223 protein-coding genes and 2 pseudogenes (1 of these 225 cut by a window edge) are annotated in these 222,076 nt (G+C 72.9%); 101 read left to right on the top strand and 124 right to left on the bottom strand.

All coding sequences use genetic code 11. The features are described from left to right. The 3 genes in view from ACFFR3_RS08495 to ACFFR3_RS08485 are tightly spaced (at most 26 nt apart) and all read right to left on the bottom strand, a layout consistent with a single transcriptional unit that may run on beyond the window. Positions 1-919: the 5' portion of an aldo/keto reductase gene (locus ACFFR3_RS08495; RefSeq protein WP_345407562.1), read on the bottom strand. It extends 68 nt beyond the left edge of the window; the window shows 919 of its 987 coding nt (coding positions 1-919); it begins with the start codon at positions 917-919; the stop codon falls past the left edge of the window. A 14-nt stretch (positions 920-933) separates the two neighbouring features. Then, entirely contained in the window at positions 934-1,845 is a 912-nt protein-coding gene (locus ACFFR3_RS08490) for an aminoglycoside phosphotransferase family protein (protein WP_364373204.1), read from the bottom strand. 26 nt (positions 1,846-1,871) lie between these two features. Further along, a complete protein-coding gene (locus ACFFR3_RS08485; RefSeq protein WP_345407556.1) occupies positions 1,872-3,095 on the bottom strand; it encodes a GNAT family N-acetyltransferase in 1,224 nt (407 codons plus the stop codon). A gap of 67 nt (positions 3,096-3,162) precedes the next feature. On the opposite strand from ACFFR3_RS08485, the gene ACFFR3_RS08480 reads away from it, so the two are divergent. Continuing rightward, the gene (locus tag ACFFR3_RS08480) at positions 3,163-5,856 is read left to right on the top strand and encodes an ATP-binding protein (RefSeq protein WP_379482886.1); all 2,694 of its coding nucleotides are present in this window, start codon (positions 3,163-3,165) and stop codon (positions 5,854-5,856) included. 125 nt (positions 5,857-5,981) lie between these two features. On the opposite strand, the gene ACFFR3_RS08475 is transcribed toward ACFFR3_RS08480, so the two are convergent. The 10 genes from ACFFR3_RS08475 to ACFFR3_RS08430 all read right to left on the bottom strand — a co-directional run bounded on the left by ACFFR3_RS08475 (position 5,982) and on the right by ACFFR3_RS08430 (position 18,415). Then, positions 5,982-6,839, bottom strand: a complete 858-nt coding sequence (locus ACFFR3_RS08475) for an ABC transporter permease (protein ID WP_379482885.1) — start codon at positions 6,837-6,839, stop codon at positions 5,982-5,984. Then, positions 6,836-7,762, bottom strand: coding sequence for an ABC transporter permease (locus tag ACFFR3_RS08470; protein WP_379482884.1), 927 nt, complete (start codon positions 7,760-7,762; stop codon positions 6,836-6,838). Before ACFFR3_RS08470 ends, ACFFR3_RS08475 begins: the two co-directional genes overlap by 4 nt. Then, positions 7,759-9,291 carry an ABC transporter substrate-binding protein gene (locus ACFFR3_RS08465; protein ID WP_345407545.1) on the bottom strand — a complete coding sequence of 511 codons (1,533 nt, stop codon included), beginning with the start codon at positions 9,289-9,291 and terminating at the stop codon, positions 7,759-7,761. Before ACFFR3_RS08465 ends, ACFFR3_RS08470 begins: the two co-directional genes overlap by 4 nt. Positions 9,292-9,347: 56 nt before the next feature. After that, entirely contained in the window at positions 9,348-10,496 is a 1,149-nt protein-coding gene (locus ACFFR3_RS08460; protein ID WP_364373187.1) for an MFS transporter, read from the bottom strand. 23 nt (positions 10,497-10,519) lie between these two features. Beyond that, the gene (gene fxsT, locus ACFFR3_RS08455) at positions 10,520-13,537 is read right to left on the bottom strand and encodes an FxSxx-COOH system tetratricopeptide repeat protein (RefSeq protein ID WP_364373184.1); all 3,018 of its coding nucleotides are present in this window, start codon (positions 13,535-13,537) and stop codon (positions 10,520-10,522) included. Beyond that, positions 13,534-13,947, bottom strand: a complete 414-nt coding sequence (locus ACFFR3_RS08450; RefSeq protein ID WP_345407530.1) for a hypothetical protein — start codon at positions 13,945-13,947, stop codon at positions 13,534-13,536. The genes fxsT and ACFFR3_RS08450 overlap by 4 nt, the downstream gene beginning before the upstream one ends. Positions 13,948-14,406: 459 nt before the next feature. After that, on the bottom strand, positions 14,407-15,423 hold the full coding sequence (locus ACFFR3_RS08445) for an LLM class flavin-dependent oxidoreductase (protein ID WP_345407527.1): 1,017 nt from the start codon (positions 15,421-15,423) through the stop codon (positions 14,407-14,409). A gap of 27 nt (positions 15,424-15,450) precedes the next feature. Then, positions 15,451-17,028: a rhodanese-like domain-containing protein gene (locus ACFFR3_RS08440; protein ID WP_379482883.1), complete on the bottom strand. Its 1,578-nt coding sequence runs from the start codon at positions 17,026-17,028 to the stop codon at positions 15,451-15,453. A gap of 8 nt (positions 17,029-17,036) precedes the next feature. Further along, positions 17,037-17,528 carry a cupin domain-containing protein gene (locus ACFFR3_RS08435; RefSeq protein WP_379482882.1) on the bottom strand — a complete coding sequence of 164 codons (492 nt, stop codon included), beginning with the start codon at positions 17,526-17,528 and terminating at the stop codon, positions 17,037-17,039. Continuing rightward, on the bottom strand, positions 17,528-18,415 hold the full coding sequence (locus ACFFR3_RS08430) for a LysR family transcriptional regulator (protein WP_379482881.1): 888 nt from the start codon (positions 18,413-18,415) through the stop codon (positions 17,528-17,530). Before ACFFR3_RS08430 ends, ACFFR3_RS08435 begins: the two co-directional genes overlap by 1 nt. Before the next feature lie 235 nt (positions 18,416-18,650). Between ACFFR3_RS08430 and ACFFR3_RS08425 the strand changes: the two genes are divergently transcribed. The 8 genes and pseudogenes from ACFFR3_RS08425 to ACFFR3_RS08390 form a co-directional block, all read left to right on the top strand. Then, a complete protein-coding gene (locus ACFFR3_RS08425) occupies positions 18,651-19,757 on the top strand; it encodes an LLM class flavin-dependent oxidoreductase (RefSeq protein ID WP_345407518.1) in 1,107 nt (368 codons plus the stop codon). Positions 19,758-19,768: 11 nt separating this feature from the next. Further along, a complete protein-coding gene (locus ACFFR3_RS08420) occupies positions 19,769-21,301 on the top strand; it encodes an ABC transporter substrate-binding protein (protein ID WP_379482880.1) in 1,533 nt (510 codons plus the stop codon). After that, positions 21,298-22,299, top strand: coding sequence for an ABC transporter permease (locus ACFFR3_RS08415; protein WP_364373157.1), 1,002 nt, complete (start codon positions 21,298-21,300; stop codon positions 22,297-22,299). The genes ACFFR3_RS08420 and ACFFR3_RS08415 overlap by 4 nt, the downstream gene beginning before the upstream one ends. Then, positions 22,296-23,159: an ABC transporter permease gene (locus ACFFR3_RS08410; RefSeq protein WP_345407506.1), complete on the top strand. Its 864-nt coding sequence runs from the start codon at positions 22,296-22,298 to the stop codon at positions 23,157-23,159. The genes ACFFR3_RS08415 and ACFFR3_RS08410 overlap by 4 nt, the downstream gene beginning before the upstream one ends. Next, entirely contained in the window at positions 23,143-24,012 is an 870-nt protein-coding gene (locus tag ACFFR3_RS08405; protein ID WP_345407503.1) for an ABC transporter ATP-binding protein, read from the top strand. The genes ACFFR3_RS08410 and ACFFR3_RS08405 overlap by 17 nt, the downstream gene beginning before the upstream one ends. Next, complete coding sequence (locus tag ACFFR3_RS08400) at positions 24,009-24,857, top strand: ABC transporter ATP-binding protein (protein WP_345407500.1); 849 nt, start codon at positions 24,009-24,011, stop codon at positions 24,855-24,857. Before ACFFR3_RS08405 ends, ACFFR3_RS08400 begins: the two co-directional genes overlap by 4 nt. 17 nt (positions 24,858-24,874) lie before the next feature. Further along, the gene (locus tag ACFFR3_RS08395; RefSeq protein WP_345407497.1) at positions 24,875-25,642 is read left to right on the top strand and encodes an alpha/beta hydrolase; all 768 of its coding nucleotides are present in this window, start codon (positions 24,875-24,877) and stop codon (positions 25,640-25,642) included. Between the two features lie 44 nt (positions 25,643-25,686). Continuing rightward, positions 25,687-26,829, top strand: a pseudogene (locus ACFFR3_RS08390) (BTAD domain-containing putative transcriptional regulator); the annotation flags it as partial. A gap of 2,013 nt (positions 26,830-28,842) precedes the next feature. Here the strand turns inward: ACFFR3_RS08390 and ACFFR3_RS08385 are convergent. The 3 genes from ACFFR3_RS08385 to ACFFR3_RS08375 all read right to left on the bottom strand — a co-directional run bounded on the left by ACFFR3_RS08385 (position 28,843) and on the right by ACFFR3_RS08375 (position 31,202). Beyond that, a complete protein-coding gene (locus ACFFR3_RS08385) occupies positions 28,843-29,679 on the bottom strand; it encodes an ABC transporter permease (protein ID WP_345407491.1) in 837 nt (278 codons plus the stop codon). Further along, complete coding sequence (locus ACFFR3_RS08380; RefSeq protein ID WP_379482879.1) at positions 29,676-30,653, bottom strand: ATP-binding cassette domain-containing protein; 978 nt, start codon at positions 30,651-30,653, stop codon at positions 29,676-29,678. Before ACFFR3_RS08380 ends, ACFFR3_RS08385 begins: the two co-directional genes overlap by 4 nt. A gap of 84 nt (positions 30,654-30,737) precedes the next feature. Beyond that, positions 30,738-31,202, bottom strand: a complete 465-nt coding sequence (locus ACFFR3_RS08375; protein WP_379482878.1) for a nuclear transport factor 2 family protein — start codon at positions 31,200-31,202, stop codon at positions 30,738-30,740. A gap of 184 nt (positions 31,203-31,386) precedes the next feature. Between ACFFR3_RS08375 and ACFFR3_RS08370 the strand changes: the two genes are divergently transcribed. Both ACFFR3_RS08370 and ACFFR3_RS08365 read left to right on the top strand, forming a co-directional pair. Continuing rightward, entirely contained in the window at positions 31,387-32,385 is a 999-nt protein-coding gene (locus ACFFR3_RS08370) for a hypothetical protein (RefSeq protein ID WP_379482877.1), read from the top strand. A gap of 72 nt (positions 32,386-32,457) precedes the next feature. Beyond that, on the top strand, positions 32,458-33,495 hold the full coding sequence (locus tag ACFFR3_RS08365; RefSeq protein ID WP_379482876.1) for a P1 family peptidase: 1,038 nt from the start codon (positions 32,458-32,460) through the stop codon (positions 33,493-33,495). Positions 33,496-33,583: 88 nt separating this feature from the next. On the opposite strand, the gene ACFFR3_RS08360 is transcribed toward ACFFR3_RS08365, so the two are convergent. Further along, positions 33,584-34,213, bottom strand: coding sequence for a TetR/AcrR family transcriptional regulator (locus ACFFR3_RS08360; RefSeq protein ID WP_345407470.1), 630 nt, complete (start codon positions 34,211-34,213; stop codon positions 33,584-33,586). Between the two features lie 70 nt (positions 34,214-34,283). On the opposite strand from ACFFR3_RS08360, the gene ACFFR3_RS08355 reads away from it, so the two are divergent. Further along, positions 34,284-35,165 carry an NADP-dependent oxidoreductase gene (locus tag ACFFR3_RS08355; protein ID WP_379482875.1) on the top strand — a complete coding sequence of 294 codons (882 nt, stop codon included), beginning with the start codon at positions 34,284-34,286 and terminating at the stop codon, positions 35,163-35,165. Here the strand turns inward: ACFFR3_RS08355 and ACFFR3_RS08350 are convergent. Next, positions 35,132-36,328: an MFS transporter gene (locus ACFFR3_RS08350; RefSeq protein WP_379482874.1), complete on the bottom strand. Its 1,197-nt coding sequence runs from the start codon at positions 36,326-36,328 to the stop codon at positions 35,132-35,134. The two genes, ACFFR3_RS08355 and ACFFR3_RS08350, sit on opposite strands and share 34 nt — an antisense overlap. An 81-nt stretch (positions 36,329-36,409) precedes the next feature. On the opposite strand from ACFFR3_RS08350, the gene ACFFR3_RS08345 reads away from it, so the two are divergent. Then, positions 36,410-37,282, top strand: coding sequence for a LysR family transcriptional regulator (locus ACFFR3_RS08345; protein WP_345407461.1), 873 nt, complete (start codon positions 36,410-36,412; stop codon positions 37,280-37,282). 20 nt (positions 37,283-37,302) lie between these two features. Further along, positions 37,303-37,791: a hypothetical protein gene (locus ACFFR3_RS08340; protein WP_345407458.1), complete on the top strand. Its 489-nt coding sequence runs from the start codon at positions 37,303-37,305 to the stop codon at positions 37,789-37,791. Position 37,792: 1 nt separating this feature from the next. Here the strand turns inward: ACFFR3_RS08340 and ACFFR3_RS08335 are convergent, their stop codons facing one another. Next, entirely contained in the window at positions 37,793-38,821 is a 1,029-nt protein-coding gene (locus ACFFR3_RS08335; RefSeq protein WP_345407455.1) for an alpha/beta fold hydrolase, read from the bottom strand. Between the two features lie 95 nt (positions 38,822-38,916). On the opposite strand from ACFFR3_RS08335, the gene ACFFR3_RS08330 reads away from it, so the two are divergent. Beyond that, positions 38,917-39,507 (top strand): helix-turn-helix domain-containing protein, encoded by a 591-nt coding sequence (locus ACFFR3_RS08330; protein WP_364373118.1) that lies wholly within the window; start codon positions 38,917-38,919, stop codon positions 39,505-39,507. Further along, a complete protein-coding gene (locus ACFFR3_RS08325; RefSeq protein WP_364373115.1) occupies positions 39,504-40,556 on the top strand; it encodes an ABC transporter substrate-binding protein in 1,053 nt (350 codons plus the stop codon). Before ACFFR3_RS08330 ends, ACFFR3_RS08325 begins: the two co-directional genes overlap by 4 nt. A 23-nt stretch (positions 40,557-40,579) precedes the next feature. On the opposite strand, the gene hemC is transcribed toward ACFFR3_RS08325, so the two are convergent. Further along, positions 40,580-41,515: a hydroxymethylbilane synthase gene (gene hemC / locus ACFFR3_RS08320; protein ID WP_345407452.1), complete on the bottom strand. Its 936-nt coding sequence runs from the start codon at positions 41,513-41,515 to the stop codon at positions 40,580-40,582. A 72-nt stretch (positions 41,516-41,587) separates the two neighbouring features. On the opposite strand from hemC, the gene ACFFR3_RS08315 reads away from it, so the two are divergent. Then, positions 41,588-42,526, top strand: coding sequence for a phosphotransferase family protein (locus ACFFR3_RS08315; protein WP_379482873.1), 939 nt, complete (start codon positions 41,588-41,590; stop codon positions 42,524-42,526). 7 nt (positions 42,527-42,533) lie between these two features. On the opposite strand, the gene ACFFR3_RS08310 is transcribed toward ACFFR3_RS08315, so the two are convergent. Next, on the bottom strand, positions 42,534-43,106 hold the full coding sequence (locus ACFFR3_RS08310) for a hypothetical protein (RefSeq protein ID WP_345407446.1): 573 nt from the start codon (positions 43,104-43,106) through the stop codon (positions 42,534-42,536). Beyond that, on the bottom strand, positions 43,103-44,035 hold the full coding sequence (locus ACFFR3_RS08305) for a helix-turn-helix domain-containing protein (protein ID WP_379482872.1): 933 nt from the start codon (positions 44,033-44,035) through the stop codon (positions 43,103-43,105). Before ACFFR3_RS08305 ends, ACFFR3_RS08310 begins: the two co-directional genes overlap by 4 nt. A gap of 6 nt (positions 44,036-44,041) precedes the next feature. Here ACFFR3_RS08305 and ACFFR3_RS08300 point away from each other — a divergent pair, with 6 nt between their 5' ends. Further along, on the top strand, positions 44,042-44,407 hold the full coding sequence (locus ACFFR3_RS08300; protein ID WP_379482871.1) for a DoxX-related protein: 366 nt from the start codon (positions 44,042-44,044) through the stop codon (positions 44,405-44,407). Between the two features lie 2 nt (positions 44,408-44,409). On the opposite strand, the gene ACFFR3_RS08295 is transcribed toward ACFFR3_RS08300, so the two are convergent. Both ACFFR3_RS08295 and ACFFR3_RS08290 read right to left on the bottom strand, forming a co-directional pair. After that, on the bottom strand, positions 44,410-45,651 hold the full coding sequence (locus ACFFR3_RS08295) for a PP2C family protein-serine/threonine phosphatase (protein ID WP_364373103.1): 1,242 nt from the start codon (positions 45,649-45,651) through the stop codon (positions 44,410-44,412). Positions 45,652-45,709: 58 nt separating this feature from the next. Further along, positions 45,710-46,660, bottom strand: coding sequence for an NAD(P)H-dependent flavin oxidoreductase (locus tag ACFFR3_RS08290; RefSeq protein ID WP_364373100.1), 951 nt, complete (start codon positions 46,658-46,660; stop codon positions 45,710-45,712). A gap of 158 nt (positions 46,661-46,818) precedes the next feature. Between ACFFR3_RS08290 and ACFFR3_RS08285 the strand changes: the two genes are divergently transcribed. Then, positions 46,819-47,283: a pyridoxamine 5'-phosphate oxidase family protein gene (locus tag ACFFR3_RS08285; RefSeq protein ID WP_345407428.1), complete on the top strand. Its 465-nt coding sequence runs from the start codon at positions 46,819-46,821 to the stop codon at positions 47,281-47,283. Position 47,284: 1 nt separating this feature from the next. On the opposite strand, the gene ACFFR3_RS08280 is transcribed toward ACFFR3_RS08285, so the two are convergent. Next, a complete protein-coding gene (locus tag ACFFR3_RS08280) occupies positions 47,285-49,141 on the bottom strand; it encodes an alpha/beta fold hydrolase (RefSeq protein ID WP_379482870.1) in 1,857 nt (618 codons plus the stop codon). A gap of 186 nt (positions 49,142-49,327) precedes the next feature. On the opposite strand from ACFFR3_RS08280, the gene ACFFR3_RS08275 reads away from it, so the two are divergent. The 3 genes from ACFFR3_RS08275 to ACFFR3_RS08265 all read left to right on the top strand — a co-directional run bounded on the left by ACFFR3_RS08275 (position 49,328) and on the right by ACFFR3_RS08265 (position 51,764). Next, positions 49,328-49,732: a GntR family transcriptional regulator gene (locus ACFFR3_RS08275; RefSeq protein WP_345407422.1), complete on the top strand. Its 405-nt coding sequence runs from the start codon at positions 49,328-49,330 to the stop codon at positions 49,730-49,732. Then, a complete protein-coding gene (locus ACFFR3_RS08270) occupies positions 49,729-50,850 on the top strand; it encodes a DUF1648 domain-containing protein (protein WP_379482869.1) in 1,122 nt (373 codons plus the stop codon). Before ACFFR3_RS08275 ends, ACFFR3_RS08270 begins: the two co-directional genes overlap by 4 nt. 167 nt (positions 50,851-51,017) lie before the next feature. Continuing rightward, complete coding sequence (locus ACFFR3_RS08265) at positions 51,018-51,764, top strand: dienelactone hydrolase family protein (RefSeq protein ID WP_345407413.1); 747 nt, start codon at positions 51,018-51,020, stop codon at positions 51,762-51,764. 172 nt (positions 51,765-51,936) lie between these two features. Here ACFFR3_RS08265 and ACFFR3_RS08260 read toward each other — a convergent pair whose 3' ends face one another. Then, positions 51,937-52,698: an SDR family NAD(P)-dependent oxidoreductase gene (locus tag ACFFR3_RS08260; RefSeq protein ID WP_345407410.1), complete on the bottom strand. Its 762-nt coding sequence runs from the start codon at positions 52,696-52,698 to the stop codon at positions 51,937-51,939. A gap of 140 nt (positions 52,699-52,838) precedes the next feature. Here ACFFR3_RS08260 and ACFFR3_RS08255 point away from each other — a divergent pair, with 140 nt between their 5' ends. The 3 genes from ACFFR3_RS08255 to ACFFR3_RS08245 all read left to right on the top strand — a co-directional run bounded on the left by ACFFR3_RS08255 (position 52,839) and on the right by ACFFR3_RS08245 (position 56,590). Then, a complete protein-coding gene (locus ACFFR3_RS08255; protein ID WP_345407407.1) occupies positions 52,839-55,115 on the top strand; it encodes a HelD family protein in 2,277 nt (758 codons plus the stop codon). 141 nt (positions 55,116-55,256) lie between these two features. Continuing rightward, complete coding sequence (locus ACFFR3_RS08250) at positions 55,257-56,234, top strand: hypothetical protein (protein ID WP_379482868.1); 978 nt, start codon at positions 55,257-55,259, stop codon at positions 56,232-56,234. Continuing rightward, positions 56,228-56,590 (top strand): GntR family transcriptional regulator, encoded by a 363-nt coding sequence (locus tag ACFFR3_RS08245; protein ID WP_364373076.1) that lies wholly within the window; start codon positions 56,228-56,230, stop codon positions 56,588-56,590. The genes ACFFR3_RS08250 and ACFFR3_RS08245 overlap by 7 nt, the downstream gene beginning before the upstream one ends. Here ACFFR3_RS08245 and ACFFR3_RS08240 read toward each other — a convergent pair. After that, on the bottom strand, positions 56,587-57,048 hold the full coding sequence (locus ACFFR3_RS08240) for a MarR family winged helix-turn-helix transcriptional regulator (RefSeq protein WP_345407395.1): 462 nt from the start codon (positions 57,046-57,048) through the stop codon (positions 56,587-56,589). The genes ACFFR3_RS08245 and ACFFR3_RS08240 overlap by 4 nt on opposite strands. Positions 57,049-57,147: 99 nt before the next feature. On the opposite strand from ACFFR3_RS08240, the gene ACFFR3_RS08235 reads away from it, so the two are divergent. From ACFFR3_RS08235 to ACFFR3_RS08220, 4 genes are all read left to right on the top strand, one after another. Continuing rightward, positions 57,148-60,381 (top strand): efflux RND transporter permease subunit, encoded by a 3,234-nt coding sequence (locus ACFFR3_RS08235; RefSeq protein ID WP_379482867.1) that lies wholly within the window; start codon positions 57,148-57,150, stop codon positions 60,379-60,381. A gap of 69 nt (positions 60,382-60,450) precedes the next feature. Further along, the gene (locus ACFFR3_RS08230) at positions 60,451-60,936 is read left to right on the top strand and encodes a GNAT family N-acetyltransferase (RefSeq protein WP_364373069.1); all 486 of its coding nucleotides are present in this window, start codon (positions 60,451-60,453) and stop codon (positions 60,934-60,936) included. A 91-nt stretch (positions 60,937-61,027) separates the two neighbouring features. Next, positions 61,028-61,591, top strand: a complete 564-nt coding sequence (locus ACFFR3_RS08225) for a helix-turn-helix domain-containing protein (protein WP_379482866.1) — start codon at positions 61,028-61,030, stop codon at positions 61,589-61,591. Beyond that, complete coding sequence (locus tag ACFFR3_RS08220; protein ID WP_379482865.1) at positions 61,584-62,849, top strand: MFS transporter; 1,266 nt, start codon at positions 61,584-61,586, stop codon at positions 62,847-62,849. Before ACFFR3_RS08225 ends, ACFFR3_RS08220 begins: the two co-directional genes overlap by 8 nt. Positions 62,850-62,864: 15 nt before the next feature. Here ACFFR3_RS08220 and ACFFR3_RS08215 read toward each other — a convergent pair whose 3' ends face one another. Then, entirely contained in the window at positions 62,865-63,338 is a 474-nt protein-coding gene (locus ACFFR3_RS08215; RefSeq protein WP_345407367.1) for a cupin domain-containing protein, read from the bottom strand. A 163-nt stretch (positions 63,339-63,501) separates the two neighbouring features. Here ACFFR3_RS08215 and purB point away from each other — a divergent pair, with 163 nt between their 5' ends. The 3 genes from purB to ACFFR3_RS08200 all read left to right on the top strand — a co-directional run bounded on the left by purB (position 63,502) and on the right by ACFFR3_RS08200 (position 67,016). After that, positions 63,502-64,932 carry an adenylosuccinate lyase gene (gene purB / locus ACFFR3_RS08210; RefSeq protein ID WP_345407364.1) on the top strand — a complete coding sequence of 477 codons (1,431 nt, stop codon included), beginning with the start codon at positions 63,502-63,504 and terminating at the stop codon, positions 64,930-64,932. Beyond that, positions 64,929-65,810: a GNAT family N-acetyltransferase gene (locus tag ACFFR3_RS08205; RefSeq protein WP_379482864.1), complete on the top strand. Its 882-nt coding sequence runs from the start codon at positions 64,929-64,931 to the stop codon at positions 65,808-65,810. The genes purB and ACFFR3_RS08205 overlap by 4 nt, the downstream gene beginning before the upstream one ends. A 219-nt stretch (positions 65,811-66,029) precedes the next feature. After that, the gene (locus ACFFR3_RS08200; RefSeq protein WP_364373056.1) at positions 66,030-67,016 is read left to right on the top strand and encodes a DUF4037 domain-containing protein; all 987 of its coding nucleotides are present in this window, start codon (positions 66,030-66,032) and stop codon (positions 67,014-67,016) included. Between the two features lie 79 nt (positions 67,017-67,095). On the opposite strand, the gene ACFFR3_RS08195 is transcribed toward ACFFR3_RS08200, so the two are convergent. Then, positions 67,096-67,662, bottom strand: a complete 567-nt coding sequence (locus ACFFR3_RS08195) for a DoxX family protein (protein ID WP_379482863.1) — start codon at positions 67,660-67,662, stop codon at positions 67,096-67,098. Positions 67,663-67,799: 137 nt separating this feature from the next. On the opposite strand from ACFFR3_RS08195, the gene ACFFR3_RS08190 reads away from it, so the two are divergent. Further along, a complete protein-coding gene (locus ACFFR3_RS08190) occupies positions 67,800-68,675 on the top strand; it encodes a LysR family transcriptional regulator (protein ID WP_364373050.1) in 876 nt (291 codons plus the stop codon). Between the two features lie 21 nt (positions 68,676-68,696). Here ACFFR3_RS08190 and ACFFR3_RS08185 read toward each other — a convergent pair whose 3' ends face one another. Continuing rightward, positions 68,697-69,275 carry a TetR/AcrR family transcriptional regulator gene (locus ACFFR3_RS08185; RefSeq protein WP_379482862.1) on the bottom strand — a complete coding sequence of 193 codons (579 nt, stop codon included), beginning with the start codon at positions 69,273-69,275 and terminating at the stop codon, positions 68,697-68,699. Between the two features lie 135 nt (positions 69,276-69,410). Here ACFFR3_RS08185 and ACFFR3_RS08180 point away from each other — a divergent pair, with 135 nt between their 5' ends. Next, entirely contained in the window at positions 69,411-70,148 is a 738-nt protein-coding gene (locus ACFFR3_RS08180; RefSeq protein ID WP_345407337.1) for an SDR family oxidoreductase, read from the top strand. A gap of 7 nt (positions 70,149-70,155) precedes the next feature. Here ACFFR3_RS08180 and ACFFR3_RS08175 read toward each other — a convergent pair whose 3' ends face one another. After that, positions 70,156-70,296, bottom strand: a complete 141-nt coding sequence (locus tag ACFFR3_RS08175) for a hypothetical protein (RefSeq protein ID WP_345407334.1) — start codon at positions 70,294-70,296, stop codon at positions 70,156-70,158. A 194-nt stretch (positions 70,297-70,490) separates the two neighbouring features. Between ACFFR3_RS08175 and ACFFR3_RS08170 the strand changes: the two genes are divergently transcribed. The 4 genes from ACFFR3_RS08170 to ACFFR3_RS08155 all read left to right on the top strand — a co-directional run bounded on the left by ACFFR3_RS08170 (position 70,491) and on the right by ACFFR3_RS08155 (position 73,878). After that, positions 70,491-70,709, top strand: coding sequence for a hypothetical protein (locus ACFFR3_RS08170; RefSeq protein WP_345407332.1), 219 nt, complete (start codon positions 70,491-70,493; stop codon positions 70,707-70,709). A 135-nt stretch (positions 70,710-70,844) separates the two neighbouring features. Continuing rightward, positions 70,845-72,485, top strand: a complete 1,641-nt coding sequence (locus ACFFR3_RS08165) for an FAD-dependent monooxygenase (RefSeq protein ID WP_379482861.1) — start codon at positions 70,845-70,847, stop codon at positions 72,483-72,485. Further along, positions 72,482-72,619 carry a hypothetical protein gene (locus tag ACFFR3_RS08160; protein WP_345407329.1) on the top strand — a complete coding sequence of 46 codons (138 nt, stop codon included), beginning with the start codon at positions 72,482-72,484 and terminating at the stop codon, positions 72,617-72,619. The genes ACFFR3_RS08165 and ACFFR3_RS08160 overlap by 4 nt, the downstream gene beginning before the upstream one ends. Beyond that, positions 72,616-73,878: a serine hydrolase domain-containing protein gene (locus ACFFR3_RS08155; protein ID WP_379482860.1), complete on the top strand. Its 1,263-nt coding sequence runs from the start codon at positions 72,616-72,618 to the stop codon at positions 73,876-73,878. Before ACFFR3_RS08160 ends, ACFFR3_RS08155 begins: the two co-directional genes overlap by 4 nt. A gap of 11 nt (positions 73,879-73,889) precedes the next feature. On the opposite strand, the gene ACFFR3_RS08150 is transcribed toward ACFFR3_RS08155, so the two are convergent. Further along, positions 73,890-74,762 (bottom strand): AraC family transcriptional regulator, encoded by an 873-nt coding sequence (locus ACFFR3_RS08150; RefSeq protein ID WP_379482859.1) that lies wholly within the window; start codon positions 74,760-74,762, stop codon positions 73,890-73,892. A 108-nt stretch (positions 74,763-74,870) separates the two neighbouring features. Here ACFFR3_RS08150 and ACFFR3_RS08145 point away from each other — a divergent pair, with 108 nt between their 5' ends. Next, positions 74,871-75,914, top strand: a complete 1,044-nt coding sequence (locus ACFFR3_RS08145; RefSeq protein WP_379482858.1) for a saccharopine dehydrogenase NADP-binding domain-containing protein — start codon at positions 74,871-74,873, stop codon at positions 75,912-75,914. Between the two features lie 57 nt (positions 75,915-75,971). Here ACFFR3_RS08145 and ACFFR3_RS08140 read toward each other — a convergent pair whose 3' ends face one another. Genes ACFFR3_RS08140 through ACFFR3_RS08130 form a run of 3 tightly spaced genes read right to left on the bottom strand, consistent with a single transcriptional unit; the run spans position 75,972 to position 77,961 of the window. Then, positions 75,972-76,754, bottom strand: a complete 783-nt coding sequence (locus ACFFR3_RS08140) for an SRPBCC domain-containing protein (protein WP_345407317.1) — start codon at positions 76,752-76,754, stop codon at positions 75,972-75,974. Next, positions 76,751-77,110 carry an ArsR/SmtB family transcription factor gene (locus tag ACFFR3_RS08135; protein WP_364373028.1) on the bottom strand — a complete coding sequence of 120 codons (360 nt, stop codon included), beginning with the start codon at positions 77,108-77,110 and terminating at the stop codon, positions 76,751-76,753. The genes ACFFR3_RS08140 and ACFFR3_RS08135 overlap by 4 nt, the downstream gene beginning before the upstream one ends. Before the next feature lie 44 nt (positions 77,111-77,154). Continuing rightward, the gene (locus ACFFR3_RS08130; RefSeq protein WP_345407314.1) at positions 77,155-77,961 is read right to left on the bottom strand and encodes a MerR family transcriptional regulator; all 807 of its coding nucleotides are present in this window, start codon (positions 77,959-77,961) and stop codon (positions 77,155-77,157) included. A gap of 10 nt (positions 77,962-77,971) precedes the next feature. Here ACFFR3_RS08130 and ACFFR3_RS08125 point away from each other — a divergent pair, with 10 nt between their 5' ends. From ACFFR3_RS08125 to ACFFR3_RS08110, 4 genes are all read left to right on the top strand, one after another. Further along, the gene (locus ACFFR3_RS08125) at positions 77,972-78,751 is read left to right on the top strand and encodes a MerR family transcriptional regulator (protein ID WP_364373022.1); all 780 of its coding nucleotides are present in this window, start codon (positions 77,972-77,974) and stop codon (positions 78,749-78,751) included. Positions 78,752-78,849: 98 nt separating this feature from the next. Next, positions 78,850-79,362 carry an ATP-binding protein gene (locus tag ACFFR3_RS08120; RefSeq protein ID WP_364373019.1) on the top strand — a complete coding sequence of 171 codons (513 nt, stop codon included), beginning with the start codon at positions 78,850-78,852 and terminating at the stop codon, positions 79,360-79,362. 990 nt (positions 79,363-80,352) lie between these two features. After that, entirely contained in the window at positions 80,353-80,607 is a 255-nt protein-coding gene (locus ACFFR3_RS08115) for a helix-turn-helix domain-containing protein (protein ID WP_364373016.1), read from the top strand. Between the two features lie 103 nt (positions 80,608-80,710). Continuing rightward, entirely contained in the window at positions 80,711-81,037 is a 327-nt protein-coding gene (locus ACFFR3_RS08110) for a PadR family transcriptional regulator (RefSeq protein ID WP_345407299.1), read from the top strand. Between the two features lie 97 nt (positions 81,038-81,134). Here the strand turns inward: ACFFR3_RS08110 and ACFFR3_RS08105 are convergent, their stop codons facing one another. The 4 genes from ACFFR3_RS08105 to ACFFR3_RS08090 form a co-directional block, all read right to left on the bottom strand. Next, positions 81,135-82,385, bottom strand: a complete 1,251-nt coding sequence (locus tag ACFFR3_RS08105; RefSeq protein ID WP_345407296.1) for an FAD-dependent monooxygenase — start codon at positions 82,383-82,385, stop codon at positions 81,135-81,137. A gap of 178 nt (positions 82,386-82,563) precedes the next feature. Next, positions 82,564-83,460, bottom strand: a complete 897-nt coding sequence (locus ACFFR3_RS08100) for an RNA polymerase sigma-70 factor (RefSeq protein WP_379482986.1) — start codon at positions 83,458-83,460, stop codon at positions 82,564-82,566. 175 nt (positions 83,461-83,635) lie between these two features. Then, on the bottom strand, positions 83,636-84,865 hold the full coding sequence (locus tag ACFFR3_RS08095) for an NAD(P)/FAD-dependent oxidoreductase (protein ID WP_379482857.1): 1,230 nt from the start codon (positions 84,863-84,865) through the stop codon (positions 83,636-83,638). A gap of 219 nt (positions 84,866-85,084) precedes the next feature. After that, on the bottom strand, positions 85,085-85,777 hold the full coding sequence (locus ACFFR3_RS08090; RefSeq protein WP_345407281.1) for a TetR/AcrR family transcriptional regulator: 693 nt from the start codon (positions 85,775-85,777) through the stop codon (positions 85,085-85,087). Positions 85,778-85,831: 54 nt separating this feature from the next. On the opposite strand from ACFFR3_RS08090, the gene ACFFR3_RS08085 reads away from it, so the two are divergent. Next, a complete protein-coding gene (locus ACFFR3_RS08085; protein ID WP_379482856.1) occupies positions 85,832-86,989 on the top strand; it encodes an FAD-dependent oxidoreductase in 1,158 nt (385 codons plus the stop codon). A 155-nt stretch (positions 86,990-87,144) separates the two neighbouring features. Here ACFFR3_RS08085 and ACFFR3_RS08080 read toward each other — a convergent pair whose 3' ends face one another. The 3 genes from ACFFR3_RS08080 to ACFFR3_RS08070 form a co-directional block, all read right to left on the bottom strand. After that, on the bottom strand, positions 87,145-88,167 hold the full coding sequence (locus ACFFR3_RS08080; RefSeq protein WP_364372995.1) for a tyrosine-type recombinase/integrase: 1,023 nt from the start codon (positions 88,165-88,167) through the stop codon (positions 87,145-87,147). A 393-nt stretch (positions 88,168-88,560) separates the two neighbouring features. Then, a complete protein-coding gene (locus tag ACFFR3_RS08075; protein ID WP_364373308.1) occupies positions 88,561-90,072 on the bottom strand; it encodes a helix-turn-helix domain-containing protein in 1,512 nt (503 codons plus the stop codon). A 34-nt stretch (positions 90,073-90,106) separates the two neighbouring features. Then, a complete protein-coding gene (locus ACFFR3_RS08070; protein WP_364372987.1) occupies positions 90,107-91,810 on the bottom strand; it encodes an enoyl-CoA hydratase-related protein in 1,704 nt (567 codons plus the stop codon). 537 nt (positions 91,811-92,347) lie between these two features. On the opposite strand from ACFFR3_RS08070, the gene ACFFR3_RS08065 reads away from it, so the two are divergent. Then, positions 92,348-92,719, top strand: coding sequence for a hypothetical protein (locus tag ACFFR3_RS08065; RefSeq protein WP_364372984.1), 372 nt, complete (start codon positions 92,348-92,350; stop codon positions 92,717-92,719). Between the two features lie 106 nt (positions 92,720-92,825). On the opposite strand, the gene ACFFR3_RS08060 is transcribed toward ACFFR3_RS08065, so the two are convergent. Next, positions 92,826-93,020, bottom strand: a complete 195-nt coding sequence (locus tag ACFFR3_RS08060; protein WP_345407263.1) for a hypothetical protein — start codon at positions 93,018-93,020, stop codon at positions 92,826-92,828. Positions 93,021-93,156: 136 nt separating this feature from the next. On the opposite strand from ACFFR3_RS08060, the gene ACFFR3_RS08055 reads away from it, so the two are divergent. Then, positions 93,157-94,005, top strand: a complete 849-nt coding sequence (locus ACFFR3_RS08055; RefSeq protein ID WP_379482855.1) for a glycoside hydrolase family 16 protein — start codon at positions 93,157-93,159, stop codon at positions 94,003-94,005. Between the two features lie 321 nt (positions 94,006-94,326). Here the strand turns inward: ACFFR3_RS08055 and ACFFR3_RS08050 are convergent, their stop codons facing one another. The 6 genes from ACFFR3_RS08050 to sigJ all read right to left on the bottom strand — a co-directional run bounded on the left by ACFFR3_RS08050 (position 94,327) and on the right by sigJ (position 98,276). Next, on the bottom strand, positions 94,327-94,581 hold the full coding sequence (locus tag ACFFR3_RS08050; protein WP_345407257.1) for a hypothetical protein: 255 nt from the start codon (positions 94,579-94,581) through the stop codon (positions 94,327-94,329). 110 nt (positions 94,582-94,691) lie between these two features. Continuing rightward, the gene (locus ACFFR3_RS08045) at positions 94,692-94,910 is read right to left on the bottom strand and encodes a hypothetical protein (protein WP_379482854.1); all 219 of its coding nucleotides are present in this window, start codon (positions 94,908-94,910) and stop codon (positions 94,692-94,694) included. A 533-nt stretch (positions 94,911-95,443) separates the two neighbouring features. Further along, entirely contained in the window at positions 95,444-95,878 is a 435-nt protein-coding gene (locus tag ACFFR3_RS08040) for a hypothetical protein (RefSeq protein ID WP_364372976.1), read from the bottom strand. Positions 95,879-96,666: 788 nt separating this feature from the next. Continuing rightward, positions 96,667-97,041 (bottom strand): nuclear transport factor 2 family protein, encoded by a 375-nt coding sequence (locus tag ACFFR3_RS08035; protein ID WP_364372973.1) that lies wholly within the window; start codon positions 97,039-97,041, stop codon positions 96,667-96,669. Between the two features lie 9 nt (positions 97,042-97,050). Further along, positions 97,051-97,344: a DUF952 domain-containing protein gene (locus tag ACFFR3_RS08030; RefSeq protein WP_345407249.1), complete on the bottom strand. Its 294-nt coding sequence runs from the start codon at positions 97,342-97,344 to the stop codon at positions 97,051-97,053. A 56-nt stretch (positions 97,345-97,400) separates the two neighbouring features. Beyond that, positions 97,401-98,276 carry an RNA polymerase sigma factor SigJ gene (gene sigJ / locus ACFFR3_RS08025; RefSeq protein WP_379482853.1) on the bottom strand — a complete coding sequence of 292 codons (876 nt, stop codon included), beginning with the start codon at positions 98,274-98,276 and terminating at the stop codon, positions 97,401-97,403. Positions 98,277-98,422: 146 nt separating this feature from the next. On the opposite strand from sigJ, the gene ACFFR3_RS08020 reads away from it, so the two are divergent. Together ACFFR3_RS08020 and ACFFR3_RS08015 are read left to right on the top strand one after the other, a co-directional pair. Beyond that, positions 98,423-98,812 carry a hypothetical protein gene (locus tag ACFFR3_RS08020; RefSeq protein WP_345407243.1) on the top strand — a complete coding sequence of 130 codons (390 nt, stop codon included), beginning with the start codon at positions 98,423-98,425 and terminating at the stop codon, positions 98,810-98,812. Beyond that, positions 98,809-99,753 carry an NAD-dependent epimerase/dehydratase family protein gene (locus tag ACFFR3_RS08015; protein ID WP_345407240.1) on the top strand — a complete coding sequence of 315 codons (945 nt, stop codon included), beginning with the start codon at positions 98,809-98,811 and terminating at the stop codon, positions 99,751-99,753. Before ACFFR3_RS08020 ends, ACFFR3_RS08015 begins: the two co-directional genes overlap by 4 nt. 339 nt (positions 99,754-100,092) lie before the next feature. On the opposite strand, the gene ACFFR3_RS08010 is transcribed toward ACFFR3_RS08015, so the two are convergent. Further along, the gene (locus tag ACFFR3_RS08010; protein WP_364372962.1) at positions 100,093-100,650 is read right to left on the bottom strand and encodes a TetR/AcrR family transcriptional regulator; all 558 of its coding nucleotides are present in this window, start codon (positions 100,648-100,650) and stop codon (positions 100,093-100,095) included. Next, on the bottom strand, positions 100,647-100,970 hold the full coding sequence (locus ACFFR3_RS08005) for a DMT family transporter (protein ID WP_345407234.1): 324 nt from the start codon (positions 100,968-100,970) through the stop codon (positions 100,647-100,649). The genes ACFFR3_RS08010 and ACFFR3_RS08005 overlap by 4 nt, the downstream gene beginning before the upstream one ends. A 118-nt stretch (positions 100,971-101,088) precedes the next feature. On the opposite strand from ACFFR3_RS08005, the gene ACFFR3_RS08000 reads away from it, so the two are divergent. The 6 genes from ACFFR3_RS08000 (at position 101,089) to ACFFR3_RS07975 (ending at position 107,496) form a co-directional block, all read left to right on the top strand. Then, positions 101,089-102,048: a radical SAM protein gene (locus ACFFR3_RS08000; RefSeq protein ID WP_364372959.1), complete on the top strand. Its 960-nt coding sequence runs from the start codon at positions 101,089-101,091 to the stop codon at positions 102,046-102,048. 366 nt (positions 102,049-102,414) lie between these two features. Continuing rightward, positions 102,415-102,663, top strand: coding sequence for a hypothetical protein (locus tag ACFFR3_RS07995; protein ID WP_345407225.1), 249 nt, complete (start codon positions 102,415-102,417; stop codon positions 102,661-102,663). Positions 102,664-102,899: 236 nt separating this feature from the next. After that, complete coding sequence (locus ACFFR3_RS07990; protein ID WP_364372955.1) at positions 102,900-103,562, top strand: response regulator transcription factor; 663 nt, start codon at positions 102,900-102,902, stop codon at positions 103,560-103,562. Between the two features lie 8 nt (positions 103,563-103,570). Further along, positions 103,571-104,701 (top strand): sensor histidine kinase, encoded by a 1,131-nt coding sequence (locus tag ACFFR3_RS07985; protein ID WP_379482852.1) that lies wholly within the window; start codon positions 103,571-103,573, stop codon positions 104,699-104,701. Positions 104,702-104,864: 163 nt separating this feature from the next. After that, the gene (locus tag ACFFR3_RS07980; protein ID WP_379482851.1) at positions 104,865-106,391 is read left to right on the top strand and encodes a DUF1349 domain-containing protein; all 1,527 of its coding nucleotides are present in this window, start codon (positions 104,865-104,867) and stop codon (positions 106,389-106,391) included. Positions 106,392-106,509: 118 nt separating this feature from the next. Further along, entirely contained in the window at positions 106,510-107,496 is a 987-nt protein-coding gene (locus ACFFR3_RS07975; RefSeq protein ID WP_379482850.1) for a helix-turn-helix transcriptional regulator, read from the top strand. A 156-nt stretch (positions 107,497-107,652) separates the two neighbouring features. Here ACFFR3_RS07975 and ACFFR3_RS07970 read toward each other — a convergent pair whose 3' ends face one another. The 4 genes from ACFFR3_RS07970 to ACFFR3_RS07955 form a co-directional block, all read right to left on the bottom strand. Next, positions 107,653-109,047 (bottom strand): ABC transporter substrate-binding protein, encoded by a 1,395-nt coding sequence (locus ACFFR3_RS07970; protein WP_364372943.1) that lies wholly within the window; start codon positions 109,045-109,047, stop codon positions 107,653-107,655. Positions 109,048-109,077: 30 nt separating this feature from the next. Continuing rightward, positions 109,078-109,923, bottom strand: a complete 846-nt coding sequence (locus ACFFR3_RS07965) for a carbohydrate ABC transporter permease (protein ID WP_345407201.1) — start codon at positions 109,921-109,923, stop codon at positions 109,078-109,080. Continuing rightward, positions 109,920-110,825 carry a carbohydrate ABC transporter permease gene (locus ACFFR3_RS07960; protein ID WP_364372940.1) on the bottom strand — a complete coding sequence of 302 codons (906 nt, stop codon included), beginning with the start codon at positions 110,823-110,825 and terminating at the stop codon, positions 109,920-109,922. The genes ACFFR3_RS07965 and ACFFR3_RS07960 overlap by 4 nt, the downstream gene beginning before the upstream one ends. A gap of 190 nt (positions 110,826-111,015) precedes the next feature. Next, positions 111,016-112,812: an MOSC domain-containing protein gene (locus ACFFR3_RS07955; protein WP_379482849.1), complete on the bottom strand. Its 1,797-nt coding sequence runs from the start codon at positions 112,810-112,812 to the stop codon at positions 111,016-111,018. A 183-nt stretch (positions 112,813-112,995) separates the two neighbouring features. On the opposite strand from ACFFR3_RS07955, the gene ACFFR3_RS07950 reads away from it, so the two are divergent. The 3 genes from ACFFR3_RS07950 (at position 112,996) to ACFFR3_RS07940 (ending at position 118,640) form a co-directional block, all read left to right on the top strand. After that, positions 112,996-113,877: a C40 family peptidase gene (locus ACFFR3_RS07950; protein WP_364372934.1), complete on the top strand. Its 882-nt coding sequence runs from the start codon at positions 112,996-112,998 to the stop codon at positions 113,875-113,877. Between the two features lie 99 nt (positions 113,878-113,976). Beyond that, entirely contained in the window at positions 113,977-117,585 is a 3,609-nt protein-coding gene (locus ACFFR3_RS07945) for a BTAD domain-containing putative transcriptional regulator (protein WP_379482848.1), read from the top strand. 35 nt (positions 117,586-117,620) lie between these two features. Beyond that, positions 117,621-118,640, top strand: coding sequence for an NADPH:quinone reductase (locus ACFFR3_RS07940; RefSeq protein ID WP_379482847.1), 1,020 nt, complete (start codon positions 117,621-117,623; stop codon positions 118,638-118,640). Here ACFFR3_RS07940 and ACFFR3_RS07935 read toward each other — a convergent pair. The 5 genes from ACFFR3_RS07935 to ACFFR3_RS07915 all read right to left on the bottom strand — a co-directional run bounded on the left by ACFFR3_RS07935 (position 118,630) and on the right by ACFFR3_RS07915 (position 124,107). Next, positions 118,630-119,136 (bottom strand): GNAT family N-acetyltransferase, encoded by a 507-nt coding sequence (locus ACFFR3_RS07935; protein ID WP_364372925.1) that lies wholly within the window; start codon positions 119,134-119,136, stop codon positions 118,630-118,632. The genes ACFFR3_RS07940 and ACFFR3_RS07935 overlap by 11 nt on opposite strands. Further along, positions 119,133-120,329 carry a L,D-transpeptidase gene (locus tag ACFFR3_RS07930; protein ID WP_364372922.1) on the bottom strand — a complete coding sequence of 399 codons (1,197 nt, stop codon included), beginning with the start codon at positions 120,327-120,329 and terminating at the stop codon, positions 119,133-119,135. The genes ACFFR3_RS07935 and ACFFR3_RS07930 overlap by 4 nt, the downstream gene beginning before the upstream one ends. A 98-nt stretch (positions 120,330-120,427) precedes the next feature. Then, positions 120,428-122,611, bottom strand: a complete 2,184-nt coding sequence (recD2, locus tag ACFFR3_RS07925; protein ID WP_379482846.1) for an SF1B family DNA helicase RecD2 — start codon at positions 122,609-122,611, stop codon at positions 120,428-120,430. A 120-nt stretch (positions 122,612-122,731) separates the two neighbouring features. Further along, the gene (locus ACFFR3_RS07920; RefSeq protein ID WP_345407164.1) at positions 122,732-123,169 is read right to left on the bottom strand and encodes a group II truncated hemoglobin; all 438 of its coding nucleotides are present in this window, start codon (positions 123,167-123,169) and stop codon (positions 122,732-122,734) included. 287 nt (positions 123,170-123,456) lie between these two features. Next, complete coding sequence (locus tag ACFFR3_RS07915; RefSeq protein ID WP_345407161.1) at positions 123,457-124,107, bottom strand: TetR/AcrR family transcriptional regulator; 651 nt, start codon at positions 124,105-124,107, stop codon at positions 123,457-123,459. A gap of 38 nt (positions 124,108-124,145) precedes the next feature. Between ACFFR3_RS07915 and ACFFR3_RS07910 the strand changes: the two genes are divergently transcribed. From ACFFR3_RS07910 to ACFFR3_RS07890, 5 genes are all read left to right on the top strand, one after another. Further along, on the top strand, positions 124,146-125,474 hold the full coding sequence (locus tag ACFFR3_RS07910) for an MFS transporter (protein ID WP_379482845.1): 1,329 nt from the start codon (positions 124,146-124,148) through the stop codon (positions 125,472-125,474). Then, positions 125,471-125,884, top strand: a complete 414-nt coding sequence (locus ACFFR3_RS07905; RefSeq protein WP_379482844.1) for a hemerythrin domain-containing protein — start codon at positions 125,471-125,473, stop codon at positions 125,882-125,884. The genes ACFFR3_RS07910 and ACFFR3_RS07905 overlap by 4 nt, the downstream gene beginning before the upstream one ends. Positions 125,885-125,969: 85 nt before the next feature. Further along, complete coding sequence (locus tag ACFFR3_RS07900) at positions 125,970-126,917, top strand: CE1 family esterase (RefSeq protein WP_379482843.1); 948 nt, start codon at positions 125,970-125,972, stop codon at positions 126,915-126,917. Positions 126,918-126,939: 22 nt separating this feature from the next. Next, positions 126,940-128,271, top strand: coding sequence for a serine hydrolase domain-containing protein (locus ACFFR3_RS07895; RefSeq protein WP_364372905.1), 1,332 nt, complete (start codon positions 126,940-126,942; stop codon positions 128,269-128,271). A 13-nt stretch (positions 128,272-128,284) separates the two neighbouring features. Further along, positions 128,285-128,875, top strand: coding sequence for a cadmium resistance transporter (locus ACFFR3_RS07890; protein WP_345409884.1), 591 nt, complete (start codon positions 128,285-128,287; stop codon positions 128,873-128,875). Between the two features lie 79 nt (positions 128,876-128,954). On the opposite strand, the gene ACFFR3_RS07885 is transcribed toward ACFFR3_RS07890, so the two are convergent. Further along, positions 128,955-129,824 (bottom strand): LysR family transcriptional regulator, encoded by an 870-nt coding sequence (locus tag ACFFR3_RS07885; RefSeq protein ID WP_379482842.1) that lies wholly within the window; start codon positions 129,822-129,824, stop codon positions 128,955-128,957. Positions 129,825-129,895: 71 nt separating this feature from the next. Between ACFFR3_RS07885 and ACFFR3_RS07880 the strand changes: the two genes are divergently transcribed. Then, on the top strand, positions 129,896-130,591 hold the full coding sequence (locus tag ACFFR3_RS07880) for a CTP synthase C-terminal region-related (seleno)protein (RefSeq protein ID WP_379482841.1): 696 nt from the start codon (positions 129,896-129,898) through the stop codon (positions 130,589-130,591). A 33-nt stretch (positions 130,592-130,624) separates the two neighbouring features. Here ACFFR3_RS07880 and ACFFR3_RS07875 read toward each other — a convergent pair whose 3' ends face one another. Both ACFFR3_RS07875 and ACFFR3_RS07870 read right to left on the bottom strand, forming a co-directional pair. Then, the gene (locus tag ACFFR3_RS07875) at positions 130,625-131,050 is read right to left on the bottom strand and encodes an SRPBCC family protein (RefSeq protein WP_345407140.1); all 426 of its coding nucleotides are present in this window, start codon (positions 131,048-131,050) and stop codon (positions 130,625-130,627) included. 10 nt (positions 131,051-131,060) lie between these two features. After that, positions 131,061-131,954, bottom strand: coding sequence for a LysR family transcriptional regulator (locus ACFFR3_RS07870; protein ID WP_345407138.1), 894 nt, complete (start codon positions 131,952-131,954; stop codon positions 131,061-131,063). Between the two features lie 149 nt (positions 131,955-132,103). Here ACFFR3_RS07870 and ACFFR3_RS07865 point away from each other — a divergent pair, with 149 nt between their 5' ends. Beyond that, on the top strand, positions 132,104-132,955 hold the full coding sequence (locus ACFFR3_RS07865; RefSeq protein WP_345407136.1) for an SDR family NAD(P)-dependent oxidoreductase: 852 nt from the start codon (positions 132,104-132,106) through the stop codon (positions 132,953-132,955). A gap of 6 nt (positions 132,956-132,961) precedes the next feature. Here ACFFR3_RS07865 and ACFFR3_RS07860 read toward each other — a convergent pair whose 3' ends face one another. Next, entirely contained in the window at positions 132,962-133,567 is a 606-nt protein-coding gene (locus ACFFR3_RS07860) for a TetR/AcrR family transcriptional regulator (RefSeq protein ID WP_345407133.1), read from the bottom strand. Between the two features lie 104 nt (positions 133,568-133,671). Between ACFFR3_RS07860 and ACFFR3_RS07855 the strand changes: the two genes are divergently transcribed. Next, positions 133,672-134,454 carry an SDR family oxidoreductase gene (locus ACFFR3_RS07855; RefSeq protein ID WP_345407130.1) on the top strand — a complete coding sequence of 261 codons (783 nt, stop codon included), beginning with the start codon at positions 133,672-133,674 and terminating at the stop codon, positions 134,452-134,454. Positions 134,455-134,461: 7 nt separating this feature from the next. Here the strand turns inward: ACFFR3_RS07855 and ACFFR3_RS07850 are convergent, their stop codons facing one another. Further along, positions 134,462-135,040, bottom strand: a complete 579-nt coding sequence (locus ACFFR3_RS07850) for a dihydrofolate reductase family protein (RefSeq protein ID WP_345407127.1) — start codon at positions 135,038-135,040, stop codon at positions 134,462-134,464. Positions 135,041-135,171: 131 nt separating this feature from the next. Further along, positions 135,172-136,086: an aldo/keto reductase gene (locus ACFFR3_RS07845; protein ID WP_345407124.1), complete on the bottom strand. Its 915-nt coding sequence runs from the start codon at positions 136,084-136,086 to the stop codon at positions 135,172-135,174. Positions 136,087-136,174: 88 nt separating this feature from the next. Here ACFFR3_RS07845 and ACFFR3_RS07840 point away from each other — a divergent pair, with 88 nt between their 5' ends. Together ACFFR3_RS07840 and ACFFR3_RS07835 are read left to right on the top strand one after the other, a co-directional pair. Next, positions 136,175-136,924 carry a TetR/AcrR family transcriptional regulator gene (locus tag ACFFR3_RS07840; protein WP_345407121.1) on the top strand — a complete coding sequence of 250 codons (750 nt, stop codon included), beginning with the start codon at positions 136,175-136,177 and terminating at the stop codon, positions 136,922-136,924. 13 nt (positions 136,925-136,937) lie between these two features. After that, the gene (locus ACFFR3_RS07835; protein WP_345407118.1) at positions 136,938-137,174 is read left to right on the top strand and encodes a hypothetical protein; all 237 of its coding nucleotides are present in this window, start codon (positions 136,938-136,940) and stop codon (positions 137,172-137,174) included. A gap of 40 nt (positions 137,175-137,214) precedes the next feature. Here the strand turns inward: ACFFR3_RS07835 and ACFFR3_RS07830 are convergent, their stop codons facing one another. Together ACFFR3_RS07830 and ACFFR3_RS07825 are read right to left on the bottom strand one after the other, a co-directional pair. Next, the gene (locus tag ACFFR3_RS07830; protein ID WP_364372874.1) at positions 137,215-137,727 is read right to left on the bottom strand and encodes a GNAT family N-acetyltransferase; all 513 of its coding nucleotides are present in this window, start codon (positions 137,725-137,727) and stop codon (positions 137,215-137,217) included. A gap of 180 nt (positions 137,728-137,907) precedes the next feature. Beyond that, positions 137,908-139,104: an MFS transporter gene (locus ACFFR3_RS07825; RefSeq protein ID WP_379482840.1), complete on the bottom strand. Its 1,197-nt coding sequence runs from the start codon at positions 139,102-139,104 to the stop codon at positions 137,908-137,910. A 59-nt stretch (positions 139,105-139,163) separates the two neighbouring features. On the opposite strand from ACFFR3_RS07825, the gene ACFFR3_RS07820 reads away from it, so the two are divergent. Both ACFFR3_RS07820 and ACFFR3_RS07815 read left to right on the top strand, forming a co-directional pair. After that, a complete protein-coding gene (locus ACFFR3_RS07820) occupies positions 139,164-140,192 on the top strand; it encodes an ArsR/SmtB family transcription factor (protein ID WP_379482839.1) in 1,029 nt (342 codons plus the stop codon). 296 nt (positions 140,193-140,488) lie between these two features. Continuing rightward, on the top strand, positions 140,489-141,331 hold the full coding sequence (locus ACFFR3_RS07815) for an NAD(P)H-binding protein (RefSeq protein ID WP_379482838.1): 843 nt from the start codon (positions 140,489-140,491) through the stop codon (positions 141,329-141,331). Here ACFFR3_RS07815 and ACFFR3_RS07810 read toward each other — a convergent pair. Then, positions 141,315-141,878: a TetR/AcrR family transcriptional regulator gene (locus tag ACFFR3_RS07810; protein WP_345407101.1), complete on the bottom strand. Its 564-nt coding sequence runs from the start codon at positions 141,876-141,878 to the stop codon at positions 141,315-141,317. The genes ACFFR3_RS07815 and ACFFR3_RS07810 overlap by 17 nt on opposite strands. 128 nt (positions 141,879-142,006) lie before the next feature. On the opposite strand from ACFFR3_RS07810, the gene ACFFR3_RS07805 reads away from it, so the two are divergent. Continuing rightward, positions 142,007-142,921 (top strand): NmrA/HSCARG family protein, encoded by a 915-nt coding sequence (locus tag ACFFR3_RS07805; protein WP_379482837.1) that lies wholly within the window; start codon positions 142,007-142,009, stop codon positions 142,919-142,921. A gap of 129 nt (positions 142,922-143,050) precedes the next feature. Here ACFFR3_RS07805 and ACFFR3_RS07800 read toward each other — a convergent pair. Further along, positions 143,051-143,395: pseudogene (locus ACFFR3_RS07800) on the bottom strand (recombinase family protein); the annotation flags it as partial. A 95-nt stretch (positions 143,396-143,490) separates the two neighbouring features. On the opposite strand from ACFFR3_RS07800, the gene ACFFR3_RS07795 reads away from it, so the two are divergent. Next, positions 143,491-143,640 (top strand): hypothetical protein, encoded by a 150-nt coding sequence (locus ACFFR3_RS07795; protein WP_379482836.1) that lies wholly within the window; start codon positions 143,491-143,493, stop codon positions 143,638-143,640. A gap of 11 nt (positions 143,641-143,651) precedes the next feature. On the opposite strand, the gene ACFFR3_RS07790 is transcribed toward ACFFR3_RS07795, so the two are convergent. Then, a complete protein-coding gene (locus tag ACFFR3_RS07790; RefSeq protein ID WP_345407092.1) occupies positions 143,652-144,314 on the bottom strand; it encodes a response regulator transcription factor in 663 nt (220 codons plus the stop codon). Beyond that, a complete protein-coding gene (locus tag ACFFR3_RS07785) occupies positions 144,299-145,537 on the bottom strand; it encodes a sensor histidine kinase (RefSeq protein WP_379482985.1) in 1,239 nt (412 codons plus the stop codon). Before ACFFR3_RS07785 ends, ACFFR3_RS07790 begins: the two co-directional genes overlap by 16 nt. Positions 145,538-145,700: 163 nt before the next feature. Between ACFFR3_RS07785 and ACFFR3_RS07780 the strand changes: the two genes are divergently transcribed. Both ACFFR3_RS07780 and ACFFR3_RS07775 read left to right on the top strand, forming a co-directional pair. Then, positions 145,701-146,618 (top strand): ABC transporter ATP-binding protein, encoded by a 918-nt coding sequence (locus ACFFR3_RS07780; RefSeq protein ID WP_364372853.1) that lies wholly within the window; start codon positions 145,701-145,703, stop codon positions 146,616-146,618. After that, positions 146,615-148,852 carry an alpha/beta fold hydrolase gene (locus ACFFR3_RS07775; protein ID WP_379482835.1) on the top strand — a complete coding sequence of 746 codons (2,238 nt, stop codon included), beginning with the start codon at positions 146,615-146,617 and terminating at the stop codon, positions 148,850-148,852. The genes ACFFR3_RS07780 and ACFFR3_RS07775 overlap by 4 nt, the downstream gene beginning before the upstream one ends. Positions 148,853-149,054: 202 nt before the next feature. Here the strand turns inward: ACFFR3_RS07775 and ACFFR3_RS07770 are convergent, their stop codons facing one another. From ACFFR3_RS07770 to ACFFR3_RS07745, 6 genes are read right to left on the bottom strand one after another with little or no spacing between them, the layout of a single operon-like run. Continuing rightward, positions 149,055-149,261, bottom strand: coding sequence for a hypothetical protein (locus tag ACFFR3_RS07770; RefSeq protein ID WP_345409882.1), 207 nt, complete (start codon positions 149,259-149,261; stop codon positions 149,055-149,057). Positions 149,262-149,293: 32 nt separating this feature from the next. After that, positions 149,294-150,151: a hypothetical protein gene (locus ACFFR3_RS07765; RefSeq protein WP_345407086.1), complete on the bottom strand. Its 858-nt coding sequence runs from the start codon at positions 150,149-150,151 to the stop codon at positions 149,294-149,296. 26 nt (positions 150,152-150,177) lie between these two features. Continuing rightward, complete coding sequence (locus ACFFR3_RS07760) at positions 150,178-152,760, bottom strand: DUF7824 domain-containing protein (protein ID WP_379482834.1); 2,583 nt, start codon at positions 152,758-152,760, stop codon at positions 150,178-150,180. Between the two features lie 39 nt (positions 152,761-152,799). After that, positions 152,800-153,444, bottom strand: a complete 645-nt coding sequence (locus tag ACFFR3_RS07755; RefSeq protein WP_345409881.1) for a response regulator — start codon at positions 153,442-153,444, stop codon at positions 152,800-152,802. Further along, positions 153,435-154,538 carry a sensor histidine kinase gene (locus ACFFR3_RS07750; protein WP_379482833.1) on the bottom strand — a complete coding sequence of 368 codons (1,104 nt, stop codon included), beginning with the start codon at positions 154,536-154,538 and terminating at the stop codon, positions 153,435-153,437. Before ACFFR3_RS07750 ends, ACFFR3_RS07755 begins: the two co-directional genes overlap by 10 nt. After that, positions 154,522-155,139 carry a DedA family protein gene (locus ACFFR3_RS07745; RefSeq protein ID WP_364372836.1) on the bottom strand — a complete coding sequence of 206 codons (618 nt, stop codon included), beginning with the start codon at positions 155,137-155,139 and terminating at the stop codon, positions 154,522-154,524. Before ACFFR3_RS07745 ends, ACFFR3_RS07750 begins: the two co-directional genes overlap by 17 nt. A gap of 102 nt (positions 155,140-155,241) precedes the next feature. Here ACFFR3_RS07745 and ACFFR3_RS07740 point away from each other — a divergent pair, with 102 nt between their 5' ends. After that, positions 155,242-158,016, top strand: a complete 2,775-nt coding sequence (locus tag ACFFR3_RS07740) for an SCO1167/SCO6262 family helicase (protein WP_379482832.1) — start codon at positions 155,242-155,244, stop codon at positions 158,014-158,016. Positions 158,017-158,038: 22 nt separating this feature from the next. Then, positions 158,039-159,199 (top strand): SWIM zinc finger family protein, encoded by a 1,161-nt coding sequence (locus ACFFR3_RS07735; protein WP_345407068.1) that lies wholly within the window; start codon positions 158,039-158,041, stop codon positions 159,197-159,199. Between the two features lie 3 nt (positions 159,200-159,202). On the opposite strand, the gene ACFFR3_RS07730 is transcribed toward ACFFR3_RS07735, so the two are convergent. The 10 genes from ACFFR3_RS07730 to thrC form a co-directional block, all read right to left on the bottom strand. Beyond that, complete coding sequence (locus ACFFR3_RS07730; RefSeq protein ID WP_345407065.1) at positions 159,203-159,838, bottom strand: NAD(P)-dependent oxidoreductase; 636 nt, start codon at positions 159,836-159,838, stop codon at positions 159,203-159,205. Positions 159,839-159,897: 59 nt separating this feature from the next. Then, positions 159,898-160,503, bottom strand: a complete 606-nt coding sequence (locus ACFFR3_RS07725) for an SRPBCC family protein (protein WP_379482831.1) — start codon at positions 160,501-160,503, stop codon at positions 159,898-159,900. After that, positions 160,503-160,853 carry an ArsR/SmtB family transcription factor gene (locus ACFFR3_RS07720; protein ID WP_345407059.1) on the bottom strand — a complete coding sequence of 117 codons (351 nt, stop codon included), beginning with the start codon at positions 160,851-160,853 and terminating at the stop codon, positions 160,503-160,505. The genes ACFFR3_RS07725 and ACFFR3_RS07720 overlap by 1 nt, the downstream gene beginning before the upstream one ends. Before the next feature lie 39 nt (positions 160,854-160,892). Further along, positions 160,893-161,504, bottom strand: coding sequence for an energy-coupling factor transporter transmembrane component T family protein (locus ACFFR3_RS07715; protein ID WP_379482830.1), 612 nt, complete (start codon positions 161,502-161,504; stop codon positions 160,893-160,895). Further along, positions 161,501-162,175 carry an energy-coupling factor ABC transporter ATP-binding protein gene (locus ACFFR3_RS07710; protein WP_379482829.1) on the bottom strand — a complete coding sequence of 225 codons (675 nt, stop codon included), beginning with the start codon at positions 162,173-162,175 and terminating at the stop codon, positions 161,501-161,503. The genes ACFFR3_RS07715 and ACFFR3_RS07710 overlap by 4 nt, the downstream gene beginning before the upstream one ends. Positions 162,176-162,178: 3 nt before the next feature. Next, positions 162,179-163,309 carry a thiolase family protein gene (locus ACFFR3_RS07705; protein WP_379482984.1) on the bottom strand — a complete coding sequence of 377 codons (1,131 nt, stop codon included), beginning with the start codon at positions 163,307-163,309 and terminating at the stop codon, positions 162,179-162,181. A 2-nt stretch (positions 163,310-163,311) separates the two neighbouring features. Beyond that, entirely contained in the window at positions 163,312-164,814 is a 1,503-nt protein-coding gene (locus tag ACFFR3_RS07700; RefSeq protein WP_379482828.1) for a class I adenylate-forming enzyme family protein, read from the bottom strand. Positions 164,815-164,821: 7 nt separating this feature from the next. Beyond that, positions 164,822-165,427, bottom strand: coding sequence for a biotin transporter BioY (locus tag ACFFR3_RS07695; RefSeq protein WP_379482827.1), 606 nt, complete (start codon positions 165,425-165,427; stop codon positions 164,822-164,824). A gap of 91 nt (positions 165,428-165,518) precedes the next feature. After that, on the bottom strand, positions 165,519-166,142 hold the full coding sequence (locus ACFFR3_RS07690) for a DNA/RNA non-specific endonuclease (protein WP_379482826.1): 624 nt from the start codon (positions 166,140-166,142) through the stop codon (positions 165,519-165,521). A 165-nt stretch (positions 166,143-166,307) separates the two neighbouring features. Beyond that, positions 166,308-167,360, bottom strand: a complete 1,053-nt coding sequence (gene thrC / locus ACFFR3_RS07685; RefSeq protein WP_345407036.1) for a threonine synthase — start codon at positions 167,358-167,360, stop codon at positions 166,308-166,310. Between the two features lie 55 nt (positions 167,361-167,415). Between thrC and ACFFR3_RS07680 the strand changes: the two genes are divergently transcribed. Further along, positions 167,416-168,243 (top strand): MurR/RpiR family transcriptional regulator, encoded by an 828-nt coding sequence (locus ACFFR3_RS07680; protein WP_364372800.1) that lies wholly within the window; start codon positions 167,416-167,418, stop codon positions 168,241-168,243. Here ACFFR3_RS07680 and ACFFR3_RS07675 read toward each other — a convergent pair. The 5 genes from ACFFR3_RS07675 to ACFFR3_RS07655 form a co-directional block, all read right to left on the bottom strand. Continuing rightward, a complete protein-coding gene (locus ACFFR3_RS07675) occupies positions 168,227-168,754 on the bottom strand; it encodes a GNAT family N-acetyltransferase (protein ID WP_379482825.1) in 528 nt (175 codons plus the stop codon). The two genes, ACFFR3_RS07680 and ACFFR3_RS07675, sit on opposite strands and share 17 nt — an antisense overlap. An 11-nt stretch (positions 168,755-168,765) precedes the next feature. Then, on the bottom strand, positions 168,766-169,326 hold the full coding sequence (locus ACFFR3_RS07670) for a helix-turn-helix domain-containing protein (protein WP_379482824.1): 561 nt from the start codon (positions 169,324-169,326) through the stop codon (positions 168,766-168,768). A gap of 28 nt (positions 169,327-169,354) precedes the next feature. Then, positions 169,355-169,663, bottom strand: a complete 309-nt coding sequence (locus tag ACFFR3_RS07665; RefSeq protein WP_364372791.1) for a DUF6204 family protein — start codon at positions 169,661-169,663, stop codon at positions 169,355-169,357. Further along, positions 169,644-170,282, bottom strand: coding sequence for a TetR/AcrR family transcriptional regulator (locus ACFFR3_RS07660; RefSeq protein WP_345407021.1), 639 nt, complete (start codon positions 170,280-170,282; stop codon positions 169,644-169,646). The genes ACFFR3_RS07665 and ACFFR3_RS07660 overlap by 20 nt, the downstream gene beginning before the upstream one ends. 184 nt (positions 170,283-170,466) lie before the next feature. After that, on the bottom strand, positions 170,467-171,288 hold the full coding sequence (locus ACFFR3_RS07655; protein ID WP_345407018.1) for a nitroreductase/quinone reductase family protein: 822 nt from the start codon (positions 171,286-171,288) through the stop codon (positions 170,467-170,469). A gap of 294 nt (positions 171,289-171,582) precedes the next feature. On the opposite strand from ACFFR3_RS07655, the gene ACFFR3_RS07650 reads away from it, so the two are divergent. The 6 genes from ACFFR3_RS07650 to ACFFR3_RS07625 all read left to right on the top strand — a co-directional run bounded on the left by ACFFR3_RS07650 (position 171,583) and on the right by ACFFR3_RS07625 (position 175,210). Then, on the top strand, positions 171,583-172,029 hold the full coding sequence (locus tag ACFFR3_RS07650) for a winged helix-turn-helix transcriptional regulator (protein WP_345407015.1): 447 nt from the start codon (positions 171,583-171,585) through the stop codon (positions 172,027-172,029). Between the two features lie 106 nt (positions 172,030-172,135). Continuing rightward, a complete protein-coding gene (locus ACFFR3_RS07645) occupies positions 172,136-172,999 on the top strand; it encodes an aldo/keto reductase (protein ID WP_345407012.1) in 864 nt (287 codons plus the stop codon). A gap of 341 nt (positions 173,000-173,340) precedes the next feature. After that, entirely contained in the window at positions 173,341-173,745 is a 405-nt protein-coding gene (locus ACFFR3_RS07640; RefSeq protein ID WP_345407009.1) for a winged helix-turn-helix transcriptional regulator, read from the top strand. 200 nt (positions 173,746-173,945) lie between these two features. Next, positions 173,946-174,509: an NADPH-dependent FMN reductase gene (locus ACFFR3_RS07635; RefSeq protein WP_364568303.1), complete on the top strand. Its 564-nt coding sequence runs from the start codon at positions 173,946-173,948 to the stop codon at positions 174,507-174,509. A gap of 71 nt (positions 174,510-174,580) precedes the next feature. Beyond that, a complete protein-coding gene (locus ACFFR3_RS07630) occupies positions 174,581-174,955 on the top strand; it encodes a DUF5655 domain-containing protein (RefSeq protein WP_345407000.1) in 375 nt (124 codons plus the stop codon). 78 nt (positions 174,956-175,033) lie between these two features. Beyond that, positions 175,034-175,210, top strand: a complete 177-nt coding sequence (locus ACFFR3_RS07625; RefSeq protein WP_345406997.1) for a hypothetical protein — start codon at positions 175,034-175,036, stop codon at positions 175,208-175,210. Here ACFFR3_RS07625 and ACFFR3_RS07620 read toward each other — a convergent pair. Next, positions 175,182-176,642: an FAD-dependent monooxygenase gene (locus ACFFR3_RS07620; RefSeq protein ID WP_379482823.1), complete on the bottom strand. Its 1,461-nt coding sequence runs from the start codon at positions 176,640-176,642 to the stop codon at positions 175,182-175,184. The two genes, ACFFR3_RS07625 and ACFFR3_RS07620, sit on opposite strands and share 29 nt — an antisense overlap. Before the next feature lie 182 nt (positions 176,643-176,824). Beyond that, entirely contained in the window at positions 176,825-177,433 is a 609-nt protein-coding gene (locus ACFFR3_RS07615) for a TetR/AcrR family transcriptional regulator (protein ID WP_364372768.1), read from the bottom strand. Positions 177,434-177,527: 94 nt separating this feature from the next. Here ACFFR3_RS07615 and ACFFR3_RS07610 point away from each other — a divergent pair, with 94 nt between their 5' ends. Both ACFFR3_RS07610 and ACFFR3_RS07605 read left to right on the top strand, forming a co-directional pair. Continuing rightward, positions 177,528-178,265 carry an SDR family NAD(P)-dependent oxidoreductase gene (locus ACFFR3_RS07610; RefSeq protein ID WP_345406985.1) on the top strand — a complete coding sequence of 246 codons (738 nt, stop codon included), beginning with the start codon at positions 177,528-177,530 and terminating at the stop codon, positions 178,263-178,265. Between the two features lie 40 nt (positions 178,266-178,305). Further along, the gene (locus tag ACFFR3_RS07605; RefSeq protein WP_345406982.1) at positions 178,306-179,064 is read left to right on the top strand and encodes a MerR family transcriptional regulator; all 759 of its coding nucleotides are present in this window, start codon (positions 178,306-178,308) and stop codon (positions 179,062-179,064) included. Here the strand turns inward: ACFFR3_RS07605 and ACFFR3_RS07600 are convergent. Then, entirely contained in the window at positions 179,039-180,013 is a 975-nt protein-coding gene (locus ACFFR3_RS07600; protein WP_345406979.1) for a helix-turn-helix domain-containing protein, read from the bottom strand. The genes ACFFR3_RS07605 and ACFFR3_RS07600 overlap by 26 nt on opposite strands. Positions 180,014-180,084: 71 nt before the next feature. Between ACFFR3_RS07600 and ACFFR3_RS07595 the strand changes: the two genes are divergently transcribed. Next, a complete protein-coding gene (locus tag ACFFR3_RS07595) occupies positions 180,085-180,528 on the top strand; it encodes a rhodanese-like domain-containing protein (RefSeq protein ID WP_379482822.1) in 444 nt (147 codons plus the stop codon). 4 nt (positions 180,529-180,532) lie between these two features. Here the strand turns inward: ACFFR3_RS07595 and ACFFR3_RS07590 are convergent, their stop codons facing one another. Then, positions 180,533-181,297, bottom strand: a complete 765-nt coding sequence (locus ACFFR3_RS07590; RefSeq protein WP_345406973.1) for an NAD(P)H-dependent oxidoreductase — start codon at positions 181,295-181,297, stop codon at positions 180,533-180,535. Positions 181,298-181,369: 72 nt separating this feature from the next. Between ACFFR3_RS07590 and ACFFR3_RS07585 the strand changes: the two genes are divergently transcribed. After that, a complete protein-coding gene (locus ACFFR3_RS07585) occupies positions 181,370-182,389 on the top strand; it encodes a GlxA family transcriptional regulator (protein ID WP_345406970.1) in 1,020 nt (339 codons plus the stop codon). A 113-nt stretch (positions 182,390-182,502) separates the two neighbouring features. Here the strand turns inward: ACFFR3_RS07585 and ACFFR3_RS07580 are convergent, their stop codons facing one another. Beyond that, entirely contained in the window at positions 182,503-183,372 is an 870-nt protein-coding gene (locus ACFFR3_RS07580) for an oxidoreductase (protein ID WP_345406967.1), read from the bottom strand. A 192-nt stretch (positions 183,373-183,564) separates the two neighbouring features. On the opposite strand from ACFFR3_RS07580, the gene trpB reads away from it, so the two are divergent. The 5 genes from trpB (at position 183,565) to ACFFR3_RS07555 (ending at position 188,953) form a co-directional block, all read left to right on the top strand. Then, the gene (trpB, locus tag ACFFR3_RS07575) at positions 183,565-184,770 is read left to right on the top strand and encodes a tryptophan synthase subunit beta (RefSeq protein ID WP_379482821.1); all 1,206 of its coding nucleotides are present in this window, start codon (positions 183,565-183,567) and stop codon (positions 184,768-184,770) included. Continuing rightward, on the top strand, positions 184,767-185,558 hold the full coding sequence (trpA, locus tag ACFFR3_RS07570) for a tryptophan synthase subunit alpha (RefSeq protein WP_379482820.1): 792 nt from the start codon (positions 184,767-184,769) through the stop codon (positions 185,556-185,558). Before trpB ends, trpA begins: the two co-directional genes overlap by 4 nt. A 9-nt stretch (positions 185,559-185,567) precedes the next feature. Beyond that, positions 185,568-186,323 carry a GntR family transcriptional regulator gene (locus tag ACFFR3_RS07565; protein WP_345406961.1) on the top strand — a complete coding sequence of 252 codons (756 nt, stop codon included), beginning with the start codon at positions 185,568-185,570 and terminating at the stop codon, positions 186,321-186,323. A 63-nt stretch (positions 186,324-186,386) separates the two neighbouring features. Continuing rightward, a complete protein-coding gene (locus ACFFR3_RS07560; RefSeq protein ID WP_364372744.1) occupies positions 186,387-186,956 on the top strand; it encodes a TetR/AcrR family transcriptional regulator in 570 nt (189 codons plus the stop codon). A gap of 11 nt (positions 186,957-186,967) precedes the next feature. Further along, entirely contained in the window at positions 186,968-188,953 is a 1,986-nt protein-coding gene (locus tag ACFFR3_RS07555; protein ID WP_379482819.1) for an alpha/beta fold hydrolase, read from the top strand. Positions 188,954-188,980: 27 nt separating this feature from the next. On the opposite strand, the gene ACFFR3_RS07550 is transcribed toward ACFFR3_RS07555, so the two are convergent. Further along, a complete protein-coding gene (locus tag ACFFR3_RS07550) occupies positions 188,981-189,268 on the bottom strand; it encodes a hypothetical protein (protein ID WP_345406947.1) in 288 nt (95 codons plus the stop codon). Between the two features lie 29 nt (positions 189,269-189,297). Between ACFFR3_RS07550 and ACFFR3_RS07545 the strand changes: the two genes are divergently transcribed. Further along, complete coding sequence (locus tag ACFFR3_RS07545; protein WP_345406944.1) at positions 189,298-189,684, top strand: RidA family protein; 387 nt, start codon at positions 189,298-189,300, stop codon at positions 189,682-189,684. A gap of 161 nt (positions 189,685-189,845) precedes the next feature. On the opposite strand, the gene ACFFR3_RS07540 is transcribed toward ACFFR3_RS07545, so the two are convergent. The 3 genes from ACFFR3_RS07540 to ACFFR3_RS07530 all read right to left on the bottom strand — a co-directional run bounded on the left by ACFFR3_RS07540 (position 189,846) and on the right by ACFFR3_RS07530 (position 192,616). Beyond that, on the bottom strand, positions 189,846-191,066 hold the full coding sequence (locus ACFFR3_RS07540) for a cytochrome P450 (protein ID WP_345406941.1): 1,221 nt from the start codon (positions 191,064-191,066) through the stop codon (positions 189,846-189,848). 46 nt (positions 191,067-191,112) lie between these two features. Beyond that, entirely contained in the window at positions 191,113-191,703 is a 591-nt protein-coding gene (locus tag ACFFR3_RS07535) for a TetR/AcrR family transcriptional regulator (protein ID WP_364372730.1), read from the bottom strand. Positions 191,704-191,770: 67 nt separating this feature from the next. Beyond that, a complete protein-coding gene (locus ACFFR3_RS07530; protein ID WP_345406932.1) occupies positions 191,771-192,616 on the bottom strand; it encodes a helix-turn-helix transcriptional regulator in 846 nt (281 codons plus the stop codon). An 86-nt stretch (positions 192,617-192,702) separates the two neighbouring features. Here ACFFR3_RS07530 and ACFFR3_RS07525 point away from each other — a divergent pair, with 86 nt between their 5' ends. Next, positions 192,703-193,485, top strand: coding sequence for an SDR family NAD(P)-dependent oxidoreductase (locus ACFFR3_RS07525; RefSeq protein ID WP_345406929.1), 783 nt, complete (start codon positions 192,703-192,705; stop codon positions 193,483-193,485). A 78-nt stretch (positions 193,486-193,563) separates the two neighbouring features. Here the strand turns inward: ACFFR3_RS07525 and ACFFR3_RS07520 are convergent, their stop codons facing one another. The 7 genes from ACFFR3_RS07520 to ACFFR3_RS07490 form a co-directional block, all read right to left on the bottom strand. Further along, positions 193,564-194,163, bottom strand: coding sequence for a TetR/AcrR family transcriptional regulator (locus ACFFR3_RS07520; RefSeq protein ID WP_345406926.1), 600 nt, complete (start codon positions 194,161-194,163; stop codon positions 193,564-193,566). A 40-nt stretch (positions 194,164-194,203) separates the two neighbouring features. Continuing rightward, positions 194,204-194,776, bottom strand: coding sequence for a dienelactone hydrolase family protein (locus tag ACFFR3_RS07515; RefSeq protein WP_345406923.1), 573 nt, complete (start codon positions 194,774-194,776; stop codon positions 194,204-194,206). Between the two features lie 31 nt (positions 194,777-194,807). After that, positions 194,808-195,671, bottom strand: a complete 864-nt coding sequence (locus ACFFR3_RS07510; protein WP_379482818.1) for a D-alanyl-D-alanine carboxypeptidase family protein — start codon at positions 195,669-195,671, stop codon at positions 194,808-194,810. 90 nt (positions 195,672-195,761) lie between these two features. After that, positions 195,762-196,724 (bottom strand): ABC transporter permease, encoded by a 963-nt coding sequence (locus ACFFR3_RS07505; protein ID WP_345410048.1) that lies wholly within the window; start codon positions 196,722-196,724, stop codon positions 195,762-195,764. Beyond that, positions 196,721-197,566: an ABC transporter ATP-binding protein gene (locus tag ACFFR3_RS07500; RefSeq protein WP_364372722.1), complete on the bottom strand. Its 846-nt coding sequence runs from the start codon at positions 197,564-197,566 to the stop codon at positions 196,721-196,723. Before ACFFR3_RS07500 ends, ACFFR3_RS07505 begins: the two co-directional genes overlap by 4 nt. Continuing rightward, the gene (locus ACFFR3_RS07495; protein ID WP_345406917.1) at positions 197,563-197,955 is read right to left on the bottom strand and encodes a GntR family transcriptional regulator; all 393 of its coding nucleotides are present in this window, start codon (positions 197,953-197,955) and stop codon (positions 197,563-197,565) included. The genes ACFFR3_RS07500 and ACFFR3_RS07495 overlap by 4 nt, the downstream gene beginning before the upstream one ends. Before the next feature lie 74 nt (positions 197,956-198,029). Continuing rightward, entirely contained in the window at positions 198,030-198,749 is a 720-nt protein-coding gene (locus tag ACFFR3_RS07490) for an MgtC/SapB family protein (RefSeq protein WP_345406914.1), read from the bottom strand. 127 nt (positions 198,750-198,876) lie between these two features. Between ACFFR3_RS07490 and ACFFR3_RS07485 the strand changes: the two genes are divergently transcribed. Continuing rightward, positions 198,877-199,350: a hypothetical protein gene (locus ACFFR3_RS07485; RefSeq protein WP_345406911.1), complete on the top strand. Its 474-nt coding sequence runs from the start codon at positions 198,877-198,879 to the stop codon at positions 199,348-199,350. Positions 199,351-199,354: 4 nt separating this feature from the next. Here the strand turns inward: ACFFR3_RS07485 and ACFFR3_RS07480 are convergent, their stop codons facing one another. The 5 genes from ACFFR3_RS07480 to ACFFR3_RS07460 are packed head-to-tail and all read right to left on the bottom strand — an operon-like array spanning position 199,355 to position 202,900. Then, on the bottom strand, positions 199,355-200,131 hold the full coding sequence (locus ACFFR3_RS07480) for a maleylpyruvate isomerase family mycothiol-dependent enzyme (protein WP_345406908.1): 777 nt from the start codon (positions 200,129-200,131) through the stop codon (positions 199,355-199,357). 32 nt (positions 200,132-200,163) lie between these two features. Then, on the bottom strand, positions 200,164-201,411 hold the full coding sequence (locus tag ACFFR3_RS07475) for an RNA polymerase sigma factor (protein WP_379482817.1): 1,248 nt from the start codon (positions 201,409-201,411) through the stop codon (positions 200,164-200,166). Then, a complete protein-coding gene (locus ACFFR3_RS07470) occupies positions 201,408-201,782 on the bottom strand; it encodes a YciI family protein (RefSeq protein WP_364372709.1) in 375 nt (124 codons plus the stop codon). The genes ACFFR3_RS07475 and ACFFR3_RS07470 overlap by 4 nt, the downstream gene beginning before the upstream one ends. Positions 201,783-201,801: 19 nt before the next feature. Further along, on the bottom strand, positions 201,802-201,966 hold the full coding sequence (locus ACFFR3_RS07465) for a dihydrofolate reductase family protein (RefSeq protein WP_345406902.1): 165 nt from the start codon (positions 201,964-201,966) through the stop codon (positions 201,802-201,804). A 58-nt stretch (positions 201,967-202,024) separates the two neighbouring features. Beyond that, complete coding sequence (locus ACFFR3_RS07460) at positions 202,025-202,900, bottom strand: LysR family transcriptional regulator (RefSeq protein WP_379482816.1); 876 nt, start codon at positions 202,898-202,900, stop codon at positions 202,025-202,027. A 112-nt stretch (positions 202,901-203,012) separates the two neighbouring features. Between ACFFR3_RS07460 and ACFFR3_RS07455 the strand changes: the two genes are divergently transcribed. From ACFFR3_RS07455 to ACFFR3_RS07440, 4 genes are all read left to right on the top strand, one after another. Continuing rightward, on the top strand, positions 203,013-204,344 hold the full coding sequence (locus tag ACFFR3_RS07455; RefSeq protein ID WP_345406896.1) for an MFS transporter: 1,332 nt from the start codon (positions 203,013-203,015) through the stop codon (positions 204,342-204,344). A gap of 88 nt (positions 204,345-204,432) precedes the next feature. Continuing rightward, positions 204,433-205,281 carry an oxidoreductase gene (locus ACFFR3_RS07450; protein ID WP_345406893.1) on the top strand — a complete coding sequence of 283 codons (849 nt, stop codon included), beginning with the start codon at positions 204,433-204,435 and terminating at the stop codon, positions 205,279-205,281. Next, positions 205,281-205,901, top strand: a complete 621-nt coding sequence (locus tag ACFFR3_RS07445) for a TetR/AcrR family transcriptional regulator (protein ID WP_345406890.1) — start codon at positions 205,281-205,283, stop codon at positions 205,899-205,901. Before ACFFR3_RS07450 ends, ACFFR3_RS07445 begins: the two co-directional genes overlap by 1 nt. Before the next feature lie 153 nt (positions 205,902-206,054). After that, positions 206,055-208,442: an ATP-binding cassette domain-containing protein gene (locus tag ACFFR3_RS07440; protein WP_379482815.1), complete on the top strand. Its 2,388-nt coding sequence runs from the start codon at positions 206,055-206,057 to the stop codon at positions 208,440-208,442. Here the strand turns inward: ACFFR3_RS07440 and ACFFR3_RS07435 are convergent. Further along, the gene (locus tag ACFFR3_RS07435) at positions 208,387-209,676 is read right to left on the bottom strand and encodes an MFS transporter (protein ID WP_379482814.1); all 1,290 of its coding nucleotides are present in this window, start codon (positions 209,674-209,676) and stop codon (positions 208,387-208,389) included. The two genes, ACFFR3_RS07440 and ACFFR3_RS07435, sit on opposite strands and share 56 nt — an antisense overlap. Positions 209,677-209,707: 31 nt before the next feature. Between ACFFR3_RS07435 and ACFFR3_RS07430 the strand changes: the two genes are divergently transcribed. Both ACFFR3_RS07430 and ACFFR3_RS07425 read left to right on the top strand, forming a co-directional pair. Continuing rightward, a complete protein-coding gene (locus ACFFR3_RS07430; RefSeq protein WP_379482813.1) occupies positions 209,708-210,724 on the top strand; it encodes a LacI family DNA-binding transcriptional regulator in 1,017 nt (338 codons plus the stop codon). Between the two features lie 43 nt (positions 210,725-210,767). Next, on the top strand, positions 210,768-211,424 hold the full coding sequence (locus ACFFR3_RS07425; RefSeq protein ID WP_345406876.1) for a maleylpyruvate isomerase N-terminal domain-containing protein: 657 nt from the start codon (positions 210,768-210,770) through the stop codon (positions 211,422-211,424). A 1-nt stretch (position 211,425) separates the two neighbouring features. On the opposite strand, the gene ACFFR3_RS07420 is transcribed toward ACFFR3_RS07425, so the two are convergent. The 7 genes from ACFFR3_RS07420 to ACFFR3_RS07390 form a co-directional block, all read right to left on the bottom strand. Then, positions 211,426-212,082: a response regulator gene (locus ACFFR3_RS07420; protein ID WP_345406873.1), complete on the bottom strand. Its 657-nt coding sequence runs from the start codon at positions 212,080-212,082 to the stop codon at positions 211,426-211,428. Then, entirely contained in the window at positions 212,079-213,185 is a 1,107-nt protein-coding gene (locus ACFFR3_RS07415) for a sensor histidine kinase (protein ID WP_379482812.1), read from the bottom strand. Before ACFFR3_RS07415 ends, ACFFR3_RS07420 begins: the two co-directional genes overlap by 4 nt. 192 nt (positions 213,186-213,377) lie before the next feature. Then, positions 213,378-214,259, bottom strand: a complete 882-nt coding sequence (locus ACFFR3_RS07410; RefSeq protein WP_345406867.1) for an RNA polymerase sigma-70 factor — start codon at positions 214,257-214,259, stop codon at positions 213,378-213,380. Next, entirely contained in the window at positions 214,256-215,584 is a 1,329-nt protein-coding gene (locus ACFFR3_RS07405; protein WP_379482811.1) for an FAD-binding oxidoreductase, read from the bottom strand. Before ACFFR3_RS07405 ends, ACFFR3_RS07410 begins: the two co-directional genes overlap by 4 nt. Before the next feature lie 250 nt (positions 215,585-215,834). Then, complete coding sequence (locus ACFFR3_RS07400; RefSeq protein WP_379482810.1) at positions 215,835-215,963, bottom strand: hypothetical protein; 129 nt, start codon at positions 215,961-215,963, stop codon at positions 215,835-215,837. A 10-nt stretch (positions 215,964-215,973) separates the two neighbouring features. Further along, positions 215,974-217,401, bottom strand: a complete 1,428-nt coding sequence (locus ACFFR3_RS07395; RefSeq protein ID WP_379482809.1) for an amidase — start codon at positions 217,399-217,401, stop codon at positions 215,974-215,976. Positions 217,402-217,679: 278 nt separating this feature from the next. After that, entirely contained in the window at positions 217,680-218,288 is a 609-nt protein-coding gene (locus ACFFR3_RS07390) for a TetR/AcrR family transcriptional regulator (protein WP_345406858.1), read from the bottom strand. Positions 218,289-218,382: 94 nt separating this feature from the next. Here ACFFR3_RS07390 and ACFFR3_RS07385 point away from each other — a divergent pair, with 94 nt between their 5' ends. After that, positions 218,383-219,132, top strand: a complete 750-nt coding sequence (locus tag ACFFR3_RS07385) for an SDR family oxidoreductase (RefSeq protein WP_345406856.1) — start codon at positions 218,383-218,385, stop codon at positions 219,130-219,132. Between the two features lie 512 nt (positions 219,133-219,644). On the opposite strand, the gene ACFFR3_RS07380 is transcribed toward ACFFR3_RS07385, so the two are convergent. Continuing rightward, complete coding sequence (locus ACFFR3_RS07380) at positions 219,645-220,349, bottom strand: response regulator (RefSeq protein ID WP_345409877.1); 705 nt, start codon at positions 220,347-220,349, stop codon at positions 219,645-219,647. A gap of 204 nt (positions 220,350-220,553) precedes the next feature. After that, positions 220,554-221,768, bottom strand: coding sequence for a sensor histidine kinase (locus ACFFR3_RS07375; protein ID WP_364372660.1), 1,215 nt, complete (start codon positions 221,766-221,768; stop codon positions 220,554-220,556). Positions 221,769-222,076: the final 308 nt, after the last annotated feature.

The raw sequence follows: 222,076 nt of genomic DNA, 5'->3' as shown, positions 1-222,076 counted from the left end.
CGGGGACGCGGGCCTCGAACGCGGCGAGGTTGAGCCGTACCTCGCCGGCCGAGCGCATCCCCACCACGATGCCCGCCACGGTCGGATGCCGCAGTGGGAAGGCCATGGCGGCCTGGGGGAGGGTCACGCCGTGCGCGGCGCACACGCCGGCGATCCTGGCGACCCGCTCCAGCACCTCGGGGGCGGCGGGCGCGTAGTCGTAGCGGGCGTCCGCGGCGGGGCGTTCGGTGGCGAGCAGGCCGGAGTTGAAGATGGAGGCGGCCAGGACCGACACCCCGCGGTCCGCGCAGGCGGGCAGCAGGTCGTCGAGCGCGGTGTGGTTCAGCAGCGTGTAGCGGCCCGACAGCATGACCACGTCGGCGTCGGTCTCGCGGACCAGGCGGGTCAGCTTGGCGGAGTCGTACATGCCCGCGCCGATCGCGCCGACCACGCCCTGGGCGCGCAACTCGGCCAGCGCCGGGTAGCCGTCGCGCAGGGCGGCCTCGAAGTGCTGCTCGGCGTCGTGCAGGAACAGCACGTCGATCCGGTCGACGCCCATGCGGGCCAGGGAGTCCTCGACGCTGCGCAGGATGCCGTCGCGGGTGAAGTCCCAGACCCTGCGGTGGGTGGCCGGGACGGCGAACGCCTCGTCCATCCTGCCCTGCGGGTCCTGCGGCACCAGCAGCCTGCCGACCTTCGTCGACAGCGTGAACTCCGCGCGCGGCCTGCCGCGCAGCAGCTCGCCGACGCGGCGTTCGGAGTGGCCGATGCCGTAGTGGGGTGAGGTGTCGAAGTAGCGGATGCCGGCGTCCCAGGCGGCGGCGAGCGCCTGGGCGGCGGTGTCGTCGTCCAGCGGGTCGAACAGGCCGCCCAGCGGGCCGCCGCCGAAGCCGAGCTCGGTGACCCGTACGGCGCTGCGGCCGAGCTGACGAGTGCGCATGTGGTCGGTCTCCTTCACGCGTGGGCGAGGTGGTCGGACAGGACGTCGGTGACGATGCGCCGGTGCTCGGTGGCGGCGGCGGGATCGGAGCCGAGGGTCAGGGTCAGCATCAGCAGGGCCTTCCACAGCGCCCACCCGCGGGCGCGCGCCCACAGGCCGGGGTCGCCGCCCACGGCCGCGCGGAACGCCTCGCGGGACGCGCCGCCGAACATCGTCCAGGCGATCACCAGGTCGCAGGCCGGGTCGCCGACCCCCGAGGTGCCGAAGTCGATCACGGCGGTGAGCTCGCCGCCGGCGACCAGCAGGTTGCCTGCGGCGACGTCTCCGTGGAACCACACCGGGCGGCCGGTCCACCGGGCGTCCAGGGCCGCCTGCCACGTCTCGGCGGCCAGGCCGGTGTCGAGGTGGCCATCGAGCTCGGTCAGGTAGCGGCGGGTGTCCGCGTCGTAGTGGCCTGGCGAGGCGCCCCGCCAGAAGCTGTGCTCGCCCGCCGGCGGCCCGCCTGTCGCGTCGCAGCGCCACAACGCGCGGACGAACTCGGCCACCTGCACGGCGAACGCCGTCATGTCGCCGACGCGGGCGGGATCGGCGGTCTCGCCCTCCAGCCAGCTCCGCACCGACCAGGGGTGCGGGTAGTCCTCGCCCGGCGCGCCGGTGGCCAGCACCTCCGGTACGGCGACCGGCAGGTGCGGGCCCAGCCGGGGCAGCCAGTCGCTCTCCTTGAGCACGGCGGGCGCGTATCCCGCGGCCGTCGGCAGCCGGACCGTCATGGTCTCGCCCAGCCGGTACGTCCGGTTGTCGTGCCCGTCCACGGGCACCGGCGCGACCGGCAGGCCCTTCCACTGGGGGAACTGGGCGGCGATCAACCGGCTGACCAGGTCCGCGGTGATGCCCGCGCGCCCGTCAGGAGGAGCAGAGATATTCATATGGTTCCGTTTCTGTCGGTGATGGGTCAGAAGGCGGGAAAGGCATAGCCCGAAGGGTGGAAGGGGGCCCGCTCGCCGCGGAAGGCGAGCGAGGCGGCGGCGACCGCGCCGCGGCGCAGCTCCTCCACCCGGCCCGCGGCCGCCAGCGACGACAACGTGGTGCCGCCCAGGTAGGCCGCGCCCAGCTCGGCCGAGGTCAGCCGCAGATCGGGACGGGCCCGCGTACGTTCGCAGGTGACGGACTCGCCGTCGGCCCGCAGGTGGTGGCGGCCCGCGTTCCACGGGCAGAACGGGTCCTGGACCTCCAGCACCAGGTCGAGCGGGGCCGCGTACCGGCGGGCCGCCAGCGCGCGTCCCACGTCCGCGAGCCGGACCCAGAGGTTGTCGAGCACGGTGGTGCGCGCCGCGCGCGGGTCGGTCAGCAGGTGGTACAGCGGCTCGTCCACGGCCCCGTCGTAGGCGAGCTCGGTGTGCGCGTCGAGGTCGATGAGGAAGCGCCACAGGGCGGCGTACGCCGGCCCGGTGGCGGCCGCGACCTCGATCACCTGAACCGTGCCGGCTTTGGAGCGGTAGAGGGCGTAACCGGTGACCTCGCCGCCCGGCTCGGCGTGCACGGCGAAGCGCAGCGCCGTGCCGCCCGCGCGGGCCCGCTCGTGATCGGCCAGCAGGGCCGCCCAGTACCGTTCCGTACGGTCCACCCATCCGACCCCGCCGCGGCGGGCGGTGTCGTAGACCTTCTCCAGCAGCGGCAGGGCCTCTTCGCGCGCGAGCAGGCGGATCCGGCCGTCGCCGACGCCGGTGCCCGGCCGCAGGGCCATGAACCTCTTGTCGCCCCTGATCTCGGCCACGTGACTGGCCAATCCGTAGCCGAAGCGGCCGTAGATCGTGGCCTGGGCGGCGTTGAGCGCGGCGATCGGTTCGCCGCCCGACTCGTACAGGTCCGTGAGCTGCCTGCGCATCATCGCGGTCAGTATGCCGCGCCGCCGGTGCGTCGGCAGGACCGCGACGAGCGTGATGCCCGCGACCGGCACCTCCGCGCCGGGGACCGTCATGACGCGGCCGTAGACGGACGCGCCGCCGACGATGTCCGCGCCGTCGCAGGCGGCGAGCGTGCGGCCGGGGTCGAGGGAGACGGCGGCGTTCCTGAGACCGCCCTCCGTCCAGTCCTGGCCGTAGGTGGTGGCGACCATGCGGGCCCACGCGTCGATCTCGTCGGCGCCGATGGTCCGCAGCGGGTACGTGCTTGTCATGCTTCGAGCGTGGCCGGATAAACAACCGTCGCACATCGGGTGATCTCTGTATTTATATGCTGGCGCGATGATGGCGGAACGTGTGGTCAGCCCGGTCTTCGTGGGCCGGGACGAGGAGCTGTCCGAGCTGGCGGCGGCCCTGGACACGGCCATCGAGCAGGGCCCCGCGCTGACGCTCGTGGCCGGCGAGGCCGGCATCGGCAAGTCGCGGCTGCTGGCGGAGTTCGCCCGGTCGCTGGGGCCGCGGGCGCTGGTCGTCGAAGGCGCCTGTACGGAGCTGGGCAGCGACAGCCTGCCGTACGCGCCGTTCGTGACCGTGCTGCGCCGCCTGATCCGCGTCGAGGGCGCGCTGCCCGGCCCCTACCGGCAGCTGGCCCGCTGGTTCCCCGAGCTGGGCGACGCCGGCGACGCGGAGGGCGGCAGGCACCGGCTGTTCGAGGAGGTGCTGACGCTGGTCGAGCGGGTGGCCGCGAGCCGCCCCGTCGTCGTGACGATCGAGGACCTGCACTGGGCCGACGCCGCCACCCGAGAGCTGCTCGGCTTCCTCGCCAGGAACCTCACGCAGCCCGGCGTCCTGCTGACGATCACTCACCGGCCGTTCGAAACCGGCGACAAGCTGCTGTCGGAGCTGTCCCGCCGCCCGCGCGCCACCCTGCTGCGGCTGGACCGGCTCGACCGGCAGGGCGTGGGCCGCCAGCTCGCCGCCATCCTGGGCGCCGAGCCCGACGCCGCCACCGTACGCAGGGTCCACGAGCGCAGCGACGGCAACCCGCTGTTCGTCGAGGCTCTCGCCCGCGCCGGCGAGCGCACCCCCGACAGCCTGCGCAGCCTTCTTCTGCACGGCCCGCGCTCGCTGCCCGCCCCGGCCCGCGAACTGCTGAGCGTCGCCTCCGTCGCGGGCGGGAGGGTCGATCACCGGCTGCTGGAGCGGGTCGCCGGGCAGGGCGGCGCCGAGCTGGACGCCCTGCTGCGCGAGCTGGTCGATCGCAGCCTGCTCGTCGTCTCCGGCGACGGCTACGACTTCCGCCACGCGCTGATCCGGCACGTGGTGTACGAGGACCTGCTGCCGGGCGAGCGGGCCCGCCTGCACGCCCGGTATGCCGAGGCGTTGCGCGATTCGGAGGCTCACGCGGAGCTGGCCGCGCACGCCCACGCCGCCGGGGATCGCCGGCTGGCCCTGTCCGCCGCGTACCTGGCCTCGGGGCGGGCGCGCCGCACGTACGCGTACGAGGAGCAGGTCCGCCTCCTCGGCCAGGTGCTCGACCTCTGGGACGCGGAGGTGGACCTGGGCGTCGACCGGATCGGCGTGCTGACCGAGATCGCCGAGGCGTGCATGCTGAGCGGCGACTACGCGCGCGGCGTCGAGTACGCCACCGAGGGGCTGGAGGCCGTGGACGAGCGGCGCGAGCCCGAGCGGGCCGCCCAGCTCCTGGAGCACCGGGGCAGGCTGCGGCACCGGCTGAAGGCGACCGGCGTCTCCGACTGGGAACACGCGCTCGCCCTCCTGCCCGCCGGCCCGAGGAGCGTCCAGCGGGGCCGGCTGCTCGGCGTCCTGGCCATGGGCCTGCTGCCCGACGTGGCGAGGGCGCGCGAGCCGTTCGAGGAGGCGCTGGCGATCGGCCGGCGCACCGGCGACCCCACGGTCACCGTCCGCGGGCTGCTGGGCGTCGGCCTGATGACGCGCGACCTCGGCATGGTGGCGCGGGCCCGCACGCTCGCCGGGCGGCTCGACGGCCACGACCTGCTCATGACCGTCCCGATGTACGAGGCCATCCTGCACACCATGGCGGGCGACCACCCGAGCGCCGTCGCCGCCGCCCGCGACGGCCTGAGCCGCGCCCGCCGCTACGGGCTGGGCCGCAGCCGCGGCGCCGAACTGGCCCGCCACGCCGCGCGCGGGCTGATCCTGGCCGGGCGGTGGGACGAGGCGGACGCCCTGCTGCGCGACAGCCTCCAGGAGGATCCGCCGCCGCTGTCACGGCAGGCCCTGCTCGTCCTCAGCGGCCAGCTGTCGTTGCTGCGCGGCGACGTCGCGGCGGCGGCCTCGGCCGCGTCGGCCGTCGAGCACGTCGAGAGCGACGGCCTGTTCTCCCGCTACCAGCTGCTCTGCCTGCTGGCGGTCGCCCAGGGCGCTCCCGGCCGAGCCGACCTGATCCTGGAACGCGCCCTGAAGGACCCCGAACTCACCCGCGTCTACTCCAGCGACGCCCGCCCGATCCTGGTGGCCGGCGCCCTGGCCCAGCGAGGCCGGGGTGCCAGGAAGGCCGAGCTCGTCGCGGTCGATGCGCGGCTGGGCGTGGACGGGCGGCTCGACCGCGCCTGGCAGGTCATGCTGCACGCGCTGATCGAGGACGACGGCTGGGACGAGGCGGTGGCGGCCTGGCGGGAGCTGCGGCAGCCGTACGAGCTGGCGTTGTGCCTGTTCCACGGCGCGCGGGCCGCGCTGGAGGCGGGCGACAGGCAGGGCGCGACGACCCGCCTCATCGAGGCCGCCCGGCTGGCCGACGACCTGGGCGCCGCGCCGCTCGCCCGCGAGATCGCCCTGCTCGGCCGCCCCCGGCAACCCCAGGAGGGCCTGACGGAACGCGAGCACGACGTGCTCAAGCTGATCGCCGAGGGCCTGAGCAACCGCCAGATCGCCGCCCGCCTGCACATCTCCCCGAGCACGGCGGGCGTCCACGTCTCCCACATCCTCACGAAACTGGGCGCGACGACGCGTACGGAGGCGACGGCCATCGCCTTCCGCAAGGGCCTGGCCTGACCCCCTTCTCACGGAAGTTTCACGGCGACCGGCACGGAAGCCGCCGCATCCTTGGCGCATCGCACGAACGGCACCACGATGTGGACGCCGTACCCGGAGCAGATCAACGACCGGTGGTACCTGTACTACTCCGTCGAGCAGTCCGGCGCCCCCCGCCGCACGCTACGTCGCCGAGAGCGCGGGATCCGACCCGCTCGGCCCCTACACCTGCCGCGGCGTGCTCCCCGCAGGGCGTCGGCCATGAGCGCGAGGGTCAGTCCGGTGAGGGCGAGCGCGAGCGCGGGCACGACCGCGAGGCGGGGCGCCGTGACCAGCAGCGGGGTGGCCTCGCTCACCATGCCGCCCCAGTCGGCGCCCGGCGGCAGCCCGATGCCGAGGAAGCCGAGCGAGGTCACGGCGATCAGGGTGCGCGCGAAGTCGGCGGTGGCGACGGTCAGGACGGGGCCGGCCAGGTGCGGGGCGATCGTCCTGCGCAGCAGGTAGAGCGGCGACGCGCCGATCGCGCGTACGGCCAGGACGTGGTCGGCCCGCGCCACCCGCCGCGTCGCCGTGTGCGCGACCAGGCCGCAGCTCACCCAGCCGAGCGGCACGAGCGCGGCCAGGACCGTGGGGTACCCGGGCGGCAGCACGCCCGCCAGAGCGAGCGCCAGTGTGAGCCCCGGCAGGGCGAGCGCCACGGTGGCGGCGAAGCGCAGCAGCCGCTCGGCCGCCCCGCCCGCCAGCCCGGCCACCGCGCCGGCGAGCGTGCCGAGCGCGGTGGTGATGGCGGTGACGGCGAACGCGACCAGCAGCGAGGTACGGCCCGCTATGGCCGTCCTGGTGAGCAGGTCCCGGCCGAGCTGGTCGGTGCCCAGCCAATGCCGCGCGCTGGGCGGCAGCAGGGCACGCCCCAGATCAGGCGTGGAGATGTCGTACCCGGTCAGAAAAGGCGCCACCAGGCAGAACGCCACGACCAGCATGAACCCGACGACCCGGCCCGTCATCGTTCCCCACCTCGCAGCCGCGGGTCCAGGGCCGACAGGCACAGCTCGGTCACCGCCAGCAGCAGCACCGTCGCCACCGCCACGACCAGCACGTACGCCTGCACGACCGGCACGTCCCGCTGCCTGATCGCCGCCACGGCGAGCTGCCCGACGCCGGGCCAGGCGAACAGCGTCTCCACCACCACGGCCCCGGCCAGCAACTCCGCCACGACGAGGCTCATGGCGGTGACCGCGTTCGGCGCGGCGACGCGCAGCGCGTGCACGACGACCGTGCGCCGGCGCCGCAGCCCCTTCGCCGCCGCGAGCCGGACGAACGGCCGCCGCAGCGCCCGCGCCAGGTCCGCGCGCAGCAGCCGCAGCAGCGTCGCGGCCCCGGTCAGGCCGAGCGTGAGCGCGGGCAGCACCACCGAGTCAGGACCGCCGGTGGGCAGCAGCCGCCATCCCACCGCCACCACGCTGATCAGCACAATGCCCACGATGTACGGAGGAACCCCGCCGGCCGCCACCGTCACCAGCGCGAGGATCCGGCTGTCGAGCGCCCGCGGCCGGACCACGGCCGGCAACGCGACGAGCAGCGCGAGCCCCGCCGACACCGCCGCGGCCGTCACGGCCAGCAGCAGCGTGGCCGGCAGCCGCGCCGCGATCTCGCCCGCCACGGGGGAGCGGTCGACGTAGGACCGGCCGAGGTCGCCGCCCAGCACGTCGAGCACCCACCGCAGATACCGGCTGGACAGCGGCTCGTCCAGCCCCAGCTCCGCGCGCAGCGCCGCCACCGCGGCCGCCGTCGGCTGCCCGCCGCCACGGCGCAGGATCTCCTCGGCGGGGTCGCCGGGCGCGAGCGAGGTCAGCAGGAAGACCAGTACCGACAGCGCCAGCAGCACGAGCAGCAGCTCCGCGAGGCGGCGTAGGAGGACGGCGATCACGTGCCGGGCGCCAGCTCGCCCAGGTCGGTCACGTACGCCACGTTCTGCGTCACGCCGCCGACCTCGGTGGTCGTGACGATCGGGTTGTCCTGATAGGCGAGGGGGATCATCGGCCGGTCGGCCGCCAGCAGCCGCTGGATCCGGTGGTGGAGCTCGCGGCGCTCGCCCTGGTCGGTCTCCGCCGCCGCCCGGTCCACCAGCGCGTCGAACTCCGGGCTGCGGTAGCCGAGCCGGCGATCGACGTTCCAGGACGCGTCCGAGCGCAGGAAGCGGCGGAACAGGTAGTCGGCGTCGGCGTTCGGCACGCTGTACGCGCTGAGGAAGACGTCGTAGTCGCCGGCCTCCATCGCCGACTTGGTGGCCTCGGTGACGCTCACCCGCGCCGGCAGCCCCGCCTGCTCGAACGCGGCACGCAGCACCTCGGCGACGTCGGCGTAGGGGAACTGGCCGGTCTCCGCCGCCGAGATCAGGATGGTGACCGGCCGCTCCGGCGCCTTCGCTGCGGACACGAGCGCACGCGCCCTGCCGGGGTCGTAGGGGGTGCCGCCGGGGGCGGCGAGATCGCCGAAGACCGGGGACAGGAAGCCGGCGCCCGGCCTGGCCGTGCCGGCGAACAACGTGGCGGCGATCGCCCGCCGGTCGATGGCCAGGTCGGCCGCCTCACGCAGGCGCGGGTCCGAGAACGGCGGGCGCGAGGCGTTGAAGGTCAGGTAGTGCGTCAGCACCGACGGGCTGCGCACCACCCGGAAGCGGCCGTCGGCGGCGACCGCGGCGACCTGCGCGGGCAGCAGCGCGCCCTTGTCGATCAGTCCGTCCACCTCGCCGGCGCGTAACGCGGCGACGCGGGCGTTGGCGTCGGGGATCACCTTGACCACGATCGTGTCGTACGCGGGTGCGCCGCCGTGGTGATGCGGGTTGGCGGTGAGCACCGCCTGCTGCCCCTTGGTCCAGCTCGCCAGCGTGTACGGCCCGGTGCCGATCGGCCGGTCGCCGAACGAGTCGCCACCCGCGAACGCCTTCGGCGACTGCACCATGCTGAAGAACCCGGCCAGCCGGCCCGGCAGGTCGGCCACGCCCTCCTTCAGCTCGAACACCACCTTGCCGCCCTCGGCCCGCACCCGCCCGAGCCTGCCGTACGCCGCCTCCATGCCCGCGTCGAGGCTGAAGAAGGCCGACTGCCGGGGCGCGATGCGCAGGAACCGCTCGACGTTGGCCACCACCGACTCGGCGGTCAGCGGCGTGCCGTCGCTGAAGCGCACCCCCTGCCGCAGCGTGAACGTCCACCGCCGCCCCTCGTCCGCGCTGTCCCACGAGGTGGCCAGCGCGGGGACCGGCCGTAGCTCGTCGTCCACGGTCACCAGCGGCTCCCACACCCGTAAGGTCTCGTGGACGAAGTACGGATCCTCCGGCCCGGCGACCAGGTCGCGTGGAGCGGCCAGGGTGAGCCTCTTTCCGTCCTGCTGAGCCTGGCCGCAGCCGGCCATAGCCGCCAGCAGCGCCAGCACCATGATCACCGATCGTCCGCGCACTCGATCCTCCCGCCAGCCGCATTAGAAGGCAACGATAACCGTGTTCATCTCTCGCGTCACAAGCGGTGGTAGGCCAGCAGGGCGAGCGCCGCGACCCCGCAGGCGGCGGCCACCGCGCCCATGACCCAGCCGTACCCGGCCGCCTGAGCCAGGGCGACGGCGGCGAGCGGGGCGGCGGCCTTGTCGGCGACCGCGAACAGCGCGATCCGGCCCGACAGGCTGGCGTAGGCGGTGGTGCCGTACCGCTCGGAGAGCAGGTACGGCAGCGTGATCGTGCCCACCCCGAACCCGATCCCGAACAGCAGCACGCACCCGATCGCCCCCGCCGCGCTCCCCGCCACCACCGGCATCAGCAGCGCGCCCGCCCCCTGCACCGCGAAGACGCCCGCCGCGACCGGGGCGGCGGCCCAGCGGCGGCGCAAACCGGTCGTGACCACGCGGCCGGTGACCGACAGCACGCCGAGCAGCCCGGCGACGGTCGCGGCGAACACCGGCGGGTGCCCGAGGTGGATCAGGTAGGTGACCAGCAGGACCGCGATGGTCGCCACCGCGCCGTTGTGCGCCGTGAACGCCGCCGCCAGCAGCCAGAAAGGGCGCCCCCGTACGGCGGACCTGACCAGGTCGCCCCTGGTCGTGGCGGTGACCTTGGCGGCCTGGTGCGCGGGCCTGCGCAGGACCAGGGCGTGCAGCGGGATCGCGGCCAGGCCGTAGCCGAGCCCGAGCACGACCAGGGCCTGGCGCCAGCCGTAAAGCTCGACCAGCAGGCCGGACAGCGGCAGGAACACCGACGACGCGAACCCGGCCACGATCGTCACCGCCAGGAGGGCGTCAGCTCTGCCGCGACCGTCGAACCAGGCCATGATCATGGCGAAGGCGGGCTCGTACAGCACCATCGCCGACGCCACCCCGATCGCCACGAACACCCCGTACAGCTGGAGCAGCGTGTGGGCCTGCGACCAGCCCAGGACGGCGAGCGTGCCGAGCACCGACCCCGCCGTCATCAGGCCGCGCCCGCCGCGGGCGTCCAGCCACCGGCCCGCGAACGGCGCGCACAGCGCGGTGGTCGCGACGGCGAGGGTGAGCGCGGCGGCGACCTGCGTGCCGCCGGCCCGCAGGTCGCGGGTCATGGGGGTGAGGAAGACGGAGAAGGCGTAGTAGAGCACGCCGTAGCCGATGGTCTGGGTGACGGCCAGGGCCGCGACCATGCGCCATCCCTGGTGGAAGCGGCTTATGGCCGGCCTCGCAGGACCGCTCGCAGGTTGGCCCGCACCAGCGTCGTCGTGGGGTGGCCGGAGCCCAGCACCCGCTCGCACTCGGCCAGCGCCCGTTTCAGCAGGGGAGTGGCGCGGCGCACGTCACCGGCCGCGTGATAGGCGGCGGCCAGGTTGTTGCGGCACATCAGCGTGTCGGGGTGGTCGAGGCCCAGGACCCGCTCCGAGCCCGCGTACGTCTCCTCGTACAGCTGGACCGCGCGCTTGTGGTTGCCGGCCGACTCGTAGGCGTAGGCGAGGTTGTTGCGTGAGGCGAGGGTGTCGGGATGGTCGGGGCCCAGGATCCGCTCGCGGTCCACCAGGATCTCCACCAGCAGGCGGAGTGCGCGGCGCGAGTCGCCTGCGGCGTCGTAGGCGATGGCGAGGTTGTTGCGGGAGTTCAGCGTGGCGGGATGGGTGGGGCCGAGGACGCGTTCGCGGTCCTTCAGCGTGCGCTGGAACAGGGGGATGGCGCGGTCGAGGTCTCCCGCGGCCTGGTAGGCGTGGGCGAGGTTGTTGCGGGAGATCAGGGTGTCGGGGTGGTCGGGGCCGAGGAGGCGTTCGCGGTCTTCGAGGTTCTGCTCGTGCAGGCGTCGCGCTTCGGCGAGGTCTCCCGCCGACTGGTACGCGTGGGCGAGGTTGTTGCGGGAGATGAGCGTGTCGGGGTGGTCGGGGCCGAGGAGGCGTTCGCGGTCCTTCAGGTTCCTCTCGTACAGCCGCAGGGCCTGCCGGACGTCGCCCGCGGCCTCGTAGGCGTGGGCCAGGTTGTTGCGGGAGGTGAGCGTGTCACGGTGGTCCGGGCCCAGGACCCGTTCGCGGTCCTCCAGCGCCTGCCCGAACAGGGCGATGGCGCGGCCGAGGTCGCCCGCCGACTCGTAGGTGACGGCGAGGTTGCTGCGTGAGGTCAGGGTGTCGGGGTGGTCGGGGCCGAGCACGCGCTCGCGGTCCGCCAGCGTGCGCTCGTCCAGCTCCGCGGCGCGGCGCAGGTCGCCGGCCTCCCGGTAGGCGTGGGCCAGGTTGTTGCGGGAGGTGAGCGTGTCGGGGTGGTCAGGGCCCAGGACGCGCTCGCGGTCGTCCAGCGTCTGCCGGAACAGGCGGGTGGCGAGGCTCAGGTCTCCCGCGGTCTGGTAGGCGAGGGCGAGGTTGCTGCGGGTGGTCAGCGTGTCCGGGTCGTGCGCACCCAGCACGCGCTGCGAGCTCTCCAGCGTCTGCTCGTAGATCGGGATGGCGCGGCGCAGGTCGCCCGCCGCCTCGTAGGCGGCGGCCAGGTTGTTGCGGGTGGTCAAGGTCTGCGGGGCGTCGGCGCCCAGCAGCCGTTCCGTGCGCTCCAGCGTCTCCTCGTAGATCGGGACGGCGTGCTCCAGGTCGCCCATCGCGCGGTAGGCGCTCGCGAGGCCGTCACTGGACGACAGCGTGGCCGGATCGTCCTCGCCCAGCAGCCGCTCGCACGTGGCGCGGGCCCTGCTGTGCAGCTCGATCGCGCTCTCCAGCGAGCCCTGGCCGTTGAGGAAGACGCCGGTCCTGTCGAGCAGGCCCGCGGTCGTGAGCGTGTCGGTGCCGGGGGCGGCGTGCTCGGTCAAGGCGATGACGTGCGGCAGCAGCGCCCGCCACAGCGGCCAGCCCGCCGGGTCACGCGGCGAAGGGGCGGCCGCGGTGTCGAGCAGGACGGTCGCCAGGGCGCGGGCGGCGTCGACGGCGGCGGCCGGGCGGTGCGGGTCGGCGTCGTCAGGGGTGCGGGTCACGGCCTGGACCAGCCGGTGCACGGTGACCGTCTCGCGGTCCAGGGTGACCATGTTGTAGGCGGCCAGCTCACCGAGCGCGTGCCGCACCTCGGCCTGGCCCGCGTCCATGCCGTCCAGCAGCGTGCGGGGGACGGGCTGCGCGCCGTACCAGGCCAGGACGCGCAGCACGTCCACCGCGTACGGGGTGCCGGCCAGGCGGTCGAGGGTGAGCCGCCACACCCGCGCGATCGTCCGCTCGGCGTCGCCGCCACGGGCGACCTGGTCGTACATGACGGCCGGCTGCCGCCGCAGCGACTCCAGATACTCGCGCGGAGCGATCCTCGTCTGATGCAGATAAGCCCCGGCCTGCTCGATGGCCAACGGCAGGTATCCCAGCTCCCGCACCAACTCAGCAGCCCCATCGAGACCCCCGCTCTCCCCGGGCACGGCCGCGGCGGCTCTGCCGGGGTCACCGGCGTCCGCAGGCTGCGCGGCGCCGTCCAGGTTTCCGCCGTCCACGAGCTCCGGGGCGGCGAGGCGGGTGAGGAGTTCGATCGCTTCCCGTTCGCTCAGCACGTCCAGGCGCAGGACCTGGGCGTCCAGGCGGTGCCAGCCCTCGCCCAGGCGGCTGGTCACCAGCACCTGTCCGGTCAGGACCCGCTGCAGCAGCGGCTGCACGTCGGCGACCTCGTTGACGTTGTCGAGCACCAGCAGCCAGCCCTGGTGGGCGGCCAGCCAGGCCGTGGCCCGCTCGGCCAGCGCCTCCAACGGCAGGGCCGTGGTCAGCTCCGGCTGCAGCGCGACCGCCAGCCTGGCCAGCCCGGTCCTAACCGCCTGGCCGGACTCGGCGGTGATCCACCACACCGGGTTCGGCCGCCCGGCGTCCTGCCTTCTGGCCTGGGCCAGCGCGTAGTGAGCGGCCAGCGTGGACTTGCCGACGCCGCCCAGGCCGTGCACCGCGGAGACCACCACCTCGTTCCCGCCCCGCAGCGCCGCCGCCAGCCGCGCCAGCTCGTCCCCGCGCCCCACGAACGTCCGGGTGTGCCGGGGCAGATTCACCAGCCCAGGCGGCGCGACGACCTCGGTGACGGGCCGCAGCACGATCTCCGGCAGCACGGTCTCGTTGACGACCTGGTCACGCCCGGCCTGGTAGATCCGCGCATTCCCAGAGGCCGCCGCCTCCATCCGCACCTCCACCACCCCGGAGCCCGTCGTAGTGGGTCCCTCCGGTTGAGGTGGGGTCGTCGGCGGGTCGTCCGATGGTGGGGTGGTCATCGTTCGTTGATGGTCTGGTCGCGGGCGCTCTGGTAGACGCGGCCGGAGCCCGAAGCCTCGGCCCGCAACTGCACGTTCGTGGCACGGTCGCCGGTGGAGGCGATGCCGGTGTTCTCGCCGATCGCGACGGAACGCTCGCCGGCGGCGACGGCGCCCGCGCCGAACTCGGCGACCAGCTCCCGCAGCTCGGCTTCGGCGTCGGGATCGTCCTCCAGCAGGTCGCTCAGCCGCGACCGCCACGCCGCCTCCTGCTCGGCGCGGGCCCGCTCCAGCTCGGACCCGCTCCGGCCGACGAGCTCCTGCCGCGAGCGCTCCAGCCGTCGCACCACGACCTCCTCCCGCTCAGGGTCGCCCCGCCCGATCAACCGGGCGAACCGCTGCTTCACGGACGTCCACGCATCGGTGGTCATCTCCGACACCAACGTCGTGGCCCCCGCCGCGACCAACGCCGCCAACGCCTCACTCCACATCGTGCCCCTCCTGCCCGCCGAGACAAGTACTCCCGTTCTGTTCGACCGCGAAACGATCGAGGAAGTTCCGCGAGTACAGTCCGGGCATGGGTTTCGATCACAACGAGCACTATCACGAGCTGCTCATTCGGGGAATCCCAGAAGGTGCGAAGAAGGCCCTGGACGTCGGGCTGCGGCACCGGCGCGTTCGCCCGTCGCCTGGCCGGGCGCGGCCTGGTCACGTCCCGTTCGCGACGGTGACCCGCCTGCGCCGCGCGCTCGTACCGGGAGGCAGTCTCGCGATCCTCGGCCTCTACCGGGAGCGACCATCCGCCGCCTGCTCTTCTGGCGTTACCTCCTCCTGTTCACCCGACCCCAGGAAGTCTGAGGATCGAACACGGCGAAGATCGTCTATTGGGGTCAGGCCGGGTGCCAGCCCAGTTCGGGCCCCAGTTTGGTGGCGATGTCGGTGAGGATCTGGACGTAGTCCTCGTGTTCGAAGGTGAACGGCAGCGCGAACGCCACCTCGTCGATCTCCTGGAAGGCGGCGTGCGCGTACAGCCGTTCGGCGATCTCGGCGGCGGTGCCGACCAGGTCGGGGGCGAACAGCATGCGGGCCGGCCCCCGGGGCGTGGCGGTGCGGGGCAGGCGCTTGGCGGCGTACTCGGCGTATCTGGCCCGCTGCTGCGGACTGGCCGAGTCCGTGGGGATGACGACGAGGCCCTGGGAGACGCGGGCCTGGTCGCCGAGGGGGTGCCGGGCGCGGAACTCCCGTACGTGCGAGAGCTGGATCTGCGCGAAGTCCTCCGACTCCTCGGCCTTGACGACGCTGCTGGTCAGGAAGTTCATGCCGTGCTCGCCCGCCCACCGGGCCGAGCGCAGGCTGGCTCCGCCGTACCACATGCGGCTGCCCAGGCCCGGCGAGTGCGGCTGCACCCGGTCGGAGAACACCTCGAAGCCCTCGGTGCCGCTGAAGGAGGTGGCCGCCTCGCCGCGGACGAAGCCGAGCAGCCGCCGTACCCGCTCGTAGCTGAAGTCCTCCAGGTCGGCGGTGCCGGGGTGGAGCGCGTCCTTGACCCGGTCGTAGTGCATGGGCGGGCCGACGCTGACGCCTGGGTTGAGCCGGCCGCCGGACAGGATGTCGACGGTGGCGAGGTCCTCGGCCAGCCGCAGCGGGTTCTCCCAGCCGAGCGGGATGACCGCGGTGCCCAGCTCGATGCGGGTGGTGCGCTGGGTGGCGGCGGCGAGGACGGCGACGGGGGAGGAGATGCCGTATTGGAGGTGGCGGTGGCGTACCCATGCGCTGTCGAAGCCGAGCTGTTCGCCCAGCTCGATGATCCGCAGGGTCGACTCGTGTCCTGGGCGGGGGTCGTCCCCGTCGAACAGGCCGATGGTCAGGAAACCCAGCTTGCGCAGGGGTCGCGTGGGCAGCGGCACGGCGCTTCCTCTCTCCCGCGGTATTGCCTAGCCAAATGGTAGGTTATAGCGGGACAAAGCCGGCACGTGACCGAGGACCTGGAAGTGGTGGGTGCCGTCGCGTTCGAGCTGCTCGACCAGGCCGAACTCCCACTCCAGGTACGCCTCCATGGCCTCCCGTGGGTTGTCCGTGCCCTCGTACGGGCGCCGGTACCGGTCGGCCGGCGGGACCGCGTACCGGGCCTCGGCCGTTTCCAGGGGGAAGCGCCAGGCCGCGGTGCCGCCTTCCAGGGCGAAGGCCGGGGCGCGGTGGCGCAGGTCGGCGGTGGCGAAGCGGGCCAGGAGGCCGGTCGGTGAGGTGAGGACGTACCGGCGTGCGGCGCCGATCGTGGCGATCGCGGCGGGCAGCAGGGCGCGGGCGGCGTACCAGGCGCCGGGGATGTGGCCGGCGGCGTAGTCGCGGCTGGGGCCGACGTCGATGACCGTCGCCGAGCCGTCGGCCAGCCAGGCGCGCAGGGTCGCCGCGTCGACCGTGTCCACCGGCGGCGGTGCGGGGTGGAGCGAGGGTTCGGCGCCCGGTCGGGTGAGGAGCTCGGCAGGGCTGATGGCGTAGACCTCCCAGCCCATCTGCGCCAGCCACGAGCCGGTCATCGCCGCGCGTACCCCGTCGTCGTCCACGACCACGATGCGGGCGCCGCGCACCGGCGCGTGGTGGTCGGTCTCCTGGACGAGCTGCCCACCGGGCGCGTGCCGGGCGCCGTCGAGGTGCCCGCGCGCGTACTCGGCGGCCGTGCGGACGTCGAAGATGTACGTGGTGCGATCAGGCCGGCGCAGACCGGGCAGGTCGCGCGCGCGGACGAAGGTGACCCCGGCCCGCTCGGCGACGGCGCGCGCCCCGGACGCGGCGAGCGCGTGGTGGGGCGGCGTCACACTGAGCGGCGCCGTACGGGTCGCGCCGCGGTCGAGTCGCTGCCCGGCGAGGGTCCAGCCGATGGTGCCGTCGCGCAGCGCGGCCACGGGGTTGGGCAGCCCGGCGTCGATGAGGGACTGGGCGCCGATGATGCTCCGGGTGCGGCCCGCGCAGTTCACCACGACGGGCGTGGCGGGGTCGGGGGCCAGCTCGCGGATGCGCAGCACCAGCTCGGCCCCCGGCATGCTGGTGGCGGTCGGGATGCTCATCGTGCGGAACTCGCCGAAGGGCCGCGCGTCCACGACGACGAGCGGCGTACCGGCGTCGATGAGCGCCTTGACGTCCTGCGCGGTCAGGGACGGCGTGCCCGCGACCGACGCGACCAGCTCGCCGAACGCCTTGCTCGGCGCGTTCACGTCCTGGAAGATCTCGCCGCCTGAGGCGGTCCAGGCGTCGAGCCCGCCCGCCAGCTCGTGCACCCGGGTGTAGCCGAGCCCGCGCAGGACGCCGATCGCCCGCGCGACCCCGTCGCCGTAGACGGCGATGGGGGTGTCGCGGCGGGGGATGCGCCGCCAGGCGTCCAGCTCCAGGCGGGAGAGGGGGAAGCTGGCGGCCCACAGCGGGTGGCCGGTGGCGAAGGCGGCCTCCTCGCGTACGTCGGCGATGACCACCTCGCTGCGGCGCAGCAGCAGCGCCCGCACCTCCTCCGCGGTCATCGAGGGGTTCAGCGGATCTCCACTTCCGACCAGTCGAGCCCGTCGAGGTTCACCACGATCGCCTCCTGCGTGGTGCGCGCGATGACGACGACGGCCTCGGCGCCGGGGTCGGGGTTCTCCTCGCGGTGCGGCACGAACGGCGGTACGAAGACGTAGTCGCCCGGGCTGGTCTCGATGCGGTGCTCCACCGGCTCGTCGCCCTCCACGTCGAGGAAGACGAACGCGGGATGCCCTGACACGACGTAGATGGCGGTCTCGGACGCCCCGTGGTGGTGGTTGCCCGACGCGGTGGACGCGGCGACGTGCGTCTCACCCATCCAGAGGCCGGACGAGCCGACGGTCTTGCCGCTGACGGCCTCGAGCCGGGTCATCCCGGACGTCTGCCCGGTGCGGCCGAGCAGCCCGCTCGGGGCGACGTGGTGCAGGGTCCGGTGGAACGGGTCGATGCCGGCGGGCACGAGGACCCCGCTGGGCGTACGGATGAGGGGCTGGCCGGGCATCAGGCTCCTTTGGCGAGGGGCGGCACTTCGGTCAGGACGGGGGTCGTCAGGAGGCGGCGCAGCGTGTCCGCGACGCGTTCGGACACCGCAAGCGCGACGTCCTTGCGCGTCCACAACGCCAGCGGCAGCGGCTTGGGCCGGGGCAGGTCGTCGCGGGGCACGAGGCCGTCGGGCGTCTGCCCGAGCGTCGCGAGCAGCGCCACCCCGGCGCCGGCACTGACGGCGGCCTGCACGCCGGCGAGCTGGTTGGCCTCCGCGGCGACGGCGACGGGGATCGCGTGGTGCCCCAGCGTCGTCAGCGCGCGGTCGCGCAGCGCGCACGGGTGGTCGAAGGCGACGACGGGCAGCGGCTCGCCGCGCCTGGGCGGCTGCCATGCGGGGGCGGCGTACCAGGTCAGGGCGAGGTCGCCGACCGGGGTGGCGTGCGGGTCGTCGGCGGGGCCGATGAGCAGGGCCAGGTCGATGCGTCCCGCCGCGAAGCTCTCGCGCAGCTTGGTGCCGCGGTCGATGCGGAACTTGACGCCGTGGCGGGGCTCGGCCTGGTCGAGCGCGGTCGCGAGGTGCGGCAGCAGCTGGGCGGCGGCGTGCTCGGTCGAGCCGATGACGATGGGGCCGCGGGTCTCGCCGGCGAAGCTGCGCAGCCCTTCGTCGTGCAGCGCGAGGATGCCGCGCGCCAGGCCGAGCAGCTTCTCGCCGTCGGCGGTGAACCGCGAGCCGCGGCCGCGCCGCTCGACCAGCGGGCGGCCGACGGCCGACTCGAGGCGGCGGACGTGCTGGCTCACCGCGCCCTGGCTGAGGTGCAGGGCGTCGGCGGCGCGCTGGAAGCCACCGGCGTCGGCGACGGCGACGAAGCTGCGCAACGGAGCGATGTCCAGCGTACGGTTCATGCGAGCAGCATAGCTATTATTCCTACCTGCTGTAAGGGTATTTATCACGTGACGTGATGAACAGCGATCACAAAGCGTCGTTGGACACCCCGGAGCGCCAGGCCGCAGGCTGGGACACGACGTCGCCGGCGAGGTGAACCCCCCACCGTCGCGCAGCGCCCCCCTCGCCCCCTCGCCCCTCCAGGCGTGCCCTCGCACGCCCATATGCACCCGAACACGTTGAAAGGCAGGCATCTTGTCGATCCAGATCCTGGGGATGGTCTCGACCACCTACGGCTCGGAGAGCGCCGGTTGGCGGGGTCCGGTCGTCGACCCCGGCTACCTCGCCGACTTCGCCCGCGCGCACGAGCAGGCCGGGTTCGACCGCGTGCTCATCGCCCACAGCGCCGGCTCGCCCGAAGGCTTCGCCGCCGCCGCCCACGTGCTCTACAACACCCAGCGCCTCGGCGTGCTCATCGCCCAGCGGCCCGGCTTCATCCAGCCCACCCTGACCGCGCGCAAGCTCGCGACCCTCGACAACCTCACCGGCGCGGGCCGCGTCGCGATCCACCACATCACCGGTGGCAGCGACACCGACCAGCGGCGCGACGGCGACTTCGCGGGCAAGGAGGCGCGCTACCGGCGTACGGCCGAGTTCATCGAGGTCCTGCGGCGCACGCTCACCTCGGCCGAGCCGTTCGACCACGAGGGCGAGTTCTACCGCTTCGAGGGCGCGTTCAGCTCGGTCAAGCCGCACGGCGAGGTGCCGATCTTCTTCGGCGGCCAGTCCGAGGACGCCATCCGCGTGGGCGGCCGCTGGGCCGACGTCTACGCCCTGTGGGGCGAGCCCCTGGCGCAGACCCGCGAGCGCATCGACCTCATCCGCGGCGAGGCCGCACGGCACGGCCGCGAGATCGGCTTCTCCCTGTCCGTACGCCCGATCGTCGCCGGCACCGAGGACGCCGCCTGGGAGAAGGCCGGCGCGATCCGCCGCGCGTTCGAAGGCAATCTGGCCGGCGGGACCAACGGCGGCACCTGGCGCATCGGGCGCGGCGAGAACACCGCGGTCGGCGCCAAGCGGCTCAAGGACGAGGCCGACGAGAAACTCGTGCACGACGAGCGCCTGTGGTTCGGCGTCACCCAGCTCACCGACGGCGGCGGCAACTCCACCGCCCTGGTCGGCACGCCGCAGCAGGTCGCCGACGCCCTGCTGAAGTACTACGACCTCGGCGTCCGCACGTTCCTGATCCGCGGCTTCGACCCGCTGCAGGACGTGCGCGACTGGGGCGAGGAGCTGGTGCCGCTGCTGCGGGCCGGCGCCGAGGCCCGCGAGCAGGCGCTCACCCCCGCAGGGCGAGGGTGAGCGGCGTGCGCATGCCCGTCACAGCCGTCGGCAGGGCCGTCAGCAGGGCTGTCTGCAGGGCCGTCGGTCTCGTCGCGGTGGTGGCGCTGCCGCTCACCGGCTGCGCCTCCCAGGCGTCCGTACGCCAGGCCGCCGGCAGCACCCTGACCTGGGGATGGTCACTGCCGTCCACCTGGGACCCGGTCACCTCGGCCGTCGGCAACGACGTCCACGCCCTGACCCTCGTCTACGAGGGCGTCACCGAGGTGGACGAGAAGGGCGAGGCACAGCCGGGGCTCGCCGAGTCGTGGACGTACGCCAAGGACGGCCGCTCGGTCACCTTCCACCTGCGCCCTGGACTGACCTTCTCCGACGGCACCAAGCTCGACGCCGCCGCCGTCAAGGCGAGCCTGGAACGCGGCAAGACCGCCAAGGACTCGACGATCGCGCCGCAGCTGGTCACCGTCGAGCGCATCACCGCCGACAGCGACACCGACGTGACCCTGCACCTCACCCAGGTGGACTACCAGATCCCGCTGCTGCTGTCGGGCAAGACCGGCCAGATCGTCAGCCCCGCCGCCGCGAAGGACGCCGCCGAGCTGGCCACCCAGCCGGTCGGCGCGGGCCCGTTCATGCTCAAGACCTACGTGCCCGGCTCGCAGGCGACGCTCGTGAAGAACCCCGCCTTCTGGAACGCCGGCCAGATCCACATCGAGAACCTCGTCCTCAAACCGGCCCCCGACCCGTCCGTCGCCGTCGCGGGCCTGCAATCGGGGCAGTACGACATAGCGGATATCACCGCCTCCCAGGTCGCCGGCGTCAAGGCCGCGGGCTTCCCGGTCGAGACGACCGACGTGCTGCCCGTCCGCGTCCTCGACGTGAACAACACCGTCAAACCGTTCGACAACCCCAAGGTCGTCGAGGCGATCAGCACCGCGATCGACCGGCAGGCGCTGGTGAAGACGGCCAACTTCGGGTACGGCACGCCGGCCTGGCAGCCGTTCCCCCGGGGCTACGTCGCCTACAACGCCGACCTGGACAACCTGTACCCGCACGACGTGGCCATGGCCAAGCGGCTGCTGGCCGAGGCCGGCTACCCGGACGGCGTGGACGTCCAGCTCGCGCTGAGCAAGGCCGACGACCCCGTGGGCGAGCTGATCCAGCAGCAGCTCAACGCCGCCGGCATCCGTACGACGCTCACCGTGCAGACGCCCGGCGTCAACAACTACATCACCCGCAGATACCCGTTCGTGCTCGACCAGTTCAACGCCCGCCAGTCGCCCGTGCAGGCGCTGCAGGTGCTGTTCGGGCCCGAGGGCCTGATGAACCTCGGCAAGACCACCCCCGAGGAGCTGCCCGCCGCCGTCGCCGAGGCCGGCGGGTACGCGCTGACCGACCCCGCCTACCCGGCGGCCATCCAGAAGGCCACGAAGATCGCGGTGACCGGCATGCCGAACGTTTTCCTGTTCACGGTCACGCGCTTCGCCGCGCACAGCCCCAAGGTGCAGGGCCTGCGCAACTGGGTGGACATCCAGCGCTTCGAAGGCGTCCGGGTCGTCACGTGACCACCATCGACCTGCGCGACCGCGCCCTCTCGCCGGCCGCCCTCGCCAGGCCCTTCGCCGCCCTGGGCAGGGCGCTGCTCATCGCGGTGCCCGTCCTGCTCGTGTCGACGTTCATCACGTTCCTGCTCGGCGGGCTCACCGAGCAGGACCCCGCCTCGGTCGTGCTCGGCGACTCCGCCACCCCCGCCGACGTGGCGCGGATGCGCGAGGTCTTCGGGCTCGACCGGCCACTCCTGGCGCGCTACGCCCTGTGGCTGTGGGACGCCCTGCACGGAGACCTCGGCGCCTCCTGGTTCACCAGGATCCCGGTCGCGCAGAGCATCGCCGAGCGGCTGCCGGTCAGCCTGTCCGTGGCCGCCGGGGCGCTGCTCATCGCCGCCGTGCTCGGCGGCGTGTCCGGGGTGCTCGCCGCCGTCCGGCAGGGCGGCCTGCTCGACCGCACGGTCACCGTCGTCACCTCCGTGCTCGCGACCGTGCCGGGGTTCGTCGCCGCGGTCGCGCTCATCACGGTGTTCGCGCTGCTCGTGCCGGTGCTGCCGGCGGGCGGCTGGGCGCCGCCGTCCGCCGGCCTGGCCACCTGGGCGACCTTCCTGGTGCTGCCCTGCGTGGCGCTCAGCCTGGACGCCGCCGCCGACGTCGCCCGCCAGCTGCGCACCGGCATGGCCGACACCCTGCACGAGAACTACGTCGTCGGCGCGCGGGTGCGCGGCCTGCCCGGCTGGCGGGTCGTCCTCGTCCACGCGCTGCGCAACGGCGCCGGGCCCGCGGTCGCCGTGCTCGGCATGCACGTGCCGAGGCTCATCGGCGGAGCCGTCATCGTCGAGACCGTGTTCGCGCTGCCCGGCGTCGGCGAGCTCACCAAGACCGCCGCGCTCGGCGGGGACGTGCCCGTCGTCCAGGGCGCCCTGCTCGTGACGATCGCGGTCGTGCTGGTCTCGTCGGCGCTCGTCAACGTCCTGCTGGTCAAGCTGCGACCGGCCGCCCGGAGGGAGATATGAGGACCATCACCGATGCCCTGCGCACCCGCCCGGGCAAGGTCGCGGCGGCCGTGCTCGCCGTGGTGCTCGTCCTCGCCGTGACCGGGCCCTTCCTCGCGCCGTACGACGCGCTGAGGAACAGCGCCGACATCCTGCGGCCGCCCGGCGCGGCGCACTGGTTCGGCACCGACTACCTGGGCCGCGACGTGCTGAGCCGGGTACTGGCCGGCGCGCCCGCGTCGGTGTTCACCGCCTTCGAGGCCGTCGCCATCGGGCTGGTCATCGGCGTCGTGCCCGGCATCACCTCCGTCTACCTCGGCCGCGCCTACGAGTGGATCACCCTGCGGATCATGGACGGGCTCATCGCCCTGCCCTTCCTGATCTTCGCGATCGCGATCGCCGCGCTGCTCGGCAACGCCGTCCACCAGGCGATGGTCGCGGTCGGCATCCTGCTCGCGCCGTCGTTCTACCGCATCACCAGGGCCGCCGCGCTCAGCCACGCGGGCGCCCAGTACGTCACCGCCGCACAGCTCTTCGGCGCATCCACCTGGCGGGTGCTGCGTACGCACGTGTGGTCGAAGATCGTGCCGACGCTCGTCGTCACCACCGCGAACGCCACCGCAGGCGCCCTGCTCATCGTCTCGTCGCTGACCTTCCTCGGCATCGGCGTCGCCCCGCCGGAGCCCACCTGGGGCGGCATCGTCGCCAGCGACCTCGGCTATCTGGCGCAGCGGCCGTACGGGCCCGTGTTCCCCTCGCTGTTCATCATGGCCACGGTCGGCGCGCTCAACCTGCTCGCCGACGCGATCAGGGACACCAGCGGCGATCGCGGCAGGGCCACGACACTCATGAGAGGAGCCCGCCGTGTCCGCCCCACCTGACTGTGCGACGGCCGTCCGCCCCGCCGCGCCGGCAGGTCCTGAGCACGAGCCGCTGCTGTCGGTACGCGGGCTGCGCGTCAGCGTCGCCGACGGCTCCGAGGTCGTGCACGGCGTGGACCTCGACGTGCCGCGCGGCTCGGCCGCCGGGCTGGTCGGCGAGTCCGGCAGCGGCAAGACCCTGACCTGCCGCGCCGTCCTCGGCCTGCTGCCCGCCGGCGTGAAGGTCACCGGCGGCGCGATCAGCCTCGCGGGCACCGAGCTGACCGCGCTGCGCGACGCCGAGCGGGCCCGCCTGCGCGGCACCCACGTCGCCGCCGTCTTCCAGGACCCCGCCTCCTACCTCAACCCGTCGATCACCGTCGGCAGGCAGCTCGCCGAGGTGCTGCGCGTCAAGGCCGGGCTCGGCCGCAGGGCGGCGCGCGAGCGGGCCGTCGAGCTGCTGGCGGCCATGGGGCTGCGCCGCCCGGGACACGTCGCCACGCAGTACCCGTTCGAGCTGTCGGGCGGGATGCTGCAGCGCGTGCTGATCGCCATGTCGATCACCGCGGACCCCGAGCTGCTGATCGCCGACGAGGCCACCACCGCGCTCGACGTGACCGTGCAGGCCGAGGTGCTGGAGCTGCTGTCCGAGCTGCGCCGCGACCGGGGGCTCACGCTCGTCGTCGTCTCGCACGACCTGGCGGTCATCGCGCGGACGTGCGAGACGGTCCACGTGTTCCGCGACGGCGCCGTGGTCGAGTCGGGGCCCACCCGGCGGGTGCTGCGGTCGCCGCGCCACCCGTACACGCGGAAGCTGATCGACGACCACGAGCGCTTCGGCATCGCCCGGGTGCGGGAGAGGAGCCCCCGATGAGCGCGCTGCTCGACGTCTCCGGCCTGCGCGTGGCGCTCGGCCGGGGGCGCGGACGCACGGAGATCCTGCACGGCGTCGATCTCACCGTGGCGCCCGGCGAGATCGTCGGGCTGATCGGCGAGACCGGCTCGGGCAAGACCACGCTCGCCCGCGCCGTGCTCGGCCTGGTGCCGCCGAGCGCCGGCACCGTCGCGGTCGGCGGGCGCGAGGTCGGCGGGCTGCGCGGCGCCGCGCAGCGCGCCTTCCGGCGTGGCGGCGCCGTCCAGTACGTCTTCCAGGACCCGCTGCGCAGCCTCGACCCCGACCGCACCGTCTTCGACACCCTCGTCGAGGGCCTCGCCGTCCGCGGTCGGAGCCGTGCCGAGCTGCGGGAGGCCGCCGAGGACGCCGCGCGGCTCGTCTCCCTGCCGGCGGACCTGCTGCCCAGGCATCCCGGCGAGCTGTCGGGCGGCCAGCGGCAGCGGGTCGCCATCGGGCGGGCGATCGCCGTCGGCCCCCGGCTGCTGATCTGCGACGAGCCGGTCAGCGCGCTCGACGCCTCGACCCGCATCACGATCCTCGAACTCCTGCTGCGCCTGCGCGAGACCCGCGACCTCGGCGTCCTGCTCATCACGCACGACCTCGGCTCGCTCGGCGGCGTCGCGGACCGCGTCGTCGTGCTCTACCACGGGCGGGTGGTGGAGACCGGCACCACCGAGGAGATCTTCCTCGCGCCGCGCCACCCCTACACCCGGCTGCTGGTGACGTCCGTGCCGTCCATCAGGGACGAGCAGCCCCCCGACCCCGCCGCCCGGCGCGCCCTGCGCGAGCAGGTACGCGCCCTGGCCTCCGCCGACCTCTCATGACCACCTGGAGCTCGCACGTGACGCACACCGGCGACCACCACGCCCCCGAAGGGCTGCGGACCCGAGGCACGGTCATCGTCGTGCCCGGCCGCGGCGAGACCCGCGCCACCTACGCCCGCCTGGGCTCCCGCCTCGCCTACGACGCCTACCGCGTCCGCGTCGTGGACCCGCCGCCCACGACCTCCGTCCTGACCGTCCTGACCGCCCTGGCCGCGCAGCTGACCGAGGCAGTCGAGGGCATCACGGCCGAGCGGCAGGACGGCCTGCCGCGCCCGCTCGTGCTGGTGGGCGCCGACCTGGGCGCCGCCGCCCTGTCCGCCCTGCTCGCCACCGCCTCTCCGCACGACGTCTGGTGGCCGGACGGTGTCGTCCTCGCCGGCCTCCCCGCCACCGATGCGCGGGAGGACGCCTCGTGGGAGGACGAGCTGGACGTCCGCACGTCCTGCCCCACCCATCGCGGCGTCCTGACCGGCGACGAGCGGGTACGGCGCGGCGCGCTGGCCACCGCCCTGCCGCAGGACCTGCTCGACGCGGCGTACGCGAACACCACCGGCATCCCCCACCTGCTGCTGACCGGCGACGCCGACCCGCTGGCGGACCTCGCCGCGATCACCGGAGCGGCCAAGACCCTCCCGAAGGCCCGCCTGGCCGTCGTCCGCGGCGCCCACCACGACGTGCTCAACGACCTCCAGCACCGCTCGGTCGCCGCCGAGATCGTCACCTTCCTGGAGGCGCTGCGCGAGAACCTCGTCCCCGCCGTCACCGTGGAGACGACCACCTGGTGATCATCGATCAGCGGGGCGGGCGCCGCTCGTCCTAAGCTGTCGGTATGTCCCCCGCTCTGGTTCTGCTGGACGGCCTGCGCTGGCAGGGTGCCCGCGTGTCCGGCGATCGCGCCCACACGCTGCTGGCCCTGCTCGCCCTGCGCGGCCGCGCGGGGGTCGGCGACGAGCGGCTGGTGGCGGAGCTGTGGCCGGAGGAGCCGCCGGCCAACCCGACGAAGGCGCTGCAGGTCGTCGTCTCCCGCACCAGGGCGGCGACCAGCGCGGCCGTCGTGGAGCGCACACCGCGCGGCTACCGGCTCGGGCTGCCCGCGCAAGACGTGGACGTCCTGCTGCTCGAAGCGCTGGCCGAGCACGCCCGCGACGCGCTGGCGGGCGGTGACACGGCGCTCGCCGTCCGGCACGCGGAAGAGGCGCTGGCCATGACGTCCGCGCTCGACGGCGCCGACCGGGTGGCGGGCGCGCTGTCCGAGCTGCGCGACCTCGCCGCCGCCTGCGCCGCCGAGGCCCGCCGGGTGGCGGCGATCGCCCACTCGCGGGCCGGCGCGCACGACCAGGCCCTGCCGCTGCTGGAGCAGGCCGCCGCCGGCCGCCCCCAGGACGAGGAACTGCTGGCCTGCCTGCTGCGCAGCGAGTCCGCCGTCCGCGGCGCGCCCGCCGCGCTCGAGCGCTACGAGCGCCACCGCGCCGAGCTGGCCGCCCGCCTCGGCACCGGGCCGGGCCCCGAGCTGGCCCGCGTGCACGCCGAGCTGCTCGCCGCCGACCGCCCGGTGCGCCAGGGCATCCTGTACGACGGCTCCACCCTGCTCGGCCGCGACGACGACATCCGCGCGCTGCACGCCCTGCTGCACGCCCACCGGGTGGTCTCCATCGTCGGACCCGGCGGGCTGGGCAAGACCCGGCTGGCCCACGCCGTCGGCAGGCACGCCGCGCAGCCCGTCGCCCACTTCGTCGAGCTGGTCGGCGTCTCCTCACCCGAGGGCGTGGTGGGGGAGGTCGGCTCGGCGCTCGGGGTGCGCGACTCGATCAGCGGCCGCCGCATCCTGACCGCCGAGCAGCGCTCCGACGTACGCGCCAGGATCGCCCAGCAGCTCTCCCAGACGCCCGCGCTGCTGATCATCGACAACTGCGAGCACCTGATCGAGGCCGTCGCCGACCTGGTGGCGTTCCTCACCGTGACGACCCGCGACCTGCGGGTGCTGATCACCTCCCGCGCCCCGCTGTCCATCCCCGCCGAGCGCGTCTACCTGCTGGGCGAGCTGCCGAGGCAGGACGCGGTCGAGCTGTTCCGCCAGCGCGCCACGGCCGCCCGCCCCGGCGTCCTGCTCGACGACGCGACGGTCGAGCAGGTGGTCGCCCGCCTCGACGGGCTGCCGCTGGCGATCGAGCTGGCCGCCGCCAAGGTGCGGGTGATGGCGGTGGCGGAGATCGAGCGGCGGCTGGCCGACCGGTTCGCGCTGCTGCGCGGCGGCAACAGGACCGCCCCCGACCGCCACCGCACGCTGCTCGCCGTCATCGACTGGTCCTGGAACCTGCTGGATGAGCCCGAGCGGCGGGCGCTGCGCTGGATGTCGCTGTTCGGCGACGGCTTCACCCTCGCCGCGACCGAGGCCGTCCTCGGTCCCGACGCCCTGCACGCCGTGGACGCCCTGGCCGAGCAGTCGATGCTGAGCGTCCGCGAGACCGCCCACGGCCTGCGCTACCGCATGCTGGAGACGGTCAGGGAGTTCGGCAGGATGAAGCTGAAGGAGGCCGGTGAGGAGGAGCCCGCCCGGCGGGCGCAGCTCGCGTGGGCGGCGGCCTACTCGCTCGGCCACGCCACCCGGCTGTTCGGCCCCGAGGAGTTCGCGGCGGCCGACGCGCTGCGCGCCGAGGAGGGCAACCTCGCCGATCTGCTCAGGCAGGCGCTCGCCGAGCCCGACCCGGCCACGACCGTGCGGCTGCTGGCCGGCCTCGGCGCGATGTGGTCCGTACGCGGCGACCACGAGCGCATCCTCGTGCACGGCGACGCCATCAGCGAGGCGCTCAGCGGCTGGACCCCGCCGCCCGGCCTGGTCGAGGTCACCAGGGCGGCGACGCTGGTCACGCTCTCCAACATCATGGTCGTCGCCGAGCACCGCGGCTACGGGCTGCTCGACCTGCTGCGCCGGCTGCCCGCCGGCGCCGAGACCGACCCCCGCATGGCGGCGCTGACCGTGGTGACGCTCGCCGGCGAGGGGCTCGGCACCCCCGCCATCCTGGAGCGGCTGGCCGAGCTGTCCACGAGCGACGACGAGCACGTCGCGTTCGCGGCCATGCGCCAGCGCGCCCACCTGCTGGAGAACGCGGGCGACGTGGCGGGCGCGGTCGAGGCCGCCGAGCAGACCGTGGCGCTGCTGAAGCAGGACGACGGCCAATGGCTCGGCGCGATCATGCACGCCATGCAGGCCCACCTGCTCCTGCAGCTCGGCGACCGCCGCAGGGCCGTCGAGCACGCCAGGATCGCCCTGCCCGTGCTGCACCGCATCGGCGCCTCCGACGACGAGGCGCAGCTGCGGGCGGTGCTGGTGTCGGCCGCCATCGCCGACGGCGACCTCGAGCGCGCGGAGGCCGAGCTGGCCGTCATCGAGCGCATCAACGACAACGAGCCGGTCATGGGCGGGGTGGCGACGCTCGCGCTGTGCTCGGCCGAGATCGCGCTGGCCAGGGGCGAGACCGACAGCGCGCTCGCCGCGTTCAGACTGGGCGTGCAGCGGGCGCGCGAGCTGCGGGTGCCCGGCATGGCGGACATGGAGGCGGCCCCGTGGACGGTCGTCGCAGAGTCGATCGCGCTGACCGCGCACGCGTACCACGCCCGAGGCGACGCCGTCCGCTACGGTGAGCGGCTGTTCGCCGACATCGCCCGCCACGACCTGCTCTCGCCGCACAACCCCCACCTCGACTACCCGATGTGCGGGTCGATGCTCTTCGGGCTGGGCGCCTGGGGGCTGCTGCGCGGCGCCATGCCCGCAGAGCGCGCGATCAGGCTGCTGGTGCTGGCCGAGCGGTTCTCGTACAACATCCTGCTGCCGAGCATGGCGATCGAGCGCATCGAGCCGCACGCCGAGCGGGCCGCGCCCGGCCTGCTCGCGGCCGTCCGCGCCGAGTACGGCGACCGGCGCGGTGCCGGCCTGCTCGGGGAGGCGCAGCGGTTCGTCGAGCAGGCCGGAGAGCTGACGGGCGGGTCACAGGTGCCGTTTGTAGCTGCGGACCGACAGCGGCGCGAAGATCGCGATGACGGCCAGGCCGGCGACGATCGTCCAGGCCACCTCGCCGGAGACGGTGGCGTGGTTGGCCAGGTCGCGGGCCGCCGTGACCAGGTGTGAGACCGGGTTGATCCGGACGAACGCGGCCAGCCACCCGGGCAGGCTCTCCACCGGCACGAACGCGTTCGACAGGAACGTCAGCGGAAACAGGATCATCATGGAGAAGCCCTGCACGGCCTGGGCGCTCCTGGCGATCGTGCCGATCCAGGTGAAGATCCACGCCAGCGACCAGCCGGTGAAGATGGCCAGCAGGATCGCGGCCAGCACGCCGCCCGCCCCGCCGCCCGGCCGGTAGCCCATCACCAGGCCCATGGAGAAGGTCAGCGTGGCCGCGATCGTGTAGCGCGACAGGTCGGCCACCATGGGGCCGGCGAGCGGCGCGATCCGGGCGATGGGCAACGACTTGAACCGGTCGAAGACGCCCTTCTCCATGTCCTCGCGCAGCTGCGTACCGGTGGCCATGCAGGTCGTCAGCACGGTCTGGGCGAGGATGCCGGGGATCATCAGCGGCAGGTAGCTCTCGACGTCGCCGGCGATGGCGCCGCCGAAGACGTAGGCGAACATCGCGGTGAACAGGATGGGCTGCATCGCCACGTCGAAGAACTGCTCGGGGTTGCGGCGCATCTTCTTCAGCGCCCGCCACGCCATCGCCATGGTCTGGCTGACGGTGTCCGCCACGGAGACGCGCCGGCGGGCGGCGGCCACCCGGGCGGCGGCGTCGACCGTCTCGCGGGTGGGTGCGATCGTGGTGGTCATCGGTCCTCCTCGTTGTCGTCGCCGTCCGTCTCGTGGCCGGTAAGGGCGAGGAACACCTCGTCCAGGCTGGGCTTGGCGACGCTGACCGACGCGATCGGCACTCCGGCCGTGCGCAGCGCGATCAGCACCTCCCCGGCCAGGTCCGCCTGGTCGAGCGCGACGTTCAGCCGGCCCCGCTCCGGGCTCAGCACCGGGTCGGAGCCGAGCACGCGCCGCACCACCCCCACAGCGGCGGGCACGTCGGCCGGGTCGGCGAGCAGCAGCTGCAGCGTCGAGTCGCCGACCGTGGTCTTCAGCTCGTCGGGGGTGCCCTCGGCGACCTTGCGGCCGTGGTCGATGACCGCGACGCGGTCGGACAGCTGGTCGGCCTCGTCCAGATACTGGGTGGTCAGCAGCACCGTGCAGCCGTCGGCGACCAGGCCGCGGATCGTCTCCCACATCTGGCCGCGGGTACGCGGGTCGAGGCCGGTGGTCGGCTCGTCCAGGAAGATCAGCGGCGGCCTGGTGATGAGGCTGGCCGCCAGGTCGAGGCGGCGCCGCATGCCGCCGGAGAACTGCGCGATCGGCTTGTCGGCGGCGTCCAGCAGCCCGAAGCGGTCCAGCAGGTCGTCGCCGACGCTGCGGGCGCGGGCGCCGGGCAGGCCCTGGAGGCGGCCGAAGAGCCAGAGGTTCTCGCGGGCGGTCAGATGCTCGTCGACGGAGGCGTACTGGCCGGTGACGCCGACGAGCTGGCGGATGACGTGCGGGTCGCGGGCCACGTCGACCCCGAAGATCTCGGCTCGGCCCCCGTCGATCGCCAGCAACGTGGCCAGCATCCGCAACATGGTGGTCTTACCGGCGCCGTTCGGGCCGAGGATGCCGAAGATCTCGCCGGTCCGCACGTCGAGGTCGACGCCGTCGACCGCGCGGTGCGTCCCGAACGTCTTCGCCAGCCCCTCGGCACGGACGGCCACGCCGGGTGGAATGTCGGTCATGCTCATGACCGCACTCTCGGCGGCCCGGGTTTCACCGCACCCTCGACCGGGTTTCACGAGCCCGCGCCGCCGTGAAACCTTTGCTCAGACAGCCGTGTCCGGCCGACAGGCGTCGGCGATCGCTCCCGGATCCCAATAGAAGGGGCGGCATTCGAGCATGCGGCCGTCCCTGACGGTGATCAGCTGCACGATCAAGGTGTCGACCTCCCGGCCGGTGGCACGGGCGCGAAAGCGCACCCGGCTCCGCACGACCACGGTGTCCCCGTCCCCCCAATGCTCCTGCTCCAGGAACTCCATCGACTCCCAGACCGCACTGAACCGGGCCAGGAACCGCTCCATGCCGTCGTGGCCGCGCCAGGTTCCTGAGCCGGTGAAGGGCAGGCCGGGAGCCTGATGCAGGGTCACCTCCGGATCCAGGTAGGCGGCGACGTCGTCGTAGCTCGCCTTGCCGAATCCACCCGCGGCCACGTACGCGGCCTCGGCCTCGTAGATCCTCTGCATCACCGTCCAGGCGCCGGCCTGGTCACTCGTCGTATGCGCTGTGCTCATGACACCAGCGTCGCCGACCGGGACGATCTCCGCTGGCGGCCATCAGACCTCTCACCCGTGCCTGCTCAGAGCCGGCCGGCGCCGCCGAGACCGGCGCTTGAGTAGGCGTTACTCAGGTGGATCCGGGCGGCCGCACCCACTCTGATGAGAACGGCTCCGCAGAGCACAACGGGAGGGGATGGCCGTGATCTACATCACGCTGGAGAGTTTCCGCTGTCACAGCGAGACCGACGAGGTCGGCTCGGACGAACCGTACATGATCGTCGCCGCGGTCGACCTCAGGCCGCCGAACTCGCCCGTGCCCAGGTCGCGCGTCTACCGGTACGGCCCGTTCGGCGACGTGGACGGCCAGGAGACGCACCAGGTGCCGTTCCAGTCGTTCTGGGGCCTGGCGGGCGAGGAGCGGGCGCTGCCCAACCCGGACGACGCCATCTTCATCGTGGGCATCATGGAGAACGACAACGGCGACCCGGAGAACCTGCGCGGCATCGTCGCCGCCACCGTCTCCGGCACCATCGGCGCCACCCTGGGCATGCCCCGCCCGACCATCGTCGGCCGGCTGCTCGAGGACATCAACTCCGCGCTCAAGACCGTCACCGGTGCCCCGAACTTCGACGACCAGGTCGGCCCGCCCCGCGAGGTGCGCTTCACGTCCGGTGACATCGCGCTGGCCGAGACGGGCAACCCGGCGCGGCAGTCGCTGCGCATCCAGGGGGACGGCGGCGACTACACGGTGACGTTCAAGGCGATCAACCGCGGTCAGGCCGCCTGGCGGTTCTGCGCGCGCTGCCGCGGCCTGTTCTTCGACGGCTACCCCACCAAGGGCGTCTGCCCGGCGGGCGGCGGTCACGCCGCCGCCGGGTGGATCTTCTTCCTGCCGCACGACCGGCCGGGCCCGCTGGGCGGGCAGGACCAGTGGCGGTTCTGCGACAGGTGCTTCGCCATGTTCTGGAGCGGCGACCCCGCCAACCAGGGGCGCTGCCCGGCGGGCGGCGCTCACAACAGGCAGGGCTACATGTTCTTCCTGCCACACGACCACAACGGCCCCGGGCAGACCGAGTGGCGCTTCTGCGACAAGTGCCGGGTGATGTTCTGGAACGGCGAGGCCAACAAGGGCGCCTGCAGCGCCGGCGGCGGCCACCGCGCCGCGGGCTTCGTCTTCAAGCTCGACTTCACCCCCTGACGTGGCACCCGCCCCCGGCCTCACGGCACCCCGGTGCGGCGGGGGCGGGACGGCCCGGCGATACTGCTCGACGTGACACGACCAGACGGCGACCACGGCGTTCCGAGCGGGCGGGTGCGGGCGCGGGAGCTGGGGGTGGTGGTCGGAGGACTGCCGACCGGGCCGCTCAACGCGATCACCGACGTCGAAGGGGTCCTGGTCGGCCACACCACGCTGGACGACGGGGCCGACCTGCACACCGGCGTCACGGCGATCGTCCCCGAGCAGTTGTTCGCCACCTGGCGGCTCCCGGCGGCCGTCGAGGTCGGCAACGGCTACGGCAAGCTCGTCGGCTCCACCCAGATCGACGAGCTCGGCGTCCTCGAGTCGCCGATCGTGCTGACCGGCACGCTGTCGGTCTACCGCGCGGCCGACGCGCTGCTGTCGTACGTGATGCGGCTCCGCCCCGACGGCCTGTCGTTCAACTGCGTGGCGGGGGAGACCAACGACGGGTTCCTGTCCGACATCAGGCGCCGGCCGATCACCGAGCGGCACGTGCTCGACGCGCTCGAAGGCGCGGCCTCCGGCCTGCCCGGCGAGGGCTGCGTGGGCGCGGGCACCGGCACGACGGCGCTGGGCTTCAAGGCCGGCATCGGCACCTCGTCCCGGCGGCTGGTGATCGAGGGCGTCCCGGTCACGGCGGGAGCGCTCGTCCAGGCGAACTTCGGCGGCGTGCTGACCGTCCAGGGCGTCCCGATGCCGGCGGCCGAGCTGGTGCCGGGAGCCGGCGGGGCCGAGCCGCCGGGCAACTCCTGCATGATCGTGATCGCCACCGACGCCCCGCTCGACGCCCGCAGGCTGGGCCGCCTCGCCCGCCGCGCGATCTTCGCGATGGGCCGGGTCGGGGCGTCGTACTCCAACGGCAGCGGCGACTACGCCATCGCCTTCAGCACCGCCCCCGCATCGTCCCCGCTCCTGCCCGACGAGACGCTCAGCCCGCTCTTCACCGCTGTCATGGACGCCGTCGAGGAAGCCCTGCTCAACTCCCTCTTCAAAGCCACGACCACCACAGGACAGGGCCACACCGGCCACGCCGTCCCCTACGACCGGCTCCTGCGCGAGCGCCCCTGACCTCAGCGGCTGGGGGCCCGCCGCCCTCAACCATGAGCGAAACCGTCTCTGTTCTCACGGGCTGGCGGGATCGCTCTCCTTGCGTCTGCTACGAAGGTGCGGAGCCTGCGTGATCTTCGGCGCCGGCCTCCGGTCGTTCGAGCGCGGGGGCCGCCGTTTCCCAGGCCGCCGCGATCATCTCGAAGACCTCGTCCACGGTCGCCTCCGGGTCGATGGACTCGCGGGCCAGGGAGAAGGCGTCGATCGCGAACCTGGCGATCGCCCGGCAGGCTGTCGTCTCCGGCGGCAGCCCGAAATGGGCGGTGAGGGCCGTGGCCAGCGCCCGTGCGTGGCGCAGCCGCATGGACTCCTCGTACGCCCGCAGCGCCGGCACCTCGTCGATCATGCGCCACAGCGGGGCGGCGTCCTCACTCGTGCAGTGGCGTACGAGGGCGTGGATCTCCCGCCGGAGTGCGGGCATGAGCGGCTCGTGCGGCGCCCGGTCGCGGACGGCCTGGACGAGGCGCTGCTCGAAGTTCTCGTCCTGGTCGAACACCAGCGCCTCTTTCCCGGCGAAGTGCGCGAAGACCGTGGTGACCGCCACGTCGGCCTCGGCGGCCACGTCGCGGATGCCCACCGCGTCGTAGCCCCGCTCCATGAAGAGCCGCAGCGCGGCGTCGGCGATCTTCTGACGGGTCGCCGCCTTCTTGCGTTCGCGACGTCCGGTGGGCACGGTCATGCGCTGATGCTACCAGCTACGAAACAACAACCGTTTTGAAACGCTAACGGTTAGTGTTACGGTCGGCGGCATGAAGAAAGTGAGCTTCGCCGCGTACGGCGGCCCCGACGTCCTGCACCTCATCGACGCCGAGGAGCCCCACCCGGGCCCCGGCCGGATCCGCGTCGCGGTACGCGCCGCCGGCGTCAACCCCTACGACTGGCGGGTCCGCGAAGGCATGGGCGAGGTCGAGCTGCCCGCCGGTATCGGTCTCGACGCCGCCGGGGTGGTGGACGAGATCGGCCCCGGCGTCGAAGGCGTGGAGATCGGCGACCCGGTGTTCGGCGAGGGCCACGAGACCTACGCCGAGTACGCCGTCCTGGACGCCTGGGCCCGCATCCCCGACGGCCTGACGTTCGAGGAGGCCGCCGGCTACCCGTCGGTGATGGAGACCGCGCTGCGCGTCATCCGCGAGACCGGCGTGCAGCCCGGGCAGACGCTGCTGGTCAGCGGCGCGGCCGGGGGAGTGGGGTCGGCGGTGCTGCAGGTGGCCCGCGACCGCGGCATCGCGGTGATCGGCACCGCGGGGGCGGCGAACCAGGACTACGTACGCGGCCTGGGCGCCCGCGCCACCACCTACGACGCGGGCTGGCCCGGCCGGGTGCGCGAGCTCGGCCCGGTGGACGCCGCCATCGACGTGGCCGGCGCGGGCGTCGTCGGCGAGCTGGTCGAGCTGACCGGTGACCCGCGCCGGGTGATCTCCATCGCCGGCCTGGACGCCCCCGAGTTCGGCGTCCGCTTCTCCGGCGTGGCGGGCAGCATGCCGGCCGCGCTCGCCGAGACCGTCCGCCTCATCGGCCTCGGCAGGCTGCACATCCCGGTCGAGAAGGCGTACGCGCTGGCCGACGCCGCGCAGGCGCACATCGACAGCCAGGCGGGTCACACGAGGGGCCGCCGCGTCCTGCTCGTCTGAGCGGCGAGGACGAGCAGCAGCGCGGCCGCGGTGAGCCCGATCCCGAACCAGACGACGCTGGACACCCCCAGCCGGTCCGCGAACACCCCGCCCACCAGCGCCCCCAGCGCGATCGAGGTGTTGTACGCCATCGTGTTGAGCGACATCGCGGCCTCGAACGTCTCGGGAGCGGCCGCCTGCGTCATGGTGACCTGGCTCAGCTGCACCACGCCGAACGCCACCCCCCACACGACCAGCGTGACGACCGCCCCGGCCGCGCTCTGACCGAGGAAGAGCAGCGCCAGCAGCGACGCCACCAGCCCGGCGCTCCCGGCGAGGAAGCCGCCCCTGGCGTTCCTGGCCACGACGGGCCCGGCGACGAGGTTCCCGATCGCGCCGCCGGCGCCGTACGCCATCAGCGTGATCGTCACGAACAGCGGCGTCGCGCCGGCGTGCTCCTCCAGGAACGGCCGCACGAACGTGTAGGCCCCGAAGTGCCCGAGCACGAACAGCACCACGGCCGTCAGCACCAGCCGCAGCGGCCCGTTGCGCAGCGGCAGCAGGAACACCTCCCGCACCGACACCGCGTTCGCCGACGGCAGTGAGGGGACGAGCACGGCGACCGCGACGAACACCAGCGCGCTCAGCCCGCTCCAGATGAGAAAGGTGGTCCGCCAGTCGGTCAGGCTCTCCAAGGCCGTGCCCAAGGGGATGCCGGCCACCGCCCCGATCGAGATGCCCGACATGACCACCGACGCCGCCCGGCTCGCGTGCCGCTCGGGCACCAGCCGCATCGCCATGGCCACGCCGATCCCCCAGAACACGCCGCTGGCGAACCCCATCACCAGCCGCGTGCCCAGCACCAGCGGATAGCTGGGCGACACGGCGGTGATCAGGTTGCCCAGGGTCAGCACCGCGAGCAGCGTCGCCAGCAGCACGCGCCGGTTGACCCGCCTGGTCCACGCCACGATGAACGGCACTCCCAATCCGGCCGACACCCCCATCAACGTCACCATCAGCCCGGCCGCGCCGACCGAGATGTCCAGGCCGGCGCTGATGGGGGTGAGCAGGCCGACGGGCATCAGCTCGGTGGTGAGGAAGACGAACAGGCTGGCGGTGATCGCCGCGACCCCGAGCCACGGCCGGACAGCGGACTCATGCCGCACTTCTTGCTGCAATGTCATGCGTTCCAGGGTGGGGGAGGGGCGATCAATGAGTCCAACACATCTTCGTCATCGTGATCGATCGTGCGGCACGATGGATGGATGGAGCTGCAACAACTGAGGTACGTCGTCGCGGTCGCCGAGACGCTGAACTTCACCCGCGCCGCCGAGCGCTGCCGGGTCGTCCAGTCGGCGCTCAGCCACCAGATCGCCGCGCTCGAACGCGAGCTCGGCGCCCGGCTGTTCGAGCGCACCAGCCGCAGGGTCCGGCTGACATCGGCCGGTGAGGCGTTCCTGCCGGAGGCCCGCGCCTGCCTGGAGGCCGCCGACCGGGCGCGGGCCGAGGTGGCGGCCGCCGGCGGCGAGCTGCGCGGCCGGCTCGCCGTCGGCGCCATCCCCACCGTGACCGCGCTCGACCTGCCGGTCCTGCTGCGCGACTACCGCCGCCGCCACCCCAAGGTCGGCATCACGCTCACCTCGGCGGGCAGCGACCACCTCATCGAACGGGTCCGCCAGGGCGGCGCCGACGTCGCCTTCCTCGGCCTGCCGCCGCGCGCCGAACCCAAGGGCGTGCGCAGCCGCAGGCTCGGCGGAGGCGAGCTGGTCGCCGTGGTGGCCCCCGACCACCCCCGTACGGAGCCGGAATCGGACCTGGCGGGCCTGGCGGACGAGCCGTTCATCGACTTCCGGGCGGGCGTGGCCGGGCGCGTGCAGTCGGACGAGGCGTTCGCGGCGGCGGGGGTGCGGCGCGAGGTGCCCTTCGAGGTGTCGTCCGCCGACTTCATGGTGGACCTGGTACGCCAGGGCCTCGGCGTCGGCATGCTCCCCGCCGCGTACGCCACCCGCTTCCCCGACCTGCGCGTCATCCGCCTGCGCGGCGCCCCCACCCGCGTCGAGCACCTGATCTGGCAGGACCGCCCGTCCCCGGCCGCCGCCGCCTTCCTCGGCCTCATCGACGAGCGGCCAGGCTCGTGAAATGTGGGATCATGACCGCCATGAGTTCTGACAGGAGCCCCGAGGACGGCAGGGCCGATCTCGGCGACATGATCGGAGAGCTGCTCTCTTTCTGGACGTTCGGCCCCGAGGCCCACGCCTCCGAGCACAACGTCCGCTACCACCCCGTCAAGCTCGTCGTCTGGACGGTGGTGGCGATCGGCGTCTCGGCCGTCGTCTCGGCCGTGCGGCTGGCCCTGTTCGGTGAGCCGACGGCGGGATGGGCGGTGGCGCTGTTCCCGCTGGTGCTCCCGCTCACCGGCGCTCTGGCGCACCGGCCGCCCCGCTACGTCCCCGGCCTGGTCGGCGGTCTCGTGGCGGGCCTGGTCGTGGCCCTGCTCCTGGGCATCGACCTCGGCCAGTCCTACAGCTCGTTCTGGGCGGGCTTCGCCGCCCTGTGCGCCGGCTTCCTGGTTTGCTCGGTGGTCTTCGCCGCCGTCACCTGGCCGCGTCCCACGCCGGCGGACGACGGCGGCAACGCGACCGGGTGAATCATCCGGCGAGGAAGCGCAGCAGCTCCGCCGTGACGAAGCGGGGGTTCTCCTCGACCAGCCAGTGACCGGCCTTCGGCACGTCCACGGCCCTGACGATGTCGCGTACGCGCGGCTCGACCGTGGCGCGAACCGCGTCCAGCTGGCCCTGGGCGGTCATGAGCAGGGCAGGCACCCGCACCGGCGCCGCCGCCGTGGTGTCGCGGACGTCCTGGTCGAGCGCCCGGTAGAGCTCGAAACCGCCTGACAGGGCCGAGGGGCGGCCGTACGTGCGGGCGTACTCGTCGATCTCGGCGTCGGTGAACGGGGACCGCTCGGAGGTGCCGCCGAACGCCGTCCCGCCGTAGGCGACCTGCGGGTAGAACAGCGCCAGATACGCACGTACGTCGTCGTCCACCACCGTCTCGGGCACCCGCCGCTGGGAGTGGAAGGCGATGTGCCAGCTCAGCGACCGGTACGTGGCCGCGTCGATGCCCGGCCCCGGCAGCGGCAGGTCCAGGTAGCCGAGGCGGGTGGTGTGCCCGGGGAACTGGGCGGCGTACTGGAAGGCCACCGCCGCTCCGAGGTCGTGGCCGACGACGGCGGCGTTCCTGATCTTCAGCCGGTCGGCGATCAGCGTGTGCACGTACCGGGCCAGCGTCGCCTTGTCGTACCCCTTCGGCGTGCCGGTGCTGTCACCTAGTCCCGGCAGGTCCACGGCGTAGACGGTGTGGTGCTCGGCGAGCGCCGGCATGATGGGCCACCAGCCGTACCAGGTCTGCGGCCAGCCGTGGAGCAGCACGACGGGCGAGCCGCTGCCGCCGGTCACGTAGTGCATCCGGACGCCGTCCACGTCGGCGAACGCGTGCCGGAAGGTGCTCCTGAACGCCCGGTCATCGTGGGTGGCGGCGGCGTGCGGCGGGACGTCGCCGGCGGCCGGGGACGAGCACGCGGCGAGCAGGACGGTGAGCAGGACGGTGAGAACGAGGGCCGTCGCCACCCGCGCCCGCCGGAGGAGGCGGCGCGGCGACGGCCGGGTCGCAGTGATCATGGCTTTCCTTTCGATCCTTTCGCGTCGGGACGCCCAGTCTTGTGGGACATGTCAGGGATGGCACGAAAACTTGCGGGTATGGCAAGATGGCCGGCATGGATACGGAAACCGATGAGGTGATCGAAGGCGTCGGGCCGCGGCTGCGCGCGCTGCGCCGCCACCGCGGCATCACGCTCGCCGACCTCGCTACCACCACCGGCGTGTCCGAGAGCACGCTGTCCCGGCTGGAGAGCGGGCAGCGCCGGGCCACCCTGGAGCTGCTGCTGCCGCTCGCCCGCACCTACAACGTCCCGCTCGACGACCTGGTCGGCGCCCCGCGCACCGGCGACCCCCGCATCCACCTGACGCCGATCCACCGGTTCGGGATGACGTTCGTGCCGCTGTCCCGCCGTCCCGGCGGCATCCAGGCGTTCAAAATGATCATCCCCGCGCCGCAGGAGCCGCTCGTCCCGTCCCCGAAGACGCACGACGGCTTCGAGTGGCTGTACGTCCTCACCGGCCGTCTGCGCCTCGTCGTCGGCGAGCGCGACCTGACGCTGCCGCGCGGCGAGGCCGCCGAGTTCGACACCTCCTCGCCCCATTGGCTGGGCAGCGCCGACGGCAAGGCGGTGGAGCTGCTCATCCTGTTCGACCCGCAGGGCATGCGCACCCACATCCACGCCGACCCCCACCGCCCGGCCCGATGAGCACGTCACCCGTCCGGATCGGCGTGCTGGCCCCGCTGACCCCGCCCGGCTGGGCCGAGGCGGGCCGGCACCTGCTCGCCGGCCTCGAACTCGCCGCCGCCGAGGCCAATGCCGCCGGACCGCCCCTCGAACTCCTCGTACGGGACACCGCGGCCGACCCCGCCAGGGCTGCGGCGGCCGTGGACGAGCTGGCCGGGCTGGGCGTGGCCGCGCTGGCGGGCGAGTACCACAGCGTCGTCGCCCGCGCGGTCGCCACCAGGGCCGACGCCCTCGCGGTGCCGTACCTGTGCTCGTCCGCCGTGCTCGACGCCCTCACCGACGAGCCGACCCCCTGGGTGGCCCGCATCGCCCCGGCGCAGTCGCGCGGCTGGCGCCTCTACGCCGACCACCTCCTCGGCGCGGGTCACCGCCGCGTCGCCGTGGCGGCCCAGCCCAGCGTCTACTGGGCGACGGGCACCCGCATCCTGCGCGACCACCTGGCCCGGCACGGCGGCACCGTCATCGAGCTCGACCCGCTCCCGCCCGAGACGCTGTGCGACGCCCTCGTGCGGCACTCCGCGACCGCCCTGCTGCTCCTGACCGGCCACCCGGAGCCGGCGATGCCGATCGTCCGAGCGGTCCGCGACGATCCGCGCCTCACCGGCCTGACGCTCGGCGCCCCCGCCGGCCAGCCTGAGCTTCCCTCCTGGGCCGCGCTAGGCGAACGCGGCGCCGCGATCCCGTTCCTGCGCTACCTCCCGGAACGTCTGACCCCGCTCGGCGTCCGCGTCGAGCACGCCCTGCGCGAACGGCTGGGCGAGACGCCGTCCTTCGTCGCCTTCGAGGGCTACGACACCATCACGGTCCTCGCCGGAATCCTTCGGCACGGCACCGAACGCGAGCACATCGCCGCATCCTGGCCACACGTACGGGCCGAAGGCACCCGCGGCCCGATCCGGTTCTCCCGCGAGCCGGGCATCGGCATCTGGCAGTGGACCTGGCCGCCCATCCAGGTCGTCGACCGGGACCCGGCGAACCCCGGCGAGTTCCGCGTGCTGCGCGTCGCGTGAAGCCGCTGCGGCGGGCCGCCCGCTCAGTGCGGGATCACGTCGATGACCTCGCGGGCGCCCTGACGGAGCAGGGCCACGGCGACCGAGGTGCCGAGGGTGGCCGGGTCGAGCGGCCCGGCCCACTCGTGGGCGTCGAGGACCGTCTTGCCGTCGGGGGAGAACACCCGCGCCCGCAACGACAGGCGGCCGTCGCGCTCGGCGCGGGCGTACCCGGCGATGGGGCTGTTGCAGTGGCCCTGCAGGACGTGCAGCAGCATGCGCTCGGCGGTGATCTCGCGCCAGGTGGGCTGGTGGTTGAGGCCGGCGACGGCGTCGATGGTCGCGGAGTCGTCCTCGCGGCACTGCAGCGCGAGCACGCCGGCACCGATCGGCGGGCACATCGTCTCCAGCGACAGCGTCTCGCTGATGCGCTCGCTCAGGCCGATGCGCTCAAGACCGGACACCGCGAGCATGAGGGCGTCGGCCTCGCCCGCGTCGAGCTTGGCCAGGCGGCTGTTGGCGTTGCCGCGGATCGGCACGCAGCGCAGGCGCGGGTGGGAGGAGGCGAGCTGGGCGACGCGGCGTACCGACGAGGTGCCGATGCGGGTGCCGTCGGGCAGCTCGTCCAGGGTGAGGCCGCCCGGGTGGACGAGCGCGTCGCGCAGGTCGTCACGCTTGAGGTGGGCGGCGAACACCGTGCCCGCCGGGAGCGGGCGGTCGGCCGGGATGTCCTTCATGCAGTGGACCGCCAGGTCCGCCCGGCCGGTCAGCAGCGCCTCGTCCACCTCCTTGGTGAACGCGCCCTTGCCGCCCAGCGCCGACAGCGCCCCCTGCCACCTGTCGCCGGACGTCGTCACCGGCACGACCTCCGTGCGGATGCCGGGGTGCAGCGCCGCGAGCTCGGCGCGGACGCGTTCGACCTGGGCCAGCGCCATGGGCGACGATCGGGTGGTGATGCGGATGAGCTCGGGTACGGCCATTCGCCGATCGTAGACCGTCACCCCTCGCACCGGACTCGGATCGCCGACGAAAGGGAAGATCGGGATGACCTCATGGTGACCATTCCGCACCACACCGGCGGGCAGCGGCGGCCATGGACGGCCCTGCCCGCGCCCGTCGTCGAAGAGATCGAGCGGCTGCTCGGCGCCCGGGTGACCGGCGCCACCGACCAGCCGGGCGGCTTCTCGGAAGGGGTGGCCGCCCGGGTCCGGCTCGCCGACGGCACGCACGCGTTCGTCAAGGCCGCCCAGACCGCGCGGGCACCCGCGGCGGCCGCCTTCCACCGGCGGGAGGCGCCGATCTCGGAACGGCTGGCGGGGCTGGCGCCGGTGCCCCGGCTGCTGGGCGCGTACGACGACGGCGACTGGGTCGCCCTGGCCTTCGAGGAGATCGACGGCCGGCTGCCCGCCCAGCCGTGGCGGCGGGACGAGCTGGACCGGGTGCTGGAGACGGCCGGCGAGCTGGCGGCGCTGCTCACGCCGTCCCCGGTCGAGGAACGCCTGCTGGCCCGGCCCCGGCTGGGCGGATGGGCGGCGCTGACCTCACCCGAGGCGCGCCAGGCGCTCGCCGTGCTGGCACCGTGGGCCGCGGATCGGCTCGACGAGCTGGCCGGGGCCGAGGCGGGGGCGGAGTCGCCGTACCAGGGGGACACGCTGCTGCACGGCGACCTCTATCCGTTCAACGTGCTGATCTGCCCCGACCGGGTCGTCGTGGTGGACTGGCCGCACGCCTGGGCAGGGGCGCCGTACGCCGACGTCGTCACGCTGCTGTCCAGCGCCCGGCTGAGCGGCGTCGAGCCCCAGCCGCTCGCCGACGCCCACCCGCTCACCCGCCACCTCGCCGCCGCCCAGATCGACGACCTGCTCGTGCTGCACGCCGGGTTCCTGCTCAGGCTGGCCGTGACGGCGGGGCCCGGTGCGGACCGGGCCCTCCTGAAGATGGCGACGGCGCTCGGGCGGGCGTCGCTCGACTGGCTGCGCGAGCGGTGGTGACGCCGCCTCAGCGCAGGCGTTCCAGCTCGGCCGCGCGCCGCAGGTCCTTGGGACGGCCCAGCGCGCGCCGCATCAGGATCAGGTCGTCGAGGCAGGCGTAACGCACCTGGAGACCGTCCCGGCCGGTGGCGGTGAGCGCGCGGTCGAGGAACCCGGGCACGTGCAGGTCGCCCCACGGCAGCGCCGGCGTGCAGCAGTCGCCGCCCGCTCCCCGCACGGTGAACGGCACTTTCGGCCGCAGGAACGATTCCGGCTCCACGGGCGGCCCGCCGGCCGAGGCGAACGCCTTCGCCAGGGCCGGGGCGTTGGCCGGGTTGCCGTCCCAGAGCAGGTCGAGGTCGCCGGTCAGTTCCTCGGACCCGTGCATGATCCCCGCCACCTGCCCGATCACCACGGCCCTGACTCCGTGCCGGTGCAGGGCTTCGAGCAGCGGGAACGGGTCGAAGCCGATCGCGCCGTCGGTGCCGATCGTGCCGACGTCGTCGTCGGCGTCCTCATGGCCGAGCCCGGTGCTCGTGCGATGAGTCTCCTGGGTACGGTGGACGGCGGCGCGCAGGCGCTCCAGCGGATCGTCGATCATCCGATGCATGAAACACCACCGGAGCCCGCGCCGCACCCGTATTTCCGCAAGGAGCCAGGCGTTCGGCCCAGCAACTCGCGGGCCGTTCTGGCCAGGTGGGCCTGATCGGCGAAACCCGCCTCGGCCGCCGCCGACGCCACCGACCCACCCGGCAGCGCGGAGACCGCCACCCGCAACCGCCCCCACCGCCGCAGCCGGACGAGCGGCACCCCCACCGCTGCCCGCACCAGGGCCCGCAGCCGCGGCATCGACAGCCCGACGTCGGCCGCGATGACGGCCGGCGCCTCACCCAGCAGCCCCCGCCGCACGGCGTACGCGACCCGTGGGTCGAGGGACGGTGCGCCGGTGCGCGCGGCCAATTCGGCGAGGAAGTCTGAGGCGGCGTCGCCAAGCGCGAGCGGCCCGGCAAGGAAGCCGGCGGCGGCATCCCGCGTGACCGGCCCGGCCGGGAGGCCGGTGGCGGCGCGCTCGGCGCGGTCGTCGGTCGCGGCCGAGGACAGCGTCGAGGACAGCGTCGAGGACAGCGTCGAGGACAGCGTCGAGGACAGCGTCGAGGACAGGGCCGAGGACAGGGCCGAGGACAGGGCCGAGGACAGGGCCGCGTGCAGTCTGCGGACGGTCGCGGGTTCCAGAGCCACCGGGTCCAGGCCGGGGCGGATGAGTGTCGGGTCGATGAACAGGGCGACGTAGCCGGACGTCACTCCGCACGTATGGGCGAACTCCGGTGGCACGATGAGGCCCGCCGCCGTGACGGAGGCGCCGGTGTCCGGGCGGAGCCAGGCGTGTCCGCCGAGGGGGAGCACCACCTTCCAGACCGGGTGGCGGTGGCGGCCGACCTGGAACGGGGCCGACTCGCCGAAGACCGTCACCCCGCCGTCGGGAGCGCGATCGTTTCGTTCAAGCGCCGGCGTACGGAGGGGAGGGAGCATCGCGGCATGGATGTTATCGCGGCCGTCCTGGCGGTCTTCCTGGGCGTGACGGGGGTGGCGCATTTCGTGGTCCCCGGATATTTCCGGTCGCTGGTGCCGTCGTGGCTCGGCGCGGCAGGGCTGCTGGTGGCGGTGAGCGGGGTGGCCGAGCTGGTGGTGGGCGTGTTCATCGCGGTGCCGCCGACGCGCGCGGCCGGTGCCTGGGCCGCCGCCGCGCTCATCGGGGCGTACCTGGTCTCCCACCTCGACGCGGTACGGCACGCCAGGCCCCGCCACACGAACGTCCTGCTCCGGCCGGGGGTGGTCGCGGCGAGACTGGTGGTGAACGTCGGGTACATCGGCTGGGCGCTGTTGGTGGCGACGGGGGCGTGAGGTCAGAGGACGAGCTGGTGGGAGGGACGGCGGGGCTTCCACTCCACGGTCATCACGGTCGCGTCGTCCTGCAGCCGCCCTCGCTGGTGGGCCAGGATCGCCTGGATGAGGCGCCGCAGCGTCTCCGGGGTCGGGAGCCCGTCGGCCTCCCGCTTGGTGACGAACCCGATGAACCGCTCGAGCCCGAACCGCTCACCGTCCGGGCTCTGCGCCTCGATGACGCCGTCGGTGTAGAACAGCAGCCGGTCGCCGGGCTGCAGCTGGAAGCGCAGCTCCCCGGTCGAGACGCTCAGCCCGAACCCCATCGGCGGGTCGGGGATGCTCGACAGCGTCGCCACCAGCCGTCCGTCGCGCAGCACCAGCGGCGGGTGGTGCCCGCGGTTGACCCAGGCCAGCAGCCCGGTACGCAGGTCGAGCGAGGCCAGCACCCCGGTGGCGAAGCGGCCCTCGAACTCGCTCATGATCGCCTCGTCCACCGCCTGCGCGGTCTCGGCCAGGCTCATGCCCTGCCTGCGGTGGTTGCGGCCGGCCCCCATGGCGAGCGTGGCGGTCAGCCCGGCGGAGGTGTCGTGGCCCATCGCGTCATAGATCGACAGGTGCAGGGTGTGGCCGTCGATCGCGTAGTCGTAGGTGTCGCCGCCCATCTCGTACGCGGGCTCCAGCGCCGCGCTGACCACCACGTCGTCCTTGGCGAACGTGCCGGGCGGCAGCAGGTTCCACAGCACCTCGGCCGACAGCGCCATGGGGCGGGCGCGTACCAGGCGGGCGCACGAGTCGCTGTGCGGGCGCTTGCTCATCACCAGGAGCGCCACCAGCGACGCGAGCGTCTTGATCCGCCGCTCCACCACCTCGCCGCCGTGCGGCACGGTCACGCCGAGCAGGCCGATCCGCTCGGTGCCGTCGAGCAGCGGCGCCCACACCCGGTACGGCCCCTCGCCGCCCGGCTGGGACCGCACCAGCGACACCGACCGGAACGCCCGCCCCGCCAGCGTCCCGTCGATCCTGATCGTGGGCAGCGGGCCGCCCGCCGCGTCCACCTGGTTCGCCAGCGGGACGAGGAGCAGCTGCTGCAGGTCGGTCACGTAGATCGAGACGTCGGAGAAACCCTCGAGCCGCGCGTGCTCGGAGACCAGTGCGGGCATCTCCTCCATGCCGGCCAGGTGCATGGCCTCCAGCAGGCCGTCGATCGTCCGCTCGCCCTCGCTCGGCACGCCGGGCAACGCCTGCTCACTCTCGCCCCGCAACGCCGTCCCCCCTCCGCGCGGTCCTTTTCCCGCTCCTACCCGCGCGGGCCGCGCTCGATCAGGGGGCGGCGAAGCGGGACAGCAGCTCGTCCGCGGCGGCGAAGCCGGCGACCACGTCGGCGGCGTCGCGCTCCCGCGTCACCGTCCCCACGGCCTGGCCCGCGTAGACGTAGGCGGTGTCGAAGTCGCGGCCCTGCCGTGCCGCCTCCAGCCCGGCGCGTGCCTGCTCGTCGCGGGCCAGCTCGTCCTCGCGGTCCCGCCAGCGGTCGTAGAACGCGTTGCGCAGCGCCCGGCCGCCGTACTCGGGCGGCCACGGCAGCCCCTGGGCGACGTCGAAGACCCGCCCGTACGCGGTGCCCGTCTCCCCGGCGTCGAGCACCCGCCGCAGCCCCTCGGGCGGGAGCGTCGTCTCGGTGCAGCCGAGGAACGCGGTGCCGGCCCAGCCGCCCTCGGCGCCGGCGGCCAGCACGGCGGCCAGCCCGCGCGCGGTGGCGATGCCGCCCGCGGCCAGCACCGGGACGCGGACCGCGTCGAGCACGGTCTGCAGCAGCGGCAGCGTGGCCACGTCGTCGCGGCCGTGCCCGCCGCCCTCGCCGCCCCTGGCCACCACGGCGTCCACGCCGGTCCGCTCGGCCTGCACGGCCTCCTCGGTGGTGCCCGCCTGGACGGCCACGGTGATGCCGGCCGCGCGCAGCGGCTCAACGTACGGGGCGTAGTCGCCGAAACTCACCGACACCAGGGCGGGACGCACCCGCAGCACCGCCTTCAGATGCTCGTCGGACAATCCCCAGGCCAGCAGCCCGATGCCGTACGGTCGCCCGCTCGCGGCGGCGATCGCGGCCTGCTCCTCGATCCACGACACCGGCACCGACGGCGGCACCCCGAACATGCCGAGCGCTCCCGCCGCCGACACGGCCCCCGCGAGCCGCCCGTCGCTCACCCCCGCCATCGGCGCCCCCACCAGGGGTACCTGCAACTCGAACCGCTCGGTCAACCAGGTACGCGGCATGGTTCCTCCTCGCTCAGCCCATGGCGGCCTCAGCGTAACCCTGTCCCCGTTCGACCGCGTACGCGGACTGCCGCCGGCTCTGATGCGTGAGGCCTTCATTCATCGATGACACGCGGGACCCGAGGTGGTTGTCGGTGCGGCGGTCCATGATGGGGGGCATGGCTTCTTGGCAGGAGTTCCAGCGTCAGGCGCCCGAGCTGGCCGAGGCGGCTCAGCGGGTCATGGACGCGTACAAGCACAAGGTCCTCGCCACCCTGCGCAAGGACGGGTCGCCGCGGGTCAGCGGCACCGAGGTCGAGCGCAAGGACGGCGAGCTGTGGCTGGGCTCGATGGGCGGCGCGGTCAAGGCGCACGACCTGCGGCGGGATCCGCGGATGGCGATTCATGTCACGTCCGTGTTCAACGACGATCCCGCCGCGTGGGAGGGCGATGTGAAGCTGGCCGGCCGGGCGATGGAGATCACCGACCCGGACGAGTTCGCGGCGGCCGGGCAGACCGAGCCCGGCTCTCACCTGTTCCGCGTCGATGTGGGCGAGGTGGTGTGGACCCGGGTCGAGGACGATGAGCTGGTCATCCGGTCCTGGCACGAAGGGGTGGGGGAGCGGGAGTTCCGCCGCAAGTGATCTACTTTGTAAAGGCGGCCTCTCCGAGCACCCGGTGGATCTCCCGCAGGACGAGCGCGGGTTCGGCGAGGTGCACGTAGTGGTCCTGCGTGGCGGCGACGACGTGCCGTTCGCGCGTGGAGAGCCGCGCCGTCCGTTCGCCGCCGTCCTGGGCGCTGATGACCGTCAGGGGCAGGCCGCCCCATGACCCCGGCCCGCTGGGGAGGCCCCGGACGGCGCGGACGGTGGCGTCGTACGCGCGCATCTCGGCAGCGGCGGCGGCCCAGGTGGCCGGGCCGAAGACGACGGGCGCGTTGGCGCGGGTGAGGCGTGGTTCACGGGGGTCGACCATCCAGGCTCCGGTACGCAGCAGCCCCGCGCCGGCCGCGAAGGACCACACGTGCGCCTGGATCGTGGCCGGGGTGGCCAGGCCGGTGTTCCGCTCGTCCGCGATGTCGAGCAGCACCAGCCCGGCGACCTGCTCGGGCCGCTGCGCGCGCAGCAGCCGCAGGACGTGCCCGCCCCAGGAATGCCCGACGAACACGAACGGCCCCCGCTCGCCCGCGTTCGCCAGCAACGTCACGAGTTCAGCCGCCTCGGCCGAGGCGTCCCGCACGCCGGGGCCCGGCTCGCTCCAGGCGTAACCCGCCCGGTCATAGGCGCAGGACCGCCGCCCGGAAGCGGCCAGCTCCCGCTGCAGGCCGTCCCAGGTCGTGGACGAGTCACCCCATCCCGCCTCGAACACCACCGCCGGGCTCCCACTGCCCAGGCAGCGCAGGTGCAGCTGGTGCGTGCCGACGCTGACGAGGCGGCCAGGCGCGGGGAAGCGCCGCGCGTCCGTGCGAGCCATGGACTGCTCGACGGCCGTCCCGGCGAGCGCGGCCACGATGACCAGGCCGAGTGAGGCAGCCACGATCCGCCGCAGGGGACGCGGCCGCCGCCGTGGGAGGCCGCCGAAGGCGGGGTCGCGTTCGGCGGCGCGCCGGATCGCGCGCGCCCCCACGAGGATGACGGCGAGCATGATCAGCCAGCCGGGCCAGCCGCTGAGGCCGACGGTCCACGGGTCGCTCAGCGCCCGCTCGTCGTCGGCGCTGGTCACGACGTTCACGAACGCCGTGACCAGCGTGTTGTTGGCCGCGTGGGCGAGCACGCCGGGCCAGATCAGCCCGGACGCCAGGCGCAGCCATCCGAGCAGGATGCCGAAGAACACCGTGAATACCAGGAAGGGGACGAACCCCGCCGAAGCGCCCGCGCCGACGTACCCGGGCAGGTGCCACACCCCCCAGATCAGCCCGCCGGCCAGCAGCGCCGGCCACAGCCCGAGGGGGCGGAGCCGGGGGAGCAGGAAGCCCCGCCAGGCCCACTCCTCGCAGAACGCCAGCGGCAGCACCACCACCAGCAGCCCGATGTTGACCGCCAGCGCGGACAGGATCAGCTGGAAGGGCTCGCCGCTCGTGCCGTACACGTCACGCAGCCCCGAGAGGTTCTCCAGGTCGGTCGGATACTCCCCCGCCCACGCGCCGATCGCGACGGCGAGGAAGCCGGAGGCGAGCGTGGCCCCGAGCGCGATCGCGCAGAAACGGACGAGCCGGCGAACCGGGCGGACCGGGACGAGCGCGGTGTCGCGCGCGACGGTGCCCGTCCGCCCGCCCGTCCGCCCGCCCGTCCGCCTGCCCAGGCGCAGGGCCACGAACGTGGCCAGCCCTACCGCGATCATCCCGCCCGGCGCGACCACGTCGACGCCGGTACGCACCCGCAGCAGCCAGAGCAGCCACGGGATGCCGAAGCCGATGAGCACGAAGACGGTCAGCTCGCGCCGCCGGCCGCCGGGGGTGCCGCCGGGTGGGCTGACGAGGTGCGGTTCAGCGGTCGGTCGCATAGGGGGAGCCCTTTCCGGGTGAGCCGACGGACAGGTCGCCTGCCTGCGTGAACGCGATGGACGGTTCACTCGATGCGGATCGCTGGATGGTCATGAAGATCGTTCCTCTCGCTGGCTCGGCGGACCCGCTCCAGGGCGCGCCTTCTCTATCTGTTATAGTTCAGCTATATCAGATAGACTGCAACTGTGCTTCTGACGATCGACCTCGACAGCGAGGTGCCGATTTACCAGCAGATCCGCGACCGGGTGGTGGAGGCCATCGCCGACGGTGATCTGGAGGAGGGATCGGCGCTGCCATCCACCCGGCAGCTGGCCGCCGACCTGGCGATCAACTTCCACACCGTGAACAAGGCCTACGACCTGCTGCGCAGGCAGGGAGTCATCCGGATCAACCGCAAGAGCGGGGCGGTGGTGCGCCGCGACGCCGGCTCGGGGCCCGCGGAGGCGGGCTTCGCCGAGGAGTGGGAGACCCGGCTGCGGACGCTGCTCGCCGAGGCGGTGGTGCACGGCCTCGGCGAGCAGGAGGCGTTGCGGCGGTGCGGTGAGGTGCTCGACTCGTTCGGAGCCAGGAAAGGGAGAACGCCGGCATGATGATGATCGCCTTGACCTGCTTGTCCCTGGTCGCGCTGCTGACGGCGGTGGCGTGGGCGGTGCCGGTGCTGGGCCGCCCGACGCTGCCGTTCGGCGTCCGGGTGCCCGGCACCCACGTGGCCGACCCGGCCGTCACCGCCCAGCGCCGCCGCTACACCCGTTCCGTCCTGCTCCTCGGGGGCGTCGCGGCGCTGCTCGCACCGCCCGCGGCGGTCCTCCTCGGCACGCCCGACGTGGTGCAGGCCGTCATCGTGGTCCTGGGCGCCGCCCAGATCGGCCTCTTCTACGCCGCCCACCGCGCGGTGACGGCGGCCAAACGCCGCGGCAAATGGTACGAGGGAACGCGGCAGGCGACCGCCGCCGACACCACGCTGCGCACCGACCCGGAGCGCGTACCGTGGCGGCTGCTCATCCCGCCCGTCCTGCTGCTGCTGATCACCGCGGCCGTCGGGTCAACGCGCTACGCCGCCCTGCCGGAGACGCTGGCCACGCTGCGCGGCTGGGGCGTCGACGCGGTGACCCGCGTGCCCACGACCCCCGCCACCGCCTTCGCCCCCGTCCTGTCGCAGCTCGCCCTCACCCTCCTCACCCCGCTCCTGGTCGCCGCCCTGCTGCGGGCCCGCCCCGACCTCGACGCCGCCCACCCCCAAGGGTCGGCCCGCCGCTACCGCGTCTACCTGCGCGGCCTGTCCCGCCTCCTGCTGGCCGGCGTGGCCTGCGCGAACCTCACCCTGCTGCTCCTCGCCCTGCAGATGTGGGAGACCTTGCCGTCCGGCACGCTCGTGACGGTGCTCACCTGGCTGCCGGTGGCCGCCGTGGCGCTCGCCGGCCTGACCTTCGCGGTACGCGTCGGCGAAGCCGGCCACCGCCTGCCCCCGCTGCCGGGAGAGGAGCAGGAGTCCGGCTACGTCCAGCGCGACGACGACCGCCACTGGCACCTCGCCGGCATGCTGTACGCCAACCGCATGGACCCGGCGATCCTCGTCCACCAGCGCGTGGGCGGCCGCTGGACCCTCAACCTCGGCAACCCGATCGCCTGGGCGATCACGGCCGTCATCGCCGTGGTGACCCTGCTCTCCGTCCTCGGCGTCATCGACCTCCCCGAATCTACAATGTAAAGGCGCAACTCGGGCAGGTGCTCCTCAGCTGACCGTGATAGCGTCGCCGGACGCCACTGTGGCCAGAGGAGGTGAGACCGATCAACGCTGAGACAGGTCGGGGCTCCCTCGTGCACGTGGCGTGGGGAGCGCCCGCGTAGAGTCCTCCCGAAAGGCGTGGAACGCTGATGCGCTTCACCTCCCTGACGTCGTCCGACGGCGTCACCGAACAGTTCTTCACCCTCGATGACGTTCCCGGCGTCCTGTGGACGCCGCAGGCCGCCGGGCCGAGCCCGCTGATCCTGCTCGGTCATGGCGGCGGTCAGCACAAGACCGCCCCGGGCGTCGTCGCCCGCGCCCGCCGCTACGCCGCCGCGGGCTTCGCGGTGGTCGCGATCGACGCGCCGAACCACGGCGACCGGCCCAAGGACGAGGAGTTCGGCCGGATCGCGGCCGGGCTGCGGGGAGGCGGCGACCCGGGTGCGCTGGTCGCCGCCATGCACGCACACCTGGCCGGGCAGGCCGTCGCCGAGTGGCGGGCGGTGCTGACCGCCGTGCGGCGCCTCGACGAGGTCGGCGACGGCCCGGCCGGTTACTGCGGCCTGTCGATGGGGTGCGGGCTCGGCATCCCGCTCATCGCGGCGGAGCCCAGGATCGGCGCGGCGGTCCTGGGCCTGCTCGGCGCCGACGGCCTGGCCGGGGAGGCCGCCCAGGTCAAGGTGCCGGTGCGGTTCCTGCTGCAGTGGGACGACCGGCTGGTGCCGCGCGAGCGTGGCCTGGCCCTGTTCGACGCCCTGGGCACGTCTGACAAGACGCTGCACGCCAACCCCGGCGGGCACGGCGACGTGCCGGCGTTCGAGGTGGACGATGAGGCGCGCTTCTTCGCCCGCCACCTGGCTCGGTCGAGGGCGAACGGCTCCAGCGCCAAGCGGTAGCGGACGTCATCCTCGCCAGCCGGGCCAGCCCCTCCTCGGCCCGGCTGGAGGGCAGAAGGCGCCGGGTCGTTGCGCTCCTCATGGTCCGGAGCCGTCGGAAGGCTCCTCGCCGGGGAAGAAGATCGGGCTGAGCACGCGTCCTGGCTCCGTTGGCGGGGCAGGGGGCGTCCGGTCAGTGGACGGCGAAGCCGCCGTCCACGAAGAGCATCTGGCCGGTGATGAACGAGCAGGCCTCGCTCGCGAGGAACACCGCGGCGCCGCCGAAGTCCTGCGGCAGCCCGTTGCGGCCCACCATGTGGCGGGCGGCGAGGGCCTCGACGCGGCCGGGGATGGCCTGGGCCTCGGCGGTGAGCGGGGTGAGGACGAAGCCGGGGATGATCGTGTTGACGCGCACCCCGTCGGCCGACCACGCCTCGGCCTGGGAGCGGGTGAGCCCGGCGAGCGCGGCCTTGAAGGCGCCGTAGATGCCGCTGTCGCCGAAGGCCCTGATCGACTGCTGGGAGCCGACGTTGATGATGCGGCCCCAGCCGCGGGCGGCCATCTTGGGTCCGTAGTGCTGGCCCAAAAGGTAGGGGGCGGTGAAGTTGACGGCCAGGGTGCGCTCGTAGTCGTCCCGGGTGAGGTCGGCCATGGGCTTGCGGATGTTGTTGCCGGCGTCGTTGACGAGGATGTCGATGTCGCCTGCCGTGGCCAGGACGCGTTCGACGTCGTCGCGCTCGCCGAGGTCGGCGGCGATGGCGGAGGCGGTGACGCCGTGCTCGCGCATGCGGGTGACGGCCTGGTCGAGCGCGCTCTGTGTCCGGGCGACGATGACGACTTCGGCTCCGGCGCGGCCGATGGCCTCGGCCATGGCGTACCCGATCCCGGAGCTGCCACCGGTGACCAGGGCGCGCCGGCCGTGGAGGGAGAAGAGTTCCCGCAGATAGTCCGACATGGACAGGCAAGCTAGCACTCTGCGGTGCGGAGGAAGAGAAGGGGGGCGATTGCGCGCGGGCATGCGCGGGCGTTAAGCTCGTACGTCCATCACATCAAGACGGAGCTGTTACAGCCCTCCTGTTAGGAGTATATCAGCGAATGACTAATCGTCAAGATGGTCTCGCCGAAGCCCTTGACACCGAGCAGCGCACCGTGTCGTGGCTGTACGGCCGGCTCGACGCCGCCAGGGAGCGGGCGCGGGCGACGCTGCGCGAGGTGTACGCCAGGGGCGGCGCGGTCGGCACCCGCCAGGCGATGGTGGAGCGCGAGACGATGGCCGCGGAGCAGGCGCGCCGGCTGGCGCAGCTCGACGCGGTCGAGCGGGGCCTGTGCTTCGGCCGCATCGACGACGGCGAGGGCCGCAGCACGTACATCGGCAGGATCGGGCTGCGCGACGAGGCTCACGAGTCGGTGCTCATCGACTGGCGGGCGCCGGCGGCGCGGCCGTTCTACGTGGCGACCGCCACCGATCCCGGTGGCCTGGTGCGGCGGCGGCACCTGCATCTGAAGGACCGCGTGGTGGTCGGCATCGACGACGAGGTGTTCGACCTGGAGGGCATGGCCGAGGGCGAGCGCCGCACGCTGGTGGGCGAGGCGGCGCTGCTGGCGGCGCTGCGCCGGGGCCGTACGGGGCGGATGGGCGACGTGGTGGCCACCATCCAGACCGAGCAGGACCGGGTGATCAGGGCCGGGTTGCAGGGGGCGCTGGTCGTGCAGGGCGGGCCGGGCACCGGCAAGACGGTGGCGGCGCTGCACCGGGCGGCGTACCTGCTCTACACCCACCGCGACACGCTGGAGCGGCGTGGCGTGCTGGTGGTGGGCCCCAACCCGATGTTCCTGCGCTACATCAGCCAGGTGCTGCCGGCGCTGGGGGAGACGCAGGTGGTGATGACCACGGTCGGGGAGATGTTCCCCGGGGTGCGGGCGGCGGCGGTGGACGCGCCGGCGCCGGCGGTGGTCAAGGGCGACCTGCGGATGGCCGGGCTGGTCGCCGAGGCGCTGCGGCGGCGGCAGCGGGTGCCGGACGGCGAGCTGGTGGTGGAGCTCGACGGGCTGCGGCTGCGGGTGCCGCACGAGACATGCCTGCGGTTGCGTGAGCGGGCGCGCGCGGTGCGGCTGCCGCACAACATGGCGCGCAAGCTGTACGTCACCGAGCTGCTGAAGGAGCTGGCCAGGGCCGAGGCGCGGGCGCTTGAGGAGTCGCTGCACATCGAGGACCTGCAGATCGAGGGCGAGCCCGAGCTGAGCGAGCCGCTGGATCTGGAGGGCGACCTGGACGAGCTGGACATCGAGCTGGCTTCGCAGCGCCTGTGGGGTGAGCCGGAGGTGCGGGCGGCGGTGGAGGAGCTCTGGCCTGAGCTGACGCCGCAGCGGTTCGTCGCCGAGCTGCTGTCGTCCCCGGACGAGCTCGAGGCGGCCGCTCCTGCGGGGCTGGCGTGGCGCGAGCTGGTGCGGCCGCTGGAGTCGCCGTGGACGGCGGGCGACGTGCCGCTGCTGGACGAGGCGGCCGAGCTGCTGGGCGAGGACGACTCGGCGCGGCGGGTGGCCGCCCGGCTGGAGCGGGAGGAGCAGGCCGGGCAGGAGCGGTACGCGGCCGAGGTGCTGCAGGTCACGGGCGTGGCCGAGCAGGGCATCCTGGATCGGGCCGACGTGCTGGCCGAGCGGCACGCCGACGACGGCATGGGGCTGACGACGGCGGACCGGGCGGCGGCGGACCGCTCGTGGGCGTACGGGCATGTGATCGTGGACGAGGCGCAGGAGCTGTCGCCGATGGCGTGGCGGATGGTGATGCGGCGGGTGCCGGCCAAGTCGCTGACGGTCGTGGGCGACCTGGCGCAGACCGGTTCGGCGGCGGGTGCGCGGTCGTGGGGCGAGGTGCTGGACCCGTACCTGGAGGGCCGGTGGCGGGTGGAGCGGCTGGAGGTCAACTACCGGACGCCGGTGGAGATCATGCGGGTGGCGGCCGACGTGTTGCGGGCGTTCGCGCCCGGGCAGGAGCCGCCGGAGTCCGTACGCGAGGGCGAGGCGGAGCCGCGTGCCCTGGAGCTGCCCGTGGACGGGCTGCCCGGGGTGGTGGGTGAGGAGCTGGCGGTCGTCGGGGAGGGCCGGCTGGGCGTGCTGACCCCTGACGCGCGGCACGCGGAGGTGTCGGCGCTGTTCCCCGACGGCGGGCTCGAGGCGCCCGTCGCGGTGCTGACGGTGGGGCAGGCCAAGGGGCTGGAGTTCGACGCGGTCGTGGTGGTGGATCCCGCGGGCATCCTGGGGCAGTCGCCGATGGGCGGCCAGGACCTGTACGTGGCGGTGACGCGGGCGACGCGGCGGCTGACGGTGGTGTACGAGGGCGAGCTGCCGTCGGTGCTGTCCCGGCTGACTTAGAAATCTACATTGTAAAGGCGCCGGGTTGGTCTTGATCATCCCGGCGCCTTCCTACCCTGCACCGATGGCCAAGGGGCTTGCGCCTGCGGCGTCCGACGCCTTTTATAGTGTTATAGCCACAGCCAAACAGTGGGAGCCCTCATGAAGGACTACGCCGCCCAGGGCCGGTTACGGCGGCTGGCGATCGCGGTGCTCGGTCCGCTCCCGATGTTCCTGGTGCCGGTGCTGCTGGTCGCGACCATGGGTGATGAGCTGCCTGAGCGGGTGCGGGTGCACGGCTGGTCGTTCGCGACGCGGGTGGAGTTCACCTGGCAGGCGTGGTCGGCGCAGCCGGTGTGGGGGCTGCTGGTGTGGGTGGAGGCGCTGTCGGTGCTGGCGTTCCTGTCGTTCTGGCATGTGCCGTGGGGGCAGCGGGTGGTGGCGGCGCTGGGCGTGGTGACGGGTTCGGTGATCCCGGTGGCGTGGGGGTTGTGGGCGCTGGGGCTGACGGCGACGCTCGGGGGTGCGGCGGCGCCTGGTCTGCCGTTGGTGGTGAAGGTGGCGGGGTATGCGGCGGCGTTCGGGCTGGGGTGGTGGCTGGCGGGTGCGCTGCCGCGGCATCCGGAGGCGGACGGGCCGGTGTCGCCGTGGGTGCGGGTGCGGCCGATCGGTGCGGCGGAGCGGGTGATGTTCGTGACGTCGTTGTGGTCGTGGCGGCGGGTGGTCGTGGGTGGCTTGATGCTGGTGGGGGTGGTGTGGCTGGCGACGCGGGGGTTGGATTGGCCGTGGCTGGGGTTTTTGGTGCTGGTGGTGCTGGGAGTGTTCGAGGCGTCGCAGGCGTGGTGCCGGTTGCAGGTGGATGCGGGTGGGGTGTCGGTGGCGTTGCCGTGGTTGCGGGTGCGCAGGTCGGTGCCGTGGGGGTGGGTCCGGTACGCGGAGGTGGGGGATCGGGTGCCGAAGGGCCGCTATAAGTGGGATGACAGTAGTTGGGGGTGGGGTGCGGTGGGTGGGAGGGGGCCGGTGCTGGTGGTGTGGCTGGCCGATGGTCGCCGGTTGGTGTTCTCGACGCCGGAGGCGGAGACGGGGGCGGCGTTGGTGAACGGGTGGTTGGAGCGGTTGAGGGGGTCGCGGTCGTGCTGATCACGGTGGATTTCGCGGCGGGGCAGCCGTTGTCGGATCAGGTGGCGGGTGCGGTGCGTGCCGCTGTGGCGAGTGGGGCGGCGAAGCCGGGTGATCGGTTGCCGTCGGCGCGGACGGTGGCGTCGTCGCTGGGGATCAATCTGCACACGGTGTTGCGGGGGTATCAGCAGTTGCGTGATGAGGGGTTGGTGGAGTTGCGGCGGGGGCGTACGGCGGTGATCTCGGGGTCTGCTGATGGGTTGCGGGTGCGGTTGGAGGATGCGGCGCGGGAGTTCGTGGTGGCGGCGCGGCGGGCGGGGGCGTCGGATGCCGAGGCGTTGGCGGTGGTGGAGCGGTTGCTGGGTGAGGTGCGTTAGCGGGTGGCTTGGTTGAGGTTGTCGGCGACGTCGCGGATGGTGCGGGTGACCTGGTCGAGGGCGCGCAGGGTCTCGGTGTCGAGGTGGGCCATGAGGCGTCGGTAGTGTTCGACGCCGGCGTTGTTGATCTCTTCGATGAGGTCGGTGCCGGCGGGGGTGAGTTCGACGCGGCGTACGCGGCGGTCTTGGGGGTCTTCGTGGCGGCTGACGAGGCCGTGGGCGACGAGGCGGTCGACGATGCCGGTGACGGTGCCGAGGCCGACGCCGAGGTCGTGGGCGAGGTCCTGTCCTGAGGCTGAGCCGTTGATGGACAGGAGCATGATGACTTTGAGTTGTCTGAGGGTGAGGTTGGAGGTGAACAGGGGGGATTGGTGTTGCTGGGCGAACAGGCGGGCGAGGGCCCGCTGTGTCTCGTTGATCCGGTGGATCAGTTCTTCGCGTTCGTTGTTCACGCTCACCTCTCGCTTCCTGAGAAGGTTATCAGGAATGCTTGACGCGGTTAAATATTCGTTCAAGGCGAAGTGTTAGTCTGGGGCGAACTCTTGGAGGGGGAGCCTGTGACCGCATTCGCCCGGTTGAGCCTGGTCAACCGCAGTTTGGTGATCTTGCTGGCGGTCGTGCTCAGCGCTTTCGGCGTGTTCACGATCCCGCAGTTGAAGCAGCAGTTGCTGCCGTCGTTGTCGTTCCCTGGCGCGTTCGTCGTGGCGGCGTATCCCGGGGCGTCGCCGGAGATCGTCGAGGATCAGGTGACGGCTCCGATCGAGGAGTCCTTCCAGGGGCTTGCCGGGATGGAGCAGATGACCTCGACGTCGAAGGAGGGCCTGGCGCAGATCCAGGTGGCCTTCGAGTACGGCACCGACATCGAGGCGTCGCTGAACAAGATGCAGCAGGCGATCAACCGGGCGGCGTTGCCTGATGGGGTGGATCCGCAGGTGGTCGCGGGTAACACCGATGACATCCCGGTGATGGTGCTGGCGGTGGGCGACGGCGGCGACGAGCGGGCGATGGCCGACAAGTTGCGGCGGATCGCGGTGCCGGAGTTGCAGGGCGTTGAGGGCGTACGGGAGGCGTCGGTCACGGGCACCCGTGACGAGGTCGTCACGATCGAGCCGGACGCGAAGAAGATGGCGCTGGCGGGGGTTTCGGCGGCGCAGATCCCTGAGGTGCTGAAGGCGAACGGGACGCCGATTCCGGCGGGTACGCTGACGACGGACGGCAAGTCGCTGACGGTGCAGGTGGGCTCGCGGGTCGACTCGGTGACGAAGCTGAAGAACCTGTACCTGACGCCGGCTCAGCCCCAGGCTCCCGCTCAGGCTCAGCCGCAGCAGGCGCGGCCGCAGCCGGGCCAGGCTCAGCCCTCCCAGGCACAGCAGGCGCAGCAGGCTCAGCAGCAGGCGGCGCGGCCGAGGCCGCTCAAGCCGGTGAAGCTGGGTGACGTCGCGGAGATCAAGCGGGGCCTGGCGGAGGCGACGACGATCACCAGGACGGCCGGCAAGCAGAGCCTGGGCCTGTCGGTGACGATGGTGCCGGACGGTAACGCGGTGGCGATCTCGCATGACATCCGTGAGAAGCTGCCGGAGCTGACGAAGGCTTTGGGGGATTCGTCGGACACGGCGGTGTCGGTGGTGTTCGACCAGGCGCCGTATGTGGAGCAGTCGATCGAGAGCCTGACGACGGAGGGCCTGCTGGGCCTGGTGTTCGCGGTGCTGGTGATCCTGGTGTTCCTGCTGTCGGTGCGTTCGACGCTGGTGACGGCGGTGTCGATCCCGTTGTCGGTGGTGATCGCGCTGCTGGTGCTGTGGGCGGGTGACTATTCGCTGAACCTGCTGACGCTGGGCGCGCTGACGATCGCGGTGGGCCGGGTGGTGGACGACTCGATCGTGGTGCTGGAGAACATCAAGCGGCATCTGGCCTACGGTGAGGCGAAGTTCCAGGCGATCTTGACGGCGGTGCGTGAGGTGTCGGGGGCGGTGACGGCCTCGACGTTGACGACGGTGGCGGTGTTCGCGCCGATCGCGCTGGTGGGCGGCATGGTGGGTGAGCTGTTCAGCCCGTTCGCGATCACGGTGACGGTGGCGTTGCTGGCGTCGCTGGTGGTGTCGCTGACGGTGGTGCCGGTGCTGGCGTACTGGTTCCTGGGGGCTCCTGACCTGTCGCCTGAGGAGGCGCGTAAGCAGCGTGAGGAGGCCGAGGCGAAGGAGTTGCGCTCGCCGTTGCAGCGGGCGTATCTGCCGGTGCTGCGGTTCGCGACGCGGTTCAAGCTGGTGACGATCCTCATCGGGGTGGCGGTGTTCGTCGCGACGATGGGTCTGGCGGGCAGTTTGCGGACGAACTTCCTGGACGCCTCCGGGCAGAACACGTTGTCGTTGTCGCAGCGGATGCCGGTGGGCACGGATCTGGTGACGACGGACGAGGCGGCGGCGAAGGTCGAGGAGGTGCTCGCCGATCAGGCGGGTGTGGAGACGTACCAGGTGAACGTCGGTGGCGGGAACGCCATGACGGGTGGTCTGGGCGGTGGCGCGGATCGGGCGTCGTTCTCGGTGACGCTGGGTGAGGACGTCGATGCTGCGGTGGTGGAGCGTGAGCTGCGGGAGAAGATCGACGGTCTGTCGGGTGTGGGTGAGGTGACGGTCGGCGGTGCCGGTGGTGGCGGGTTCGCGACGGACACGGTCGAGGTGATCGTGCGGGCGGCGGACGTCGAGGCGTTGCGGGCGGCGACGGACCAGGTGAAGACCGCGATGGAGGGTGTGGGCGGTCTGCAGGATCTGTCGTCGAACCTGGAGTCGAGTGCGCCGCGGGTCGAGGTCGTGGTGAACCGGGAGAAGGCGGCCGAGCGCGGCCTGTCGGAGGCCGCGGTGGGTCAGGCGGTGGCGCAGGCGTTCCGTGGTGCGCCGCTGGGGCAGATCACGCTGGAGGGCCGGGCGAGCGATCTGGTGTTGCGGGGTGCGGAGGCGCCTGAGGACATCGAGGCGGTCAAGGATCTGCGGTTGCCGACGGCCGGTGGGCTGGTGTCGCTGTCGTCGGTGGCGTCGGTGCGGCAGGTGGACGGGCCGACGCAGGTGACGCGGATCGATGGTGAGCGTTCCGCGACGGTGTCGGCGCGGGCGGCTGATGCGGGGAATCTGGGTGCGGTGACGCAGGAGCTGACGGAGAAGCTGGACGGGCTGGATCTGGGTGCGGGGGCGTCGTACGAGATCGGTGGTGTGTCGGCGGATCAGGCGGACGCGTTCGCGGATCTGGGGATGGCGATTCTGGCGGCGATCGCGATCGTGTTCATGATCATGGTGGCGACGTTCCGGAGTTTCGTGCAGCCGGTGATCTTGCTGGTGTCGATTCCGTTCGCGGCGACGGGCGCGATCGGGCTGCTGGTGGCGACGGACACGGCGCTGGGCGTGCCGGCGTTGATCGGGGTGCTGATGCTGGTCGGCATCGTGGTGACGAACGCGATCGTGCTGATCGACCTGATCAATCAGTACCGTGAGCGCGGTATGGGCGTGGTGGAGGCGGTGATCGAGGGTGGCCGGCGGCGGTTGCGGCCGATCCTGATGACCGCGGTGGCGACGATCTGCGCGTTGACGCCGATGGCGCTGGGTGTGACGGGGTCGGGCGGGTTCATCTCGCAGCCGCTGGCGATCGTGGTGATCGGCGGGCTGGTGTCGTCGACGCTGCTGACGCTGGTGCTGGTGCCGACGCTGTACGTGGTGGTGTCGCGCCGCCGTGACGACGGCCCGCGTCACGCGGCGGGCGAGTCTGTGGCGAAGAAGGAGGAGGTGGCCGCTCACCCGGTCTGATCTGCAGGCGCGCGCCCGGCGGGGGTCGTTCCCCGCCGGGCGCGTTCGCGTGTGTGCATGCTGGTGGGCATGAGCATGGAGGACGTGGTGCGGGTCCGGCCCGTGCGTGCGGAGGACCGTGACGCGGTGCTGGCCTTGGCGGGCCGGCTGACGGAGGGTGTGGCCGAGTGGCGTGACGCTCAGGCGGTGGTGGCGGCGGCCCGTGATTGGCTCGCCGCGTTCCTGAGTGCGGGTGATGCGGCGCGGGGGGCGGTGTTCGTGGCGGTGGCGGGGGTTGAGGTGGTGGGGGTGGTGTCGGTCAACACGCAGGACCATTTCACGGGGACGCCGGAGGCGTACGTCGGGGAGCTGGCGGTGGCCGCGCACGCCGTGCGGATGGGGGTGGGGCGCCGGCTGGTGGCGGCGGCCGAGGGGTGGGCGCGTGGCCAGGGGGTGCGTCACCTGACCTTGGAGACGGCGGCGGGTAATGCGGCCGCGCGGGGTTTCTATGCGTCGCTGGGGTTCCGTGAGGAGGCGGTGCGGTTGACGCGTGTGCTGGATGCGGGTGAGCCGTAGCCCGATTCCAAAGGTTTCCTTGACATGTTGGTGCCGTGCGGTGAGTATTCCAAGCATGTCTTTGGAATCTTGGAGGGAGCGGCCGCGGCAGATGCTGGACGATCCGGCCGCGATGCGGGCGTTCGCCCATCCTGTGCGGCTGGCGCTGCACGAGCTGCTCATGCGGTCGGGGGCGATGACGGCGGCCGACGCGGCGCGGGAGGTCGGGGTCAGTCAGGCGCTGGCCTCGTACCATCTGCGGCAGCTGGCCCGGTACGGCTTCGTCGAGCAGGCCGAGGCGCGCGACGACCGGGAGCGGCCGTGGAAGGTGACGTCGCTGACGCAGGACTGGTCCGACGTCGACACCAGCCCCGAGAAGTCGGCGGCGCGGGGGCTGCTGGAGCAGGTGATGGCCGAGCGGGCGCTGGCGCGGCTGGCCGAGTGGCAGGAGCGGCGCGGTGCGGAACCGGAGGAGTGGCGGCAGGCGGGCGGGATCGGCACCTCGTACCTGTATGTGACTCCTGAGGAGCTGGCCGAGCTGGACGAGGGGATCGGGCGGCTGCTGGAGCCGTTGATGGCGCGCATCGCCGACGCGTCCGAGCGGCCTGAAGGGGCGCGGCCCGTTCAGCTGACCACCCTCCTGGTGCCGCTGCCGGAGACCGGTAGCGGTGACTGAGGCCGGCGGGACGAGGGCGCGGCAGGACGGTGGGCTGCGGGAGTTACTCGGGGCGAACCGGGACTATCGGCGGCTGCTGTCGGCCGGGCTGATCTCGCAGACCGGCGACTGGGTGATCAGCACCGGGCTGGCCTACCACGTGTACGTGCTGACCGGCTCGACCCTGTCGAGCGCCGTCATGCTGCTTTCCGCCCGCCTGCCGGACGTGCTGCTCGGGTCGGTGGCCGGGGTGCTGGCCGACCGGTGGGACCGGCGGCGGCTGCTGGTGGTGGCGGACGTGCTGCTCGGGCTGGGGTTGCTGCCGCTGCTCGCGGTGCGCGAGCCGGGCCAGGTGTGGATCGTGTACGCGGTCGCGCTGTGGACCGGGGTGCTGAGCACGGTGCTGTTCCCCGCGCAGAAGGCGCTGGTGCCGCAGATCGTGCCCGGCTCCCAGCTGGTCAGGGCCAATGCGCTGACCGGGCAGAGCGGTCAGGCGGCCCGGCTCCTGGGGGCGCTGGCCGGTGGGGTGGCGGTCGGGGCGGGCGGTCTTGGTGCGGTCGTGGGGATCGGGACGGCCGGGTTCCTGGCCTCGGCGCTGCTGCTGGCCGGGCTGCGACCGCCCGCCCACGCGGTCGTGGCGGCGCGGGAGGGGGTGGGCGGGCAGTGGCTGGCGGGGCTGCGGCTGGCGCGGACGAGTCCCGGGGTGCGGCTGCTGCTGGCGTACATGATGATCACCGGGCTGGGTGAGGGGATCTTCTCGACGCTGGCGGCGCCGTTCGTGGCCGGTGTGCTGGGCGGGGACGGCGACGCCTACGGCCTGTTCCTGTCGGCGCAGGCGGTCGGCGGGATCGCGGGCGGGCTGGCCCTGGCCGCCAGGCCAGGCCGTCTCACGCCGCGGGCGTTGTTCGGGTGGGGGACGGTGGTGTTCGGGCTGGCGGATCTGGCGTTGTTCACCTATCCGCTGCTGACGTCGCAGGTGTGGCCGGCGATGGTGCTGATCGCGCTGGCCGGGTTCCCCGCGGCGGCGTCGATGGCGGGGCTGACGACGTTCGCGCAGACGGTGGCGGGCGCCGATCGGGCGGGCATGGTGTTCGGGCTGATCGTCACCGCCCAGGCCGGCACGTCGCTCATCGGGACGTCGCTGGCGGGCGTGCTGGGCGGGCGCATGGGCATCATTCCGACGCTCTGCCTGCACGCGGGCGGGCTCATGCTGGCGGGGCTGCTCGTCGTCGCAGGCTCGCGAAGGGGACAGGACGGGGCGCCCCGGGTGAGGCCCTGACCGCCGCCGCCACGGCTAATCCTCGATCTTCAGCTGGGAGCCGGTGTCGGCGATGAAGATGACCAGCAGCCTGCCCTGCTGGGTGCGGCTGGTGTTCTCGGTGAGGACGTGGTGGGCTCCGGGCTGCTCGGTCCAGTCGTCCCCTTGCCGGTAGGTGCGGACGGGCTCCCCGGCGAGCTGGCTGCGGAAGGTGCCGTCCAGGACGTAGGCGTAGACGAAGGCGGTGCCGTGGCGGTGCGGCCCCGCGCGGCCGCCGGGCGGGAACGTCACCAGGGCCGAGGTGAACGTCTTGCCCTCGACGCCGGGCAGCGCCTGTTCGAGCAGCGGTTCGAGGGTCTCCTCCGGCGCCTCGGTCGTGGTGGCGACGGCGGGTGCGCGGCCCGCGGCGCCGGTGGCGTGCTGGTGGGAGGGGGCGCAGGAGGTGGCGGTCAGCAGGCCGGTCACCGCTGTGGCCGCAAGGAGGCCGCGGGCGGGGTGGGATCGGTTCATGGTGGCTGTCCCCGTTCTGCTCCGATGTACGGCTGGGCGTCAGCTGTCCGGGGCGGGTGCGGGTTAACCAGGGGCCGGTTCAAGTCTTGGTGTGGCCGGGAGTGCGGCTGGGGACCCCCTGACCTGCACGCCGCCGGGGGCGGTGTGAATACACTTGTCCAACGTGACTTCCAAGCCGCGTATCCCCAATGTCCTGGCCGGCCGCTACGCCTCGGCGGAACTGGCCCGTCTGTGGTCACCCGAATACAAGATCATCGCTGAGCGGCGGTTGTGGCTGGCGGTGCTGCGGGCACAGGCCGAGCTGGGCGTGGCGGTGCCCGAGAGCGCGATCGCCGACTACGACAAGGTGGTCGAGCAGGTCGACCTTGACTCGATCGCGGCGCGTGAGCGGGTGACGCGGCACGACGTCAAGGCCCGCATCGAGGAGTTCAACGCGCTGGCCGGGCACGAGCAGGTGCACAAGGGCATGACCTCGCGCGACCTGACCGAGAACGTCGAGCAGCTGCAGGTGCGCGACAGCCTGCTGCTGGTCCGCGACCGGGTGGTGGCGCTGCTGGCCCGCCTGGCGCAGCTGGCGCAGGAGCACGAGGCGACGGTGATGGCCGGGCGCTCGCACAACGTGGCGGCGCAGGCCACGACGCTCGGCAAGCGGTTCGCGACGGCGGCCGACGAGCTGCTGGTCGCCTACCGGCGGCTGGAGGAGCTGATCGCCCGCTACCCGCTGCGCGGCGTCAAGGGGCCGGTCGGCACCGCCCAGGACATGCTCGACCTGCTGGGCGGCGACCAGGGCAAGCTGGCCGCGCTGGAGGAGCGGGTGGCCGCCCACCTGGGGTTCGAGCACCGCTTCACCAGCGTCGGGCAGGTCTACCCCCGCTCGCTCGACTTCGAGGTGGTCACCGCGCTGGTGCAGCTGGCCGCCGCGCCGTCGTCGCTGGCCAAGACGATCCGGCTGATGGCCGGGCACGAGCTGGTCACCGAGGGGTTCAAGGAGGGGCAGGTCGGCTCCTCGGCGATGCCGCACAAGATGAACACCCGCTCCTGCGAGCGCGTCAACGGCCTGGCCGTGATCCTGCGCGGCTACGCCTCGATGGTGGGTGAGCTGGCGGGCGACCAGTGGAACGAGGGCGACGTGTCGTGCTCGGTGGTGCGCAGGGTCGCGCTGCCGGACGCGTTCTTCGCCTTCGACGGGCTGGTGGAGACGATGCTGACGGTGCTGGACGAGTTCGGCGCGTTCCCCGCGGTCATCACCGCCGAGCTGGGCCGCTACCTGCCGTTCCTGGCCACCACGAAGATGCTGATGGCGGCGGTGCGGGCCGGGGTGGGCCGCGAGCAGGCGCACGAGCTGATCAAGGAGCACGCGGTGGCCTCGGCGCTGGCGATGCGCTCGCGCGGCGCCTCCAACGAGCTGCTCGACCGGCTCGCCGCCGACGAACGCTTCCCCCTCGGCCGGGCGGAGCTGGAGAGCCTGCTGGCCGACCGGGTGTCGTTCACCGGCGCGGCGGCCGACCAGGTGCAGGCCGTGGCGCAGGCCGTCGGCACGGTCGTGGCCGAGCACCCGGAGGCGGCCGCGTACCGGCCAGGGGCGATCTTGTGATCAGGCGGCTGCGGTCGGAGGCGGAGCTGGCCGCCGCCTGTGGTGACGACGACCTGGTGATGTGGACGGCGCAGGGCCTGCGCGGCGGCGCGCGGGCCTGGGCGCTGGGGGACGCGGTGGTGGCGAGCTGCCCGGCCATCTCGCGTCACGACCGGTTGGCCGTCTGGGGCGACACGTCCGCCGCTGTGGAGCTCGTGGAGCATGCGCTGGCCGAAGTGGGGCCGGCGTACCGGCCGTGGGGTGAGCTGGAGCTGCTGGTCGACGTCACGGCGAAGGTCGGCGTGCTGCGCGAGGGCGGCCGCTTCTCCTGGATGAGCCTGCCACCCGCGGACGATCGGATGAGCGCACCTCCTGCGGCCGGCCGTCCCGCCGCTGGAACGCCCCCGCCTTCTGCGGCGGGTCGTCCGGACGACGGGGTGCGCCGGCCCTTTGGGGTCAGCCGTCCCGCCGATGGGGTGCGCCGGCCTTCCACCGCCCGCGCCGCCGAGGATGGTGCAGGCGGCGGGGTGGTGTGGCTGGAGGATGAGGCGGAGGTTTCGGCGCTGCTGGCCGCCGACGCCCCGCACTCCTACGCCGTGCCCGGTATGGCGGGGATTCGCCGCTGGGCCGGGATCCGGGTGGACGGGGAGCTGGCGGCGGTCGCCGCTGACGCCTGGCCCGCCCCCACCGTCGGCTTCCTCGCCGGGGTGGCCACCAGGGCGCGCTTTCGCGGGCGGGGGCTGGCCCGGCTGGTGTGCGGGTGGGTGACGCGGGAGCTGGTGGCGGCCCACGGGCGGGCCACGCTCATGGTGGACGACGACAACGACGCCGCGATCGCCGTGTACGAGCGGCTCGGCTACGGCCGCCGCCGCGTCATGGCGGCACGCGTCACCCCCTGAATCACGACACCCCGCCGCGACCCACCGGTTCTCACCGCGCCGCCTCGACCCCAGCCGGCCCGCCCCGTGCCGACCCGTGCCGGTTCGCGCGCGGCTGCCGGGGTGTTCGGGCCTGTGGAAAACCGGGTGAGGTTCGGCGGGCGCTGGGGCAAAGTTGACGGCGTGATGACGGATTTCGTACCTGGTATCGAATTGTCGCGTTCCTTCTATGGTGAGGTCGTGGCTCCGCTGGTGTCGGGCGTGCCGCACGCGGCGGCGTTGATCGGGCCAGGGTCTGAGGTGCTGGCGTTCGACACGGCCCGCTCCGCCGACCACGACTGGGGCCCCAGGGTGCTGGTGTTCGTGGCGGCGGGCCGGGTGGCGGAGGTGGAGGAGCGGGTGGTGGCCGGGCTGCCGGAGCGGTTTCGCGGCTTTCCCACCGTGTTCGGCTACCACGGGCAGGTGCGGCCCGGGGTGACGGTGACGGAGCTGGGGCGGTGGCTGGTGGAGCGGCTCGGGTTCGACCCGCGTTCGGGGGTGGGGCTGCTGGACTGGCTGTCGTCGCCGTGGCAGAGCCTGGCCGAGGTGACGGGCGGGGAGGTGTTCCACGACGGGCTGGCCGAGCCGGGCCTTGAGGCGGTCAGGCAGGCGCTGCGCTGGTATCCGGCGGATGTGTGGCGGTATGTGCTGGCCTGTCAGTGGCGGCGCATCGCGCAGGAGGAGCCGTTCCCCGGCCGGTGCGGCGAGGTGGGCGACGAGCTCGGCTCGGCCGTGGTGGGGGCGCGGCTGGCGCGGGAGGTGATGCGGCTGGCGCTGCTGCTGCGCCGGCGCTATCCCCCGTACGCGAAATGGCTGGGCAGCGCGCTGGCCCGGCTGCCCGGCTCGGCGGAGCTGGGCGAGTCGCTGGGGGCGGCGCTGGCGGCGCGGTCGTGGCGCGAGCGTGAGGACGGGCTGGCCGCCGCGTACGGGCGGCTGGCGGCGCTGCAGAACCGCGTCGCTCTGGCCGAACGGCTGGACGAGCGGGTACGCGGCTTCCACGACCGGCCGTTCCGGGTGATCGGCGGCGACCGGTTCGCCGAAGCGCTGATGGCGGCGGTGTCGGACCCGGCGGTGCGGGGGCTGCCGGTCGCCGGGTGCGTGGATCAGGTGGTGGACGCGGTGGACGTGCTGACCCGGCCGGACCGCGCCCGCGCGGTGACGGCCGCGGCGCTCGGCCTGACCACCTGACCACCTGACCCGCGACCGGCCCCGGCACCCGGCACCCGCACCCGGACCTCCGTGACCGGCCCCCCGTAACCAGCAGGGGTCAGAACTGGGTGACGGTCATGGTGTACCAGGTGGGCAGGAACGTCAGCAGGACCACCGCGGCGAGTACCGCGATCGCGCCGAGCAGGCGCGGCCTGGTCAGGCTCGCGGGGGCGACGGGCCGCGACCGCCACCGGCCGGCCGCCACGACGGCGGTGGGGGCGCCGAGCAGGAGGTTGGCGGGCACCAGCGCGAGCTCGCCGCGCACGATGTGGAAGACGGCGGCGAGGATCATGGTCAGGGTCAGGCCGGCGGCGGCCAGCGGGGTCAGCGCGGGCGCGACCCTGGTCATCGCGGGCAGCAGCAGGCCGATCCCGCCGAGCACCTCGGCGGCGCCGATGAAGACGATCAGCGGCTGGGGGACGGCGGCGTACCAGGCGACGGCGTCGGGCGCGGCCGCGTACAGGGCGGCGTCCCACATGAGCACCTTGCCGAAGCCGCTGCCGGCGAAGAAGAAGCCGAACACCGCCTGCAACGCCCACAGGACGCCGTTGAAGGTGACCTTCACCCCTCCCTTGCGGGGCTTGGCGCGCTCGGCGCGCGGTGAGCCGGTGACGTGCACAGTCATATCGGGTACCACTTTCCGTTTCACGAGGGGATGCGTCCGCGCAGCGGACGGGCCAAGCCTGGCGCGGGCCGGTGCGGGCGGCAACGCCAGGTCCGATAATGTGCGTTAACCTCTCGCTTAACGATGAAAGAGCGCGCGTGGAGCTGCGGGACATCGAGATCTTCCTGACGCTGGCCGAGGAGCTGCACTTCGGCCGTACCGCCGAGCGGTTGCACGTGACGCCGGCCCGCGTCAGCCAGGCGGTCAAGAAGCAGGAGCGGCGCATCGGGGCCGCGTTGTTCGAGCGCAGCAGCCGGGCGGTGGCGCTGACGCCGATCGGCCGCCAGCTGTTCGCCGACCTCGCGCCCGCCTACCGGGGGCTGCATGAGGGGATGGAGCGGGCGATCCGGGCGGCGGGCGGCAAGAGCGGGGTGCTGCGGCTGGGCATGCTGTCGAGCAACGTGCAGGACTTCCGGCCGCTGCTGGACGCCTTCCACGCCCGGCATCCCGCGTGCGAGGCGCGCATCCGGTACGTCGGGTTCGGTGATCCTTTCGGGCCGCTGCGCGAGGGCGAGGTGGACGTGCAGATCGCGTGGCTGCCGGTCAGGGAGGCGGACCTGACGGTGGGGCCGGTGGTGCGGGTCGAGCCGGTCGTGCTCGCGGTCGGGGCCGGTCACCGGCTGGCTGGGCGGGAGGCGGTCTCGTACGAGGATCTGGCCGAGGAGGTCGTGATCGGCGGGGCCAGGCCCGACTACTGGCGTCAGGCCCTCGTGCCGGCCTGCACTCCGAGCGGGCGGCCGATCCGCATCGGGCCGGTCGTGACCGCCGAGAGCGAGCTGCTGCCGATCCTGTCCAACGGTGAGGCGGTCGCGCTGGTGCACTCCCACGCCGCCCGCTACCACGCCCGGCCCGACATCGCCTACGTGCCGGTGCGGGACGCGCCGCCGGCGCGGTGGGCGCTGCTGTGGCGCACGGCGGCGGAGACCGACCTGATCCGCTCCTTCGCCCGCGCCGCCCGGAGTCTCGCCACGTAGAGGGGGTGCCTAGCGGGGTGTCTACCGGGCGGGCTGGATGCGCAGGCCGTCGAGGGTGAGGTCGAGCAGGCGTTCGGCCTGGGCGCGCTGGTCGGCGCGGGGGCAGGTGTGGGCGATGCCGGTCAGCGCGGCGGTGAGGTCGGCGGAGGTGATGTCGCCGCGGATCGCGCCGGCCGCCGCGCAGGCCTCCATGAGGGTGGTGACGGCGGCCTGGATCATGGCGCGGCTGTTGCCGTAGGGGTTGTCGCCGGTGGCGGCGATGGCCTGCAGGGCGTCGGCCATGCCGTGTTTGGTGGTGACGTAGTCGAGGAACAGGCGGGTCCAGGCGCGCAGCGCGGCCAGGGGCGGGTGGGCGTCGAGCAGGCCGGGCACGGCGTCGCACAGCTGGGCGACCTCGTTGCGGTAGACCGCCTCGATGAGGGCCTGGCGGGTGGGGAAGTTGCGGTAGAGGGTGGCGGTGCCGACGCCGGCCTCCCTGGCGATGCGTTCGAGGTGGGCGTCCAGGCCCTCGCCGGCGAAGACGCGTGCCGCCGCCTGGATGACCTTGTCGCGGTTGCGGCGCGCGTCGGCGCGCAACGGGCGTGCTGCGTCGTCGCTCATCGCAGTGCCCGGCTCCTCTCCGTTTGCTGAACGGAGGCGCGCCCACTTATGGTCGAGCTAAGTGGTGGCGCCTCCACTTCTTCATCGTAGGTCATCCGCGGCCTGCGCACACCCATCGGGGAAGGACAGCCGATCATGACAGGAATCGCCGGGAAGGTCGTCGCGATCACCGGAGCCAGCAGCGGGATCGGCGAGGCCACGGCCATGTACCTGGCCGAAAGGGGCGCCAGGCTCGTGCTCGGCGCCCGCAGGAAGGAGCGGCTGCAGGCGGTGGCCGAACGCATCACCGCGGCCGGCGGCACGGCCACCGCGGCCGTGGTCGACGTGACCCGCCGCGCCGACCTGCGCACGCTCACCGGCACCGCGCTCGACCTGCACGGCCGGCTCGACGTGCTGGTCTCCAACGCCGGCACCATGGCCGTCTCGCCGTTCGACGAGCTGCGCCAGGACGACTGGGACGCCATGGTCGCCACCCACGTCACCGGCCTGCTCAACGGCATCGGCGCCGCCCTGCCCGTCTTCCGCCGCCAGCGGGCCGGCCAGTTCGTCAACGTCGCCTCCACCGCCGCCTACGTCATCAAACCGCCCCAGGGCGTCTACGCCGCCACCAAGACGGCGGTGAAGGTGCTGACCGAGGCGCTGCGCCAGGAGGCGGGACCGCACCTGCGCGTCACCCTCGTCTCCCCGGGCTTCACCGACACCGAGGGCGTCGGCAAGGGCGGCAGCCCGCAGGTGGCGGCGGCGTTGGCGCGCCGGAGCGAGGAGATCGCCATGCCGCCCTCGGCGGTGGCGGCGGCGATCGGGTTCGCGATCGAGCAGCCCGACGGGATCGACGTCGGCGAGGTGGTGATCCGGTCCACCGCCCAGGACTGACCCGGAGTCAGGGCAGGGGGCCCAGGTCGCGGACGATGCCGGCCAGGGCGCGGACGGCCTCGCTCTCGGCCTCGCTCTCGCTCTCGCTCTCGGCCTCGGCCTCGGTGCGCCACACCAGCGCGTACGGCAGCGGCTCCAGATCCGTCACCGGCAGGTAGGCGATGTCAGGACGCGCCCACTACCGGCTGACATGGGCGGGGAAGAGCACGACGAGCCCGTCCATGCCGGCCGGCGTCATGGCCTCCTCGGCGTCGCGCACCACGGGGCCGCGCCCGATCAGCGGCCCCGCCTGGTCGGCCGCGGAGCGTAGTGGTCGTACCAGTAGCCGGGCCCGGTGCCGGCGTGCGGATGCCGGAAGTCCGACAGCCCGCCACCCCGGGTGACGCGGGCGGGCGACAGGCACCGCCGGGCGGCGGTCCGGCCGAAGTGCAGCTCGTCGGCCAGGTCGGGAAGATCTCGATGTCCCGCAGTTCCACGCCTGACCTGCTCCGTTTACTCCTGCTGAAGGTGATCTTCCGGGTTTCGCCGTTGTTCCAGGGGTTCACCGTACTTGATGCTTGATTCCGAACGAACGGGGTGAACACGGACACGACGGCGGCGCGCCCGCTCTACCGCGCCCGCCCGTTCGATGAACGACGTGTGGATCACCCTCCGCCCGGCCATCGGCTGATGGCCGGGCCCGAAGAAAGGCCCTCATTGATCGAGCGACCCGCCCGGGACGAGCATGCCGACGTCGTCATCGTGGGAGCCGGCCCGACCGGTCTCATGCTGGCCGCCGAGCTGCGCCTGGCCGGCGTGCGGCCCCTGGTGCTGGAACGCCGGCCGCGGTCCCGCGACGTCCCCAAGGCCGGCGGCCTGGGCGGCCAGATCCTGCACCTGCTGCACTTCCGGGGCCTGCTGGAACGCTTTCAGGCCGCCTGCACGGGCCCGATGCCCGCGCCCCGGTTCCCGTTCGGCGGCGTGCACCTGGACTTCACCGGCGTGCAGGACCCGCCCATGCACGCCCTGCCGCTGCCCCAGCAGGTGCTGGAGCGGCTGCTCGCCGAACGCGCCGAGGAGCTCGGCGTCGCCGTGCGGCGCGGGCACGAGGTGAGCGCGCTCACCCAGGACGAGAGCGCGGCGCGGGCCGAGGTGCTCGGACCTGACGGCCCCTACCGGGTGAGCGCCCGCTACGTGGTGGGCTGCGACGGGGCGCGCAGCCGCGTCCGCGAGCAGGCCGGCATCGCGTTCCCCGGCACCACCTATCCCGAGGTCAACCGGCTGGCCCAGGTCACCCTCGCCGACGAGGTCACCGTGCTCGGAAACGGCGACTTGGAGGTGCCGGGCTCCGGCGTCGTGCGCGCCGGGTTCACCCGCACCGAGCACGGCCTGTTCGGCTGCGGCTCCGCGCCCGGCAGCCGGTCGGTCTCCCTCTACACGGCCGAGGACGAGAACGCCGACTACGACGACGACTCCCCGATGACCCTGACCGAGCTGCAGGACAGCGTCCACCGTGTGCTCGGCGCCCGCCTGCCGATCGCCGGATCGACGCGGCTGTCGCGCTTCACCTTCTCGGCCCGCCAGGCCGAGCACTACCGGCAGGGACGGATCCTGGTGGCCGGCGACGCGGCCCACCTGTTCCCCGCCACCGGGGTCGCGCTCAACGCGGGCCTGCTGGACGCGGTCAACCTGGCCTGGAAACTGGCCGCCCACCTGCACGGCACCGCACCCGATGGCCTGCTGGACACCTACCACGCCGAGCGCCGCCAGGCCGCCGCCCGCACCCTGCTGCACACCCGCGCCCAGGTCGCCCTGCGCCGCGGCCACGACCAGGCCGCCGAAGCGCTGCGCGAGCTGTTCACCGAACTGCTCGCCGACGAGCCGGCGCTGCGCCGCCTGGGCGCCCTCGTCGCCGGCGGCGACATCCGCCACCCCATGCCCGGCACCGGCCACCACCCCCTGGCCGGCGCCTTCGCGCCCGACCTCACCCTGCACACCGGCCAGGGCGTCACCAGCGTGGCCGCCCTCATGCACGCCGCCCGGCCCGTCCTGCTCGATCTGGCCGGCCGCCCCGAACTCCACGAGATCGCCCGCGCCATCGCCGGCGACGTCGTGGACGTCCACGAGGCCAAGGCCGCCGACCGCGACGTGGACGCGCTGCTCATCCGCCCGGACGGGCACGTCGCCTGGGCCGCCGCCCTGGACGAGCCCGCGGGCATCGCCACGCCGGCGCTGCGCGCGGCCCTGGCCGCCTGGTTCGCGGCGCCAGGAGCAGCAGGCTCACCGAACCCACCGTCGACTGCCACGACCCGGAACGGCTCGCCGCCTGCGGGTGCGCCGCTCGGGGATTCGAGGTGATCGACCGGCACGCCGGCACGGTCGAGATCGGCTCCTGGGAGCCGCGCTTCGATGAACCGCGCGTGCACCCGGCGGCCGCCGGCCAGGAACCGGAACGGCGGCCTCATCATGACGACTTCATGACGACTTCATGACTACTCCAGAACAACTTCAGGACAAGGAGACGACAGACATGGCGAACGGCTTCTCCGAGCAGGGGCTGCTCAGGCTGAGGGACGTGCTGGCACGGCACGTCGACTCCGGGCGGATCCCCGGCCTGGTCGCCCTGGCCAGCCGCGGCGGCCAGACCCACGTCGAGGCGCTGGGCACCATGCAGCACGACGGCGGCGCGCCGATGCGGCGCGACACGATCTTCCGGATGGCCTCCACCTCCAAGCCGGTCACGATCGCCGCCGCGATGGTGCTGCTGGACGAGTGCCGGCTGCGCCTGGACGACGTGGTCGACCCGTGGCTGCCCGAGCTGGCGGACCGCAAGGTGCTGAGGAGCATCGGCGCCGACCTGGACGACACCGTGCCGGCGCGGCGCCCGATCACCGTACGGGACGTGCTCACCTCCACCTTCGGCCTCGGCATGGACATGACCGCGCTGGGCACCCCGATCCTCAACGCGATCTTCGAGCGGGGCCTGACCCCGAACCTGCCGGTCGAGGTCCCCGAGCAGGACGAGTGGATGCGCCGCCTCGGAGAGCTGCCGCTCATGCACCAGCCCGGCGCGCAGTGGCAGTACCAGATCAGCAGCGACCTCGTCGGCGTGCTCGTCTCCCGTGTGAGCGGCCAGACGTTCGGCGACTTCCTGCACGAGCGCGTCTTCGAGCCGCTCGGCATGCACGACACCGCCTTCCATGTGCCCGCCGACCAGCTGGACCGGCTGCCCACCCTTTACGCCCCCGACCCCGCCACGGGCGAGTTCCTCGCCTGGGACGAGCCCAAGAACGGCCGCTGGAGCAGCCCTCCGGCGTTCCAGGGCGGCGGAGGCGGCCTGGTCTCCACCGCCGACGACTACCACGCCTACTTCCGCATGCTGCTCAACGGCGGCGTCCACGAAGGCCGGCGCATCCTGTCGCGGCCCGCCGTCGAGCTGATGACCACCAACCAGCTCACCCCCGAGCAGAACGCCGCCCGCACCGCCCTCGCCCGCGACAGCGTGCACATCTCCTTCGGCCAGGGCCAGCAGGGCGGCTGGGGCATGGGCATGGCGGTGCGCACCTACCGCGGCGACTACGCGCCGATCGGCCAGTTCGGCTGGGACGGCGGCAGCGGCACCTCCGCCTACGCCGACCCCGCCAACGGCCTCACCGGCATCCTGCTCTGCCAGCTCGGCTACACGGTGCCCAGCCCGGCCCATCTGATGAGCGACTTCTGGACCACCCTCTACCAGGCCGTCGACGACTGACACGGCGCCGGCTACCCGGCGTCGGGATGCAGTGCGGGGGCGTGCCGTCGGTAGGCGGCGGGCGGGAGGCCGTACTGGCGTTTGAAGGCGTGGGTGAAGGTGTACTGCGAGCTGTAGCCGACCTGGCGGGCGATGACGTGGACGGGCGCGTCGCCGCCGCGCAGCAGCCGGGCGGCGGTCGCCATGCGCCACCACGTCAGGTACGCCAGCGGCGGCCGCCCGGCCAGGGCGGTGAAGCGGCGGGCGAACGCGGCCCGCGACAGGCTCGCCCGCGCCCCCAGCTCCTCGACCGTCCACGGATGGGCCGGGTCGTCGTGCACGGCCCGCAGGGCGGCGGCCACGGCGGGATCGTGCAGGGCCGCCGCCCACCCGGAAGGTGAGTGGCCGCCGGCGTGTCGGTCCTCGAACCAGGCGCGCAGGATGTAGAGCAGCAGCAGGTCGAGCAGGGTGAGCAGGACGGCCTGCGAACCCGGCCTGTCGTCGTCGTCCAGCTCTGCGCCGAGCAGCTCGAGCGCGGCGCGCAGCTGCCCGTGCCGGCCCACCCGGGCCGGCAGGTGGACGACGTCGGGCAGGTCGTCCAGGAGCGGGTGCGCGGCCGACCCGTCGAGCAGGTACGCCCCGCACAGCATCTCCACCGCCGGCGACCCGTCGCAGCCGGCCAGGGTGTGCGCCGATCCGCGCGGCAGGAACGCCACGTCGCCCGGCCCCAGTGTCACCGGCTCGCCCTGCGCCGGGGTCAGCCGGCACGTCCCCTCCAGCACGACGTGGAACCCGGCGGCCGGGACCGCCGCGAAGTGCTCGCAGAACGGGGCGGACCTGGCCACCCGCCGTGAATGGGGCCGCCCGGTGCGGGCCGCGTTCACCACATCAGACAGTACGTCCACACCCCCAGCTTAGAGACGATGGCGCAAATGGGGGCGCGGCTGGGTTATTCCAGCGTCTCGTGGTGGAGCCGTAGCGTGGTTGCGCGGATCACCGAGGAGGAGACGTACATGAAGATCGCTGTCTATGGCGCGAGCGGCTACCAGGGCGGGCTCGTGCTCGCCGAGCTGGCACGGCGCGGCGTCGAGCCCGTCGCGGCCGGGCGGGACGCCGCCCGCCTGGAGAAGGCCGGCGCGCCCTGGCGCGTCGCCGCGGCAGGCGACCACGAAGGACTGGTGAGCGCGTTCGCCGGCTGCGACGCCGTCGTCAACTGCGCGGGCCCGTTCACCGTCACGGGCGCGGCCGTGGTGCGCGCCGCGATCGCCGCGGGCTGCCACTATGTCGACACCTCCGGCGAGCAACTGCACGTCAAGCAGGTCTTCGACACTTTCGCGACGCAGGCGCGCGAGGCCGGGGTGAGCGTGCTGCCCGCCGCCACCGACGGATGCGTCCCGGTGGACCTGCTGGCCCGCCTGCTGGCCGACCGTCTCGGGCCGCTCGCCGGCATCGTCACCGTGCACGCCGTCACCGGCGGCGGCATGTCGCGCGGGTCGCTGCGGTCGGTGGCCGAGACGATCGACGCCATCAGGGCGGGCGGCCTGATCTACTCCGGCGGCGACTGGCGCCCCGGCGGGGCCGCCCGCGGCGAGGTCCGGCTGCCCGGGCGAGCGGAGACGACGGCGGTGGCGGCGTTCCCGGTGCCGGAGGTGGTGACCATACCCCGGCACGTTCCCGTCCGGTACGTGGCGGGGATGACCGAGGCGGCGCTGGGGGAGCGGCTGAACAGCCCGCTCACCCCCGAGATGATCGACAGTCTGCCGGACGGGCCCGGCGCGGCGATCCGCCGCGCCCAGCGCTTCACCTATGTGCTGGACGCCACGGGTGCGGACGGGCGGCGGGCCCGCGGCGTCGTGCGGGGGAGCGACACCTACGGCACGACGGCGGTGATCGCCGTGGAGAGCGCCCGCCGGCTCGCGGCCGGCGACGCGGGGGCGGGGGTGCTGGCGCCCGGCCAGGCTCTGCCGCCGGAGGGGTTCCTGGACTTTCTCGGCGCGTACGGGGTGCGGTGGTCGATCGAGCCCTCGCACATATCCGACCTGTCCGATATTTCATGATCTACGTTGTAAAGGCGCCGGGTCGGTTCGCACATCCTGAAAAGCCTCGAAACCCCCTCAAGCGAGGAGGGAGGCCGCGAGGTCTTCGACGCGGACGCGCCAGGCGTCCACCGTGGACGCATCCCCGGCGTGGGTGATGACCAGGCGCGCGCCGTGACCGGTGCCCTCGCCGAACTCCCAGCGCACCGGCCCGCTCGCCGTCTCGTACTCCAGCAGCTTGCCCGCCTCGGCCCGCGTCACCGGACCGGCCGGGACGGCGGGGACGGTGAACGGCGCGGGCGGCGGCGCGCCGACGGTGGCGGCGGGCCCGTCGAGCAGCCGCCAGACGTCGTCGGCGGGGCGGGTGAGCTGGCGCTCGGCGCGGACACCGCCGTCGTCGGTGACGGCGGCGGGTTGCAGGCCGAGGATGGCGACGAAGTCCTCGTGCAGGCGGGCGGTGTCGCCGGGCGGTAGGGGCGGGCGTCCGTCGAGGTGGGCGTGCAGTTCGGTCAGGCAGGTGTGCCAGCCGGCGGCGAAGCTGGCCGAGCCGTGGTGGTCGGTGAAGGTGTGGGTGAAGGTGAGCAGGGTGCCGTCGCCGTCGGGGGTGAGCTCCCAGCGCAGGTGGTCGTCGCCCCAGGTGTGGGCGAACAGGCGGGGCGGGTCGTTGTCGGTGATGCGGCCGTCGGGGCCGAAGCCGTAGCCGATGCGGTCGCCGTCGATGGTGACCTCGGCGGGGAACCAGGCCGACATGTGCTCGGGGCGGGTGACGGCGCTCCACACCTTCTCCGGCGGGTGGGGCAGGCGGCGCTGCAGGCGCAGGGTGGTGCGGCCGTCGGGGTGCAGGGTGAGGGTCTCGTTCACTTGTTCGGCTCCTCCAGGGTGTCGCTTCCGGTGTCGAGTGCGGGGTCGGGTGCGGGGTCGGGCATGGTGTCGAGGTGGTCTTCGAGCCGGTCGAGGGTGTCGTTCCACAGCCGCCGGTAGGGGGTGAGCCAGGCGTCGATCTCGGCGAGGGGACGGGGGTTGAGCTCGTACCAGCGGCGCTGGGCGTCCTTGCGGACGGCGACGAGGCCGGCGCGGCGCAGCGCCGCCAGGTGCTTGCTGGTGGCGGGCTGGGTGAGGCCGAGCTGCCGGGTGAGCTCGCCGACCTGGTGGGGGCGTTGCAGGAGGAGGTCGAGGATACGCCGGCGGGTGGGTTCAGCCACGACGTCGAAGGGCATGCCCGCGAACATACCCCATCAGTTATATGCCTGCAAGAGCATATTCAGATGGCGCGCCGGGCGTTGGCGTGGATCGCGGTACGGAAGTAGGCCGCGAGCCCCGGGGCGAGGGCGTCGTAGACGGCGGTGAAGCGCGGGTCTTCGACGTAGAGGTCGCCCAGGCAGCGGTGCAGGTCGTGGTCGCAGGTGTAGAACCAGCGGTTGATGTGGGCGCGGTGGCGTTCGGCCAGGTCCATGACGTCGGGGTGGTCGGCGGGCACGCCCGAGGTGCGGGCGGCGGCCAGGTCGTCGTTGAGGGCGGCGGCCTCCTTGCCGAGCTGCAGCCAGTCCTCCTTGGTGTAGGCGGCGATGCGCTCCTGACTCTCGGCGTACTGCGGCGTGCCGCCCCAGCGGCGTTCGACCTCGGCGTCGTGGTCCTCCGGCCGGAAGGAGCCGAACACCTCCAGGCGTTCCTCTGCGGTCAGGGAGATGCCGGTGGTGCGGGCGTTGATGGCGCGCTCGACGGCGGCGATGACCTGGCCGATGCGCCGGGCCTTGCGGGTGAGCAGCTCGTGCTGGCGGCGCAGGTGGGTGAGGTGGTCGGTGCTGGGCCGCTCCAGGATGGCGGCGATCTCGTCGAGGGGGAAGCCGAGCTCGCGGTAGAGCAGGATCTGCTGCAGCCGGGTGATGTCGTCGTCGGTGTAGCGGCGGTAGCCGGCGGGGGTGCGCTCGCGCGGGGTGAGCAGGCCGATCTCGTCGTAGTGGTGCAGGGTGCGTACGGTGATGCCGGCCAGCCGGGCGACCTGTCCCACGGAGAAGCTCATGTCCTCCACGATGCCGCGTGGGACGGGGTGGTGGTCAAACCGGGTCATGCTGGTGGGCGTGGATGAGGAGTTGCTGCCGATCGGGCGCTTCGCCCGGCTGGCCCGGCTGAGCGTGAAGCAGTTGCGGCGCTACGACGAGCTGGGGTTGCTGCGGCCGGCGCATGTGGACGAGGCGACGGGTTACCGCTACTACCGGGCCGCGCAGGCGCGTCAGGCGCTGTCGATCGGGTTGCTGCGCTCGCTGGACGTGCCGCTGGCGGTGGTGGGGGAGGTGCTGGCGGGTTCGGCGGGCGCGCTTGAGGGGGTGCGCAGGACGCTGGAGGAGGAGCTGGCGCGGCGCCGCAGGACGCTGGGCGTGCTGGAGCGGGTGATGGCCGAGGGTCTGCCCGAGACGGCGGTGCGGGTGGTGGAGGAGGAGCCGCTGCGGGTGCTGCTGGTACGCGAGCGCGCGGCGGGCATGGAGGACGTGGGGCGGGCGACGTCGGCGGCGGTGGCGCGGCTGCTGGCCGGTCCCGCGATGGCGGGGCCGGTGCGGCTGGTCGGGCTGTTCCCGCTGGACGTGGCCGAGGCGATGGAGGTGGCGGTCGGCCTGGCCGTTGACGAGTCCCAGGGCGGGGCGGTGGTGTTGCCGGGCGGGCGCTTCGCGTGTGCGACGCACGTGGGGGCCTACGAGCAGATGTCGCTGACCGTGCACGGGCTGCTGGCGTGGTGCGCCGAGCGGGGGCAGGCGGTGCGGGGGCCGGTGCGTGAGGTGTACGTGTCGGATCCGGCGGTGACGGCGCCCGGGGAGCTGGTGACGGAGGTGCTGGTGCGGCTGGACGACCCCGCGAGGGAATAAATGCCCGTATGGGTACGTATGGGCGATTTTAGGGCAGGCTGAGGAGTGGCGGGGAACCGCTCCCCGACCAGCGGGAAGAAGATGCGAGGACGGCGATCATGGATCATCATCGGTCGCCTCGCGCGCCGGCCCAGGCCGCGTACCTGGTGGCCCCGCAGCAACAGGCGGGACCCGCCGAGACGGGGTGCCGGTTGACGCGGGGCGGCTCCACCGGCGCGGGCGGTTCACTGTCGGCCGTATGGACGCTGCCCGCCCTGCCGGCGTCGGTGCCCCAGGCTCGCCACCTGCTGCGCGCCGCGCTCACCGGCTGGGGGGTAGCGGCCAGCGCCGAGGCCGAACTGCTGGCCGACGAGCTGGTGACCAACGCCGTACGGCACGGCCGCGGCCCCGTACGGCTGCAGATCAGGCTGCGCGTCTCCGGCGAGCGGCTGCTGCTGCGCTGCGAGGTGGGCGACCGCGGGCACGGCATGCCGCAGCTGCGGCCCGCCGGCATCGAGGACGAAGGCGGCCGCGGCCTGGCCCTGGTGGCCGGGCTGGCCCGCGCGTGGGGGTGCGCCCGCACGCGCAGCGGCAAGGTCGTCTGGTTCGACGTGCCCGTGGAGGCCTGCTGACACCGGTACGGCGGCGCGTCAAGAACGGGCCGCCGAACCACCATGACATGGTCAAATCTTCGCCCGCCCGGCCCCCGGGCCCGCCCCCGGCCGCCCCACGGGACTTAGCCTGGGGGCGACGGCCAGGAGAACGGCCTCCTGCGACCCCACAAGACACCATGACAGCGGTGACGACTCACACCTTCCGCGACCGCCCAGGCGGCGCGCCCGCGCGGGTGACCGATCCCGCCGGGCCCCGGCACGAGGCCGCCGGGCCCCGGCGCCCGCCCGGCACGCCCGTATCACCTCCTGCGGCAAGGCCCGCCATGCCCGCCACGCCCGCCGCGACAACCGCGCCCGCACCCAGGCCGGTGGCACCCTCTGCGCCGGCCCCCTGGCGGTCGAGCCCCGCCGCGCAGACCGCGCCCACATACCGGCCGGTCGCACCCTCCATGTCGCTGCAGCCTTCACCTGATGCAGGGCCGACGGCCGCCGGTCCGGCCCGACGAATCATCCCGCCTGCCAGGCGCCCCGCCGTGGGCGGCGCCGACGCGGGCGCCGATCGACTGGAGTTACGCCGCATGCCCATCACCCGAGCACCGGCCGGCCCCGCCCGCAGGGCGCGTCGCCGGCCCGCCGCCCAGGTACGCGCCGACGCCCGGCGCCCGGCCGGCCGGCGTACACCACCCGACCTCGCCCCGGCACGGCCGAGGCCACGACGCGCCGCCCACCGCCCACCGGCCTTATTAGCGCGCCCCGGCGGCCCGGACGAAGCCGCACGCTCAGCAGCCGCACGCTCAGGCTCAGGAGCCGTCGCCACGGCCCCGGCGCCGGCGCCCCGCGACCCCGCACGCCGCCCCGGCACAGAACCCATCACCACCCGCCCCGCCCCGGGACGAACCGAGCACGGCCACCACGCGGCCCCGGTCCTCGACGGCCGCTTATTACCCGGCCGAACCGCTCCGCGATCACGGACCGGTATTTGTATCCCGGGGGTATAGAGTGGACGGCATGGTACGACCTCCGCTGACCCCCGAAGATCGGCTGCGCGGCGAGCAACTCGGACAGGTGCTGCGCCAGGCACGCGGTGACCGCAGCATCGTCGAGGTCGCCGCCGCCGCGGGCATGTCCGCCGAGACGCTGCGGAAGATCGAGACGGGCCGCATCGCCACCCCCGCGTTCTTCACGATCGCGGCGCTGGCCGACGTGCTCGACATCTCCCTCGACCGGCTCGCCACCCGCTCCACGCCCGCGCCCACCGGCTAGCCCGGTTCCCGCCTGACGGCGGCACTCCACTCCCATGATCCCGCTTCCCGGTGGTACCGTGGAGCGGTACTCGGTGTCACCGAGTAGTGGAGAGCGGGGTGACGTGGACAACCTCACGGAGATGCTGAAGGGCACGCTCGAAGGCTGCGTGCTGGAGATCATCGGCACCGAGGAGACCTACGGCTACGCCATCACGCGCCGGCTGAACGACCTCGGCTTCACCGACGTCGTCGAGGGCACCGTCTACACCATCCTGCTGCGGCTGGAGAAGAACGGCCTGGTCCAGGTCACCAAACGGCCCTCAGGGGTGGGGCCGCCGCGCAAGTTCTACGCGCTCAACGACGCCGGCCGCCGCGAGCTGGCCACGTTCTGGGCGAAGTGGGAGTACATCACCGCACGCCTCGACAAGCTCAGGCAGGGCCGCGGATGAGCTTCCGGCAGAGCGTCACCGGCAGCGACCTGACGCCGGTCGTCGGCGACGCCCTCGGCCTGCTCCAAGAGATCGTGGAGGAGGGGGCCCTGCATCCTCACGCCTGCACGCGGGTTGGCTGCGCGGTGCCGGGGTGAGCAAAGTCCATCTCTTTCATCCGGGCCGCTTTGCCCTTGGTTCGCCATCGGATGAACAGCGCTGAGGTCAGCGGCATCTTGCTCACACGCAGCATCACTTTGCGCAGCGCGAGTTCACGTCGGGTGGCCGGGACGAACAGGCTGCGCATCTGCGTCCCGTTGCGCTGCAAGTACTCGATGGAAGGGCGCAGGTGGCGCTCCCAACGCACCAGCGCCTCGGCCACGCTGCCGGAGTGTCGGGCCAGCATGGTGCCCAGCAGGTCGGCCCCGGCCATCGCGGCGGAGGCGCCCATCCCCGCATACAGCGTCACGCACCAGGCCGCGTCACCGACCAGTACCACCCGGCCTCGATGCCAGCGGTCCATGTGTACCTGCTCTACCGAGTCGAACAACACCTCCTCGGCCGACTCCAGCGCCTCCAGTACTGCGCCCAGCACCGGGCCCGTCGGCTCCGGGCCGAACACCTCGCGCACCCGCTCGGCCTTCGGACGGGTGAACTCGGAGTCCACATCGTCGGTGTGGTAGCTGAGCAGCACGGTGGGCGGTTGATCGTTGAACGGGAAGACCCACATCGACCGCTGGGCTTCGGCCAAGATGACCGAGTCGCTCTGGTCGTGACCGGGAAGCGCACCAGGAAGTCGGTAGGCGACTGCCATGTAGTTCAATCGGCGCAGGTAATTCTCGTGCGGCCCGAAGACCAGCCGCCGCACCGTGGAGCGCAGCCCGTCCGCGCCGACGACCAGGTCGAAACGCTCGGTCACCGAGGTCGTGCCGGCGGCGTCGGTCAGCGTGACGTTCACCCCGTCGGCGTCTTGCTCGATCCGGGTCGGCACGGTGGCGTAACGAATCTCGACGTCGGGCGGTAGCGCGGCGAAGCCGGCTGCTTCCACGTCGCCTCGTGTCATCAGCCATGGCCGACCGGGAAGGTCCCTGAAACTCAGCCCGGGCCGGCGCCTGCCGGCCCGGTCGATGTCGTATCGGGCGCCGTCCGGACCCCGGTCGGTCAATCCGTCCAAGATGCCGAGGCGGTAGGCGCCGGCGCGCCCGGCACCGAACAGCGCGATGAAGTACCCGCCGGACCGCCGGGCGGCGGCCCGCTCGATGATGATCGGTGTCCAGCCGATCTGCCGCAGCCGTAGCGCTGCTGCGATCCCGCTGATGCCCAAGCCGACCACCAGTGCTCGGCGGCCGACGTTGCTCGTGGCGTTCATGAGGTCTCCTTGTGAAGCTGTGGGCGACCCCTGGTCAGCAGCCGAAGTGGCGCCGGGGCTCCGCGGACAAGCCGGGGCAGCCTCGACCACTGGCGCTGAGCTGTGTCTCAGCGCCAGTGGTCGCCGCGCTCGTTCGGGGTCGCGTGTGATGGGCGGACGGTTGTGGTGTCGCCGGTGTTCAGCGCAGGGTGAGCGGGGTGTGGGACGTGAGGTGGGTCAGCTTGTCGGGGTTGCGGACGTAGTACAGGCCGGTGATGCGGGCGCCCTCGACCCGGACCGCCAGGACGCCGTCGATCTCGCCGTCCAGGCGGACGAGGAGCGCTGGGTTGCCGTTGACTACGGTGGGTTCACCGGTGAGTGTTCCTTCGACCTTGCCGAGACCACCGAGGAACATGCGGGCCACCTTCTCGGCGCCGGTGACCGGCCGTAGCGCCGCCTGTTTGAGGCCGCCGCCATCGCTGATGAGGGCAACCTCAGGGGCGAGCACGTTCAGCAGTTTCTGCGGGTCTCTGGTTTCGATCGCACGCTGGAACGCCTCCAGCGCCGCCCGGGTCTGGCGGGGAGAAATCCTCGTGCGGGGGCGGCGGGCTTCGGCGTGGCGGCGTGCGCGGTGGGCGATCTGACGGACGGCCGCGGGGCTCTTGCCGACGGCGGCCGCGATCTCGTCGTGGCCGACGTCGAAGACCTCGCGCAGCACGAACACGGCGCGCTCGATCGGCGACAGCGTCTCCAGCACGAGCATGAGCGCCATGGACATACTCTCGGCGAGTTCGACGTCGGCGGTCACGTCCGACGTGGTGAGCAGTGGTTCGGGCAGCCAGGGGCCGATATATGCCTCCTTGCGGCGCTTCATGCTGCGCAGCCGGTTGAGTGATTGGCGGGTGGTGATGCGGACCAGGTAGGCGCGCTGGTCGTGCACCTGCTCCAGGTCGACCTTGACCCACCGCAGCCAGGTCTCCTGCAGGACGTCCTCGGCGTCGGCGGCCGAGCCGAGCATCTCGTAGGCGACGGTGAACAGCAGGTTGCGGTGGGCCACGAAGACTTCGGTCGCCGCGTCAGCGGTGTGGTCGCGCACGTCCCGGCCCTTCTCCTGTACAGCCCGGCCCTGGCCGGTGTTGAGGTTCAAGCATGCATCCACGACACGTTCCTCGTTCGCCGGCAGCCGTACGATCCGGCCCGCTGCTCGATGCGATCGACAGCAGGGCAGCCGAGCTGCCGGAAGACACCCAACACATACGGTACGGATCCGCTCACGGCCGACCGGACCGTCCACGCATGCCCGGCTGAACAGCCTGGTCAGCCGCGGCTGGCGCCTGGCCGCGGCTGGTCCGCAGCAGCTGCCGGCGCTTGTCGTCCTTGACCCAGGTGAGCGAGCCGGGCTTGCGGGCCTCCTCCGCCAGATGCTTGACGGTGCTCTGGCATACGAACTCCTTGAGCTTGGCCCCCGGGCGGCCGCCCACGTAGAACGTGTTGGCGGTGTCGTCCCGGTTGGCGAACTGGAAGATGCCGGCGCGACGCCCCAAGCTGATGCACTGGCCGAAGAATCCCAGATTGAGCGGTGCGGGCTGCTCGCCCGCGATACGGCGGAGCACCGTGTCGGCGGCATGCGCCCCGATCCTCGTGGCGGACTGGCAGCTCATCCGCAACGGCAGATCCGACGGCGCCGCCGCATCCCCGGCCGCGACGATGCGCACATCGTCCAGGCTGGTCAACGTCTCGTCGGTGAGCAGCCGGCCCACGACATCGACGCTCAGCCCGCTGCGGGCGGCCAGGTCCGGCACGCCGAACCCGGCGGTCCAGATGGTCACCACGCTCGGCAACTCACGTCCGTCACCGAGGTGCACCGCATCGCGCCTCACCGCGGTCACTTTCGCCCCCGGGCCTTCGAGTACGGTCACACCGAGCCTGGCCAGCCGCCTGGCGACCGAGCGCCGGCCCCGCGGGTGCAGGTACGGGCCGAGCACCCCGCCGCACACCAGGGTCACGGCGCGGCCCAGCTCCGCCAGCTCGGCGGCGGTCTCGATGCCGGTCGGGCCGGCCCCCACCACCGTCACCGCGGCAGTGGCGGGGACGGCGTCGAGAACCGACCGCAGCCGCTGCGCCTCTGCCAGGGTAGCGATCGGGTAGGCGAACTCAGCGGCTCCGGACACCCTCGGATCGGCGCTGCCGCTGCCCACCGCATAGATGAGATAGTCGTAGCCGATCGTGCCGCCGGTCGCCACCGTCACGCTGCGGTCGGCCGCGCCGATCCGGGTCACGGTGTCGATCACCAACCGGACGCCGCCGGCCAGGACGTCTTCGTAGCCGACGACCGCGTCGTCGGATCCGCCCACGAGTTGGTGCAGGCGGATCCGCTCGACGAAGCTCGGCAGCGCATTGATGAGCGTCACCGACACGTCATCGCGCTGAGTCAGCCGATTGGCCGCCAGAACGCCCGCGTATCCGCCGCCGATCACGACCACTTTGATGCTCTTGGTCACAGGATGCCCTTCAGGTCCAGAGGTTCGGCTTCAAGACACCGCCCGATCGAGCGCTGTGACAGAGTGTGAGGCAGATCACTATAGGCAAAACGACGGAGAAGATCGCCAGCAGGCCGTCCGCGGCTCAGGTGGCCAGATCGAGGTTCGGGTAGGCGGCCTCATCGGGGCCGGCGAAGCAGCCGTGCCGGGCTCCAGCGCGGCAGAAGGCCAGGCAGGTCTTCAGGGGCGTGGCGGGGTGAGTTTGGCGGCCACGGCGTCGAGCACCCATTCCAGGCCCGTGGTGAACACCGTCTCGGCGTCCACCTCCACCCCTTCGTGCACGAACCTGGCCAGCGCCGGGAAGCGGCCGGTGGCCAGCATGCGGCTGACGTAGGGGCCGCGGGCGCGCTGCCAGTCGCTCTCGGACAGGCCCGTGGCGCGCTCGGCCCGCAGGTTCGCGATCTCGCGGCGGATGGCGCCCGTGCAGTACGCGCTGAGCGTCTCCACGGCCCGCATGACGGTCGCCAGGTCGGCCAGCCCGTCGAGGGAGGCCAGCAGCACCTCGTTGACGGCCATCGCGTTGGGGCCGAGCGCGGGACGGCCGCCGAGCAGGTCGGCCAGCCACTCGTGGCGCAGCGCGGCCTGCCGGGTGCGGTGGGCGTGACCGGCGAGCGCCTCACGCCAGTCGCGGGGCGGCTCTGCGGGCAGCAGTTCGGCGTTGACCTCGTCGACCATGAGGTCGAACAGCTCTTCCTTGGTGGAGATGTAGCCGTACAGGCGCATCGGGCCGGCCTCCAGCCGGGCGGCCACCTTGCGCAGCGACACCGCCTCCAGCCCGCCCTCGTCGGCGAGCGCGACGGCGGTGGCGACGATGCGCTCGCGGTCGAGCGGGGCGGGGCGAGCGGGCCGTTCCGGCCGATCCCACACGGTCATGGCTGACATCGTATCGTTGCAATACACTGTATCGACGCTATACGGTGTATCGACATGAGACATCGTATAGCAGTGGTGGGCGCCGGCCCTGGCGGACTCACCCTCGCCCGCGTCCTGCACCGCCACGGCCACCCCGTCACCGTCCTCGAACGCGACACCGCCCCCGACGCCCGCCCCCTGGGCGGCACCCTCGACCTGCACGAGAACCTCGGCCAGCGCGCCATCGCCCAAGCAGGGCTGACCACCGCGTTCGAACGGCTCGCCCGCCCCGAAGGCCAAGCCATGCGCATCCTCGGCACCGACGGCACCGTCCTGCGCGACTGGCGGCCCCGCCCCGGCGAGCGCGCCAACCCCGAGATCGACCGCGGCCAGCTCCGCGACCTCCTGCTCGGCCCCCTGGACGTCCAATGGGGCACGAACGTCACCGAGGTCGTGCCGGACGCCCCCGGCGGCGTCCTGGTGCGCTCGGCAGACGGGAGCGCCCGCACCTACGACCTGGTGGTCGGCGCCGACGGCGCCTGGTCCCGCGTCCGAGGCGCCCTGTCACCCGCCACCCCCCGCTACACCGGCGTCACCCTGCTCGAAACCTCCCTCGACGACGTCGACACCACCCACCCCGACCTCGCCCGCCTCATCGGCGACGGCGCCCTGGCCGTCTACGGCGTCAACCGCGCCGTCGTCGCCCAGCGCAACAGCGGCGGCCACGTCAAGGTGTACGCCCAGTTCCGCGCCCCCCTCGACTGGCACACCGACCCCGCCCACCACCTCGGCCTCACCGGACGGCCCTCCCTTGACCCCGCCGACCGCGAGGCCGTCAGGCCGTTGCTGGAAGCCCTGTTCGACGGCTGGGCCGCCCCCGTGCTCGACCTGCTGCGCCGCGGCACCACCTTCGCCCACCGCCCCCTGCACGTCCTGCCGGTCGGCCACACCTGGGACCACGTGCCCGGCGTGACGCTCCTGGGCGACGCCGCCCACCTGATGCCGCCCCTCGGAGTGGGCGCCAACCTCGCCATGATCGAAGGCGCCGAACTCGCCGAAACCCTCACCCAAGCCAGGGCGGGGGAGGTGGACGCGGCCGTGCGCGCGTTCGAGGAGCGCATGCAGGCCCGCGCCGCCACGTTCGCCGAGATGACGGCCGCCGGCCTGGACCGCCTGGTCGGCCCCGACCCCGCCACGGCCATCGCCCTCTTCGACGACCTCCAGCCCGCCTGACCCACATCAGCGGTCAGCTCCGCCACCAGGATCTCCAGCCGGCCGAACACCCCCAGCGCCTGCCGGCACATCGTCCGAGCGGCGCCATCCCGGCCACCCCAGTCCCAGCAGGAGGGCAGCCGCGTCTCATGCAGGGCGGTCAGGATTCGGGGCGGTCAGGATTCGGGGCGGTCGCGCAGCAGGGGGTGGGTGCGCATCGCGACCTCCAGCTCGCCGGGCAGGTCGTCGCGGTAGCGGCCCAGCGTGGACAGGTCGCCGTGGCCCAGGACCCGCCGCACCGCGTCCATGTCCACCGCGTCCGCCAGCAGATGGGTGGCCGTGGTGTGGCGCAGCCCATGCGGGGTGACCGAGCGGCGCTGGTCGGCCGGCACCCGCGCCTGCACCCGGTCGATCACCGCCTGCACGTCGCCGCGCGCCAGCCGCCGCCCCCGCCACGACAGCAGCAGCGCCTTGTCCGCCCCCGACGGCCGACCCCGCTCCAGGTAGGTCTGCAGCACGGCCGCCACGTCGTCGGGCAGCGGCACGTCACGCGTACGGCCGCCCTTGCCGAAGATGCGCCAGTAGCGCACCCCGTCGTTGGTGTAGAAGTCCTCCACGTTCGCGCGTACGAGCTCAGACACCCGCGGCCCCACCGTCGCCAGCAGCAGCACGATCACCGCGTCGCGCAGCTCCGTACGCTGGTCACGGCGCCGGCCCTGCTCCGGCGCCGTCTCCGGCAGCGCCCGCGCGGCCCCGATCAGACCTTGCGCCTGCTCACGCGTCAGCGCCCGCCGCTGCGGCGGCAGCCCGCCCCGCTCCCTGGCCGTCACGCTGGAACGCGTCATCGGGTTGATCTGCACCCACCCCGCCAGCGCCGCGTGCTTGAACAGCGCCGAGATCGACCGGCGGAAACGCGCCTGCGACGACGGGGACTGCCCCGCCCCCTTCTCCCGCGCCACCCCCTTGCGGCCGTCCGGGCGGCGCGCGAAGGCCAGCAGGATCGCATCGACGTCCTCGCCCGTCAGATCGTCGAGCACCACGTCGGCGCCGGCCAGCTCCACCAGCGTGGCCACGTCACGGGCGTAGACCTCGGCCGTGGACGGCGACAGCGCCCCCGTCAGCGTCCTGGCGCGCACCAGCTCCACGTAACGATCCGCCGCCTCCGCCACCGTCAACCGGTCGAGCTCCGCAGGCCGCACCGGCCACCCCTTCCCGCACGTCACGACTCGAAGATCCACGCACGACGGTAGCGGGCGGCACTGACAAACGACACCGGCCAACGACACCGGCCAACGACACCGGCCAACGACACCGGCCAACGACACCCGCGATCAGCACCGGCCCCTCAAGGACGGCGGCGCCGCAGGCGGCCCGGGCGCGGCGGGCCGCCTGCGGCGCGGGGCGGTCAGGCGTCGAATACGCGCTCACCCCGCTCGCCGCCGGCCTGCACGAGATCGTCAGGCAACTCATCGGCTGGGCGGCCGGCCACCACGACGAGATCCGCGCCAACCGCACCCGCGCCACCCGGCGATGACAACGGCGCGGCCCCCCGGACAAGTGATCCGGGGGGCCGCGCCGCTCAAAGGACAGGGTCAGATGTCGCGGAAGGTCTCGATCCGCGCGCCCAGCGCGTTCAGCCGCTCCGCCAGATCCTCATACCCCCGGTTGATCACGTACACGTTGCGCAGCACCGACGTGCCCTCGGCCGCCATCATCGCCAGCAGCACCACCACCGCGGGCCGCAACGCCGGCGGGCACATCATCTCCGCGCTGCGCCACCGCGTCGGCCCCTCCACCAGCACCCGGTGCGGGTCCAGCAGCTTCACCGACGCGCCCAGCCGGGTCAGCTCCGTCAGGTAGATCGCGCGGTTGTCGTACACCCAGTCGTGGATCAGCGTCGACCCCTGCGCCGAGGCCGCGATCGCCGCGAAGAACGGCACGTTGTCGATGTTCAGGCCGGGGAACGGCATCGGGTGGATCTTGTCGATGGGGGAGACCAGCTTCGACGGCCGCACCGTCAGGTCCACCAGCCGCGTACGGCCGTTCGCCGCCGCGTACTCGCCGCCCCGATCGTGATCGAGCCCCATCTCCTCCAGCACCGCGAGCTCGATCTCCAGGAATTCCACCGGCACCCGGCAGATCGTCAGCTCCGACGACGTCACCACCGCCGCCGCCAGCAGGCTCATCGCCTCCACCGGGTCCTCGGAAGGGGAGTAGTCGACGTCCCGCTCGATGTCCGGCACCCCGTGCACCGTCAGCGTCGTCGTGCCGATGCCCTCCACCCGCACGCCCAGCTGCTCCAGGAAGAAGCACAGGTCCTGCACCATGTAGTTGGACGAGGCGTTGCGGATCACCGTCACCCCGTCGTGGCGGGCGGCGGCCAGCAGCGCGTTCTCCGTCACCGTGTCGCCCCGCTCGGTCAGCACGATCGGCCGCGACGGCGCCACCCCGCGATCCACCCGCGCGTGGTAGAAACCACCCGTCGCGGTGATGTCGAGCCCGAAGTGCCGCAACGCCGACATGTGCGGCTGCACCGTCCGCGTGCCGAGATCACAGCCGCCCGCGTACGGGATCTGGAACTGCTCCGTGCGGTGCATCAGCGGACCCAGGAACATGATCACGCTCCGGGTACGGCGAGCCGCCTCGGTGTCCATCGCCTCCAGCTCCAGCCGGGACGGCGGCACGATCTCCAGGTCACTGCCCTCGTTGATCCAGCGCGCCCGCACCCCGATCGAGGCCAGCACCTCCAGGATGCGGTACACCTCCTCGATCCGCGCCACCTTGCGCAGGATCGTCCGGCCGGAGTTGAGCAGCGACGCGCACAGCAGCGCCACGCACGCGTTCTTCGACGTCTTGACGTCGATGCTGCCCGACAACCGGCGGCCGCCCACCACCCGCAGATGCATCGGCCCGGCATAACCGAGCGAGACGATCTCACTGTCGAGCGCCTCGCCGATCCGGGCGATCATCTCAAGACTGATGTTCTGGTTTCCGCGCTCGATCCGGTTCACCGCGCTCTGGCTCGTCGCCAGCGCATCCGCCAGCTGCAGCTGCGTCCAACCGCGATGCTGGCGAGCGTCCCGGATCAGCCGGCCGATCCGCACAAGGTAATCATCTGCCACAACAGCGAACCATATCTCACATATGAGATGTAGATGCGCCCGAGGGCGCCGACGCGCCGGACAACTCCCGAAGACGCGCCAGATGCTCCGGCGTCGCCTGCGCCTTCACCTTGTGCACGAACGCCTCCCGCGCCTGCCGGAACCCGTTCTGATCGTCGAACATGTCCCGGCTCATCTCCGCCAGCTCCTCGGCCCGATAGGCGTCCAGCGGCTTACGCCGCTCATCGGCCTCCCGCGCATGCCGTCTGCCCGCCAGGAACCGGTCATAACCCGGATCGGCCGCCAGCCGCTCGGCGTACTCCAGCACCCGCCGCTCGAAGTCCAGCCGCGAACCCGCCAGCGCCTTGTCGGCCAGCCCGAACTCCACCGCCTCCGCCGCGCCGATCGGCAACGCCTCCTGCGTCAGAGCCCGCGCCCGCTCCGCACCCACCCGGCGCGTCAGCGAATACGTCCAGTACTCGCTGCCGAACAGCCCCATCGTGCGGTAATGCGGGTTCAGCACCACCGAGTCACGCACGATCACCCGGTCGGCGCCCAGCCCCATCATCACCCCGCCCGCGCCGGCGTTGCCCCCGATCGAGGTCACCACCAGCTGGCTCGTGCAGCCCACGATCTCCCGGCACACCGCGTTGATGGCGTTGATGTTCATCCACGCCTCCAGCTCCGGCTGCTGCGCCGCCTCGATCACGTTCAGGTGGATGCCGTTGGAGAACACCTCGCCGCCGCGCACCACCAGCACCCGCGTGTCCTGCGAGACCGCGTACCGCAGCGCCGAGGCCAGCCGCCGGCACTGATCGGTCGACATCGCGCCGTTGTAGAAGTCGAAGCTCACCACGCCCACGCCCTCGCTGCGGTCGTAGGTGATCTCGCTGTAGCCCGACCGCTGCGGCGCCCCCGCCACCAGGTCGCCCAGCGCCAGCGTCGCCGGCAGCTTGATGCCGCCCTCCCGCTCGACCTTCACATGACCCACCCACAGCGTGCCGTCGCCGGTGTGCACCAGCACCGCGCCCTCCCGGCGCCCCGCCACCTGACCGGGCGTCCCCTCCAGCTCAGGACCCCGGTAGACGTCGAACACCCGTACCGGCAGGTCGCACAGATCCGTCCGCCCGCCGGGCGCGCCGTCGGCCGCGCGCACCCGCCGCAGGATGTCCTCGGTCGGCTCGCTCCAGGAGAACTCCCGGTCGGCGTGCCGCATCGCCCGCCGCAACCTGCCCCGCACCTCCGGCGAGCGGTAGTCCAGCGGCACCGGCACGAACGCCGGATCGGCCGCCTTCGCCGCCACCTCCGCCACCAGCTCGACCGCCGCGTCCGCGACCGGTCCGTTGTACAGCGCCGACTTGCGCGGCGGCTCGGCCGGCATCGGGAACGTCCGGTACCCCCAGATGGGGCCGGCGTCCATCTCCTCCACCGCCTGCAGCGCCGTGACGCCCCACTCGGGCTCGGCATCGGCGATCGCCCAGTCCAGCGAGGACGGGCCGCGGTCACCGGGCGGCCCCGGATGGATGATCACCGTACGGTGGGTGCGCCACAACGCGTCCGGCACCCGCTCCTTCAGGAACGGGCAGATGATCAGATCGGGCTTGTGCAGCTCGGCCGCCTCCGTCATCTGCTCCTGCGAGATGGCCAGCTCGATACCGACGTCATGCCCGGAACGGCGCAACTCGAGCCAGGCGCGCTGGGTCAGGCCGTTGAAGGAGGAACAGAGCAGCAAGATACGCAACGCGGGAACTTCTTTCCGAACAGGGGAGCAGCGGTCACCAGGGGAGGGGCTACCAGGCGGACGGCGGATCGCCGCACGCGTCACGACCCTTTACGGCAGTCCCATTTGACCCATACATGCACATGATGCTGACATGAAATCTCCACTGCTGGTGACCAATCACGGCAAAAAGCCACGTACGCGGCCCCAGATTGACCCGCTTTGCCCCGTAAGATCCCGCCAGGTCACAGCCCCCACCCCACGAAAAAAGGGGCGCCCGAGCGGGGGAGTAGCCCGAGCGCCCCCGGCGATGACAGCCCGCCCATGCGAGACACATCACCACACCCCCAGCATCCCGCCCCACCACCCCACCCCAGGTCACGCCCAGGACAGAATCCACCGCCGGCCCCTTGACACAACCCCGCCCCACCACGATCCAAACCCGCCCGCCCACCCCGACTTCCCGCACCCCCAAAACCCCTTGAACCGACCTTCACCACCACCACACCCACCCACCCGTCGTCACCCCGCATCCTGACCAGAGAAGGGGGACACACCATGCACACCACCCTCACCACACTGACCGCCACCCTCACCCTCACCACCATCTGCACCACCGCCTGCACCACCACACCACCAGCTCACGACACCGCCGCCCGACCACCCGCAGCCGCCCGCACCACCGACTGCGGCCGAACCCCCACCGGCCTCCACATCACCGCCGACCTCCCCACCCAACCCGCCACCGCCTGCACCACCGCCCGCCACGTCGCCGACGCCTACCACCGCAACCGCCCCACACCGGGCGACGACCTCCCCAACTTCACCGTCAACGTCGACGGCACCACCTGGGAATGCCGCCAACTCGATCGCCCCCGCCCCCATGGCCGCTGCCAGCACCCCGCGGGCGGCGACGTCACCCTCACCTGACCGCTCAAGCCCACACCCGCCCCAACAGCCGCTCCGGGACACACCGCCGCCTCCTGCAAGGTCAGCGACCGCCCCGCGGAAGCGGCCACCCCACCCCGCCGGGCGATCAGGCGATACCGCCCACCGGCTTGCCGTTGTGCAGACCCCCGACACACACCAGCCGCGTCGGACTCGACGAACTCGGCATGACGATCCCGGCCCCGATCACACAGTCGGCGATCGTGACCGTCCCCGCCCGAAGCACCTCAGCGGAAGCAGCCGACGCGACACCCACCGGCAGCACGGCGCCGAACGCGAACACAGCGCGCGACGACACTGACACGAGACATGATCCCGTCCAATCACTATGAGTCATGACAAGTGACTCATAGCTACCGCACCCACCACACCCCGAAACCCTCTACCGTACGACTGATAATGATCAAGAAAGGAGCCACATGCCCGACCCCACCATCAACCGCCGCACCCTCCTCACCCTCGGCACCACAACAGCCGCCGGCCTCTTAGGACTCGCCACCCCCGCCCGCGCCGCCGCCCCCACCTGGGAGAACATCGTCCAAAAGACGTCGTTCGACGACCAGGCCAGCTTCACCGACAGCTGGCAGCACGGCTACCCCTGGGGCCAATACCACAACGGCGCCGCCAAAATGCTCCCCAGCAAGGCCACCCTCTCCGGCGGCGCCCTCACCCTCACCGCCACCCGCCTCACCACCAGCACCGAGAACAGCCCCTCAACCCCGAACGCCCCCATCTGGTACCACTCCGGCGCCGTCCACGCCACCACCCCCATCCTCATCAACGACCAGTTCCCCGAGTACGACATCGAAGGCGAATTCCGCACCCAGACCGGCCAAGGCATCTGGCCCGCCTTCTGGACCACCGGCATCTACCCCGACTGGCCCCCCGAGAGCGACATCCTCGAATACGTCGGCGACTCCACCAACCTCTTCAACACCTGGACCAAAGCCGCCGGCGAGAACGACCCCGCAGAACGCACCCCCCTGCCCGTCACCAACCCCGGCGCCTGGCACCGCTACCGCCTCTGGATGGAGAAGGACGGCGACGACGTCCTGCTCGACTACTACTTCGACGGCCAATGGCAGGCCACCCACCGCGGCGTCGGCTGGGCCGGCATCCCGCAATACCTCATCATCAACCTGCAGATGGGCTCCTGGGCCTCCGGCGTCGAACCCGGCGACCCCGAATGGCCCCAGCAACCCGGCCCCACCGGCGACACCACCTTCCAAGCCCGGAATGTCTGGTTTGGCCGCACTTGTAACTGGTGACCGTCCGTGACCTGAAGCGAGGGGAGCTCCCGTCCGCGAGCCTGCCGGGGTAGGGGAGCACCCCTGTAATTCGGCCCGGACGCGACCTGCCCGCGCTCCTGCATCGCCTCTGGCGCGCGGGCACCGCCTTCACACCGGCTTCTCCCGGGGGATCCACTCGCCGCGTCCATGCCGAGCGCCGCAAGGAGACGTCATCACGTGTCCCGGCCATACGACGCTAAATCGGCATGAACGGGATGAAATGCGCTATACCAGACAGAACCTACATTCTGTCTGGTATCGGAATCGAGGGTGAGGGTGGCCGGAAGCGGGGGCCGGGGGTCATAAACGGTTGACGAAGCGTGCGGCGGCGCGCTGGCTCATGCCGGTTTCGCCGCGTACGAGGAAGACGGCTTCCTGGATCTGGCCGGCCGCCTTCAGCTCTCGTGCTTGATCGACGAGGCTGATGCTGATCGTCGGCCGGTTACGCGGGTTCCTGGTGAGCCGGACGGCGAAGATGATCAGCCAGATGGCTGCGGCGGTGACCACTGCGGTGATCGCGACGAGGCTCGGTGTGGAGATGGCGAGGGCGGGCATGTGCAGGCGTCTGCCCGGGTGTGCGGGCTTTATTCGCCGGGGTTGCTCGTTGCTTGATAATGAACATTATGTCAAGTAGACCGTTCTGGGGGCCTCTCCCGCAGGGGCTGTCAGAAGAACGCCACCGTACGCCCGCTCACCCGACGCCGGTGCACCCACCCCAGCAGCGCCTGCGCCGCGAGCAGCAGCGGGACGATGGGCAGCGCCACCACGGCCAGCCGCTCGAGCGCGCCGGGGTCCGCGACGTCCTGCGGCGGCGAGCCGGTCATGAGTCCCCCGGCGGTCAATGGCAGGGACGCGGCGGTGACCAGCGTGGCGGCGAACGTCATCCCGTCCCGTCCCCTCCCCAGCGCGAGCCACGCCGCGACGGCCGCGGACCGGCCCGGCGAGGCCCGGGATGGGGGCGGCGGGCGTGAGGGTGATACCGGTGAGCGGCGCGCGCCGAGCAGGAGTGCCAGGAGCGCGATCGTGAGGGGTGCGGCGCGGGTGACGGTGCGCGTGAGGTGCGGCGGGTGCGTTGGTGTGACTCCCCCGTGGTTCTGAGGTTGAGGAAGGCGGTGCCGTGCAGGAAGAAGACGGTGACTACGGTGAGTGAGGTGAGCAGTGCGTAGGGGTTGAGTGGCGCTCCCCCGGTTCTGTACGACGTCGCCGAGTCTGGCGAGGGTGAGGGTGTCCCCTTTTTAGGGGCGGCGGCGGCGGAAGAGGGCGTATTCGGTGAGGAGTCCGAGTGCTACTCCTCCCCTGAAGGCGATGAGTTCGTCGATGCGGAGACCGGTGGGGGCGGTCGGTGAGGAGGGTGGCGGCCGGGGGTCGCTCCTGAGGGGTGATCGTGTCTCGTTCTGGAGGGTGAGGGGTCTCGTCCTCAGGTTGGGGTCCGCTGGGTGAGGAGTTTGAGTGCGGCGCCGGTGAGGAGGCGTACGGCGGCGATGACGAGCCAGCCGGTGAGGAGGGCGGCGGGGCCGTCGATGCGCAGGGGCAGGCCGAGGGCGGTGCACAGCTGGGAGGACAGCCACAGGGCGGCCGGTGTCAGCAGGAGTGAGATGGCGAGGATTCCGGGGTGAAGGTGGGCGGGGGTGTTGCGGCGGGCGGCGGTGTGGTCGATGGTGATGCGGCTGCCGAGGGCGGTGGCGAGCAGGAGGAGTGCGGTGATGGCGATGGCCTGGGCCTGATGTGCGGGTGGGCCGTCGAGGTGGATGCCGGGGGTGAGGTGGAGGGCGGCCCAGGCGGCGGCGGTGGAGGCGGCCAGTGTGGTGGCGATGGTGAGGGTGGTGGGCGGTTGTGGGGGTGGGTGCGCCATTGCTTCAGAATCACATGGAATTTGGGGTTTTGTGAGGTGGCGCACATTTGGCGGTGTTTGTGTGCGTAATGTGGGTGCTTATTGTGCGGTTGTGCGCAGTGGGAGTCGGGAAATAGCGGGTTTTGCCGTTTTCTCGCAGGTGGGGCCGGTGTGCGGAGCGTGATGGGTGCTGGTCGGCGGGGTGGGGTGCCTCTCCCCTGCCCGTGTGATGGGTGTGCCGGGTGTGAAGATTTTTTAGCCGTGTCGAGGTGCGTGCGCAGGGTGATATCGGGGGTGTTGAGCGGGGGTTTCGGCGGCCTGGGCACGCTGGCCGGGGCATTGACGGTGCATTTGACTTTATGTTGATTGGGTGTCGCCCGCGGGGGGTGGCGTTTAGGGTGGAGCTCCTGCTATTCGCGCCGCGAGAGGAGCAGCACGTGGGGACTGAGTCGGTGTTATGCCCGGTGTGCCGGGGGGTTCTGCCCGCTTCGGGGAAGGATGCGTACACGACGTTGCGCGGTCGGCTGATCGTGACGAACGGATACTGCGCGGGTGGTTGCGCGGAGCGGCAGGCGGCCGAGCAGGAGCAGCGGCTTGCGCGGCAGCAGGCGCGTCCGGAGCCTCAGGGGCAGCCACAGCAGCCGGGGCAGCAGCAGGCACAGCCGACTCGGCCGCAGCCTCGGGTGCAGGCGCAGCCCCGGCGGGAGCCCTCCCCCGCGCCGGTTCCTGCTGGGCCGGTTCCTGCAGCGTCGGTTCCTGCTGGGCGGGTGCCGGTGCGGGTGGTGCGCTGACCGGTCGACGGCCGGCGGTCAGGTGTGGCCGTCGGTGGTGTGCCAGTAGTCGCGGGTGCGGATGGCGAGCCCGTCGGGGGTGAACCGGGCGAAGACGCAGCCTGCGAGGGTGACGGGGCGGCCGTCCTCGTGGGCGTGGACGCGGAACTCGATGGCGGCCTGGTCTCCGTCGACGATCGGGGTGGCGAAGGTGACGTGGGGGTCGGTCTCGCCGCTGAAGGACCAGGTGATGTAGTCGGCGATGGCCTTCTTTCCGCGGTGGGGCGGGCGGAAGGGCATGCTGAGGTGTTCGGCGTCGTCGTGGTAGAGGGCGATGATGGCGCCGGTGTCGTGGTGGGTCCAGCCGTGCTGCCAGGTGTCGGCGAAGCGCTGGGCGGCGGTCCTGGTGTCCATGGCGGGTCTTCAGGGCGTGTAGGGGCGGGCAGCGGTGACGGCGGTCAGCGGCAGGGGCCCGTACAGGTGGGGGTAGCCGTTCTCGACGCGGACGTCGAGGCCGGTGGGGTCGATGTCGAGGACGAGCAGCGGCTCGGTGACGTCGGCGTAGAAGGTGTCGTGGACGGTGCGCAGCTGGGCGAGGTCGCGGCTGCAGTGGATGAAGCCTTCGTCGTCGAGGGTGCGGCCGAGGGTGGAGATGCGGTACTCCCCCGCGTTCTGGGCGTGCTGCCAGTCGGCGTGCAGGGCGAGGTGGTGGATCACGGACCTCATTATGGGGTGCCGGTAAGGGAGGTCGCGCACGCCGGGGACGGCAGCGATTACACGTAGTTGGTGGCCGGCGACAGGTGGGTGAGTTTCCCAGGGTTGACGATGCCGTAGATGTGCCGCGTCCTGCCGGTGACGGCGTCCAGGTCCAACACCAGCACCGCGAGCAGCTCATCCTCAGCCGTCAGCAGCGCGGTGGGCTGGCTGTCGTGGAGCCAGCGGGCGCGCAGGTGACCATAGCGGGGGCCGAGCTTTGCGAGTAGGCGTGCCACCTTGGCTGCCCCGTTCACCGGGCGCAGGGCGGCCGGCACCGCGCCGCCGCCGTCGGTCCACAGGGTGACGTCGGGGGCGAGGACATCCATCAGATCTCCGAGGTGGCCGCCGAGCGTGGCGGCCAGAAAACGCTCGGCGGCCTGGCGCGCAAGGTCGGGGTCTGCGGGGAAGCGCGGCCGCCGCGCCTGGACGTGCTCGCGGGCACGGTGGATCAGCTGGCGGGCCGCCGCGGGAGAGCGCTCCAGGAGGCGGGCGATCTCGGCGTGCTCGTAGCCGAATCCCTCTCGCAGCACGAAGGCCGCCCGTTCCAGCGGAGAGAGGGTCTCCAGCACCACCAGCAGGCCGAAGGTCAGCTCTTCTGCCTGGAAGGCGGCCTCGGCGGGGTCGGCTGCGGTGAGCAGGGGCTCCGGTAGCCAGGGCCCCACGTAGTCCTCCCGAGCCGCGCGCAGACGGCGCGAGCGTGCCAGCGCTTGCCGTACGGCGATGCGCACCAGGTATGCCTTGGGGTGCTCGATCTGGTCGGCCTCCACGGTGGCCCAGGCCAGCCAGGTTTCCTGCACCACGTCCTCGGCGTCGTGCACGCTGCCCAGGATCTCGTAGACGAGGGTGAACAGCAGGTTCCTGTGCTGGTTGAAGGTGGTGTCCGCGGCGGCCATCTGTCTCCTTAAACGCCATGTCCTGCCCATATAAGAGGATTCGCGGCCCAGATGTGACATGTGCCCTGGATCACACGGCGTCCATGTCACGCTCCGGGGCGCGCCACGCCTCTCATGAGCAGAGGCAAGGAAAGGAACCATGACAGATGTCCAAGGACGGATTGGTCAAGGCCGTGGTGGTGCTGGCGGCGTTGACCATGCTGAGCACCGGATGCTGGGCCCGGCTGGATCCAGCCGGCTTCGCCCGCTTCGCCAATTGGCCCAATCACGTGCACTTCCTGCACGACGCGGGCGTGTTTCAGATCGGGATCGGGTTGATGATGCTGTGCGCCCTGCGCTGGCGCGACGTCCTGGCCGTGGTCTTGGCCGGTTTCGTGTTCACCAACACCTTCCACGCCGTCAATCACGCTCTCGACCTGCCGCTGGGCGGCAACGCCTCCGACCCATGGATTTTGCTGGCGGTCTCCGCGGCGGCGCTGGCGGCCTGGATCGCACGGATCCGGCAGCTGCGCGGCCAGGCGGAGGCGGGATCATGAGGGTCCTGCTGGCCGGCGCGACCGGCGCACTCGGCTCCGCCCTGATCCCCATGTTGCTGGCCGAGGGACATCACGTGCTCGGCCTGACCAGGTCCGCGGCCGGCGCGGCTCAGCTGGCCGCGCTGGGCGCGCAGCCGGTGCGAGCCGACATCATGAACATCGAGGAGTTGCTGACCGCCCTGGAGGGCCGGCGGGCCGACGCGGTGATCCACCAGGCGACAGCCATCACCGGCGTGCCGTTCCTGCACCGACATCTGTACGCCACCGACGCACTGCGCGAGCGGGGCACCGCCCACTTGCTGCGTGCCGCGGCCGAACTCGGTGCCCGCCGTTTCCTCACCCAGTCGTTCTTCCTCGGATACGGCTATTGCGATCACGGCGAGCGGTTGCTGGAGGAGGACCACCCCTTCGCCGTTCGCACCGGCCACAAAGGCTTCGACCGGCACATGATCTCCCTGCGCAGCAACGAGGACCAGGTCCTCGGCACGCCGGGCATCGACGGCGTCGCCCTGCGTTATGGCATGTTCTACGGTCCGGAGCCCGCCACCCGGCGGCTGATCCACCTCGCCCGGCGACGCCGGCTGCCCGCCCCGAGCCCCAGCGGTACCGTCTCGCTGATCCACATCCACGACGCCGCCTCGGCCACCCTCGCCGCACTGCACCGTGGGCGCCCCGGCCAGCCGTACAACATCGTGGATGATCAGCCGGTGACCTTCGAGGCCTACTTCCGCGCCGTCGCGCATGCTGCGGGGGCGCCTCCTCCCCGGCGGGTGCCAGGCCGGCTCCTCGCCGCCCTGCCGTACGTGCGCAGCCTGATGGTCACCACTCACATCCGCTTGTCCAACCGGCTCGCCATCGGCGAGCTGGGCTGGACGCCCCGCTACCCCTCCTGCCGCGACGGTCTGGCCGCTCTGGCCGCAAGGACGGCCAGTGCCCACTGAGCCCAGCGGAGGTGGACCCGTTCGGGCTCCAGGACGCGCAGCAGGACCAGTCGTTACCGTGGTCATGGCGACGACCGGAATCGCGCTGGAGCTGGCGCTGGCCCGGCGAGGGGGCCGTCGGCTGCCGGCCATGCCGGTGATCTTCTCTTCCTGGGTGGGTGCGGGCCTCCTGGTGTGGCCTCCGGGCTGGGACTGGCCTGGTCCTGCTGGGCGCTGGGCGGAACGCTGGGCCTCGACCCGGCCCATCACGACCACCCGGCCTTCGGGGCTTCGGGCTCCGCAGGTTCAAGTGGTCGTTGCTCCCGCAGCAACGCTCGTTCAGGGCCTATGACACGTTTCTTACCGGCACCCCATCATGGCGTGCTCGATGGCGAGGGTGAGCAGGGTGCGGGCTTCGTCGAGGGGGCGGCGTTCGACGAGGTGCTCGAGCCAGAGGGCGGAGACGGTGGTGTAGAGCAGGCGCAGGCGGGGGTCGTCGGGCGGCAGGCGGAGGGTGTCGGCGAGGATGCGCAGGCAGCCGTCGCTCCAGCGGCGGGCGATGGCCTGCAGGGCGGGGTCGCGGCCGGCGTGGACGTAGAGCTCCCACAGGGCGAGCTGGCGGGTGTGGTCGGCGGCGGCGACCTGGTCGAGGAGGCGGTGGGGGCCGTGGCGGGTGATCCAGGTGCGGATGGTGGCGAGTTCGCGGTCGACGAGCTGGGCGAAGGCTTCGGCGATGAGCTGGTCGCGTGAGGTGAAGTAGTAGGTGGTAGCGGCCAGGGGCAGGCGGGCGTGGTGGGCGACGGCGCGGTGGGTGACGGCGGCGAATCCGCCGTGGGTGAGCAGGTGGACGGCGGCGTCGAGGAGGGTGGCGCGGCGGCGTCTGCTGCGGTCTTGGGCGGGGCTGCGGTGTGTGGTCAATGGCCACCTGCGAGGTTGAGGACGACGACGCCGGCGATGATGAGGAGGATACCGCCGATCTTGAGTGCGGTGAGGGTCTCGCCCATGAAGGCGGCGCCGATGAGGGCGATGGCGGCGGTGCCGGCGCCGGACCAGACGGCGTAGGCGGTGCCCATGTCGAGGTGGAGTTTGAGTACGCGGGCGAGCAGGGCGAAGGAGGTGAGGTAGCCGGCGGCGACGACGATGCTCCAGCCGAGGTGGGTCAGGCCGTTGGAGAGTTTGAGTGCGCTGGTGGCGAGGACTTCTGAGGCGATGGCGAGGGCGAGCAGGAGCCAGGCCATGGGGGTCTCCCGGAGTGAAGTGGTACGGGCGTACCGAATTTTAGGGCTCTTCTCCCCCGGGGCCCGCGTTGGCGGAACTGCTTGAAAACGCTGTCGAAAACGTGTTCCACTGGGTGGCGTGGGTTGGGACGTGCTGGCGTTGGTCGATGACGAGGCTGCCGATGATCGGCCGCTGATCGAGCGGCGTGCGGTGGTGCGTGGCGGTTTCTATGAGATGCAGGCCCGTACGGTGATCGAGCGGGTGCCGCCGGCGGCGGGCATCGTTCAGGAGTGGGCGATCTCCCCCTATCGCGGGTGTGCTCATGCGTGCCGGGGGTGCGGTGCGCGGGCGGGGCATCGGCGGCTGGGGCTGGGTGCGGGGGCCGATTTCGACGAGCGGATCGTGGTGCGGCCGAACGTGGTGGAGCGGTTGCGGGCGGAGCTTGCGCGGTGGGACGGCCAGGAGCTGGCGGTGGGGGTGGGTGGTGACTGCTATCAGGCGGCGGAGGAGACGTATCGGCTGATGCCGGGGGTGATCGGGGCGCTGGCTTCGTCGGGGACGCCGTTCACGGTCTACACCAAGAGCGCGCTGGTGATGCGGGATGCGCCGTTGCTGGCGCGGGCGGGTGCGCGGGTGGCGGTGTCGATCGCGTTCGTGGACGAGCGGATCCGCCGGGCGGTCGAGCCGGGCGCGCCGACGGCGCAGGCGCGGCTGGAGCTGGTGTCGGCGCTGGTGGAGGCGGGGGTGGAGTGCCGGGTGCTGATGGCTCCGGTGCTGCCGTTGCTGAGTGACGCGGCCGATCAGCTGGGGGCGACGGTGCGGCGGATCGCGGCGACGGGGGCGCGGGTGGTGGAGCCGGTGGTGCTGCGGCTGCCGGCGGGGACGCGGGAGTGGTATCTGGAGTGGCTGGGGCGGGCGCATCCGGCGCTGGTGGAGCGGTATGAGGAGCTGTACGACCGGGCGGGGTCGCCGTCGGAGGGCTACGAGCAGCGCATCACGGGGCAGATCGCGCAGCTGTGCCGGGTGTACGGGATGGCGTGCGGTGCTCCTGAGCCGGTGCGGCGTGAGCCGAAGGCGGCTCAGCTGGCGCTGGTGTAGGGCTGCTGGTGAAACCCTTTCCCGAATCATTCAGCAAGCCCGGCGTCGGGGTGGCCCGGCGGGGGAAGAGAAGATCATCTCAGGCGGCGTGGCGACGCGGGGCTTCGTGTCGCCGTGTGCACGTGATGTAGCGGCTCTCCTTTCAATGCCGTCCGCGCGGCGATATTCGTTGGTTTCGTTCGGAAGAAATATAGGGCCGATTGTTCGAAAATTGAGTTTTGCCGCTGGTGGGGGGACGATTTCGGCGGCCGTCGTTAGCGTGGAAATTGTTCATAGCGCCGTCGCGGCGACATTCGTACATCCGTGAACGACGCTTCGACTGTTCCAGGCCGGACCTGGAACTCTTCCCTCCATCAGGAGCAACCAATGGTGAAACGACTTCTCATCGCCATGGCCGTGGCCTCGTCCGCCCTGGTGATCAGTAGCCCCGTCACCGCTCAAGCGGCCACCGGCACCGACGCGGACTGCACCGCCGTTGCGCAGAGCGCCGCACCGGGAAACGCCGCGGCCAAGTGCCGCTGGAAGACCATCTACGGCGACTGGTGTAAGCAGTGCTACAAGCACGGCAAGTGGAGGACCGAGTACTGCAACGAAGAGGACGACGACGACGAGTAAATGCGGCTGGGCGCTCGACCGGCGCCCGCGCATCCGGCGCTCCGCGAGGATTCTCCTCGCGGAGCGTCCCTGATCGCCGCCACGGGTTCATCCTCCTGATCTGAATGAGTACGGCGGCATGGCGACCCAAGGTCGCGGCGGCTGCGACCGGGCTGCGACCGGGGATCTGGCATCGTTGACGGCATGGCATCTCGACCCGGCGGCCCTGCCCGCGTGACGGCCGATGGTGAGTGGCGGTGAGGGTCCTCGTCGTCGAGGACTTCGAGGTCCTCGCCCGTTCCATCGGGACCGGGCTGCGCCGCGAGGGCATGGCCGTCGATGTCGTCCTGGACGGGACCGCCGCCCTTGAACGCCTGGCCGGCACCCGGTACGACGTGGTGATCCTCGACCGTGACCTGCCGGGCGTCCACGGGGACGAGGTGTGCCGGCGGCTCGCCCGCGACCGTTGCGACACCCGCGTGCTGATGCTCACCGCGGCCGGCACGATCGAGGATCGCGTCGCCGGGCTCAGTCTCGGCGCCGACGACTACCTGCCCAAGCCGTTCGCGTTCGCCGAGCTGGTCGCTCGCGTCCGTGCCCTGGCGCGCCGCGCCACGCCGCCGCTGCCGCCCACGCTGGCATGCGGGGACCTCACCCTCGATCCGGCCCGCCGGGTCGCGTTCCGGGCCGGCCGGCGGCTTGACCTGAGCCCCAGGGAGTTCGCCCTGCTCGAATGCCTGCTCGCCGTACCCGGCGTGGTCATCTCCGCCGAAGAGTTGCTCGAACGCGTCTGGGACGAGGCCGCCGACCCCTTCAGCAGCGCCGTCAAGCACACCATGCACCGGTTGCGGGCCAAGCTCGGCGACCCGCCGGTGATCGAGACCGTCCGCGAGGGCGGCTACCGCATCGGGCCGTCATGATCTGCCGGATGCTTGCCGGTAGGTCCCTGCAGAAGCGGCTCGCGCTCGCCTACGCGGCGGGCATTTACGCCGCCGGGGTCTTCGTGCTCGTCTTGGTCGTCGTCCCGCTCGCGAGCATCGACGCGGCCGTCCCCAAGGGCCGGCCTTCGCCGAGCGCGGTCACCGAAACCGGGCCCGGGATCGGCCTGTCCCAGCTCCTCATGGGATCGGCCGTCGCGCTGGTCATGCTGATTCCCGTCGCCCTGGCTCTCGGCTGGTATGTCGCCGGCCGGTTCCTGCAACCGCTGCGCGCCATCACCGCCACCGCGAACGTCATCTCCGCCGGAGACCTTCACCGGCGTCTCGACCTCGGCGAGCCCACGGACGAGCTGACCGAGCTCGGCCACACCCTCGACGGCCTGTTCGCCCGTCTGCAGGCCGCCTTCGACGCCCAGCGTCACTTCGTCGCCAACGCCTCCCACGAGCTGCGCACCCCTCTGGCCGGGCTGCGTACCCTGCTCGAAGTCGCCCTCGCCGACCCCGGCGCCGACACCGGCACCCTGCGCTCGGTCTGTCAGGAGGCCCTGGCTCTCGGCGCGCACCAGGAGCGGCTCGTCCAGGCCCTGCTGGACCTGGCCACCAGCGAGCGCGGCGGCACCCGCTGGGACACCCTGGACCTGGCCCACGTCGTCGAAGGGGTGCTCGCCTCCCGCCGCGACCGAGTCACGCGGAAGGGCATCGGCCTGGCCGAACATCTCTCGCCCGCGGTGACGGCCGGGGACACGGGACTGATCGAAAGCCTCGTCACCAACCTCATCGACAACGCCATCGGCCACAACCACGAGGGCGGGCACCTGGAGGTCACCACGCGGACCTCCGGCACGCAGGCGGCCCTCACGGTCACCAACACCGGGCCGGTCATCCCCGGCGACCAGGTCGAGCGCCTCTTCCAGCCCTTCCAGAAGCTGGCGCCCGATCGTCACGGCCATCGTCACGGCCGCGGCGAGGGTTACGGTCTCGGCCTGGCCATCGTTCATGCCGTCACGCGGGCTCACGGCGCCACTCTGACCGCCGGCGCGCGCCCCGGAGGGGGCCTGTCCATCACCGTGCGGTTCGCACATGGATCCCCCGAACCGTTCCTGACATCTGGGGACGACTGACTGCGCGGGGGCGGCACCTGCCACCCGCACTTGAACGCTGGAGGCGGTACCGCGGCGCGTGCCGGCCTCGTGCCGGCCTCGTGCCGGCATGGACCGGTCGGTCGCAGCCCGGTCGCAGCGGCCGCGACCGTGGCGGAACCGGGTGCCGCGTACAACGGTCGGCATGAGTTCCTTCACACCTCACCGAACCGGCCGGCGGGCCGGCTTCTCCGCGTCACTGCGCACGGAGTGGGCCGCGTTCCTCTCTGTGCGGGGCCGGGTGTTCGCCATGGCGGCTTCCGTGCTGGTCACCGTGTCGCTCGGGCTGCTGATCGCCGGGGGTGCCCGCAGCACCTGCGTGACCGGAAAGGGAGAGGGCCCCTGTCCCGCGCCGCTGGTGGGGCCCGACGGCACGGCGGTGAGCGACAAGTACTACTTCGTGCACCAGCCGCTCACCGGGGACGGCAGCATCACCGCCCGGGTGTCGGACCTGACCGGGCAGATCCGGCTGCCGGACGTCGTTCCCGGGGTGCGCAACGTCATGGAGGGGGCGGTGCCATGGGCCAAGGCCGGGCTGCTCGTCAGGCAGAGCCTCAAGCAGGGCACACCGTACGCCGCCGTCATGCTCACCGGAGCCCATGGCGTCCGGATGCAGCACGACTACATCCACGACGTGGCAGGCGGCCCGCACAACGGCCCGCAGTGGCTGCGGCTGACCAGGTCGGGCGACACCATCACCGGATACGAGTCAGACGACGGCCAGGCGTGGAGCGAGGTCGGCACGGTCAAGCTGGCCGGGTTGCCGGAGACGGTCGAGATCGGGCTGTTCGCCACCTCGCCTGGGGCCCTGTGGGACATGGCGCAAGCCTTCGCCCAGGCCACCGCCACCTTCGACCACATCGACCTGAAGGGCGCCGACGGTAGGTGGCGGCACGACGACGTCGGCGTCGCCATGGAATCCGACGGCAAGACCCCGCATCACCCGGGCGGGGCCGTCGAGTCCGGCGACAAGCTGATCGTCACCGGGGGCGGTGACATCGGGCCCGCCACGGTGGAGGGCGGGCTGCGCGCCGACCTCATGCTGATCGGCGGGGCTCTGGGGCTGATCCCGGTGCTCGTGGTGGCGGTCACGTTCGTCACGGCGTCAGGCAGGCGCGCGCTGGTCGGGACCGGCCCGCCGGGACGCCCGGGACGCCCGGGGCGGCTGCCGGCGGCCGAGGTCGTGGTGATGGCCGCGGTGATGGGCGCGGTCGCGTTCGTGACGGGACTGGTGGCCTCGGCGGTCGTGGTTCCTGCCGGACTGGCGCTGTTGCGCGCCAACGACAACCCGACCCAGCCGCTCACCCTGGGCACCGGGCTGCGAGTGATCGTCGGCCACGCGGCGCTGACCGCGGCCTCCGCCGTGCTGGCTGTGGGCCTGGCCGCGCTGGTCAAGCGGGCCGTCGTCGCCGGCGGGCTGGCCATCGCGCTGGTCATCGTGCCGTACTTCCTGGCGGTCGCGGGTCTCGCACCGTGGCTGCTGGTGATCACCCCTGCCGCCGGGTTCGCGATCACACAGAGCGTGCCCACGTTCGCGCATGTGGACGTACCGCAGTCACTGCTCGGAGGCTACTACCCGCTCCCGCCCTGGGCGGGGTTGGCCGTGGCTTGCGGGTATGCCGCCATCACGCTCGCGGCGGCGTCGCGAGTGCGGCGGCGGTGCCCAGGGTGATCGTGGTCTTCACGTCCGTATCCGTTCCGGTCTGTCCTGTCGGTGACGTGATCGCCTACGCTTGGCGCGACGGTGGCAGGTTTGTGACGTGCCATGAATACGACAGCAGCGGAGGGTGATGGACGCCGGCGACAACGCGCTCGCGGCGGTCGGGGTCGACGTCGAGGACGAGCGGCTCTACCGTGACCTGCTGCGCCACCCGCGCACGACGCTGCCGGAGCTGGCCGAGCACACCGGCCGTACGGCGGTGGCGCTGCGCCGCGCGCTCTCCCGCCTGGAGGCGCTGGGGCTGGTGAGCCGGATGGCGGGCCGCCCGGCCCGGTTCCTGGCGACCAGGCCCGACGTGGCGGTGGCCGCGCTCATCTCGCGCAGGGAGGAAGGGCTGGCCCAGGCCAGGCTGGCCTCGATCGCGCTGCTCGCCGAGACGCCGAGCACGCAGAACCAGTCGCCGGAGGAGCTGGTGGAGGTCGTGCGGGGGCAGGCGGCCGTGGTGCAGCGGTTCACGCAGCTGCAGCAGACGGCGGCCGAGGAGCTGCTGGTCCTCGATCGTCCCCCGTACGCGTCGGATCCCGGCGAGCAGAACGCCGAGGAGATCGACCGGCTGGCGCGTGGTGTGGTGGTGCGGGGCATCTACGACGTCTCGGCGCTGGAGGTCCCCGGCAAGCTGCGGCTGGCGCAGGAGGCGGTGGCGGCCGGTGAGCAGGCCAGGATCAGCCCGCAGGTGCCGATGAAGCTGGCCATCGCCGACCGCGCGTGCGCGATGCTGCCGTTGAGCACCACGGAGTCGGCGCATGCCGACAGCGCGGTGATCGTGCACGCCTCGATGCTGGTGGACGCGCTGGTGGCGTTGTTCGAGGTGCTGTGGCGGGCGGCGCTGCCGCTCCCGTCCGGCTCCCCCGCCGGCGGCGGTGACGCCTCGCCCGATCCTGAGCTGTTCACGCTGCTGGCGGCCGGGCTGAAGGACGAGGCGGTGGCGCGGCAGCTCGGGGTGAGCCTGCGTACGGTGCATCGGCGGGTCAGCGAGCTGATGGAGCTGCTGGGGGCGCGTACCCGGTTCCAGGCGGGGCTGCTGGCCGCCCGCCGCGGCTGGGGCGACCCTGCCTGACCACCCCTATCTGACCGCCCCTATCTGACCAGCCCCGCCTGACCACCTCACCGGCTGGCTCCCGGCATGAGCGCGGCCGCGCTCCCCGGACGAGCGCCGGGGAGCGCGGCCGTGATCCGCGGGCCGGGACGGCGCCGCGCACTCAAGGGCGCGGCGCTACTGGCCGACGTTGGCGTTGTACTTCTGGATGGCCTGCTGCAGCCCGTCGGCCGCCGCCTGCATCGCCTGCTGGGCCGACGTCTTCGGCTCCTGGCCGGCGCCCGCCGGGACGGCCTGCTCCAGGCCGACCTCGGCCGCCTTCCTGGCTTCGGGCATGATGCCGAGCAGGCAGCCGGAGGTGGCCGGCGACGGCTGCTGGGCGCGCAGCTGGGTGACCGCGACCTGGAAGTTGGGGTCGTCGTTGGACTTGGCCTGCGGGTTGACCGGCACGTACCCGGTCGCGGCGTGCCACTTGGCCTGCTGCTCGGGGGTGTTGGAGAACTTCACGAACTCCCAGGCGGCGCGCTTCTCGGCGTCGCTGTGGCCGACGGCGTCGATCCACAGCGACGCGCCGCCGATGATGGTGCCGCCGGTGGAGGAGGCCGACGGCTTGGGGAACGGCGCGGTCTTCAGCTCGAACTTGCCCTCGGCGGCCTGGGTGTAGCCGCCGAGCGCGGAGGTCGACTCCAGGTGCAGGGCGACGGTGCCGGTCTTGAAGGCGTTCTGCGCCTGGTCGGTGGGGCGGCCGGTGTTGGTGGCGTTGCCCTCCTTGACCAGGGTGCCCAGCCATTCGGCGAACTTGGGGCCGGCGCCGGCGCCGAAGTTGACCTTGGTGGCCAGGCCGTTCCTGCCGTTGCCGTTGTCGCAGTACTCGGCGTTGTCCTGGGCGGTGAGCTGCTCGACGAACCAGCCGTACAGGGCGGCGTTGAAGCCGTACTGCTTGACCGTGCCGCCCTCCTTGACGGTGAGCTTCTTGGCCCACTCGCCGATCTCGTCGAGGGTGGCCGGTGGCTTGTCGGGGTCGAGGCCGGCCTTGCGTACGGCGTCGGCGTTCATGTAGAGCAGCGGCGCGGAGGAGTTGAACGGCATCGACCAGAGCTTGCCCTTGATCGTGTAGTAGCTGGCGATGTTGGGCTCGATGTTGGCGTTCTGGTCGAACTTGTCGGCCTCGATGAACTTGTACATCGGCACGACCTGCTGGGCGTCGTACATGAAGCGGGAGCCGATGTCGTAGATCTGCACCAGCGGCGGGGTGGCCTCCTGCTGGACGGCCTGCTTGTAGGCGACGATCATCTGGTCGTAGTCGCCCTTGAAGACCGGTTTGACGGTGATGTTGGGGTTGGCCTTCTTGAAGTCGTCCACCATGGCCTTGATGGCGAGCTCGTTCTTCTCCTTCATGGAGTGCCAGAACTCGATCTCGACGGGTTCGGTGATCGCGTCGGGGCCGGGGGCGGTGGCGGCCTCACCGCCCTCGCCTGAGCCGCCGTCGCTGCCGCAGCCCGCCAGGGTGAGTGACAGCGCGGCCGCGACGGCCAGTGCGCCGCGCAGCTGCCGGGTTCGGGGTGATGCCATGGGGGGAACTCCGTTTCTGGTTCGAGGAGGTCACTTGACCGCGCCCGCGGTGAGCCCGCGGATGATGAAGCGCTGTCCGAAGATCACGAGTGCGAGGGTGGGGAGCAGGGCCAGGGTGACCCCGGCCAGGATGAGCGTGGGGCTGGAGGACTCGGCGTCGTTCAGCATGGACACGCCGATCTGCAGGGTCTTGTACCTGTCGTCGTTGCCGAGGATGAGGGGCCAGAAGTACTGGTTCCAGGTGGTCATGAAGACGTAGACGCCGACGGCGGCGATGGCCGGCTTCGACAGCGGCAGCAGGATGCGCCACAGGAAGCGCAGGTGGCCGCAGCCGTCCATGACGGCGGCGTCGCGTACCTCGACGGGGAACTGCAGGAACGACTGCCGCAGCAGGAACGTGCCGAAGGCGTGGGCCAGGAACGGCAGGGTCAGCCCGAGGTAGGTGAGCGGTCCCTTGGTCAGGCCCAGGTCGGAGATGAGCAGGTAGTTCGGCAGGATGATCGCTTCCCACGGCACCATGAGGGTCACCATGAACAGCGCGAACATCGCGGTCTTGGCCCACATGCGCAGGAACGCGAACGCGTAGGCGGCGAGGACGCTGGTCAGCAGCTGGCAGATGGTGACGATGCCGGTCTGGATCGCCGAGTTGAGGTATTGGCGGGCCAGCGGGATCGTGTCGAGCGCCGAGGTGAAGTTGCCGAGGTCGATCGCCGTCGGGATGAGCTTGGGCGGGTAGCTGGCCAGGTCGCTGGGGGTCATGATGCCGCCGACGACGGCGTAGTAGAGCGGGAAGACCACCGGCAGGGCGCAGACGCCGAGCACGACGTAGACGACGAGCTTGCTCGTGAAGGATGAGGTGGTGGAAGAGCGGCTCATCGGTAGTGGACTTTCCTTTCCAGCACGCCGAACTGGATGCCCGTGCAGATCAGCACGATGACCAGCAGCACGATCGCGGCGGCACTGGCGGTGCCGAAGTCGGAGGAGCCGTAGCTGAAGGCTTTTTCGTAGATCCAGTAGACGAGCGTGGAGGTGGCGCCGTCGGGGCCACCCTTGGTGAGGATGTGGATCTGGCCGAAGCTCTGCAGCGCGTGGATCGTGGAGATCACGATGAGGAAGAACAGCTGCGGCGACAGCATGGGGATGGTGATGCGGTAGTGCAGCCGCCATCCGGTGGCGCCGTCCAGCCTGGCCGCCTCCACCACCTCGGTGGGGATGGCGCCGACCCCGGCCGACAGGACGAGCACGTTGTAGCCGAGCGTCATCCAGACGGTGGTGATCGAGACGGAGATGAGGGCCAGGTCGGGTTCGGTGAGCCAGCCGATGCGTTCCACGCCGATGTGGCTGAGGATGCCGTTGGCCATGCCGACGGCGGGGTTGTAGATGAGCGCGAAGATCACCGACGCGGTCGCGACCGAGAAGGCGAACGGCAGCGCGAACACCGTGCGGAACATGCGCTGCCCGCTGATGCGCGACTCCAGCAGCAGCACGACGGCGAGGGCGCCGAGGATCGCCGGCACCACCGTGAACAGGACGAACAACGCGGTCGTGCCGATCGCCTTGAAGAAGGCGGGGTCGGAGAACATGGCCGTGAAGTTGTCCAGGCCGACGAACTTGTTGGCCCGGCCGATGATGTCGGTCCCCATGGTGGACAGGTAGAAGGTCCTGCCGAGGGGGTAGAAGACGAAGATCGCGAAGATGAGCAGTGAGGGCGCGAGGTAGAGCAGTGCTAACCGGCGCTCGCCCGTCGGTCCCCGTTGACTGATAGCGCGCGCTTGCATGGTCGTGCGGTCCTGCTTTCGTTCATGGTGTATTCACATTCGTGCTTGCTGGATTCTGCCTATCGCGGTCAGCTTGCGGTAGGCCTGACCAGTGTCTTCACCATGAACGTTCGCGGAATGTTATTCGGCCGACGAGGTGCCGTTCACGGGCGGTGGCCGCTCTGACAGCACGTGTGGCGGGGGTCGCGCCTCACAGGTCCAGCACGACGTCGTGGCGGGGGCGCGAGCAGCAGATGAGCGCCTGGCCGGCGGGCGGCGGCTCCAGGGGGTCGGGGGCGTACTCGACGTCGCCGGACAGCAGCGGCGTGCGGCAGGTGTGGCAAACGCCCGTACGGCAGGACCAGCGCGTGGGCACGTCGCAGGCGTCGGCGAGGTCGAGCAGGGAGCGGTGGCGGGGTGACCAGGCGACCGTCAGGCCGCTGCGGGCGAAGGTGATGAGCGGGCCGGTGCCCGGCTCCCCCGGCGGCTGGTGCGGGGCCACGGCGGGGCGGGCCGTCAGGCCGGGGGTGATGGCGTCGCGGGCGCCGAACAGCTCGGTGCGGATGCGGTCGCCGGGCAGGCCGAGCCTGGTGAGCATGGCGCGCAGGGCGGTCATGAAGGCGGCGGGGCCGCACAGGTAGGCGGTGGCGTCGGCGGGCAGGCCGAGCGGGGCCAGGCTCTCGAGCGTGGGCCTGCCGTGGTGCACCCCGGCGGCGAGACGGCGGGCCGGCCGGCCCGCCGTCTCGCCGCCGGGGGCGTCCCCGCCCGTGACGTCCTCGCCTGTGCCGTGCCCGTCGGGGCCGTCCTGGTGGTCCTGGTGGTCCTCGGTCGTGTAGAAGATGTGCTCGCGGGCGCCCGGCAGGCGGGCGAGCAGGGTGTGGGCCTCGCGGGCGAACAGGTGCTCGGCGCGGCTGCGTGCCACGTGGATCCACCACAGCCGCCGTACGGTGTGCTCGGCGGCCAGGCGGTGCAGCATGGCCATGACGGGGGTGGCGCCGACACCGGCCGAGGCGAGGACGACGGGGCCGGTCGCTGTGCTGGGGTCGCCGGCGAGGACGAAGTCGCCGCGCGGCGCCGCGACCTCCAGCACCGCGCCGGGGCGCAGGTCACGGTGCAGGTAGCGGCTGACCAGGCCGTACTCCTCGCGTTTGACGCTCACCCGGTAGTGGTCCGCGCCGGGCGCGGACGACAGGGAGTAGCTGCGCACCGGCGGCGGGTCGCCGGCGGCGGCGACCCGGAACGTGAGGTACTGCCCGGCCTCGGCGGCGGGCAGCGGGGCGCCGTCGGGCGCCTGCAGATGGATCGACAGCACCGACGGGGCCTCGCGGACGACGGCGGCGACCCGCAGCGGCCGGAACCCCTGCCATGCCTCGGCGCGCGCCGCCTCTCCCTGCGCCAGTTCCTGGAACGACTGCCGCCAGCCGGGGCTGAGCGCGGGGATGGCCAGCGCTCTGCGCAGGTCGCCGGGGTCGCGGCCGGGCAGGTAGAGCAGGGCGTCGATGCCGGCGACGGTGAACGCCTGCGGCCCGGTGCGCGTCTTGACGATGGCGTCGCCCGCCTGTACCTCGCCCTCGGTCAGGACGCGCAGGTAGAAGCCGGGCCGGTGGTGGGCGACGAGCAGGGCGGGCAGTTCGGGCTCGCCGAGCCGCATGCCGACGCGGTAGCAGGTGACGCGGGGCTGAGTGACCTCGAACTCCGCCTCGCCGACGCGGTAGCGGTCGCCGATGCACACCTCGTCGTCGGGCAGCCCGTCGACGGTGAAGTTCTCGCCGAACTGGCCGTAGGTGAAGTCGTCGCGGCCGAAGTGCTCCTGCCAGTGGGCGTAGGACTGGATCTGGTAGACCAGCACCGCCCGCTGCTCGCCGCCGTGCCCTTGCAGATCTCCCTGACCGTCGCCGTCGATGTTGAGCCGCCTGACCATGCGCGGCCCGGCGACGGGGCGCTTCCAGACGCCGGTGTGCACGGTGCGGCCCTGCCAGGACACGTCTTGCGGCATCCCGACGTTCACCGACACAAGAGTGGCTGCCGTCATGTTCCTCACAGCGTGAGTGCCCGTCATCTCCCACCCTAATCAGGCGGTACGGGCGCAGTACGGACAGAGTGCTGCCAGCGGCCCTTCCTACGGTGTGCTCACGCCCCTCGAGGCCGGGATCCGGCTCTCGGGGGACCCCCGCGTGAAAGGAAGACCCCGTTGAGATCCAGAATCATCGCGTCCTTCGTGGCCTTGGCCGCCGCGGCCTCCGTCTTCGTCAACGTGCCCGCGGCCTCCGCCGACGGGCTGAGCAACCCGAGCGGCACGCTCACCGTCGAGTGCGCCGGCGCCAAGGCGTTCCTGCAGGTGGACTGGAAGGCCGGCGACCGGGTGACGATCCGCTGGCGGGTCGACGACACCGGCACGGCCAGTGGCATCTCCCCCGTGCTGCGGATCTCGGCCCACGACTTCGACCACCAGGGGTCGGCGTTCATCTTCCCCGCGGGTGATGCCTACTACATCCACAACGGCGGCAACGGCACCCATGAGGTGGGCCTGAAGTCCAACTGGAACCCCACCGCCATCGGCAACATCAACCACCTGCGGGTGCAGGTCCAGAACGGCACGGCCGCGCAGGGCGTGCACTGCACGCAGGTGCGGGAGATCTGGAACTGGAGCATGATCGGTCACAAGAACGCCATGGGCAAGCGCGGCGTGCCGTACGTGCTGGGGGGCGAGGACACCGCGGCCAAGCCCGGCCTGGACTGCTCGGGCCTGGTCAAGGTCGCCTACGACGCGATCGCCCACTTCCCCGGCTGGCCGGTGCGCCGCGCGGTGGACATGTGGCGGTGGGCCGAGAGCCACCAGACCCCGTCGAAGTTCTACGCCAAGTCGGTCGCCTGGTCGGACCTGAAGGTCGGCGACCTGATCTTCTACAAGACGACCTCGGAGGATGTCGGGCACGTGGCGTTCTGGGAGGGTGACGGCAACGTGCTGGACGCGCTCGAGCCGGGCACCGAGGTCGCCGTGCATCCGGAGGGCGGCCTGCGCAACGTGCGGGTCGCGGCCTTCCGCATCCTGGGCGTGACGACCGTGTCCTAGCCCGTCCTCCTGCGAACGGCTCAGGGCGCCCCCGGCGCTCTGGGCCTTTCGCGTACTTCTGACCTAAGATCGTGCGGTGTCGCACGTCACGGTCACTGGGTGCGGTCACCGGTGACGCAGGAGAGCTTCGGTGACCTGCTGCGCGCCCTGCGCCGCCGCGCCGGGCTGACCCAGCGGCAGCTCGCCGCCCTGGCAGGGGTGAGCGCGGGCGCGATCCGCGACCTCGAGCAGGGCAGGACACGAACCCCCAAACAGGACTCCGTACGGGCCATCGCCGCCGCGCTCACCCTGGACGACGCCGACGCCGCACGGCTGCGCGCCGCCGCGCGCAGCCGGCCCGCCCAGCACGCCGAGGCTCCCGGCGGCGGGCCGTTGCGCATCCGGGTGCTCGGCCCCGTCGAGGTGTGGCACGGCGAGACCCGGGTCCCGCTCGGCTCCGGCCTGCAACGCGCGCTGCTGGCCCGGCTCGCGCTCGGCGCCGGCGCGCCGGCCGGGCAGGACGAGCTCATCGAGCTGCTGTGGCCGGACGGCGCCGCCTCCCGTGCGGTGGGCCTGCTGCACACGCACATCGCCCGCTTACGACGCCTCCTGGAGAAAGCCGCAGGCCCCAGCCCCGGCATGGGCATCGGCGCCGACTCCGAGGCCGGCTCCGGAGCCGTCTCCGGCGAAGGAACCGGCGAAGGAATCGGAGGTGGCTCGGGCAGCGGCTCCGCCGGAGGGACCGGCAGCGGATCTGAGAGCGGCTCTGAGAGCCGGCGCGGGAGCGGGCCCGCAGCAGTCGCCGGCCCGCCAGGGGGTGTGCTGCCCGGCGGGCGTGGCGGCTACCGGCTCGCGGTCACCGCCGACCAGCTCGACCTGCTGCGCTTTCGCGACCTGATCGCGCGGGCGGCCTATGACGGGCCCGAGGAGGCGCTGGCCCGGCTCGGCAAGGCCGTCGCGCTGTGGCGGGGCGAGCTCGACGTGCCGCAGCTCGCCTCCAGCCCGCTGCAGGCCGCGGTGACGGCCGAGTACGCCGCCGCCGTGCGCAGGTTCGCCGCCCTGGCGCGCGACCTCGGCGTACCGGAACGGGCTCTGGAGCCGGTGGGCCGGCTGGCGCGGCGGCACGAGCTCGACGAGCCGCTGCACGCCGAGCTGATCCTCACCCTGGCCGCGAGCGGCAGGCAGGCGCAGGCGCTGGCCGCGTACGAGAGCATCAGGGCCGCGCTGGCCGACCAGCTCGGCATCGACCCCGGCGAGCGGTTGCGCGAGGCCCACCTCGCGGTCCTGCGGCGGCAGGAGCGGCAGGCGGCGGGATGGACGGCGATCCAGCAGGCGCCCGCCCCGCCCCCGGACTTCGTCGGCCGGACGTCCGAACTGGCCGCCATCGAAGCCGCCTTGACCATCCGCCACCAGGAAGCTCAGGACGCGGCCGGCCAGGATGAGGAAACCCCGGAGGAAGCAGGCCGGCGGCAGGAAGCCCCGGATGAGACCGGCGGACGCGGGCAGAGCCTCGACGCGGCAGACCGGCGGCAGGAGACCCCCGACGCGGCCGGCCTACGGGAGGAGGTGGGGGTGCCGCCGAGGATGGTGTTGATCGACGGGATCGCGGGTGTCGGGAAGACGGCGCTCGCGCTGGCCGCCGCTCACCGTCTGCGCGCCCGCTACCCCGACGGCCAGCTGTACGCCGACCTGCGTGGCTCCGACCTGCGTGGCTCCGCGGCGGCGCCGGAGCCGATGCGGGTGCTGGGCCGGTTCCTGCGGGCACTGGGCGTGCCGGGCCGGCGGATCGGGACCGACGAGAGCGAGGCGGCCGCGTTGTTCCGCAGCGAGCTGGCCGACCGGCGGATGCTGGTGCTGCTGGACAACGCGCACGACGCGGGCCAGGTGCTGCCGCTGCTGCCCGGCGCGGGCGGCAGCGACCTGATCGTCACCAGCAGGCGCAGGATGGCGGGCCTGGCCGGGGCGCGTACGGTGCACCTCGAGCCGCTGGACGCGCGGGAGTCGGTCACGCTGATCGCCGCGACGGCGGGAGCGCACCGCGTGCAGGCCGATCCCGGCGCGGCGAGGGCGCTGGCCGAGGCGTGCGCGCACCTGCCGCTGGCCTTGCGCATCGCGGGGGCGCGGCTGGCCACCCGGCAGGCGTGGACCATCGGCGACCTGACCAGGCGGCTGCGTGACGACAACCGCAGGCTCGCCGAGCTGTCCACCGGCGAGTCGAGCGTGCTGGCCGGTTTCCAGCTCGGCTACGCCGATCTGAGCGGGGCGGCCCGGCGGGCGTTCCGGCTGTGCAGCCTGCATCCGGCCGACGACTTCGGGGCGGGCGCGACCGGCGCGCTGCTCGGCCTGCCGGCCGCCGAGGCCGACCGGGTGCTGGAGGAGCTGCTGGAGGCGAACATGCTGCTGCAGTACGCGGCCGACCGTTACCGCTTCCACGACCTGCTCGGCCTGTACGCGCGGCGGCTGCTGGCCGAGGACCCGGAGGGTGAGGCGGCGCGGGCCCGGCTGCACGCCTGGTACATCGACACGGTGACGGCGGCGATGGAGTGGGTCTACCCGCAGCTGGTCAGGCTCGGCACGCACGCCCGCAGGCAGGAGGTGTTCGCCGGTGAGGACGAGGCGCTGGCCTGGCTGGACGGCGAGCTGCCCGCGCTGGTGGCGATCGTGCGGCGGACGGCCGTGTCGGAGGACCCGGCGGCGGCGTGGCGTATCACCGACCAGTTGCGCGGCTATTTCCTGATCCGGCGGCACGTGGAGGGGTGGCTGCCGGCGGCGCAGGCGGGCATGGAGGCGGCGGGGCGGGCCGGTGACGACGCGGCGCGGACCGCGATGCTGATCAGCCGCGGGCAGGCGTTGTGGTCGGCGGGCCGGGACGAGGAGGCGCTGGCGGACTGCCTGGCCGGTGAGCGGCTCGCGGCGGACACCGATCAGCCGAGGGCGGCGGCGTACCTGGCGCATCAGATCGGCTGGCTGCGGCTGGAGCAGGGCAGGCTCGCCGAGGCCGAGACGTGGCTGCGGCGGGCGCTGGCGCGGACGGAGGAAGAGCCGCGCGGGCACGTGCGGGCGGTCGCGCTCAACGGGCTGGGGGTGCTGCGGCTGAGTCAGGGCGAGCTGCGGGAGGCGGCCGGGCTGTTCGGGGCGGCGCTGGCGATCAACGAGGAGACGGGCCGGCTGACGTCGGCGCTGGTGAACCGGGGCAATCTGGCCAGTGCGCTGCGGGGGCTGGGTGCGGAGGAGCGGGCGGCCGGGCTGCTGGGCGAGGTGCTGGCGGCGTACCGGAGGGCGGCGAACCTACGCGGTGAGCTGTCGACGCTGGATGAGCTGAGCCTGCTGCACCTGCAGCGCGGGGACGCCGCGACGGGGCTTGAGGTGGCGCGGCGGGCGTATGACATGGCGATCGCGGTGCGCGACAGGAAGGCGACGGCGCAGACGGCGGCGACGGTGGCGGAGGCGTATCTGGCGCTGGGTGAGGCGGGCACGGCGGCGGCGTGGTTCGAGCGGGGCGTGGAGCTGGCGCGCGGTGGTTATCCGTATGGACAGGCGCGGGCGCTGGCGGGGCTCGCCGCCGCCCGGTTGCGTGCCGGTGACGTGGCGGGGGCGCGGGACGCGGCCGGGCAGGCGGCGGGGACCGCGGCGGCGTGCCGGTTCCGGCTGCTGGAGGGGCGGGCGCGGGCGGTGCTGGCCGAGGCGGGCCCGGATCGGCTGATCACGAACGTGGGTAAGAGAGCATAGCCACAGCAACCATCGAGAAACGGGGACGGCACGTCATGAAGGCCATCATCTACCGCGGGACCGGCGACGCCGGCGTTCTGCAGCTCGTCGAGCGTGACCTGCCCGAGCCCGGCCCTGGCCAGGTGCGGGTGCGCGTCGCCGTGTCGGGGGTGAACCCGACGGACTGGAAGACCCGTTCGGGCGCCACCAACCCGCAGAGCGTGCCCGAGGTCATCCCGCATCTCGACGGGGCGGGCGTGATCGACGCGGTCGGCGACGGGGTCGATCGGGGGCGGGTGGGTGAGCGGGTGTGGCTGTTCATGGCCACGCAGGGCGGCTCCACCGGCACCGCCGCCGAGTACGCGCTCCTTGACGCCGGTCAGGCGGTCGCGCTGCCGGAGAAGGTGGGGTTCGACGTCGGGGCGAGCCTGGGGGTGCCGGCGCTGACCGCGCACCGGGCGCTGACGGTGGCCGAGGACGGGCCGCGGCGGCTCGGGCCCGGCGCGCTGGAGGGCAAGGTGGTGCTGGCCGCGGGCGGGGCGGGCGCGGTCGGGCACGCGGTCATCCAGCTCGCCCGCTGGGCCGGCGCGACGGTGATCACCACGATCTCCGGCCCGGAGAAGGCGCGGCTGGCCGCGGCCGCGGGCGCCCACCACGTCATCAACTATCGCGAGGGGGACCCGGCGGCGCAGGTCCGCGAGCTCGCGCCGGACGGCGTCGACATCATCGCCGAGGTGGCGCTGGGCGCGAACCTCGCCCTGGATCTGGCGGTGCTGCGTACCCGCGGGGTGATCGCGACCTACGCCAACGACGGCGGCAAGCCGGTCTCGCTGGACGTGCGGCAGAACATGACGCTGAACACCCGCTTCCAGTTCCTGGTGCTGTACACGGTCGGCGACGACGCGCTGCGTGCGGGCGCCGAGGACGTCGCGGCCGCCGTCGCCGACGGTGCGCTGCCGGTGGGTGAGGAGCACGGGCTGCCGCTGGTGCGTTTCCCGCTGGAGCGGACCGCCGACGCGCACCGCGCGGTGGAGGGCGGCGCGGTCGGCAAGGTGCTGGTGGACGTCAGCCCGTGATGCGGCGCTCCAGGAGCATGCCGGGCCACTCCCCCACGGTGAACGGGGCGAGGCGGGTGAAGCCGCAGCTTTCGTAGAAGGCGACCAGGCGGCCGTCGTCGCCGGCGTAGCAGTCGACCCGCAGCAGTCCGAGGCCGCGTTCGCGGGCCTGCTCGGCGGCCCAGTCGAGCAGGGCGCGGCCGATGCCGTGGCCGGCGTGGCGGCGGTCGGTGACCAGGGCCTGTACGTACAGCTCGGGCTCGGTCGCGGGGGTGACGTAGGGGTGGGCGGGCCCGATGGAGATGGTGCCGGCGGGCTCGCCGTCGTGCTCGGCGATGTGCATGCCGCCGCCGCGCTGCCAGGAGGCGACCTGCTCGGTGCGGCGCTCGTCGCCGGTGAAGGGGCGGCTGCCCCACTGGCCGGTGCGGCCCTGGGCGGTCAGCCAGGCCACGGCGCTGTCGAACATGGCGAGCGTGACGGGCACGTCGCCGGGCCCGGCGGGACGGACGCGGATCACTTCTTCTTGACCGTCCTCAGGGCGCTGCCCTTCTTCCACTGGGAGAACGGCATCTGCCAGTAGCCCCAGCCGTTGTTCCACTCCAGCTCGCGGTTGGTGCCGGTGATCTCCACGACGTCGCCGCGCTGCATGTGGTCGTAGAACCACTTGGCCTGGTCGGGGCGGGCATTGATGCAGCCGTGGCTGACGTTGGTGCGGCCCTGGGCCCAGACGTTGTCCTTGGCGTGGACGTACTCGCCGGAGTTGGAGATCCGCACCGCGTGGTTGATCATCACGTCGTAGTACTCGGGGTCGTCCTTCTCGCGGCCGGGCGAGATCATGCGGACGGGGTTCCCGCGTTCCATGGTCAGGTGCACGCCCGAGGTGGTGGTGTATTCGCGGGTGTTGCCCTTGCCTGCGCTGATGCGCATGGTCTGGACCCGCTTGCCGTCCTTGTAGACGTACATCATGTGCTTGGCGACGTCGACCTTGCTGATCTGCTTGGCGCCGATCTTGAGGTTCGCGGTGTAGTCCTTGACGCCGTAGAGGTCCTTGCCGCCCTTGATGCCGTCGATGTTGGCGTTGAAGGTGACCTTCTGGTGGGCGGGCCAGTATTTCGCGGTGCGGTAGATGACGACCTTGTCGTTGATCCACCGCCAGGCGCCCTGGACGGGCTTTTCCGCCTCGACCTCAAGGGCGCGCTCGATGGTGGCCTTGTTGGTGACGGGCTGGTTGAACGTCACGATGATGGGGGCGCCGACGCCGAGCGTCTCGCCCTTGGCGTTGGGGGTGACGTCGGCGACCTGGAGCGCCCGCTCGGGCTTGGCGGTGGTGAAGGTGCTGGTCGCGGTGGTGGCGCCGGCGGTGGCCGAGACGTTGTAGCGGGTGGACGGCTTCAGCGGCGTCTTGGAGATCCAGCGGGTCTTGTCGGCGTTGAACTTACCGGTGACCTGCTCGCCGTCGGCCTCGACCGTGACGTTCTCCAGCGCGCCGCCCGCGGCGGAGACGACGACCTTCTTGTCCGGGTGGACCTTGCTGGTGCCCTCGGCGGGCTTGATCGCGACCGTGGGCGCCTGCGGGGTGGCGATGATGGTGGCGTCGGGCGCGTCGGGCGGAGGGCTCGCGGGACCGCCTGAGCAGGACGCCGTCAGGGCAGCCGCTGCCAGCAGCGCGAATGCGGTGGCGGGTCTCCTCGGGCCGGTCTGCGCGTTCAAGTTCTTCCTCTCGCCAACGGCGCCGCAAAGGGCACTTCAAAAACCTTAATGCTCCTGCCTGTAAGACGCCGAATCGTTTGGGAGAGTTCGATCACATTTCAATTACTTGTGCGGGCCAGGCGGTGGGTCAGGCCGGTGTGGCGGCGTCCGGCACCCTTGGTGCGTACGGCCTGGGCCAGCGCCCGGCGCGAGCCGACGATGACGACGAGCTTCTTGGCGCGGGTGATCGCGGTGTAGAGGAGGTTGCGCTGCAGCATCATCCAGGCGCTGGTGGCCAGCGGGACCACCACGGCCGGGTATTCGCTGCCCTGGGAGCGGTGGATGGACACCGCGTAGGCGTGGGCCAGCTCGTCGAGCTCGTCGAAGGCGTAGTCGACCGGCTCGTCCTCGTCGGTCAGGACGGTGAGCTTGTGCTCGTCGGGGCGGATGTCGGTGACGATGCCGACCGTGCCGTTGAACACCCCTGCCGCGCCCTTGTCGTAGTTGTTGCGCAGCTGGGTGACCTTGTCGCCGACGCGGAAGACGCGCCCGCCGTAGCGGCGCTCGGGCATGCCGTCGCGGGCGGGGGTAAGGGCCTCCTGCAGGGCGGTGTTGAGCGCGCCGGCGCCGGCGGCGCCGCGGTGCATGGGGGCCAGGACCTGTACGTCGCGGCGGGGGTCGAGGCGGAAGCGGCGCGGGATGCGGCGGGCGACGACGTCGACGGTGAGCGCGGCGATCTCCTCCGGCTCCTCGCAGGGGAACAGGAAGAAGTCCTTCATGCCCTCCAGGACGGGGTGGCGGCCGGTGTTGACGCGGTGGGCGTTGACGACGACGCCGGACTCCTGGGCCTGGCGGAAGATCTGCGTCAGTCGTACCCGGGGGATGTCGGGGGCGGCCAGCAGGTCTTTGAGCACCTCGCCCGCGCCGACCGAGGGGAGCTGGTCGACGTCGCCGACGAACAGCAGGTGCGCGCCGGGCGCGACGGCCTTGACGAGCTTGTTGGCCAGCAGCAGGTCCAGCATGGACGCCTCGTCCACGACGATCAGGTCCGAGTCGAGCGGGTTGTCGCGGTCGAAGGTGGCGTCGCCGCCGGGGCGCAGCTGCAGCAGGCGGTGCACGGTGGTGGCCTCGTGGCCGGTCAGCTCGGCCAGGCGTTTGGCGGCGCGCCCGGTGGGGGCGGCCAGGATGACCTTGGCGCGGCGGGCGCGGGCCAGCAGCACGATCGAGCGTACGGTGAAGCTCTTGCCGCAGCCGGGGCCGCCGGTCAGGACGGAGACCTTGTGGGTGAGCGCCAGGCGGACGGCCTGGCGCTGCTCGGCGGCCAGGTCGGCGCCGGTCTGGCCGTGCAGCCAGCGCTCGGCGCGCTCCCAGTCGACGTCGGCGAAGCTCTTGAGCCGGTCGTGGCTGTTGTGCAGCAGGCTGAGCAGGCCGCCGGCCAGGGAGGTCTCGGCGCGGTGGAAGGGCGGCAGGTAGACGGCCGGTACGTGGTTGTCGCCGGCCGGCACCTCCTCCCGGACGACGCCCTCCTCGGCGACCAGCGTCTCCAGGCAGGTGGTGACGGGGTCGGGCGGCACGTCGAGGATCTTGACGGCGTCGGCGACGAGGTTGGGGGCGGGCAGGTAGCAGTGGCCGTCGTCGGCGGCCTGCGACAGGGTGTAGCGCAGCCCGGCCTTGACGCGTTCTGGGCTGTCGTGGGGGATGCCGACGGCCTGGGCGATGGTGTCGGCGGTCTTGAAGCCGATGCCCCACACGTCGTCGGCCAGCTTGTACGGCTGGGTGCGCACGATGTCGATGGAGCCTTCGCCGTACTGTTTGAAGATGCGCACCGCGATGGAGGTGGACACGCCGACGCCCTGCAGGAAGATCATCACCTCTTTGATGATCTTCTGTTCCTCCCAGGCGGCGGCGATCATCTTGGTGCGCTTGGGGCCGAGCCCCGGCACCTCGACCAGGCGTTCGGGCTGCTGCTCGATGACCTCGAGCGTGTCGGTGCCGAAGTGGTCGACGATGCGCTCGGCCATCTTGGGCCCGATGCCCTTGATCAGCCCGGAGCCGAGGTAGCGGCGGATGCCCTGCACGGTGGCCGGCAGCACGGTGGTGTAGGACCACACCTCGAACTGGCGGCCGTAACGGGGATGCGACGTCCAGCGGCCGTGCAGCCGCAGCGACTCCCCCACCTGCGCGCCGAGCAGCGGCCCGACCACGGTGAGCAGGTCGGCCCCGGTGCGGTCGGTGGCGACGCGCGCGATCGTGTAGCCGGTCTCCTCGTTGGCGTAGGTGATGCGCTCAAGGACGGCGCTCAACTGAGTGCCGGCTTCTCTGGGACCCGCGTCCGGGCCCGCCTCGCGCTCCACCACACCGACGAGATTAGGGGAGATCCTCACCGCCGCGACACCCGGCCCGGCGGGTGGTCCGCGCCGCGTTCACTCCCACGTCCAGAGCGGCACCTCACGCAGCGGGTGGAGCTGATCGTCGGTCTCGGCGTGGGAGTTCTGCTTGGCCACCTCCGTGCCGAACTCCACGTGCGAGCGCAGGGCGGCCCGGAACGGCTCGTCGTCGGGCAGCCCCGCGTGGTCGGCGGCCTGCATGTACAGCTCGACGAAGCGCGAGCGCTGCTCCTCGGTGATCCGCAGTCCCCGGTGGGCGCGGATGAGCAGCGGGAACCCGCCCATGTCGGTGGAGAAGGTGTCGGGGCCGCCGAAGGTCTCCGCCGTGAAGGCGGTCAGATGGTCGACGTGGGTGGCCCTGCCCGTGCCGAAGAGCGGCTGGAGCAGCGGGTCGGCCAGCAGGCTGCGATAGAAGATCTCGATGAACTCGTGCAGTTTGTCGTGGCCGCCGGCGTGCTCGAATAAGGTCTCCATGGCTCCAGGGTCACACGCACGCCGGGTGGCGGGCCAGGGAGCTTCGGGTGCGCGGTCTTTCCGCCTCCGCCGGGCGGGAGCGCCACGCACGTAACGGGGGACTCGATCCGATGAGCCGGGCCGGCGGTCAGGTTATGCGGGCAGAAGCGTTGCGGAAATGCCGGCGTTTCGTGGAAGCGCGCGCCATCAGCTCATCTCGTTGCTTCCCGAGATTCCGTCTCTGCAGATCTGGGACTGCTTCCCGGACAGGTCCTACGTGCTTTGGCGGATCAACCAGTCGTGGGAGCTCAGGTTCTGACCGCGGGCAGCAGGCCGGTGACGAGGGCGCGGACGCCCTTGGCGTAGGTGTCGCGGGCCGTCAGCTCCTCCCACCGGCCGGCGATCTCGCTGAGGCGGGGGAACTGCGCCGCGTCCAGGCCGGTGAAGACCTTCTCGCGGTAGGTGGGGCCGCCCTGCTCGCGGCGCCGGTGGGCGGCCGCGCGGCCGCCGATCTCGCCGGCCGTGTAGTGCCAGATGATCCGGTACGCGTCCACCGCCTCCTCCATCGGCAGTCCCGCCCGCAGGCCGGCGTCGACGATCCGGTCGGGGTACCACAGCGCGCCCACCGCCAGCAGGTCGTCGGCGCGCAGCACGTCGACCGCCCACGGACAGCCTGAGACGGCCTCGTGCATGGCCAGCGCGGCGGTGATCGCGCCTTCGCGGGGGTCGTCGGGCAGGTCGGGGCGGGGGATGCCGGCGGCGTAGTCGTCGAGCAGCAGCACCAGCAGTTCGTCCTTGTCGCGCACGTGCCGGTAGAGCGCCATCGGCGTGCTGCCGACCTCTCTGGCCAGCCTGCGCATGGTCAGCTCGCCCACTCCGTCCTGCTCGATGACCCGCCAGGCGGCGGTGACGATCTCCGCCCGGGAGATGCGGGGCGGTCTTCCTGTACGCGTCGGCATGACCGCCATGCTACTTTGTGTACGTGTATACAAAGTCGTTGGCCATCCCCGCCCTCGCCTTCGCCGTCGCCGTGGGCTCCCTGCAGATGACCGTCGTCGTCCCCCTGCTGCCCGGCCTCGAACGCCTGCTGCACGCCCCGCCCACCACCGTCTCCTGGGCGCTCACCGCCGGCATGCTGTCCGGGGCCGTGTCGATCCCGCTGCTGGCCCGCCTCGGCGACATGTACGGCCGCCGCACCATGGCCCTGCTCACCCTCGCCCTCCTGGCCGCCGGATCCGTGCTCAGCGCCATCGCCGACCAACTGCCCCTGCTGCTGGCCGGCCGCGTCCTGCAGGGCGCCGCCGCGCCGCTGCTCCCCCTGTCCATGGGCCTGGTCAGGCAGCTCGTCCCCCCCGACCGGCTGCCCGCCGCGATCGGCGTGCTCAGCGCCACCCTCGGCGTCGGCTGCGGCGGCGGCCTCATCATGGCCGGGCTGCTGGAGGGCGACCACCGGGCGGTCTTCTGGACCCAGGCCGCGCTCGCCGCCCTCAGCCTGCTGCTGGTGGCCGCCGTGGTGCGCGAGCGCCACGCCCGCGCACCCGGACGTCCCGACCTGGCCGGCGCGGCGCTCGTCGCCCTGTGGCTCGGCTGCCTGCTGCTGGCCGTCAGCAAGGGCGCCGCGTGGGGCTGGACCTCACCGGCCACCCTCGGCCTGTTCGCCGCCGCCGCCGCCGTCGCCGGGGCCGCGGTCTGGGCCGTGACCGCCCGCCGCACCCCGCACCCGCTCATCGAGATCCCCATGCTGCTGCACCGCGCCACCGTCGGGGCCACCGTGGCGTCGTTCCTCATGGGGCTCGCCCTGTTCACCGCCATCACCACCGTCTCGGCCGTCGCGCAGGGCCGCCTCGGCGCCTCGGTGCTGCAGGTCGGCCTCTACCTGCTGCCCACGACCCTGCTCATGCTCGTGACGTCCGTGCTCGCCGGGCCGCTCATGCGCCGCTACACCGCCTCGGCCCTCGTGGCGGCCGGCTCCGCGCTGGTGAGCGCCTCCGCCCTGTGGCTGGCCCTGTCCGATTCCTCCCCCATGGACCTGTACGGCGCCGCGACCGTGCTCGGCCTGGGCACCGGTCTCGGCTACGCCGCCCTCGGCACCATGGCCGTCGAACACGTCGAACCCGCCAAGACCGCGGCCGCCGGCGGCATCAACGCCCTGGTCAGGATCGCCGGCAGCAGCGTCGCGGGAGCCGTCGGCGCCGCCGTGCTCGACGCCGGCGGCCCGGCATGGACGTTCGGCGTCGCCGCCGCGGCCGGGCTGCTCGCCGCCCTCTTCGCCACCGCCCACACCCGCCTCACCCACACACCGACCCGAGAGATGGAACCGGCATGAACGACCGCATCGCCGCCTGGGGTGACGAACTGATCAAACTGCACGACGGCTTCCGCCGGGACCTCGCCGCGCTGCGCGAGTCCAGGATGGACGCGGCCGACCTGCGTACGCACTGCCTGACCTTCTGCGACGCCCTGCACGCCCACCACGAAGGCGAGGACGGCGCCCTGTTCCCCCACCTCGCCACCGAGCACCCCGAGCTGGCCGGCGTCCTCGCCCGGCTCCGCCAGGAGCACCAGGTGGTCGCCGCCCTCATGAACGAGATCAGGCGCCTGCTCGACCACGACCGGAGCCGGATCCAGGCCGAACTCGACCGGCTCACCGCGAAGCTGGAGGCCCACCTCGACCACGAGGAACAGCAGCTCGTCCCGGTGCTCAACACAATGCTCACCCTCCCCGGCGACGTCTGACCGCCAAGGGGGGAAGGGACCGCCGAAGAGGGGCCTCGCAGGGGCTGCCGCTGTAGCGTTGAGGGCGGGACGGAAGGAGGCGCCCATGCTCGCCCGCCTCGCCCTGACGGCGGCACTCGCCCTGCTGGCCGTCCGCTGCGACGGAGCGCCACCCGCGCCCGTCCCGCCCTCCCCCGCCGCCCAGCCCGCCATCACCAGCGGCTGCCAGTCCGCCGACCGGCTGGAACCCGGCACCCACCGCCTCGCCCACGACGGGCTCAGCCGCCGCTTCCTGCTCGCCCTGCCCGACGGCGACGGCCCCCACCCCCTCATCCTCGACCTGCACGGGCTCAACTCCACCGCCGCCCGCCAGAACGCCTACAGCCGCCTGGCCGAGCACGGCACAAGCCGCGGCTACATCGTCGCCACCCCCCAGGCCGCCGACGGCCACATGGGCTGGACCCTGCCCCGCACCGCCGGCCCCGACGACACCGGCTTCCTCACCGCGCTGCTCGCCCACCTCGAACGCCGCCTGTGCGTCCGCGCCGACCGCCGGTTCGCCGCCGGCATGTCCTACGGCGCCGCCATGGCCACCGGCCTCATCTGCGCCCTCGACGGCAAGCTGTCGGCCGTGGCCGCCGTCGCCGGCATCAACATCGCCCGCCCCTGCCGGCCGCCCGCCCCCACCACGATCATCGCCTTCCACGGCACCGACGACCGCATCGTCCCCTACGACGGCGGCCACCCCTTCCGCGACGCCACCGGCGACCTGCGCGAACTCGCCGACCTCATCGTCCTGGACCCCGTCGAGCGCGCCACCGCCGGCTGGGCGGACCTGCTCGGCTGCGCCGGCCCCGGCACCACCACCCCCGCCCCCCGCGTACGCCTGCACGACTGGACCTGCCCCGGCGCCACCGTGCGCCTCTACACCGTCACCGGCGGCGGCCACACCTGGCCCGGCGCCATGCCCGTCCCCCGCCTCGGCCACACCACCTCAGAGCTCGACGCCACCCGCCTCATCCTCGATGCCTTCGACCGCGCACCCTCCCGCTGAGCAGCCGCTACTCTTGTCGCTCATGAGTCAGGTGGGACAGGCGACGGCGCGCGCCCTGCTGCGCAGGCTGGCCGTCGAACAGGCCGAGTGCAGGGTGCCGTCGCTGACGGCGGCGATCGTCCGCGACGGGCGGACCGCATGGTTCGGCGGCAGAGGCCGCGTCGGCGACCAGCAGCCGACGCCCGCCACCCAATACCGCATCGGATCCATCACCAAGAGCATGGTCGCCGTCGTCGTCATGCGGCTGCGCGACGAAGGCGTCCTCGACCTCAACGACCCCCTCGAGCGGCACCTGCCCGGCACCCAGGTCGGCCACCTGACCATCGGCCAGCTGATGTCCCACACCGCCGGCCTGACCGCCGAGCCGCCCACCGACTGGTGGGAGCGCACCCCCGGCATCCCCGCCCACGACCTGCTCGACCGCCTCGGCGGGCCAGAGCTCAAGCACCGTCCCGGCCGCCGCTTCCACTACTCCAACGTCGGGTTCGCGCTGCTCGGCGAGCTGGTGGGCCGGCTGCGCGGCACCACCTGGCTCAAGGCCCTGCGCGCCGAGGTGCTCGACCCGCTCGGCATGCACGACACCACCCCGCGCCCCCGCCCGCCCCACGCCACCGGCTACGCCGTCCACCCCTACGCCGACGTCGTGCTCGCCGAGCCCGAACACGACGCCGACGCCATGGGCCCGGCGGGCCAGCTGTGGTCCACCCCGCACGACCTGGCCCGCTGGGCCGCGTTCCTGTCCGGCCACACCAGCGGCGTGCTGCCCGCCGCCACCCTCGCCGAGATGCGCGAACCCATCGGCGTCGACGACGGCCACACCTGGACCGGCGGGTTCGGGCTCGGCCTGCAGCTCTCCCGCGCCCGCGGCCGCCGCCTGGCCGGCCACACCGGCTCCATGCCCGGTTTCCTGGCCACCGTGTGGGCCGACCCCGACGAGGACACCGGCGTGCTGTTCATGGCCAACACCACCTCCGGCCTCACCGGCGCCCTCACCGACGACCTGCTCGACATCCTGCACGAGTACGAGCCGCGCCTGCCCGACGAATGGCAGCCCGCCCCCGCCGACCCCGGCCTGCTCGCCCTGACCGGCCTGTGGCACTGGGGCCCCAAGCCGTACGTGCTGAGCCTGCTGCCCGACCGCGGCCTGGCGCTGGAGCCGGTCGGCGGCCGCGGCCGCGCCTCCCGCTTCGTCGCCCAGGACGACGGCACCTGGCTCGGCCTCGACGGCTACTACGCCGGCGAGACGCTCAAGGTCGCCCCCGACCACCTCGACCTCAACACCTTCATCTTCACCCGCGACCCCTACGACCCCGCCGCCCCGCTGCCGGGCGGCCCCGGCGACTGGCTCGCCTGAGGAGGCGCAGGCGGTGAACGCCGGCGTCGCCGGGCAGGCGGCGGCCCTGTTCGCCGTCACCAACATCGACGACATCCTGATCCTGGCGCTGTTCTTCGCCCAGGCCGCCGGCCGGCCGGGCGCGGCGGCGCGGATCGTGGCCGGCCAGTATCTCGGCTTCGCCGCGATCCTGGCCGTGGCCGTCGCCGCCGGGTTCGGGGCGAGCTTCCTGCCCGGCCCCGTCATCCCGTACCTGGGGCTGCTCCCGCTCGCCATCGGCCTCAAGGCCGGCTGGCAGGCGTGGAAGAACCGCTCCGAGGGGCAGGAGCAGGAGCCGCCCGGCGGGCCGGGCGCGCTGGCCGTCGCCGCCGTCACCTTCGCCAACGGCGGCGACAACATCGGCGTGTACGTCCCGGTCTTCGCCACCTCCGGCCCCGGCGGCATGACCGTCTACGTCACGGTCTTCCTGCTGCTGGTGGCCGTGTGGTGCGCGGCCGGCCGGTTCTTCGCCACCCGCCCCGTCATCGCCGGAGCGCTGACCCGCTGGGGCCACATCCTGCTGCCCGCGGTGCTGATCGCCATCGGCGCGTTCATCCTCATCGACGGCGGCGCCTTCGGCCTGTGACGGTCGCCCAGCCCACCGGCCCCTGCGCGGCGAGCGTCAGGCGGTCCCTGTACGTGACGTGTGAGCCGCTGAGACCGGGTCAGCCGCCGGTCAGGATGGCGGCGACGTCGGAGCCGGGGCCGTCCGGGAGGGTGGCGTGGAGCAGTTCCACGCGGTGCACCAGGCGGGGTTCGGCCAGGCGCACTCCGGCGCAGGGGCCGGGGCCGGCCGAGGCGGGCAGCAGGGTCAGGCCGTGGCCGGCGGCCACCAGGTTCAGCACCGTGTGCACGTCCTCGCCGTCGTAGCCGACCGCCGCGGGGAAACCGTCGCCTGCCAGCTCGCGCAGGCGCGGCAGCGGGCACAGCGGCGTGCGCAGCCAGCGCGCGTCGGCCAGGTCGCCCAGGCGCAGCGCCGTACGGCCGGACAGGGGGTGGCCGTGCGGGAGCATGACGTGCAGGTCCTCCTCGGCGACGCCGGTGGCCGTCATCGGGCCGGTCTCCGGCAGGCGCAGCGGGTCGCTGGGGGCCACGATGCCGTCGGCCAGCCCCAGGTCCGCCTCGCCCCTGGCCACGGTGACCGCCACGTCGTCGCGGCCGCAGGTGTGCACGTCCACGTCCAGGCGGGGCCGGCGGGCGCAGGCCGTGGCCAGGCGGCCGGCCAGCACCGGGTTGAGCGCGAGCGGAGTGGCGGCCAGGCGCAGCAGGTGGCCGGGCGGTGCGGCGGCGCGCAGCACGTCGGCGCGGGCCGCGCGCAGGCGCAGCAGCAGCGGATCGGCGTGTTCCAGCAGGCGGCGGCCCGCCGGGGTGGGCGCGACGGGGCGGCGGGTCAGCAGCGCCAGCCCCAGGTCGCTCTCCAGCGCGGCGACCTGCTGGGAGACGGCCGACTGGGTGTAGCCGAGCTCGGCGGCGGCGGCCGAGAACGAGCCGTGGCGGGCGACGGCGACGAACGTGGCCAGCAGATGAGGGTCCATTAGAAGTGCTTATAGCACGGCAAGAAATGATCGTTGGCGCTTAAGCCGGGCGGGCGGCCACGATGGGGGACATGAGAATCGCCCTTGTGGGGGAACGCTCCCCCTCCGTCCGTTCCCACGCCAGGATCCCGCTGCTGGTGCGGGCGTTGCGGGAGCGCGACGGCATCGCGGTGGACGCGTACTGGATCTCCACCGCCGACGTGAGCGGAGTGGACGGGTTCGACGGGATCTGGCTCGTGCCCGGCAGCCCCTACCGCGACGAGGCGGGCGCGCTGGAGGCGGTACGGGTGGCGCGCGAGCGCGGCATCCCGTTCCTCGGCACCTGCGGCGGCTTCCAGCACCTGCTGCTGGAGTACGCGAGGAACGTGTGCGGGCTGGACGTCGCACACGCCGAGAACACCCCCGGCGCCCGAGACTTCCTGCTCACCCCGCTGGCCTGCACGCTGGCCGGGCACGAGAGCCGCGTACGGCCGGAGTCCGGCACCATGATGGAGCGGATCGTCGGAGCGTCCTCCACGGTCGAGGTCTACAACTGCTCCTACGGACTCAACGAGGACTACAAGCAGACCCTGGCCGGGCACGGGCTGGTGTTCTCCGGTCACGCCGACGACGGCACGGCCCGCGCGGTCGAGCTGCCCGGGCACCCGTTCTTCCTGGCCGTGATGTTCCAGCCCGAGCTGGCCGGCGACGGGCGGCGCCCCCACCCGGTGATCTCCGCCTTCGCCGCCGCGGCCGCCCGCCACGGCCTCATCGGAAGAACCGCGTGACCGTCTCTCCACGCCATCCGGCGCGCCGGTCGGCTATGAGGCGGGCAGCAGGGCCGCGAGTTTACGCAGCGAGCGGCGGGCCACGGCGTTCACCAGCGGCCGGATGAACGGCCAGGCCGCCACGCCGAGCGCCCCGAACGGCACCAGCAGCTCCTCCGCCCACACCACCCGGCTGCCATCACCGTCAGGCCGCACCCGGATGGCGCCGCGCCCGCGCACCACCCGCCCGGTGTGATCGACCCGCATCAGGAACGGCGGCTCCCAGTGCGTGATCGTCATCGTGTCGAGGAACCCCAACGGCCGCAGGCCGGTGTACGCCTCCAGCCCGTCCTCGCCCACCCGCCGCGCGGTCGTCATGAACATCCACTCCGGATGCCGCGGCCAGTCCGTGATCAGCGCGAACACCTGCTCAGGAGGCGCCGGCACATGGGCGGCGGCGGCGGCGTAGACGGCTCTCACCCCGCAGCTCCTACCCGCTGATGGCCGGCTGAGCCGCGACCCGCGCACGGCTGTGGCGGACGAACGCCCGCACCGCCGGCGGCCGGGCGTGCTCACGCAGCCAGGCCAGCCGCAACGGCACCGGCTCCTTGTCGGCCAGCGGCAGGGTGACGGTGCCGGGCTGCTCGTCGAAGCCCTGCGCAGGGGGCGGGCACAGCACGACGGCCTGCCCCAGCCTGACCACCGCGAACAGCTGCATCCCGTCGCTCACGACGGGCCCGGGACGCCCGGGGAAGCCTTCGGGCCACAGCTCCGGCGTCATCATCTGCAGGTTGCCGCCCTGCCAGCGCAGCACCGGCTCGTCGGCCAGGTCGGCCGTGGTGAGCGAAGAACGGCCGGCCAGCCGGTGGCTCGCCGACAGCATGACGTGCACCTGGTCGAGCAGCAGCACGCAGTCCATGGCGGCGGGGTCGGGCGCGGCGCGCAGCAGCGCCAGGTCGGCCGCGCCGGAGCGCAGCCGGTCGAGCTGGTCGGCGGCGTTGCCCACGACCGCCTCCGCCGGCACCGCGGGATCGCCGTCGTTGAAGGAGCGCACCAGGTCGTCCAGCAGCGGAGCGCTGCAGCCGGAGGCCGTCACCGTCAGCGCGGACGGCCCGCCGCCGGTGCGCCGGACGCGGGCGAGCGCGTTGCCCGCCTGGGCGACCAGCGTGCGGGCCTCGGCCAGCAGCACCCGCCCGGCCGGCGTGAGCCCGACGTCGCCCGGTGAGCGCACCAGCAGCTCGGCGCCGACCTCGCGCTCCAGCGCCCTGATCGCGCGCGACAGCGCGGGCTGCGTCATCAGCAGCCGCTCGGCGGCCCTGGTGAAGTTGCGTTCCTCGGCCACCGCGATGAAGTAGCGCAACTGCCGGATCTCCACATCGCTCACCCGCGCAGTCTTCCACGTGCGGCTATGCCGCCGCGGCATCGCGGCCTGCCCGACAGGAACTTCCGTCGCCGCACGCGGCCGGTGTTGTCTGGTCAGGGCGCGGGCCGGGCCCGCCGCTCCTCCTGATCCCTTTCCTGAATGGATGACGCATGTCTACATATGTCCGCAAGGCGGTCGTGACCGCGGCGACCGGCGGCATCGGCCTGGAGACGGCCACGGCGCTGGCCGCGTCCGGCTTCGCCGTCACGGTCGTCGGCCGCGACGCCGGGCGCGGCGCCGCCGCGGTGGCCCGCCTGGACGAGGCGGCGGGGCGTGCGGCGGGCCGGTTCCTGGCCGCCGACCTGTCCTCGCTGGAGGCCGCGCGCGCCCTTGCCGTCCAGCTCGCCGACGAGGGGCCGCTGCAGCTGCTGGTCAACAACGTGGGCGGCATGTGGAGCAGGCGCCGCGACACCGCCGACGGCATCGAGGCCAGCGTCGCGGTCAACCACCTGTCGCCGTACGTGCTGACCGAGGCGCTGCTGGACGCCCTCAAGGCGGGCGCGCCGAGCAGGATCGTGAACGTGACGTCCTCGGCCATCATGGCGGCCGACCCCACGTACGAGGAGACCGAGCCGCCCAGCCCCTACTACGGGATGGCCGCCACCGGGCGGGCCAAGCTGGCCCATCTCGTGCACACCATGGATCTGGCCGCGCGGCTGGACGGCCAGGGCGTGGACGTCGTGGCCGTCGACCCGGGCCCCGCCGCCACGCCCAACGCCGCCGAGATGACGATCGACCTGCTGCCGCCGCCGATGCGGCCGCTGTGGGAGCAGGTCCAGCAGGGCGTCAAGCGCCCGGCCTCGGAGGCGGCCGCCGCCGTCGTGGCCGCCGCCACGGCCGCCCTGCCCACCGGCACGCTCATCGGACCGGCCGGCGTGCCGGACGACACCCTGCGGCAGTACCTCACCGCGGAGGTGACGGCCGCCGTACGCCGCTGGACGCCCCGCCTGCTCGGCGCCTGACCCCCGTCAGGAGAGGCTGCGGGCGTAGGCGGAGGTGAGCAGGCGGGCGGTGTCGATGACGTGCCGGCGGCGGCGGGCGTAGGCGGCGCACTCGTCGTCCTCGTCCAGGACCGCCCGGCACATCCCGGGCACCGCGAAGTTCCAGGCGATGAGCCCCATGAGGGTGAACAGCAGGTCCTGGCCCGCGCGTACGCACTCGGCCTGCTCCCGCTCGGGCACCACGCCGCTGTCGGCGAGGAAGCGCACCTTGCCGCGGAAGGCCTCCCGCCGCTCGGCGTCGCCCGCGCCGGCGCCGCCCGCCTCCAGCGCCTCCCACAGCAGCAGCCTGATCAGCTCGGGATGCTCCTGGTACCAGTCGAACATCTGGCCGATCGACTCGGCCACCGCGTCGGGGTCGATCGACACCGAGCGGCTGACCTCTTCCAGCTTGGCCCGCACCACGGCGGCGAACAGCTTCTCCTTGCTGCCGTAGTAGAGGTAGATGGCCTGCTTGTTGGCCCTGGCCTCCTCGGCGATGCGGCCGACGCGCGCCCCGGCCAGGCCGTAGCGGGCGAACTCGGCCGTGGCGGCCTCGAAGATGCGCCGTCTGGTGTCCTCCGCGTCGTAGGCCATGCGAGGAATTAAACCACCCGGTTGACTCTTGTGCCTCCTGGGAGCAGTATCGACCCCAGAACAAAAACATCCAGTTGGTTTATTTCGCTCGGAAGGGCATCCCCATGACCTCACCCGTTCCCGTCCGCACGCCGCTGCCCGCCTCGCTGGCCGGCGCCACCGCGCTGCTCATCGGCGGCAGCTCCGGCATCGGCCTCGCCGCCGGCGCCCTGCTGCGCTCGGTCGGCGCCCGCGTCGTGCTGGTCGGCCGCGACGCCGAGAAGCTCAAGGCCGCCGCGGAGCACGTACGGGCCGCCGCACCTGGTGGCGAGGACGACGTGCTCACCGTGGCCGGCGACGCCGGCGACGAGCGCACGCTGGACGAGGCGTTCGAGCGGGCGGGCCAGGTGCAGCACGTCTACCTCACCGCGGGCGGCATCAGCGGCGCGGGCCCGCTGGCCGACCTGCCGCCCGACGGCATCCGCGCCACCCTCGCCGACAGCCTGTGGCGGCCTTTCGCCGCCGCCCGAGCCGCGGCCACCCGCCTGCCCGCCGGCGGTTCGCTCACCTTCAGCTCCGGCATCCTCGTCACCCGGCCCATGCCCGCCATGACCGTCCCGCTCGCCGTCGCCGGCGGTGTGGAGATCCTCACCAGGGCTCTGGCCGTCGAGCTGGCCGCCGCCCGCGTACGCGTCAACGCCATCCGCTACGGCCGCATCGACACCCCGCTGCTGCGCTCGCTGCCCGGCCTGGACTCCGACGAGGGCGTGGCCGCCGCCGGGCAGAGCGCCCCGCTCGGCCGCGTCGGCACCGCCCAGGAGGCCGCCGCCGCGGCGTTGTTCTGCATGGCCAACGGCTACGTCACCGGCCAGGTCATCACCGTCGACGGCGGTGAGAGCCTGGCCTGAGCACCGCTCAGGTGTGCAGGGCGGGGCGGTAGACGAGCTCCTGGATGCGGCTGTCGAGCGTACGCGACTCCAGCAGCTCCAGATCGAAGTCCGCCGCACCCTTGAAGATCGGGGACGCCCCCGTCCGCCCCGTGATGACCGGGAAGATCGTCACCTGCACCCGGTCGACCAGGCCCGCCGCCATCAGCGCGCGGTTCATCGCCAGGCTGCCGTGCGAGCGCAGCGGCACCTTCGACTCCTCCTTCAGCCGCCGTACGACCTCGACGGCGTCGCCGCGCTCCACGGTCGCGTCCCGCCAGTCGAGGGGCTCGGCGAGGGTGCTGGAGACCACGGTCGCGGGCAGGTCGCACATCCGCCGCACCCACGGGTCGCGTACGTCCGCGTCGTCGGCGGCGCCGGCGAGCATGTCCACGAAGCTGCGGAAGGTGGTGGCGCCGAACACCATCCGCTGCTCCTCGCTGTAGCAGGCCAGGCGGTGCTCCAGCAGTTCGGGGCCCTGCTTGCCCCAGTAGCCGCTCCAGTCGGCCGTCGCCGAGCCGAAGCCGTCGAGACTGCTGAAGACGTCGAAGGTGTAGGTGACGGTCACGGCGCTGCTCCTCGCGTACGGGCGATCGGGTTCGTCGTTACAGACCACGCATCGGCCCGGAACTCATCGCCGCCGGGCTGCGCCGATTCTCACCGGCGCACGCCCGTGCGGCCAGGGCGCTGGAGGGACATTCACCGGACATCGCCGGCGTGGCGCTCCGCCGCCGCCGTCAGCGCGTCCAGCGTGGACTGGTGCGGCTGCCCGAGCGTGGCCTGCGACTCGTCGACCAGGCCGGTCAGGCGGGCCACCTCGTCGTCGGTCAGATCGGCGGCGATGCCGGCGGCGGCGACGTTGGCGCGCAGGTGGGCGGGGTTCGCCGTGCCGGGGATGACGACCATGGCCGGCGAGCGGCGCAGCAGCCAGGCCAGCGCCACCTGGGCCGGCGTCACGCCCAGCCGCTGCGCGGGGCCCGCCGGCTCGGCGTAGCCGGCCAGCCGTCCCGAGGCCAGCGGGAAGTAGGGGACGAACATGACGCCCCGCTTCTCGCAGGCCTCGAGCACCTGGACGCCACTGCGGTCGAGCAGGTTGAAGCGGTTCTGCACGGCCGCGATCGGCGTCATCTCCTGCGCGCGGGCCAGCAGCTCCGGCGAGGCGCCCGACAGGCCGATGCGGCGGATCAGGCCCTGCTCGCGCAGCTCGACCAGCACGCCGAGCGACTCCTCCAGCGGCACGTCGGTGTGCGTGCCGGGGAGGTCGCCCGGCAGCCGCAGGTACGTCAGCTCGCTCGTCTCCGTGCCCATGTCGGCCAGCGCCTCGTGGACCTGCGCACGTACGGTGTCCGGGTGGTCGGTGATGATCCACGACCCGTCGGGGCCGCGTCCCGCGCCGACCTTGTTGCCGACGATCACCCCGTCGGGGAACGGGCGCAGCGCCTCGCCGATCAGCTGGTTCACGACGCGGGGCCCGTAGGCGTTCGCGGTGTCGAAGAACGTCACGCCCAGCTCGACCGCCAGGCGCAGCACCCGCCGCGCCGCCTCGGGGTCCTGCGGCGGGCCCCACACATTCGGGCCCGCGAGCTGCATGGCGCCGTATCCGATCCGGTTCATCGGCTGCTCCCTCGATGTATCACTGCCACGCTTCTACCCGTAGCACTGTTCCGTTCCAGTGTTACGCGAAATGCCGTAACATCGCAACGTGGACGACGAGAAGACCAGGACCAGGCAGCGGATCCTCGCCGCGGCGGCCGGCATCCTCGAACGCGAGGGCGCCCAGGCCGTCTCCACCCGCTCCGTCGCCGCGGCGGCCGGCATCCGCGCCGCCTCGCTCTACCAGCTCTTCGGCGACAAAGACGCCCTCCTCGCCGCCCTGGCCGTGCACGGCTTCGACCTCTACCTGGCCGAGAAGCACGAGCTGGCCTACAGCGGCGACCCGGTCGAGGACATGCGCCGCGGCTGGGACATGCACGTCGACTTCGGCCTGCGCCACCCCGCCTTCTACGTGCTGATGTTCGGCACCGACCGCCCCGGCCGCCGCCCGCCCGCCGCCCAGGAGGCGCACGAGCTGCTGCTGGGCTACCTCGAGCGCATCGCCGCCGCCGGCCGCCTGCGCGTCCCGCCCCGCACCGCCGCCGGCCTCCTGCACGCCGCCGTCACCGGCGTCACCCTGTCCCTGATCGGCGCCCCCGCCGTCGGGACTCAAGGGCCGGACGGTCGCGTACCCGAGACCTCAGGACAGGAGTCCCGCCTGCCGGAGCTGTCCGCGAGGATGCGCGACACCCTCATCGCCTCGCTCACCACCGACCCGCCGCCGGCCGAGGACACCGGCCTCGCCTCCCGGGCCCTCGCCCTCGACGCCGCGCTCACCGCCGCGCCACAGGACACCCTCCCGCTCCGCCCGGCCGAGACCGCCCTGCTGCGCGACTGGCTCGACCGGCTCGCCCGCTGATCACGAGACCGCCATGACTCCCCTGGCCCGTGCGGACCGGGTTCGACGGCCTGAGGAACGGGTCCGGGAGTTCCCCGTCGCCACCGACGGCGGCGACGGCGCCCTGCAGCACGCCATCGACGGCACGCCCGTCACCGGCTACCACCCCGCCTTCCCGCAGCACCGCTACGGCGCCGACCCCGGCCGACCCCGGCCGGCGCGACGGCCTCCTGCGGCGGCCGATGCTCGTGGGCCCATCCGCATGGGATGAGGCGGCCCCCAGCCGTGCTGGGGGCCGCCGGGATGGAAGGTCAGATGCCGAACGCCGACGCGTAGCGCATCAGGCCGGTCGGGATCGGCCGTTCTGGGTCGAGGGCGAGGGCCATCATGTACTTGTCCTCGACGTCGAAGGTCGGGCGGATGCCGTGCCCGGAGGCCGTGGTGAAGCCGAAGCGCGGGTAATACTCGGCGTGGCCGAGCACCACCACCAGGTTCTCGCCCCGCTCGCGGGCGGCGTCCAGCGCGGCCCGGATGGCGGCGCCACCGGCGCCCCGCCGCTGGTGCTCGGGCAGGACGGCGCACGGGCCCAGGGCGAGGGCGGGTTCGCCGCCGACGTGGCAGCGGGTGAGCAGCGCGTACCCGGCGGGCTCCCCTCCGGGGGTCTCGGACAGCCAGGACAGGCCGGGCAGCCACGCCTGCGGGTCGGCCCGCAGCGCCTCGACCAGATCGGCCTCGTATGCGGTCGGGAAGGCGGCGAGATTGATGTCGCGGATGGCGGCGACGTCACCGGCGCCCTCGGGACGGGTGATCCAGGAAGGAGACAACGTAAAACCCTTCGTGAGAAAGGGGCCCCGACGAGGTCAGCCCGTGCGGCGAGCCGGGTGGCTCAAGCCTGCGGGCGGACCGGGGCCCGGGATGTCAGGTCGGTCCGGGCGCTGCCCAGGGCAGCGGTCTTCGCCGCGGTCACCAACCTCACCTCCCCTCTCACGATCGGAAGGAGCTTATCACCCGATCCCGCGTGGCGTGAGCACGCGCCACAGGCCCGCCACGGCCACCACGGACGCCGCGCCCGCCGTGGCGACCACCTGGCCGGGCGTCACCACCTCACCCAGTGCTCCGCCACCGGCCGCGAACAGCCCCTGCCACGTCATGGTCCCGGTCAGCGCCAGCCCGAACGCCTGCCCCCTGTTCGCCTCCGGCACCACTTCAAGGAACCGCCGGGCCAGCCCCAGCTGGTACGCCACCCCGAACCCCGACACGGCCAGCAGCACCCCCGCCACGACGGGCCCCGGCGAGCCCGCGAACCCGAGCAGCGGCCCGCCGAGCAGCAGCGCCAGCGGCCCCGCCAGCCGTTCTCTCAGCCGCGGGGCGACCAGCCGCCCGATCACCAGGTCCCCGGCCAGCATGCCGAGCGCCACAGCGGTGAACAGCCACCCGGCCGCACCCGGCGCCCCGACGTGGGCCGCGTACGGGACCAGCACCCCTTCTGCCCCCACCACCAGCGCGGGCGGAAACCACTGGGCCCACAGCAGCGCACGCACCTCGGGCCGGCGCAGCAACTCGCGATTGACCCGCCAGGTCCGCCCCACCGTCGACCCGCCGGCCGGACCACGGCCCGGCCGGTCGGCCAGTCGGAACCGCAGCAGCGCGGCCGACACCAGGCAGCTCGCGACCGTGATCCACAACGCCCCGTACGGGCCCACCGCCGCGATCAGCATCCCGCCCACGGCGAAGCCGAGCACCTGCGTACCGCCCGCGGCCATGGAGAACACTGCCCGGCCCAGCACGTACCGGTCGCCGTCGAGCAGATCCGGCAGCAACGCGCTGCGCGCCGCCGAAGCGACCGCGCCCGGCACCCCGGTGACGAACACCAGCACCAGCATCGCCACCGGCGGCAGCACCCCGGCCGCGAGCACCGCCGCGACCCCGGCCCTGACCAGGTCGTACCCGGCCATCACCGCCCGGGGCGGCCACCGGTCGGCGTACGCCAGCAGGAACGTGCCCCCGAGCGCATAGGGCAGGAAACCGGCCACGTAGGCCAGCGCGGCCAGCAGCGGCGAACCGGTGCCTGCATAGACGGTCACCGACAGCGCGAGCATCTTCACCGTCTCGCCGCCGAGGTAGAGCGTGTAACCGGTGAACAGCACGCGGAACTGGCCCACCGCGAACACCTCGCGGTACGTGGCCCGGGTTGTGATCATGCGGGCCAGTCTCGGGGCAGCGTCCGGGAGGGCGTTAAGGTTTCGGGTGGAGGCGAAAAGTGCTGCTCATCGAGGTAGGCCCACTCGACGTGGCCCACACCCGCTACGCCATCTCCCCGCTGGGAGAGGCGATGAACGCACTCCGCGTCGCGGCCGGCGAGCAGCCCGCCGGCCCCCTGCGCCCCTGGGCCGAACGCATCGCCCCCCGCTACAGGCAACTGGTGCGCGAGATCCCTGAGGTCGAGGCCCTGACCACGCTGTTCCGCCGCGACGCCTACAACGCCGACTTCATCCAGCCCCCGCCGACCGGCCGCAGGGGCAACCTCGCCGCACTCACCACCCGCGAGGGTGACTTCGCCGCCGAGCTGGCCGTGGTGCGGGCGACCCCGCTGGAGCGGGTGCGTACGGAGCTCGCGCGCAACCTGGCGGGGATGCGTAGGCCGCCGCGCCACGTCCAGCAGATCCTGACCGCCCCCGACGTGCTCACCCGGCTGGCGGACGCGATCGAGGCGGCCTGGCACGCGCTGGTCGAGCCCGACTGGCCGCGGCTGCGCACGGTGCTGGAACGCGACCTCGTGCACCGCGCCGGGCAGCTGGCCATGGACGGCTGGGCCGCGGCGCTGTCCGACCTGGACCCGCGCGTACGCTGGCGCTCCGAGGCAGAGCGCGGCGTGATCGAGGTGCGCACCGGCCGCCGGGACGTGCAGGAGCGGCACCGGCTCGACGGCACGGGGCTCCTGCTGATGCCGACCGTCTTCGGCACCCTCATCAGCTACGTCGAGCCGCCCTGGCCGTACGCGCTGGTCTATCCGGCGCGCGGCGTCGCGAACCTGTTCGGGCCGCCACCCGCGCACGGCGGCGCGGCTGCCCTGGCCCGGCTGATCGGCCCGCACCGGGCGCAGATCCTGCGAGCGCTGGCGGCACCGGCGACGACCACGCAGCTGGTCCGCCAGCTGGGCCTCAGCCTGGGCGCGGTCGGCGGTCACCTGGCCGTGCTGCGCGAATCCGGCCTGATCACCCGCACCAGGACCGGCCGCAGCGTCCGCTACGAACGCACCCCCCTGGGCGACACCCTGGCGGCCGACTGACCGCACAGCCCAGCGCGCCGAGGTGGAGGTGGCGTGACAGGTCTGAGGCGTTGCGTCGGGGTGAGGTGCGCGACAAATACGAGGCGTTGTGCGGGGTTGTGGTACGTTCTGCGGCGTAAGGTGCAGCGCTCCTCGGTGAGCGCGTCGGGACATCCGGCCGGCACGGCAGCCCCACAAGCGCGGCTGTCTGATTCTCTCAACGGAGAGCGTGCTTCGCCGTGCCCACCTTCTTCACAGCGACCGGCGGTACCGGTCAGGACGCGTCCGGCGGCATGCTCCCAGATCGGGCTCGTTCCATGATCCTCGTCACCGGAGGCCGCGGCGCGGTCGCCACCCACCTGGTCACCCTGCTGCGCCAGGCCGACCTCCCCGTACGCGTCGCCTCGCGCAATCCCGGCGCCCTCCAAGTCCCCGGCGGCGTCACGACCGTCACCTGCGACCTCGCCGACCCGGCCACCTTCCCGGCGGCGCTGAGCGGCGTCAGCCAGGTCTTCCTGTACGCCGAGCCGGCCCACATCGACCGGTTCATCGCGGCCGCCAGGCTGGCGGGCGTCGAGCACGTGGTCCTGCTGTCCTCGGCGTCCGTGCTGGCCCCGGGCGCGGCCGACGACCCGCTGGCCAGGTCGCACCTCGACGTCGAGACCGCGCTCCTGACATCCCCGCTCACCACCACCCTCCTGCGCCCCGGTTCGTTCGCGAGCAACGCGAGCGCCTGGGCGTGGCCGATCAAGAAGGGCGACCCGCTGAGCCTGCCCTACCCGGGCGCGCACACCGACCCCATCCACGAGCGCGACATCGCCGAGGCGGCCGGAGCCGTGCTCACCGACCTGCGCCACCAGGGCCGGCACTTCCACCTGACCGGCCCGCAGTCCCTCACCTTCACCCAGCAGATCGGCCGGCTCGCCGAGGTGATCGGCCGGCCGATCGGCATCAAGCACGTCACCCGGGAGGAGTGGAAGCGGGAGATGGAGGCGTACATGCCGGGTGACTACGCCGACGCCCTGCTCGACTACTGGCAGGCCGGCGACGGAACGCCGGCCCAGATCACCGACACCGTGGAACGCCTCACCGGCCACCCCGCCCGCACGTTCGCGACCTGGGCGCGGGACCACGCCGGCGACTTCAGAGCCGAGGACTGATGCCGGCCACGGTCAACGTGAACAGGCGCTCCGCGGCCGCCTGAGCGTCGGGGCGGTGCTCGGTGGTCAGGACGATGCCGATGATCAGGGCCACCAGCTCGGAGACGGTGACGTCACCGGGCACCGCCTTGTCCTGCACGGCCCGGCGCAGCAGCGGCTCGCCGGCCTCCTCGATGCGCGTCGCGCACGAGTTCTGGTGCACCGACTCGCTCTCGCCGTCGTAGACGAGCGCGGCCGCCAGCCCCCGGGCGGCCACGCAGTAGGTGAGCAGGTCGCTCAGCCAGTCGAGCAGGGCGGCGCGGGCGTCGTCCTCGCCGGCCAGCTCGTCGGCGCGCTCGCACAGGGCGTCGATGCGCTTGTGGGAGACCGCCTGCAGCAGGGCGCGGCGGGTCGGGAAGTGGCGGCGCACGGTGGCCGAGCCGACGCCCGCGACGCGGGCGATCTGTTCGAGCGAGGCGGCGGCGCCGTGGGCGTCGACCTCCTGCTCGGCCACGGCGAGGATCCGCGCGTAGTTGCGCCGGGCGTCCGCGCGCTGGCGTTCGGGCATGGCGTCGACTCCCCCTCACTAAATGGCGGACCCCGCCGTTTCGGGTTGCCAAGTGGCGGGGGCCGCCATATCGTACCGCAGGAGGAAACGGCGGGCCCCGCCATTTCCCGTACGTCATGAGGAGCATCATGTCCGCATCCACCGCACCCGTCCTGGTCACCGGCGCGACCGGCAGGCAGGGCGGCGCCACCGCCCGCGCCCTGCTCGCCGCCGGCGTCCCCGTCCGCGCCCTCGTACGCGACCCCGCCGCGGAAGGCGCCAAGGCCATCGAGGCGCTCGGCGCCGATCTCGTCACCGGCGACCTCGGCGACCGCGACTCCGTGGCCCGCGCCGCCGAGGGCGCCCGCGCCGTCTTCTCCGTCCAGATGCCCCCCTTCACCGCCGCCGGCGCCGACTTCGACGAGGAGGTGCGGATGGGCGTCAACCTCATCGAGGCCGCCAGGGCCGCCGGGGTGGCGCAGTTCGTGCACACCTCCGTCACCGGGGCCGGCCACCAGGCCGACATCCCCGGCTGGACCGAAGGCCGCTGGAGCGCCCTGAAAGCCCCGATCGAGGCCAAGGCCGCCATCCAGGACCGGCTGCGCGCGGCCGGCTTCCCCCGCTGGACGATACTCAAGCCGTCCTTCTTCATGGTGAACCTCCTGCCGTCCATGCGGTTCCTGTTCCCGCGCGGCGTCGAGGGCGGCCTGGTGAGCCTGCTCAAGCCGGACACCCGCGTGCCCCTCATCGACACCGAGGACGTCGGCACCGCGGCCGCCGCCGCCATCGCCGACCCGGACCGCTTCCACCAGGTCGAGCTGGAGCTGTGCGGCGACTTCCTGTCCATGACGGAGATCGCCGCGATCCTCTCCCGTGTGCTGGGCGCCCCGCTGACGGCTCCCGACATGACCTTGGAGGAGGCGAAGGCGGCCGGGATGCCGGACATGGGCATCTCGCACGCGTACATGAACGTCAGGAGCCAGCCCGCCAGGCCCGAGTACGCCAAGGGCTTCGACATCCCCATGACGACCTTCGCCGAGTGGGCCGAGAAGAACCTGGCCTGACGCTCGGCCGCTCCTCCCTCGGGGTCGAGGAACCCAGGAACAGCCGTTGGCGTGAGCTTGCCGTTCTTCTTGGCTGGGGGCCATGCCTTCGCGGGTGCGCATGTGCCCGAGGTCGGCCTCGAATTCAGCGACCATCGCGAGGGTCTGGAGGAACAGGCGGCCGAACGGGTCGTCCCAGTCGTAGATGGACGCGCCGAGGCCGGTGAGAACGCTGCCGTCCCACACGGCGGCCAGCGCCTGGTCGAGACCGGCGCGGTTGCGGCGGGTGGTACCGGAGAAGCCGCGGTCGATGGAGATCCGCTCCTCGGGGACGCCGAAGGCCAGGAGTCGCTCGGTCTGGATGATGACGTCCTGCTCGTCGGTCGAGCAGCGGGCGTAGCCGACACGGGTAAGGAGGGCTCGTACTACGAGTTCGGCCCGGACACGACGGGCTAAGGCTTGGATCAGGCGCGTCTTCGACGGCGCCGGCGCCACGCGGTCGGGGCCCGCCAGGGTCGCCGGCCAGGTGGACGGCGCGGCTGGCGGTCGCCTGCGAGCAGGTGGCGACGTCGGTACGGCTGAGGATGTGGGTGAACGGCGAGCAGGTGCAGCATGTGGAGGACCAGAACGCGATTCGGAACGACTACCTCGGCATCTTCGCCCGCACCACCAAGAACGGCTCGTCCCTGCTGAAGACCACGTTCAACGACTTCGAATTCCGCGGCCGCCCGCAACCCTGACATCCTGATCGTCACCGGCCTCCTCCTGGTGTGGCCTGCAGGTAGGCCAGGACCGCCATGACACGGCGGTTGTGGTCGTCGGACGGGGGCAGGCCGAGCTTGGCGAAGATGTTGTTCGTGTGCTTGCCGACCGCCTTGTCGGTGACCCCGAAGCGGGCGGCGATGGCCAGGTTCGACATCCCCTCCGCCATGAGGGCGAGCACCTCAAGCTCCCGGGGCGTCAGCGCGGCCAGCGGCCTGTCGCGGCTGCGGCGGGTGAGCAACTGGGACACCACCTCGGGGTCCATCGCGGTGCCGCCTCCAGCGACCTGGCGGACCGCGTCGACGAACCTGTCGACGTCGCCCACCCGGTCCTTCAGCAGGTAGCCCACCCCGCCGGAGCTGTCGGACAGCAGTTCCCTGGCGTAGAGCTGCTCCACATACTGCGACAGGATCAGCACGGGCAGCCCGGGAACCAGCGCACGTGCGTCCAGCGCGGCGCGCAGCCCCTCGTCGGTGAAGCCGGGCGGCAGCCGCACGTCGATCACCGACACGTCCGGGCGGTGCCGGACCAGCGCCTCCAGCAGCATGGGGCCGTTGTCCACCGCCTCCACGACGGTGCAGCCGTGCGCCGACAGCAGGCGGACCAGCCCGTCCCTCAGGAGCGCCAGGTCTTCGGCTATGACAACGCGCACGGGACCTCCATGGTCAGTACGGTCGGGCCGCCGGGAGGGCTGCTTACCGTGAGCGAGCCGTCGAAGGCGGCCAGGCGGTCGTCGATGCCGCGCACGCCGGTGCCCTTGTCGCGCCGCACCATGCCGCGGCCGTCGTCGCCCACGGTCAGCCGCAGCACGCCGGCGGCGTGCCGCAGCCGCACCCATGCGCGGGACGCCTCACTGTGCTTGGCCACGTTGGCCAGCGCCTCGGCGGCGGCGAAGTACACGGCGGACTCCACGGGCGGCTGCAGGCGGCCGGGGAGCTCTATGTCGACCTCGACCGGCATCGGACAGAGCAGCGCGGACGCCTCGATGGCGCCGGCCAGGCCGCGGTCGGACAACACCGGGGGATGGATGCCGCGCACCAGGTCACGCAGGTCCGTCAAAGCCTGGCCGGCGACCTCGCGCGCCTCGTCGATCATGCGTGCCATCTCGTCCAGGTCGCGAGAGCCCCGGGCTAGCCCCAGCTGCATGCGGATGGCGATCAGCTTGGCCTGCGCGCCGTCGTGCAGGTCGCGTTCGATGCGGCGCAGCTCGGCCGCGCGCGCGTCGACCACTGCGGCCCGGGACGCGGTCAGTGCCCGGATCCGCGCGTCCGTCGCGGTGCCGCCGTCCAGCAGCCGCCGCGCCAATCGGGCCTGCCCGGTGCGGAGCAGGGAGACGGACATGAGGACGACCACCGCAATGGCCGCGACGGACAAGCTGAGGGCGAACGTGTTCAGAGTGCTCGCCTCCGCCGGGCTCAGCCGGAAGAACACGTAGTCCAGGGCAGCCAGCATGGCCCACACCGCCACCACGGATGCGGGCCCCGTGACCACGTGCACGGCCAGCCAGCCCACCTCGCGCCGCGTGCCAGACCGCTGCGGCTCTGGCACCTGGGTGGCCCGCCCTGGCCGGTCGGTTTCGCTCCCGTGGCTCTCCGCTGCACCATCCCCGGCGAGCACGCGGGCCGCCCAGCGGCGCTGATGGGCGGCGAGGCGGTGGGCGAGAGTGAGCCCGAGGCCGAGCGGCGCCCGCCCGAGACCGGCCACCGGCACGAGGGCGGCGCTCACCAGCACCAGAGCGAGCACCACCAGCGCCGCCAGGCCGGTGACGGCGTTCAGCCCCAACACCCCCAGGCCGGTCGCCACGTTTCGCGCGTACGCCCCCAGAGCGTTGACGGCCTGCCGCGACGGCCCGCCGGGCGCGGGTCGTATCCCCATCACGGATGCAGTCTGCCCTACCGCCGGAGAGAAGACGGTGGGGGCAGGCCCACCCCTTGGGTGGCGTTCTACTACCCCCGCCGGTGGGGCCGCGCCCATGGAGACCGAGCCTTCGGACCGCGAGGCTGGCCTGGCTCGACCAGGCAGGTGAACGAGGTGAGATGTGATCGAAGTAAAGGAACTGAGCATGCGCTACGGCCGCACGCTCGCGGTGGACGACCTGACCTTCACGGTGAAACCGGGCCGGGTGACCGGGTTCCTGGGACCTAACGGCGCCGGCAAGTCCACGACCATGCGCGCCGTACTCGGGCTGGAGGTCCCCGCCGCGGGTGAGGCGCTGGTGGACGGCCGCCCGTACGCGTCCCTGCGCCGGCCCATGCGCACGATGGGGGCGCTGCTGGACGCCGGAGCGGTGCACGGCGGCCGCTCGGCCCGCGACCATCTCACCTGCCTGGCGCGCAGCAACGGCATCGGCCGCGGCCGGGTAGCCGAGGTGCTCGACCAGGTCGGCCTCACGGACGTCGCGGACCGGCGGATCGGCGGGTTCTCCCTCGGCATGAAGCAGCGGCTGGGCATCGCGGCGGCGCTGCTCGGCGACCCGGCGGTGCTGATGTTCGACGAGCCGCTGAACGGGCTGGACCCTGAGGGCATCCGCTGGCTGCGCGACCTGCTGCGTTCGCTGGCGGACGAGGGCCGCACCGTCTTGCTGTCCAGCCATCTGATGAACGAGATGGCGCTCACCGCCGACCACGTCATCGTCATCGGACGAGGCCGGCTCATCGCCGACACCGCCATGAACGATCTCGCCGGGCACTTCCAGGGCGACGTACTGGTCCGCACGGCCTGCCCGGATCGGCTCGCCGCCGTGATGCGTGCGCACGGGGCGACGGTGACCGCCGGGGACGACGGCGCCCTGTCCGTCCGTGACCTGGACGCGGCCGAGATCGGCGTGCTGGCACTGTCCGCGGGGATCGCGCTGGCGGAGCTGTCTCCGCGCGGCGCGTCCCTGGAGGAGGCGTTCATGCGGCTCACCGAGGACGACACCGAGTACAGGACCGCGCCGAAGGAGGCTGCCCGATGATCGACGTGATCGCTTCCGAATGGCTGAAGCTCCGCACGCTCCGCTCGAACCTCTACCTGCTGGCCTGCTCGGTGGCGGCCGTCCTGGCCTGCGCCGGGATCGCCTTCATGATCGGCCGTGGCTTCGACGGCCAGACGATGGACGAGAGGATGGCCTTCCCTCCCAACGGGGACGGCATCGGCAACGGGATCGCGGTCGCCTACTTCGTGTTCGCCGTGCTGGGCGCTCTGGCGATCACCTCGGAGTACGGCACCAAGGCGATCCAGACGAGCCTGGTGGCCGTGCCGCGCCGGCAGGTGCTCCTGCTGGCCAAGGTTCCAGGCCTGGCCGCGGTCGCGCTGGTGGCGGGTCAGGCTCTGGCGTTCCTCATGCATGCGGCCTCCATGGCGGTGCTCGGCGACCGGGCCGGGCAGCTGCTGCGCGACGGGGTGACGCTGGGCACGTCGCTGTCGGAGCCTGGCATGCTCGCCTCGGTGGTCGTCGCCGGCCTGTCGATGGCCGCGGTCGCGCTGATCGGGCTCGGCGTCGGGGCCGCCGTCCGCTCCACCCCCGGCGCGCTGGTGGTGCTGACCCTGATCATCGTGGTGCTGCCGGTGGCGGCCAAGACGCTGCCCATGCCGCTGCGCGCGCAGGCCGGCTCCTTCATGATCGAGAACCTGCCGCTCCAGATCGCGGAGGTCGGCGGCGGGATCCTGCCGCCTGCCGCGGCGGCGGGGCTGCTGGTCGCATACGTGGTCGCCGCGTTGACCGCGGGCGCCACGATGATCATGTTGCCCGGGCGCCGGATCAAGGTGCTGGCGGTCGGCGCGGCCGCGGCCGTCCTGGTCTCAGCGATGCCCGCCGCCGCGGCCGGCTCGCCCGGCTCCGGCCCGTCCACGCTGGCCTGGGCCGACTGCCCTGACCTCGTCAAGGAGATGCGCTGCGCCTCGATCACGGTGCCCCTGAACTGGGCCGAGCCGTCAGGACGGAAGATCGACCTGACCGTCGGCCTGCTGCCGGCCACCGGCGCTCAGCGCCGGATGGGCACGGTGTTCGCGATCCCCGGCGGGCCCGGCGGCTCGGGCTTGACGGCTCTGAGCAAGAACGCGGGCAGCTTCGCCGAGCTGCGCGGCCGTTTCGACGTGGTCAGCGTCGAGCCCCGCAACACCATCGACAAGGGCGTGCTGCCGTACGACTGCCTCGTCTCCGGGCCGTGGATCACCTGGCCCGACACCCGTGCCGAGTACGCCGAGCTGGGCAGGCGCAACCGGGCGGCGGCGGAGCGATGCCGCGCCGCCGACCCCGAGTTCTTCGACCACCTCGATTCGGCCTCCGTGGCGCGGGACATGGAGGCAATCCGCGTCGCGCTGGGAGAGGAGCGGCTGAGCTTCATCGCCAACTCCTACGGCGGCATGCCCGCGATCGCCTACTCCCGGCTGTTCCCCGGCCGCGTGCGCGCGATGGTGTTCGACGGCTCGGTCAACCCGTACGCGGACCGCGCGTGGAGCAGGCTCTCCCATGAGGAGTCCTTCACCCGCTTCGCCGCCTGGTGCGCGGCGAACACCACCTGCGCGTTGCACGGCCGGGACGTCGGCGAGGTCTGGCGGGCGCTGGTGGCCCGGGCCGACCGCGTCCCGGTGCCGGTCAAGGGCGAACCGCCGCACGCCGCCTACAGCGGGTTCGACATCAAGGAGGCCGCCGCACCCAGCATCATCGAGCCGGGTCCGGAGCCCGAGTTCCCCCGATGGACGGAGCTCGCCGAGGCGATCGAGCTTGCCGCCGATGGTGACGCCTCAGGGTTCGCTGACTACGTCCGGCGGAGCACGAAAAGCCCGAAGGTTCCGTCGTTCACCGGGATGAACATGACCCATTGCCTCGACGGCGTGGGATTCCGCGACTACGCGGAGTACCGGCAGAAGCGCCGTGAAGGTGAGCGCGTGCTGCCGAACCTCGCCGGGATCGAGCTCTGGCACCCGCTCGCCTGCGTCGGCTGGCCTGCTCCCGTCACCAACCCGCCCGCGCCCCTGCCCGCCGATGAGCTGCCGCCTTTCCTGGGGGTCGGCTCCTGGACCGACTTCCACGGGGTCGCGGACCTCGTACGCCGGGTGCCCGGCTCGGCCGCGGTCCAGTATCAATGGCACGGCCACGGCCTCTACAACAGCGGCAACTCCTGCATCATCTCCCACGTCAACCGCTATCTGATCACACTCCGCCTCCCCGCCCCCATCACCGTCTGCCCCAAAACCGCCCCCTAAGGATCCCCTTCTCAAAGAACGCCAGCCCATCCTCTCCTCCCCCTCAACAGACGCTCGCCCGGGCAGTGGCGCGGTCAGCGGCGCCCCGTTCGCGGTACGTACCCCTCTCCCCTTTCAAAGGACGCCCGCCCGGGCGGCGGCGAGGGCGGCGGTGGCGGCGCGGTCGGCGTCGTGAGCTCGGGGGTCTACACCTCCTCCTCGTTCATGCCGCCACAGTTGGGGAGGTCGGGGATCTCGCCGAGCTGCCGCAGTCCCTCGGCCGGAGCGGAGGAGGGGATGGAGTAGCGGCCCAGGACGTTGAGATGGGCGTGGCCGACCGGGACAGCCGGGCGGCGTTCTCGTCCTTCACCGGGACGGCGTCGGCGCGCAGCTGGTCGATCGCGGCCGACAGGTGCTTGGAGTTCCACAGTGCGACCGCGTTGACGACCAGCCCCAGAGCGGTCAGAAGCCGAGCAGCTCCGGCCCGTCCGTGAGCCGCCCCAGCATGCCCGGCACCGCCGCCCGCACCGTGGCCATGCTCTCGGCGGGCAGGTCGAGGCGGACCTCGAAAACCGTCTCGGTCCGCAGGCGGTCGGCGGCCTGCGGGGTCAGCTCGGCCCGCAGCGTCGCACCGTCGAGGGTCAGCGAGCGCAGGCCGTCGTCGGTGGCGCCCGCCGGATGGCGCGCCAGGTAGTACGTCCCCTCGTGCACGGTCAGCACGACCACCCCGGCGTCGGGGTCGTCCGGCCGCTCGCCCAGCCAGAGCAGCCGCCGTCCCGGCACGGGCTCGGAGTCCTCGTGCCCGGCGACGCGGGCGGTCATGCCGGCGGCAGGGGCGTAGGACACCTCGCCGGTGATCGGCGGGGCCGGCCGGCGCTCGTCGAAAGGAGAGTGCCACGGCCGCTCGTCCAGCAGCGGAACGGGCAGCCCGAACGGCATGGCGGTCGGCAGCGCCGCGATCAGCCACTCCGGCGGCACGTCACGGGGGAACGTGGTCAGCTCCCCCAGCGCCGCCGCAGGCTCCACCAGCGCGAACGGCATCACCTCGCCGTCGGCCCGGCAGGCGTAACCACGGCTGCCCGCCGTGAACTCCAGCTCACAGCTGAACCAGGTGCCCTTCCCCTTGCGATAGGACAGCTCGCGCAGCCGTTCAAGAGGCTCGTCCACGCCATCGACCGCGCAAGGCCGCCCGTCGCCCGTCACGGTCGTCACCCCGAACGCTCCCAGCTGGGCCCGCCGCACCGTCACCCGCGAGGCGTCCGGGGCGGCGGCGCGCACCAGATCGCCGATGTGCAGGCGCGTGTCGTGCCCCTCGTCCATCTGACGGGGAAACCTGCGGTGCGCCATCATGCCCCTTCCCGAGCGACGTCCGCCGAAGTGTCGGTGGTGAGCAGCGCGTGCAGGGCCCGCAGCTCGCTCAGCAGCGCGCTGCTCCCCCTGCGCGCCGCCAGGTCGCGCACCCGCGGGATCTCGCCACGCGCCCCGCACCACCGCGCGACGGTGCCGGCCAGCGCGACGAAGGCGGCCGACCCGTTGCGCGGCCGCGCCCCCGGCTCGGGCAGCACCACGGGCAGCGCCGCCGCCATGATCTCCCACACCTGCGCGTGCGCGCCCCCCTGCGCGGCGGTGTCGAGCGCGGCGATCATGTCGCTCATCTTGACCTCGCCGCTCGCCAGCAGCAGCCCGGCCTGCCTGCCGACCTCGGCCGCGGGTAACTCGCCGCGCGCGGCCACCTCCAGCAGCACATCGACCGCCTCCGTCTCCTGCGGGTCGCCCAGCACCCGCGCCAGCACCGCCGCGAACGCCGCCCCGGCCGGTCCGCCGGCCCGCGCCAGCGCCCGCGCGTGCTCCGCCTGCACGTGCGGCCGGCCGTAGGAGTGCACGACGTAGGGGCCGAGGTGCGCCGCGGCCGTCTCCCGATGGAAGGGCAGCATGGCGGGCCACCAGTCGAGATGACGCACCTCGGCGTCGGAGGAGATGGGGGTCTCGAAGCGGTTGAGCAGGAAGTCGGCCAGCGGCTGCCCGGTGCGCGCCGCCCGGCGGACGAGCAGGTGCGGCGTGGTGTAGTGGTGGTGGTCGCGGGCGTGCCAGTCGTGCTCGGGCCCGTGGTCGCCGCACCGCCACTGCAGGCCCAGCTCGGTCTCCGGGTGCCGCCAGGCGGCCAGGATGCGCCCGGCCGGCGACGTCAGGTGACCCGCCTCGACCGGCTCATCGGGAGGCAGCCGCAGCAGCGCCTGCTGGAAGTCGGCGGCCAACGGCTTGGCGCCCGCCGCCTCCAGCACCTCGAGCCGGCGCACCAGCTCGGCCGCCGCCACGTGCCCGGTGTCGTGGGTGGGGGTGGCCAGCAGCAGCGGCGGCAGCGTGCCCTCATCCAGGGCGCGCAGGATCTCGGCCGCGCGATGCAGCAGCACCCGGTGCGGGACGGCCAGCCGCCCCGGCGGCATCAGCCTGCGCCACGCTTGCTGCTCGGGGACGACGCCGACGACGTGCTTGACCGCGCCGCTGAACCAGTCGTCCACCGAGTCCCAGGACGAGGACTGGTACTGCCAGCGCCACCACGGCTGCCTGAGACCCTCCAGCCGGGCGGCCAGGCTCGCGCGGTCGCGGCCGGCCAGCGTGACGAACCCGGCCAGCAGGCGTTCCCACGTCTGCCACGTCCGGGACATGGACACCCACAGCGTCACCAGCTCGTCGGGAGCGGCGGGCGGCTCGTCGAAGGGCCGGGCCCGCTCGGGCACGGCGGGCAGCGGCGGCGGCACGAAGACCGGCTCGGCCACCGCCGCACCGCCGAAGGCCGCCGCGAGGCGGCCGCCCAGCCGGGGCGGCAGCAGCTCGATGGCCTCGCGCACGGTCGCGCGCCCCTCCTCGTCCATCGCCGCCGCGTGGGTCAGCGCCAGCTCGGCCGCCTTCTCCTGCAGCTCGGCCGACTCGGCGGCGAACGCCCTGGCCAGCGGCGCGGCCACCACGCCGGCCAGCTCGGGCTGGCGGCGCACCGCCGCCTGCAGCCACGACAGCCCGGCCCGCACCAGCTTGCGCTCCTGGCGGAACAGCAGCGACTCCCACGCCTCGGCCAGGTCGTCGGGCGTCGGCGCCGAGCAGTCGCGCAAGCGCTTGGCGGCCGATTCGGCGACCTGGCCGGGCGCCGCGGGCAGCAGCCGCAAGTAGTCGCGGGCACGGCTTTCCACTTCGTCGGGCCCCGGATCGAGCGCCTCGTGCAGGTGAACGAAGAAGCGCAGCTCGGCGGGGGCGCCGCCGAGCAGGAACCGGCGCAGGCAGCCGTCGAGGAGATCGGCCCGCCGCACCCGGCCGCTGTCGGCGAGGTCGAGCAGCGCGCCGAGCCAGCCCTGGTCGGGGTCGGTCTGCCACTGCAGCTCCCGCCCCACGCCCTGCGCCTCGAACAGCCGCGGCAGCAGGTGGTCGAGCAGCGGGTCGTCGGCCAGACCCGTGGGCGGCTCGGACACCCAGCCGGCCACCAGCACGTCGTGCGGCGGCGGCTCGATGCCGGTCTCGCGCAGCAGGGCCAGCGCCAGCCGCATGCCGCGGTCGTCGGCGGTGCGCAGCCGCAGCGTCAGCCGCTCGGCCAGGTCGGCCCGCCAGGCGGCGGGACGGTCGGCGATGACGGCCAGGACGAGATCGACGTCGTTGTCGGGGCCGGCCCACTGGGGCGCGAAGGCGCGGCGGTAGAGCCAGGACGCGACGGCCGCCGCGCCGCCCAGCGTGGCCGCGCCCGCCACGCGCAGCGCCGGGCCGAAGTCGGTCAGCCCGTCGCTCTCCCACCGGCTGAAGGTGGCCGTCAGCTCCTTCAGCAGCTGTGGCAGCTCGGCCGCGACCCGCTTGCGCGCGGGCTCGTCGAGGGCCTTGACGCGCTCGGCGAGCCGGTCGGCGTGGCGCTGCCAGATCAGCTTCCTGATCTCGTCCTCATGATCCATGGCGGGGACGGTAGCGGGCCACGCCGACAATTGTCCGGGTCAGGACTCCAGGAAGTGCAGGACCGCCAGGACCCGCCGGCTGTAGCCGGTGATGTGGGACAGGTCCAGCTTGTCGAACAGCGAGTTGACGTGCTTTTCCACCGCGCTCTGGGAGACGTGCAGGGCCTGGCCGATGGAGGCGTTGGTGAGCCCCTGGGCCATGAGCTCCAGCACCTCGCGTTCGCGGGCGGTGAGCCTGGACAGCGGGTCCTGCTGGGTGGTGCGGGCGAGCAGCTGGCGCACCACCTCGGGGTCGAAGGCGGCGCCGCCCGCGCCCACGCGTTCGAGCGCGTCGAGGAAGTCGCCGACCTGGCCGACGCGGTCTTTGAGCAGGTAGCCGACGCCTTCGACGTCGGAGCTCATCAGCTCGGTGGCGTAGCGCTTCTCGACGTACTGCGACAGCACGAGCACCTTGACCGACGGCCGGCGCTTGCGGATCTCCAGTGCCGCGCGCAGGCCCTCGTCGGTGTGGGTGGGCGGCATGCGCACGTCGACCACCACGATGTCGGGCTCGTGCTGCTCGACGGCCTCGATGAGCGCCTCGCCGTCGCTGACGGCGGCGGGGACCTCGTGACCCTCCTCCAGCAGCAGGCGTACGAGGCCCTCGCGCAGCAGCGTGGAGTCCTCGGCCAGGATCACCCGCACGGCAGCACCGCCATGACCGTGGTGGGGCCGCCGGCGGGGCTGTCGACCTCGAAGTGGCCGTCCAGCGCCGCCACCCGCCTGGCCAGCCCCGACAGGCCGCCGCCCGTCGGGCGCGCGCCGCCCGAGCCGTCGTCGCGCACGCGTACGACCACCGCCGCTCCCTCCTTGTGCACCGCGACCGTGATGGCCGCCGCCCCGGCGTGCTTGGCGGCGTTGGTCACCGCCTCGCACACCACGAAGTACGCCGCCGTCTCCACCGCCATCGGGGGACGCTCCGGCAGCCGGCAATCTACCGTGACCGGCACGCTCGAGCGTTCCGCGACCCCGGCGAGCGCCTCGCCGAGGCCGAGCGAGTCGAGCCCGCTCGGGTAGACGCGCCAGGCCACCTCGCGCAGCTCGGCCAGCGCGTGCTGGGCTTCGGCGTGCGCCTGCTCCAGCAGCTCGGGACGGCCGCGGCGGGAGCGCCCGATGAGCATCGACAGCGCCACCAGGCGCTGCTGCAGCCCGTCGTGCAGGTCACGCTCGATGCGGCGGCGTTCGGAGTCGACCGCCGCGACGATGCCGGCGCGGCTCTCGGCCAGCTCGGTGATGCGGCGCTGCAGCTTCTCGGTCGGGTCGGGGCCGAGCAGGCGGACGGCCAGCCGGCGTTCGAGCGCGTGCACGCCCGCCACACCGGACAGGTCCAGGAAGAGCAGGACGAAACCCCCGGTCAGGATGTACGCCACCAGCGGCGGCGTCGGGTCCATCCCGTCGAACGGCCGGCCCGCGGTCCAGGCGGCCAGCAACGGCACCGCGACCTTCACCCCGGCGACCAGCAGCGCGATCACCAGCCCGCCGAGCACTCCGACGGGCACCCGCGCCGCCAGGTAGCGCGCGGCCCTGCCGCCCCGCGCCTCCTCCAGGGCGTCCAGGTGGGAGGTGTCCAGCCGCAGGCGGCGCGCCTCCAGGCGGGCCAGGCGGCGGGCTGAGGCAAGGACGTTCGGGTGGCCGAGGAACGGCAGCGTCAGCACCAGGAACACCAGCTCGGCGAGCGCGGTCACAGCCCCTGCCGTGACCGCGGCGGCCACCCGCAGACCCTCAGCGACGACTCGCATGCTTGCCCTTGCGCCGCTCGGCCAGGCGGACCCCGATGAACACCAGGATCGCCAGGACCACGACGGCGATCACCACGTTGGTGCCGACGCCGACGTAGGTCTCGACCAGCTCCCACTGCTCGCCCAGGAGATAGCCGGCCATGACGAAGAGCGTGTTCCAGATGGCGCTGCCGGCCGTGGTGAGCAGCGTGAACTTGATCAGCGGCATGCGCTCGACGCCGGCCGGGATGGAGATGAGGCTGCGGAAGATGGGGATCATGCGGCCGAAGAAGACGGTCTTGCCGCCGTGACGCTGGAAGAACGCCTCGGTCTTCTCGATGTCGGAGATCTTGATCAGGGGCAGCTTGCCGGCGATGGCCAGCGTGCGTTCCCTGCCCAGCAGCGCGCCCACCCCGTAGAGGGCCAGTGCGCCGATCACCGAGCCCAGCGTCGTCCAGACGAGCACGTCGAGCAGTTGCATCTTGCCCCTGCTCGCCGTGAAACCGGACAGTGGCAGGATCACCTCGCTCGGAAGAGGAGGAAAAAGGTTCTCCAGCGCGATGGCGAGGCCGGCCCCGGGTGCTCCGAGGCGGTCCATGAGTCCTACCAGCCAGTCAGTCATGCGGTCCAGGCTATGGAAGATCGGGCCGAGTGCGGAATGTGGTCGGTGCCCGTTCGGCACTGCGGTAAACCACACCCTCAGCGTACCGTACACTGTACGGCCGTGAGCTCTCAGACGGATCTGGCCCGGCACCCTGCGGTCTTCCAGCCCGGCGACCCGCCCAGGACCGGGCACATCGCCTTCCTCGACCCCGCGGGTGACAGTGTGCTGACCGTAGCAGAGGAACGCGACGAGGGCGTGGCCACGCGCGCCGTCCCCGCCACCCTCATGCCCGTCGGCGAGGCCGTCGCCGCCCTCGCCAGAGCGCGCAAGGACCCCCACGCCCACCCGGCCGCCCGCTTCTGGGGCGCCGCCGCCCTCATCGCGCTGCAGCTCGTCACCCGGGGCCGCATCCTGCCCGGCGTGTCGGCGGGCGAGCACGACTCCTGGAGGGCCGGGCCCCTCGACGCCGACGACGCCCGCCGCGTCCGCGAACTGGCCGCCGCCATGCCCGCCACCGCCCGCGCCGTCCCCCTGCCCGCTGACGACGCCCTGTCCGCTGACGACGTCCTGCCGCCCGACGCCCTGCCGCCCGACGCCCTGCCGCCCGTCCCCCTGCTGCCCGACGCCGAGCCGCTCGTGCGGGCCTTTCTCGACGCCGTCGCCGACGCGATGCCCCGCTCGCCCGGCGCCGTACGCGCCACCGGCCTCACCGCCTACGCCGCCGCGAAGCCCGTCAAGGTGCCCCACCTGCGCGGCTGGGCCGAGGAGGTCTCCGCAGGGCTCGACGCGGGCCTGCGGCTGTCGCTGCGCATCGAGGCCGACGACCCCGTGGCCGCCGAGCTCCGCGCCGTCGCCCAGGTGCACAGCCTGGCCGACCCCTCGCTGGTCGTGGACGCCGCCGACCTGTGGCGCGGCGGCGAGGCCGGCTTCGGCCCCGGCGCCAGGATCGAGGCCACCCTCGCCGTACGAAGAGCCGCCCGCGCCTGGCCCCGCCTGGAGGAGCTGCTCGACAGCGCCGTGCCCGACGAGCTGACCTTGTCCGACGGCGACGTGGCGGCGCTGCTGGCCGGAGCCGCCGACCGGCTGGCCGCGGCGGGCGTGGACGTGCACTGGCCGCGCTCGTTCGTGCGCGGCCTCACCGCCCGCGCCGTCGTCGGCGACCGCGACCCCGCGCCGTCCGACCTGCCCTCCTTCCTCGGCGGCCACCACCTGACCAGCTTCGACTGGCAGCTCGCACTCGGCGGAGAACGCCTGACCGCCGCCGAGATGGACCAGCTCGCCGAGGCGCACCGCCCCGTCGTACGCCTGCGCGACCAGTGGGTGCTCATCGACCCCGACCTGGCGCGCAAGGCCCGTACGCGCGAGCTCAAACCGCTGACCGGCATCGAGGCGCTCGGCGCCGCGCTCACCGGGACGGTCGAGGTCGAGGACGAGCAGGTGCCCGTCGAGCCCACCGCCTGGCTCGACGAGCTGCGCCGCCGCCTGGCCGAGCCCGCCGACGTGCCGCCGCCGCCCGGCCTGGCCGCGACCCTGCGCGACTACCAGTACGCGGGGCTGCGCTGGCTGGCCAGGATGACCTCGCTCGGCCTCGGCGCCTGCCTGGCCGACGACATGGGCCTGGGCAAGACCGTCACGCTCATCGCGCTGCACCTGCATCGCGCCTCAGGGCCGACGCTCGTGGTCTGCCCCGCCTCCCTGCTGGGCAACTGGGAGCGCGAGATCACCAGGTTCGCGCCGGGCGTCCCGGTGCGCCGCTACCACGGCGGCAACCGCACGCTCGCCGACGAGGGTTTCGTGCTCACCACGTACGCCACCATGCGCCTCGACGCCGAACGCCTGGCCGCGCACCCGTGGGGCCTGCTGGTCGCCGACGAGGCCCAGCACGTCAAGAACCCGGCGTCCGGCACCGCCAAGGCGCTGCGCGAGATCCCCGCCGCCGCCCGCGTCGCCCTGACCGGCACTCCCGTCGAGAACAACCTGTCGGAGCTGTGGGCCATCCTCGACTGGACCACCCCCGGGCTGCTCGGCCCGCTGACCCGGTTCCGCGCCCGCTGGGCCAGGCCGGTCGAGTCCGGCGACACCGGCACGGCCGAACGCCTGTCGCGGCTGGTCGGGCCGTTCCTGCTGCGCCGCCGTAAGAGCGACCCCGGCATCGCGCCCGAGCTGCCGCCCAAGACCGAGACCGACCGCCCCGTCGCGCTCACCACCGAACAGGCCGGCCTGTACGAGGCCGTCGTCCGCGAGATCATGACCCAGATCGCCGACGCGCGCGGCATGGCCAGGCGCGGCCTCATCGTCAAGCTGCTCACCGGGCTCAAGCAGATCTGCAACCATCCCGCCCAGTACCTGCACGAGAGCGACCCGCGCCTGCCCGGCCGCTCCGGGAAGCTGGAGCTGCTGGACGAGCTGGTCGACACCATCACCGCCGAGGACGGCTCCGTGCTCGTCTTCACCCAGTACGTCGCCATGGCCCGCCTCCTGGAGCGCCACCTGACCGGCCGGGGCGTCGCCACCCAGCTCCTGCACGGCGGCACCCCCGTCGCCCGCCGCGAGGAGATGGTCAGGCGCTTCCAGGACGGCGAGGCCCCCGTCTTCCTGCTGTCGCTCAAGGCCGCCGGCACCGGCCTCAACCTCACCCGCGCCGACCACGTCATCCACTACGACCGCTGGTGGAACCCGGCCGTCGAGGACCAGGCCACCGACCGCGCCTACCGCATCGGCCAGACCAGGCCCGTCCAGGTGCACCGCCTCATCGCCGAGGGCACGATCGAGGACCGCATCGCGAAGATGCTCACCGCCAAACGGTCGCTCGCCGACGCCGTGCTCGCCTCCGGCGAAGCCGCCTTCACCGAACTGACCGACGCCGAACTCGCCGCCCTGGTCGAACTCCGATGACCACCCCGATCCTGGAGCCCCGATGACCCCCGCCCGCGGCTTCCCCGCCTTCCCCCGCCAGCGCGCCGGCGCCCGCTTCGCCACCTCCTGGTGGGGACGCGCCTGGATCCAGGCCATGGAGGACACCTCCCTCGACCACACCCTGCTGCGCAAGGGCCGCGCGTACGCCAAGACCGGGCAGCTCGGCCCGATCACCGTCAGCCCAGGGCGCCTGGCCGCGGTCGCCGAGCACGAGTACGACGTGGTCGTGAGCGTCGAGCAGCTCACCGACGACGCATGGGAACGCTTCCTCGACCAGGTCGCCGCCAAGGCCGGCCACATCGCCGCGCTGCTCGACGGCGACATGCCGCACGACCTGGTCGACGCGGCCGAGTACGCGGGCGTGCCGCTGCTGCCCGCCGTCGGCGACCTGGAGCCCGAGTGCTCCTGCCCCGACTGGGGTCACCCCTGCCAGCACGCCGCCGCCCTGTGCTACCAGGCGTCCTGGCTGCTGGACGCCGACCCGTTCGTCCTGTTGCTCCTGCGCGGCCGAGGCCAAAGCGACCTGGTCGAAGCCCTGCAGGCACGAAACGCGGCGGGGGCCGCCCCGCGTGCGGGGCGACCGGAGGATGCCGCCCGGCCGTCCGGCACGCCGGCGGCGGTCGCGTTCGCGGCCGGGGTGTCCCCGCTGCCTGACAGGCCGCCGTACGACGTCACCTACACCCCACCCGCCCTCGACCCGGCGCCCGGCGTGGACGTGGCCGCCCTCGCGGTGCTGGCCGCCTCCGCCGCCGCCCGCGCCCGCGACCTGCTGCTGCACGAGCGCCTGCCGCACCTGACCGAGCACGAGGACCACGTACGGCTGCTCGCCGACCACATCCTCGACCAGCCAGACGACCGAGGCGAACAGGAGCTGGGGGCGGCCGTGGCCGCCTGGCGGCACGGCGGCGCCGACGGGCTCGCCGCGCTGGAGCACCCCTGGACGCCGCCCCGCCACGACCTGGCCAGAGCGCGCGCCCGGCTCGAAGCCGCCTGGGACGGCGCGGAACCCCCGCCCATGGAAGCCTGGCGCAACCGCTGGACGCTCGGAGAGCTCCAGCTCCGCTACGGCCGGGACGGCCGCTGGTACCCCTTCACCCGCCGCGACGACCGGTGGTGGCCCGCCGGCCCTCCGGACCGCGACCCCTCGGCCCTCATCGGCTGAGCCTCACGTCGCCACCGACACCACGTGACCCGCCGACGTGCCGTCCTCGATCAGCTTGAGCATGCAGTCGGCGAGGTCGGCGCGGGTGGTGGTGTGGCCGCCGCGGACGCTGAGGTCGCGGGCCGTGCGGTAGCGGTGCGTGCGGCCGGCGTCGGTGAGGCGGGCGGGCCGCACGATCGTCCAGTCCGTACGGGACTCGCGCACCAGCCGTTCGGCCACCGCCAGGTCCGCGTAGACGTGGCGGAGGAAGCGGCGGACGATCGGCTTGAGCGCGTACCGCGAGAAGAGGCCGTCACCGGCGTCGCTCTCCAGCCCGGCGGCGCTGACCATGAGCAGGCGCCGCGTCCCGGTGCGTTCCATGGCGGCCAGGATGGCGCGGGTGCTGCCGGAGCAGACGGTGGTGGGCCCCGTGCCGCGGGGGCCCATCGCGCTGAGCACCGCGTCGCGGCCCGCGACGGCGGAGGCGATGGCGTCGGGGTCCATCACGTCGGCCTGGACGACGTCTGCCCGCTCGCGCAGCTCGGCGGGCAGCCGGTCGGGGCCGCGGACCACGGCGGTGACCTCGTGGCCCAGGTCGAGGCCCTGGCGTACGAGCTCGAGCCCGCTGCCGCCGGTCGCACCGAGAACGGTGATCTTCATGAGGGCTCCCTCCAAGGGGTGAGTGAGTACTCACTACCCTACTCGGAGGGGCCCTCGGGTCACTCGGGGGCGTAGAAGGCGGTGGTGGCGGCCACCGTCGAGGCCACCAGGTCGGGCGAGCCGCCCGCCGCCCGGTGCGCCTCGCCCCACGCCTTGCTGCTGGTCACGATGCAGCGCCGGCCCTCGTCGGTCTCGTGGAAGGTGTCCGCCTCGGGCTTGACGCCGCCGGTCAGGTGCAGGGCCAGACCCAGCAGCCCCAGGTCCCAGCCCACCCCCGTGGCGCCGGGGCCGAACTGCGCCCACATCTCCTCCGGCACCTCCGCCGTGTGCCGCAGCTCCAGCACCGTGCCGCCGTCCTTGGCGGTCAGGCTCACCTCGACCTCGGAGAAGCCGGGGGCGGGGCCGAACAGCCAGCTGATCGCGAACATGCTGGGCGGCTCGCAGCGCAGGATCTCGCCGTGGGCGTTGCCCTCCAGCTGGTAGTGGCCGCCCAGCCGCAGGTCGCCGGTGACCGGCAGGAACCAGCGGGCGATGCGGTCGGCGTCGGTGACGGCCTGCCAGACGTCCTCGATCTCGGCGTCGTAGTGGCGGCGCAGCACCTGCACCTTGCGCTCACCGTCGATCAGCTCGCGGTGCGTCTTGTTGATCTCGTCGACCATGTCCATCAGGAATCCTCTTTCTCTTTTGTGATGCGGCGTTCGCGCTTGCCCCGGGCCAGCTCCGTCGCCAGCGCGTCCAGGCGCTGGTCCCAGAAGGCGCGGAAGCGCTCCAGCCAGGCGTCGATCTCGCGCAGCGGGCCGGGCTCGACGGCGTAGAGGCGGCGGGTGCCCTCCGCCCGTACGCTCGCGAACCCGCTGTCTCGCAGCACCCGCAGGTGCTGCGAGACGGCCGGCTGCGAGATGCCGAACTCCCGCCGGATGACGGCGGTGACCTCGCCTGAGCTCAGCTCGCCGGTGGCCAGCAGCTCCAGGATCCGGCGGCGTACCGGATCGCCGAGGACGTCGAAGGCGTGCACCACCAGAGTGTTTCAGGACCTGCTTATATAAGTCAAATCTTAATCATCGTCGTCGAGCCCGCGGGCGCTCAGCGCCTCGCCCAGCGCGTCGGCGTGCCGCAGCGAGCTGACCACCAGCGGCACCGCGAACGCCCGCAGGCTGCGCTCGACGCCCCTGGCCCGCTGCGCCTCCCTGACCCGCGTGGCCAGCGACGCCACCACCGGCACGCTGCGAATGGTCAGCGACAGCAGCAACGACAGCCGGAACGGGTCCAGCCCCACGAACCTGACCGGCGACAGCAGCCGCTCCAGCGCCGCCATCATGGCCGCCGACCGGGTGGTCAGCGTCACCAGCCCGGCCAGTGCCACCGCCAGCACCACCCGCAACGTCGTGGCGGCGGCCGCGGCCGGCCCGGCGAAGACGAGCTGCACGCCGAACAGCATCACGGCGAACCAGCGCACCGGCTTGACCTGCGCCCACGCCGCCGCCGCGCCGACCCTGGCCAGCGCGTACAGGGCCGCCACCACGACCCCCGCCATGGCCAGCGCGAGCGGCGAGCGCAGCAGCACCAGCGCCGTGCAGGCCAGCGCCAGCGCGGCCAGCTTCGCGCCGGCCGGCAGCCGGTGCAGCGGCGAATCTCCGGGTACGTAGGCGCCGGTGAGGCTGTTCACGCCATCAGCTTCCTGTAGTGGGCGATGGCCTCGGCGGGCGTGCCGTCGGCGGCCACCCGGCCCCCGTCGATCACCAGCACCCGGTCGAACCCCGACAGCAGCGGCAGGTCATGGGTGACCAGGAACACCTGCTGCGGCATCTCCTCCAGCAGCTCCGCCACCTGGCGCGAGTGGCGCAGGTCGAGCAGCGTGGTGGGCTCGTCCATGACGAGGATCTCCGGCTCCAGCACCATCACCGAGCACAGCGCCAGCAGCTGCTTCTGCCCGCCGGACAGGTGGTGCGCGGGATGGTCGGCGTGGCCGGCCAGGCCGTAACGGCCGAGCACCTCGCCCACCCGCCGGTCCACCTCCTCGCGCGTCAGGCCCTTGCGGCGCAGCGAGAACGCGACGTCCTCGGCCACCGTCGGCATGACGATCTGCGCGTCGGGATCGGTGAACAGGAACCCCACACCGCGCCTGATCTTGGCGCCGTCGCGGCGGGTGTCCATGCCGAGCACGGTGACCTGGCCGGACGACGGCAGCGCCAGGCCGTTGACCAGCCGGGCGAGCGTGCTCTTGCCGGAGCCGTTGGCGCCCACCACGCCCACCCGGAGCTCGGGCAGCGCCGCGGTGATGCCGCGCAGCACGTCGCGCGTGCCCAGCCGGACGTGCACGTCAGTGAATTCGATCAACTCTCACACCACCTCGAACAGGGCGGCCACGCCCATCCCGCCGCCGACCGCGGCCGCCGCCAGGCCGAGCGTGCCCTTGGGAGCCGCGGCGCGGACGAGCCCGCCGAACAACCTGGTCACCACCACCGCGCCGGTCGCGCCCCACGGATGCCCGAGCGCCAGCGCACCGCCGCCGGGACACACCCGCTCGTCGTCGGCGCCCAGCGGGTCGAGCCCGAGCGCGTCGGTGACGGCCAGCACCTGCGCCGCGAACGCCTCCACGATCTCCACCACCGCGATCGACTCCATCGCCACCCCGGTACGCGCCAGCACCCGGCGGATCGCCGGCACCGGCCCCCACCCGGGCAACTTGGGATCGCACCCGGCCACGGCCCCGGCCAGCAGCCGCAGACCGGGCAGGCCGTCGCGCAGCCCCTCCGGCACCAGGGCCACGGCGGCGGCGCCGTCGCTGTTCGGGGAGGAGTTGCCGGCCGTCACCGTGCCGCCCGGCACGAACGCGGCTGGCAGCCGGGCCAGCGACGCCGCCCGCAGCGGGCGCGGACGCTGATCGTCGGTGCGGCCCGCGACGGGCACGATCTCCTCAGCGAACCGTCCCGCCGCGCGGGCGGCCAGGGCGCGGGCGTGGCTGCGGCAGGCGTAGGCGTCCTGCCTTTCCCGATCGACGCCCTTGGCCGCGGCCAGCACCTCGGCCGCCGGCCCCATGTCCGGGTCGGGGCTGCCTTCCGGGGTGAACGGCGCCCGCTCGTACGGCGTTCCGGCCCCTCTGAACGTGCGCAGCGGCGCGGTCGAGGCGCTCTCCACGCCTCCGGCGATCACCAGGTCCGCCTCGCCCGCGCGGACGGCCTGACCGGCCAGCAGGATCGCGGCCAGGCCGCTGCCGCACTGCCGGTCCACCGTCACCCCTGGCACCTCGTGCCCGAGGCCGGCCGCCAGCGCGGAGACCCTGGCGATGTTCCCGCCGGGTCCCATGCAGTTGCCCAGCATCACGTCATCGACCGGCCGCCCCTTCAGGTCGCCTGCCACGGCGGCGATCACGGGGGCGGCCAGGTGTTCGGCGGTCAGCGACTTGTACGCGTGCCCGGCCGTGCCGATCGGCGTGCGCCGGGCCGACACCACCACGGGGGTCAGGTCCATGGTCACGTCAGCCGCCTGATGGCCGGGTCGCCGCTCGCCAGCCGGGCCGCCACCAGCGCCCGCGCCGGCTTGCCCGTGGGCGTGCGGGGCAGTTCGGGCACCGCGTACCAGCGGCGGGGCCGCTGCGCCCAGTCCAGCCCGCCGCGCGCGGTCTCCTCCAGCAGGGCGCGCGGGAGCGGCTCGGAGAACGGGGTCTCGATGACCGCCGTCACCACCGCGCCGAGGGAGGGGTGCGGCGAGCCCACCACCACGACGTCTTCCACACCGGGCACTTTGCGCAGCACCTCTTCGACGTCCTCGGGCACGACGGTGGCGCCGCCGGTCTGGATCGCGCCGTCGCCGCGCCCGCGTACGCGCAGCACGCCGCCAGCCCGGTACGGCTCGGCCACGTCGCCCACGCTCACCCAGCCGTCCTCGTCGCGCCGCAGCGGCCCGGCCGCCGCGCCCAGGTAGCCCTCGGCCAGCCACGGCGAGCGCACCCACACCTCGCCCAGCGGCCCCTCGCCGCGCACCTCGATCTCCACTTCGGGAAAGGGACGCAGCCCGCCCCCGTCGGTGTCGGCGGCCACGAACGACAGCTCGGTGGCGCCGTAGTAGGCCACCACGCGCACGCCGGCACGTTCTGCGGCCTGGCGCGTGCCCGGGGCGAGGGCGGCGCCGCCGACCACGGCCACCCGCAGCGAACCCGGCCGTTCCAGCACGTCGGGCAGCCGGTGCGGCACCAGGTGCACCACGCTCGCCTCCGCCAGATGATCGGCCAGGTCGCGGCCCGGCCAGCGTCCCGGCAGCAGCGCCGTGGCGCCGGTGGCCAGGGTGTGCAGGGCGGCGAACGCGTACAGGGAGGAGACCAGCGGGCCGGGCACGAGCACGACGTCGTCGGGGCCGATGCCGGTCAGCGCGTTCAGATGGTGGTAGGAGCCGGTCCAGGAGGCCCGGGTGCGGACGATCGCCCGCGGCCGCCCGGTGCTCCCGGAGCTGAAACAGGCCCAGGCGAGATCGTCAGGCCGGGCGCGCCGCCGCGCGGGGGGCCCAGCCGGGTCGGGCGGAGGCGCAGCGCGCGGCGCCGTCGTCGTCGTCAAGGGAGCGTCGATGGGGCCCGTCGCCGGCGAGGGCGCGTCGATGGGGACCGTCGGCACCGGAGCAATGACCGGGGACGCCGGCAGCGCCGTGCCGATCGGTGACGTGGGCAGCGGTGTGGTGATGGGGACGGTCGGCAGGGGGACGGTGACGGTGGTCCAGCGGGTGTGGTCCCAGGTGTGCTCGCCCACCAGGGGTGTCGCGCCGGCGAGGTCGGCGGCCAGGACGGCGACGAGCAGGTCCACCGGGTCGGCCAGGCCGATGGCCGCCGTCACGCCGGGGCCGACCCCGTTCCCCGCGAGGTGCCGGGCGGCGGCTTCGATGCGGTCGGCGAGCCGCGCGTAGGTCAGCTCGCCGCCGGGTCCGCGCACCGCGAGCCTGGAGGGCTGCTCGGCGGCGTGCGTCAGCACGTGTTCTGCTACGGGCATCGAGCGGTCAACGCCCCCCGCTGAGGCGTTCGTGGTGCACGGCGGGCACCGCGTCGGGGTAGGCCCGCTGGACGCCCCTGACCACCACCGCCGTCAGCGCCGCCTTGATCAGGTCGCCGGGCAGGAACAGGCCGGTGAACCCGGCCGCCGTGCTGAGGGAGACCCCGGTCACCAGGGCCTGCACCGGGATGCCGAACAGATAGATGACGCCCATGCCGCCCGCCACGGACGCCACGAACAACTGGAGCACGCTCGGGCTGCGTCCGGCCCGCTCGACCAGCCAGCCGGTGACGGCCGCGCCGGGCAGCCAGCCGATGAGGAACCCGGCCGACGGCCCGGTGAACACGCCCAGCCCGCCCCGCCCGCCGGCCAGCAGCGGCAGCCCGGCGGCGACCAGCACGTACAGGACCAGGACGGCGAGCGCGCCCCGCCACGCGCCGAGAACGGCGCCGGCCAGCATCACGCCCATGGTCTGCAGCGTGATCGGGACGGCGTTGCCGAAGACGTTCAGTGTGCCGGGCAGGCCCATGACCGCGATGAGCGCGGCGAAGACGGCCACCCGCGCCAGCGTGCCCGTCGCGAGCCTCCTGCGCTGTTTCCCTTCATCCTTCATGGCGTCGATCCCACACCAGAACGGGCGTGCTCAGGCATGGAGGTATCCCACAACATTCCCTCCGATCATCTGCTGGCGATCGATACCGCGCTCACGCGCCGTCCCTGCCGCACGGCGCGGCATCGAACGCGGCAGTTATCCCGTTTTGCTGGGATTTCAGGTCGTCGGCGCTCAGTGTACGGTTCGGCAAGGTGAAGGTGACCGGCCGGGATGCCACCTTGAGGCTGACGCGGATCGTGTCGGGGGTCAGGGTCGTGCGGTCGGGATAGTGCAGGCGTACGCGGTAGTCGCGCACCTCGCCGCCGTCCTCCAGGCAGGCGCGCGCGCCGTTCTCCACCCGTTTCATCAGGCCCTGGTTGATCTGCCTGCCGCGCATGGGCACCAGGTTGTAGCGCATGCTCGCGCCGCGGAAGGAGGCGGCGATGAGGTGACCGCCCTGCCAGTCGCCGCTCCCGCCCCAGTCGCCGACCTTGCCCTCGCACGAGCCGCGCGGGGCGTCCCGGTCGACGAGCGTCTTGGCCACGGCTTCTGCGGGGCGCCCTGCGGCGTCGGTGGTGAAGGTGTGCTCGTAGGCGCGGTAGGTGGCCGACGCTTCGAGCAGTCGCGCACAGGGGGCGGCGTCGGGCTTGAGCACGGGGGCGGAGGCGGCGGCGGTGAGCAGGAGCGCGGTGGCGCTCGCGCCGCCCAGGGCACGGCGAAGTCGGGTCGCGGGCACGGCGGGAGTCCTCTCGGAGCAGGGGGTCACCGCTCAGGAGAGGGGAGGCCGACGGCGTTGAACCGCCCGATCGGCCACCTGTCGGCTTTGTCGCGACTTTCCTGCCCGTGCGAACTTTCACATAACGTTACCGTTCCGCTACTTCACGTGGTTCTCGCAGGTAGGTCAGGCTGCGAGCCGCAAGGCCCGGGCCACCTCCCCGGTCGCCGCCGAGGTCTCGGTGGCGGTGTAACCGCCGCGCAGCGAGGCGTCGAGGTCCTTCAGGCCGTTGCCGCTCAGCGTGATCACCACCCGCAGGCCGGGCTCCAGCCCGCCCCTGGCGTGCAGGTCGAGCAGCCCCGCCAGCCCGGCCGCCGACGCGGGCTCGGCGAAGACGCCGTCGCGGCGGGCGATCAGCCGGTACGCGGCGAAGATCTGCTCGTCGCTCACCGCGCCGATCAGCCCGCCCGACTCGTCCCTGGCCGCGATCGCGCCCTCCCACGTCGCCGGGTGCCCGACGTTGATCGCACTGGCCTCCGTACGCGGCTCGGACACGGGCGCGCCGTGCACCAGCGGAGCCGCCCCGGCCGCCTGGAAGCCCCACATGCGCGGCAGCTCGCCCGGGGAGTAGGCGCGGTAGCCGGTCCAGGTCGCGGTGATGTTGCCGCCGTTGCCGACCGGCAGGCAGTGCACGTCGGGCGCCGCGCCCAGGGCGTCGACGATCTCGTACGCGACCGTGCGCTGCCCGGCCAGGCGCAGCTCGTTGCCCACCGAGTTGACCAGCGCGACGGGGTGGTGGGCGGCCAGCTCGCGGGCGACGCGCAGGCAGTCGTCGAACGTGCCGCCGACCTCGACGATCTCGGCGCCGTACCGTACGGCCTGGGCCAGCTTGCCCAGCGCCACCCGCCCCTTGGGCACGAGCACGGCGGCGCGCAGCCCGGCGCGGGCGGCGTACGCGGCGGCCGAGGCGCTGGTGTTGCCGGTGGAGGCGCAGATCACGGTCGCGGCGCCGGCCTCGGCCGCCCGGCTGATCGCCACGGTCATGCCCCGGTCCTTGAACGATCCCGTCGGGTTCGCGCCCTCGACCTTCAGCCAGACCTCGCAGCCCGTCAGCTCGGACAGGTGGGCCGAGCGCAGCAGCGGCGTGTTGCCCTCGTTGAGCGAGATGGCCGGGGTGCCGGCGGTGACCGGCAGCCAGCGCCGGTAGGGACTGTCGATGAGGCCGTTCCAGGTAGTCATGCCCGAAACCGTAACATTCGTTTCGCTTTCTCGGAATGATGTAACATTCGTCAGCATGGAGAGCGACGCGATCGTGGCCAGGCTCAGCGCCGTCTACGCCGAGCTGCCGCCAGGTGAGCGGGCGGTGGTGCGGGTGCTGCTCGACGACCACCCGTTCGCGGCGCTCGGCTCGCTGCGCGCGCTGGCCGAGCGGGCCGGGGTGAGCCCGCCGACCGCGTCACGGCTGTTCGACCGGCTCGGCTACGCCGGCTTCGCCGACTTCCAGACGGCTGTACGCGACGGCGCCAGAGACCGCTCACGCCTGCTCGAATACGTCACCCGCCCCGAAGACGAGCCCCCGGGCGAGCTGGGCGAGGCGGCCGAGGAGCTGCGCGCCGGCCTCGACGGCACCCTGGCCGCCGTCCCCGCCCAGCTCTGCCATCGCGCCGCGGGAGTGCTGGCCGAGGCCAGGACCGTCTGGGCGCTCGGCGGGCCGCTGAGCGAGCTGGCCGCCGACTACCTCATCCGCCAGCTCGCGGGCCTGCGCCCCGGCGCGCACCGGGTGCCCGAGCCGGCCCACGCGCGCGCACGTACCGTGCTCGACCTGGGCGCGGCCGACCTGGTCGTGGCCTACGACTTCCGCCGCTACTCCCCCGCCACCGCCCGTTTCGTGCGGGCCGCGCGCGGTCGCGGCGCGCGGCTGATCCTCGTCACCGACACCTGGGGCTCGCCGCTGGCCGCCGAGGCGGAGCTGCTCATCGCGCTGCCGCGCGAGGCCGCGGGGCCGATCGCGCCGCTCACCCACGAGATCGCGGTCACCGAGCTGCTGCTCGTCGCCACCGCCGCCCGCCTGGCCCCGGCCGATCGGCTGGCCGACCTCGACGCGCTCACGCAGTCGCTGTGAGCCGCTTGTAGAAGAAGCTGCACTCGCGCAGCGTGCCGTCGGGCGAGCCGGCGTAGTCAGGGACGCTGCCGAAGCGGGTCCAGCCGCAGGTCAGATAGACGTGCTCGGCCGCGCTGCCGGTCTCGGTGTCGAGCATCAGCAGGTCGAGGCCGGCCGCCGACGCCTCCCGCTCGGCGGTGGCGAGCAGGGCGCGCGCGTGGCCGCGGTTGCGCGCCTCGCGGTGCACGATGAGCTTGATGATCTCGCCGCGGTGGCGGGAGTTCGCCTTCGGCGAGGGGACGAGGCCGACAGTGCCCACGACGGCGCCGTCCTCGCGGCAGGCCCACACGATGAGCTCCCCGGCGGCGACGGCGGGGGCCTGCGCGCGCCACCAGGCGGCGGCGTCCTCGATGTCGAACGGCGTGACGAACCCCAGCGAGAAGCCGCCGTCCACGGCGTCGGCCAGCAGCGCGGCCAGCTCCTTGACGCAGGTCTCGAACGCGGCCGGGGACAGGCGGGTGATCGTGCGCATGCGGGCTCCTCCTAGGGCAGGACGACGAAGATCGCGTACCGGACCGGGCCGGGGCCGGGGCAGCGGAACCTGGACGGCCCCCACAGGCGGAAGCGCAGGCAGTCGCCGGCCTCCACGGCATGCGTACGGCCGTCGAAGGTGATCTCCACCGACCCCTCCAGCACCCAGATGTGCTGCTCAAGGCCAGGGACGGGCGGCGCGTCGTAGGCGATGTCGGCGCCCGGCCGCAGCCGCCCCTCCACGACCTCGCCGCGCAGCCCGGGGTGAGGCGGCGAGACGGAACGGCGCACGAACCCGGACGATTCGTCCCGCCACACCTGCTGCGCCCCGGCCGCCACGACCTGCGGCGGCTCAGTTTCGACCTCGGCCAGCAGCCGCGACATCGTCCGCCCGTGCACCTCGCACAGCTTGCCGAGCAGTGCCGCCGTCGGGCTGATCTCGCCGCGCTCCAGCCGCGACAGCGTCGAGCGGCTGATGCCCGACCTGCTCGCCAGCTCCTCGAGCGACCAGTCACGCTCGATGCGCAGCTGGGCGAGGCGGTCGGCGAGCCGGCTCTCCACATCCTCTCTCATATCCGGGATGATATCCCAGATCTGAGAATCAGCGCCGGCGGATCTTGATGTCGCGCATGTCCGTCACGCCGATGCGCAGCACCTCGTACGGCTGCCCGTACGCCTCCAGCGCCGTCATCGCCCCCAGCGCCGCCTCGTCATCGCCGTCCTCCGGCTCGGCCGGCACCTGGCAGCGGAAGGTGAACACCGACACGCTCTGATCATGGGTGAAGGTGCCCGCCTCGGTGAACGCCGTCCCGGCCGCCGCCCGCACCGCCTCCCGCCCGGCGTCGTCGAGCCCCTGGAACTTCCCGCTGATCGTCACCCGGAACATCACGTCACTCCCTTCGTACGGCATAAGCCAGCACCTTCTCGCCGAGCACGCTCTCGGCCGCGTCCAGCAGCTCCAGCACGGCCTCGGCGATGGCGTCCGGCCGCTCGCCCGCGGCCGTGCGGCGGCCGATCTCGCTCAGCGCCAGCGCGTGCAGGCTGCCGATGTGCCAGGCGACCACGCGGGGCAGCGGATCATCCGGCCCCTCGCCGCACTCCTCGGCCAGCAGACCGGCCAGCTCGCCGGTCATGCGCTGGCCCAGGTCCTCCAGCCGCGCGGTCAGCGTGGGCGCGGCCCGCATCATCTCCAGCACCCGCCCGAACCCCGGCGTCAGGCCCACCCGGCGCTCGCGCTCGCGCACCTCCTGCCGCAGCCGCGCCAGCACCGCCCCGGCCGCCGACTCCCCGGGCGCGCGCCCGGCCACGATGTCGGCCAGCCGGCGGGGCGAGGCCTCCTCCGGCGGCAGCACCAGGTCCTCTTTGGCCTGGAAGTAGTTGTAGACGGTGTTCACCGACACCTCGGCGGCGGCCGCGACCTCGGCGATCGTCACGTTGTCGAAACCGTGCTCGACGAACAGGCCGACGGCCACCTCGGAGATGTGCTGCCGCGTGCGGCGCTTCTTCCGCTCGCGCAGTCCTTCAGCCATGCCGCTGGAGCGTACTGTAAAGTTGCAATCCACTGCAATTTTCATCCGCGCACGCCGAAGGGGGCACGTGATCAGTGGTGAGAGAGATCGGCTACGCCGAAAGCTGTGGCGCCGGGCCCGGACGCAACGTCAGCATACGTCCGGCGTGTCTCTCATGTCACAAGCGGCACGCCGGACGTCCGCGTCAGTTCAGCAGCGCGACGAGCTGCTGCTCCTCGTAGTCGAGATGGGCCTCCAGCTCCTTGGTGAGCCGGTCCACACCCGCGATCAAGTCGGCGGGCGCGACGTCGTCGGCCGACAGCAGTGACTTGAGCTCCTCCAGCAGCCGCGCCACCACCTCGTGCTCGGCCCGCAGCCGCCGCATCGCGGGAGCCAGCTCCGGATACTGCCGCTCCAGGCCGGGGAACAGGCCGTTGTCCTCGTGCGAGTGGTGCATGTGCAGCCCCGCGCACATGGTCAGGCAGTTGATCCGCAGCTGCGCTGCCAGGCGCGGCCCCGAGGCGGCGGCCTCCCTGCGGATCAGGGCCAGCTCGCGGCGGAAGGCGTCGTGGATGTCCTTGAGCGCGTCGCCCATGCGCCGCCCGGCCGGCGGCCCGAACTCGGCCTGCACCAGCGCCACCACCGGCAGCGTGCGGCCCGAGCGCTCCTCGTAGGCGGCCCAGCCAGGGTCCATCTCGACGGCGCGGGCGAACACGCGGTCGCGCTCCTCGCCCTCCAGGACCACGGCGTCGGCCGCGTACGTGAAGATGCCGTCCTCCACGGTGACCCGGGGGTCGGCGCGCAGGTTGTGGTACCAGGCCGGGTGCTTGGGCGAGCCGCCGGCCGAGGCGATGACGAGCACACGGTCCTCGTCGGGAAGGTAGCCGAGCGGGGTGGTGTGCGGGGCGCCGGACTTGGCGCCGACGGTGGTCAGCAGCAGTAGCCTGCCGCCCTCGAAGGGGCCGCCGACCTGGCCGCGGTTGGCTCGGAACTCGTCGATGACCTGCTGGTTGAAGTTTTCCGGCATGCTGAAAGAAGGCTCCCTGATGATCGGTGTTTTGGACATGCTTCGACCCGCGCGGACATGCCGGCGCGCGGGTGCTTACGACACCGCAACAGGCATGGGAAGACGCACGGGTGCGGTGTGCTCAGGCACGACCGATGGTGTGAGTGTCCACGGCGTCATCCCCCTTGATTCGGCGCCTCCATGCCTCGACCGTCCTCCCGGCCGGCGACACGCGACGCGACCGCCATTACGCCCATATCGGCCGGAGTCTGTCAACCGATCCCGATCATCGGGATCCTGAGTACAGTAATGAAAGTGAGTAAGACCGATCAGGACGAGCCGGCCTGCTCCATCGAGCGCAGCCTGCAGATCCTCGGCGAGCGGTGGACCCTGCTGATCCTGCGCGAGATCTTCCGCGGCAGGCACCGCTTCGCCGACATCAGAGACTCCCTGGGCATCGCGCCCAACCTGCTCAGCGCCCGGCTGAAGACGCTGGTCGCGGCCGGGGTGCTGCGGACGTACACCTATCAGGAGCCGGGCAGCAGGCAGCGCCGCAGCTACCACCTCACCCCGGCCGGCGCCGACCTGCGGGTGGTGCTGGGCGCGCTGCAGCAGTGGGGCGACGAGCACCGCCCGCGCCCGTCCGGGCCGTCGGCCCTGCGCAGGCGACGCTCCACCGGCGAGCCGGTGCACGTCGCGTTCGTCGACGGCGAAGGCCGCGAGGTGACCGGCGAGGACGTGGTGATCGACCTCCGGCCATGATCGGCGGCATGGCTTTGCCCGAGGTTGAGATACGGCGCGGCCCCACGGGGCAGGCCCACCCAGCACGCCTGCGGCCTCGGCGGGCCAGCGGAGAAAGGAAAGCGCCATGACCTCTGTGCGGGCCGACGCGTCCGGCCAGTTCACGATCGAGAACGTTCTTCCCGTCAACCGGCTCGGTTACGGCACCATGCAGCTCACCGGGAAAGGGGTGTGGGGGCCTCCGGCCGACGAGGACGAAGCCGTCCGCGTGCTGCGCCGCGCGGCCGAGCTCGGCGTCACGCTCTTCGACACCGCCGACTCCTACGGCCCGCTGGTCGCCGAGCCGCTGCTGCGGCGGGCCCTCGCGCCGTACGACGAGAGCATCGTCATCGCCACCAAGGCCGGGCTCACCCGCCAGGGCCCCGACCAGTGGACCCCCGTCGGCCGGCCCGCCTACCTGCGCCAGCAGTGCGAGATGAGCCTGCGCATACTCGGGCTCGAGCGCATCCCGCTGCTCCAGCTCCACCGCGTCGACCCCGAGGTGCCGCTCGAGGACCAGGTCGGCGAGCTCAAGGCGCTCCAGGACGAAGGCAAGATCGCCCACATCGGCCTGTCGGAGGTCAGCGTCGAGCAGATCGAGCAGGCCCGCGCCGTCGCCCCGATCGCCACCGTCCAGAACCTCTACAACCTGGCCGACCGCTCCGCCGAGAGCGTGCTCGACCACTGCGAGCGCAACCAGATCGGGTTCATCCCGTGGTTCCCGCTGGCCACCGGCGGGCTGGTCAAGCCGGGCGGGCCGCTCGACGCGATCGCCTCGCGGCTCTCGGCCACGCCGTCGCAGCTCGCGCTCGCGTGGCTGCTGCGCCGCTCCCCGGTGATGCTGCCGATCCCCGGCACCTCCTCGATCGCCCACCTGGAGGAGAACGTCGCCGCCGCCGGCCTCGAGCTGACCGACGACGACGTCGCCGAGCTGTCGGCCGCCGTCAGCTGACCGAGCCGATCCGGCCCGCACGTCCGGCGAGCACCGCCGCACAGGCGGCCACCGGCGCGGCCCTGGCGGCCCTCCCCCAGCCGCCCCATCACGCGGTGGCCGCCGATGTGCGCCGGGTCGCCGCGGCTCGGCACCGGAAGATCCTGCATGATCCGTCACCTCTCTCGAGCTCGGGCGGTGGCCTCGCGGCACCATCGGCCGGCGCGGCGGCGCCGGCCTGGGGGCGGGACGGTCATCGCGGGCTCCTCGGTAAGTCGCCCTCGACCCCTGATGTACTCTTCGACGGCCGGTAACAGCAACGTGACCAGGTCACTTACGGGTGACGCGGAAACGGGGGGCCGATGTCGCATCAGCGCGAAGCCGACAGGGTGCTGCGTTCGCGGGGCAAGGCGTGTCTCGACCACGATCCCGACGTGCTGCGGTCCGTCCTGGACCGGGTGGCCGATCGGTGGAGCCTGCTCCTGATCGGGCTGCTGGAGGAGAGGCCGATGCGCTTCACCGAGCTGCTGCGGGTCGCGCCCGGCATCTCGCGCCGCATGCTGTCGGTGACGCTGCGCGGCCTGGAGCGTGACGGGCTGGTCAAGCGAGTGGCCTATCCGGAGATCCCGCCCAGGGTCGAGTACGAGGTCACGCCGTTCGGGCGCAGCCTGTCGGAGCCGGTGCTGGCACTGGCCCGCTGGACGCTCGACAACCAGGACACCATCCGCGCCAACAGGGACGCCTTCGACGAGGCGACCGGCGACTGAGCCTGTTACGCCCGGGTGACCACGGTTCTGTTGAAGTAACCGATCACCGGCCTGTAGTCAGTAGTGCGAGGTCGGCGCAGCGCATGACGCCCACCTCGACCTGCGACGTCTCCCCCCGCCACCGCCCTGCCTCCAGGGCCGCTCCGGCTACGCCGCGTCACGGGCCGCTCGCACATCGGAACCTTCGAAAGGACCCCGTGATGACCCGTATCGGCATCATCCTCGGCAGCACCCGTCCCGGCCGCAACGGCGAGCAGGTGGCGCAGTGGGTGCTCGAGCACGCCTCCCGCCGCCCCGACGCCACCTTCGAGATCGTCGACCTGCTGCACTACCCGCTCCCCCACCTCGACGAGCCCATGCCACCGGCCTACGGCCAGTACCAGAACGAGCACACCAAGGCGTGGGCGGCCAAGATCCGCTCGTTCGACGGCTTCGTCATGGTGACGCCCGAGTACAACCACTCCACCTCGGGGGTGCTGAAGAACGCCATCGACTACCTGTTCGCGGAGTGGAACAACAAGGCGTTCGGCATCGTGTCGTACGGCAGTGTCGGCGGCGCCCGCGCGGCCGAGCACCTGCGGCTGATCGGCGGTGAGCTGAAGCTCGCCGACGTGCGGACCAACGTGACGCTGTCGCTGTTCGCCGACTTCGAGGGCTTCACCAAGCTCGCGGCCGGCGAGCACCAGGTGGCGGCCTTGTCGACCATGCTGGACGAGGTGCTGGCCTGGAGTCGCGCCCTCGCCCCGCTCCGCCAGGCCGCCTGACCCGCCGCCTGACCCGCCGTCCGCTCCGGCCGGGCCCCCGCCGGCCGGGGCGGGATGTGCAAAAGTGAATCATGAGCGATTCCACGTGGACGATCGACGATCACCTGGCCGGCAAGCCCGACGAGTCCGTGGCCTTATATCGCCGCTTCATCGACCTCGCGCAGGGCTTCGGGCCCTTCACCTACGCCGTCTCCAAGAGCATGATCACCCTCAAGGGCACCCGCCGCGGCTTCGCCGGTGCCCGTCCCGACGCCCGGGGGCTGCGTGGCTACATGGACCTGCAGCGCGTCGTCGAGGACCCGCGTTTCACCAGCGTGTCGCCGTACACGAAACGCCTGTTCGTCCATGCCTTCCGCATCACCGGGCCCGAGCAGCTGGACGAGGAGTTCGCCGGGTGGCTGCGGGAGGCGTACGACGTGGGGCAGGGTCGCCACCTGCTCACGTGAGGCACGTCAGGCGCGGCGAGGGAAGCGTTCCCGCCCTCACCTGAGTTGCAGTTCACAACTCAGCTCGCGGAGCGGACCATGGACGCCCTGCTCGCCGGCCGCGCCGAGGTGCCGGCCGGCGAGCAGGGCAGGAACGCCAAGGCCGCCCTTGCCCCAGCCGGCCGGCCCTACGGCTCGTCCCTGTCGTTCAGCCACCCGGACGGCGACGGCTGGGTGCCGCAGGAGGTCACCACCCGGCTTCCCGGCCGGGTGTGACGGGCGCGCCGAACCAGCGCGCGAGGCAGTCGTCCAGGTCCCGCTGGTCGTCGCCGATCCAGGCGACGTGGCCGTCCGGGCGGAGCAGGACGCACGGGGCGTCCAGGGCCGCCCCCGGATCCGTGAGCTGATCGACGCGGTCCGACCAGGGGCCGGTGGTGAGGCGTTCCGTGCGGTCGAGCAGCAGGCCGCGGCCCTGACGCAGCAGGGGGTAGAGGCGGCCCCGCTTCAGCTCAAGGTCGGGCAGGCGGCGGCCGAGCAGGCCGGGGCCGGGGCCGAAGTCGTAGCGGACGGCGAGGCCGGTGATCTTCTCGATGAGGTGACGGTTGACCTCGTCGAAGGCCACCAGCTCGGTGAGCAGCCGCCGCAGGGCGCGCGGGCCGGGCTCTGGGGAGGCCAGCTCCGCCTGGGCGCGGGTGTTGTCCAGCACGTCGGCGGCCACCGGATGGCGTTCGGCGTGGTAGGTGTCGAGGAGCGGGTCCGGCGCCCAGCCGCGGATCTGCGCCGCCAGTTTCCAGCCGAGGTTGACCGCGTCCTGGACGCCCAGGTTGAGTCCCTGCCCGCCGAACGGCGGATGGATGTGCGCCGCGTCCCCGGCCAGCAGCACCCGCCCCACCCGGTAGCGGTCGGCGAGGCGGGTGGCGTCGCCGAAGCGGGACAACCAGCGCGGCGCGTGCACGCCGAAGTCGGTGCCCGCGACAGCACGCAACTGCCGCCGGAAGTCGTCGAGCGTGGGCGGTTCCGACCGGTCGCTGACGTCCGCCGCCGGGACGACGACGCTGTACGTCGCGCCGCCGCCGAAGGGCCTGATCCAGAAGGGCCGGTGGGACCCGGCGACCGCGGCGACCGTGGCGGCGATCTCCTCCTGCGGCACGCCGGCCTCCATCTCGCCCATGAGCGTGTCGTTGCGCGAGGGCTCGCCGGGGAAGGCGACGCCGAGCCGCTTGCGTACGGTGCTGCGCGCCCCGTCACAGCCGACGAGGTAGCGCGAGCGCACCCGCTCGCCACCGGACAGCTCGACGGTCACGCCGTCGTCGTCCTGCTCGAAGCCGGTCACCGCGCGCCCGTGCCTGACGTGGGCGCCCAGCGCGACGGCGTGCTCCTCCAGCAGGCGGTTGATGACCGGTTGCGGGATGCCGAGCAGGTAGGCGTACGGGGAGTCGAGGCCCTCGGGCTGGGGCGCGGGGATGGCGGCGAAGAAGCCGGCCGCCGGGCGGCGCCGGCCGTGCGGGAGCAGCCGGTCGAGCAGGCCCCGCATGGCCATCAGCTCCAGGCTGCGGATGTGCAGGCCGACGACGCGGACCATCGATCCGGGTTCGGTGTCCTGCTCCAGGACGAGGACCCGTACGTCGTGCAGCCGCAGCTCGGCGGCGAGCATCGCGCCGGTGGGCCCGCAGCCGGCGATGACGACGTCGTAGGGGGAAGCGTGCATGGGTGGTGCCTTTCGGGAGTGCCTTCGGGGCGGCGCTCCCGGCGGCACCTACGTCGGCCGCCCGACCGTGGCGGGAGGGCGGAGCGCCCACGTCGCTACAGCGTTCATGGGTCTCACCTCCTCCGGCCGGGTCACGGTCACCGGCACGCTACAAGCCAGGCAACCGGCCCGTCCAACGCTTTTCACGACAGCGGCCAGGTGCGCAGCGCGGCGTCGGCCATCGCCTGCAGCTCGTCGCGGCCGACGCCGCTCGCGGCCTGCACGGCGATGCCGAAGGCCAGGGCCGTGACATAGCGGGCGAGCACCGTGACATCGGTCTCCGGCGGCAGGTCGCCCTCCTCGACGGCGCGCTGGAACCGGTCGCGCACGCGGCAGCAGCCGTCCTCGCGCCAGGCGACCAGCAGCTCGCGCACCTCGCGCCCCGAGTCGCTCGCCGCCAGAGCGCCCTGGACACCGAGGCAGCCCGGCGGGCCGGCGGAGCGGGTGGTGGTGCGGACGGTGCCGGCCAGGATCGAGGTGGCGACGCCGAGCGCGGTCGGCTCCTCCAGCGCGCGGGTGAGGTAGCCGCCGGGGCCCTCGGTGTAGCGCTCCAGCGCCTTGCGGAACAGCTCCTCCTTGTTGCCGAAGGCGGCGTACATGCTGGTGGTGGAGATGCCCATCGCCTCGGTCAGCCTGCTGAGGCTGGCCCCCTCGTAGCCGTGCTCCCAGAACACGAGCATGGCCCGCTCGAGTGCTTCGTCGGCGTCGAACGCGCGTGGCCGGCCGATGGGGCCGCTCTGCCTGGTCTCCACACGAGCAGTCTACCCCTTTTGTATCGATCGCTTCAGAAGTGCTACCGTGCGAGTTCCGCATCGATTGATGCGGAAGTATGAGGAGGTCATAGGCATGAAACTGCTTGAAGGCAAGACCGCGCTCGTCACCGGCGGCAGCACCGGCATCGGACGGGCCACCGCCGTCCGGATGGCGGCCGAGGGCGCCCACGTGTTCGTCACCGGCCGCCGCAAGGCCGAGCTTGACGCCGCCGTCGCCGAGATCGGCGACGCCACCGGAGTGGTCGGCGACATCGCGAACCTTGCCGACCTTGACCGGCTCTACGAGGCGGTCCGCGCGCGGGGACGCGGCCTGGACGTGCTGTTCGCCAACGCGTCGGTGGCCGAGTTCGTCACGCTTGAGCAGACCACGGAGGAGCATTTCGACCACATCTTCGGCATCAACGTCCGGGGTATGGTGTTCACCGTCCGCAAGGCGCTGCCCGTGCTCAACGACGGCGCCGCGGTGATCCTGAACGGCTCGACGAATGCGGACTCGGGCGCGGCGGCGTTCGGCGCGTACGCGGCCAGCAAGGCCGCCACCCGCTCCTTCGCCCGCACCTGGGCCAACGAGCTGAAGGAGCGCGGCATCCGGGTCAACACCGTCACGCCGGGCCCGATCCTCACGCCGGGCCTGTCGGGGCTGACCGACGACCCGGAGGCGTTCGAGCGGAACATGGCGGCGCAGGTGCCGCTGGGCCGGCTCGGCAGCCCGGACGAGGTCGCCGCCGCCGTGCTCTTCCTGGCCAGTGGGCAGAGCAGCTTCGTCACCGGCTCCAACCTGTACGTCGACGGCGGCCTCAACCAGATCTGAGCTTGACCTTGACGCCACGTCAACGTCTTAACTAGGGGGTATGCGGATCGGAGAGCTGGCCGCGCTGCTCGGGGTGTCCACCCGGACCGTGCGCCATTACCACCACCAGGGCGTCCTGCCGGAGCCGGCGCGCCTGGCCAACGGCTACCGCGAGTACGGCATGCGCGACGCCATCGCCCTGGCCCGCGTACGCCGGCTGGTGGGGCTCGGGCTCAGCCTCGACGAGATCCGCGACGTCATGGCCGAGGAGCGCTCCAGAGAGCTGCCCGAGATCCTCGCCGAGATCGACGCCGACCTGGCCGCGCAGGAACGCGACATCCGCCTGCGGCGGGCCAGGCTGGCGGAGGTGCTGCGCCGGGCCGAGGACGGCACACTCGGCCCGGACGACACCGCCTCCCCCGACCTGGTGTCGTTCCTCAAGGTCATCGACGTGCCGGCCTCGGCGTCGGCGGCCTGGGACCGCGACCTGCTGGTGCTGGTCGACAGCGCCTCCAAGACGCCGGACGGGCGGGCGTTCACCGTGCTCGACGCGCTGGCCGCCGACCCCGAGCTGACGGCGCGCGGCCACGACTTCTACCGCAGGCTGGACGAGCTGGCCGGCGCGGAGCCCGACGACCCGCGGGTGGAGCCGATGGCCGAGGAGCTGGCCGCGTTCAGCCTGGAGCACGTGCTGGTCGGCCAGGCGCAGGACGGCTGGCGCGCCGACGCGGTCGAGCCGTTCCTGGACGGCCTGGCCCCGGCCCAGGCGGAGGTGGTCCGCCGCGCCGTCCGCCTCATCGGCGACCGCCTGCCCCGCTGAAGGCGTTCCGGTACGCCGACGGCGACGTGCGCATGATGGCGGCGAAGTGGTGGCGGTAGGTGACGGCCGTGTCGAAGCCCACCGCCCTGGCGACCTTCTCGATCGGCGTGGCCGTCGTCTCCAGGAGGGCGAGGCTCGCCTGGACGCGCTGCTGGATCAGCCACCGGATCGGGGTGGTGCCGGTGGCGCGGGCGAAGTGCCGCAGGTAGGTGCGGGCGGACATGTGGGCCTGCCCGGCCAGCCGCTCGACGGTGATCGCCTCGCCGAGGTGCGCCAGGGCCCACGCGATGCTGCGGGCGATGCGGTCGTCGGCCGGGTCGGCGGGCAGCGGGGCCTCGATGAACTGCGCCTGCCCGCCGTCGCGGTGCGGCTGGATCACCAGCCGCCTGGCGACCGCGTTGGCGATCGCATGGCCGTAGTCGCTGCGCACGACGTGCAGGCACAGGTCGAGCCCGGCGGCGCTGCCGGCGCTGGTGAGCAGCGGCCCGTCGTCGATGTAGAGGACGTCGGGGTCGAGGTCCACCGTCGGGTGGCGCTGCCGGAAGCGGTCGGCGTAGCGCCAGTGGGTGGTGGCGCGGCGGCCGTCCAGCAGGCCCGCGCCGGCCAGCGCGAACGCTCCCGAGCAGATCGACATGATCCGCGCGCCCCGGTGGCGGGCCCGGCGCAGCGCGGCGACCAGCTCGGGTGAGGGATCGGCGGCGACGTCGGGCACGCCCGGCACGATGACGGTCCCCGCGGCGGCGAACGCGTCGAGGCCGTGGGGCGTGTGCAGGGCGGCCCCGCCGACGACGCGTACGGGACCGGGCGTCTCCGCGCAGACGGTCAGGTCGTACCACGGGACGTCGAACTCCGGCCTGGGCAGGCCGAACACCTCGGTGACGATGCCCAGCTCGAAGACCGACATCCCGTCGTAGGCGAGCACCGAGACGGTCGGCGCGGGTCGCGGCATGGCGGAATGTTAGCGGGCATCGTCACTGACGCCACTGGCCGGGTGGACACGCTTGGGCCGAGGATCTTCGCATGTCCTTCGTACTCTCCTCATCGCCCGCGCCCGCCGAGCGGGCTGCCGCCCACTTCGCCGCCAAGCTGTCCTTCGAGACCGACGTCAGCGACGTCCACCAGGACCTGGAGGCGGGCGTGCCCGGCCTCGTGGTGGTGGACACCCGCGGCGCCGACGCCTGGGAGCAGGGCCACGTGCCCGGCGCCATCCACCTGCCGACCCGGCAGATCGCGGCCAGGGCCGCACGCGAGATCCCCGCCGGAGCCGTCGTCGTCACCTACTGCTGGGGCCCTGGCTGCAACGGCTCCACCAGGGCCGCGCTGGAGTTCGCCAGACTCGGCTACTCGGTCAAGGAGATGATCGGCGGGTACGAGTACTGGGTGCGCGAGGGCCTCCCTGTCCGCACCCGCGACGGAGTCAGGCGACGTCAGGGGGATGAGCTGACCGTGACGTGCGACTGCTGAGGGTTCAGGCCGTGTGCGCCCGCAGCCCGGTCAGGTCAGGGGCCACCTCCGGCCGGAGCACGAGGTTCCCGTCGTAGTCGCCGCCGTTCTGCGTCCGGTACGGGATCGGCTCGGTCTCCGGGATGGCGAGCAGGCGTTCGGTCAGCTCCTTGGCCGCCGTCCGGCCCTCGCCGGGCGTGAACCGGTCGGCGCCGAAGATCAGCACCGGGGGCAGCACCTGCGCGCCCGCGTAGAACAGGGTCCCGTGCTGCAGCGGGAACAGCAGCTCGTCGACGGCGCCGTGGATGCCCCGCGCGCCGTAGAACCAGCCGGGCCCGCCCATGGTCACCACCGCCATCGCGCGCTTGCCCGCGAGGAAACCGTCGCCGTAGCCGATCCACTCGCCGTCCGGGCCGCGCAGCCCGTACGCGTAGCCCTGGTGCCAGACCCGGTCGAACCAGCCCTTGAGGATGGCGGGCATCCCGAACCACCACATCGGGAACTGGACGACGAGCGTGTCGGCCCGGTCGATCTTCTCCTGCTCGGCACGGATGTCGGGGCTCAGCGCGCCGCTCTCGTACGCCTGCTTCGCGGCGGCGGCGACCTGGAACCGCTCGGCCGGGTCGTGGGCGTAGCCGGCGGGGTCGACGACGGGGTTCCACCCCATCGCGTACAGGTCCGACACCTCGACGCGGTGGCCTTCCGCGCGGAGGGCGCGCTGCCCCTCTGCGGCGAGGTGGCCGTTGAGCGAGCGCGGTTCGGGGTGGGCGAGGATCCAGAGGACGTTCATGGCGTCCATGCTGGTCGTGCGGCGCCGGCCCGCACGACTGGCCTGATGGACAACATGTGCGAAGATCGGGCCATGTCCGTTTTCTCCGGAGATGGGCGGCACCGGGTGGCCGTGCTGGCCCGTGACCGGGCGCTCTCCTTCGAGCTCGGCATCGTCCACCGGCTCTTCGGCCAGGCGCGCTCGGCCGAAGGCGCCGCGCTGTACGAGGTCGTGACCTGCGCGGCCGAGCCCGGCGAGCTGCGTACCGACGGAGACTTCACCCTCACCGTCGCGCACGGCCTCGAAGCGCTGGCCGAGGCCGGCACCGTCGTCGTGCCGGCCTCCCTGAACGACTTCGAGCACGACGACTTCGAGAACGACTTCGAGCACGACTTCGAGCGCCCGGACGAGCCGCTCGATCCCGCGATCGTCGCCGCGCTGGAGCGGATCCGGCCCGGCACCCGCGTCGCGGCCATCTGCACGGGTGCGTTCGTGCTCGCCGCGGCCGGTCTGCTGGCCGGGCGGCGGGCGACCACGCACTGGCGCTCGTCCGCCCGGCTTCGCGAGCGTTTCCCCGATGTCGTCGTCGACCCCGACGTGCTCTACACCGACGACGACGGCGTGCTCACCTCGGCGGGCGGGGCGTCGGGCGTCGACCTGTGCCTGCACATGATCCGCACCGACCACGGCGCGGCCGTCGCCAACGACGTGGCGCGGGGCTCCGTCGTCCCGCCGCACCGCGAGGGCGGGCAGGCGCAGTACGTGCGGCGGCCGATGCCGGACCCGAAGATCTCCTCGACCGGCCGGGCGCGCCGCTGGGCGCTGACCAACCTGCACCGGCCCATCACGCTGCGCGAGCTGGCCGCCCAGGAGGCGACGAGCACGCGCACCTTCACCCGGCGCTTCCGCGACGAGATCGGCACCTCGCCGGGGCGGTGGCTCACCCGGCAGCGCGTCGAGCGGGCCTGCTCGCTGCTGGAACGCACCGACCTGCCCGTCGACGAGATCGCCGTCGCCGCGGGCTTCGGCACCGCCGGCTCACTGCGCCTGCACATGAAGGCCGAGCTGGGCGTCTCCCCCACCGCCTACCGCGCCACCTTCCGCGGCCCCTGACCGGTGCTCACGGCGCGCCCGCCAGAGCACGTGCCAGGGCCCGCGGTTACTCGCCGACCCGTTCGAGCCAGGACCCGCTCCTGCGGGCTCGCGTGCGAAGGGCGCGCTGGTCCCTAGCCGCTGAGGCCGTTCAGGCGGGTGAGGTCGTCGGCGGTGAGGCGCAGGGCGCCGGCCGCCACGTTCTCGGCCAGGTGGTCGAGGTCGCCGGTGCCGGGGATGGCGAGGACGTGCGGGCCCTGGGCGAGCGTCCAGGCCAGGCGGACCTGGGCGGGTGACGCGCCGTGGGCGCGGGCGACCTCCTCCACGGCCTCGTGCTCGCTCGTCCCCGTCCCCGATTCGCGGCCGGAGCCGGCGATCGCGAAGAAGGGCACGTACGCGATGCCCTGCTCGCCGCAGCCGCGCAGCAGCTCGCGCTCCTGTGCGGGGGCGCCGACGCCGAAGGCGTTCTGCACGCACACCACCGGCGCGATGGCCAGGGCCTCGGCGAGTTGCTCCGCCGTGACGTTGGAGACGCCCAGGTGCCGGATGAGCCCGGCGTCGCGCAGCTCGGCCAGCGCGCCGAAGTGCTCGGCGATCGAGCCGTCCTGCGCGCTCGGGGGTACGCGCAGGTTCACCACGTCGAGCCGGTCGCGGCCGAGCGCCCGCAGGTTGTCCTCCACCTGGCCGCGCAGCTGCTCGGGCGTGGCCCACCACCATTTGCCGTCCGGGTGGCGGGCCGGCCAGACCTTGGTGGTGATGACGAGATCGTCCGGGTACGGGGCCAAGGCTTCCCTGATCAGTTCGTTGGCCGCGAGGTCGCCGGTGAAGTAGAAGGCCGCGGTGTCGATGTGGTTCACGCCGAGCTCGACGGCCCGCCGCAGCACCGCGATCGCCTGGTCACGCCCGCGCTGGTCGGACCCGAAGGCGACCCGCCCGGCCAGGCGCATCGCCCCGAAACCGATCCTGTTCACGGTCAGGTCGCCGAGCCGCCACGTCGCACTCATCTCAATCTCCATCAGAGAGGGTTCGCCCGGTTTCCGGGCACAAAAAAAGCCTCCTCGCGGCGGGCGAGGAGGCTGACAGGTGCTTGATCAGCATACCAGTCCCCCAGGGGCCGGTGGCGCGTCCCGTGGGTTCCATGCCACACTGACTGTTATAGAACTCTTAGGGGAGTTCTATAACGAGAGGAGTTCGGCATGGACGACGTGCTGCCCTGGACAGACCCGGCCCCGCCCGGCACGACGATGAAAGAGCCCCAGGAACGCGGCAGGTTCGGCGCGTACGGCGGCAGGTACGCCCCGGAGTCCCTGGTGGAGGCCTGCCGCGAGGTGGACGAGGCGTTCCGCGCCGCCTGGGCCGACCCCGGCTTCCGCAACGCGCTGGCCACACTGCTGGCCGTGCACGCCGGCCGCCCCACCCCGCTCACCCCCGCCGCCCGCCTGTCGGACGAGCTGGGCGTGCGGCTCTACCTCAAGCGCGAGGACCTCACCCACACCGGCTCTCACAAGATCAACAACGTGCTGGGCCAGGCGCTGCTGGCCACCCGCATGGGCAAGACCAGGCTGATCGCCGAGACCGGCGCGGGCCAGCACGGCGTGGCCACCGCCACCGCCGCCGCGCTGCTCGGGCTGCGCGCCACGGTGTTCATGGGCGCCCGCGACATCGAACGCCAGGAGCTGAACGTCTTCCGCATGCGCGTACTCGGCGCCGAGGTGGTGCCGGTGACCGCGGGCAGCCGTACGCTCAAGGACGCCACCAGCGAGGCCATGCGCCACTGGGTCGGCACCACCGGCGACTCCCACTACTGCATCGGCTCGGTCGTGGGGCCCGACCCGTACCCGTATCTGGTCAGGGAGCTGCAGCGGGTCATCGGCGACGAGGCGCGCGCCCAGTGCGCCGCCGAGCTGCCCACCGGCGTCCCCGAGCACGTGGTGGCCTGCGTCGGTGGCGGCTCGAACGCGGCCGGCACGTTCGCCGGGTTCGCCGACACCTCGGCGCGGCTGGTCGGCGTGGAGGCCGAGGGCGGCGCGGGAGCCGCGCGCGGCCGGCTCGGCGTGCTGCACGGCGCCCGCTCGCTGTTCCTCCAGGACGGCGACGGGCAGATCACCGAGGCGCACTCCATCGCCGCCGGGCTCGACTACCCCGGCGTCGGCCCCGAGCACGCCCACCTGCGCGACCTGGGCAGGGCCCGCTACGTCACGGTGACCGACGAGGAGGCGGTCGCCGCCGCCGTACGGCTGGCGCGCACCGAGGGCATCCTGCCCGCGCTCGAATCGGCGCACGCCCTCGCCTGGATCATCCGCGCGGCCGCCGACGGCGACCTGCCGGCCGGATCGACGGTGCTGATGACGCTGTCCGGGCGCGGCGACAAGGACATGGCGACGTTGAAGGAGCTGCTGTGAACGACTCCGTCCTGGTCTCCGGAGCGGTCGAACGCCACCTGCGGGCCGCCCGTGACACCGGCCGCGGCCTGCTCATGCCGTACGTCACCGCCGGCATCACACCTGACTGGACCGACTACCTGCACGCCTTCGCCGAAGCGGGGGCGGACGCGATCGAGGTCGGCCTGCCCTTCTCCGACCCCACGCTGGACGGCCCCACCATCCAGCAGGCGAGCCAGACCGCGCTGGCCAGAGGCGCGAACACCCGCGACATCCTCGCCGTGATGCCCGACGTGGGCGTGCCCCTGGTCGTCAGCACCTACTACAACCTGGTGCTGAACGCCGGTCCCGAGCCGTTCTGCGCCGCGCTGCGCCAGGCGGGCGTCGCCGGCCTGATCGTGCCCGACCTGCCGGTGCACGAGGTGGACGAGCTGACCGACGCAGCTACGGCGACCGGCATCGAGCCCGCCCTGCTCGCCTCGCCGACCACGCCGGAGCCGAGACTGGCCGAGATCGGCGCCCGCAGCCGCGGCTTCGTCTACGCCGTGTCGCTCATGGGCACCACCGGTGAGCGGGCCACGCTCGCCGGCTCGGCGGAGCGGCTCGCCGCGCGGCTCAGGCGGGTCACCGACCTGCCGGTCTTGCTAGGATTCGGCATCTCCACCCCGGACCAGGCCCGCGAGGCCCGCCGGCACGCCGACGGCGTGGTGGTCGGCGCCGCCGTCATGCGGCGGGTGCTCGACGGTGCGGGGCCGGATGACCTGCGGGCCTTCGTCACGAGCCTGCGGGAGGCCCTCGACCAGGAGTGATGCACCACGATGACCGCCGAAGCCGGGCACGAGGCGAGATACCGCGCCATCGCCGCCGACCTCGCCGCGAAGATCCGGTCCGGCCACTACGCCCCTGGCGAGGCGCTGCCGCCGCAGCGCGAGCTGAGCGCCTCCTACGGGGTCACCCTGATGACGCTGCGCCAGGCGTTGCGGCAGCTCAGCGACGAGCGGCTGATCGTGCAGCGGCCTGGCAAGGGCACGTTCGTCGCGCCGCCGCATCTGGCCTACCAGCTCGACTCGCTCCGCAGCCTGGCCGACGACCTGCGCAAGCAGGGCCACGACGTACGCACCGTCGTCGTGGGCCGGGCGGTACGCCGCGCTCCCGCCAGGATCGCCGCCGAGCTGCGGCTGCCGCCCGGCGAGAGCGCGCTGCGTCTTGAGCGGGTCCGCGAGTTCGCCGGCCGCCCGGCCGTCCACCAGGTCTCCTGGGTACGCCGGCCGATGGCCGACCACATCCGCGACCGCGACTTCACCGAGGTCTCCCTCTACACCGCGCTCGCCGACGCGGGCGTGGCGGTCGCCCGCGCGTCGGAGGTGGTGCGGCCCGGCCTGCTCGACGCCGCGGCCGCCCGTCACCTGCTCGAGCCGGAGGGCAGCCCGGTGCTGGTCAGCACCCGCGTCACCGCGACGCTCGACGCCACGCCCGTGGTGTCCGACCACGCCACGATCCTGGGCAGCATGATGGAGATCCGCACCGAACGCGCCGCCACCGGCCTGTCCCTCACCTGGGGCGCCACCACCTGACCTGCGCTCCTGCGTCGGCTTGCCGAGTTGTCAAAATATGAAGACCGGTCTACTTTTTCTGGCATGGGACGTAAAGGCGCGGAGACGCGCGGGCGGCTGCTCGACACCACCCAGGAGCTGATCGAGGCAGGCGGCTACTTCGGTGCCGGGCTCAACCAGGTGATCGCGGCCAGCGGGATGCCCCGGGGCTCGCTCTACTTCCACTTCCCCGGGGGCAAGGACGAGCTGGTCGCCGAGGCGCTGCGGCGGGCCGGGCGAGAGATCGCCGCCGCCGTGGACGGGCTCGCCGCCACGGCGCCCGACACGACGGCCCTGCTCACCGGCATGATCACGCTGCTCGGTGACCGGCTGGAGGCGTCCGGGTGGCGCAAGGGCTGCCCGGTCGCCACCGTCGCGCTGGAGCTGGCGGCCACTCATGACGTGCTCCAGCAGGTGTGCGCCGAGGTCTACGCCTCCTGGGAGCGCATCCTGGCCGACCGGCTCGCCGCCGACGGCCACCCCGACGCCGACGACACCGCCACGACCGTGCTCGCCCTGATCGAGGGCGCGCTCCTGCTGGCCAGAGCCCGCCGCTCCCGCCGCCCCCTCGACGCCGCATCCCGCCGCGCCACCCTCCTGCTCACCACCCACTGAGGAGAACCCCCGTGCCCTCCGACTCCTCCAGCCCCCTCGACCAGCCCGACTTCTCCGGCCCCTTTGATCTGCCCAGCTCTGCCAGCCCTCTTGATCCGTCCGCTGGATCGCCGGACTCCGTCGTCTTTGGTGCGGGCGGTTTCATCGGCCGTTTCGTGGTCGCCGAGCTGCTGCGCCGTGGGCGGCGGGTCGCCGCCGCCGTTCGCGGCGACGCCGACCGGCTTACCTCCTGGCTGGCGGGTCAGGACGTGCCGCTCGGCGGGCTGAGCGTCGTCCGCGCCGACATCACCCGGAGCGGCCTCGGCCTGCCGCCCACCGGCCTGGACGGCGTGCGCGACGTCTACAACTGCGCGGCCCGCTTCGCGTTCGGGCTGAGCGTGGCCGAGGCGCGGGCGGCGAACGTGACCGGCGCGCTCAACGTCCTCGACTGGGCCGCCGGACTGCCGGCCCTGCGGCGCGTCGTGCACGTCAGCGGGTACCGCGTCAGCGCGGACGGCTCTGCGGACGGCTCTGCGCCCGACTACCGGCGGCTGGGGGCGTACGAGGCGTCGAAGAAGGAGGGTGACGCGGCGGTGCGGGCCCGCGCCCGCGCGCGTGGCATCCCGCTCACCATCGCCAACCCCTCCACCGCCGTCGGGCCCGGCCAGTACGTCGGGCTGGCGTCGGTGGTGGCGGACCTGTGGCACGGCCGCCTGCCCGCCTTGCCGGGCGGGCGCGAGGTGTTCGTGCCGGTCGTGGACGTCGGCTATCTCGCGGCGTTCATGACCCGGCTGCCCGAGCACGAGGAGACGGCCGGCCGGGCGTACTGGATCCTCGACGACCGCACCCCCGTCCTGCCGGACCTCATAGCGCTGCTGGCCCGTCACATGGGCGTGCGAGCGCCCCGGCGCTCGGTCCCGGTCGGCCTGCTGCGCCGCCTCCCCCGGGCGCTGACCGGTGTGGACCCCGAGACGCTGTCGTTCCTGTCGGCCGACCGCTACGACACCGCGCCCGCGCGGGCCTTCGCCGAAAAGGCCGGCCTCAGCCAGCCACCCACCGAGACCGTGCTCACGACCTGGGCCGACGCCCTGGTGGCGGCCCGCTTCGGCACCGCCTCGCCAGCCACCGCCCGGTACGGCTATCAGGACGTGGCAGGCGTCCGCACCTGGCTGACCGGCGACCGGGAGCGACCCGGCCACGTCCTGCTCCACGGCCTCCCCCTGGACGCCGGCTCCTGGACCCAGGTCACCGCCCGCCTCGACACCCCGGCCCTGACCGCCGACCTCCCGGGTCACGGCAGATCCGCCATACCGCCAAACCCCGCGGCGGGCCAGGCTCAGGAAGAGCGAGCCGGCCAAAGGGCAACGGTGGGCCAAGCTCGGGCAGAGCAGGCGGCCCCGGGTTCAACGGCGAGCCGGGCTCGGGCAGAGCAGGCCAGTCCGAGGGTAACGGCGGGTCGGCCTCGGGCAGGGCGAGTCGGCGCGAGGGCGTTGGATCCGAGCGCGTTGGAGAGGTGGATGGCCGAGCTGTTGGGGCCGGTGACGACGCGGCCGGTGCTGGTGGCGCACTCGTTCGCCTGCGGCCCCGCACTCCGCTACGCCGTTGCCCACCCCGGCGCGATCTCCCGTCTGGTGCTGGTGGCTCCTGCGTTCCTGCAGAACCCCGCCTCCCGGCTGCTGCGGTCGTGGGCGGCGGTGCCGCTGCTGCGCCACTTGCCCGCCGCCCGCCTGGCCAGGACGCTGGGTGTCCCGGAGGGCAGCACGGCCGACCTGGCCCGCCCCGGCCGCGCCCGTGCCGTCGTCGCCGCCCTGCGTGCCGCCCACGCCCAGCGCGACGAGCTGCGCCGCCTCCTGGAGCGCGTCGACGTGCCCGTGGAGATCGTCGTCGGCTCGGCCGATCCGCTGACCACCGCGGTGGACGTCCCCGTGACCACGATCGACGGCGCCGGCCACTACCCGCAGCTCACCCACCCCACGGAACTCGCCACCCACCTCGAAGCCAAGGTGGGCTCGCGCTGATCCATACGCCTGCGGACATCACGTCATCTACCCGGGCGTCTTGGACGTATCGCCCCCGGTCCTCCCGGTCCCCGAGGACATCGAGCGGCTGCGCGGGGTGGACGCCGGTGCCGCCAAACCTGGCGGCATGCGGTCCGCGACGTGCTGGGCGGCCGCCCCGCTGCCGATGCGCCGGGCCGCGTCCAGGCCGGCGGTGAGCTCGCCGAGCCCGCGCCGGGCGGCGGGCAGGAGCTGACGCCCGGCGGCGGTGCGGGCCACCGTGCCGGGCCCCTTGGTGAACAGCGGGTGCCCGACCTTCGTCGACGTATTAGACATATAACGGCTGGTTGTCTACTTTTCGCCCCATGACGGAACGACGCGTGATCCTCAGCGGGTCCACCTTCGAAGAGCAGATCGGTTACGCGCGGGCGGTGATCGACGGCGACCGGGTGCACGTGTCCGGGACGACCGGGTTCGACTACGCGACCATGACGATCTCCGACGACGTGGTCGAGCAGGCCGAGCAGTGCCTGCGCAACGTGGAGTGGGCGCTGGCCGAGGCGGGCTGCTCGTTCGCCGACGTCGTGAGGGTCCGCTACCTGCTGCCCGCTCGCGCTGACTTCGAGCCGTGCTGGCCGGTGCTGCGCCGCCGCTTCGGCGACGTACGGCCGGCCGCGACGATGATGGTGTGCGGACTGTCCGATCCCCGCATGAAGATCGAGATCGAGGTGGACGCACGACGGCCCGGCTGATGAGGTGGGCACGTGGCTGCTCGGCGGTGACGTGAAGCTGGTGACGCGAAGCTGGTGAGGCGAAGCTGGTGACGCGCCGCCACGAGGTCGCCGCCGCCCTGGGCTCGGGCTGATCCTGGGTGGCGGCGTCGCCAACGCGTCGCTGCTGCCGATGCAGCTGGTCACCAGGTGACGGGCAGCTCGTGCATGCCGTAGACCGCGGCCTCCTCCTTGAACGACAGCTCCTCGGCCGGGACGGCCAGCCGCAGCGTCGGCACCCGGCGGAACAGCGTGCTGAAGAAGATCTCCAGCTCCACCCGCGCCAGGTTCTGGCCCAGGCACTGGTGGGCGCCGTAGCCGAAGGCGAGGTGGTTGCGGGCGCCGCGTTCGATGTCGAACCGCTCGGGGTCCTCGAACACCTCGGGGTCGCGGTTGCCGGCGTTGGCCAGCATGAGCACGCCCGACCCGGCCGGGATCACGGTGCCGCTCAGCTCGACGTCCTCCAGCGTGACCCGCGCCATCGCGAACTCGGCGATCGTGAAGTAGCGCAGCAGCTCCTCGACGGCGTGCTCGGCCTTCTCGGGGTGCTCGCGCAGCGCGGCCGCCGCCTCGGGATGCTCTTGGAGCAGCAGGTACGTGCCCAGCGAGATCATGTTCGCGGTCGTCTCGTGACCGCCGATGAGCAGCAGGAACGCCAGGCTGATGAGCGCCTGGTGGTCCACCGTGCCGGTTTCGCGCTGCTTGACGATCTGGCGGCCGAGCAGGTCGTCGGTGGGCTGCTGCTCCTTGGCGGTGATCAGCTTGTCGAGGTAGATGGCCAGCTCCAGCACGGCGTGCTGGCGTTCCTGCTCGCTGGCGCGCCGGTTGAGCAGCTGCGCGGAGTTGGTCTGGAAGAAGTCGTGATCGTCGTACGGCACGCCGAGCAGCTCACAGATCACCAGCGACGGCACCGGCAGCGCCACGGCGTGCACGAGGTCGGCCGGGCGCGGACCCGCCAGCATGGCGTCCAGGTGCTCGTCCACGATCTGCTGGATGCGCGGCCGCATGGCGGCGATGCGCCGCAGCGTGAACTCGCCGACCACGGCCCGGCGGACGGGTCCGTGCTCGGGCGGGTCCATCTCCAGCATCATCTTCGGCAGCGGCGAGGACGCGGGCTGCTCGCTGCCGTCGTTGACCAGGCGCGGCGCGGCGGGATGGCGGCGGTTCGCGCTGAAGCGCGGGTCGCTCAGAACCGTCCTGATGTCCTCGTAGCGGGTGGCCACCCAGGCGTCGCGGCCCGTGGGCAGCTTGACCTTGGCGACGGGCCGCTCGCGCAACAGCCGCACGTGCTGCTCGGGCGGGGCGAACGGGCACCCGCGCGCGGTCTGCAGCGTCTCAGCGGACTCAGCGGAGTCAATGGTCAAGACTCTCCCCCTTCATCACGGCTCATCGATGTGACGGAAGCGGCGCTCACGGCCTGGGCAGCAGCGCGTCCACGGCCTTGCGCAGCGGTCCGGCCAGGTCCTCGTCCGAGGCTGTGGCCAGGGGCCGCAGCCCGGTGGAGACCCGCAGCGTGGCCACCCCGACCGACAGGGCCAGAACCAGCTGGGCGCGCAGCATCAGCTGCTCACCCTCCGGCGCGTCGGGCCGCCATCCTGCCGCGGCGGCCAGGTCCTCGCTGGTGGACCTCAGCAGCCCGACGCGCATCCGCTCGGTGCGCTCGTCACCGGACGTGCGCAGCAGGAGCAGCAGCACGTCGGTCAGCCGCCCCTCGCCGGTCGCGGTGATGACGTGCCTGATGGCGTCAGGGATGGGGGCGTGGTCGGCGATGCGGCGCAGCTCCTCGGACGCGGCCTCCAGACACGCCTCGAACAACCCTTCCTTCGACTGGAAGTAGCGGTTGACGAGGGCGACGTTGACACCGGCGTCGTCGGTGATGTCGCGGACGGTCGTCGCGGCGTAGCCGTCGTGCGCGAAGCGTTTGAGCGCCGCGTCGAGCAGCCGCTGCCGGGTCCTGGCCGCGTCGCGGCGCCGGACGACCTCGGTGCCGCCTCCGGTCATCGATGTCCCTTTCCGTTTACTCCGGCAGGATAGCGGCGGCCGGCCACGGATGTAAATCGCTGTTGACTTATCGGTGCGCGTAGTCGGGGCCGAGGACGTTCAGCAGCGCCAGGGCCTCGGCGTCGGCTGATCCTGGAGGCGCGCTGTAGAGGATGAGGTGCTGGTCGCAGTCGGTGAGCGCGAGCGAGTCGCAGTCCACGGTGACGGAACCGACGACCGGGTGGTGGAAGGTCTTGGAGAGCGTGGGCGCGGGCTGCACGTCGTGCCGCTCCCAGAGGCGGGCGAACTCGGGGCTGCCGGTACGCAGCTCCTCGACCAGCTCGGCGATCTCGGGGTCGGACGGGTAGCGGGCCTGGGTGCGGCGCAGCTCCATGACGACGTGCTGGCGGAAGACGCCGGCGTCGGAGATCCCGTACGGGCGGGGCCCCTCCAGTGTCCAGGGCAGGAAGGCCCGGCGCGCGACGTTGCGATCCTTCGGGGCGAGCTTGCCGAAGTCCTCCATGAGCGCGGTGGCCAGGTGGTTCCATGCGAGCACCTCGAACGCGGCAGAGGTGACGAAGGCGGCCGTCTGCGGCAGCCGCTCCAGCAGCGCGAGGATGCTCGGGCGCACGTCGCGCGGATGCAGCCCGGTACGGCTCTCCGCGGTGCCCGCCAGCACGTGGAGGTGGCGGGACTCGGCGTCGGTGAGCCGCAGCGCGGCGGCGATCCCGGCCAGGACCTCACCCGACGGGCGCGGCGCCCGGCCCTGCTCCAGGCGGACGTAGTACTCGGTGGAGATGTGCGCGAGCACCGCCACCTCCTCGCGGCGCAAGCCGGGTGTCCGGCGGCGCGGCCCCGAAGGCAGGCCGACGTCATCCGGGCGGAGCCGCTCCCGCCTGCTGCGCAGAAAGGCCCCAAGTTCCTGTTTGTCCATATCTCCAGTGTGCCTGTCGCGAGGCCGCGTAGCCTGGTACCGGTTGTGCCTGCATCCGCTCCGGCTGCCCGGCTGACACTGGTCGCATGACCAACACCACTGTTTCCGCCCCTGTCGGCCTGCTCACCGGCAAGGTGACGCTCATCACCGGCGCCAGCCGCGGCATCGGCGAGGCCGCTGCCCGGCTCTTCGCCCGCGAGGGCGCCGCCGTCGTGCTCGCCGCCCGCAGCGCCGGCGTACTGGACAAGATCGTGGCCGAGATCCGCGAGGACGGCGGCGTCGCCGACGCCGTGGCCGTGGACCTGGCCGACCGGGCGAGCGTCCGCGCGGCGGTCGAGCGGGTCGAGGAGCTGCACGGGCGGCTGGACGGCGCGTTCAACAACGGCGCGGCGATCCAGCAGCCCGGGCCGCTCGACACCACCAGCGACGAGGACATCGACCGGCAGTTCGCGGTGAACTTCCGCGGGCACTGGACGGCCATGACCGCCGAGGCCGCGCTGATGCGGCGCGGCGGTGGCGGCGCCATCGTCAACACCTCCAGCATCGGCAGCCGCCGCGCCAACCCCGCGCTGCCGGCGTACGGGGCGATGAAGCGGGCGCTCAACAGCATCACCGAGACCGCCGCGGTGAGCTGGGCGTCCGACGGCATCCGGGTGAACGGCATCACCCCCGGCGCCACCGTCACCAAGATGATGGACGAATGGGAGGCCAAGACGCCCGGCGTCCAGAAGCAAGCGACCGCCATGACCCCGCTCGGCCGGATGGCCGAGCCCCGTGAGGTCGCCGAGGTGGCGGCGTGGCTGCTCAGCGACCGCGCCTCGATGGTGACCGGCGCGATCGTCCCGGTGGACGGCGGCGCCGGCGCCTGACCCGCGCGGGTTTCCGACCCGCACGCGGCCCGGCCCGCGCGAGGGTCGAAGCAGCCTGATCCCGGCTTGCTCGGGCGGTCAGAGGAGGCGTCGCTGGACGATGTCGGCGATCACCGTGCTGACCATGGCCGCCACCGCCTGCTCCTCGGGCGGCCCGGCCGCACGGTCGGCGAACAGCAGGTGCCCGGCCCCGATCAGGGTCAGCGCGTGCGTCGCCGCGTCGGTGTCGGCGGCGACCCGGCCCAGCTCGCACTCGCGGGCGAGGTAGGCGCGCAACATGGCGGCCCCCTCGGCCAGCAGCGGGACCCCGGACGGCGTGGACTCGCGCAGGCGGGCGCGCAGCTCGTCGCGGAAGATGATCAGGCCGGCGATCGACACGGTGACCGGGTCGAACAGCTCGATCAGCGCGGCGGTGAGGTTGCCCGCGACCGTGCCGGTGCCCGCGGCGGCGACGAGCGCGGCGGCCTGGGCGTCGAGGCGGGCGACGCGGTCGCGTACCAGCTCGACGAGGAACGCGTCGAAGTCCGCGAAGTGGCGGTGCAGCACCCCCTTGGCGACCCCCGCCTCCGCGGTGACCGCCCGGCTGGTCAGGCCCTCGGGCCCGGCCCGCAGCAGCACCCGCTCGGCCGCCCCGAACAGCTGCGCGCGGACATCGCGGATGGCAATGCCGGTCGGCATCGTCCGTCTCCCTCTCGATGTGCGGTGAGACCGGCGGGTCTCACAGGTCGGCCACGAAGTCCAGCGCGATCGCCCAGGCGCGCTCGGCCGCCTCGGCGTCGTAGTCGGGCAGGTCGGGGTCGGTGAACAGGTGGCCGGCGCCCGCGTAGCGGAACACCTCGACGTCGGCCCGCGCCCTGCGCATCTGGATGTACCAGGCGTTGAGCCAGTCGGCGGGCTCGCTGGTGTCGGGGTCGGCGACGTGGAGCTGCACCGGCAGGTCGTCGGCCGCCACACCGTCGGCCATGTCGGAGGTGCCGTGCATGAGCAGCAGGCCGCGCGAGCGCTCGTCGCCCAGGGCGAGGTTCTGTGCCAGCGCGGCGCCGAGCGAGAAGCCGGCGTAGACCAGGCCGTGCTCCGACAGGGGGGCCGCGGCGGTCACGGCTCGCTTGAGCAGCTCGTCGCGGCCGATCTCCTCTTTGATCGCGATGCCCTCCTCAGAGGTGCCGACCACCCGGCCGTCGTAGAGATCGGGCACGTGCACCTCGTGTCCGGCCGTCCGCAACCTGTCGGCGGCCTGGTGGACGGCGGGCCGCAGGCCGTACATCGAGTGCAAGAGGAGAATCCGTGCCATGCGCGCAGCTTAGCCGCCCCGGCGGGGCGGCTCACGCGGGCGCGGGGGCGGCGGCGCGCAGCCACTGCTCGACCGCCGCGCTCATCCGCGCGCCGGCCTCCAGCGCCGCCGCCTTGCCCGCCACCGGGTTGGTGCCGGCCGCCTGGCCGAGGATCACGCCCAGCACCAGGCGGCCTTCCACCCGGGAGGCCCACATCAGGTTGCCGCCCGCCGCCGTCCCGGAGCCGGTCTTGACGCCGATGACGCCGTGCCTGCCCAGCAGCGTGTTGGTGCTGGGCAGCCGCCCGGAGTCGCCCGGCACGGCGGTGTCCTTCTGTGCCACCACCGCGCGGAAGACCGGGTCGCGCATGGCCGCCCCGGCCAGCTTGAGCTGGTCGGACGCGGTGCTGACCGTGCTGTCCTCGATGCCGCTGGCCCCCGTGTACGTGGTGGCGCTCATGCCGAGGCGGCGGGCGGCGGCGTTCATGCGGACGGCGAAGCGCTCCTCCGAGCCGGCGTCCCACCGGGCCAGCAGCCGGGCCGCGTTGTTGCCGGACGGCACCAGCATCAGCTCGAGCAGCCGCCGCAGCCGGATCCGCCGCCCCTCGACCAGCGGGACGGTGGACTCCTGCGGCAGGAAGGACTCCTCGGCCGCCGTCCGGTCCACGGTGATCAACGGGCCCTGGCCGGACGGCTTGAGCGGGTGGCGGCGCAGCAACACGTACGCGGTCATCACCTTCGTCACGCTCGCGATCGGCACCGGCTCGGCGCCCCCGCTGGAACCCAGCCTGCCCACGCCCACCACCTCCACCGCGGCCTGCCCCTCGTCCGGCCACGGCAGAGGCACGTCCGTCCCGGAGGCGACCCCGCACCCGGACAGCGCGCACACCAGCACAAGCATCACGATTCTCCGCATGCCGGCCAGCGTGCGGCACCGATGTCTCCAGCCCGCGATGAGCGCGTCTCCGCCGGGCGGCGACCGTGCGTCAGGTGTGTAGCAACGGCCTCAGCCCGGACGGCGAAGGGTGCGGCGCACGGCCAGCCCGCCGAGTGCCGCCGAGGCCAGCGTCAGGATCGCCGCCTCCGTCCATTGGAAGCGCCAGAACCGGGACGGCGGGTGGTAGTACACGGCGTAGCGGTAGCCCTTGCCGAACAGGCACGCCTGCCACGCCTCGGCGTTCCTGCTGCTCTGCCCCGCGTCCAGGCGGCGCGGGCAGCCGGTGTTCGAAGGGTCGTCCACCTCTTCGCCCGACGGCTCGACCCAGGTGCCGCGCACCAGCCGGGCGTCCTGGTCGGGCAGCACCACCGTGCCGGCCAGCTCGGCGCGGGCCGGCTCGGCGTAGTGGTCGCTCAGCTGGAACAGCGTGAACATGGTCACCACCACACCGGCCACGACCAGCGCCATCGCGGGCAGCGTCCGCCGGAACATGGTCCCGGCGAGCGTGCCGAGCGCGTACGCGTACAGCCACCACGCCGCCGGCACCACGCCGACCATGTTGAACACGCCGATGTTGCCGAACGCGGAGTCGATCCCCGTCCTGAACACCGGCCGCCACAGGCTCACCATGAGGGAGAGCAGCAGCCCGCCCGCCACGACCGCCCCGCCCAGCACCGACAGTTTGATCGCCAGCCACCGGCCCACGGACACGGACTGGGTCCAGGCCAGGCGGTGGGTGCCGCGCTCGTACTCGCGGCCGAGCAGCGGCGCGCCCCAGAACGCGCCGATCAGCGCGGGAGCGACCAGAGGCATCCAGCCGAACACCGAGTACACCGCGTCGTAGCGCTGCCCGAGCGCCACGGCCAGGTCGCCGCAGGCCACGGCGGGGCCCGGGCAGCCGGGCGGTGCGTGCTCGGCGACGTACCGGCCGGCCTCCACCCCCGAGCCGAGCAGCAGCACGCCGAGCACTGCCAGGAAGCCCGCCGTCACGAGGATCTGCGCCCGGTGCTGGCGCCACGTCACCCAGATCACGCGCGCACCCCCGCGAGTCCCGGCAGCGCCGCCGACTCAGGGCTGCGCAGGTAGCCCATGACCAGCTCGCCCAGCCCTGGACGGCGCGCCTGCCAGCGCGGGTCGGGCGGGAGGGCGCCCCTGACCAGCAGGCTGACCTGCCTGCCGGTACGGCTCGCGGTCACCACGTGGGTGCCCGCCGTGGACGCCTCCTCCGGCCCGGTGAGCACGAAATGCCCGTCGAGCAGGTCCTCGATGTCGCCGCTCACCTGCAGGCTGCCGCCGTTGAGCACGATCAGCCAGTCGCATGTCTCCTCCAGGTCGGAGACGACGTGGGAGGACAGCAGCACGGTCAGCTCGCGCCCGGCCACCTCCGCCATGATCGAGCGCATCACGTCGTGGCGGGCCAGCGGGTCGAGGTTGGCCAGCGGCTCGTCCAGCACGAGCAGGTCGGGCCGGCTCGCCAGCGCCAGGGTGACCGCCACCTGCGCCTGCTGGCCGCCCGACAGCCGGCCGGCCTTGCGATCCAGCGGGATGCCCAGCGCGGCGAGCCGGTCTCTCGCGGCGGCGTCGTCCCAGTGCCGGTTCATGCGGCGGCCGAAGGTGAGCATCTCGGCGACGGTGAAGCCGTCGTACAGCGGCTTGTCCTGGGCCACGAACGCCACCTCGCCGGCCACCCGCACGCCGCCCAGCGCGGGCCGCAGCAGGCCGACGGCCGCGTGCATGAGCGTCGTCTTGCCGGCGCCGTTGGGGCCGACGAGCGCCGCCACGCGGCCTGCGGGCAGCGACAGCGAGCAGTCGCGCAGCGCCCACGCACGGCGGTAGCGGACGCCCAGCCCGGTCGCCTCCAGCGCGGGTTTCATGCCGCGCCCTCCTTCGCGACGTCGGCCACGACCACGGTGAACAGCGCCCGCAGGTCCTCCTCGTCGAGCCCCGCCGCGCGGGCGTCGCGCACCCACGACTCCAGGGATCGCCGCAGCCGCGTGTGGTCGGCGAGCGTCGCGCCCGCGATGCCCTGCCGGACGAACGTCCCCATCCCGGGCCGCCCCTCGACCAGCCCTTCGCGCTCCAGCTCCCGGTACGCCTTGAGCACGGTGTTGGGGTTGATGGCCAGGCGCTCGACCACCTCTCGGGCGGTCGGCAGCTGGTCGCCGGGCCGCAGCGTGCCGAGCCGGAGGGCCTGCTTCACCTGGTGCACGAGCTGCAGGTAGGTCGAGACCCCCGAGCCGCGATCCAGGTTGAACTCGATCAAACCAGAATCACCCTTTCACTATTTAAGTAGTGAAAGGGTGATGGAGGAGATCGCTGGTTGTCAACTCGTACGGGTCAGGAGGCGGAGGCGTCGAGGTCGGTGCCGGCGACCGTCAGCACGCCGTCGATGTCCATGAGCGTGCTCGCCAGGTCGCTGATCGACCCCGGGCCCTGCACCACGAGCCAGATCGACACGCCGCCCTGCTCCCGGCGTTCGCGGTCGACGGTCAGCTCCGCGATCACGAACCCCTTGTCCGTGCACGCCGACAGCACCCGCCGCAGCGCGCCCCGCCCGTCCAGGTACGTCAGGCGCAGCGGGGTCTGCGCGTACTTCGAGCGCGGCAGCAGGCCGGTCAGCGGGGTGAACGCGAACACCACCAGGAAGTGCCCGACCGTCACGGCGATCGCCAGCACCCACAGCCCGGCCCCGGCCGCCATGCCGACCGCGCAGGTCAGCCACACCACCGCGGCGGTCGTCAGGCCGCGCACCGCGTCGCGGCGGACGAAGATCAGGCCGCCGCCGATGAAGCCGATGCCGGACACGATCTGCGCGGCCACCCGGGACGGGTCGAGGGCGACGTTGTCGCCCAGCACGTCCGCGAAGCCGTACTTGGAGACCAGCATGATCAGCGCAGAGGCGAAGCCGACCAGCGTGTGCGTCCGCAGCCCCGCGCTCTTCTGCCGGATCTCGCGCTCCAGCCCGATCGCGGCGGACAGCAGTAACGCCAGCCCCAGATCCCCGAGTTGTCCCCATCCCTGACCGTCGAACACCCCAGCCGTCAACGCAACTTGCATTCCGCTGACCCTGCCCGCTCTCCCGCGTCCGCACACCTGCGGTGAGCTGGGCTCTCACGGTCGGCTCACGCGTCCTGCCGGACCCTGGCGGCACGTTTCCAGGCAGTTCACCAGGAGGGGAAGCAGCATGCGACACTCGTACAAACTCGCCGCCGCGCTCGCTCTGACGACGGCCGTGGCCGTGCCGGCCGCACCGGCGGCGCAGGCGGCCACGGCGACGTCGTCGTGCCGGGTGGAGTTCTACGACCTCGACGCGATCGAGGTGGCCGAGTCGGACGGGAAGGACGAGATCCGGGTGCGGCTGCTTCCGTACCTGTATCCCGCGGGCTGGGTGAACATGCGCGCCGGCGACGACGCGGACCCCGCCGACTTCAACATCCCGGACATCACCATCAGCGGCAACACCATCAAGTCCTACAGCCTGCGCGAGGTCACCCCGCCGCTGGTCGGGGCCGGTGTCGAGCTGGGCGCGATCGAGGTCTACGGCGGGACGTGCGGGACGCTCGACCCCGGCGAGGTCTACACCTACACGAAGAACATCGTCGGCACGTACGAGGAGTCGTTCTGGTACGTGATGAAGGTCCGCATGATCGGCCAGTGACGGCTCAGCCGGCCACCCAGTCCATGTGGTCGACCCAGTGCTCGAACAGCGCCCGGTCGCCCTGCACGTCGAGCGCGGGCGCCGCGTCGAGGGCGCGGCGCCTGGTGATCACGAGCAGGAGGTCGGTGACCGGGCCGCTGACCGTGACGTCGGCCTTGTCGCCGCCCTGCTCCAGGACGACGCCGTCCTGCTCGCGGCGGGCCAGCCAGTCGGCGCCCGGCGCGTCGGTGGCCTGGAAGCGCAGGGTCTGACCGTTACCGCGCATCGCCTCGGCGAAGCGCGGGACGTTGTCCCAGTAGCCGCGCGAGGTCATCGTGGCCAGCCAGTCGGCCAGGGCCGCGACGGCGAGGTCGGGCGCCAGCTCGTAGGGCAGGCCGAGCGCCGCCGCCGCGTCGGCGCGGTGCACGCAGACCTCGCCGAACACCCGGCGTGCCCAGAACGGCACGCCCGCGGCGGCGCCCGACGGATCCCACACCGGCGTCTCGTCGGTCACCGCGGAGTAGGCCTGCCGCACCTCGTCAGCGCAGCCGGTCAGCCAGGCACGCCACTCGGCCGGGTCGGCGGGGCCTGGAGCGACGGCGAACGCCGGGGTCGGGTCGAGCAGCCGGTCACGGACCAGCGTGGTCACCATCTGCTGCACGCCGCCGACGTGGTCGACGAGGTCGGACAGCGCCCACTCCGGGCAGGTCGGCACCCGGGTCGCCGCGTCCTTGCCGTCGACCCAGCCGGCGAGGACGCCGGTCTGCTCGACGGCGGCCTTCACGTATGCGGATGTGTCCATCGCCCCTACTCCAGGTGCTCGGTTGTCGTCGGTCAGACCGTACCGGCCTGGTCCGACATTTCGCCGGGAGATCGCCGAGTCGTGAGGAACGCGCGGACTGCCGGATCAGTGGTGAGTTCGACGGCCTGCGCGTACGCCGCCGCCGCGTCCTCGTGCCGCCCGAGCCTGGCCAGCAGGTCACCCCGTACGGCGTGGTACGGCTGGAACCGCTCCCGCTCGGGCGGGAGGGCTTCGAGCAGGTCCAGCGCGTGCCGCGGAGAGTCCGTCCGTCCGGTGACGGCCGCGTGCGCGACCCGGCCGCCCAGGCTGGGCGCGACGGCGACCAGCGCCGTGTAGAGGATGCGCAGCGCGGGCCAGTCCGTCGTGCCGGTCCTGGCGCGGTCGCAGTGGACGGCCTGGATCGCCGCCTCCAGCTGGAACCGGCCGGGCGCCTGGCCAGGGCGTCCGGCCCTGGCCAGGTAGTGCTCGCCCTCCGCGATCAGGCCGCTGTCCCAGCCTGACGGGTCCTGCTCCTCCAGCGGCAGGTACGGTCCGCCGGGACGCCCCGCCCGTGCCGTGTCCAGGGTGAGCAGCGCGGCCAGCCCCCACGCCTCCGGCTGGGTTCCGAGCAGGCGGGCCACCGTGATCGCGAGGTAGCGGGCCTCGCCGGCCAGGGACCCGGCGTCGCCCCGGTCCGGCCAGGCCAGGGCGTAGCAGCCGTACACCGCCTCCAGCACCGGCGCCAGCCGCTCGTTCATCGACTCGCGGCCGGGGACGGCGAACGGGATGCGGGCGTCGCGGATCCGCCGCTTGGCGCGTACCAGGCGCTGCGACATCGCGCCCGCGGGCACCGCGAACGCCCGCGCGATCTCGGCGGAGTCGAACCCGAGCACGGTCTGCAACATCAGCGGCGTACGGACATTCGCGGCGATCGCCGGATGCGCGCAGACGAACAGCAGCGCCAGCCGCCGGTCGGGGACGGCGTCCTCGTCCAGCCCGACCAGGGGCGCACTCCCCTGGTCGGCGGCGTCTTCCAGCGGGGCCGACCGGCGGTGCGCGGCGGACTTCCAGAAGTCGCGCTGCCGGTTGCGCGCCACCGTGAGCAGCCAGCCCTCCGGGTTGCCCGGCACGCCGTCGCGCGGCCACGTGACCAGCGCCTGCTCGAACGCCTGCGCCAGCGTGTCCTCGGCGAGTTGCAGGTCCCCGGTGGAGGCGGCCAGCAACGCGACCAGCCGCCCGAACGACTCCCGCGCCGCCCGCTCCGCTACCCTCGCCGCCTCGCCGGGTGGGTGGGAGGTCACGAGGGGACCCAGGCGCCGTCCTCGATGTGCACCGCGCCGGGACGGATCTCGACCGTGCCCCAGGCGGCCGGTGGTGCCTGGCGGGCCCAGGTCAGGGCGGTGTCGAGGTCGGGGACGTCGATGACGACCACGCCGCCGAGCTGCTCCTTGGTGTCGGCGTACGGGCCGTCCTGGATGCGGGGCTCGCCGCCGGTCGCGGTGAGCGTGGTCGTGACCGTGGACGACTGCAGGATCTGGCTGCTCACCAGGATCCCGGCCTGCTCCAGCGTGGCGGCATAGGCCGCCATCGCCCGCCGGCCCTCGGCGAGGGCCTCGGCCCCGAGGGTCTCCTCGCTCTCCTCGCTGTAGTGGAACAACAGCATGTATCGCATGATGGGATCCTTTCTCATCTCATGGAACAACGCGCGATGACGACGCCGGCACGATCGGGTGGATCAGCAGGACGTACTCGTCCACGAGCCCGGCCCGGTGCGGCGACCGGACCAGCTCACCGCTCCCGAGCACGGTGATCACCCCGTCCAGGGTGACGGCCTCGAAGACGCTGATGGTGCCCAATGCGTCGCTCCTTGCCATCGACGAGCGGTCCGGCATGGAGATGACGAGGACGGAAGACTCAGACAGACACCCGGGACTCGGGAATCGTGGCGTACAGCAGATCACGCAGGCCGGGCAGCGATTCGCGGTCGCCGCGCCAGACCAGCCGCAGCCCCAGGTCGGGCACGGCGACGTCCAGCCGCACGAGCGTGCCGGCCCGCAGCGCGGCGGAAACGGCGAACTCTGGCAGCAACGCGATGCCGAGCCCCTGTTCGGCCCACGCCCGCATCACCTGCACCCCACCCGCCTGCACGCGTTCCATCGCCGGCCCGAAGGCCCGGTCGGCGGCCAGGTGGAAGGAGCAGGTGGGCACGTTGACCAGCAGCCGCTCGCCGGACAGCTCGCTCAGAGCGGGTGCGGGACGCCCGTGCAGCCGATGACCGGGCGCCGCGACGAGCACGAGAGGCACGGTGTCGATGTCGAGGAAGCTCAGCGGCGGCGCGGTGAAGCCGAGGTCGCCGAGGGTGTCGCCGGTGTCGAGGAGCAGCGCCGCCTCCAGCCGTCCCGTGGCGACGTCGGCGAGCAGGTCGTCGCGCCGCATGCTGGGCAGGACGTCCACGCGCAGGCCGGGGCGGCGCCCGGTGAGCGTGGTGAGGACGCGCGGCGCGTGGGTGGCGGCGATGGTCTCCAGCGCGCCCAGCCGCAGCCGCTCCGCCTCGCCGCGGACCTCGCGCCGCGCCTGTTCGGCCTGGTCGAGCAGGCGGCGTGACCAGGTGAGCAGGCGTTCGCCCTGCGGGGTGAGGCGCATGCCCTTGGTCGTGCGCGCGAACAGGTCCACGCCGAGCGACCGCTCCAGGGCGCGGATCTGCGCCGAGACGCTGGAGGGCGCCAGGTCGAGGGCGACGGCGGCGTCGGTGACCGTACGGTGACGGACCACGGCTTCGAAGATCCTCAACTGGCGCAGCTCCATGTGGTGACGCAACCAGGAGGTGCGTTCGGACATTCCGAACGCGGCGTGCGGATCCGCCGGTGGAGCGGCCGGTACCGGCGGTCCGAAGGTGTGGCGCATGACTTTCGCGCGAACCACGCCCGCGACGCGCCGGACGGCGGCGCTGGTGGGCATCTCTTTCGGATATTTCATGGTGTTGCTGGACATGACGGTCCTGTCGGTGGCCGAGCCGGACCTGGCCGCTTCGCTGCGCACCTCCATGGCCGGGCTGCAATGGGCGACCACGGGCTACACGGTGGTGTTCGGCGCGCTGCTGCTGTCGGCGGGTGCGGTCGCCGACCGGTACGGCGCGCACCGGGTCTTCCGCGCCGGGGTGCTGACGTTCGGGCTCGGCTCGCTGCTGTCGGCCCTGGCTCCGACGCCGGCCGTCCTGGTCGGGCTGCGGGCGGTGCTCGGCGCCGCCGGGGCGGCCTGCGTACCGGCGTCGATGGCGATGATCGCGCGCCTCTACCCGGAGCCGGCGGCGCGCGGGCGGGCGGTCGCGACCTGGGCGGCGATCAGCGGCGCGGCGGTGGCGGCGGGCCCGCTGATCGGCGGAGTCCTGGTCGACTGGGCCGGCTGGCGAGCGATCTTCCTCGTCAACGTGCCGATCGCGCTGCTGGTGCTCGCGCTGACGCTCGGGCGGGCGGCCGACACCCCGCGCGGTGACCGAAGGATCGACTGGCGGGCGCAGGCGGCGGCCTGCGCGGTGCTGGCCCTGCTGACCGACGCGCTGGTCGCGGCGGGTGCGCGGGCTTGGCTGCACGCGGCCGGGTCGGGCATCGCCACGGTGCTGGCCGCCGTGGTGTTCGCGGTGCTGGAACGGCGCAGCGACACGCCCGTACTGAACCCGGCGCTGCTGGGCAGCCGTGGCGTCCTGGCCGGGCTCGCGGTGGGCGCGGCGGTGAACTTCGCGCTCAACGGCACCCTGTTCGTGCTGCCCCTGCTGTTCCAGCAGGACCTCAGGCTCGGGGCCGCCGCCACAGGGCTGGCCTTCCTGCCGCTCACCCTGCCGTTCGTGCTCAACCCGCCGCTCGTCGGCCGGCTCGCCGCCCGGGTCGGCCCGCGCCCGCCGATCCTGCTCGGGCTGACGCTGCTGGCGGCGGGCGGCGTCGCGCTCGGGGCGGCGATCCAGGCGGAAGCCGGGTACCTCTGGCTGGCGATCGGGCTGCTGGGCTGCGGTCTCGGCGTGTCGTTCGTGCTGCCGGCGCTGGTCTCGGCGGTCATCGGGGCCGCGCCCGCGCAGGCGGCAGGTGCGGCGGGAGGGCTGCTCAACGCCGTACGGCAGGCCGGAGCCACGCTCGGCGTCGCCGTCATGGGCGGCGTGGCGGGGCCGGCGGCCGCGATGGTGCTCGCGGCGGTCGTGTGCGCGGCGGCGGGGATCTGGTTCGCCGCCACCCCACAGCGATAATCGACACATTGACGAGAAAAATCGACATAGTGTAGATTTTGTGCTGTGGGGAGCCGGTCGGGCTCCTCCCGGAGCCCTTGGGGGGGACATGCAGCAACAGAAGTGGCTCATCACCGGCGCCAGCTCGGGCCTCGGCCGGGCCATCGCCCAGGCAGCGCTGGCCGCCGGGCACATCGTCACCGGGACCGTCCGGTCCGAGGCGGACCTGCGGGCGTTCGAGGAGCTGGAGCCGGGCCGCGCGCACGGCCGCATCCTCGACGTGACCGACGACGAGGCGGTCACCCGGGTGTTGGCCGACGTCGAGCAGAACGTCGGCCCGCTCGACGTCGTCATCGCCAACGCCGGTTACGGCCTCGAGGGCACGTTCGAGGAGACCCCGCTGGCGGAGGTGCGGCGGCAGTTCGAGGTCAACGTCTTCGGGGCGGTGGCCACGCTGCGAGCGGCGCTCCCCTACATGCGGCAGCGCCGCAGCGGCCACCTGATGGCCGTCACCTCCATGGCCGGGATGATGACCGTGCCCGGCATGTCCGCCTACTGCGGTAGCAAGTGGGCCATGGAGGGCATCCTCGCGTCGCTGGCTCAGGAGGTCGAGCAGTTCGGCATCGACGTGACGGCGATCGAGCCGGGCTCGTTCCGTACGGACTGGTCGGGGCGGTCCATGACGCGCGCCGAGCACTTCATCGAGGACTACGACGAGCTGTTCATGCCCATCCGCCAGAAGCGGCTCAAGGCGAGCGGCAACCAGCTGGGCAATCCGGCCAAGGCCGGGGAGGCCGTCGTGCACATCGCCTCGGTCGAGGAGCCGCCGGCCCACCTGGTGCTGGGCTCCGACGCGCTGCGCCTGATCGCCGCCCAGCGCGCCGCCGTGGAGGAGGAGATCCGCGCATGGGAGGAGCTCTCCCGTACGACGGACTTCCCCGAGGGCGCGCAGCTCTGATGCCCGGCACCCAGCCCGCGCGGCGCCGGCGCGCCACGGAGCGCAAGGGTGATCTGCGGGAGCGGGCGATCCTCGACACCTGCGAGTCGCTGCTGGCCGAGAAGGGCTACGAGGCGATGACGGTCGGCGACATCGCCCAGGGCGCCGGCATCACCCGCGGCGCGCTCTACTTCTACTTCGGCTCGAAGCAGGAGGTGGTCACCGCGCTCGTGGCGCAAACCGTCGAGCATCTGTGGGAGCGCTCGCGGGCCACGGCCGAGAGCGACGACCCGCGCCAGGCCATCGCGGCGGCCATGCGGCGCACGATCGAGCTGTGGAACGAGCACGGCCTCGTCATGCGCACCGCGATCGACCTGTCGCTGACCGTGCCGGAGATCGGGCAGCTGTGGAGCCACACGGCCGACCTGTTCACCGGAGCCATCGCCGCCGTGCTGCAGCGGGCGGGCGTGCCGGCCGGCGGCGCGCCCGACCAGGCGCCGGCGATGGCCCGCGCGCTGTGCTGGATGATCGAGCGGAGCTTCTACCACGCCTCGCAGGAGTCCCCAGGGAGCCTGGAGCTGGCGTCGGCGGCGTGCGAGCACATCTGGCTGACGTGTGCCGGGCTGACCGGGCAGGGGTGAAACGGTCAGTATTGGAGAAGCCCTCGTCGCGGGCGCGCACCTAACCTGAGTCGCATGCACGGCCGCCGCCCCAGAGCGCGGTGGAAACCGACATACTGCTCATACTGCCCGACCAGCGGCAGCGCCCATAAGACAGATGGAGACTCCGACAGCATGGCCACGAGCACGGACACCCAGTCGCCCGCGCCCCACGCCGCCGACACCCACGACCTCATCCGCGTGCACGGCGCCCGCGTCAACAACCTCAAGGACGTCAGCGTCGAGATCCCGAAGCGCCGGCTGACGGTGTTCACGGGGGTGTCGGGGTCGGGCAAGAGCTCGCTGGTCTTCGGCACGATCGCCGCCGAGTCACAGCGGATGATCAACGAGACGTACAGCACGTTCGTCCAGGGCTTCATGCCGACGCTGGCGCGGCCCGAGGTGGACGTGCTCGACGGGCTCACCACCGCGATCATCGTCGACCAGCAGCGCATGGGCGCCGACCCGCGCTCCACGGTCGGCACCGCCACCGACGCCAACGCGATGCTGCGCATCCTGTTCAGCCGGTTGGGACAGCCGCACATCGGCTCGCCCAACGCGTTCTCCTTCAACGTGCCCACCGTGCGGGCCAGCGGCGCGATCACGGTCGAGCGCGGCGAGAAGAAGAAGCCGGTCAAGGCGACCTACACCCGCACCGGCGGCATGTGCCCGCGCTGCGAGGGCCGCGGCACGGTCAACGACCTCGACCTCACCCAGCTCTACGACGACTCCAAGTCGATCTCCGAGGGCGCCATCACCGTGCCCGGCTACAAGGTCGACAGCTTCTGGACCGTCCGCGTCTTCACGGCCTCCGGCCTCGTCGATCCCGACAAGCCGATCCGCGACTTCACCAAGAAGGAGCTCAACGACTTCCTGTACGGGGAGCCGATGAAGGTCAAGGTCGACGGCGTCAACCTCACGTACGAGGGGCTGATCCCGAAGATCCGCAAGTCGTTCCTGTCGAAGGACCCCGAGGCGATGCAGCCGCACATCAGGGCGTTCGTGGAGCGGGCGGTCACGTTCACCGCCTGCCCCGAGTGCGACGGCACCCGCCTCAGCGAACTCGCCCGCTCCTCGCGCATCCGCGGCGTCAACATCGCCGACGCCTGCTCGATGCAGATCAGCGACCTGGCCGAATGGGTACGCGGCCTCGACGAGCCCTCGGTGGCCCCGCTGCTGGGCAAGCTGGCGCACACGCTCGACTCGTTCGTCCAGATCGGGCTCGGCTACCTGTCGCTCGACCGGCCCGCGGGCACCCTGTCGGGCGGCGAGGCGCAGCGCGTCAAGATGATCCGCCACCTCGGCTCCTCACTCACCGACGTCACCTACGTCTTCGACGAGCCCACCGCCGGCCTGCACCCGCACGACATCCAGCGCATGAACGACCTGCTGCTGCGGCTGCGCGACAAGGGCAACACGGTGCTGGTCGTGGAGCACAAGCCGGAGACGATCGCGATCGCCGACCACGTGGTGGACCTCGGGCCCGGCGCCGGTTCGGGGGGCGGCGAGATCTGCTACGAGGGCACCCTCGAAGGGCTGCGGGCGGCCGGCACCATCACCGGGCGCCACCTCGACGACCGCGCCGCGCTGAAGGACACCGTGCGCGAGCCGACCGGCGTCCTGGGGATCCGCGGCGCCACCGCCAACAACCTGCGGAGCGTGGACGTCGACGTCCCGCTCGGCGTGCTGACCGTCGTCACCGGCGTGGCCGGATCGGGCAAGAGCTCGCTCATCCACGGCTCGATCCCGGCCCGCGCCGGCGTGGTGTCGATCGACCAGAGCCCCATCCGCGGCTCCCGGCGCAGCAACCCGGCCACCTACACCGGCCTGCTCGACCCGATCCGCAAGGCGTTCGCCAAGGCCAACGGCGTCAAGCCGGCGCTGTTCAGCGCCAATTCCGAGGGCGCCTGCCCCGACTGCAACGGCGCCGGCGTCGTCGAGACCGAGCTGGGCTTCATGGCCAGCGTCACCACCGTCTGCGAGGAGTGCGAGGGCAAGCGGTTCCACCCGTCGGTCCTGGAGCACAAGCTCGGCGGACGCGACATCAGCGAGGTGCTGGCCATGCCGGTGGCCGAGGCCGTGGAGTTCTTCGGCGCGGGCGAGGCCCGTACGCCGGCCGCGCACGCCATCCTCACCCGCCTCGCCGATGTCGGGCTCGGCTACCTGACGCTGGGCCAGCCGCTCACCACGCTGTCCGGCGGCGAGCGGCAGCGGCTCAAGCTGGCCACCCACATGGCCGAGCAGGGCGGCGTGTACGTCCTGGACGAGCCGACCTCCGGCCTGCACCTGGCCGACGTCCAGCAGCTGCTCGGCCTGCTCGACCGGCTCGTGGACAGCGGCAAGTCGGTCATCGTCATCGAGCACCACCAGGCGGTCATGGCGCACGCCGACTGGATCATCGACCTGGGCCCCGGCGCCGGTCACGACGGCGGCCGGGTGGTCTTCGAGGGCACGCCGGCCGAGCTGGTCAAGGCCCGCTCGACGCTGACGGGCGAGCACCTGGCCGCGTACGTCGGGGCGTGATCGGCTCCGGCCTCCTCAGTATGGGCAGCACCGGGACGGCCGCCAGGAGCAGCCCGGTCAGCGCGGCCACGCCGAGGAACGCCCGCTGCACGCCGCCGGCGTCGGCGAGCAGGCCGAAGTAGGCCGGGCCTGCCAGGAAGCCCAGGTAGGCGACCGTCGAGATGGCCGACGTGGCCCGGCCCCTGAACGCGTCGGGGACGGGCCGCAGCCCGTACGACAGGAGGGTGGGGAAGAGCGTCGCGGTGCCCAGCGCCGCGGCGACGACGCCCGCCAGGGCGAGCGGCAGCGACGGGGCGAACGCCGTCAGCACGCCGCCCGCCGTCGCGATCAGGCCCGCGGTGACCAGCGTGGCGATCGGGCGGCGCAGCATGACGGGGCCGCCCGCCAGCCTGGCCAGCGCGGCCGTCGTGGCGAACGCGGCAGGGGCGACGGCGGCCAGCGCGGGCGAGGCCGCGAACGCGTCGGTCAGCAGCACCGCGGCCCAGGTCTGGAACGCGTTCTCCGCCGCGAACGCCAACGCCCCCACGCCCCCGACCACCAGCAGCATCCCCCGCCCCGGCAACCGCCCGCCACCCTCTCGCCGCACCGCCGCGCCGTCGGCCTGCTCGTCCCGGTGGCCCGCCGCCTCCTGCACGGCTGCCGCCTGGTCGCCGTCGGGCGCGGCGCCGTCCCGTACCGTGATCGATCGGGTGGCGGCGGCCACGACCGTGCCGAGCGCGACCACGACGACGGCGGCGGCGGTGAAGGCGGCGAGCAGGCTGCCGGTCGCGGCGGCCAGCGCGCCCGCTCCCAGGCTGCTCGCCGCGACGGTGGCGGAGAACGCGGCGTGCGAGCGTGCCACGACAGGCCGGCCGGTCCGCTTCTCCGCGGTGGCGGCGAGCGTGTTGATGGCCACGTCCGTAGCCCCTGAGCCGGCCCCTACGGCGAGGATGCCCGCGCACAACCCGACATAGCCGGACGAGACCGCGCACAGCACCACACCCGCGACGCCCAGCAGCGCGAGCAGCATCCCGGCCACCCGCAGGCCGACGGCGTCCACGAGCCGCCCGGTCAGCAGCATGGCGGGCAGCGCCCCCGCCCCCACCAGCAGCAGCGCGACGCCGAACCGCGCGTCACCCACCCCGGCGTTTGCACGCAGCAGGGGCAGGCAGGCACCCCACACCCCCCAGAACACCCCGAAACCCGCGAACCCCAGAAACGGCGCGGCACGACCCGACACGCTGGCTCTCATCATATGTGTAACGCTACACAACTAGGATGGCGGCGTGTCCACCAACCGCAGACGCGTGACGCTCAAGGACGTGGCGGCCCGAGCGGGCGTCTCGCTGATGACCGCCTCCTACACCTTCACCCGCCCCGCCCGCGTCGCCGACGCCACCCGCGAGCGCGTCCACCGCGCGGCCGGCGAGCTGGGCTACCACCCCGACGCCGTGGGCCGCGCGCTGAAGTCCGGCCGCACCAGGCAGCTCGGTGTGGTCTTCAGCGAGCACCTGGTCTACGCCTTCGACGACCCGCAGGCGGCCCGGTTCCTCGCGGGCGTGGCCGAGGTGTGCGTCGAGGAGGGGCAGGGGCTGACGTTCATCCCGACGCGGGGCGACGCCGACGACGCCGACCGGGTGCTGTCGGCCGCCGTGGACGCGTTCGTGCTGTGGACCACCACCGAGGACGATCCGGTGCTCGCGGCCGTCGCGGGCGATCCGCGGCCCGCCGTCATCCAGGGCGGTCCCGTGTGCGACGGCATCGCCTGCGTCACCCAGGACGACCGCGCGGCCGCCCGCGCCATCGCCGCCAGGGCGCTGCGCGAGGGCCGTGCCCCCGCCGTCATCTCGTTCCCGCTCGACCGCGCCCGCGCGGCGATGACGACCACGGGCGCCGGCCTGCCGCCGCACGTCCCGTTCCCCGTCACCGACGCCCGCCTGCGCGGCTACCGCGACGCCGTCGAGGAGGCCGGCCTGAGCTGGGACGGCACGCCGGTCGCGGTCGTCGCCCGCAACACCCGCGCCGACGGCGCCGCCGCCGCCCGCGACCTCGCCTCCCGTCTGCCCGCGGACGCGCTGGTCATCGCCATGAGCGACGAGCTCGCGATCGGCGCCCGCCAGGCACTCGAAGACTCCCACCCCGGCGGCGTCTACCTCGGGTGGGACGCCTCACCTGCAGCTCAGCAGCTCGGCATCATCTCCGTCACCAACCCGCTGCGCGACCAGGGACGCCGCTGCGCGCAGCTCGCGCTCGACCCGGGTGACGCCGGTGAGCGGGAGATCCCGTGGAGCATCACCGGGTAAGCCGGTTGTCCGGCCTCGTGACCGGCCGCTACGGTGTGGGCGCGTGGATGCCTTCGAACGTTCCTGGGCGGCGTTGCGCGCCGCGGTCGCCGACCTGCCCGACGACGTCTTCGCCGAGCCGTCGGGCTGTGCCGGGTGGCTCGTGCGCGACCTGGTCTGCCACCTGGTCATCGACGCCCAAGACGTCCTGATCACCCTCGTCACCCCGACCGACGAGCCGCCGACCCGCGACGCGATCACCTACTGGGAGGTCACCGGCACTCCCCCGACCGGTGACGACCCGCTCGACGCGCTCACCGTCCGGCTGGCCGCCGCCTACGAGGACCCGTACCTGCTGAAGTTCCACCTCGACGACGTCGGCTCCGCCGCGGGACGGGCCGCCGCGCTGGCCGACCCCGCGATGCGGGTGGGCACGCGGGACGAGGTGCTCACAGCGGGCGACTACCTCACGGCGTACGTGCTCGAATGGACCCTGCACCACCTCGACCTGATCGCCCACCTGCCCGGCGTGCCCGGCCCGCCCGCCGAAGGGCTGGCCCTGTCGCGGGAGATGCTGGAGAAGATCGCCGAGGCCGCGTTCCCCGCGTCGTTCTCCGACGAGGCCGCGCTGCTCGTCGGCACCGGCCGCCGCGGCCCGACCCCGGCAGAGCGGGACGAGCTGGGCGACCTGGCCGGCCGGCTGCCGTTCGTCGTGGGCTGACCTAGCGCCCCGCGTCCATCATGCGGCTCTCCCAGGCCCAGGCCGCGATCTCGACCCTGTTGCGGGCGCCGAGCTTGGCCTGGACGCCCGCCACGTGCCCTTTGACCGTGCTCACCGCGATGAACAGATCGTCGGCGATCTCCTGGTTGCTGCACCCCCTGGCGACCGCCCGGGCGATCTCGGTCTCCCGCGCGGTCAGGGGCTGCGCGGGCGCGCGGGCCGCGCTCCCGGCTCCCCGGTCGGCGAGCCGGCGCAGCAACCGCAGCGTGATCGACGGGGAGATGAGCGCGTCGCCCGCGTGAGCGGCCCTTACGGCCTCGACCAGCAGCGCGGGACCGGCGTCCTTCAGCACGAACCCGGCCGCGCCGCAGTGCAGCGCGCCGTGGACGTATTCGTCCAGGTCGAACGTGGTGACCATGACCACCCGGGTCGGGGCGTCGGCCAGCGCGCGGGCCACCTCGATCCCGTCGAGGCGGGGCATCTGGACGTCCACCAGGCACACGTCAGGACGTGTCCGGCGGGCCTGCTCGATCGCCTCGTCGCCGTCGCCCGCCTCGGCGATCACGACGATGTCGGGCTGGTCCTCCAAAATGATGCGCAGACTGGCCCTGATCATCGCCTGGTCGTCGGCCAGCAGCACCCGGATGGGCGGCGTCATCGGCGTTCCCCGGCGGGGACGGTGGCGCGCACGACCCAGCCCGCGCCAGGGCCGGGGCCGGCGGTGAGAGTCCCGCCCAGGGCGTCGAGGCGTTCTCCCATGCCGATGAGGCCGTAGCCGGCGCGGCGCGGACAGGCGGTCGCGTGCGGGGCGTCGTCCTCCACCACGACCGTGACGGCCTGCTCGTCCTGGGTGATGCCGACGGTGACCACGCGGGCGTGCCCGGCGTGCTTGGCGACGTTGGTCAGCGACTCGCGGACGACGCGGTACACGGTGCTGCGCACCTCGGCCGGCCAGCCGTCGGGCTCGGCGGCCAGCCGCAGCCGCGCCGATCGGCCGTGGCCGTCGAAGCGACCGACCAGCTCGGCGAGCTCCCGATGACCCGTCACGCCCGGGGCGCTCTCGCGCATCAGGCCGACCACGCGGCGGGTCGCGGCCAGCGCCTCGTGGCCCGCGGCCTCGATGCCGGCGAGCGAGGCGGCCGTCCTGTCCGGGTGCTTGGCGGTGACGAGCTGGGCTGCCTGCGCCTGGAGCACGATGCTGGTGACGTGGTGGGCCACGACGTCGTGCAGTTCCCTGGCCAGCTCGCGGCGCTCGGCACGGCGTATGCGCTCGGTGGCGGCGCGGCGGCGGGCGGCCAGCCATCGGGGGACGAGCCCACCTCCAAGGGCGGCGAGCCAGATCAGGCCGCCCTGCACCGGCACGGGCGAGCCGGAGCCGGTCAGCAGGCCGGCCGTCATGACGACCGCCCCCGCGGCGGCCACCGCGCAGGCCTGGACGGCGGGCAGCCTCCTGACCGCGGAGCCGACGAGCACCGCCAGGCCGAGCGCGGTGGCGGGGCCCGGCTCCGCCGGCAGGTGGAGGAGGTGAGCGGGCAGGACGGCGAGCCCGGCCACGGTCAGGCCGGCCACGGCGGTCCACAGCCGGGCGGCGCGGCGTGCCACGGCGAGCACCGCCACCACCGCGCCGACGCAGGCGCCGGGCACCCAATAACCGTCACCCCAGCTGGCGGCGAGGCGGGTGGCCTGGTAGGCGATGGCCAGCGCGAGCACGACGCCGAGTCCGATCTCGGCCACCACCTCGAGCCGAACGGGAGCACGCACGGCGTTCACGCTAGGGCACGGGTCCCATGGGCTTGTACCGGCCGAAAGTACTGTTTCGTTCCCACTGCCGGCGACCACTGCCGGCGGCCCACTGCTGGCGGCCCGCTGGCGGCCCGCTGGTGGGCGGGCCGCCGCCGTCCTCCTCGTCCGACGCCTCGGGGCCGATGGAGTGATCGGGCCCGCCCGTCCCGCTCAGCGGCTCACCGGGGTCTCCTCGTACACGCGCGACAGCTTCTCCGGATTGCGTACCGCGTACACGCCCCTGATCAGGCCGCCCTCGACCCGCACCGTGATGACGGCGTCGATCCCGCCGTCGACGCGGAGCACCAGGGCCGGATGGCCGTTGACGTGGGCCGGCTGCAGCGCGCCGGCGCCGAACCTGGACAGCGCGACGGCCAGCGGGGCGATCCGCTCGGCCCCCACTAGCGGCTCCAGCAGCGCCTCCACGACTCCGCCGCCGTCGCTGAGGAAGACGGCGTCGGGCGCGAGGACGGCGAGCAGACCTTGCAGGTCGCCGGTCTCCGCCGCCCGCCGGAAGGCGTCGAGCGCGTCACGGATCTCGGCCTGCGAGACGCCCGCGCGCGGCCGGCGGGCGGCGACGTGCGAGCGGGCCCGGTGGGCGATCTGGCGGACCGCGGCCTGGCTCTTGTCCACGGCCTCGGCGATCTCGTCGTAGCCGAGGGCGAACACCTCGCGCAGCACGAACACCGCCCGCTCGGCCGGCGTGAGCGTCTCCAGCACCAGCAGCATGGCCATGGAGACGCTCTCGGCCAGCTCGACGTCCTCGGCCACGTCGGGCGTGGTCAGCAGCGGCTCGGGCAGCCACGGGCCGACGTACGACTCCTTGCGGCGGCCGAGCGTGCGCAGCCGCATCAGCGCCTGCCGCGTCACGATCCTGATCAGGTACGCCCGCCGATCCCGCACCGTGCCGAGATCGACGCCCACCCACTTCAGCCAGGTCTCCTGCAGCACGTCCTCGGCGTCGGCGGCCGAGCCGAGCAGCTCGTACGCCACGGTGAACAGCAGGTTCCTGTGGGCCACGAAGTCCTCGGTGGCCGGGTCCATCCGGTTCATGGGCGGACGTTGTGGTTGCGGGAGAACAGGTTGCGTGGGTCGTGCCGGCGCTTGACCGCCGCGAGCCGCCCGAGGGTCCGCGGCGGGTAGACCGCGGCCACGTCGTCCGGCGTGGCGGAGGTGAGGAAGTTGGCGTACGCCCCGCTGACGTGGGGCGCGAGCCTGGCCCAGATCGCCTCCAGAGCCGGGCGGGCGGCCTCGACGATCGGCTCCGGCCCGGCTGCGGTGGTCACGAACATCAGCTCCGCCTGGCGGTGGGCGTAGGCGGTGGCATCGTCGGGGACCCGGGCGACCGCGCCTCCGACGCTGCGGACGGAGATGAACGGTGAGCCCTGCGCCGCCCCGATCTCCGCCAGCAGCTCCAGGACCTGGCGCACCGACCCCGCCTCGACGAACGCGCTGCGGGTGAGCAGCCGGATGCCGGGCGGCGCGGCCTGGCCCTCCTCCAGGATGTCCGCGTACGGCTGGAGCGTGACGTCGTCGCTCAGCACCGTGCCGAGAGCGCGGATCGGGTCGATGGCCTTCGCGGCCGCCTCGGGGTCATCGCCGTCGAAGGCGACCTGGATCTTCACCGGCGCTTCGTGGCCGCCCTCGAAGGGGTTGGCGAAGCTCGCGATGGAGGTCAGCTCGTCCGGGGCCGTTCGCAGGTAGGCCGCCCAGCCCTGGAGTACTTCGGCGAGTTCCGCGGCAGGGAAGGTGACCGCGCCGAAGAAGACGTCCGTCGTCGGGTGCGCCGCCAGCTCGAAGGCGGTCACCACACCGAGGTTGCCGCCACCTCCGCGCAGCGCCCAGAACAGCTCGGGGTTCTCCTCCGCACTAGCGCGCAGCACCGCACCGAAGGCGGTGACGACCTCGGCGGCGACCAGGCTGTCCAGGGTCAGGCCGTGCTTTCTGACCTTCCAGCCGATGCCGCCGCTCAACGTCAGCCCGCCGACGCCCACGCTCCTGGTGTCTCCCGAGGAGATCGCCAGGCCCAGCGGAGCCAGGGCGTCCGCGACCCGACCCCAGGTGGCGCCGCCGCCCACGCGGACGATGTGGCGTTCCTCGTCGATGACCTCGACGTCGGCGAGCCTGGCGAGGTCGAGGACGACGCCGCCGTCGTTGGTGCCGAAACCGGCGAAGGCGTGGCCGCCGCCGCGTACCGACAGCACCAGACCCGCGTCGGCGGCGAACCGGACAGCGGCCTGCACGTCCGCCACGCTCGCCGGCCGCAGGACGTAGGCCGGGCTGCCGGGGACCAGCATCGTGCGAGCGGCCTCCCCGTAGCCGGCCGTGCCAGGCTCGATGACGTCGCCGCCGAAAGTGGTGGCCAAGAGGGCGTTCATGGTGCTCCTTCCACACACCGGGGTTGTTCCCGGTCGAGCAGAAGATGCCGGCGGCCCGCTCGTTGTGACATGGCGGCGATGTGACCTACGCCACGCCGCACAACCACTCCAGGCCGGCTTCGGCGTGGGTGACGACGGTGAAGTGACTGTCGCCGGGGAGCAGCCGCAGGTCGGCTGAACTCGCAGTCGTAGGCGAAGTTCGCGCCGGGCGAACCTGCCGATGCCGAGCGCGTCCGCGACCGCCGCCGCGTCACCGGCGACGGACGCCACGGCCCACCCCGGCGCCACATGACCGGCAACCGCTCGCCGTCGCCTGAGCGGTGTCGTAGACGTGCAGCGTGCGGGCCCCATCCACGTGAACGTCCAGCTCGATCATCATGTCCTCGACGCTACCGCTCCGTCGGGGGACGGAAGCCGCCGATCTCCTGCTCCAGCAGCTCGGCCAGCCGGAGCGGGGTGCGGTCCTCGAACATCGGGCCGATGAGCTGCACGCCCACCGGCAGCCCTTCGGGGGATCCGCCCGCCGGGACGGCGGTGGCGGGCAGGCCGGGCATGGTGGCCAGGCCGGCCCAGACGAGCTGGTCGAAGTACGGGTACTCGGTGCCGTCGATGTCGATGCGCCGCCGCATCGGGTCGGGGCTGTGGTCGTGCGGGAACGCCGGCGTCGGCGTCACCGGGCAGACCACGGCGTCGAACTCGGCGAACAACGCCCGCCAGCCGTGCCGATGGGCCTCACGGCGGTTGTTCACCTTCAGCCAGTCGCGGTGGCTGAGGGTCAGGGCGCGCAGCCGTACGGACTCGAGGCTCTGGTCGTCCGGGTGCTGCTCGTGCGGTTCCATGGGAAACCGCGCGACCGAACCCGAGATCAGCAGCTGCATGTAGAGCCTCGCGGCCTCCGCCAGGTCAGGCAGCAGCGGGCTGTGCCACTCGACGCGGGCGCCTGCGTCGGTGATCGCCGCGGCCACCCGGTGCACGCCCGCCCGCACGGCGGAGCCGGTCGGGAGCAGCGGATGTTCGTCGAGGACCAGGACCCGGAAGTCGCCGAGCCGGTCGTGGCGGGCGGGCGGCAGCTTCAGCTCGTACGCCAGGCCGTGCGTCAGCGGGTCCGGCCCCGCCATGACGTCGAGCAGGAGCGCGAGGTCGCGGGCGGTACGCGCCATCGGCCCGACGACCGCCAGGTCGAGCTCCGCCGGCAGCTCCTCCGGCAGGGCCATGCCGCGGGTCGCCGCCAGCCCGAGCGTCGGCTTGTGCGCGTAGACGCCGCAGAAGTGGGCGGGCGTACGCAGCGAACCGGCCAGGTCGGAGCCGATCGACAGCGCCCCGAACCCGCACGCCAGCGCCGCCGCTGAACCGCCGGACGACCCGCCCGGCGTGCGGTCGCGGTCCCAGGGGTTGGCGGTGGTGCCGTAGAGGTCGTTGAAGGTCTGGATGTCCTGCAGGCCCAGCGGCACGTTGGTCTTGCCGAGCACCACCGCGCCCGCCTCCTTGAGCCGCCGCACCTGGACCGCGTCCTCGGCCGGCATGAAGGCGCGGTGCTGCGGCATGCCCCAGGTCGTGGCCAACCCTTCGACGTCGTACGACTCCTTGACCGTCACCGGGACGCCCAGCAGCGGCCGCTCCGCACCGCGGGCGCGCGCCCGGTCGGCGTCTCGCGCGGCTGCTCTCGCCCGGTCGAAGTCCGGTACGCAGATCGCGTTGGTCATCTCGTCGTCCCGCTCGATCCGGGCGATCGCGTCGTCCGTCAGCTCTGCTGAGCTCACTTCCCCGGCCCGCAATGCGATCGCCAGCTCTTCGGCCGACTGGTATTTCGTATCCATGGCGGAGGACTCTATTGGCTTGCCATGAATGCTGATCCCGACACGTGTCGTCGGCGTTTTCCGGAGAAGCGGAAATGGCCGCCTGGCAGCTTCGTTGAAAGTGGCTTCGCCGCAGGTCAGCAGGGCTTTGGGTGGCGCTTTGGCTCTGGCGAGGGCATGAAACTCCGCTGCATTCAACGAGAGAGACATCTCAATTCTCGTCAGAACGGACCGCCCATCGCGTCACGGGCCACAATTCGCGGAATTTGTCCAGTCGGCAGAGGGAGAGTGTTTCTTGCTTATGGGCTCGGCCATTGGAGCAGGGCCAGGTCGGCGACCCGGCGAAGTTCGTCGCGAGGGGTGCCGCCGGCGGCCTGGACGGCGATGCCGTTGGCGACGGCCATGAGGTAGCGGGCGAGCAGCTCGGGGTCGTGGCCGGCAGGCAGGTCGCCCTCGTCGGCGGCGCGCTGGAGGCGTTCGGCGAGGAGGGCGACGCCGTCGTCGCGCCAGGCCGCGAGCGTGTCGCGGATGCCCCGGCTGGGCTCCCCCGCCGCCAGTGACCCCTGGACGCCGAGGCAGCCGGCGGGCGCGCCGGGAGTGGTGGTGGCCAGGGCCGCGCCGTGCAGGAACGCGGTGGCCACCTCGCGCGCAGTCGGCTCCTGGACGGCCCGCCGCCCATAGGAGGCCGGACCATCGGTGTAGCGCCGTAGCACCAGGTTGAACAGATCTTCCTTGCTGCCGAACGCGGCGTACATGCTGGTGCGGCTGATGCCCATGGCCTTGGTCAGGTCGGTGAGGCTGGCGCCGTCGTAGCCCTGCTCCCAGAAGACCCGCATGGCCTGATCGAGCGCTTTCTCGGCGTCGAACCCGCGCGGGCGGCCGACCGGCGCCTTCCCCTGGCTTTGCACGACTTCGATCCTACCGTTGTGTACTGATCGGTGCGGAAGTGCTATCGTCACCATTAAGTACCGATTGGTACAGATTTCTCATGAGGTGAAAGCCATGAAGCTGTTCGAAGGCAAGACCGCGGTAGTGACGGGCGGCGGCACCGGCATCGGCCTGGCCACCACCAGGCGGCTGGCAGCCGAGGGCGCCCACGTGTTCATCACGGGACGCAGAAAGGTCGTCCTGGACGAGGTGGTGGCGAGCATCGGCCCGGCATCGGTGACCGCCGTCCAGGGCGACATCTCCAACCTGACTGATCTCGACGACCTCTACACCGCCGTACGAGAGCGCGGCCAGGGCCTGGACATCCTGTTCGCGAACGCCGCCGCCGCCTCGTTCGCGACTTTGGAGCAGGTCACCGAGGACCACTTCGACGACATCATCGGCACCAACGTCAAGGGCACCCTCTTCACGGTGCAGAAGGCCCTCCCGCTCCTGAACGACGGCGCCTCGGTGATCCTCAACTCCTCAGTACGCGCAGGAGACGGCGTCGTGGCCTTCGGCGTCTACGCGGCCTCGAAGGCGGCCATCCGCTCCTTCGCGCGCACCTGGGCCAACGAACTCAAGGACCGCACCATCCGCGTGAACGCCATCTCCCCCGGCACCATCGACACCCCGGGCCTGGACGGCGCCGTGGCCGACAAGAACAGCCCGGTCACCAGGGAGTACTTCACCACGGGCATCCCGATCGGCCGAGTGGGCCGCCCGGAGGAAGTCGCCGACGCAGTCGCCTTCCTCGCCTCCGACCAGTCAAGCTTCATCCTGGGCGCCGACTTGGTGGTGGACGGCGGCGAAGTCCACATCTAGTCCGCACCGAACGGCCCTCGAAGTTCGAGCGTCCACCACCACCACCGGAACGCACCGTACCGGGCTCAGCTCAGGCGATCAGCGGCGCTCGCCGGGAGCCAGCAAACCCGCCACCGATCGGCGAGCCACCGACGCTCCCTGCCCGGGTCGGCCAGTGGGCCGCAGCTCATGCGAGCCACCGGCGATCTTGCGGATTCGCGACGATCCCGCCACAGCGGTGGGCAAGTCGCGGAGGTGCATCTGCAACGGCGGCGAGCCCACCGCGCACCGTGCAGGTCACCGACACTCATACCTGCTCGGTGACCAGCTCGGGCGACTGAGCAGGACGTGCCCGTTCGGGCCGGGCCCCTCGGGCTGGGTAGGGCCGGGCCCCTTTGGGCCGGGTAGGGCTGGGCCCCTTTGGGCTGGGCAGGTCGTTGATGACCGTCTCGGACCATGACCCGCCCCCTGAGACCGGCTGTGTCACGGTGCCCGCCCGGGGTGGTGGTGAGTGCGCCTCCGAAGCGTGCTGGTCATTGGTGGTCGTCCGGGACGGTGACGAGGCCGGCTTCGTAGGCGGCGATGACCAGGTGGGCGCGGTCGCGGGCGTGCAGTTTGGACAGCAGGCGGCCGACATGGGTCTTGACCGTGCCGACGGTGAGGTGCAGGTGCTCGGCGATCTCGGTGTTGGACAGGCCGCTGCCTATCAGGGTGAGCACCTCGCGTTCGCGCTGGGTGGTGTTGCCCAGGTCGCGCACGGCTGGGGTGGAGCGGGAGCCGCGCAGGAAGTCGGCGATGAGGCGTCGGGTCACCGAGGGCGCGAGCAGGGCCTCGCCGGCGGCGACGACTCTGATGGCGGCCAGGAGCTCCTCCGCCGTGGCGTTCTTGACGAGGAAGCCGCTCGCTCCCGCTCGGAGCGCGCCGTACACGTATTCGTTCAGGTCGAAGGTGGTGAGGACGAGGACGCGGACGTCGGCGCCGTCGGGGTGGGCGCAGATGCGGCTGGTCGCTTCGATGCCGTCCATGTCGGGCATGCGGATGTCCATGAGAACGACGTCGGGGCGCAGTCGGCGGGCCAGGCGCACGGCCTCGGCACCGGTGCCCGCCTCGCCCACGGTGGCCAGCCCTGGAGTGGTGTCGATGAGAACCTTGAGGCTGTCACGCACCAGCACCTGGTCCTCGGCGAGCAGGACCCGGATGGTCGGTGACGACTCGTGCGGAACGGCGTCACCGGTCATGCCGCCGCCGATCGTTTCGCCATCGGTCATGTCGCCACCGATCGTTTCGCCACCGATCGTTTCGTCGCCACCCACGTCGCGCCCCCCAAATCGTCGCCGTCCATGTCACCTTTGGTCGTGCGATCCCCAGCCATGTGGTCGCCGTCCGCGTCATCGTTGATCGTGCCGTCGCCGGCCATATCGCTGCTGGAGGTGTTGTGCCGGTCATGTCGCGGTCGGGTTCTCGTCGTACGGGAGGCGGGCTGCCACGCGGAAGCCACCCTCCGGCCTGGGGCCCGCGCTGAAGGTGCCTCCGTACAGTTTGACTCGTTCACGCATGCCGATCAGGCCGTGTCCGCCGGGGCCGGTGCGGGGTGGGCGGCCGTGACGGGGGCCGTCGTCGAGGACCTCGATCGTGGTTTCTCGGGGGTTGATGTGCACGCTTACCGAGCAGTGGGTGGGTGCGGCGTGGGTGATGACGTTGGTCAGGGCTTGTTGGACGATGCGGTAGATCGACATCGCCACCGCGGCTGGGAGTTCGGCTTCTTCGTGGACGGTGAGGTCCACCTCCACTCCGGCGGAGCGGGCGTGGTCGGCGAGCCCGGGTAGGTCTGCCACGCCGGGGACGGGCAGGTGCGTCTCCTCCTGGGTCAGCCGGGGGTCGCCGTCGGAGCGGAGGAGGCCGAGCACTCGGTGTATCTCGGCCAGCGTGCTCCTGCTCGTCTGCTCGATGATGGCCAGCGCGGCGCGGGCCTCTTGCGGGCGGGCGTCGGCGACGTGGTTGGCCACGGTGGCCTTGACAGCGATCAGGCTCATGCTGTGGCCGATGACGTCGTGCAGCTCCCGGGCGATGCGGCGGCGCTCGTCGGCCACGACCGCTTCGGAGAGGTGGCGGACGAGGCGGGCGGTCGTCTCCCGTTTCCAGTGGACGGCCGCTCCGACGGCCCCCGCGGTGATCAGGAGCACCGAGATCACCCCGATCTCGATCGGCCACGCGGGTGGCAGCTCGCTCGGCCCTGCCGCGGGCTCGAGACCGGGGAACACCTGCTCGTAGAAGATCAGCACCGCCGTGACCGCGCCGGCCACGCATGCCGCCAGGTATGCCGCCGACCAGGCCAGCGAGGTCGTGGAGGCCACGAGGTACAGGACGAGCGCGGTCGGCACGTACGTCACCCAGATCGCGCCCGCCGCCACGGCACCGGTCACGGTCGCCAGCACGCCCGTGACGGCCGCGAAGGCGAGCACGGCACGCGACGTGCGCCGCCGTAGGGCGATCGGCAGGGCGAGGACCGCCCCGACCGGCCACGCCGCCCACGCCGGCCACCACGACGACGGCCCCGGAGGATCGGCGACGGCGTATCTGATGATCAGCGCCACGACGATCGCCGTCACCACGTCGGTGACGATCCACCCATCGAGCCGCTGCCCGCCCCACTTCATGCCCGGACCGTATCGCCCCCGCACCGGGCCCGGCATCTGACCACGGTCGGACTTTCCGCATCCGACCGTGGTCCGACCACCGGTCCCCGTGTGCGGTGCGACCTCTCGCGTCCGTACGACGGGGCGGCTGACCAGGACGGGGCGGCTCACGTCTGACCGGAGTCGTAGCGCCGGCTCTTGAACGGCGGAAAAGATGCGACCTGGGGCAGACGCGCGCACCTCGCCCTGCTCGCGACGATGCTGCTGGACGGGGGTATCACTCTAGGTGTGGAAATGATCACCAAACGTAGACGGAAGTCTGCAACGAT

The organism is Nonomuraea salmonea (assembly GCF_042428605.1).
Taxonomy (GTDB): domain Bacteria; phylum Actinomycetota; class Actinomycetes; order Streptosporangiales; family Streptosporangiaceae; genus Nonomuraea; species Nonomuraea salmonea.
Note: the sequence above shows the minus strand (reverse complement) of the source record. Positions and strands in the feature narration are given on the sequence as shown.

Coding starts and splice junctions, on each gene's coding strand:
- ACFFR3_RS08490 (WP_364373204.1), bottom strand. CDS start 1,845: ATGAATATCTCTGCTCCTCCTGACGGGCGCGCGGGCATCACCGCGGAC.
- ACFFR3_RS08485 (WP_345407556.1), bottom strand. CDS start 3,095: ATGACAAGCACGTACCCGCTGCGGACCATCGGCGCCGACGAGATCGAC.
- ACFFR3_RS08480 (WP_379482886.1), top strand. CDS start 3,163: ATGATGGCGGAACGTGTGGTCAGCCCGGTCTTCGTGGGCCGGGACGAG.
- ACFFR3_RS08475 (WP_379482885.1), bottom strand. CDS start 6,839: ATGACGGGCCGGGTCGTCGGGTTCATGCTGGTCGTGGCGTTCTGCCTG.
- ACFFR3_RS08460 (WP_364373187.1), bottom strand. CDS start 10,496: ATGGTCGCGGCCCTGGCCGTCACCCAGACCATCGGCTACGGCGTGCTC.
- fxsT (WP_364373184.1), bottom strand. CDS start 13,537: ATGACCACCCCACCATCGGACGACCCGCCGACGACCCCACCTCAACCG.
- ACFFR3_RS08450 (WP_345407530.1), bottom strand. CDS start 13,947: ATGACCACCGATGCGTGGACGTCCGTGAAGCAGCGGTTCGCCCGGTTG.
- ACFFR3_RS08440 (WP_379482883.1), bottom strand. CDS start 17,028: ATGACCGCGGAGGAGGTGCGGGCGCTGCTGCTGCGCCGCAGCGAGGTG.
- ACFFR3_RS08435 (WP_379482882.1), bottom strand. CDS start 17,528: ATGCCCGGCCAGCCCCTCATCCGTACGCCCAGCGGGGTCCTCGTGCCC.
- ACFFR3_RS08430 (WP_379482881.1), bottom strand. CDS start 18,415: ATGAACCGTACGCTGGACATCGCTCCGTTGCGCAGCTTCGTCGCCGTC.
- ACFFR3_RS08420 (WP_379482880.1), top strand. CDS start 19,769: ATGCCCGTCACAGCCGTCGGCAGGGCCGTCAGCAGGGCTGTCTGCAGG.
- ACFFR3_RS08410 (WP_345407506.1), top strand. CDS start 22,296: ATGAGGACCATCACCGATGCCCTGCGCACCCGCCCGGGCAAGGTCGCG.
- ACFFR3_RS08400 (WP_345407500.1), top strand. CDS start 24,009: ATGAGCGCGCTGCTCGACGTCTCCGGCCTGCGCGTGGCGCTCGGCCGG.
- ACFFR3_RS08385 (WP_345407491.1), bottom strand. CDS start 29,679: ATGACCACCACGATCGCACCCACCCGCGAGACGGTCGACGCCGCCGCC.
- ACFFR3_RS08380 (WP_379482879.1), bottom strand. CDS start 30,653: ATGACCGACATTCCACCCGGCGTGGCCGTCCGTGCCGAGGGGCTGGCG.
- ACFFR3_RS08375 (WP_379482878.1), bottom strand. CDS start 31,202: ATGAGCACAGCGCATACGACGAGTGACCAGGCCGGCGCCTGGACGGTG.
- ACFFR3_RS08360 (WP_345407470.1), bottom strand. CDS start 34,213: ATGACCGTGCCCACCGGACGTCGCGAACGCAAGAAGGCGGCGACCCGT.
- ACFFR3_RS08355 (WP_379482875.1), top strand. CDS start 34,284: ATGAAGAAAGTGAGCTTCGCCGCGTACGGCGGCCCCGACGTCCTGCAC.
- ACFFR3_RS08350 (WP_379482874.1), bottom strand. CDS start 36,328: ATGACATTGCAGCAAGAAGTGCGGCATGAGTCCGCTGTCCGGCCGTGG.
- ACFFR3_RS08345 (WP_345407461.1), top strand. CDS start 36,410: ATGGAGCTGCAACAACTGAGGTACGTCGTCGCGGTCGCCGAGACGCTG.
- ACFFR3_RS08340 (WP_345407458.1), top strand. CDS start 37,303: ATGAGTTCTGACAGGAGCCCCGAGGACGGCAGGGCCGATCTCGGCGAC.
- ACFFR3_RS08335 (WP_345407455.1), bottom strand. CDS start 38,821: ATGATCACTGCGACCCGGCCGTCGCCGCGCCGCCTCCTCCGGCGGGCG.
- ACFFR3_RS08330 (WP_364373118.1), top strand. CDS start 38,917: ATGGATACGGAAACCGATGAGGTGATCGAAGGCGTCGGGCCGCGGCTG.
- ACFFR3_RS08325 (WP_364373115.1), top strand. CDS start 39,504: ATGAGCACGTCACCCGTCCGGATCGGCGTGCTGGCCCCGCTGACCCCG.
- hemC (WP_345407452.1), bottom strand. CDS start 41,515: ATGGCCGTACCCGAGCTCATCCGCATCACCACCCGATCGTCGCCCATG.
- ACFFR3_RS08315 (WP_379482873.1), top strand. CDS start 41,588: ATGGTGACCATTCCGCACCACACCGGCGGGCAGCGGCGGCCATGGACG.
- ACFFR3_RS08310 (WP_345407446.1), bottom strand. CDS start 43,106: ATGATCGACGATCCGCTGGAGCGCCTGCGCGCCGCCGTCCACCGTACC.
- ACFFR3_RS08305 (WP_379482872.1), bottom strand. CDS start 44,035: ATGCTCCCTCCCCTCCGTACGCCGGCGCTTGAACGAAACGATCGCGCT.
- ACFFR3_RS08300 (WP_379482871.1), top strand. CDS start 44,042: ATGGATGTTATCGCGGCCGTCCTGGCGGTCTTCCTGGGCGTGACGGGG.
- ACFFR3_RS08290 (WP_364373100.1), bottom strand. CDS start 46,660: ATGCCGCGTACCTGGTTGACCGAGCGGTTCGAGTTGCAGGTACCCCTG.
- ACFFR3_RS08285 (WP_345407428.1), top strand. CDS start 46,819: ATGGCTTCTTGGCAGGAGTTCCAGCGTCAGGCGCCCGAGCTGGCCGAG.
- ACFFR3_RS08280 (WP_379482870.1), bottom strand. CDS start 49,141: ATGCGACCGACCGCTGAACCGCACCTCGTCAGCCCACCCGGCGGCACC.
- ACFFR3_RS08270 (WP_379482869.1), top strand. CDS start 49,729: ATGATGATGATCGCCTTGACCTGCTTGTCCCTGGTCGCGCTGCTGACG.
- ACFFR3_RS08265 (WP_345407413.1), top strand. CDS start 51,018: ATGCGCTTCACCTCCCTGACGTCGTCCGACGGCGTCACCGAACAGTTC.
- ACFFR3_RS08260 (WP_345407410.1), bottom strand. CDS start 52,698: ATGTCGGACTATCTGCGGGAACTCTTCTCCCTCCACGGCCGGCGCGCC.
- ACFFR3_RS08255 (WP_345407407.1), top strand. CDS start 52,839: ATGACTAATCGTCAAGATGGTCTCGCCGAAGCCCTTGACACCGAGCAG.
- ACFFR3_RS08250 (WP_379482868.1), top strand. CDS start 55,257: ATGAAGGACTACGCCGCCCAGGGCCGGTTACGGCGGCTGGCGATCGCG.
- ACFFR3_RS08230 (WP_364373069.1), top strand. CDS start 60,451: ATGAGCATGGAGGACGTGGTGCGGGTCCGGCCCGTGCGTGCGGAGGAC.
- ACFFR3_RS08225 (WP_379482866.1), top strand. CDS start 61,028: ATGCTGGACGATCCGGCCGCGATGCGGGCGTTCGCCCATCCTGTGCGG.
- ACFFR3_RS08215 (WP_345407367.1), bottom strand. CDS start 63,338: ATGAACCGATCCCACCCCGCCCGCGGCCTCCTTGCGGCCACAGCGGTG.
- ACFFR3_RS08195 (WP_379482863.1), bottom strand. CDS start 67,662: ATGACTGTGCACGTCACCGGCTCACCGCGCGCCGAGCGCGCCAAGCCC.
- ACFFR3_RS08185 (WP_379482862.1), bottom strand. CDS start 69,275: ATGAGCGACGACGCAGCACGCCCGTTGCGCGCCGACGCGCGCCGCAAC.
- ACFFR3_RS08180 (WP_345407337.1), top strand. CDS start 69,411: ATGACAGGAATCGCCGGGAAGGTCGTCGCGATCACCGGAGCCAGCAGC.
- ACFFR3_RS08155 (WP_379482860.1), top strand. CDS start 72,616: ATGACTACTCCAGAACAACTTCAGGACAAGGAGACGACAGACATGGCG.
- ACFFR3_RS08145 (WP_379482858.1), top strand. CDS start 74,871: ATGAAGATCGCTGTCTATGGCGCGAGCGGCTACCAGGGCGGGCTCGTG.
- ACFFR3_RS08135 (WP_364373028.1), bottom strand. CDS start 77,110: ATGCCCTTCGACGTCGTGGCTGAACCCACCCGCCGGCGTATCCTCGAC.
- ACFFR3_RS08130 (WP_345407314.1), bottom strand. CDS start 77,961: ATGACCCGGTTTGACCACCACCCCGTCCCACGCGGCATCGTGGAGGAC.
- ACFFR3_RS08120 (WP_364373019.1), top strand. CDS start 78,850: ATGGATCATCATCGGTCGCCTCGCGCGCCGGCCCAGGCCGCGTACCTG.
- ACFFR3_RS08115 (WP_364373016.1), top strand. CDS start 80,353: ATGGTACGACCTCCGCTGACCCCCGAAGATCGGCTGCGCGGCGAGCAA.
- ACFFR3_RS08105 (WP_345407296.1), bottom strand. CDS start 82,385: ATGAACGCCACGAGCAACGTCGGCCGCCGAGCACTGGTGGTCGGCTTG.
- ACFFR3_RS08090 (WP_345407281.1), bottom strand. CDS start 85,777: ATGACCGTGTGGGATCGGCCGGAACGGCCCGCTCGCCCCGCCCCGCTC.
- ACFFR3_RS08085 (WP_379482856.1), top strand. CDS start 85,832: ATGAGACATCGTATAGCAGTGGTGGGCGCCGGCCCTGGCGGACTCACC.
- ACFFR3_RS08065 (WP_364372984.1), top strand. CDS start 92,348: ATGCACACCACCCTCACCACACTGACCGCCACCCTCACCCTCACCACC.
- ACFFR3_RS08055 (WP_379482855.1), top strand. CDS start 93,157: ATGCCCGACCCCACCATCAACCGCCGCACCCTCCTCACCCTCGGCACC.
- ACFFR3_RS08050 (WP_345407257.1), bottom strand. CDS start 94,581: ATGCCCGCCCTCGCCATCTCCACACCGAGCCTCGTCGCGATCACCGCA.
- ACFFR3_RS08045 (WP_379482854.1), bottom strand. CDS start 94,910: ATGACGTTCGCCGCCACGCTGGTCACCGCCGCGTCCCTGCCATTGACC.
- ACFFR3_RS08040 (WP_364372976.1), bottom strand. CDS start 95,878: ATGGCGCACCCACCCCCACAACCGCCCACCACCCTCACCATCGCCACC.
- ACFFR3_RS08035 (WP_364372973.1), bottom strand. CDS start 97,041: ATGGACACCAGGACCGCCGCCCAGCGCTTCGCCGACACCTGGCAGCAC.
- sigJ (WP_379482853.1), bottom strand. CDS start 98,276: ATGGCCGCCGCGGACACCACCTTCAACCAGCACAGGAACCTGCTGTTC.
- ACFFR3_RS08020 (WP_345407243.1), top strand. CDS start 98,423: ATGTCCAAGGACGGATTGGTCAAGGCCGTGGTGGTGCTGGCGGCGTTG.
- ACFFR3_RS08015 (WP_345407240.1), top strand. CDS start 98,809: ATGAGGGTCCTGCTGGCCGGCGCGACCGGCGCACTCGGCTCCGCCCTG.
- ACFFR3_RS08005 (WP_345407234.1), bottom strand. CDS start 100,970: ATGGCCTGGCTCCTGCTCGCCCTCGCCATCGCCTCAGAAGTCCTCGCC.
- ACFFR3_RS07995 (WP_345407225.1), top strand. CDS start 102,415: ATGGTGAAACGACTTCTCATCGCCATGGCCGTGGCCTCGTCCGCCCTG.
- ACFFR3_RS07985 (WP_379482852.1), top strand. CDS start 103,571: ATGCTTGCCGGTAGGTCCCTGCAGAAGCGGCTCGCGCTCGCCTACGCG.
- ACFFR3_RS07980 (WP_379482851.1), top strand. CDS start 104,865: ATGAGTTCCTTCACACCTCACCGAACCGGCCGGCGGGCCGGCTTCTCC.
- ACFFR3_RS07975 (WP_379482850.1), top strand. CDS start 106,510: ATGGACGCCGGCGACAACGCGCTCGCGGCGGTCGGGGTCGACGTCGAG.
- ACFFR3_RS07970 (WP_364372943.1), bottom strand. CDS start 109,047: ATGGCATCACCCCGAACCCGGCAGCTGCGCGGCGCACTGGCCGTCGCG.
- ACFFR3_RS07965 (WP_345407201.1), bottom strand. CDS start 109,923: ATGAGCCGCTCTTCCACCACCTCATCCTTCACGAGCAAGCTCGTCGTC.
- ACFFR3_RS07960 (WP_364372940.1), bottom strand. CDS start 110,825: ATGCAAGCGCGCGCTATCAGTCAACGGGGACCGACGGGCGAGCGCCGG.
- ACFFR3_RS07940 (WP_379482847.1), top strand. CDS start 117,621: ATGAAGGCCATCATCTACCGCGGGACCGGCGACGCCGGCGTTCTGCAG.
- ACFFR3_RS07920 (WP_345407164.1), bottom strand. CDS start 123,169: ATGGAGACCTTATTCGAGCACGCCGGCGGCCACGACAAACTGCACGAG.
- ACFFR3_RS07915 (WP_345407161.1), bottom strand. CDS start 124,107: ATGCCGACGCGTACAGGAAGACCGCCCCGCATCTCCCGGGCGGAGATC.
- ACFFR3_RS07905 (WP_379482844.1), top strand. CDS start 125,471: ATGAACGACCGCATCGCCGCCTGGGGTGACGAACTGATCAAACTGCAC.
- ACFFR3_RS07900 (WP_379482843.1), top strand. CDS start 125,970: ATGCTCGCCCGCCTCGCCCTGACGGCGGCACTCGCCCTGCTGGCCGTC.
- ACFFR3_RS07895 (WP_364372905.1), top strand. CDS start 126,940: ATGAGTCAGGTGGGACAGGCGACGGCGCGCGCCCTGCTGCGCAGGCTG.
- ACFFR3_RS07885 (WP_379482842.1), bottom strand. CDS start 129,824: ATGGACCCTCATCTGCTGGCCACGTTCGTCGCCGTCGCCCGCCACGGC.
- ACFFR3_RS07880 (WP_379482841.1), top strand. CDS start 129,896: ATGAGAATCGCCCTTGTGGGGGAACGCTCCCCCTCCGTCCGTTCCCAC.
- ACFFR3_RS07865 (WP_345407136.1), top strand. CDS start 132,104: ATGTCTACATATGTCCGCAAGGCGGTCGTGACCGCGGCGACCGGCGGC.
- ACFFR3_RS07860 (WP_345407133.1), bottom strand. CDS start 133,567: ATGGCCTACGACGCGGAGGACACCAGACGGCGCATCTTCGAGGCCGCC.
- ACFFR3_RS07855 (WP_345407130.1), top strand. CDS start 133,672: ATGACCTCACCCGTTCCCGTCCGCACGCCGCTGCCCGCCTCGCTGGCC.
- ACFFR3_RS07845 (WP_345407124.1), bottom strand. CDS start 136,086: ATGAACCGGATCGGATACGGCGCCATGCAGCTCGCGGGCCCGAATGTG.
- ACFFR3_RS07835 (WP_345407118.1), top strand. CDS start 136,938: ATGACTCCCCTGGCCCGTGCGGACCGGGTTCGACGGCCTGAGGAACGG.
- ACFFR3_RS07825 (WP_379482840.1), bottom strand. CDS start 139,104: ATGATCACAACCCGGGCCACGTACCGCGAGGTGTTCGCGGTGGGCCAG.
- ACFFR3_RS07815 (WP_379482838.1), top strand. CDS start 140,489: ATGATCCTCGTCACCGGAGGCCGCGGCGCGGTCGCCACCCACCTGGTC.
- ACFFR3_RS07810 (WP_345407101.1), bottom strand. CDS start 141,878: ATGCCCGAACGCCAGCGCGCGGACGCCCGGCGCAACTACGCGCGGATC.
- ACFFR3_RS07805 (WP_379482837.1), top strand. CDS start 142,007: ATGTCCGCATCCACCGCACCCGTCCTGGTCACCGGCGCGACCGGCAGG.
- ACFFR3_RS07785 (WP_379482985.1), bottom strand. CDS start 145,537: ATGGGGATACGACCCGCGCCCGGCGGGCCGTCGCGGCAGGCCGTCAAC.
- ACFFR3_RS07775 (WP_379482835.1), top strand. CDS start 146,615: ATGATCGACGTGATCGCTTCCGAATGGCTGAAGCTCCGCACGCTCCGC.
- ACFFR3_RS07765 (WP_345407086.1), bottom strand. CDS start 150,151: ATGGACGAGGGGCACGACACGCGCCTGCACATCGGCGATCTGGTGCGC.
- ACFFR3_RS07760 (WP_379482834.1), bottom strand. CDS start 152,760: ATGGATCATGAGGACGAGATCAGGAAGCTGATCTGGCAGCGCCACGCC.
- ACFFR3_RS07750 (WP_379482833.1), bottom strand. CDS start 154,538: ATGCGAGTCGTCGCTGAGGGTCTGCGGGTGGCCGCCGCGGTCACGGCA.
- ACFFR3_RS07745 (WP_364372836.1), bottom strand. CDS start 155,139: ATGACTGACTGGCTGGTAGGACTCATGGACCGCCTCGGAGCACCCGGG.
- ACFFR3_RS07735 (WP_345407068.1), top strand. CDS start 158,039: ATGACCCCCGCCCGCGGCTTCCCCGCCTTCCCCCGCCAGCGCGCCGGC.
- ACFFR3_RS07730 (WP_345407065.1), bottom strand. CDS start 159,838: ATGAAGATCACCGTTCTCGGTGCGACCGGCGGCAGCGGGCTCGAGCTC.
- ACFFR3_RS07725 (WP_379482831.1), bottom strand. CDS start 160,503: ATGGACATGGTCGACGAGATCAACAAGACGCACCGCGAGCTGATCGAC.
- ACFFR3_RS07705 (WP_379482984.1), bottom strand. CDS start 163,309: ATGGACCTGACCCCCGTGGTGGTGTCGGCCCGGCGCACGCCGATCGGC.
- ACFFR3_RS07700 (WP_379482828.1), bottom strand. CDS start 164,814: ATGCCCGTAGCAGAACACGTGCTGACGCACGCCGCCGAGCAGCCCTCC.
- ACFFR3_RS07695 (WP_379482827.1), bottom strand. CDS start 165,427: ATGAAGGATGAAGGGAAACAGCGCAGGAGGCTCGCGACGGGCACGCTG.
- thrC (WP_345407036.1), bottom strand. CDS start 167,360: ATGACTACCTGGAACGGCCTCATCGACAGTCCCTACCGGCGCTGGCTG.
- ACFFR3_RS07680 (WP_364372800.1), top strand. CDS start 167,416: ATGGAGAGCGACGCGATCGTGGCCAGGCTCAGCGCCGTCTACGCCGAG.
- ACFFR3_RS07675 (WP_379482825.1), bottom strand. CDS start 168,754: ATGCGCACGATCACCCGCCTGTCCCCGGCCGCGTTCGAGACCTGCGTC.
- ACFFR3_RS07670 (WP_379482824.1), bottom strand. CDS start 169,326: ATGAGAGAGGATGTGGAGAGCCGGCTCGCCGACCGCCTCGCCCAGCTG.
- ACFFR3_RS07665 (WP_364372791.1), bottom strand. CDS start 169,663: ATGCCGTACGAAGGGAGTGACGTGATGTTCCGGGTGACGATCAGCGGG.
- ACFFR3_RS07660 (WP_345407021.1), bottom strand. CDS start 170,282: ATGGCTGAAGGACTGCGCGAGCGGAAGAAGCGCCGCACGCGGCAGCAC.
- ACFFR3_RS07655 (WP_345407018.1), bottom strand. CDS start 171,288: ATGCCGGAAAACTTCAACCAGCAGGTCATCGACGAGTTCCGAGCCAAC.
- ACFFR3_RS07645 (WP_345407012.1), top strand. CDS start 172,136: ATGACCTCTGTGCGGGCCGACGCGTCCGGCCAGTTCACGATCGAGAAC.
- ACFFR3_RS07640 (WP_345407009.1), top strand. CDS start 173,341: ATGTCGCATCAGCGCGAAGCCGACAGGGTGCTGCGTTCGCGGGGCAAG.
- ACFFR3_RS07635 (WP_364568303.1), top strand. CDS start 173,946: ATGACCCGTATCGGCATCATCCTCGGCAGCACCCGTCCCGGCCGCAAC.
- ACFFR3_RS07630 (WP_345407000.1), top strand. CDS start 174,581: ATGAGCGATTCCACGTGGACGATCGACGATCACCTGGCCGGCAAGCCC.
- ACFFR3_RS07625 (WP_345406997.1), top strand. CDS start 175,034: ATGGACGCCCTGCTCGCCGGCCGCGCCGAGGTGCCGGCCGGCGAGCAG.
- ACFFR3_RS07620 (WP_379482823.1), bottom strand. CDS start 176,642: ATGCACGCTTCCCCCTACGACGTCGTCATCGCCGGCTGCGGGCCCACC.
- ACFFR3_RS07610 (WP_345406985.1), top strand. CDS start 177,528: ATGAAACTGCTTGAAGGCAAGACCGCGCTCGTCACCGGCGGCAGCACC.
- ACFFR3_RS07605 (WP_345406982.1), top strand. CDS start 178,306: ATGCGGATCGGAGAGCTGGCCGCGCTGCTCGGGGTGTCCACCCGGACC.
- ACFFR3_RS07600 (WP_345406979.1), bottom strand. CDS start 180,013: ATGCCGCGACCCGCGCCGACCGTCTCGGTGCTCGCCTACGACGGGATG.
- ACFFR3_RS07595 (WP_379482822.1), top strand. CDS start 180,085: ATGTCCTTCGTACTCTCCTCATCGCCCGCGCCCGCCGAGCGGGCTGCC.
- ACFFR3_RS07590 (WP_345406973.1), bottom strand. CDS start 181,297: ATGAACGTCCTCTGGATCCTCGCCCACCCCGAACCGCGCTCGCTCAAC.
- ACFFR3_RS07585 (WP_345406970.1), top strand. CDS start 181,370: ATGTCCGTTTTCTCCGGAGATGGGCGGCACCGGGTGGCCGTGCTGGCC.
- ACFFR3_RS07580 (WP_345406967.1), bottom strand. CDS start 183,372: ATGAGTGCGACGTGGCGGCTCGGCGACCTGACCGTGAACAGGATCGGT.
- trpB (WP_379482821.1), top strand. CDS start 183,565: ATGGACGACGTGCTGCCCTGGACAGACCCGGCCCCGCCCGGCACGACG.
- ACFFR3_RS07565 (WP_345406961.1), top strand. CDS start 185,568: ATGACCGCCGAAGCCGGGCACGAGGCGAGATACCGCGCCATCGCCGCC.
- ACFFR3_RS07560 (WP_364372744.1), top strand. CDS start 186,387: ATGGGACGTAAAGGCGCGGAGACGCGCGGGCGGCTGCTCGACACCACC.
- ACFFR3_RS07550 (WP_345406947.1), bottom strand. CDS start 189,268: ATGTCTAATACGTCGACGAAGGTCGGGCACCCGCTGTTCACCAAGGGG.
- ACFFR3_RS07545 (WP_345406944.1), top strand. CDS start 189,298: ATGACGGAACGACGCGTGATCCTCAGCGGGTCCACCTTCGAAGAGCAG.
- ACFFR3_RS07535 (WP_364372730.1), bottom strand. CDS start 191,703: ATGACCGGAGGCGGCACCGAGGTCGTCCGGCGCCGCGACGCGGCCAGG.
- ACFFR3_RS07530 (WP_345406932.1), bottom strand. CDS start 192,616: ATGGACAAACAGGAACTTGGGGCCTTTCTGCGCAGCAGGCGGGAGCGG.
- ACFFR3_RS07525 (WP_345406929.1), top strand. CDS start 192,703: ATGACCAACACCACTGTTTCCGCCCCTGTCGGCCTGCTCACCGGCAAG.
- ACFFR3_RS07520 (WP_345406926.1), bottom strand. CDS start 194,163: ATGCCGACCGGCATTGCCATCCGCGATGTCCGCGCGCAGCTGTTCGGG.
- ACFFR3_RS07515 (WP_345406923.1), bottom strand. CDS start 194,776: ATGGCACGGATTCTCCTCTTGCACTCGATGTACGGCCTGCGGCCCGCC.
- ACFFR3_RS07510 (WP_379482818.1), bottom strand. CDS start 195,671: ATGCGGAGAATCGTGATGCTTGTGCTGGTGTGCGCGCTGTCCGGGTGC.
- ACFFR3_RS07500 (WP_364372722.1), bottom strand. CDS start 197,566: ATGAAACCCGCGCTGGAGGCGACCGGGCTGGGCGTCCGCTACCGCCGT.
- ACFFR3_RS07490 (WP_345406914.1), bottom strand. CDS start 198,749: ATGCAAGTTGCGTTGACGGCTGGGGTGTTCGACGGTCAGGGATGGGGA.
- ACFFR3_RS07485 (WP_345406911.1), top strand. CDS start 198,877: ATGCGACACTCGTACAAACTCGCCGCCGCGCTCGCTCTGACGACGGCC.
- ACFFR3_RS07480 (WP_345406908.1), bottom strand. CDS start 200,131: ATGGACACATCCGCATACGTGAAGGCCGCCGTCGAGCAGACCGGCGTC.
- ACFFR3_RS07470 (WP_364372709.1), bottom strand. CDS start 201,782: ATGCGATACATGCTGTTGTTCCACTACAGCGAGGAGAGCGAGGAGACC.
- ACFFR3_RS07455 (WP_345406896.1), top strand. CDS start 203,013: ATGACTTTCGCGCGAACCACGCCCGCGACGCGCCGGACGGCGGCGCTG.
- ACFFR3_RS07450 (WP_345406893.1), top strand. CDS start 204,433: ATGCAGCAACAGAAGTGGCTCATCACCGGCGCCAGCTCGGGCCTCGGC.
- ACFFR3_RS07445 (WP_345406890.1), top strand. CDS start 205,281: ATGCCCGGCACCCAGCCCGCGCGGCGCCGGCGCGCCACGGAGCGCAAG.
- ACFFR3_RS07440 (WP_379482815.1), top strand. CDS start 206,055: ATGGCCACGAGCACGGACACCCAGTCGCCCGCGCCCCACGCCGCCGAC.
- ACFFR3_RS07435 (WP_379482814.1), bottom strand. CDS start 209,676: ATGATGAGAGCCAGCGTGTCGGGTCGTGCCGCGCCGTTTCTGGGGTTC.
- ACFFR3_RS07420 (WP_345406873.1), bottom strand. CDS start 212,082: ATGACGCCGCCCATCCGGGTGCTGCTGGCCGACGACCAGGCGATGATC.
- ACFFR3_RS07410 (WP_345406867.1), bottom strand. CDS start 214,259: ATGAACCGGATGGACCCGGCCACCGAGGACTTCGTGGCCCACAGGAAC.
- ACFFR3_RS07405 (WP_379482811.1), bottom strand. CDS start 215,584: ATGAACGCCCTCTTGGCCACCACTTTCGGCGGCGACGTCATCGAGCCT.
- ACFFR3_RS07400 (WP_379482810.1), bottom strand. CDS start 215,963: ATGATGATCGAGCTGGACGTTCACGTGGATGGGGCCCGCACGCTGCAC.
- ACFFR3_RS07395 (WP_379482809.1), bottom strand. CDS start 217,401: ATGGATACGAAATACCAGTCGGCCGAAGAGCTGGCGATCGCATTGCGG.
- ACFFR3_RS07385 (WP_345406856.1), top strand. CDS start 218,383: ATGAAGCTGTTCGAAGGCAAGACCGCGGTAGTGACGGGCGGCGGCACC.
- ACFFR3_RS07380 (WP_345409877.1), bottom strand. CDS start 220,349: ATGACCGGTGACGCCGTTCCGCACGAGTCGTCACCGACCATCCGGGTC.
- ACFFR3_RS07375 (WP_364372660.1), bottom strand. CDS start 221,768: ATGAAGTGGGGCGGGCAGCGGCTCGATGGGTGGATCGTCACCGACGTG.